The organism is Allobosea sp. FG18, from assembly GCF_057809495.1.
Window position 1 is genome coordinate 55,594 of sequence record NZ_JBMDKB010000002.1, and the last position, 219,937, is coordinate 275,530.

At 66.8% G+C, this 219,937-nt stretch carries 210 protein-coding genes and 1 other RNA gene (2 of these 211 running past the window's edge); 95 read left to right on the plus strand and 116 right to left on the minus strand.

The annotated features are described in order from the left end of the window. Positions 1-516, plus strand: the 3' portion of a protein-coding gene (locus tag ACODTJ_RS02455; RefSeq protein WP_454655653.1) for a mechanosensitive ion channel domain-containing protein. The gene continues 1,641 nt to the left of window position 1, outside the view; only the last 516 of its 2,157 coding nucleotides appear in the window; its start codon lies beyond the left edge, outside the window; its stop codon occupies positions 514-516. 20 nt (positions 517-536) lie between these two features. Here the strand turns inward: ACODTJ_RS02455 and tlpA are convergent, their stop codons facing one another. After that, positions 537-1,163, minus strand: coding sequence for a thiol:disulfide interchange protein TlpA (tlpA, locus tag ACODTJ_RS02460; RefSeq protein ID WP_454655654.1), 627 nt, complete (start codon positions 1,161-1,163; stop codon positions 537-539). 30 nt (positions 1,164-1,193) lie between these two features. Here tlpA and argH point away from each other — a divergent pair, with 30 nt between their 5' ends. The 4 genes from argH (at position 1,194) to ACODTJ_RS02480 (ending at position 7,356) form a co-directional block, all read left to right on the plus strand. Next, positions 1,194-2,579 carry an argininosuccinate lyase gene (argH, locus tag ACODTJ_RS02465; protein ID WP_454655655.1) on the plus strand — a complete coding sequence of 462 codons (1,386 nt, stop codon included), beginning with the start codon at positions 1,194-1,196 and terminating at the stop codon, positions 2,577-2,579. A 243-nt stretch (positions 2,580-2,822) separates the two neighbouring features. Further along, positions 2,823-3,086 carry an LPS translocon maturation chaperone LptM gene (gene lptM, locus ACODTJ_RS02470; RefSeq protein WP_454655656.1) on the plus strand — a complete coding sequence of 88 codons (264 nt, stop codon included), beginning with the start codon at positions 2,823-2,825 and terminating at the stop codon, positions 3,084-3,086. A 102-nt stretch (positions 3,087-3,188) separates the two neighbouring features. Then, a complete protein-coding gene (gene lysA / locus ACODTJ_RS02475) occupies positions 3,189-4,478 on the plus strand; it encodes a diaminopimelate decarboxylase (protein WP_454655657.1) in 1,290 nt (429 codons plus the stop codon). Positions 4,479-4,623: 145 nt separating this feature from the next. Beyond that, the gene (locus ACODTJ_RS02480; RefSeq protein ID WP_454655658.1) at positions 4,624-7,356 is read left to right on the plus strand and encodes a TIGR02302 family protein; all 2,733 of its coding nucleotides are present in this window, start codon (positions 4,624-4,626) and stop codon (positions 7,354-7,356) included. Positions 7,357-7,485: 129 nt separating this feature from the next. On the opposite strand, the gene yddG is transcribed toward ACODTJ_RS02480, so the two are convergent. Then, positions 7,486-8,343 carry an aromatic amino acid exporter YddG gene (yddG, locus tag ACODTJ_RS02485; protein WP_454655659.1) on the minus strand — a complete coding sequence of 286 codons (858 nt, stop codon included), beginning with the start codon at positions 8,341-8,343 and terminating at the stop codon, positions 7,486-7,488. Positions 8,344-8,511: 168 nt separating this feature from the next. On the opposite strand from yddG, the gene ACODTJ_RS02490 reads away from it, so the two are divergent. Beyond that, a complete protein-coding gene (locus ACODTJ_RS02490; RefSeq protein ID WP_454655660.1) occupies positions 8,512-9,714 on the plus strand; it encodes an MFS transporter in 1,203 nt (400 codons plus the stop codon). 130 nt (positions 9,715-9,844) lie between these two features. Then, positions 9,845-11,083 (plus strand): MFS transporter, encoded by a 1,239-nt coding sequence (locus ACODTJ_RS02495; RefSeq protein ID WP_454655661.1) that lies wholly within the window; start codon positions 9,845-9,847, stop codon positions 11,081-11,083. A gap of 65 nt (positions 11,084-11,148) precedes the next feature. On the opposite strand, the gene phbB is transcribed toward ACODTJ_RS02495, so the two are convergent. From phbB to ACODTJ_RS02510, 3 genes are all read right to left on the minus strand, one after another. Then, positions 11,149-11,874 carry an acetoacetyl-CoA reductase gene (gene phbB / locus ACODTJ_RS02500; RefSeq protein ID WP_454655662.1) on the minus strand — a complete coding sequence of 242 codons (726 nt, stop codon included), beginning with the start codon at positions 11,872-11,874 and terminating at the stop codon, positions 11,149-11,151. Positions 11,875-12,017: 143 nt separating this feature from the next. After that, the gene (locus ACODTJ_RS02505) at positions 12,018-12,233 is read right to left on the minus strand and encodes a DUF1737 domain-containing protein (protein WP_454655663.1); all 216 of its coding nucleotides are present in this window, start codon (positions 12,231-12,233) and stop codon (positions 12,018-12,020) included. Positions 12,234-12,252: 19 nt separating this feature from the next. Further along, positions 12,253-13,431, minus strand: a complete 1,179-nt coding sequence (locus ACODTJ_RS02510; RefSeq protein ID WP_454655664.1) for an acetyl-CoA C-acetyltransferase — start codon at positions 13,429-13,431, stop codon at positions 12,253-12,255. Between the two features lie 307 nt (positions 13,432-13,738). Here ACODTJ_RS02510 and phaR point away from each other — a divergent pair, with 307 nt between their 5' ends. Then, positions 13,739-14,341 (plus strand): polyhydroxyalkanoate synthesis repressor PhaR, encoded by a 603-nt coding sequence (gene phaR, locus ACODTJ_RS02515; protein ID WP_454655665.1) that lies wholly within the window; start codon positions 13,739-13,741, stop codon positions 14,339-14,341. A 219-nt stretch (positions 14,342-14,560) separates the two neighbouring features. Further along, complete coding sequence (locus tag ACODTJ_RS02520; RefSeq protein ID WP_454655666.1) at positions 14,561-15,664, plus strand: GGDEF domain-containing protein; 1,104 nt, start codon at positions 14,561-14,563, stop codon at positions 15,662-15,664. Positions 15,665-15,790: 126 nt separating this feature from the next. Here ACODTJ_RS02520 and ACODTJ_RS02525 read toward each other — a convergent pair whose 3' ends face one another. Further along, a complete protein-coding gene (locus ACODTJ_RS02525; RefSeq protein WP_454655667.1) occupies positions 15,791-17,482 on the minus strand; it encodes an EAL domain-containing protein in 1,692 nt (563 codons plus the stop codon). Between the two features lie 172 nt (positions 17,483-17,654). Here ACODTJ_RS02525 and ACODTJ_RS02530 point away from each other — a divergent pair, with 172 nt between their 5' ends. Then, positions 17,655-17,867 (plus strand): hypothetical protein, encoded by a 213-nt coding sequence (locus ACODTJ_RS02530; RefSeq protein ID WP_454655668.1) that lies wholly within the window; start codon positions 17,655-17,657, stop codon positions 17,865-17,867. A gap of 85 nt (positions 17,868-17,952) precedes the next feature. Here the strand turns inward: ACODTJ_RS02530 and rpmF are convergent, their stop codons facing one another. Both rpmF and mtgA read right to left on the minus strand, forming a co-directional pair. After that, positions 17,953-18,138, minus strand: coding sequence for a 50S ribosomal protein L32 (gene rpmF, locus ACODTJ_RS02535; RefSeq protein WP_047582212.1), 186 nt, complete (start codon positions 18,136-18,138; stop codon positions 17,953-17,955). 170 nt (positions 18,139-18,308) lie between these two features. Continuing rightward, complete coding sequence (gene mtgA, locus ACODTJ_RS02540; RefSeq protein ID WP_454655669.1) at positions 18,309-18,977, minus strand: monofunctional biosynthetic peptidoglycan transglycosylase; 669 nt, start codon at positions 18,975-18,977, stop codon at positions 18,309-18,311. Between the two features lie 127 nt (positions 18,978-19,104). On the opposite strand from mtgA, the gene ACODTJ_RS02545 reads away from it, so the two are divergent. Beyond that, positions 19,105-20,052, plus strand: a complete 948-nt coding sequence (locus tag ACODTJ_RS02545) for a polyprenyl synthetase family protein (RefSeq protein ID WP_454655670.1) — start codon at positions 19,105-19,107, stop codon at positions 20,050-20,052. 91 nt (positions 20,053-20,143) lie between these two features. Here ACODTJ_RS02545 and ACODTJ_RS02550 read toward each other — a convergent pair whose 3' ends face one another. Together ACODTJ_RS02550 and ACODTJ_RS02555 are read right to left on the minus strand one after the other, a co-directional pair. Then, complete coding sequence (locus ACODTJ_RS02550; RefSeq protein ID WP_454655671.1) at positions 20,144-21,385, minus strand: chromosomal replication initiator protein DnaA; 1,242 nt, start codon at positions 21,383-21,385, stop codon at positions 20,144-20,146. Positions 21,386-21,416: 31 nt separating this feature from the next. Then, the gene (locus ACODTJ_RS02555; protein WP_454655672.1) at positions 21,417-22,709 is read right to left on the minus strand and encodes an adenylosuccinate synthase; all 1,293 of its coding nucleotides are present in this window, start codon (positions 22,707-22,709) and stop codon (positions 21,417-21,419) included. Positions 22,710-23,014: 305 nt separating this feature from the next. Between ACODTJ_RS02555 and ACODTJ_RS02560 the strand changes: the two genes are divergently transcribed. The 3 genes from ACODTJ_RS02560 to ACODTJ_RS02570 all read left to right on the plus strand — a co-directional run bounded on the left by ACODTJ_RS02560 (position 23,015) and on the right by ACODTJ_RS02570 (position 26,362). Beyond that, complete coding sequence (locus tag ACODTJ_RS02560; protein ID WP_454655673.1) at positions 23,015-24,223, plus strand: amidohydrolase; 1,209 nt, start codon at positions 23,015-23,017, stop codon at positions 24,221-24,223. 234 nt (positions 24,224-24,457) lie between these two features. After that, entirely contained in the window at positions 24,458-25,654 is a 1,197-nt protein-coding gene (locus ACODTJ_RS02565) for a M20 aminoacylase family protein (RefSeq protein ID WP_454655674.1), read from the plus strand. A gap of 123 nt (positions 25,655-25,777) precedes the next feature. Continuing rightward, positions 25,778-26,362: a tyrosine phosphatase family protein gene (locus tag ACODTJ_RS02570; RefSeq protein ID WP_454655675.1), complete on the plus strand. Its 585-nt coding sequence runs from the start codon at positions 25,778-25,780 to the stop codon at positions 26,360-26,362. 16 nt (positions 26,363-26,378) lie between these two features. Here the strand turns inward: ACODTJ_RS02570 and ACODTJ_RS02575 are convergent, their stop codons facing one another. From ACODTJ_RS02575 to ACODTJ_RS02585, 3 genes are all read right to left on the minus strand, one after another. Next, positions 26,379-28,094 (minus strand): mucoidy inhibitor MuiA family protein, encoded by a 1,716-nt coding sequence (locus tag ACODTJ_RS02575; RefSeq protein WP_488847518.1) that lies wholly within the window; start codon positions 28,092-28,094, stop codon positions 26,379-26,381. A 159-nt stretch (positions 28,095-28,253) separates the two neighbouring features. Continuing rightward, entirely contained in the window at positions 28,254-28,571 is a 318-nt protein-coding gene (locus tag ACODTJ_RS02580; protein ID WP_454655677.1) for a DMT family transporter, read from the minus strand. A 298-nt stretch (positions 28,572-28,869) separates the two neighbouring features. After that, complete coding sequence (locus ACODTJ_RS02585; protein WP_454655678.1) at positions 28,870-29,751, minus strand: type 1 glutamine amidotransferase; 882 nt, start codon at positions 29,749-29,751, stop codon at positions 28,870-28,872. An 84-nt stretch (positions 29,752-29,835) separates the two neighbouring features. Here ACODTJ_RS02585 and ACODTJ_RS02590 point away from each other — a divergent pair, with 84 nt between their 5' ends. Continuing rightward, on the plus strand, positions 29,836-30,774 hold the full coding sequence (locus ACODTJ_RS02590) for a DMT family transporter (RefSeq protein WP_454655679.1): 939 nt from the start codon (positions 29,836-29,838) through the stop codon (positions 30,772-30,774). Positions 30,775-30,778: 4 nt separating this feature from the next. On the opposite strand, the gene bla is transcribed toward ACODTJ_RS02590, so the two are convergent. From bla to ACODTJ_RS02620, 6 genes are all read right to left on the minus strand, one after another. Further along, positions 30,779-31,780 carry a class A beta-lactamase gene (bla, locus tag ACODTJ_RS02595; protein WP_454655680.1) on the minus strand — a complete coding sequence of 334 codons (1,002 nt, stop codon included), beginning with the start codon at positions 31,778-31,780 and terminating at the stop codon, positions 30,779-30,781. Positions 31,781-31,849: 69 nt separating this feature from the next. Beyond that, positions 31,850-33,439: a phosphoglycerate dehydrogenase gene (gene serA / locus ACODTJ_RS02600; RefSeq protein WP_454655681.1), complete on the minus strand. Its 1,590-nt coding sequence runs from the start codon at positions 33,437-33,439 to the stop codon at positions 31,850-31,852. A gap of 229 nt (positions 33,440-33,668) precedes the next feature. After that, a complete protein-coding gene (locus ACODTJ_RS02605; RefSeq protein ID WP_488847519.1) occupies positions 33,669-34,847 on the minus strand; it encodes a phosphoserine transaminase in 1,179 nt (392 codons plus the stop codon). A 459-nt stretch (positions 34,848-35,306) separates the two neighbouring features. After that, a complete protein-coding gene (locus tag ACODTJ_RS02610) occupies positions 35,307-35,903 on the minus strand; it encodes a hypothetical protein (protein ID WP_454655683.1) in 597 nt (198 codons plus the stop codon). Positions 35,904-36,228: 325 nt separating this feature from the next. Next, positions 36,229-36,567: an endonuclease domain-containing protein gene (locus ACODTJ_RS02615; protein WP_454655684.1), complete on the minus strand. Its 339-nt coding sequence runs from the start codon at positions 36,565-36,567 to the stop codon at positions 36,229-36,231. A 798-nt stretch (positions 36,568-37,365) separates the two neighbouring features. After that, positions 37,366-37,590 (minus strand): hypothetical protein, encoded by a 225-nt coding sequence (locus tag ACODTJ_RS02620; RefSeq protein ID WP_488847520.1) that lies wholly within the window; start codon positions 37,588-37,590, stop codon positions 37,366-37,368. Positions 37,591-37,859: 269 nt separating this feature from the next. Here ACODTJ_RS02620 and ACODTJ_RS02625 point away from each other — a divergent pair, with 269 nt between their 5' ends. Continuing rightward, positions 37,860-38,120 carry a hypothetical protein gene (locus ACODTJ_RS02625; protein WP_336811037.1) on the plus strand — a complete coding sequence of 87 codons (261 nt, stop codon included), beginning with the start codon at positions 37,860-37,862 and terminating at the stop codon, positions 38,118-38,120. A gap of 104 nt (positions 38,121-38,224) precedes the next feature. On the opposite strand, the gene ACODTJ_RS02630 is transcribed toward ACODTJ_RS02625, so the two are convergent. Beyond that, positions 38,225-38,680 carry an RbsD/FucU family protein gene (locus ACODTJ_RS02630; RefSeq protein ID WP_454655686.1) on the minus strand — a complete coding sequence of 152 codons (456 nt, stop codon included), beginning with the start codon at positions 38,678-38,680 and terminating at the stop codon, positions 38,225-38,227. Next, positions 38,674-39,534, minus strand: a complete 861-nt coding sequence (locus tag ACODTJ_RS02635) for an amidohydrolase family protein (protein WP_454655687.1) — start codon at positions 39,532-39,534, stop codon at positions 38,674-38,676. Before ACODTJ_RS02635 ends, ACODTJ_RS02630 begins: the two co-directional genes overlap by 7 nt. A 202-nt stretch (positions 39,535-39,736) precedes the next feature. Between ACODTJ_RS02635 and ACODTJ_RS02640 the strand changes: the two genes are divergently transcribed. From ACODTJ_RS02640 to ACODTJ_RS02660, 5 genes are all read left to right on the plus strand, one after another. Next, positions 39,737-41,074 (plus strand): ABC transporter substrate-binding protein, encoded by a 1,338-nt coding sequence (locus tag ACODTJ_RS02640; protein ID WP_454655688.1) that lies wholly within the window; start codon positions 39,737-39,739, stop codon positions 41,072-41,074. A gap of 137 nt (positions 41,075-41,211) precedes the next feature. Next, positions 41,212-42,141: a carbohydrate ABC transporter permease gene (locus ACODTJ_RS02645; protein WP_454655689.1), complete on the plus strand. Its 930-nt coding sequence runs from the start codon at positions 41,212-41,214 to the stop codon at positions 42,139-42,141. A 184-nt stretch (positions 42,142-42,325) separates the two neighbouring features. Continuing rightward, a complete protein-coding gene (locus ACODTJ_RS02650) occupies positions 42,326-43,144 on the plus strand; it encodes a carbohydrate ABC transporter permease (RefSeq protein ID WP_454655690.1) in 819 nt (272 codons plus the stop codon). An 82-nt stretch (positions 43,145-43,226) separates the two neighbouring features. Continuing rightward, the gene (locus ACODTJ_RS02655) at positions 43,227-44,123 is read left to right on the plus strand and encodes a dihydrodipicolinate synthase family protein (protein ID WP_454655691.1); all 897 of its coding nucleotides are present in this window, start codon (positions 43,227-43,229) and stop codon (positions 44,121-44,123) included. A 23-nt stretch (positions 44,124-44,146) separates the two neighbouring features. After that, the gene (locus ACODTJ_RS02660) at positions 44,147-44,824 is read left to right on the plus strand and encodes a GntR family transcriptional regulator (protein WP_454655692.1); all 678 of its coding nucleotides are present in this window, start codon (positions 44,147-44,149) and stop codon (positions 44,822-44,824) included. A 64-nt stretch (positions 44,825-44,888) separates the two neighbouring features. On the opposite strand, the gene ppk2 is transcribed toward ACODTJ_RS02660, so the two are convergent. Further along, entirely contained in the window at positions 44,889-45,842 is a 954-nt protein-coding gene (gene ppk2, locus ACODTJ_RS02665; protein WP_454655693.1) for a polyphosphate kinase 2, read from the minus strand. Between the two features lie 244 nt (positions 45,843-46,086). On the opposite strand from ppk2, the gene ACODTJ_RS02670 reads away from it, so the two are divergent. From ACODTJ_RS02670 to phoB, 7 genes are all read left to right on the plus strand, one after another. Continuing rightward, a complete protein-coding gene (locus ACODTJ_RS02670; RefSeq protein WP_454655694.1) occupies positions 46,087-47,145 on the plus strand; it encodes an ATP-binding protein in 1,059 nt (352 codons plus the stop codon). Positions 47,146-47,474: 329 nt separating this feature from the next. Then, complete coding sequence (gene pstS, locus ACODTJ_RS02675) at positions 47,475-48,500, plus strand: phosphate ABC transporter substrate-binding protein PstS (protein ID WP_454655695.1); 1,026 nt, start codon at positions 47,475-47,477, stop codon at positions 48,498-48,500. Between the two features lie 157 nt (positions 48,501-48,657). After that, positions 48,658-49,632, plus strand: coding sequence for a phosphate ABC transporter permease subunit PstC (gene pstC, locus ACODTJ_RS02680; protein WP_454655696.1), 975 nt, complete (start codon positions 48,658-48,660; stop codon positions 49,630-49,632). 11 nt (positions 49,633-49,643) lie between these two features. After that, positions 49,644-50,528 carry a phosphate ABC transporter permease PstA gene (gene pstA / locus ACODTJ_RS02685; protein WP_488847521.1) on the plus strand — a complete coding sequence of 295 codons (885 nt, stop codon included), beginning with the start codon at positions 49,644-49,646 and terminating at the stop codon, positions 50,526-50,528. Positions 50,529-50,567: 39 nt separating this feature from the next. Then, positions 50,568-51,374 carry a phosphate ABC transporter ATP-binding protein PstB gene (gene pstB, locus ACODTJ_RS02690; protein WP_454655698.1) on the plus strand — a complete coding sequence of 269 codons (807 nt, stop codon included), beginning with the start codon at positions 50,568-50,570 and terminating at the stop codon, positions 51,372-51,374. A gap of 76 nt (positions 51,375-51,450) precedes the next feature. After that, positions 51,451-52,170 (plus strand): phosphate signaling complex protein PhoU, encoded by a 720-nt coding sequence (phoU, locus tag ACODTJ_RS02695; protein ID WP_091856981.1) that lies wholly within the window; start codon positions 51,451-51,453, stop codon positions 52,168-52,170. A gap of 148 nt (positions 52,171-52,318) precedes the next feature. Then, positions 52,319-53,026, plus strand: coding sequence for a phosphate regulon transcriptional regulator PhoB (gene phoB / locus ACODTJ_RS02700; RefSeq protein ID WP_454655699.1), 708 nt, complete (start codon positions 52,319-52,321; stop codon positions 53,024-53,026). Positions 53,027-53,029: 3 nt separating this feature from the next. On the opposite strand, the gene ACODTJ_RS02705 is transcribed toward phoB, so the two are convergent. Continuing rightward, positions 53,030-53,416: a SpoIIAA family protein gene (locus ACODTJ_RS02705; RefSeq protein WP_454655700.1), complete on the minus strand. Its 387-nt coding sequence runs from the start codon at positions 53,414-53,416 to the stop codon at positions 53,030-53,032. Positions 53,417-53,539: 123 nt separating this feature from the next. Between ACODTJ_RS02705 and ACODTJ_RS02710 the strand changes: the two genes are divergently transcribed. From ACODTJ_RS02710 to lpdA, 10 genes are all read left to right on the plus strand, one after another. Next, positions 53,540-54,292 (plus strand): amino acid ABC transporter ATP-binding protein, encoded by a 753-nt coding sequence (locus ACODTJ_RS02710; protein WP_488847522.1) that lies wholly within the window; start codon positions 53,540-53,542, stop codon positions 54,290-54,292. A gap of 93 nt (positions 54,293-54,385) precedes the next feature. After that, positions 54,386-55,564, plus strand: a complete 1,179-nt coding sequence (zapE, locus tag ACODTJ_RS02715) for a cell division protein ZapE (RefSeq protein ID WP_454655702.1) — start codon at positions 54,386-54,388, stop codon at positions 55,562-55,564. Between the two features lie 2 nt (positions 55,565-55,566). Then, positions 55,567-56,166, plus strand: a complete 600-nt coding sequence (locus tag ACODTJ_RS02720) for a TetR/AcrR family transcriptional regulator (protein ID WP_061969969.1) — start codon at positions 55,567-55,569, stop codon at positions 56,164-56,166. Positions 56,167-56,487: 321 nt separating this feature from the next. Continuing rightward, positions 56,488-57,450: a malate dehydrogenase gene (gene mdh / locus ACODTJ_RS02725; RefSeq protein WP_257731091.1), complete on the plus strand. Its 963-nt coding sequence runs from the start codon at positions 56,488-56,490 to the stop codon at positions 57,448-57,450. Positions 57,451-57,528: 78 nt separating this feature from the next. Beyond that, the gene (gene sucC, locus ACODTJ_RS02730; protein ID WP_454655703.1) at positions 57,529-58,725 is read left to right on the plus strand and encodes an ADP-forming succinate--CoA ligase subunit beta; all 1,197 of its coding nucleotides are present in this window, start codon (positions 57,529-57,531) and stop codon (positions 58,723-58,725) included. A gap of 9 nt (positions 58,726-58,734) precedes the next feature. After that, positions 58,735-59,619, plus strand: a complete 885-nt coding sequence (gene sucD, locus ACODTJ_RS02735) for a succinate--CoA ligase subunit alpha (RefSeq protein WP_047577032.1) — start codon at positions 58,735-58,737, stop codon at positions 59,617-59,619. Between the two features lie 157 nt (positions 59,620-59,776). Continuing rightward, positions 59,777-62,734 (plus strand): 2-oxoglutarate dehydrogenase E1 component, encoded by a 2,958-nt coding sequence (locus ACODTJ_RS02740; protein ID WP_454655704.1) that lies wholly within the window; start codon positions 59,777-59,779, stop codon positions 62,732-62,734. Between the two features lie 140 nt (positions 62,735-62,874). Beyond that, on the plus strand, positions 62,875-64,101 hold the full coding sequence (gene odhB, locus ACODTJ_RS02745; RefSeq protein ID WP_454655705.1) for a 2-oxoglutarate dehydrogenase complex dihydrolipoyllysine-residue succinyltransferase: 1,227 nt from the start codon (positions 62,875-62,877) through the stop codon (positions 64,099-64,101). Positions 64,102-64,117: 16 nt separating this feature from the next. Beyond that, on the plus strand, positions 64,118-64,861 hold the full coding sequence (locus ACODTJ_RS02750) for an SDR family oxidoreductase (protein ID WP_454655706.1): 744 nt from the start codon (positions 64,118-64,120) through the stop codon (positions 64,859-64,861). A gap of 37 nt (positions 64,862-64,898) precedes the next feature. Continuing rightward, the gene (lpdA, locus tag ACODTJ_RS02755) at positions 64,899-66,302 is read left to right on the plus strand and encodes a dihydrolipoyl dehydrogenase (protein ID WP_454655707.1); all 1,404 of its coding nucleotides are present in this window, start codon (positions 64,899-64,901) and stop codon (positions 66,300-66,302) included. Positions 66,303-66,442: 140 nt separating this feature from the next. Here lpdA and folD read toward each other — a convergent pair whose 3' ends face one another. Next, the gene (gene folD, locus ACODTJ_RS02760) at positions 66,443-67,303 is read right to left on the minus strand and encodes a bifunctional methylenetetrahydrofolate dehydrogenase/methenyltetrahydrofolate cyclohydrolase FolD (protein ID WP_488847523.1); all 861 of its coding nucleotides are present in this window, start codon (positions 67,301-67,303) and stop codon (positions 66,443-66,445) included. Between the two features lie 189 nt (positions 67,304-67,492). On the opposite strand from folD, the gene ACODTJ_RS02765 reads away from it, so the two are divergent. The 5 genes from ACODTJ_RS02765 to ACODTJ_RS02785 all read left to right on the plus strand — a co-directional run bounded on the left by ACODTJ_RS02765 (position 67,493) and on the right by ACODTJ_RS02785 (position 72,594). After that, positions 67,493-68,818 carry a cytosine deaminase gene (locus ACODTJ_RS02765; RefSeq protein ID WP_454655709.1) on the plus strand — a complete coding sequence of 442 codons (1,326 nt, stop codon included), beginning with the start codon at positions 67,493-67,495 and terminating at the stop codon, positions 68,816-68,818. Continuing rightward, a complete protein-coding gene (locus tag ACODTJ_RS02770) occupies positions 68,815-70,239 on the plus strand; it encodes an FAD-binding oxidoreductase (RefSeq protein WP_454655710.1) in 1,425 nt (474 codons plus the stop codon). Before ACODTJ_RS02765 ends, ACODTJ_RS02770 begins: the two co-directional genes overlap by 4 nt. A 169-nt stretch (positions 70,240-70,408) precedes the next feature. Next, complete coding sequence (locus ACODTJ_RS02775) at positions 70,409-70,990, plus strand: NAD(P)H-dependent oxidoreductase (protein WP_454655711.1); 582 nt, start codon at positions 70,409-70,411, stop codon at positions 70,988-70,990. 103 nt (positions 70,991-71,093) lie between these two features. After that, positions 71,094-71,576: a MarR family winged helix-turn-helix transcriptional regulator gene (locus tag ACODTJ_RS02780; protein ID WP_336811078.1), complete on the plus strand. Its 483-nt coding sequence runs from the start codon at positions 71,094-71,096 to the stop codon at positions 71,574-71,576. 157 nt (positions 71,577-71,733) lie between these two features. Beyond that, the gene (locus ACODTJ_RS02785) at positions 71,734-72,594 is read left to right on the plus strand and encodes a DMT family transporter (protein ID WP_488847524.1); all 861 of its coding nucleotides are present in this window, start codon (positions 71,734-71,736) and stop codon (positions 72,592-72,594) included. Positions 72,595-72,802: 208 nt separating this feature from the next. Here ACODTJ_RS02785 and ACODTJ_RS02790 read toward each other — a convergent pair whose 3' ends face one another. From ACODTJ_RS02790 to ACODTJ_RS02800, 3 genes are all read right to left on the minus strand, one after another. Then, the gene (locus ACODTJ_RS02790) at positions 72,803-74,761 is read right to left on the minus strand and encodes a potassium transporter Kup (protein ID WP_454655713.1); all 1,959 of its coding nucleotides are present in this window, start codon (positions 74,759-74,761) and stop codon (positions 72,803-72,805) included. Between the two features lie 78 nt (positions 74,762-74,839). Continuing rightward, on the minus strand, positions 74,840-76,114 hold the full coding sequence (gene ispG / locus ACODTJ_RS02795; RefSeq protein WP_454655714.1) for a flavodoxin-dependent (E)-4-hydroxy-3-methylbut-2-enyl-diphosphate synthase: 1,275 nt from the start codon (positions 76,112-76,114) through the stop codon (positions 74,840-74,842). Positions 76,115-76,127: 13 nt separating this feature from the next. Next, on the minus strand, positions 76,128-76,643 hold the full coding sequence (locus ACODTJ_RS02800; RefSeq protein WP_454655715.1) for a Fur family transcriptional regulator: 516 nt from the start codon (positions 76,641-76,643) through the stop codon (positions 76,128-76,130). Positions 76,644-76,782: 139 nt separating this feature from the next. Here ACODTJ_RS02800 and ACODTJ_RS02805 point away from each other — a divergent pair, with 139 nt between their 5' ends. From ACODTJ_RS02805 to ACODTJ_RS02815, 3 genes are all read left to right on the plus strand, one after another. Further along, positions 76,783-77,568: a 3-hydroxybutyrate dehydrogenase gene (locus ACODTJ_RS02805; RefSeq protein ID WP_454655716.1), complete on the plus strand. Its 786-nt coding sequence runs from the start codon at positions 76,783-76,785 to the stop codon at positions 77,566-77,568. Further along, positions 77,565-78,638, plus strand: coding sequence for a patatin-like phospholipase family protein (locus tag ACODTJ_RS02810; protein ID WP_454655717.1), 1,074 nt, complete (start codon positions 77,565-77,567; stop codon positions 78,636-78,638). Before ACODTJ_RS02805 ends, ACODTJ_RS02810 begins: the two co-directional genes overlap by 4 nt. 275 nt (positions 78,639-78,913) lie before the next feature. Further along, positions 78,914-79,330, plus strand: a complete 417-nt coding sequence (locus tag ACODTJ_RS02815) for a DUF3830 family protein (RefSeq protein WP_047578809.1) — start codon at positions 78,914-78,916, stop codon at positions 79,328-79,330. 56 nt (positions 79,331-79,386) lie between these two features. Here the strand turns inward: ACODTJ_RS02815 and ACODTJ_RS02820 are convergent, their stop codons facing one another. Together ACODTJ_RS02820 and ACODTJ_RS02825 are read right to left on the minus strand one after the other, a co-directional pair. Continuing rightward, complete coding sequence (locus tag ACODTJ_RS02820; RefSeq protein ID WP_454655718.1) at positions 79,387-81,258, minus strand: cation:proton antiporter domain-containing protein; 1,872 nt, start codon at positions 81,256-81,258, stop codon at positions 79,387-79,389. A gap of 151 nt (positions 81,259-81,409) precedes the next feature. Next, the gene (locus ACODTJ_RS02825; RefSeq protein ID WP_454655719.1) at positions 81,410-81,730 is read right to left on the minus strand and encodes a polyhydroxyalkanoic acid system family protein; all 321 of its coding nucleotides are present in this window, start codon (positions 81,728-81,730) and stop codon (positions 81,410-81,412) included. A gap of 139 nt (positions 81,731-81,869) precedes the next feature. On the opposite strand from ACODTJ_RS02825, the gene ACODTJ_RS02830 reads away from it, so the two are divergent. Then, positions 81,870-82,250, plus strand: coding sequence for a YkvA family protein (locus ACODTJ_RS02830; protein WP_454658949.1), 381 nt, complete (start codon positions 81,870-81,872; stop codon positions 82,248-82,250). A gap of 88 nt (positions 82,251-82,338) precedes the next feature. Here the strand turns inward: ACODTJ_RS02830 and ACODTJ_RS02835 are convergent, their stop codons facing one another. Beyond that, positions 82,339-82,548: a hypothetical protein gene (locus tag ACODTJ_RS02835; protein ID WP_454655720.1), complete on the minus strand. Its 210-nt coding sequence runs from the start codon at positions 82,546-82,548 to the stop codon at positions 82,339-82,341. 175 nt (positions 82,549-82,723) lie between these two features. Between ACODTJ_RS02835 and ACODTJ_RS02840 the strand changes: the two genes are divergently transcribed. Beyond that, complete coding sequence (locus tag ACODTJ_RS02840; protein ID WP_488847525.1) at positions 82,724-83,389, plus strand: hypothetical protein; 666 nt, start codon at positions 82,724-82,726, stop codon at positions 83,387-83,389. A gap of 109 nt (positions 83,390-83,498) precedes the next feature. Here the strand turns inward: ACODTJ_RS02840 and ACODTJ_RS02845 are convergent, their stop codons facing one another. Continuing rightward, positions 83,499-83,798 (minus strand): hypothetical protein, encoded by a 300-nt coding sequence (locus tag ACODTJ_RS02845; protein ID WP_454655722.1) that lies wholly within the window; start codon positions 83,796-83,798, stop codon positions 83,499-83,501. A 256-nt stretch (positions 83,799-84,054) separates the two neighbouring features. Here ACODTJ_RS02845 and ACODTJ_RS02850 point away from each other — a divergent pair, with 256 nt between their 5' ends. Further along, complete coding sequence (locus tag ACODTJ_RS02850; protein ID WP_454655723.1) at positions 84,055-84,363, plus strand: hypothetical protein; 309 nt, start codon at positions 84,055-84,057, stop codon at positions 84,361-84,363. Positions 84,364-84,405: 42 nt separating this feature from the next. On the opposite strand, the gene iolB is transcribed toward ACODTJ_RS02850, so the two are convergent. The 8 genes from iolB to ACODTJ_RS02890 form a co-directional block, all read right to left on the minus strand. Next, positions 84,406-85,203, minus strand: coding sequence for a 5-deoxy-glucuronate isomerase (gene iolB / locus ACODTJ_RS02855; RefSeq protein ID WP_454655724.1), 798 nt, complete (start codon positions 85,201-85,203; stop codon positions 84,406-84,408). Positions 85,204-85,228: 25 nt separating this feature from the next. Next, positions 85,229-86,113, minus strand: coding sequence for a myo-inosose-2 dehydratase (iolE, locus tag ACODTJ_RS02860; protein WP_454655725.1), 885 nt, complete (start codon positions 86,111-86,113; stop codon positions 85,229-85,231). A gap of 32 nt (positions 86,114-86,145) precedes the next feature. Further along, positions 86,146-87,996 carry a 3D-(3,5/4)-trihydroxycyclohexane-1,2-dione acylhydrolase (decyclizing) gene (gene iolD, locus ACODTJ_RS02865; protein ID WP_488847526.1) on the minus strand — a complete coding sequence of 617 codons (1,851 nt, stop codon included), beginning with the start codon at positions 87,994-87,996 and terminating at the stop codon, positions 86,146-86,148. Positions 87,997-88,214: 218 nt separating this feature from the next. Further along, entirely contained in the window at positions 88,215-90,149 is a 1,935-nt protein-coding gene (locus tag ACODTJ_RS02870; RefSeq protein ID WP_454655727.1) for a bifunctional 5-dehydro-2-deoxygluconokinase/5-dehydro-2-deoxyphosphogluconate aldolase, read from the minus strand. A gap of 106 nt (positions 90,150-90,255) precedes the next feature. Next, entirely contained in the window at positions 90,256-91,125 is an 870-nt protein-coding gene (locus ACODTJ_RS02875; RefSeq protein ID WP_454655728.1) for a MurR/RpiR family transcriptional regulator, read from the minus strand. 98 nt (positions 91,126-91,223) lie between these two features. Continuing rightward, positions 91,224-92,027 (minus strand): SDR family NAD(P)-dependent oxidoreductase, encoded by an 804-nt coding sequence (locus ACODTJ_RS02880; RefSeq protein ID WP_454655729.1) that lies wholly within the window; start codon positions 92,025-92,027, stop codon positions 91,224-91,226. Positions 92,028-92,184: 157 nt separating this feature from the next. Next, complete coding sequence (locus ACODTJ_RS02885) at positions 92,185-93,204, minus strand: TRAP transporter substrate-binding protein (protein WP_454655730.1); 1,020 nt, start codon at positions 93,202-93,204, stop codon at positions 92,185-92,187. 46 nt (positions 93,205-93,250) lie between these two features. Beyond that, on the minus strand, positions 93,251-95,119 hold the full coding sequence (locus ACODTJ_RS02890) for a TRAP transporter large permease (protein ID WP_454655731.1): 1,869 nt from the start codon (positions 95,117-95,119) through the stop codon (positions 93,251-93,253). A 234-nt stretch (positions 95,120-95,353) separates the two neighbouring features. On the opposite strand from ACODTJ_RS02890, the gene ACODTJ_RS02895 reads away from it, so the two are divergent. From ACODTJ_RS02895 to ACODTJ_RS02905, 3 genes are read left to right on the plus strand one after another with little or no spacing between them, the layout of a single operon-like run. Further along, positions 95,354-96,241, plus strand: coding sequence for an IclR family transcriptional regulator (locus ACODTJ_RS02895; RefSeq protein ID WP_488847527.1), 888 nt, complete (start codon positions 95,354-95,356; stop codon positions 96,239-96,241). Further along, entirely contained in the window at positions 96,238-97,872 is a 1,635-nt protein-coding gene (locus ACODTJ_RS02900; protein ID WP_488847528.1) for an acyl-CoA synthetase, read from the plus strand. The genes ACODTJ_RS02895 and ACODTJ_RS02900 overlap by 4 nt, the downstream gene beginning before the upstream one ends. Continuing rightward, a complete protein-coding gene (locus ACODTJ_RS02905) occupies positions 97,869-98,720 on the plus strand; it encodes a PCC domain-containing protein (protein ID WP_454655733.1) in 852 nt (283 codons plus the stop codon). The genes ACODTJ_RS02900 and ACODTJ_RS02905 overlap by 4 nt, the downstream gene beginning before the upstream one ends. Positions 98,721-98,729: 9 nt before the next feature. Here ACODTJ_RS02905 and ACODTJ_RS02910 read toward each other — a convergent pair whose 3' ends face one another. Beyond that, positions 98,730-100,355 (minus strand): acyl-CoA synthetase, encoded by a 1,626-nt coding sequence (locus ACODTJ_RS02910; protein WP_454655734.1) that lies wholly within the window; start codon positions 100,353-100,355, stop codon positions 98,730-98,732. A gap of 118 nt (positions 100,356-100,473) precedes the next feature. Here ACODTJ_RS02910 and ACODTJ_RS02915 point away from each other — a divergent pair, with 118 nt between their 5' ends. The 3 genes from ACODTJ_RS02915 to ACODTJ_RS02925 all read left to right on the plus strand — a co-directional run bounded on the left by ACODTJ_RS02915 (position 100,474) and on the right by ACODTJ_RS02925 (position 104,191). Beyond that, complete coding sequence (locus tag ACODTJ_RS02915) at positions 100,474-101,370, plus strand: beta-keto acid cleavage family enzyme (protein ID WP_454655735.1); 897 nt, start codon at positions 100,474-100,476, stop codon at positions 101,368-101,370. Then, entirely contained in the window at positions 101,367-102,596 is a 1,230-nt protein-coding gene (pepT, locus tag ACODTJ_RS02920) for a peptidase T (RefSeq protein WP_454655736.1), read from the plus strand. The genes ACODTJ_RS02915 and pepT overlap by 4 nt, the downstream gene beginning before the upstream one ends. A gap of 233 nt (positions 102,597-102,829) precedes the next feature. Beyond that, entirely contained in the window at positions 102,830-104,191 is a 1,362-nt protein-coding gene (locus ACODTJ_RS02925; RefSeq protein ID WP_454655737.1) for an ABC1 kinase family protein, read from the plus strand. A gap of 11 nt (positions 104,192-104,202) precedes the next feature. Here ACODTJ_RS02925 and ACODTJ_RS02930 read toward each other — a convergent pair whose 3' ends face one another. Then, complete coding sequence (locus tag ACODTJ_RS02930) at positions 104,203-104,424, minus strand: hypothetical protein (RefSeq protein ID WP_454655738.1); 222 nt, start codon at positions 104,422-104,424, stop codon at positions 104,203-104,205. Between the two features lie 270 nt (positions 104,425-104,694). Between ACODTJ_RS02930 and ACODTJ_RS02935 the strand changes: the two genes are divergently transcribed. From ACODTJ_RS02935 to ACODTJ_RS02955, 5 genes are all read left to right on the plus strand, one after another. Next, entirely contained in the window at positions 104,695-104,979 is a 285-nt protein-coding gene (locus ACODTJ_RS02935) for an aa3-type cytochrome c oxidase subunit IV (protein WP_454655739.1), read from the plus strand. A 37-nt stretch (positions 104,980-105,016) separates the two neighbouring features. Next, positions 105,017-106,156 (plus strand): Re/Si-specific NAD(P)(+) transhydrogenase subunit alpha, encoded by a 1,140-nt coding sequence (locus ACODTJ_RS02940; RefSeq protein WP_454655740.1) that lies wholly within the window; start codon positions 105,017-105,019, stop codon positions 106,154-106,156. An 18-nt stretch (positions 106,157-106,174) separates the two neighbouring features. Continuing rightward, a complete protein-coding gene (locus tag ACODTJ_RS02945) occupies positions 106,175-106,609 on the plus strand; it encodes an NAD(P) transhydrogenase subunit alpha part 2 (protein WP_454655741.1) in 435 nt (144 codons plus the stop codon). A gap of 5 nt (positions 106,610-106,614) precedes the next feature. Further along, the gene (locus ACODTJ_RS02950) at positions 106,615-108,021 is read left to right on the plus strand and encodes an NAD(P)(+) transhydrogenase (Re/Si-specific) subunit beta (protein ID WP_454655742.1); all 1,407 of its coding nucleotides are present in this window, start codon (positions 106,615-106,617) and stop codon (positions 108,019-108,021) included. A gap of 81 nt (positions 108,022-108,102) precedes the next feature. Beyond that, complete coding sequence (locus ACODTJ_RS02955) at positions 108,103-108,975, plus strand: alpha/beta hydrolase (protein ID WP_454655743.1); 873 nt, start codon at positions 108,103-108,105, stop codon at positions 108,973-108,975. 18 nt (positions 108,976-108,993) lie between these two features. On the opposite strand, the gene ACODTJ_RS02960 is transcribed toward ACODTJ_RS02955, so the two are convergent. From ACODTJ_RS02960 to ACODTJ_RS02980, 5 genes are all read right to left on the minus strand, one after another. Beyond that, positions 108,994-109,848 carry a tetratricopeptide repeat protein gene (locus ACODTJ_RS02960; protein ID WP_454655744.1) on the minus strand — a complete coding sequence of 285 codons (855 nt, stop codon included), beginning with the start codon at positions 109,846-109,848 and terminating at the stop codon, positions 108,994-108,996. A gap of 237 nt (positions 109,849-110,085) precedes the next feature. Continuing rightward, on the minus strand, positions 110,086-110,319 hold the full coding sequence (gene rpsU / locus ACODTJ_RS02965) for a 30S ribosomal protein S21 (RefSeq protein ID WP_047579559.1): 234 nt from the start codon (positions 110,317-110,319) through the stop codon (positions 110,086-110,088). Between the two features lie 170 nt (positions 110,320-110,489). Then, a complete protein-coding gene (locus tag ACODTJ_RS02970; protein ID WP_454655745.1) occupies positions 110,490-111,596 on the minus strand; it encodes a 5-(carboxyamino)imidazole ribonucleotide synthase in 1,107 nt (368 codons plus the stop codon). Further along, the gene (purE, locus tag ACODTJ_RS02975; RefSeq protein ID WP_454655746.1) at positions 111,593-112,093 is read right to left on the minus strand and encodes a 5-(carboxyamino)imidazole ribonucleotide mutase; all 501 of its coding nucleotides are present in this window, start codon (positions 112,091-112,093) and stop codon (positions 111,593-111,595) included. Before purE ends, ACODTJ_RS02970 begins: the two co-directional genes overlap by 4 nt. Before the next feature lie 99 nt (positions 112,094-112,192). Next, positions 112,193-112,411 carry a YdcH family protein gene (locus tag ACODTJ_RS02980; RefSeq protein WP_047580734.1) on the minus strand — a complete coding sequence of 73 codons (219 nt, stop codon included), beginning with the start codon at positions 112,409-112,411 and terminating at the stop codon, positions 112,193-112,195. Positions 112,412-112,639: 228 nt separating this feature from the next. Here ACODTJ_RS02980 and ACODTJ_RS02985 point away from each other — a divergent pair, with 228 nt between their 5' ends. The 3 genes from ACODTJ_RS02985 (at position 112,640) to ACODTJ_RS02995 (ending at position 113,837) form a co-directional block, all read left to right on the plus strand. After that, complete coding sequence (locus tag ACODTJ_RS02985; protein ID WP_199091974.1) at positions 112,640-112,828, plus strand: YdcH family protein; 189 nt, start codon at positions 112,640-112,642, stop codon at positions 112,826-112,828. 178 nt (positions 112,829-113,006) lie between these two features. Further along, positions 113,007-113,267: a GlsB/YeaQ/YmgE family stress response membrane protein gene (locus tag ACODTJ_RS02990; RefSeq protein ID WP_454655747.1), complete on the plus strand. Its 261-nt coding sequence runs from the start codon at positions 113,007-113,009 to the stop codon at positions 113,265-113,267. 63 nt (positions 113,268-113,330) lie between these two features. Then, the gene (locus ACODTJ_RS02995; protein ID WP_454655748.1) at positions 113,331-113,837 is read left to right on the plus strand and encodes a YidB family protein; all 507 of its coding nucleotides are present in this window, start codon (positions 113,331-113,333) and stop codon (positions 113,835-113,837) included. 149 nt (positions 113,838-113,986) lie between these two features. On the opposite strand, the gene ACODTJ_RS03000 is transcribed toward ACODTJ_RS02995, so the two are convergent. Next, positions 113,987-115,615, minus strand: a complete 1,629-nt coding sequence (locus tag ACODTJ_RS03000) for an acyl-CoA synthetase (protein WP_454655749.1) — start codon at positions 115,613-115,615, stop codon at positions 113,987-113,989. Positions 115,616-115,713: 98 nt separating this feature from the next. Beyond that, positions 115,714-116,478, minus strand: coding sequence for a sulfite exporter TauE/SafE family protein (locus ACODTJ_RS03005; protein ID WP_454655750.1), 765 nt, complete (start codon positions 116,476-116,478; stop codon positions 115,714-115,716). 438 nt (positions 116,479-116,916) lie between these two features. Between ACODTJ_RS03005 and ACODTJ_RS03010 the strand changes: the two genes are divergently transcribed. Beyond that, complete coding sequence (locus tag ACODTJ_RS03010) at positions 116,917-118,848, plus strand: propionyl-CoA synthetase (protein WP_454655751.1); 1,932 nt, start codon at positions 116,917-116,919, stop codon at positions 118,846-118,848. 21 nt (positions 118,849-118,869) lie between these two features. Here ACODTJ_RS03010 and ACODTJ_RS03015 read toward each other — a convergent pair whose 3' ends face one another. The 3 genes from ACODTJ_RS03015 to ACODTJ_RS03025 form a co-directional block, all read right to left on the minus strand. Continuing rightward, positions 118,870-119,760 (minus strand): MBL fold metallo-hydrolase, encoded by an 891-nt coding sequence (locus ACODTJ_RS03015; protein ID WP_454655752.1) that lies wholly within the window; start codon positions 119,758-119,760, stop codon positions 118,870-118,872. 24 nt (positions 119,761-119,784) lie between these two features. After that, on the minus strand, positions 119,785-120,513 hold the full coding sequence (locus ACODTJ_RS03020; RefSeq protein WP_454655753.1) for a DUF1013 domain-containing protein: 729 nt from the start codon (positions 120,511-120,513) through the stop codon (positions 119,785-119,787). A 190-nt stretch (positions 120,514-120,703) separates the two neighbouring features. Then, a complete protein-coding gene (locus ACODTJ_RS03025; protein WP_454655754.1) occupies positions 120,704-121,702 on the minus strand; it encodes an NAD(P)H-quinone oxidoreductase in 999 nt (332 codons plus the stop codon). A gap of 92 nt (positions 121,703-121,794) precedes the next feature. Between ACODTJ_RS03025 and ACODTJ_RS03030 the strand changes: the two genes are divergently transcribed. Further along, on the plus strand, positions 121,795-121,995 hold the full coding sequence (locus ACODTJ_RS03030; RefSeq protein WP_454655755.1) for a DUF1192 domain-containing protein: 201 nt from the start codon (positions 121,795-121,797) through the stop codon (positions 121,993-121,995). A 358-nt stretch (positions 121,996-122,353) separates the two neighbouring features. Next, positions 122,354-122,884, plus strand: coding sequence for a protease adaptor protein RcdA (gene rcdA, locus ACODTJ_RS03035; protein WP_454655756.1), 531 nt, complete (start codon positions 122,354-122,356; stop codon positions 122,882-122,884). Positions 122,885-123,118: 234 nt separating this feature from the next. On the opposite strand, the gene rpmE is transcribed toward rcdA, so the two are convergent. Beyond that, positions 123,119-123,355: a 50S ribosomal protein L31 gene (gene rpmE, locus ACODTJ_RS03040; RefSeq protein WP_199091846.1), complete on the minus strand. Its 237-nt coding sequence runs from the start codon at positions 123,353-123,355 to the stop codon at positions 123,119-123,121. Positions 123,356-123,622: 267 nt separating this feature from the next. Between rpmE and ACODTJ_RS03045 the strand changes: the two genes are divergently transcribed. After that, a complete protein-coding gene (locus ACODTJ_RS03045; protein WP_454655757.1) occupies positions 123,623-125,401 on the plus strand; it encodes an ABC transporter transmembrane domain-containing protein in 1,779 nt (592 codons plus the stop codon). A gap of 6 nt (positions 125,402-125,407) precedes the next feature. Here ACODTJ_RS03045 and ACODTJ_RS03050 read toward each other — a convergent pair whose 3' ends face one another. The 7 genes from ACODTJ_RS03050 to ACODTJ_RS03080 form a co-directional block, all read right to left on the minus strand. Then, positions 125,408-125,731: a c-type cytochrome gene (locus ACODTJ_RS03050; protein ID WP_454655758.1), complete on the minus strand. Its 324-nt coding sequence runs from the start codon at positions 125,729-125,731 to the stop codon at positions 125,408-125,410. A gap of 3 nt (positions 125,732-125,734) precedes the next feature. Continuing rightward, positions 125,735-126,754 (minus strand): peptidoglycan -binding protein, encoded by a 1,020-nt coding sequence (locus ACODTJ_RS03055; RefSeq protein WP_454655759.1) that lies wholly within the window; start codon positions 126,752-126,754, stop codon positions 125,735-125,737. A gap of 29 nt (positions 126,755-126,783) precedes the next feature. Continuing rightward, the gene (locus tag ACODTJ_RS03060) at positions 126,784-127,794 is read right to left on the minus strand and encodes a flagellar motor protein MotA (protein WP_454655760.1); all 1,011 of its coding nucleotides are present in this window, start codon (positions 127,792-127,794) and stop codon (positions 126,784-126,786) included. An 88-nt stretch (positions 127,795-127,882) separates the two neighbouring features. Further along, a complete protein-coding gene (locus ACODTJ_RS03065; protein WP_454655761.1) occupies positions 127,883-128,674 on the minus strand; it encodes an inositol monophosphatase family protein in 792 nt (263 codons plus the stop codon). A gap of 199 nt (positions 128,675-128,873) precedes the next feature. Then, positions 128,874-129,791 (minus strand): tetratricopeptide repeat protein, encoded by a 918-nt coding sequence (locus tag ACODTJ_RS03070; protein ID WP_454655762.1) that lies wholly within the window; start codon positions 129,789-129,791, stop codon positions 128,874-128,876. Then, positions 129,788-130,441: a thiamine phosphate synthase gene (locus ACODTJ_RS03075; RefSeq protein WP_454655763.1), complete on the minus strand. Its 654-nt coding sequence runs from the start codon at positions 130,439-130,441 to the stop codon at positions 129,788-129,790. The genes ACODTJ_RS03070 and ACODTJ_RS03075 overlap by 4 nt, the downstream gene beginning before the upstream one ends. Beyond that, entirely contained in the window at positions 130,438-131,592 is a 1,155-nt protein-coding gene (locus ACODTJ_RS03080; protein WP_454655764.1) for a benzoate/H(+) symporter BenE family transporter, read from the minus strand. Before ACODTJ_RS03080 ends, ACODTJ_RS03075 begins: the two co-directional genes overlap by 4 nt. A 208-nt stretch (positions 131,593-131,800) precedes the next feature. Here ACODTJ_RS03080 and ACODTJ_RS03085 point away from each other — a divergent pair, with 208 nt between their 5' ends. Then, positions 131,801-133,801 (plus strand): PhoX family protein, encoded by a 2,001-nt coding sequence (locus ACODTJ_RS03085; protein ID WP_454655765.1) that lies wholly within the window; start codon positions 131,801-131,803, stop codon positions 133,799-133,801. Positions 133,802-134,022: 221 nt separating this feature from the next. Here the strand turns inward: ACODTJ_RS03085 and fba are convergent, their stop codons facing one another. The 6 genes from fba to tkt all read right to left on the minus strand — a co-directional run bounded on the left by fba (position 134,023) and on the right by tkt (position 140,709). Then, the gene (gene fba, locus ACODTJ_RS03090; RefSeq protein WP_454655766.1) at positions 134,023-135,105 is read right to left on the minus strand and encodes a class II fructose-bisphosphate aldolase; all 1,083 of its coding nucleotides are present in this window, start codon (positions 135,103-135,105) and stop codon (positions 134,023-134,025) included. A gap of 143 nt (positions 135,106-135,248) precedes the next feature. After that, positions 135,249-136,442 (minus strand): phosphoglycerate kinase, encoded by a 1,194-nt coding sequence (locus ACODTJ_RS03095; protein WP_454655767.1) that lies wholly within the window; start codon positions 136,440-136,442, stop codon positions 135,249-135,251. Positions 136,443-136,451: 9 nt separating this feature from the next. Continuing rightward, positions 136,452-137,027 (minus strand): putative glycolipid-binding domain-containing protein, encoded by a 576-nt coding sequence (locus ACODTJ_RS03100; protein ID WP_488847529.1) that lies wholly within the window; start codon positions 137,025-137,027, stop codon positions 136,452-136,454. Continuing rightward, the gene (locus ACODTJ_RS03105) at positions 137,024-137,473 is read right to left on the minus strand and encodes a hypothetical protein (protein ID WP_454655769.1); all 450 of its coding nucleotides are present in this window, start codon (positions 137,471-137,473) and stop codon (positions 137,024-137,026) included. Before ACODTJ_RS03105 ends, ACODTJ_RS03100 begins: the two co-directional genes overlap by 4 nt. A 101-nt stretch (positions 137,474-137,574) precedes the next feature. After that, positions 137,575-138,585, minus strand: coding sequence for a type I glyceraldehyde-3-phosphate dehydrogenase (gene gap / locus ACODTJ_RS03110; protein WP_454655770.1), 1,011 nt, complete (start codon positions 138,583-138,585; stop codon positions 137,575-137,577). A gap of 126 nt (positions 138,586-138,711) precedes the next feature. Continuing rightward, positions 138,712-140,709: a transketolase gene (gene tkt / locus ACODTJ_RS03115; RefSeq protein WP_454655771.1), complete on the minus strand. Its 1,998-nt coding sequence runs from the start codon at positions 140,707-140,709 to the stop codon at positions 138,712-138,714. 345 nt (positions 140,710-141,054) lie between these two features. On the opposite strand from tkt, the gene ACODTJ_RS03120 reads away from it, so the two are divergent. Next, positions 141,055-141,366, plus strand: coding sequence for a DUF4164 family protein (locus tag ACODTJ_RS03120; RefSeq protein ID WP_454655772.1), 312 nt, complete (start codon positions 141,055-141,057; stop codon positions 141,364-141,366). Positions 141,367-141,384: 18 nt separating this feature from the next. Further along, positions 141,385-141,753, plus strand: a complete 369-nt coding sequence (locus tag ACODTJ_RS03125) for a cell division protein ZapA (RefSeq protein WP_454655773.1) — start codon at positions 141,385-141,387, stop codon at positions 141,751-141,753. A 70-nt stretch (positions 141,754-141,823) separates the two neighbouring features. Here the strand turns inward: ACODTJ_RS03125 and pal are convergent, their stop codons facing one another. Continuing rightward, positions 141,824-142,348 (minus strand): peptidoglycan-associated lipoprotein Pal, encoded by a 525-nt coding sequence (pal, locus tag ACODTJ_RS03130; protein ID WP_488847530.1) that lies wholly within the window; start codon positions 142,346-142,348, stop codon positions 141,824-141,826. A 326-nt stretch (positions 142,349-142,674) separates the two neighbouring features. Here pal and ACODTJ_RS03135 point away from each other — a divergent pair, with 326 nt between their 5' ends. Further along, complete coding sequence (locus ACODTJ_RS03135) at positions 142,675-143,475, plus strand: aldolase (protein ID WP_454655775.1); 801 nt, start codon at positions 142,675-142,677, stop codon at positions 143,473-143,475. Positions 143,476-143,645: 170 nt separating this feature from the next. On the opposite strand, the gene tolB is transcribed toward ACODTJ_RS03135, so the two are convergent. From tolB to tolQ, 4 genes are read right to left on the minus strand one after another with little or no spacing between them, the layout of a single operon-like run. Continuing rightward, entirely contained in the window at positions 143,646-144,983 is a 1,338-nt protein-coding gene (gene tolB, locus ACODTJ_RS03140) for a Tol-Pal system beta propeller repeat protein TolB (protein ID WP_454655776.1), read from the minus strand. Positions 144,984-144,988: 5 nt separating this feature from the next. Next, positions 144,989-146,197 carry a cell envelope integrity protein TolA gene (tolA, locus tag ACODTJ_RS03145; RefSeq protein ID WP_454655777.1) on the minus strand — a complete coding sequence of 403 codons (1,209 nt, stop codon included), beginning with the start codon at positions 146,195-146,197 and terminating at the stop codon, positions 144,989-144,991. 34 nt (positions 146,198-146,231) lie between these two features. Continuing rightward, on the minus strand, positions 146,232-146,675 hold the full coding sequence (gene tolR, locus ACODTJ_RS03150; protein ID WP_454658951.1) for a protein TolR: 444 nt from the start codon (positions 146,673-146,675) through the stop codon (positions 146,232-146,234). Between the two features lie 17 nt (positions 146,676-146,692). Then, positions 146,693-147,403 (minus strand): protein TolQ, encoded by a 711-nt coding sequence (gene tolQ, locus ACODTJ_RS03155; RefSeq protein WP_454655778.1) that lies wholly within the window; start codon positions 147,401-147,403, stop codon positions 146,693-146,695. Between the two features lie 435 nt (positions 147,404-147,838). Between tolQ and ACODTJ_RS03160 the strand changes: the two genes are divergently transcribed. Next, positions 147,839-148,774, plus strand: a complete 936-nt coding sequence (locus ACODTJ_RS03160) for a hypothetical protein (RefSeq protein ID WP_488847621.1) — start codon at positions 147,839-147,841, stop codon at positions 148,772-148,774. A 93-nt stretch (positions 148,775-148,867) separates the two neighbouring features. On the opposite strand, the gene ACODTJ_RS03165 is transcribed toward ACODTJ_RS03160, so the two are convergent. The 3 genes from ACODTJ_RS03165 to ybgC all read right to left on the minus strand — a co-directional run bounded on the left by ACODTJ_RS03165 (position 148,868) and on the right by ybgC (position 150,510). Next, positions 148,868-149,314, minus strand: coding sequence for a DUF2852 domain-containing protein (locus ACODTJ_RS03165; protein ID WP_454655780.1), 447 nt, complete (start codon positions 149,312-149,314; stop codon positions 148,868-148,870). A 95-nt stretch (positions 149,315-149,409) separates the two neighbouring features. Beyond that, on the minus strand, positions 149,410-150,066 hold the full coding sequence (locus ACODTJ_RS03170) for a TetR/AcrR family transcriptional regulator (RefSeq protein WP_454655781.1): 657 nt from the start codon (positions 150,064-150,066) through the stop codon (positions 149,410-149,412). A gap of 39 nt (positions 150,067-150,105) precedes the next feature. After that, positions 150,106-150,510: a tol-pal system-associated acyl-CoA thioesterase gene (gene ybgC / locus ACODTJ_RS03175; protein ID WP_454655782.1), complete on the minus strand. Its 405-nt coding sequence runs from the start codon at positions 150,508-150,510 to the stop codon at positions 150,106-150,108. Positions 150,511-150,638: 128 nt separating this feature from the next. Between ybgC and ACODTJ_RS03180 the strand changes: the two genes are divergently transcribed. After that, a complete protein-coding gene (locus tag ACODTJ_RS03180) occupies positions 150,639-151,151 on the plus strand; it encodes a hypothetical protein (protein ID WP_488847531.1) in 513 nt (170 codons plus the stop codon). A gap of 24 nt (positions 151,152-151,175) precedes the next feature. Here ACODTJ_RS03180 and ACODTJ_RS03185 read toward each other — a convergent pair whose 3' ends face one another. The 5 genes from ACODTJ_RS03185 to ruvC form a co-directional block, all read right to left on the minus strand. Next, entirely contained in the window at positions 151,176-151,703 is a 528-nt protein-coding gene (locus tag ACODTJ_RS03185) for a DUF3828 domain-containing protein (protein ID WP_454655784.1), read from the minus strand. A 194-nt stretch (positions 151,704-151,897) separates the two neighbouring features. Then, positions 151,898-152,923: a Holliday junction branch migration DNA helicase RuvB gene (gene ruvB / locus ACODTJ_RS03190; RefSeq protein ID WP_454658952.1), complete on the minus strand. Its 1,026-nt coding sequence runs from the start codon at positions 152,921-152,923 to the stop codon at positions 151,898-151,900. Between the two features lie 23 nt (positions 152,924-152,946). Beyond that, a complete protein-coding gene (locus tag ACODTJ_RS03195; protein WP_454655785.1) occupies positions 152,947-153,438 on the minus strand; it encodes a GNAT family N-acetyltransferase in 492 nt (163 codons plus the stop codon). Beyond that, positions 153,435-154,052: a Holliday junction branch migration protein RuvA gene (gene ruvA / locus ACODTJ_RS03200; RefSeq protein ID WP_454655786.1), complete on the minus strand. Its 618-nt coding sequence runs from the start codon at positions 154,050-154,052 to the stop codon at positions 153,435-153,437. The genes ACODTJ_RS03195 and ruvA overlap by 4 nt, the downstream gene beginning before the upstream one ends. 166 nt (positions 154,053-154,218) lie before the next feature. Continuing rightward, positions 154,219-154,731, minus strand: a complete 513-nt coding sequence (gene ruvC, locus ACODTJ_RS03205; protein ID WP_454655787.1) for a crossover junction endodeoxyribonuclease RuvC — start codon at positions 154,729-154,731, stop codon at positions 154,219-154,221. Between the two features lie 163 nt (positions 154,732-154,894). Here ruvC and ACODTJ_RS03210 point away from each other — a divergent pair, with 163 nt between their 5' ends. Beyond that, positions 154,895-155,674 carry a TSUP family transporter gene (locus ACODTJ_RS03210; protein WP_488847532.1) on the plus strand — a complete coding sequence of 260 codons (780 nt, stop codon included), beginning with the start codon at positions 154,895-154,897 and terminating at the stop codon, positions 155,672-155,674. A gap of 167 nt (positions 155,675-155,841) precedes the next feature. On the opposite strand, the gene ACODTJ_RS03215 is transcribed toward ACODTJ_RS03210, so the two are convergent. Further along, complete coding sequence (locus ACODTJ_RS03215) at positions 155,842-156,588, minus strand: YebC/PmpR family DNA-binding transcriptional regulator (RefSeq protein ID WP_488847533.1); 747 nt, start codon at positions 156,586-156,588, stop codon at positions 155,842-155,844. A 202-nt stretch (positions 156,589-156,790) separates the two neighbouring features. Here ACODTJ_RS03215 and ACODTJ_RS03220 point away from each other — a divergent pair, with 202 nt between their 5' ends. Then, on the plus strand, positions 156,791-158,146 hold the full coding sequence (locus ACODTJ_RS03220; RefSeq protein ID WP_454655790.1) for a methyl-accepting chemotaxis protein: 1,356 nt from the start codon (positions 156,791-156,793) through the stop codon (positions 158,144-158,146). 11 nt (positions 158,147-158,157) lie between these two features. Here the strand turns inward: ACODTJ_RS03220 and ACODTJ_RS03225 are convergent, their stop codons facing one another. From ACODTJ_RS03225 to ssrS, 3 genes are all read right to left on the minus strand, one after another. Next, positions 158,158-158,979, minus strand: a complete 822-nt coding sequence (locus ACODTJ_RS03225; protein ID WP_454655791.1) for a TIGR00282 family metallophosphoesterase — start codon at positions 158,977-158,979, stop codon at positions 158,158-158,160. A gap of 54 nt (positions 158,980-159,033) precedes the next feature. Further along, positions 159,034-159,618 carry a 5-formyltetrahydrofolate cyclo-ligase gene (locus ACODTJ_RS03230; protein ID WP_454655792.1) on the minus strand — a complete coding sequence of 195 codons (585 nt, stop codon included), beginning with the start codon at positions 159,616-159,618 and terminating at the stop codon, positions 159,034-159,036. A 6-nt stretch (positions 159,619-159,624) separates the two neighbouring features. Further along, a non-coding RNA gene (gene ssrS, locus ACODTJ_RS03235) (6S RNA) lies at positions 159,625-159,781 on the minus strand. A 162-nt stretch (positions 159,782-159,943) separates the two neighbouring features. Between ssrS and ybgF the strand changes: the two genes are divergently transcribed. From ybgF to glmM, 4 genes are all read left to right on the plus strand, one after another. Further along, positions 159,944-160,888 (plus strand): tol-pal system protein YbgF, encoded by a 945-nt coding sequence (gene ybgF, locus ACODTJ_RS03240; protein ID WP_454655793.1) that lies wholly within the window; start codon positions 159,944-159,946, stop codon positions 160,886-160,888. Then, positions 160,885-161,940, plus strand: a complete 1,056-nt coding sequence (gene tilS, locus ACODTJ_RS03245; protein ID WP_454655794.1) for a tRNA lysidine(34) synthetase TilS — start codon at positions 160,885-160,887, stop codon at positions 161,938-161,940. The genes ybgF and tilS overlap by 4 nt, the downstream gene beginning before the upstream one ends. 111 nt (positions 161,941-162,051) lie before the next feature. Then, complete coding sequence (gene ftsH, locus ACODTJ_RS03250; RefSeq protein ID WP_454655795.1) at positions 162,052-163,977, plus strand: ATP-dependent zinc metalloprotease FtsH; 1,926 nt, start codon at positions 162,052-162,054, stop codon at positions 163,975-163,977. A 323-nt stretch (positions 163,978-164,300) separates the two neighbouring features. Continuing rightward, the gene (gene glmM, locus ACODTJ_RS03255; RefSeq protein WP_454655796.1) at positions 164,301-165,644 is read left to right on the plus strand and encodes a phosphoglucosamine mutase; all 1,344 of its coding nucleotides are present in this window, start codon (positions 164,301-164,303) and stop codon (positions 165,642-165,644) included. Between the two features lie 228 nt (positions 165,645-165,872). On the opposite strand, the gene ACODTJ_RS03260 is transcribed toward glmM, so the two are convergent. Then, positions 165,873-166,640 (minus strand): SDR family NAD(P)-dependent oxidoreductase, encoded by a 768-nt coding sequence (locus ACODTJ_RS03260; protein WP_454655797.1) that lies wholly within the window; start codon positions 166,638-166,640, stop codon positions 165,873-165,875. Positions 166,641-166,770: 130 nt separating this feature from the next. On the opposite strand from ACODTJ_RS03260, the gene ACODTJ_RS03265 reads away from it, so the two are divergent. After that, positions 166,771-167,808 (plus strand): L-idonate 5-dehydrogenase, encoded by a 1,038-nt coding sequence (locus ACODTJ_RS03265; protein ID WP_454655798.1) that lies wholly within the window; start codon positions 166,771-166,773, stop codon positions 167,806-167,808. Positions 167,809-167,952: 144 nt separating this feature from the next. On the opposite strand, the gene ACODTJ_RS03270 is transcribed toward ACODTJ_RS03265, so the two are convergent. The 4 genes from ACODTJ_RS03270 to ACODTJ_RS03285 all read right to left on the minus strand — a co-directional run bounded on the left by ACODTJ_RS03270 (position 167,953) and on the right by ACODTJ_RS03285 (position 173,202). Next, on the minus strand, positions 167,953-169,713 hold the full coding sequence (locus ACODTJ_RS03270) for a sensor domain-containing diguanylate cyclase (protein WP_454655799.1): 1,761 nt from the start codon (positions 169,711-169,713) through the stop codon (positions 167,953-167,955). Positions 169,714-169,937: 224 nt separating this feature from the next. Then, the gene (locus tag ACODTJ_RS03275) at positions 169,938-171,611 is read right to left on the minus strand and encodes a formate--tetrahydrofolate ligase (RefSeq protein ID WP_454655800.1); all 1,674 of its coding nucleotides are present in this window, start codon (positions 171,609-171,611) and stop codon (positions 169,938-169,940) included. A 134-nt stretch (positions 171,612-171,745) separates the two neighbouring features. Next, positions 171,746-172,432 (minus strand): glutathione S-transferase family protein, encoded by a 687-nt coding sequence (locus tag ACODTJ_RS03280; RefSeq protein WP_454655801.1) that lies wholly within the window; start codon positions 172,430-172,432, stop codon positions 171,746-171,748. A gap of 20 nt (positions 172,433-172,452) precedes the next feature. Continuing rightward, positions 172,453-173,202, minus strand: coding sequence for a haloacid dehalogenase type II (locus ACODTJ_RS03285; protein ID WP_454655802.1), 750 nt, complete (start codon positions 173,200-173,202; stop codon positions 172,453-172,455). A gap of 104 nt (positions 173,203-173,306) precedes the next feature. Here ACODTJ_RS03285 and gpmI point away from each other — a divergent pair, with 104 nt between their 5' ends. Further along, the gene (gene gpmI, locus ACODTJ_RS03290; protein WP_454655803.1) at positions 173,307-174,821 is read left to right on the plus strand and encodes a 2,3-bisphosphoglycerate-independent phosphoglycerate mutase; all 1,515 of its coding nucleotides are present in this window, start codon (positions 173,307-173,309) and stop codon (positions 174,819-174,821) included. A gap of 61 nt (positions 174,822-174,882) precedes the next feature. Here gpmI and ACODTJ_RS03295 read toward each other — a convergent pair whose 3' ends face one another. From ACODTJ_RS03295 to ACODTJ_RS03325, 7 genes are all read right to left on the minus strand, one after another. After that, on the minus strand, positions 174,883-175,746 hold the full coding sequence (locus ACODTJ_RS03295) for an outer membrane protein (RefSeq protein ID WP_488847534.1): 864 nt from the start codon (positions 175,744-175,746) through the stop codon (positions 174,883-174,885). A 245-nt stretch (positions 175,747-175,991) separates the two neighbouring features. Continuing rightward, positions 175,992-176,828 (minus strand): S-formylglutathione hydrolase, encoded by an 837-nt coding sequence (fghA, locus tag ACODTJ_RS03300; RefSeq protein ID WP_488847535.1) that lies wholly within the window; start codon positions 176,826-176,828, stop codon positions 175,992-175,994. A 198-nt stretch (positions 176,829-177,026) separates the two neighbouring features. Beyond that, on the minus strand, positions 177,027-178,139 hold the full coding sequence (locus ACODTJ_RS03305) for an S-(hydroxymethyl)glutathione dehydrogenase/class III alcohol dehydrogenase (protein ID WP_454655806.1): 1,113 nt from the start codon (positions 178,137-178,139) through the stop codon (positions 177,027-177,029). Between the two features lie 25 nt (positions 178,140-178,164). After that, positions 178,165-178,443, minus strand: coding sequence for a metal/formaldehyde-sensitive transcriptional repressor (locus ACODTJ_RS03310; protein ID WP_454655807.1), 279 nt, complete (start codon positions 178,441-178,443; stop codon positions 178,165-178,167). A 133-nt stretch (positions 178,444-178,576) separates the two neighbouring features. Further along, entirely contained in the window at positions 178,577-179,479 is a 903-nt protein-coding gene (locus tag ACODTJ_RS03315; protein ID WP_454655808.1) for a DUF6662 family protein, read from the minus strand. Between the two features lie 160 nt (positions 179,480-179,639). Continuing rightward, positions 179,640-180,200 (minus strand): NUDIX hydrolase, encoded by a 561-nt coding sequence (locus ACODTJ_RS03320; RefSeq protein WP_454655809.1) that lies wholly within the window; start codon positions 180,198-180,200, stop codon positions 179,640-179,642. A gap of 4 nt (positions 180,201-180,204) precedes the next feature. Next, positions 180,205-181,248 (minus strand): DUF3616 domain-containing protein, encoded by a 1,044-nt coding sequence (locus tag ACODTJ_RS03325; protein ID WP_454655810.1) that lies wholly within the window; start codon positions 181,246-181,248, stop codon positions 180,205-180,207. A 178-nt stretch (positions 181,249-181,426) separates the two neighbouring features. Here ACODTJ_RS03325 and ACODTJ_RS03330 point away from each other — a divergent pair, with 178 nt between their 5' ends. From ACODTJ_RS03330 to ACODTJ_RS03340, 3 genes are read left to right on the plus strand one after another with little or no spacing between them, the layout of a single operon-like run. Then, a complete protein-coding gene (locus tag ACODTJ_RS03330) occupies positions 181,427-181,636 on the plus strand; it encodes a hypothetical protein (RefSeq protein WP_293801186.1) in 210 nt (69 codons plus the stop codon). 9 nt (positions 181,637-181,645) lie between these two features. Further along, a complete protein-coding gene (locus tag ACODTJ_RS03335) occupies positions 181,646-182,581 on the plus strand; it encodes a dihydrodipicolinate synthase family protein (RefSeq protein WP_454655811.1) in 936 nt (311 codons plus the stop codon). Positions 182,582-182,618: 37 nt separating this feature from the next. Next, the gene (locus ACODTJ_RS03340; protein WP_454655812.1) at positions 182,619-182,780 is read left to right on the plus strand and encodes a hypothetical protein; all 162 of its coding nucleotides are present in this window, start codon (positions 182,619-182,621) and stop codon (positions 182,778-182,780) included. 70 nt (positions 182,781-182,850) lie between these two features. Here ACODTJ_RS03340 and aceB read toward each other — a convergent pair whose 3' ends face one another. Further along, positions 182,851-184,458 carry a malate synthase A gene (gene aceB, locus ACODTJ_RS03345; protein ID WP_454655813.1) on the minus strand — a complete coding sequence of 536 codons (1,608 nt, stop codon included), beginning with the start codon at positions 184,456-184,458 and terminating at the stop codon, positions 182,851-182,853. A 301-nt stretch (positions 184,459-184,759) separates the two neighbouring features. On the opposite strand from aceB, the gene ACODTJ_RS03350 reads away from it, so the two are divergent. Then, on the plus strand, positions 184,760-186,118 hold the full coding sequence (locus ACODTJ_RS03350; RefSeq protein WP_488847536.1) for a TadE/TadG family type IV pilus assembly protein: 1,359 nt from the start codon (positions 184,760-184,762) through the stop codon (positions 186,116-186,118). On the opposite strand, the gene ACODTJ_RS03355 is transcribed toward ACODTJ_RS03350, so the two are convergent. Genes ACODTJ_RS03355 through ygfZ form a run of 3 tightly spaced genes read right to left on the minus strand, consistent with a single transcriptional unit; the run spans position 186,093 to position 188,262 of the window. Next, positions 186,093-186,761: a YfbR-like 5'-deoxynucleotidase gene (locus tag ACODTJ_RS03355; protein ID WP_454655815.1), complete on the minus strand. Its 669-nt coding sequence runs from the start codon at positions 186,759-186,761 to the stop codon at positions 186,093-186,095. The genes ACODTJ_RS03350 and ACODTJ_RS03355 overlap by 26 nt on opposite strands. Then, positions 186,722-187,366, minus strand: a complete 645-nt coding sequence (locus ACODTJ_RS03360; RefSeq protein ID WP_454655816.1) for a DNA-3-methyladenine glycosylase I — start codon at positions 187,364-187,366, stop codon at positions 186,722-186,724. The genes ACODTJ_RS03355 and ACODTJ_RS03360 overlap by 40 nt, the downstream gene beginning before the upstream one ends. After that, the gene (ygfZ, locus tag ACODTJ_RS03365) at positions 187,363-188,262 is read right to left on the minus strand and encodes a CAF17-like 4Fe-4S cluster assembly/insertion protein YgfZ (protein WP_454655817.1); all 900 of its coding nucleotides are present in this window, start codon (positions 188,260-188,262) and stop codon (positions 187,363-187,365) included. Before ygfZ ends, ACODTJ_RS03360 begins: the two co-directional genes overlap by 4 nt. A gap of 150 nt (positions 188,263-188,412) precedes the next feature. Between ygfZ and ACODTJ_RS03370 the strand changes: the two genes are divergently transcribed. The 4 genes from ACODTJ_RS03370 (at position 188,413) to ACODTJ_RS03385 (ending at position 192,246) form a co-directional block, all read left to right on the plus strand. Further along, complete coding sequence (locus ACODTJ_RS03370; protein ID WP_454655818.1) at positions 188,413-189,753, plus strand: dihydroorotase; 1,341 nt, start codon at positions 188,413-188,415, stop codon at positions 189,751-189,753. A gap of 181 nt (positions 189,754-189,934) precedes the next feature. Further along, on the plus strand, positions 189,935-190,357 hold the full coding sequence (locus ACODTJ_RS03375; RefSeq protein ID WP_454655819.1) for a YciI family protein: 423 nt from the start codon (positions 189,935-189,937) through the stop codon (positions 190,355-190,357). A gap of 73 nt (positions 190,358-190,430) precedes the next feature. After that, positions 190,431-190,856 (plus strand): YciI family protein, encoded by a 426-nt coding sequence (locus ACODTJ_RS03380; protein WP_454655820.1) that lies wholly within the window; start codon positions 190,431-190,433, stop codon positions 190,854-190,856. 121 nt (positions 190,857-190,977) lie between these two features. Then, positions 190,978-192,246: an RNA polymerase sigma factor gene (locus ACODTJ_RS03385; protein ID WP_454655821.1), complete on the plus strand. Its 1,269-nt coding sequence runs from the start codon at positions 190,978-190,980 to the stop codon at positions 192,244-192,246. A 214-nt stretch (positions 192,247-192,460) separates the two neighbouring features. Here the strand turns inward: ACODTJ_RS03385 and ACODTJ_RS03390 are convergent, their stop codons facing one another. Beyond that, positions 192,461-193,807 (minus strand): UDP-glucose dehydrogenase family protein, encoded by a 1,347-nt coding sequence (locus tag ACODTJ_RS03390; protein WP_454655822.1) that lies wholly within the window; start codon positions 193,805-193,807, stop codon positions 192,461-192,463. A gap of 220 nt (positions 193,808-194,027) precedes the next feature. On the opposite strand from ACODTJ_RS03390, the gene pgm reads away from it, so the two are divergent. Further along, entirely contained in the window at positions 194,028-195,686 is a 1,659-nt protein-coding gene (pgm, locus tag ACODTJ_RS03395; RefSeq protein ID WP_454655823.1) for a phosphoglucomutase (alpha-D-glucose-1,6-bisphosphate-dependent), read from the plus strand. A gap of 475 nt (positions 195,687-196,161) precedes the next feature. Here pgm and ACODTJ_RS03400 read toward each other — a convergent pair whose 3' ends face one another. The 5 genes from ACODTJ_RS03400 to ACODTJ_RS03420 all read right to left on the minus strand — a co-directional run bounded on the left by ACODTJ_RS03400 (position 196,162) and on the right by ACODTJ_RS03420 (position 201,059). After that, a complete protein-coding gene (locus ACODTJ_RS03400) occupies positions 196,162-196,836 on the minus strand; it encodes an RraA family protein (protein ID WP_454655824.1) in 675 nt (224 codons plus the stop codon). A gap of 99 nt (positions 196,837-196,935) precedes the next feature. Next, on the minus strand, positions 196,936-198,450 hold the full coding sequence (locus ACODTJ_RS03405; RefSeq protein WP_454655825.1) for a tripartite tricarboxylate transporter permease: 1,515 nt from the start codon (positions 198,448-198,450) through the stop codon (positions 196,936-196,938). A gap of 3 nt (positions 198,451-198,453) precedes the next feature. Then, positions 198,454-198,909 (minus strand): tripartite tricarboxylate transporter TctB family protein, encoded by a 456-nt coding sequence (locus ACODTJ_RS03410; protein ID WP_298920133.1) that lies wholly within the window; start codon positions 198,907-198,909, stop codon positions 198,454-198,456. Between the two features lie 129 nt (positions 198,910-199,038). Next, complete coding sequence (locus ACODTJ_RS03415) at positions 199,039-200,007, minus strand: Bug family tripartite tricarboxylate transporter substrate binding protein (protein ID WP_298920131.1); 969 nt, start codon at positions 200,005-200,007, stop codon at positions 199,039-199,041. Between the two features lie 50 nt (positions 200,008-200,057). Next, entirely contained in the window at positions 200,058-201,059 is a 1,002-nt protein-coding gene (locus tag ACODTJ_RS03420) for a hydroxyacid dehydrogenase (protein WP_454655826.1), read from the minus strand. A gap of 128 nt (positions 201,060-201,187) precedes the next feature. Here ACODTJ_RS03420 and ACODTJ_RS03425 point away from each other — a divergent pair, with 128 nt between their 5' ends. Then, entirely contained in the window at positions 201,188-202,078 is an 891-nt protein-coding gene (locus ACODTJ_RS03425; protein WP_488847540.1) for a LysR family transcriptional regulator, read from the plus strand. Between the two features lie 59 nt (positions 202,079-202,137). On the opposite strand, the gene ACODTJ_RS03430 is transcribed toward ACODTJ_RS03425, so the two are convergent. Continuing rightward, positions 202,138-202,776, minus strand: coding sequence for an isochorismatase family protein (locus tag ACODTJ_RS03430; RefSeq protein WP_454655828.1), 639 nt, complete (start codon positions 202,774-202,776; stop codon positions 202,138-202,140). 131 nt (positions 202,777-202,907) lie between these two features. On the opposite strand from ACODTJ_RS03430, the gene ACODTJ_RS03435 reads away from it, so the two are divergent. Then, entirely contained in the window at positions 202,908-203,600 is a 693-nt protein-coding gene (locus tag ACODTJ_RS03435) for a TetR/AcrR family transcriptional regulator (protein ID WP_454655829.1), read from the plus strand. A gap of 42 nt (positions 203,601-203,642) precedes the next feature. Here the strand turns inward: ACODTJ_RS03435 and ACODTJ_RS03440 are convergent, their stop codons facing one another. Then, positions 203,643-204,365, minus strand: a complete 723-nt coding sequence (locus ACODTJ_RS03440; protein WP_454655830.1) for a haloacid dehalogenase type II — start codon at positions 204,363-204,365, stop codon at positions 203,643-203,645. Positions 204,366-204,481: 116 nt separating this feature from the next. On the opposite strand from ACODTJ_RS03440, the gene ACODTJ_RS03445 reads away from it, so the two are divergent. After that, positions 204,482-205,036: a helix-turn-helix transcriptional regulator gene (locus ACODTJ_RS03445; RefSeq protein ID WP_454655831.1), complete on the plus strand. Its 555-nt coding sequence runs from the start codon at positions 204,482-204,484 to the stop codon at positions 205,034-205,036. Between the two features lie 13 nt (positions 205,037-205,049). On the opposite strand, the gene lhpH is transcribed toward ACODTJ_RS03445, so the two are convergent. Both lhpH and putA read right to left on the minus strand, forming a co-directional pair. Next, the gene (lhpH, locus tag ACODTJ_RS03450; protein WP_454655832.1) at positions 205,050-206,057 is read right to left on the minus strand and encodes a trans-3-hydroxy-L-proline dehydratase; all 1,008 of its coding nucleotides are present in this window, start codon (positions 206,055-206,057) and stop codon (positions 205,050-205,052) included. 88 nt (positions 206,058-206,145) lie between these two features. After that, entirely contained in the window at positions 206,146-209,847 is a 3,702-nt protein-coding gene (putA, locus tag ACODTJ_RS03455) for a trifunctional transcriptional regulator/proline dehydrogenase/L-glutamate gamma-semialdehyde dehydrogenase (RefSeq protein ID WP_454655833.1), read from the minus strand. Positions 209,848-209,995: 148 nt separating this feature from the next. On the opposite strand from putA, the gene ACODTJ_RS03460 reads away from it, so the two are divergent. Then, entirely contained in the window at positions 209,996-210,472 is a 477-nt protein-coding gene (locus ACODTJ_RS03460) for an Lrp/AsnC family transcriptional regulator (protein WP_454655834.1), read from the plus strand. A 186-nt stretch (positions 210,473-210,658) separates the two neighbouring features. Here ACODTJ_RS03460 and ACODTJ_RS03465 read toward each other — a convergent pair whose 3' ends face one another. The 6 genes from ACODTJ_RS03465 to ACODTJ_RS03490 are packed head-to-tail and all read right to left on the minus strand — an operon-like array spanning position 210,659 to position 218,581. Further along, positions 210,659-211,954, minus strand: a complete 1,296-nt coding sequence (locus ACODTJ_RS03465; RefSeq protein ID WP_454655835.1) for an NAD(P)/FAD-dependent oxidoreductase — start codon at positions 211,952-211,954, stop codon at positions 210,659-210,661. A 56-nt stretch (positions 211,955-212,010) separates the two neighbouring features. Continuing rightward, complete coding sequence (locus ACODTJ_RS03470) at positions 212,011-213,576, minus strand: ABC transporter substrate-binding protein (protein ID WP_454655836.1); 1,566 nt, start codon at positions 213,574-213,576, stop codon at positions 212,011-212,013. Between the two features lie 2 nt (positions 213,577-213,578). Next, positions 213,579-214,934 carry an MmgE/PrpD family protein gene (locus ACODTJ_RS03475; RefSeq protein WP_454655837.1) on the minus strand — a complete coding sequence of 452 codons (1,356 nt, stop codon included), beginning with the start codon at positions 214,932-214,934 and terminating at the stop codon, positions 213,579-213,581. Between the two features lie 25 nt (positions 214,935-214,959). Beyond that, positions 214,960-216,762: an ABC transporter ATP-binding protein gene (locus tag ACODTJ_RS03480; protein WP_454655838.1), complete on the minus strand. Its 1,803-nt coding sequence runs from the start codon at positions 216,760-216,762 to the stop codon at positions 214,960-214,962. After that, complete coding sequence (locus ACODTJ_RS03485) at positions 216,762-217,643, minus strand: ABC transporter permease (protein WP_454655839.1); 882 nt, start codon at positions 217,641-217,643, stop codon at positions 216,762-216,764. The genes ACODTJ_RS03480 and ACODTJ_RS03485 overlap by 1 nt, the downstream gene beginning before the upstream one ends. Further along, positions 217,640-218,581: an ABC transporter permease gene (locus ACODTJ_RS03490; protein WP_454655840.1), complete on the minus strand. Its 942-nt coding sequence runs from the start codon at positions 218,579-218,581 to the stop codon at positions 217,640-217,642. The genes ACODTJ_RS03485 and ACODTJ_RS03490 overlap by 4 nt, the downstream gene beginning before the upstream one ends. A gap of 195 nt (positions 218,582-218,776) precedes the next feature. On the opposite strand from ACODTJ_RS03490, the gene ACODTJ_RS03495 reads away from it, so the two are divergent. Continuing rightward, positions 218,777-219,529 (plus strand): IclR family transcriptional regulator, encoded by a 753-nt coding sequence (locus tag ACODTJ_RS03495; RefSeq protein WP_454655841.1) that lies wholly within the window; start codon positions 218,777-218,779, stop codon positions 219,527-219,529. Between the two features lie 16 nt (positions 219,530-219,545). Here ACODTJ_RS03495 and ACODTJ_RS03500 read toward each other — a convergent pair whose 3' ends face one another. Both ACODTJ_RS03500 and ACODTJ_RS03505 read right to left on the minus strand, forming a co-directional pair. Then, positions 219,546-219,725, minus strand: coding sequence for a hypothetical protein (locus tag ACODTJ_RS03500; RefSeq protein WP_488847549.1), 180 nt, complete (start codon positions 219,723-219,725; stop codon positions 219,546-219,548). Between the two features lie 78 nt (positions 219,726-219,803). After that, on the minus strand, positions 219,804-219,937 hold the final stretch of the coding sequence (locus ACODTJ_RS03505; protein WP_454655843.1) for a hypothetical protein. The gene runs 160 nt beyond the window's last position; the window shows 134 of its 294 coding nt (coding positions 161-294); the start codon falls outside the window, past its right edge — the gene reads right to left on this strand; its stop codon occupies positions 219,804-219,806.

Genomic DNA, 219,937 nt, shown 5'->3' on the forward strand with positions numbered 1-219,937 from the left:
TCCGGCGTGGTCGAGCGGCTGACCATCCGCTCGGTCTCGATCCGCTCGCTCGACGGCACGGTCCATCTCATCCCGTTCTCCTCGGTCGATCACGTCTCCAACATGATGCGCGGCTTCTCCTTCCATGTCGCCGAGATCGGCGTGGCCTATCGCGAGAACATCCCGGAGGTGAAGGAGGCGATGGAGGAGGCCTTCGAGCGGCTCAGGGAGACCGAGCATGGCGAGAAGATCATCGGGCCGCTGGACATGCAGGGCATCACGGCCTTCGGCGATTCCGCGATCACGGTGAGGGCGCGCATCAAGACGTTGCCGGGCGCGCAATGGGGCGCCGGCCGCGCCTATAACGAGCTGATCAAGGAGATCTTCGACCGGCGCGGCATCGAGATCCCGTTCCCGCACGTCACGCTCTACATGGGCGAGGACAAGCAGGGCAAGGCGCCGCCATTGCGTGTGGAAGGACGTGCCGACCGCCCCGCGGCCGCGTTCACCGCCGCAGCGGCGGGCGCGCGGGGCTGAGCGGGCGGGCGCAGGCCGGATCAGCGGCCGATGGCGGCCTTCATCAGCGCCTTTGCCTCAGTGCTCGCCCAGTCGGCCGGCCCCTGGATGATGCCGAGCTCGCAGCCGGCCTTGTCGACGATCAAGCTGACCGGCATGCCCTCGACCTTGTGGGCCGCGCGCAGGACCTGGAAGGTCGCGGCCTGCGGATCGGCGTAGAAGGGCAGGGCGGCGATCCTGTTATCGGCAAGCCAGGTCTTCGGCTTGTCGAGATTGCGGGTGTCGATATTGATCGCGACGACCGCGAAATCCGGCCCGCCCATCTCCTTCTGGAGCGCGTCGAGCGAGGGCATTTCCTTCAGACAGGGCGCGCACCAGGTCGCCCAGAGATTGACCAGCAGCGTCTTGCCCTTCAGCGCTGCCAGCGTCGTCGGCTGGCCGTCGGGCCCTGTGAAGGCGAGCGCCGGGGCCGGCTGCGGTCGCGTGCGCAGTTCGACCGCCGCGACCTCGCCCTTGACCAGCGGCTTCATGCGCGCGACCGCCGCGCTTGCCGCGCTGCATGATCCGTTGCCGGCATCGCCCCGGACGGAGTAGAAGGCGGCTACGCCAGCGAGGCCGAGCGCCGCCACGACCCCGAGGGCCAGTCCGATCTTTTTTCCAGACGTCATTATGCGTCCTCAAAAGCAGGAAAGACCGTCGTGAGCAATCGCATGTGGGGTGGGCGTTTCGCCACAGGTCCCGACGCCATCATGGAGGAAATCAACGCCTCCATCGATTTCGACCAGAAGCTCTGGCGCCAGGACATCCGCGGCTCGCTGGCGCATGCGGCCATGCTGGCCGAGACCGGCATCCTGACCAAGGAGGATGTCGCGACGATCATCGCCGGCCTGAAAAAGGTCGAGGGCGAGATCGAGAGCGGCGCGTTCACGTTCTCGCGGGCACTCGAAGACGTCCATATGAACGTCGAGTCGAATCTCAAGGACAAGATCGGCCTCGCCGCCGGCCGCCTGCACACCGCCCGCTCGCGCAACGACCAGGTCGCGACCGACATGCGGCTCTGGGTGCGCGACACGCTCGACGAGATCGACGGCCAGATGGCCGACCTCCAGCTCGCCATGGCCGAGAAGGCGGACACCTATGCCGGCGCGGTGATGCCGGGCTTCACCCATCTCCAGTCGGCGCAGCCGGTCACCTTCGGCCATCACCTGCTCGCCTATGTCGAGATGCTCGGCCGCGACCGCAGCCGCATCCGCGATGCCCGCGCCCGCCTCAACGAATGCCCGCTCGGTGCGGCCGCGCTCGCCGGCACCTCCTTCCCGATCGACCGGCACATGACGGCGAAGGCCCTCGGCTTCGACCGGCCGACGGCGAACTCGCTCGATTCGGTCTCGGATCGCGATTTCGTGCTGGAGACGCTTTCGGCCGCCTCGATCTGCGCGATGCATCTGTCGCGCTTCGCCGAGGAGATCGTGCTGTGGTCGACGCCGCAGTTCGGCTTCGTCCGGCTCTCGGATGCCTTCTCGACGGGGTCGTCGATCATGCCGCAGAAGCGCAATCCCGATGCGGCCGAGCTGGTGCGCGGCAAGGCGGGGCGCGTCTTCGGTGCCTTGCAGGCCCTGCTGACGATGATGAAGGGCCTGCCGCTGACCTATTCGAAGGACATGCAGGAGGACAAGGAAGGCACGTTCGACGCGTTGCAGACGCTGTCGCTCTGCCTTGCCGCCACCGCCGGCATGGTCCGCGACATGCAGCCCGACCTCAAGGTGATGAAGAAGGCCGCCGGCCTCGGCTACGCCACGGCGACCGATCTCGCCGATTGGCTGGTGCGCGTCCTGAAGATGCCGTTCCGTGACGCGCATCATGTGACCGGGCGCCTCGTCGGCATCGCCTCCGAGAAGAAGGTCGGCCTGGAGAAGCTCTCGCTCGCCGAGATGCAGGCCGTCGAGCCTCAGATCACCGAGGCCGTCTTCGCCGTGCTCGGCGTCGACCAGTCGGTGAAGAGCCGCGTCAGCTATGGCGGCACGGCCCCGGCCAATGTCCGCAAGCAGGCCCGTCGCTGGCTGAAACAGCTCGCGAAGGGCTAGAGCCTGTCGACATCTGACCGTCGCGACTCACGGTTGTCATTCCGGGGCGCGCCGTAGGCGCGAACCCGGAACCCACGACTGGGCGAGCCGCCTGCAACGGACAATAGATGTCTCACCCAGTCGTGGGTTCCGGGCTCTTCGCTACGCGAAGCCCCGGAATGACAGAGGGGCAGTCACAAGCGCTCGCGCTCCGCCGCATCCTCCGCTAAGGTCCCGCCACGTTTCGCCCGAGGGTTCGTTTTCGTGCTTGATTCCCGCCTGAAACTCGGCCGCACCTTGCTGGTCGTCGGCCTGCTGGCTGTTGCGCTCGCCGCCTGCGGGCGCAAGGGGCCGCTGGAGGCGCCGCCCAATGCGACCGGCGCCATCGACCTGCCTGACGACCAGATCGGCGCGAAAGAGAACGATCCGGCCTCGCTGGGCTCGGCCTCCGTGCTGGCGAAGCCGCCCAAGGCCAACAAGGCTATCACCGTACCGGACAAGCCCTTCGTCCTCGATTCGCTGATGTGACGGCCGGCGCCGTCGCGACATTCATACCCTGCGTCGGGCTCAGGTGCGCGCTTCGCTCCGCCCGAGACTGACGCCTGCCTAGCCTGACTGCGAGCTCATCCCATGCATCATTTCGCCTATCGCGACGGCTCGCTCCATGCCGAGGGCGTCGATCTCCAGCGCATCGCGGCCGAGGTCGGCACGCCGGTCTATGTCTATTCGAGCGCGACGATCGAGCGGCACTACAAGCTGTTCGAAGCGGCGATGAAGACGACCGCGCCCGCCGGCAAGGCCCATGTCTTCTACGCCATGAAGGCGAACGGCAATCTCGGCGTGCTGAAGACGCTGGGCGCGCTCGGCGCCGGCATCGACACGGTCTCCGAAGGCGAGGTGCGCAAGGCGCTCGCCGCCGGCATCCCGCCCGAGAAGATCGTGTTCTCCGGTGTCGGCAAGAGCGAGCAGGAACTGCGCTTCGCGGTTGAGGCCGGACTCTACCAGGTCAATATCGAGAGCGAGAGCGAGCTCGACCTGCTCTCCAAGGTCGCAAGCCAGCTCGGCAAGCGGCAGGAAGCGGTGTTCCGAGTCAATCCGGATATCGGCGCCGGCGGCCATGCCAAGATCACGACCGGCTCCTCCGAGAACAAGTTCGGTGTCTCCTTCGAGGAGGTCGGCCGGCTCTATTCGCGCGCGGCCAACATGCCCGGCGTGCGGATCATGGGCCTCGCGGTCCATATCGGCAGCCAGATCCGCGAGATCGACGCTTTCGAGGCGGCCTACACCAAGATGGTCGCGCTGCTCGGCGACCTCAGGGCTGAGGGCCACCGCGTCGACCGGCTCGATCTCGGCGGCGGACTCGGCATCCCCTACGATATCCCGAAGACGTTCGACTACGGGCCGGGGCTGATCGAGGCCTATGCCGAGATGGTCGCCAAGGTGACCAAGGGGCTCGATGTCGAGCTCGGTTTCGAGCCCGGCCGCCTGATCGTCGGCAATGCCGGCATCCTGCTGACGCGGGTGCTGCATCTCAATCCACGCCCGACCAAGCAGTTCCTCGTGGTCGATGCCGCGATGAATGACCTGGTCCGCCCGGCGATGTACGAGGCCTATCACGAGATCTGGCCGGTGGCGGAGCCGGCGATCGGCGGGCCGGAGCTGGCCTACGACGTCGTCGGCCCGATCTGCGAATCGGGCGACACCTTCACCACCGGGCGCCAACTGCCGCAGCTCCGCCAGAACGACCTCGTCGCCTTCATGACGGCCGGCGCCTATGGCGCCTCGATGTCCTCGACCTATAACCAGCGCCTGCTGGTGGCCGAGGTCATGGTCAAGGGCGACCAGTATGCCGTGACGCGGCCGCGCCAGAGCTATGAGGAGCTCATCGGTACGGACAAGCTGCCCGGCTGGTTCGCCTGATCAGTCCCACCCAGCACCGCTCCGTTCACGAAAGGCGGAGCGCTGTGCGTTGGCGCCTCTTCGCGCTGGCAATGCCACATTCGCGTGCTAGCCTGACTGGGTCAGGCGAGTTCAGACAGGAATGGGGGCTGCCCGGAGCGATGGCATGAGCGAGGCAGAGCGCCGCAAGGCGCCCGACACGATCGACGGCATCCGGCTGCGGCTCAGCCGTCTCGCGCTGGCCTCGCGCCTCTCGCTCGGCTGGGAGCGGCTCTGGCCGCGGCTCTGGTTGCCGCTCGGCATTGTCCTCGCCTTCCTCGCCGTCTCCTGGTTCGGCCTGTGGACGCATCTGCCCTGGTACGGGCGTGTCGTCGGCGTGCTCGCCTTCGCCGGGGCCTTCGCCGCGAGCCTCTGGCATGTCGCCCGCCTCGTCCTGCCGACGCATCGCGATGCGCTGACGCGGCTCGATCGCTCCTTCGCCGACGGCCATCGCCCGGCGTCCTCGCTGGAGGACAATCTCGCGATCGGCTCGGCCGATCCGGTTTCGCAGGCCCTCTGGAAACTGCATGTCGAGCGTCAGAGCCGGCAGGTCGCGTCGTTGCGCGTTCAGCCGCCGCAGCCGCGCATGGCAGGCCACGACCGGCGGGCGCTGCGCGCCGTGCCGCTGCTCGCCGCCATCACCGGCTTCTTCGTCGCGGGCCCTGAGGTCACGCAGCGCCTCTCCGCCGCCTTCGACTGGAAAGGGCCTTCCGCCATCGCCGCCTCGACCCGGATCGACGCCTGGATCGATCCGCCGGCCTATACGCGCCTGCCGCCGATCCTGATCGACTTCGCCAAGCTGGCGAGCCCGAATCTGAGCGCGCCCGAGAAATCGGTCATCGTCGTGCGCATCGCCGGCAAGACGAGCATGGACGTCGCCACGACCGGCCGGCTCGACCTGATCAAGCCCGAGGCCAAGGAGGGCGAGGGCAAGGATGCCCAGGCGAAGGCCGCGCCCGCAAAGCCAGCCCAGCCGTCAGGGCCGCAGCAGGCGGTTCTGGAGAAGCGCTTCACGCTCGCCGGCAACGGCACGTTGAAGCTCACCGGCAGCGGCGCACCCGGCACCACGCTCAACATCACCTCGGTCGCCGACCAGCCGCCGACCATCGCCTTCACCGATCCGCCGAAGCCGGTGACCGGCGCGCAATCGGGCGGCTTGGGCATCACCTACAAGGCCAAGGATGATTACGGCATCGCCTCGATCGAGGTGAATGTCTCGCGCCCGGACGCGGCCAAGGGCGGTCGTTCGCTGGTCGAGCCACCGAAGCAGAGCCTTGCAGTGCCGTCCTCCGCCTCGGGTGAGGACGAGAACAAGAGCACGGTCGATTTCTCCGCCCATCCCTGGGCCGGCGCCAAGGTCAGGATGGTGCTGATCGCCCGGGACGATGCCGGGCAGGAAGGCCGCAGCGAGCCGCTCGAGGTCGTGCTGCCGCAGCGTACCTTCACCAAGCCGCTGGCTAAGGCCTTGGTCGAACAGCGCCGCAAGCTCGTGATGGATGTCGAGGACCGCTCCAGGGTGCAGCTCGCTATGGATGCGCTGATGATCGAGCCCGGTCTCTTCATGAAGGAGCCCGGTGTCTATCTGGGCATGCGGATGCTGACCGAGCGCCTGCGCCGCGCCGCCGGCGACGACGCCTTGCGCGAGGTCTCCGAGCTGATGTGGGCGATGGCGCTCCAGCTTGAGGACGGCGACATGTCCGATGCCGAGCGGGCGCTCCGGCAGGCGCAGGAGAACCTGCAGCAGGCACTGGAGCGCGGCGCCTCCGAGGAGGAGATCAAGAAGCTCACCGACGAGATGCGCCGTGCGATGGACAATTTCATGCGCCAGCTCGCCGAACAGATGATGCGCCAGCAACAGCAGAACGGCGACCGTGACCAGGCCCGTCTGCCCGAGAATTTCCGGACGGTGACGCCGCGCGACCTGCAGAACATGCTCGACCGCATCGAGGAACTGTCGAAGCGCGGCGACATGGCCGAGGCCCAGCGCCTGATGGAAGAGCTCAACCGGATGCTCAACAATCTCCAGATGGCGCGCCCCGGCCAGCAGGACCCGCGCCAGCGCGAGATGAACCAGGCGCTCGGCGATCTCGACCGGATGACGCGCGACCAGCAGAACCTGCGCGACGAGACCTATCAGAACGAGCAGCGCCGCCAGCAGGGGCAGGGCCAGACCCAGCGCGGCCAGCGCCCCGGCCAGCAGCAGGCGCGTCCCGGCCAGCGCCAGCAAGGTCAGCAAGGGCAGCGCGGCCAACAGGGCCAGCGCGGCCAGCAGCCGGGGCAGCAGCCCGGCGAGCAGGGTGAGGACGGCGAAGGCGGCGAGGGCATGCAGGGCCAGAACGGCCAGGGGCAGGGCCTGTCGCAGCGCCAGCAAGCCCTGCGCGAGCGCTTGCAGGACCTGCAGCGCCGGATGCGCGGCATGGGCGCGCCGCAGAACGGCGAGCTCGACGAGGCCGAGGACGCGATGCGCGAGGCCGAAAGCCAGCTCGGTCAAGGGCAGGGCGAAGGCGCGCTCGATGCGCAGGGCCGTGCACTCGAAGCCTTGCGCAAGGGCGGGCAGAACCTCGCCCAGCAGATGCAGGGGCAGCCCGGCGAGGGCGAAGGCGAGGGGCAGGCCTATGGCGAGCCGGACGGACGCCAGCAGGGCCGGCCTTCGGCGCAGCAGCGCGGGAGCGAGGATCCGCTCGGCCGGCCGCAGCGCCAGCGCGACTGGGCCGATGGCCGGGTCAAGGTGCCGGGCGCCGACGAGAGCGCGACCCAGCGGGCGCGACGCATCCTGGAGGAGCTGCGCAAACGGCTCGGTGATCCACTGCGGCCGGCGGAAGAACTGGATTATCTGGAGCGGCTGCTGCGGCGGAACTGAGCGAGCCGCACGGCCGTCATGCTCGCCCTTGTGGCGAGCATCCACGTCCTGAACACCGCCCTCGACAAAGGAAGACGTGGATGGTCGGGACAAGCCCGACCATGACGAAGCGTGTCATCGCTTGAGATTCTAGCCCTTCCGCCCACCCCCACTCGCCACCAGCGCCCCGACCACGATGAGCGCGCAGGACGCTGCGAGAAGCCAGCTCGCCGGGGCATAGCCGAACAGCACGAGGATCAGCGTCGAGAGCACCGGCGCGGCATAGGAGGCGACGCCGAGCAGCGCGACGTCGCCCTGCTTCATGCCGATATCCCAGACGACGAAAGCGAGCCCGATCGAGCCGAGGCCGAGACCGAGAACGCCGCCCCATTCGGTCGCGGTCAGCGACCAGAGCGTGGTCTCGAAGGCGAGATGGCAGGCCAGCGCCGGCACGGCGCAGCCCAGCATCGTCACGCAGAGGCTCTCGGACGGCACATTGGCGAAGCGGCGCGAGGCCACCGAATAGCTCGCCCAGACGAAAGCGCCGAGCGCGGCCAGCACATGGCCGAGCGCCAGCCCGCCGCCGTTGCCGAGACCGCCGGACACCAGAAGGCCGGTCGCCACCAGCCCGATCAGCGCCCCGACGAGATGGCGAGGCTTGAGACCGGCGCCCGGCAGCAAGGCGGCGAAAAGGACGATCAGGAGCGGCCAGAGGTAATGGATCAGGTTCGCCTCGGCCGCCGGAGCGGTCTTCACCGCGGCATAGTAGAGCGCGGTGTCGCCGAACGGGCCGTAGAGCCCGAGCGCGAAGGAGGCCGGCGTCGGGCGGATGCGCGAGAGCTGCCCGCGCAAAACCGTGATCGCGAGGATCAGCAGGCCGCCGATGACGAACGTCATGGCGACGAGCTGGAAGGGCGGGACGCGGCCCGACATCGCCGTGAACAGCGCGAGCGTCGACCAGAGCAGGATGGCGCAGAAGCCGATGAGGGTCGCGGTGCGTGCGGTCATGAGGATGCCAGGGTGAAATCCGTGCGGCGATAGCAGGTTTCATGGGGCTTGCCGATGAGGTTAGCTGCGCCTGAGCCCGATGCTGCATTGCAACTCAGCCTTGCAGCCATAGGCGTCATGCTCTCGCCCCCGTTGACCGCAAACAAAAGCAAGGTCATTGCCTGAATTATGACCACGATCCCGCTGCAATCCGCCACTCGCCGTCCGCTGATGCCGGTTCTGGCAGCGCTCAGCGTCGCGCATCTGCTGAACGACCTCGTCCAGTCGATGATCCCGGCGCTCTATCCGCTGTTCAAGGAGAACTATCAGCTCGATTTCGTGCAGATCGGCTTGATCACGCTCGCCTTCCAGGTGACCTCGTCGCTGCTGCAGCCGATCCTCGGCTTCGTCACCGACCGCAAGCCCTGGCCCTATGCGATGGTCGCCGGCATGTGCTCGACGCTGGCGGGCCTCTTGATGCTCTCCTTCGCCCATAGCTACGCCATGGTGCTGCTCGCGGCGGGGCTGATCGGGCTGGGTTCGGCGGTGTTCCATCCGGAGGCGACGCGCATGGCGCGCCATGCCGCGGCCGGACGGCAGGGGCTGGCGCAGGGCGTGTTCCAGGTCGGTGGCCATATCGGCTATTCCGTCGGCCCGCTGCTGGCTGCCGCCGTGGTGATGCCGCGCGGGCAGGCGAGCCTGTCCTGGTTCTCCGGCGTGGTGCTGGTGGCGATGCTGGTGATGGGCTGGCTCGGCGCGCGCTATTCGGCGATGCGGCGCGAGCAGAAGTCGTCGTCGGTGCATGTCGAGGAAAGCGCGAGCCACGGCCTGCCGCGCGGGCGCGTGCTGCTGGCGATGGCCGTTCTGGTCATGCTGCTGATCTCGAAGAACGGCTACACCGCCGCCTTCACCTCCTACTACACCTTCTACCTGATCGAGCGCTTCGGCATCGAGATCCAGCTCTCGCAGATCATGCTGTTCCTCTATCTCGTGGTCGGTGCCATCGGCGTGATCGTCGGCGGCATGATCGGCGACCGGATCGGCCGCGACCGGGTGATCTGGCTGTCGATCCTGGGCTCGCTGCCCTTCGCGCTGATGCTGCCCCATGCCGATCTGTTCTGGACCGGCGTGCTCAGCATCGTCGTCTCCTTCATCATGTCGAGCGCCTTCTCGGCGATCCTGATCTATGCGATCGACCTCGTGCCGCACCGGGTCGGCCTCGTCGGCGGATTGTTCTACGGCCTGTCCTTCGGGCTCGGCGGCGTCGCGGCGGCCGGCATCGGCCTGCTCGCCGACAAGATCGGCATCATCGAGGTGTTCAAGATCTGCGCCTGGCTGCCGGCCTTCGGCCTGCTGACCTTCCTGCTGCCGAAGGGCGGGCGCCAGAGCTGAGCCGGGCGTTTCCGCCGGCGCTCGGCAGGCCGCCGCGTCGGGGAGAGCTTGACGCATTGAGCCCACATTCGCCGTCTAGCCCTGTGCCGATCGGGCCGACCATAGTCGGCCGCCGCGCAGGGATTGGCCGATGCTGCTTCAGATCGGAACGCTGATCGCCGCGACCAGCCTGGTGCAGCTCGCGAACGGCTTCTTCAACACCTTCCTGTCCTTGCGGCTGACGCTCGAGGATTTCGGCCCGGCCGCGACCGGCATCGTGCTCAGCGCCTATTTCGTCGGCTTCACCATCGGCGCCGTGTCGAGCGGCGGGGTGATCCAGCGTGTCGGCCATATACGCGCCTATACGGCCTTCGCCGGGCTGGTGGTGGTCGCGACCGCGCTGATGCCGCTCTGGACCTCGGCGCTGATCTGGGCGGCCTGCCGGGTGGTGATCGGCATCGGTTGCGTCGGGCTCTTCGTCACGACGGAGAGCTGGCTCAACGCCAAGGCGATGCCGGACCAGCGCGGCCGCATCTTCTCGACCTATATGGTCGGGACCTTCGTGGCGCTGGCGATCGGCCAGCTCGCCGTCGCCGGTCTTACGATCCAGGCGGCAGGGGCGTTCCAGGTCGTCATCGCGCTCTTCGCGCTGGCGCTGGTGATGGTCAGCACGACGCGGGCGGAAGCGCCCGGCCTCAAGCCTGAAGCGAAGCTGCGCTACGGCGAGCTGTCCCGGCAGGCTCCGCTCTCCGTCGTCGGCTGCGTGGTCAGCGGCATCGTGACCAGCGCCTTCTACGCGCTGGTGCCGGCCTGGATGCTCAGCAACGGCGCGCCGCAGCAGACGATCGCGCTGTTCATGCTGGTCGCGGTGCTGGGCGGGCTCGCCTTCCAGGTGCCGGTCGGGCGCCTGTCTGATCGCTATGATCGCCGCCTCGTTCTGGCGGGGTTGGCGGTCGGCTATGCGGCGGCGGTGATCCTGCTGGTGGCGATGCCGCGCTCGCTCCTCGCGGTGCTGCCGGTTGCGGCGCTGCTCGGCGGCTTCATGTCGACGCTCTATCCGGTCTGCGTCGCCCATGCGCTCGACCGGATGCCGGCCGACCGGGTGGTCGCGGTCAGCGGGCGACTGATCCTGGTCAGCGGCTTCGGCTCGGCGCTCGGGCCTCTGGTCGGGGCCGGCATCATGGCGCGTTTCGACATCGACGGGCTGCTCTACTTCATGGCGGCGATCGCGCTAGTGCTCGCGGGTTTCGCCGGCCTGCGCATGTGGATGCGCGAGGCGCCGGACAAGGTCGAGCGGCCCTTCGAGGTGATCGATCCGCTCAATCCGGCGATCACGCAGACACTGGAGGCGACGGAGAGCGACGGCACGCCCCGCTCCGCCATGGCCTAGTAAAAAAAACCGCCGCCCGTTGCCGGGCGGCGGTCCCAAATGTTCAACGGGGTATGGTTGCCCGCTCAGGCCATGTACTGGCCGCCATTGGCGGAGAGAGTGGAGCCGGTGATGAAGCCGGCATCGTCGCTGGCCAGGAACACCACGGCACGCGCGATCTCCTCGGGCTCGCCGAGGCGGCCGACCGGGATATGCGGCAGGATCGACTTCTCGATCACGGCCGGATCGATCGCCTTGACCATCTCGGTCGCGATGTAGCCGGGGCAGATCGCGTTCACCGTGATGCCGGCGCGCGCGCCTTCCTGGGCCAGCGCCTTGACGAAGCCGATATCGCCGGCCTTGGCGGCGGAATAGTTGACCTGCCCCATCTGGCCCTTCTGGCCGTTGATCGAGGAAATGCAGATGACGCGACCGAACTTGCGGGCGCGCATGCCTTCCCAGACCGGGCGGGTCATATTGAAAAGCGAGTTGAGGTTGGTGTTGATCACCGCGTCCCACTGTTCCTTGGTCATCTTGTGGAACATGCCGTCGCGGGTGATGCCGGCATTGTTGACGAGCACGTCGACCGGCCCGAGATCGGCCTCGACCTTGGCGATGCCGGCGACGCAGGAATCATAGTCCGAGACGTCCCATTTATAGGTCTTGATCCCGGTCTCAGCGGTGAATTTGGCGGCAGCTTCGTCATTGCCGGCATAGCTCGCGGCGACGCTGTAGCCGGCCGCCTTCAGACCCTTCGAGATCGCCGCGCCGATACCGCGCGAACCGCCCGTAACCAATGCCACCTTCGCCATAGGCCAGTCTCCCTTTCAGTGATCGGTCCAGATCGTTGTGCGTTCTTGCAGACGCGAATTGGCGATCCAGTTCTTTGTTTCAGCATCGGATTGACCCGAAAAATGCATTCCACTTTTCGGTCCGATGCTCCGGCTTGCCGCCGTTATTGTTCAGATAGTTTCAGGGTGGGCGCGTAATCCGCGTCCACGTCCTTGATGATGGCCTGGCCACAGATGACACGGCCCTGGACCGCGTCGAAGGTCAGGGTGGGCTGGCCGTAGAGCGACCAGCCGAGGCTCAGCGCTTCGGAAACCCGATGACAGAAGGAGGCGTCATCGGGGCCGGTGAGATAGCGGTAGAGCGTGGTACGCTTCGCCATGGGTTGTGAGGCGCTTGTCTCAGCGCTCCACGGCCATGGCGACGCCCATGCCGCCGCCGATGCAGAGCGTGGCGAGGCCCTTCTTGGCGTCGCGCTTGGCCATCTCGTGCAACAGCGTCACCAGCACGCGGGCGCCGGACGCGCCGATCGGGTGGCCGATCGCGATCGCACCGCCATTGACGTTGACGATGTCCGGGTTCCAGCCGAGGTCCTTGTTGACCGCGAGCGCCTGCGCCGCGAAGGCCTCGTTGGCCTCGACGAGATCGAGATCGCCGACCTTCCAGCCAGCCTTCTCGAGCGCCTTGCGGGTCGAGGGGATCGGGCCGGTGCCCATGATCTGCGGGTCGACGCCGGCCGTCGCCCAGGAGGCGATGCGGGCGAGCGGGGTCAGGCCGCGGCGGGCGGCTTCCTTGGCGGTCATGATGACGAGCGCGGCGGCGCCGTCATTGATGCCGGACGCATTGCCGGCGGTCACCGTGCCGTCCTTCGAGAAGGCGGGGCGCAGCTTGGCCATGGCTTCCAGCGTCGCGCCATGGCGCGGATACTCGTCGCTGTCGACGACGATGTCGCCCTTGCGGGTCGAGATCGTGACCGGGGCGATCTCGTCCTTGAACCGGCCGGCCTTCTGTGCGGCCTCGGCCTTGTTCTGCGAGGCGACGGCGAAGCGGTCCTGCTCCTCGCGGCTGATCTGGTACTTGGTCGCGACGTTCTCGGCGGTCGTGCCCATGTGGTAGCCGTGGAAGGCATCCCAGAGGCCGTCCTTGATCATGGTGTCGACGAACTTGACGTCGCCCATCTTGGTGCCGGCACGCATATAGGAGGCGTGCGGGGCGAGCGACATCGATTCCATGCCGCCGGCGACGATGACGTTGGCATCGCCATTGGCGATCTGCTGCAGGCCGATGGCGACGGTGCGCAGGCCCGAGCCACAGAGCTGGTTGAGGCCCCAGGCAGTCTTCTCCTGCGGGATGCCGGCGGCCATCGCAGCCTGGCGGGCCGGGTTCTGGCCCTGACCGGCGGCGAGCACCTGGCCCAGCACGACCTCGTCGACCTCGGCGGCCTCGACCTTGGCACGGCGCAGCGCTTCCTTGATCGCGACGGCGCCGAGATCATGGGCGGGAGTATTGGCAAAAGCGCCGCTGAAGGCGCCGACCGCCGTGCGCGCAGCGCCAACGATCACGATATCCGAATCTGCCATGAGAGGTATCCTCGCTTTGTTGTTACGGTTGCGCCGCTCCCGCCGGCTCAACCGCTCCCCGTCACCTTCGAAGCCTGCTGCGGCGCCGTCAAGACGGGCGAGAGGCGAAATTGACCGGGCTGCCGTCGACGGAGTGACGCAAGGGAGGGCGTATCCCTGCCGGTGCAGGGGCTTCGACGGTTTTTTGCAGCGCCCGCTCAAAGAGCTTGCGGTGCAGCACCGACAGGCTATCGTCTGACCATGGGAGACCGTTTCGCCGAGCACGTCGGAACCACCGACGGCCGCGGATCAACGTCAAGTAGGACCGATGGCTAGCGATAAAGAACCGACCGTCATCAAGAAATACGCCAATCGGCGTCTCTATCATACGGGCACCAGCTCCTACGTAACCCTGGAGGATCTCGCCGGGCTCGTGCGCTCGGGCGAGGATTTCGTGGTCTACGACGCCAAGTCCGGAGAAGACATCACCCGCTCGGTGCTGGCGCAGATCATCTTCGACGAGGAGGCCAAGGACGGGCAGAACCTGCTGCCGATCGCGTTCCTGCGCCAGCTCATCCGCTTCTACGGCGACAGCATGCAGGCCCTGGTGCCGCGCTATCTGGAGTTCTCGATGGAGAACCTCACGCAGGAGCAGAGCAAGTTCCGCGAGCAGATGACCAAGGCCTTCGGTGGCTCGGCCTTCGGCGGCAACCCGCTCGACGCCATCCAGGCCCAGACGCGGGCGAACATGCAGATGTTCCAGGAAGCCTTCCGGCTGTTCAACCCGTTCACCGCGGCGGCGCAGGCGAAGCAGGAGGCTGCGGCCGGCGCGAAGCCTGCGGCGGAAGCGGCCAGCGGCGATCTCGGCGATCTCAAGCGCGAGCTCAGCGAGATGCGCGAGCGGCTGGACAAGCTGTCACGCTCGCGCTGAGGCTGGTCTGGCGGTTTTGGAGCCGCGCTCTCGGGGAACGAGGGCGCGGTTTTTTGTTGGGTGGGTAGCCGGCGCGCCGAGTGGAGCAGGTCCGAAGGGCCAATTCCCGCCGGGCTTGCGGGAATGCGCGGCAACATGTGATCAATTGACTTCGTTCAGGATCAATCGAGGACGTGCGGGGGGCGCGTCGTAGCAGCTTCTGCGGGGTCGAGGGAGTTGATGGTCGACGGTGCCAATCTCGCCCATGCCGTTGCCGACCAGGCCGGCATAGCGGCTCTGGTCACGCTCCTCTATTCGGAGGTGGTTCGTCTCTACAAGGGCAATGGCTGGACCAGGAACGTCGTTCTCGCTGCCATTTTCGGAGTTGGCGTCGTGCTCACGATGCTTGACCCGTTGCAGATCAGCCCAGGTATTCAGATCGACGGCAGGAACATCCTCATCGGTCTCGCGAGCTTTCTGCTGGGGCCGGCTGGCGCAGCCGTGACGCTGGCCTTCGGTTTCGCGATACGCATACCGACGGGTGGAAGCGGCCTCGTCGCTGGCCTTCTTGGAATGACCCTGACCTCCGCGGCGGCCCTCGCGTGGCGCTGGCGCGTAGGCCGGCGCTTGGGCGCATTGCGCTTCACCGATACGATCTTGCTCGGCCTGCTCATCAACGTGTCCATCTTGAGCCTGTTCGTCCTACCATGGCACCTCGCCTTGGACGTTCTCAGGACAGGCGGCCTTGTCGTCATCGTGTCCAATCTTTCCGGCAGTCTCCTCGTCGGCTCCTTGCTGGCCCGCGAAGACAAGCGAATCCTCGCAGAATCGAGAGAGCGCCTGACCTCCCGGACCGACCCGCTCACGGGGCTCGCGAACCGTCGCGGTTTCGAGGAAAGCCTGTCCGCCGTCGGTTACACGCAAAGCGGTGGAACGCGGCTCACCTTGCTTCTCCTCGATGTCGACAAGTTCAAGGCGATCAACGACACCTACGGGCATGTGCGGGGCGATCATGCGCTGCAGGAGATCGCGGGCATCATCAGGAGGCACATTCGTGCGCATGACCTGGCGGCCCGACTCGGCGGCGACGAATTCGTCATTGTGCTCGATGGCGCGACGGTCAAGGTCGCGCGAGACGTGGCAGAGCGAATCTGCAGCAGCGTCCGCCATCGTTTCGGCGGGCCCGACGAGATGCCTGTCACAGTCAGCATCGGGATCGCCGGCGTGCAGTCCCGGTCCGTCGACGCAAGCGCTCTGATCAGTGCAGCGGATGCTGCTATGTACCAGGCCAAGGAGAGTGGCGGCGGTCGCGTTTTCTCCCGCGAGCTCAGGCACTCCGCATAGGTCTTCGCGGGCGAGGCCTGAAGTCGTCGGAACCCGCCTCCCTTTCTCGCTAGGGTGAGCTCGTTTGGCTACGGGTCGGGAGCGGCCCTCAAACCAGCCGCTTCCTCTATGAGAACGGCGCCTGCCTCAGCCGAGCGCCAACCGGCGCGGCGCGACCTGCGACGGCTCGACAACTTCCGCCCGGCCGACAAGATGGCCCTGCAGATAGGTGACGCCCCAGTCGCGCAGCATGCTCGCCTGCATCTCGTCATCGACCCATTCGGCGACCGTCTCGACGCCGAGATGGCCGGCGAGCTCGACCAGCGTGCGAACATAGAAGCGGTCGTCGGTCGAGCGGCGCAGATTCTGCGTGAAGGCGCCGTCGATCTTGAGGATGTCGATCGGGAAGGCACGCAGGTGCCGCAGCGAGGTATGGCCGGCGCCGAAATCGTCGATAGCGACGCGCGCGCCCTGCTCCTTGATGCGCCCGAGCAATTTGGCGATGCGGTCAGGATTCTCGATCGTCGCGGTTTCCGTGATCTCGACGATGAGGCGCGAGGCCTTGTCGCGCGCGGCGGCCGTGCAGGCGACGAAGGCGTCGAACCATTCGGGGTCGTTGAGGGAGCGCGGCGAGACGTTCACCGAGAGGGAGAGGTTCGGATCGGCACCGAGCATCTCGATCGCGAGATCCAGCACGCGCTGGTCGAACAGCCTGACAAGGCCGCGCCGTTCCAGCATCGGGATGAGCTCGGCTGAGGCGAAGTAGAGGCCGGTCTCGCCCTGGCCGACGCGCAACAGCGCCTCGTGGAAAGCGATCTCGCGCGAAGCCGTCCGGACGATGGGCTGCAGGGCCAGGCGCACGCGGCGGTCGTTCAGGGCGGCGATGGCCTGGACGTCGAAGCCGGTCTGCTCGTTGCCGGGGCTGCGCCGCGACTGCGGCTTAGCCATGACGGCGGTGTCGACGGCGCCGGCCCGCGCGCTCGCCAGCGCGCCTTCCGCGGCGGCCAGCAGCGTCCCGCCATGGGAGCTGAGCTCGGGCGCGCTGGCGGCGCCGACGCGCAGACGCACCAGCGTGATGCCGCGGCTGGTTTCGATTGCCGATTGGGCGACGACCTTGATGAAGCGGCGGGCGGCGGGCTCGACCTGCTCGGGCGGGCAGCCGACGAGGAGAATCGCGAAGCTGTTGCCGGCATAGCGGACGAGATGGTCGCGCCGGCGCGTCACCGAGCGCAGGCGCTCATGCACCGTGCCGATGATCTCGTCGGTGGCTTCATGGCCGAAATCGTCGTTGAGGCGTGCGAGTTCGTCGATCGCCGCGACGAGCACGACGACCGGCCGCTCCGCCGGAAGATGCTCGTTCAGGGCCAGGCCGATTCGTTCGACCAGGGCGGGACGGTCGCAGAGCTCGCTGCCGAACTGCTCGAGTTCGTCGGGGCGGGCGGCGCGTTCGAGCCTGAGCACGCCGCGCGCGCTCGCCGGATAGCCGTCGCTGCCGGCGAACCAGCGGCCGGTATCCTCGGCCCACATCTTGCGGCCGGCGAGATCGATCGCGTAGCGGGTGCGGTAGATGACGCCTTCGCCGCTGTCATGCTCGCTGGAGCAGAAGATCGCGTCGTAGCGACTCGGGCCGCTGCCGGGCTCGACCAGGCCGGCAAAGGCGAGGCCGCGCTGCATCGCCTGTTCGGGAATCGCGCCGAGAACCTCGCGGGCATTCGGCCCCCAGCTCAGCGTGTCGGCCTGGATGTCCCAGCCATAGACCACTTCGCCGATCGAAGAGAGGATGCTGCGGGGATCAACCGGGCCGCCATTCTGGAAGCTGAAGATCGACGGGGAGGGCATCGGTCGGCCTCTAGAGGACGGCTGCGGAGCCCCGTTCTGGTGCTTCGTCACCCTGTCCATGAGATGGGAAGTGCTTCGAAACGATGCGGTATTTCTGATTAACGCTGCGTTAAGGCTGGCCGCCGCCTTGCAACAAGAACTCCGTCACAATTGACCTGTGCCGGAGTGAGACATGGCCGAAGCCGGAAGCTCGACCCAACGGAATGCCGCCGATGCCAACGCATCCGCTCTGGTGCTCCTGCAGGCGGCTGCGGCGCGGGCGGAGATCGGTCCCTTCGCCCGGAGAGGTCGGGCGAGCCCGCAAGCGGCGGCTAGCTTCTACCGGGCGGCGGCGCGGCTTGTCGCGCCGGCCGGAAAGCCCCGCCTGCAATCGGCGCGGGGCTGAGGCAAAGAAAAACCGGCCTTGCGGCCGGTTCCAATCTCGCATCGACAAGCCGGCTTCGCTGCCGGCGCCAAAAAAACAGGACGCCTCAGGCGTCGGTCTTGACCTTCAGCACCTGACGGCCGCGATACATGCCGCTCTTCAGGTCGACATGGTGCGGACGGCGCAGTTCACCCGAGTTCTTGTCCTCGATATAGGTGGGCTGCTTCAGGGCATCGGCCGAGCGGCGCATGCCACGCTTCGACGGCGACGTCTTTCTCTTCGGAACGGCCATTCTACTTCTCCATCATGCCACCGCCCGGACGCTGGCCCAAGGCCACGCATCCGCCACGGCGACGGATCAATCTCGTGAGGCGTTGGCCTTACACCGTCAGGGCGCGGATGGCTAGTGCCGAATCCGGAATTCTTCGCCGGCATGGCGGATAGCGCCCGAGATCCTGCCGATCAGCCGGGCAGGGCGCAATCGCCGAGCGATCCGAGCTGGCCGAGTTGGCGCAGGCTGCGGCCGGCGGCGGATTGCAGCGCCCGATTCGGCTTGGCGGGATTGCGCAGCAGCGGGTTGGGCAGTGCGCCGGCGAGTCGCGCCGCCTCGGCGGGGGTCAGCCGGGAGGCGGATTTGCGGAAATAGCGCTGCGCCGCGGCCTCGGCTCCGAACAGGCCTTCGCCCCATTCGGCGACGTTGAGATAGACCTCCATCACGCGCGGCTTGCCCCAGACGAGGTCGATCGCCATGGCGAGGGGAAGCTCCAGCCCCTTGCGGATGTAGGAGCGGCCCGGCCAGAGGAAGACGTTCTTGGCGGTCTGCATGGTGAGGGTCGAGGCGCCGCGGCTCGGCCCGTCGTCGTTCTCCAGCACCTTGTTGAGCTCGACCCAGTCGACGCCGCCATGGCTGCAGAAGCGCTGATCTTCGGAGGCGATGACGGCCCTGACGAGATGCGGGGAGATCTGGTCCAGCGGTACCCAGTCGCGCTCGACGGGCCTGAGCACCAACCAGCGACCGAGCATCAGGGTCGAGGGTACGGGGACGAAGCGATAGAGCACGATGGCTGCGGCGAGGATCAGGAGCAGCCAGATGGCGAGCCGGAAGCACAGGCCGAGAATCCTACCCAGCACCTTGCTTCACCCTCGTTACCGTTCGATCGGCCCGGCCATTATGGCCCCGGCCCGAGGCGGCGCAGCTTGACGATGCGACGAACGTCCGGCAAGGCCCCCCTTCCGGCAGCGAACGCGAGACCTGCGCATGAGTTCCGTCCCTCTTTCTGCCAACCCCGGCGATCTCGATGCCCGGCTGGCGCAGAATGCAGCCGCCATCGAGGCGCTGCTGGAGGCCCTGCTGTCCGATGCCGCAGTTCCGGGCGAACTCGCTCGACCGGCGCGTCTGGTCGCGGCGATGCGGCATGGCGCCCTCGGCGGCGGCAAGCGGCTGCGGCCCTTCCTGACGGTCGAGACGGCAAGGTTTCTCGGTGTTCCAGCCGAGCGGGCACGACGCGCAGGCGCGGCCGTCGAGCTGCTGCACTGCTATTCGCTGGTGCATGACGACCTGCCGGCGATGGACGATGACGACCTGCGCCGCGGCCGGCCGACCGTGCACAAGGCTTTCGACGAGGCGACCGCGATTCTGGCCGGCGATGCGCTGCTGACGCTCGCCTTCGAGGTTCTGGCGGACGAGGCGACGCATGAATCCGGCGCGGTGCGCGCGGCGCTGGTGACAAGCCTCGCGCGGGCCTCCGGTCTCGGCGGCATGGTCGGCGGGCAGATGCTCGATCTCGCCGCCGAAGGGCGCTTCGAGGCGGTGCGTGGCGCGCTTCCGGAAGCGGAAATCCGCAGGCTCCAGGCGATGAAGACCGGGGCGCTGCTGGCGGCGAGCGTCGAGATCGGCGGCAGGCTGGGCGGCGCGGATGCGGCGGCGCTGGCCGCGCTCGGCCGCTATGGCCGGGCCCTGGGCGCGACCTTCCAGATCGCCGACGACATCCTCGACGTCGAATCGGATGCCGCGCAGATGGGCAAGGCGACGGCCAAGGACGCCGACAAGGGCAAGGGCACGCTGGTCGGCGCGCTCGGCCTCGACGGTGCCAAGCGCGAGCGCGATCGGCTGTGCGCGGAGGCCGTGGAGGCCCTGGCGGGCTTCGGCCCGGAGGCGGATACGCTCCGGGCCGCGGCGCGTTTCGCGGCCGAACGGAAGAGCTGACGAAGGGCGCGGGATCCCCTCTCCTTACAGTAGAGGGTTCCCCGCGCAATCTGCGCGTCTCTGGAAAAGACTGTGTCCGGCGCGCAGCCTCTTACCGCCAGCGGCCGAAGGCGTCGGCGAGCGTCTGGCTGCCGGAGACGCCCTTCTCGAAGGTGATGATGCCGCGCCGGCCCGAGGCGAAGCGCACGGGCACGTCGATCCAGGCGCGGCTGAGGATGAGGTCGACATTGCGCTCGACCTCGACCGGCACGTTCGACAAGGCTGCCACGAAGAGATTGTCGCCCAGCGCCGAATTGATCGCCGAGAGCGGCGCGCCGCGCTCACCCTCCGCGGTCTTGAACTGGGGAACACCGACTTCCTTGACGGCCTGGGAGGCCGGGTCGCCCGTGCTGGTGAAGCGCAGGCCGATGATGTGCGAGGCCGGGAAAGCCGAATCGGTGTTGCGGCGGATGGTGAAGTCCAGGCTCAGGCCGACATCGGGAATTTCGACCGTCGCGCGGACGATGGTCTCGATCGGCCGGCCCTGGCCGGCGCTCTCGCTGTCGAGGCGCCAGAACACGCGGCCGCTCGAGGTCTGCGGCTGCTGCGGGGTCTCGGGGACCTCGACGAAGAGCACGGCGCGCTGGGCGACCGCGATCTCGCCGCCGGGCTGCGGCACGGGGATGCCGGGGGCGCTGCCCTGCTGGTTCCCCGCAGGGCGGTTCTGCTGGGGCGTGCCGGGTTCGCCGGCACGCTCGGCGATCTTGCCGCCGTTCTCGGGCTGGGGGCCTTGTGCCCGCTGCGCGGTCTCGCCGTTCGGGCGCGGCGTGTCCTGGGGCCGGAGCTTGTGGACATAGATAGCGGTGGCAGCGATGGCTGCGACGGCAACCGCGACGACACCACCGACGACGGCGGAACGGATATGGCCGGGCTTGACCCGTCGTTCGCGCGGCGGCTGCACGCGCGGCCGGGCGGCCTGCGGCTCGGCCGGCTCGGGCAGGGGGGCGCCGTCATCCTGTCCGGCGGCTGCGGGCAGCGGCGCGAATTCCGGCGCCTTCTTCGGCATCGGCGGGCGGATCGGCAGGGTCGGGTTCTCGACGGTGCGGATCACCGGGCCGTCCGATGCCGGCGGCGGGGCGGGCGCCTCGTCGTAATCCGCCTCGATCCGGGCGACGGCCTCGTCGAGCGCGAGGCGCTCGCGCATGATCTCGGCCTCGCTCAAGGGCGGGTCGAGGCTGCGCAGCTGCGCGACGAGCGCCGTCCGCGCCCGGTCGTAGATGGCGCGCCGGGCCTCCGGGGAGGTTTCAGGCAGCCCGGCGACCGCACGCGCCAGGATCGGATAGAAGTCGGCCATTGGCCTCACTTGTCGCTGATGAAGCCTGCCGTCAACCCTCGAAAGGATTATGGACGAGGATCGTATCGTCGCGCTCGGGGCTGGTCGAGAGCACGGCGACGGTGGCGCCGATCAGCTCCTCGATGCGGCGGACATACTTGATCGCCTGCGCCGGAAGATCGGCCCAGGAGCGGGCATTGGCGGTGGAGCCCTCCCAGCCTTCGATCGTCTCGTAGATCGGCTCGACGCGGGCCTGGTCGTTCTGGCCGGCCGGCAGGTGTTCGAGGATCTGGCCGTCGAGCTTGTAGCCGACGCAGACCTTGATCTCCTTGAAGCCGTCGAGGATGTCGAGCTTGGTCAGCGCGATGCCGTCGATGCCGGAGGTCTTCACCGTCTGGCGCACGAGGCAGGCATCGAACCAGCCGCAGCGGCGCTTGCGGCCGGTGACCACGCCGAATTCCTTGCCCTTGGTGCCGATCAGCTCGCCGATCTCGTCGAAGAGCTCGGTCGGGAAGGGACCCTCGCCGACGCGGGTGGTGTAGGCCTTAGCGATGCCCAGCACATAGCCGACGGCGGAGGGGCCCATGCCGGAGCCGGTCGCGGCCTGGCCGGCGACGATGTTCGAGGAGGTGACGAAGGGATAGGTGCCGTGGTCGACGTCGAGCAGCGCACCCTGTGCGCCCTCGAACAGGATGCGCTTGCCGGCGCGGCGCTCGGCATCGAGCAGCGCCCAGACCGAGGTGGCATAGGGGAGCACCTCGGCGGCGATCGCCTTGAGCTGGCCGAGCAGCTCCTTGCCGTCGACCTCGCCGATGCCGAGGCCGCGGCGCAGCGCGTTGTGATGGGCGAGCAGGCGCTCGATCTTGGCCTCGAGCAGGGCCTCGTCCTTGAGATCGATGACGCGGATGGCGCGGCGGCCGACCTTGTCCTCATAGGCCGGGCCGATGCCGCGCTTGGTGGTGCCGATCTTCATGCCGGCATTCGAGGTCTCGCGGAAATGGTCGAGCTCGCGATGCAGCGGCAGGATCAGCGTCGCGTTGTCGGCGATGCGCAGGTTGTCGGGGGTGATCGCTACCCCTTGCGCGCGCAGCTTGGCGATTTCCTCGACGAGGTGCCAGGGATCGACGACGACGCCGTTGCCGATGACCGAGAGCTTGCCGGGGCGGACGATGCCGGAAGGCAGCAGCGAGAGCTTGTAGACGACGCCATCGATGACCAGCGTATGGCCGGCATTATGACCGCCCTGGAACCTGACGACCACATCGGCCTGGCTGGAAAGCCAGTCGACGATCTTGCCCTTGCCCTCGTCGCCCCACTGGGCGCCGACCACCACAACATTCGCCATGAGCGAGGTGTCCCTGCTGTTACCGCGTTGCCTTGTGCAAGCGGCCCGCGCAAATGCAAAACCCCGGCGCAAGGCCGGGGTTTCGGGGCAGGTCCTTGCAAGCCCTCATGGGCCAACACGGCCCGCAGGTCAAGTTTTCCGGTAGTCCGGGCCGCGATTTGGCTGGATAAACTGCCGGAGCATGGCGGCTCTGCAGCATCTGCGCAGTGATGCTGCCACAATCGGGCGTAAGGGCTATGGGCCAGCAGGCGGCACTGGAGGGGCCATGCCGCGCGCCGGCCACAGGAGAGGGGATTTCACCGACCATGACGAAGCTCGACGCCTGGCTCGACCAGCATCACGCCGCCTTCACCGCGATCCGCCGCGACATCCATGAGCATCCCGAACTCGGCCTCGAAGAGGTCCGTACGGCCAAGCTCGTCGCCGACAAGCTGCGTGAGTGGGGTGTCGAGGTCACCGAGAATGTCGGCAAGACCGGCGTGGTCGGCGTGATCCGCGGCAACAGGCCGGGCCGGGCCGTGGGCCTGCGCGCCGATATGGATTGCCTGGCGCTCGATGAGACGACGAACCTGCCCTATTCCTCGAAGAATCCGGGCCGGATGCATGCCTGCGGCCATGACGGGCACACCACGATGCTGCTCGCGGCCGGCCGCTACCTCGCCGAGAACCGCGACTTTGCCGGTACCGTCAACCTGATCTTCCAGCCGGCCGAAGAAGGCCGCGGCGGCGCCAACGCCATGCTCGCGGACAAGCTGTTCGAGCGTTTCCCCTGCGACGCGATCTACGGCCTGCACAACACGCCCGGCATGGCGCCCGGCACCTTCGGCACCACGGTCGGCCCGTTCCTGGCGGCGGCTGATTTCTGGAAGGTCACCTTCCACGGCGTCGGCGGCCACGGTGGCTCGCAGCCGCACCGCTCGACCGATATCACTTATGCTCAGGCGCATTTCGTGCTCGGCCTGCAGGGCATCGTCGGCCGCAACGTTCCCCCGCTCGACACGGCGGTGATCAGCGTCGGCTTCATCCATGGCGGCGACGTCAACGCCTCGAACGTCATCCCCTCCGAGCTCGTCATCGGCGGCACGGCGCGGACCTATTCCATGGAAGTGCGCGATACCGTCGAGCGGCGCATCGCCGAGCTGGCGGCAGCCACCGCGCAAGCCTGGGGCTGCAAGGCCGAGGCCTATTACCATCGCGGCACCAGCCCGCTGATCAACGAGGCCGAGCAGGTAGCGGTCGCGGTCGCGGCGGCGACGGCGGCCGTCGGTGCCGAGAACGTCAACGGCCAGCTGCGTCCGGGCACGGGCGGCGAGGATTTCGCGGAGATGATGCTGGTGCGTCCGGGCGCCTTCATGCGCATCGGCAACGGCGTCAATCCGGACGGCTCCTTCGTCGGCCTGCACACGCCGCTCTACGACTTCAATGACGCTATCATCCCGGACGGCGTGCGCTACTGGGTCGGCGTCGTCGATCAGGAACTCGGGCAAGGCCTGCGCGCCGTCGCGGCAGAGTAGCGCTAGGTATCTCTACGTCTCCGGTCGCTCCGAGCGACCGGAGACCAGCACCATTCCCAGCCGTTCCACATGGGGGCCGATCCGGGCTTCGCTCCAGCTGGCGCGCGCTGTTTCGGGCGGGGGCAACTGACCGAGACGTTCGACGTATTTCGAAGAATTCTACGCCATGGAGCGGATCGGGACATCGTCTGAGCTCACGTTCCCGATGCCGCAGGAGAGGGGAAAGTACCGATCATGACCAAGCTCGACGCCTGGCTCGACCAGCATCACGCCGCCTTCACCGCGATCCGCCGCGACATCCATGAGCATCCCGAACTCGGCCTCGAAGAGGTCCGCACCGCCAAGCTCGTCGCCGACAAGCTGCGTGAGTGGGGCGTCGAGGTCACCGAGAATGTCGGCAAGACCGGGGTCGTCGGCGTAATCCGCGGCAACAAGCCCGGCCGGGCCGTGGGCCTGCGCGCCGACATGGATTGTCTGGCGCTCGATGAGACGACGAACCTGCCCTATTCCTCGAAGAATCCGGGCCGGATGCATGCCTGCGGTCATGACGGGCATACCACGATGCTGCTCGCGGCCGGGCGCTATCTCGCCGAGAACCGTGATTTCGAGGGCACCGTCAACCTGATCTTCCAGCCGGCCGAAGAAGGCCGCGGCGGCGCCAACGCCATGCTCGCCGACAAACTGTTCGAGCGCTTCCCCTGCGATGCGATCTACGGCCTGCACAACGTGCCCGGCATGCCGGCCTCGAGTTTTGGCATCAATGTCGGCCCGTTCCTGGCGGCGGCCGATAGCTGGAAGGTCACCTTCCGCGGTGTCGGCGGCCATGGCGGCTCGCAGCCGCATCTTTCCACCGACATCACCTATGCCCAGGCGCATTTCGTGCTCGGCCTGCAAGGCATCGTCGGCCGCAACGTCGCCCCTCTCGACACGGCGGTGATCAGCGTCGGCTTCATCCATGGCGGCGACGTCAACGCCTCGAACGTGATTCCGTCCGAGCTCGTCATCGGCGGCACGGCCCGCACCTACTCGCTTGAGGTGCGCGACATCGTCGAGCGCCGCATCGTCGAGCTCGCGGCGGCTGCGGCACAGGCCTGGGGCTGCAAGGCGGAAGCTTTTTACCGTCGTGGCACCAGCCCGCTGATCAACGCGGCCGAGCAGGTCACTGTCGGCGTCGCTGCGGCGAGCGCGGCGGTCGGCGCCGAGCGCGTCGAGGACAAGCTTGCGCCGAGCACGGGCGGCGAGGATTTCGCCGAGATGATGCTGGCGCGACCCGGCGCCTTCATGTTCATCGGCAACGGCGTCAATCCGGACGGCAGCTCTGCCGGCCTGCATACGCCGATCTACGATTTCAACGACGCGATCATCCCGGACGGCGTGCGCTACTGGGTCGGCGTCGTCGATCAGGAGCTCGGACAGGCCAAGGCCGCCTGATGACGAGCATCGCGGCCGGCCCTGCGGGGCCGGCTGCAATCATGCAGGGCAGCCCGTCATTCCCGGCGGTTGTGTAGCCGGCGCAGCAGCGGTAAGCGGCTGGCTCCGCAGCGGAGGCGCGCCATGAAGACCCTGTCTATCTCGACCCTGACGATCTGCGGCATCGATGAACTGCCCGGCAACAGCGCCCGCGAGGTGACGCATGTGCTCTCCGTGCTCGATCCTGACCGGGCCGAGATCGAGGCCTTCGGGACCTATGGCGAGCATCATCGCGTCACGCTGCGCTTCCATGACATCATCGACCCGAAGCCCGGCCAGATCATGCCGACGCCTGAGCATGTCGACGAGATCATCGGCTTCGGCGAGGGCCTGCGCGAGACGGCGACGGGCCGCGTGAAGGGTCATCTGCTGGTGCATTGCCATATGGGCATCTCGCGCTCGACGGCGGCGATGATGACCTTGATGGCGCAGGCCGATGCGGCCGAGGACGAGGATGCGCTGTTCGCACGTCTGCGCGAAATCCGGCCGCAGGCCTGGCCGAATTCGGTGATGATCGGCTTCGCCGACGAGCAGCTCGGCCGTAGCGGCCGGCTGACCCAGGCGCTGCGGCGGCACTACGCCCACCAGATCGAGGCGCAGCCGCAATTCCGCACCTGGATGAACGATCTCGGCCGCAAGCGCGAGATCGAGATGGGTCTGACGCTCTGAGGCGAAGGCCTCCGGCTCACCGCCCCGGCAGCGGCTGCTCCTCGTAGGAGAGCTCGCGGTCGCCCGGCCATTTGATGCGGTAGGCGAGCTTGATCTCCTTCTCGGCGCCTGCGGCGAGATCGAAGGTCCATGAGGCGACGCCGCGCCGGTCGCCGACCTGCTTCTCGGTCGGCGGCGTGGTCTGGGCGGCGATGGTCTCGACCGTGATCCCGCTGCTCTCCGAGAAGGGGATGCGCTCCAGTACGGTGACCTTGACCGGCTTGGCGTGCAGGCTCTTCACCACCGTGCGGAATTCGCGCAGATCGGTGCGGGTCTGGCCGAGCCAGCTCGGCTCGTTCTCGCGGCGCTTCACCGGCGCGAACGAGACCTTGATCCGGTCGTCGGCGCCGAAGCCTAGCTCGACCTTGTCGCCGGGCGCGACGAGATTGAACTGGCCCATGCCGACATAGGTGCCGTCGCGATGCAGCGCGATGCGGCCGGCGAGCAGCGGCGCCTCCTCGTCATGCGTGAAGCCGGCCTCCAGATAGGCCTTCTGCTCCAGCTCCGGCACGGTGCGCGCGGCGAGCGTCGCCTCGGCCTTGCGCTGGGTCAGCGTCACCGTTTTGGAATTGCCGTCCTGCGGGATCGTGGCGCGGCCGGGCACCTGGAAATTGGCCTGATACGCGCCGGCTTCGATCGCGGCCTCAGTGACATCCGCCGCAATGACCGGCTTGGCGAGGCTGTCTTCGGGTGCAGGCGCTGCCGGGACGGCCATGCCTGCCGCCCGGCGCTGCAGCGCCGAGGCCGGAGCCGCCTTCTCCGCTTCCGCTTTACGCGCCAAGGCCTGGGCCCGCGCACGGGCCTCGGCCATGATCTGCGGCTCGAAGAAGGCGACCTGCATCGGGGTGAGGTCGGGTGCGCGGGTGCCCCCCGTCGAGCGCGTGGTCGAGAGCGTGAGCGCAACATCGTCCCAGGCTTCGCCGCTGCGCTGGCGGATTTCGGCGCGGCGCGTCAGGGCGATCTCCGGCTTCTCGCCGGTCGTCGTCAGGCGCGCCTCGTAGGTCGGCGTCCAGTTCGCGCCGGTGACGCGATAGGTCACCGTGAACTCGGCCGCGACCGGCTGCGGCGCCTCGACGGCGATGGCAATGTCGCGCTTCGGCGCGCCGGGACGGCCGGCTTGCGGGCGGGCGCGCTCCAGCGCGGCGATCTCGGCCTCGACATTGGAGAGGCGGTTGCGGGTGCCGCGCAATTCGTCCTGGACCTTGACCAGCGCGGTGCCGATCGCCTCGAACACCGCCGGCCAATCGGCGACGGGCAGGGCCTTGCCGTCGGGCCCGAGCTTGTCGGGGCCGACCTGCGCGAAACGCTCGATCGTGGCGCGCTTCGATTCGATCGCGCCGATCTGGCCGGAGAGCTTCTCCTTCTCGTCGCGCAGCGTCCTGAGCTTTTCTTCCAGCACCGTGTCCAGCACGGGCTTGGCATCGCCGGGGGTGATACGGACATCGACCGCGCCGACCGAGAAGGTGCCGTCGCCCTTGCCCTCGACGCGGATCGAAGCGGGGTCGATCGTCGCCGGCAGGCCACGGAGCACGATTTGCGAGGCGCCCTGCAGCAGATTGGTCTTGCCGAGGCGTGTCACCACTGCCCCATCCGGAAAGACCGTGACGCGGTCGATCCGGCTCGACAATTCGGTCTCGGCCGCGGCGGCGAGGCCGGGTGCCAGAATCAGGGCGGCGGCAATATGGCTTCGCATCGAAATCATCCCCTCCAGATCGCAATCACGTCACCGTGATAGACACTGCCGAATTCGGCGTGTCCAAGGCGGAATTGGGCCGGAATGCGGATAGGCGGGGCGGGTTTGCGAAACATCCTGCATTCGCAGGAGCGACAGGGCCTGCCTACGCTGCCGCCGTCAGCTCGCCGAGAGCTTCATCATGACGAGGCCGGAGACGATCAGCGTCGCTGCCGCGATCCGCATCGGCGTCAGCGCCTCGCCGAGCACGATGACGCCGACGATGAAGGCGCCGACCGCGCCGATGCCCGTCCAGATCGTATAGGCCGTGCCGAGCGGCAGCGAGCGCATCGCCAGCGAGAGCAGGGCGAAGCTGCCGATCATCGTGACGATGGTGATCGCGGTCGGCACCGGGCGCGTGAAGCCGTCCGACTGCTTCATGGTGAAAGCCCAGACGATCTCGAGAATGCCGGCGGAAAAGAGATAGAGCCACGCCATAGCGGGTCCCCCATGGTTTGCCGGGTCGTCCCGGCACATGTCCCAGGTTGGGGGAGGTCGTGGCCTCGCGGTGCCTAGCTAGCCACTAGAGAACCGGATGGCAAGGCTACGGATACGTCGCTTGCCAACAAGAGGCGGGTCATCCCGGACGGAGCGAAGCGGAGATCCGGGATCCATGCCGGAACCTTCGCCGGAAGCGCTCTGGCATGGATCCCGGGTCAAGCCCGGGATGACCCGCGTGGTGCCAAAGCCTTCGTGTCGGCGTCGGCGTGGATCGTGATGGCGCGAGATGGACGGCTCAGGCGCGGCTGCGGGCGCTGGCATGCGGCTTGACGCGATGCTCCATGAAGTTGCGAAGCTCGGTGACGCGGCGCTCGGTGTCGAGCACTTCGCGGTCGAGGCCATGCGCCCAGGCGAGATCCTGCCGGTTCGGCTCGGCATCGAGCGTCAGCATGTCGTCGAGCCAGGCTTTCGCGGAAGCCTCGTCCTTGCGGAAGCCTTCCTTGATCATCAGCGGCACGCGGCGATCGAGGATCGCGACGATCTGCTTCAGCGAGAATTCGGGGTGGTACTGCACGCCCCAGAAGGTGCCGCCATTATGCTTGATCTCCGCGGCCTGGACCTGGCTGTAGGCATTGGATGCGAGGATCGTCGTGCCATGCGCCGGCAGGGCGATGGTGTCGAGATGGATCGCGGGGGCATCGAAGGCGGCCGGGCGGCTGGCGAGCAGCGCGTGGTTCCTGCCGACCTCGGTCGGCGCGATCCTGCGGGCGAAGCCGGTCTCGCGGCCCTTCGGGTTGGCGGTGACCGTGCCGCCAGCCGCGACGGAGCCGACCTGGATGCCCCAGCAGGAGCCGAAGCAGGGCGTGCCGCTGGCATAGATCGCACGCATCAGGTCGATCTGGCGGGTCACCGGCGGGGCGGTGTCGTAGATGTGCAGGGCCGAGCCGGTCAGGAAGATGCCGTCATAGGATTCGAGCCCTTCGCCGTCGGGGAGGTTCGCGCCCTCGTCGGCCGGCAGGCAGATATCGGAGACGATGCCGGGTTCGAACGCCGCGATCTCGGCCGCATAGGCCTCGCCATAGGCCATGCCATAGGACTGGCGCAGGCCTTCGCGAGTGTCGCGCATGTTACCGTCGACGAAGAGCAGGCGGAGCGGGCGGGCGCTGGTTTCGATCATCGGGATGTTCCGCAAGGGATGCGCAGGGCGACGGGCAGGTGTGCGCCCGATCTCATATGAGCCGGGTACACGCAAGGGTATTGCATGAGCCCTTTCTCGCAACAGGGCGGAAACGTGCACCCTACCCAGACCTGGCTGCAACGCGCCTGGGGCAATGCCTATCTGCTGATGGTGTTGACCACTTTGATGTGGGGCGGCAACGCCGTGGCGAGCCGGCTCGCCGTCGACAACATCTCGCCGATGATGCTGACCTCGCTGCGCTGGGTGGCGGTCTGCGCGATCATGCCCTGGCTGCTGCGAGACCAGTTGCGCACGCATTGGCCGGTTCTGCGCGCGCATTGGCGGCTCATCGCCGTGCTCGGCACGCTCGGCTTCACCACCTTCAACACGTTGATGTATCTCGCGGCCTATTCGACCAGCGCGATCAATATCGGCATCTTGCAGGGCTCGATCCCGGTCTTCGTGCTGATGGGCGCCTTCCTGGTGTTCCGCACGAAGATCACATTGATGCAGGGGATCGGCGTCGCGGTGACGCTGCTCGGCGTCGCGGTCACGGCGAGCCGGGGCGACATCCATATCCTCATGGCCTTCCGCTTCGTGCCGGGCGACCTGCTGATGATCATCGCCTGCGTGCTCTATGCCGGCTTCACGGTCGGCGTGCGCAAGCGGCCGCCGGTGCCGGGCCTCGTCTTCTTCACGGCGATGGCGAGCTTCGCCTGCGTGGCCTCGCTGCCGCTGCTCGCGACCGAGATCGCGCTCGGCCGCTCCTATATCCCGACGCCGCAGGGCTGGCTGATCCTCGCCTTCACGGTGATCTTCCCGTCGATCGTCTCGCAGTTGTCCTTCATGCGGGCGATCGAGCTGATCGGGCCCGGCCGGGCCGGCGTCTTCGTCAATCTCGTGCCGGTCTTCGCGCCGATCCTGGCCGTGCTGATCATCGGCGAGCCCTTCGGGCTCTATCATGCATTGGCGCTGGCGCTGGTGCTCGGCGGCATCTTCATCGCCGAGCGGCTGGGGCGATAGGGCCTCAGCGCAGCGCCGAGACCGCAAGTCGCGCCACATCCGCCAATGCCGCCGTGCGCTCGTCGGCATCGGCGCGCGAGCCGGCGAGATAGGTCACGATGACGAAGCGGCGGCCATCCGGCAGGGTCGCGACGCCGATATCGTTGGTGGCGTGGTTGATGCCGTCCGTGGTGAGGCCGAGGCCGGTGCGATGGGCGAAGCGCGTGCCCGCCGGCAGGCCGGCCTTGAGCCGGTCGGTGCCGACCTTCGATTCCGCGACGATCTTCTCGATGAAGGCGGTGTGGGCGGGGTCGCGCAGCCAGTTGCCCTTGGCCAAGGCCTCGAGGAACTGCGCGCTCGCTTCCGGTGTCGAGGCATCGCGCTTGTCCTTCAACGCATTCGACAGGTTGGCGATGCGCAGGCGCGGCCGCATCGCCTTGAGCTCGGCGCGGAAGGCCTTCTCGTCGACGACCTCATCCCAGCCGAAGCCTTTGAGCCCGTAGATCTCCGGCTGGAACAGGCGTTCGTAGCGATCGATGGACATGCCCTGGACGCCGCCGTCGCGCAGCATCTTGGTCACCACCTGGGGCCCGCCGATCTCACGCATGAGCAGGTCGGCTGCGGTGTTGTCGCTCTCGCCGGCCGCGAGGCGGATCAGTTCGCGCAGCGGGTAGTCGTTGCGCTCGCCCTTGAAGGCCTTGGCCAGCGGGCTGTGGAACAGCGAGAAATCCTTGCGGGTGACGGTGATCGGCTGGTCGAGCCTGAACTTGCCGGCCTCGACCTGCTGCAGCACGGCGACCGCCAGCGGCAGCTTGAACACGCTCTGCATCGGGAAGGTCTCGGAGCCGCGATGCGACCAGAGCTGGCGGTCACGCAGGTCCATGAGCGCGACGCCGAGCCGGCCCTTGGAGGCCTGCTCGATGCCTTCGATCGCCTTGTCGAGCTTGTCGCGGTCCCAGTCGGCGAGGGCCGGAACGGCCGTCAGGCAGGCGAGGGCAACAGCGGCGAGGCGAAGGCGGGCAGACATGGAAATCCCCTGTGGCGTGCACCACAGGGGACGAGAATTGCGGCGGCGCTGGGGCGCCGGACCGGCGGATCAGAAGCGCAGGCGCCGGGCGCGTTTGACCATCGGGATCGCGTGGATCTTGTCGAGCAGTTCGTCCGAGATCGGCTCGTCGACCGAGACATAGCAGATCGCGTCGCCGCCGGGCTTGTCGCGGCCGAGCGCGAAGGTCGCGACATTGACGCCGGCGCCGCCGAGCAGCGAGCCGAACTGGCCGATGAAGCCCGGCTTGTCGGCGTTGCGGACATAGAGCATGTGCGGCGCGAACTCGGCATCGACCTGGATGTCGCGGATCTCGACGATGCGCGGCTTGCCGTCATGGAAGACGGTACCGGAGGCATGGCGCGGCATGTCCTCGGCATCGACGACGATGCGGATGACGCTTTCGAGATTGCCGGCGACCTCGCGGGTCAGCTCCTCGACGACGATGCCCTTCTCCTTCGCGATCATGGCCGCGTTGACCATGTTGATCTCGGGCAGGAACGGCCTGAGCACGCCGGTGATCGCGGCGGCCGAGATCGCCTTGAGGTTGAGGCTCGCGACCGCACCCTCATATTCGATGCGGATGCCCTTGACGGCGGCTTCGGTGAGCTGGCCGAGGAAGGAGCCGAGCTTCTCGGCGAGATCGACGAAAGGCTTCACGCGCGGCGCTTCTTCCGCCGTGATCGAGGGGAAGTTCACCGCGTTGGTGATGGCACCCTTGAGCAGGTAGTCGCTCATCTGCTCGGCGACCTGCAGCGCGACATTCTCCTGCGCCTCGTTGGTGGAGGCGCCGAGATGCGGCGTGCAGACCACGTTTTCCAGCCCGAAGAGCGGGTTCGTCTCGGCAGGCTCGACCGAGAACACGTCGAAGGCTGCGCCGGCGACATGGCCGGACTTGATCAGATCGGCCAGCGCCTGCTCGTCGACGAGGCCGCCGCGGGCGCAGTTGATGATCCGCACGCCCTTCTTGGTTTTGGCGAGGTTCTCGGCCGAGAGGATGTTCTTGGTCTTCTCGGTCATCGGGACGTGGAGCGTGATGAAGTCGGCGCGCTTCAGCAGGTCTTCCAGCTCGACCTTCTCGACGCCGAGCGCGACGGCGCGTTCCGGCGAGAGATAGGGGTCATAGGCGATGACGCGCATCTTCAGGCCGATGGCGCGCTCGGCGACGATCGAGCCGATATTGCCGGCGCCGATCAGGCCGAGCGTCTTGGCCGTGATCTCGACGCCCATGAAGCGGTTCTTTTCCCACTTCCCGGCCTGGGTCGAGGTATCGGCCGCGGGGATCTGGCGGGCGAGCGCGAACATCATGGCGATGGCGTGCTCGGCAGTGGTGATCGAGTTGCCGAAGGGCGTGTTCATCACGATCACGCCGCGCGCGGTCGCGGCGGGGATCTCGACATTGTCGACGCCGATGCCGGCGCGGCCGATGACCTTGAGGTTCGTCGCCTGCTCCAGCAGCTTGGCGGTCGCCTTGGTGGCCGAGCGGATGGCGAGGCCGTCATACGCGCCGATGATCGCTGCGAGCTTGTCCTTGTCCTTGCCGAGGTTCGGATCGAAGGTCACGTCGATGCCACGGTCCTTGAAGATCTGGACGGCGGCGGGGGAGAGGGCGTCGGAAATCAGGACTTTGGGTGCGGGCATGGGAAGCTCCGGCTGGCGCCGCGCTAGCTAAGAGGAGCGGTCTGGCGCTGAGAAGGGGGAGGGGCGCAGCTCTCCTTCTCCCCTCGGGGGAGAAGGTGGCTCGGCGAAGCCGAGACGGATGAGGGCAGCGCAGGTCGAAAACGTTGGCGGTGGCGAGGGCCAGCGGCGACTGTCGCGTTGCCCTCACCCCAACCCTCTCCCCCGAGGGGAGAGGGGGCTTAGGTCGCGCTTACGCCGCCTTCTTGCCAAGCGCTGCCTTCGCTTCGGCAAAGGCATAGGCGATCCAGGGCAGCAGCGCTTTCACGTCGCGCGACTGGACGGTCGCGCCGCACCAGATGCGCAGGCCGGGAGGGGCGTCGCGGTAATGGCCGAGATCGTAGCCGGCGCCGGCCTTCTCGATGATCGAGACGACCTGCTTGGCGAAGGCCGCCTGCGCGTCCGCCGGCAGCGCCGTCACGGCCGGGTCGGTGAACTTCAGGCACACCGACGTGTTGGAGCGCGTCTTCGGCTTCACGGCCAGGAAGTCGATCCAGTCGTTCTCGCGCACGAACTTGGCGATGACGCGGGCATTGCCGTCGGCGCGCTTCACCAGGCCGTCGAGCCCGCCGACCTTCCGGGCCCATTCCAGCGCGTCGATATAGTCCTCGACCGCGAGCATGGAGGGGGTGTTGATGGTCTCGCCGGTGAAGATGCCCTCGATCAGCTTGCCGCCCGAGGTCATGCGGAAGATCTTCGGCAGCGGCCAGGCCGGCTTGTAGCTTTCGAGCCGGGCGACGGCGCGGGGCGAGAGCACGATCATGCCATGCGCGGCCTCGCCGCCGAGCACCTTCTGCCAGGAGAAGGTGACGACATCGAGCTTGGGCCAGTCGAGGCGCTGGGCGAAGGCGGCGGAGGTGGCGTCGCAGATGGTCAGCCCCTCGCGATCGTCGGCGATCCAGCTCGCGTCGACGACGCGCACGCCCGAGGTGGTGCCGTTCCAGGTGAAGACGACGTCGCGGTTCTTGGTGTCGACCTTCTTGAGGTTCGGCAATTCGCCATAGGGCGCATCGAAGGTGCGGACATCCGCGAGCTTGAGCTGCTTGACGACATCGGTGACCCAGCCGGCGCCAAAACTTTCCCAGCTGACCATGTCGACGCCGCGGGCGCCGAGCAGGGACCAGAGCGCCATCTCGACGGCGCCGGTATCGGAGGCTGGCACGATGCCGATGCGGTAATCGGCGGGGACCTGCAACACCTCGCGCGTCAGGTCGATCGCAGCTTTCAGCTTGCCCTTGCCGATCTTGGCGCGATGCGAGCGGCCGAGCGGGGCGTCGGAGAGGTTCTTGAGGGCCCAGCCGGGGCGCTTGGCGCAGGGGCCGGACGAGAAATTAGGCACGCGCGGACGCGTGGCCGGAGCAGTATTCGCCATCGATGTCTCCATCCTTACAGATGGGCGCGCCCCGTTGGGGGGGCGTGTCCCGTCGATGGGGGTAGGATGGGAGGGCGGGGGGAGTCAAGTGACGCTAAGGTAGCAGAGCCTTAGGTTGAAGTTTGCCTTGCCCATTTTAATTGCATGAGAAAATCTTACTCGCGATAGCTCTCGGGGGATATGATGGCCGACGAAAATGACATCGCACGCGGAGTCGTTCAGATCGCGAATGCAAATGGCGGTCTTTGTACCTACAAGCGTGCCTATCGCGAAATTCCAAACCACGTGCGACTGAGCGCAGCTAACCTTGCCCCTTCAGTTACGCGCCCTGGCGAGCCGATGTGGCATCAGTTGGTGCGAAATATTAGGTCGCACTATCAAACTCCCGGAAACTTTATTCACGACGGCCACCTGACCCACGTTCCGGGCGTCGGCTATCGAGTATGAAGTGAGGCACCGTTAGTTGAAGCGGTGCTTATAGCCGGGTTTGAACCATTTCAATTCAGTCCCGCTAGGTGCGTCTTTGTCCCAGACGAACCACGCGTAAGCGGTGGTGCCGCTGCCTTGTTGAATAGCGCCTGCGGGATAGAAGGTGATCCTCTCGCTAAATACCCAGACGCGGCTTGGCGGGCATTGAGAGAAAATAGTGTTTGCGCGGTTGGCGCCCTCAAGGAAAGCAAGCCGCAACAAGAGCGCGAACTTGTGTTTTGCTTGGCTAACGCCAGATCTAACGAAGCCCTCAGCCGCGTTATATGGTGGGTTGGTCACGATGTTGTCGGCGCGACGCTTCGCTTGAAGGAAGTCAATCCCCGAGTCGCCGTAGCCTCGATCGTATAGATCGGAACTGATCACAGACCGAGACGCGTGTTCGAGGACTCGGGACATTGCCCCATTTCCGCAGGCACTTTCCCAAATTTCACCGTTGAAAGATTCATTGTCGATCAGCGCGTGGGTCGCCCAAGCGGGGGTCGGAAAGAAGTCCGGTCCGTTCAGGTCGGCAAACCGTTTGGTGGTTGGCTTGAAACCACCATTGAGATTGTAAGTGCTGTCGGTCACGAATCACCTCTTTCAAGAAAATATATACGAATCAATAACTTAAAACACCATTAAGTGTGAGGTGAGTGTCATACGCTAAGCTCCGCCCGCAATGCGATTATGCTGTGCTGAAGCCGATGGGGCGCGGGGAACCCCTCTCCCGGATGGGAGAGGGGCAGGGGTGAGGGACCGCCGCCGATTATTGGAACGCGGCGGAGCCCGTTGCGACTCTTTGCGGATAGGGCAGGCCCTCATCCCTGCCCTTCTCCCACACGGGAGAAGGGTTCCCCGCGCCTTATTCGGAGTGGTTGAGGTTAAGTCGCGATGAGAGAGCAGGGCGCGAACTCTATCCGCCAATAGTCCTGCGAATGGCAGCGATAACCATGTCCCTGTCATCCAACACCTCGGCATTGCTGAAGCGGATCACCTTGAAGCCGTAGCGTTCAATTTCCTCCCTCCGCGCGACATCGTAGTCCGCTTCCCAGCGATGCTGCCGGCCGTCGATTTCAACCACCAGCTTTCGGTTGATGCAGATGAAATCGACTGTGTAGCCGAGCAGAGGAACCTGCCGGCGGAACTTCAGTCCGTCGAGCTGGCGGTTGCGTAGCAGCGACCAGAGGATGTCCTCCGGCTTGGTGGCGTGTCCTCGGAGTTGTCGAGCGAATTGTCGCTGTTCGGTTGTCATCGGGCGCGGATGTTGAACGCGTGAGCCCTCGCGATCAACGGCAGTCCCTCACCCCTGCCCCTCTCCCATTCGGGAGAGGGGTTCCGCGCGCCTAACCACAGCCGTTCAGAAAACTTATCCCCGCCCTCGCGCCTCGCCCCTATTCTCACCCCACCTCGTCCCCGAGGGGCAGCCATCCGGAGGTATGCCGTTGGCGGGGCGGGGGCGGCGCCTGCGGGTGGGGTTACGACCCACTCCCGGGAGGCTTCGGGGCACCGCCCTGGGGACATTACGATCCCTGTGCGAGGAGCTCGCTGGAAGGCATGGCGGCACCGCATCTGCGGGGCCAGGACGCGACAAGGCCGGCAGCGGACCGAGAACGGCTTAGCCCTTTTCGGGATCATCCGCTGCACGAGACAAAGGAGATCGCGCAAGCGTCTCTGCCGAACTGGCGTCGAGGCCCGCAGGTCAGCGAAACGCCCTGCCGTATAAGCGCGGCCCGGAGACTTAAGAACGCCGTCGAGCGGAGCGCCACGGGGCGTGCGGATGGTGGCTCAATCCATCCGCGCCGCATCCTGGCTCAATGGAAGCGGCCCGATACCTCCGCGCCTCGCGGCGCTCCGCTGCCCCTCATCGATCAACGCACGCGGCAACGCGGGCGGGGATTCGGTGTGCGTTCCTTCTCCCCTCGGGGGAGAAGGTGTCTGCGAAACAGACGGATGAGGGAAGGACACGCGCCGGTACAAGGCGACCCTCATCCGTCAGCGCTGCGCGCTGCCACCTTCTCCCCCGAGGGGAGAAGGAAAGAGGCCGCGCCCCTCAATCCCCCGTCATCGTCATTTCGGCGTCGATCGCCTTCATCTTCGGATTGGCGGCGCAGAAGGCCCTGATCTTTGCCGTGACAGTGGCCGAGTATTCGCTCTTGCGGTGGCCGCCGGATTTCAGCCAGTCGGCGCAGTTCAGCTCCCGGTCGGTGATCTGGGCGGCGGCCGGGGCGGCGAGGAGGAGGCCGGCAAGGGCGGCAAGCAAGGCGAGGCGGGGCATGGTCTGGTCCTGAACGGGCGGCCGCATCGCGGCTCAAGCCTCGGGCGCCGCTCCTGCTAGTGCATCGGACCGGAAAGGGGAATCCATTTTCCGGGCACATCCGATGCCACAGCAAAAGCCGGCATTTCGTGATAGGCAGCGGCTTAATCCGCTGTAGCTTTTCCGGCGAACAGAGTTCGCCTCCAAAGCTTCAGCCTTTTGTTTTGACGCAATTCCGGACGCAAAACCGCTTCGCACTTTTGCTGGAATGGCTTGGAGGTAACGACATCATGGCCCGCAAGACCCCCGAACAGCTCGCCCAGGAATTCGAGGGCCGCAAGGCCAAGGGGCTGGCCAAGGGCGGGGCGGCGTTTTGGCCGAACATTATCGCCAACGCCGTGCTGAAGCTCACCCAGCAGCGCGCCGAGATCACGCCCGAGACGCTGATCGCGATGATCGAGCGCGAGGCGCCGACGCTGGAGGTCACGGTCCGCTCCGGCGCGGTCGAGGCCGTCGCGCGCCTGAAGCAGGCCATCGCCAAGGGTTCGTGAGCTAGAGCATTTCCGGCGAACACAGGTTCGCCGAAATTGCTCTAACCTTTTGTTCTTGCGCAATTCCGGACGCAAAACCGCTTCGCACTTTTGCTGGAATTGCTCTAGCCCGGCTCGCCGGCGATGACGCCCTTGCGCAGCAGGAAGCAGCCATAGGGACGGGGGTCGCCGACCTGCACGACCGCGAAAGCCCGTCGCGCCTGCTCATAGAAGGCGAAGCGCTCGATGCCCACGAGAGGCGAGAGGCGGCCGATCGCCCGGTCGATCTCGGCCTGCACGGCGCGCTGGACATCGGGGATCGAGGCGGCATCGCCGACCACTTCCATGCGCCTGACAGGCTCGGGCTCGAAATCGTCGATCGGCAGCACCGAGAGGATGGCGCGGGCGGCGCGCTGCATCGTCAGGCCGGGCAGGCGGATCAGGCGGCCGCTGGTGGTCGAGCTGGCGATGGTTTCGGCGGGGTGGTTGGCGTCGACCAGCGCGAGGTCGTCGCCATGGCCCATCGCGGCGAGCACCCAGAGCAGGTCGGCGGAGAGGACGGGGTCGAGGTTTTTCAGCATGACGGGCGGCGGCCCCTCTTCGTCAGGTAGATGCGGGCGGCGTTGCCGCCGAAGATCGCGGCGCGCTCGGCCTCGTTGAGTGTCGCGGTGAGGCGCTCGGCGGCAGCGAGCCACTGGTCGTAAGCAGCGGCGAGTGTCGCGACCGGCCAGTCGCTGCCCCAGAGCAGGCGCTTTGGCCCGAAACAGGCCAGCAATTGGGCGACGGCGGGCGCCAGCGTCGCCTCGCGCCAGCCGGGGCCGGCTTCGGTGACGAGGCCGGAGAGCTTGCAGGTCGTGTTCGGCCGTGCCGCCAGCGCCGCGATGCCGCCGCGCCAGGCGGAGAGATCGGTGCCGGTCAGGTCGGGCTTGGCGCCGTGGTCGATGACCACGGGCAGTTCCGTCTCGCGCTCCAGCAACTTGAGGAGGGCGGGGATCTGCGGCGGCTTCACCAGCGCGTCGAAGACGAGGCCGTGCTCTCTGAGCGCCGCGAAGGCCGGAGCGAGGGCGGGCTTCGCGAGCCAGTCGGGATCGGGGATGTCCTGCGCCATGGGGCGCAAGCCGACGAGCAGCGGATCGGCGGCGAGCGCGGCGATGCGGGCGGGGGCGTCGGGTGCCTCGAAATCGGTCCAGCCGACGACGCCGGCGACGAAGGGCGTGGCGGCGGCGATGGCGAGCAGGTGATGCGTCTCGGCCTCGGTCGGTGCGGCCTGGACGAGGATGGTCGAGACGATGTCGTGCTGCGCGAGATGCGGGGCGAGATCGGCGGGCTCGAAATCGCGGTAGATCGGCTTCAGGGCCGGTGTCAGCCAGCCATAGTCGCCGCGGGAAAGCCGCCAGAAATGCTGGTGGGAATCGATGCGGGGCGGGCTCGTCACGGGCGGCTCTCGCAGGGGATCTGGCGGCGGAGAGGGATGGCGTGGTGACACTATGTGCACGCCAACATGTTAGCTTGCAACCGGCCCGAAAGGAGATTAGCGTCCAGCCCGATCACGGATGCGGGAGGCGGTCTGCGCCTCGTGTTCCGCGCGCCATCAAGGGCCCGAAACGGGCCGTGTTCAAGTCCTGGGGAGGACGTCGATGACCGATAGCATTCTCAAGCCGACCCGTCGTGTGCTGCTGGCCGGTGGCGCCGCCGCGATCGCCTCGCCCTTCGTGCTGCGCAAGGCGCAGGCGCAAGGGGCGTTCGACTGGAAGAAATTCTCCGGCCAGTCGATCGACGTGCTGCTGGTCAAGAACCCGCGCTCCGACCTGATGCAGGCGGCGGAGAAGGAGTTCACCGAGCTCACCGGCATCAAGGTCTCGGCCGAGCAGGTGCCCGAGCAGCAGCAGCGCCAGAAGGCGGTGATCGAGTTCGCCTCGGGCAAGCCGAGCTTCGATGTCAGCGGCATCTCGCTGCATGTGCAGAAGCGGATGGCGGCCAAGGGCAAGTGGTTCGAGAATCTCGAGCCCTTCATCAAGAACCCGTCGCTGACCGCGCCCGATTTCGACTTCGCCGATTTCGGCGCCGGCCCGGTCGCCTATGCGCGGCAGGCCGATGGGGCGCTCGATACGATCCCGTTCTTCGTCGATTACTGGATGGTCTACTACAACAAGGAGCTCTTCGACGCGAAGGGCGTGGCCTATCCGAAGACGATGGACGAGATGTTCACCGTCGCGCAGAAGCTGCACGATCCCGCGAAGGGCGTCGCCGGCTTCGTCTCGCGCGGCCTGAAGAACGCCAACGTCCCGGTCTGGACCTCGCTGATGCTCGGGCAGGGCATGGAGACGACCTCGCCGGACGGCAAGCTGCAGACCGACACGCCGGAGGCGATCTGGGCGGCCGATCTCTATCGCAAGCTCAACAAGGAGACCGGGCCGGTCGGCCAGGTCGGCTTCAACTGGAACGAGTGCCAGACCACCTTCATGCAGGGCCGCGCCGCGATGTGGCTCGACGGCATCGGCTTCGCCACGCCGCTGGAGGACCCGACCAAGTCGCGCATTGTCGGCAAGGTCGGCTATGGCGTGACGCCGCCGGGGCCGAAGGCGCATCATGCCGGCATGTTCGCCGACGGCATGGGCATCTCGCGCGGCTCTTCCAAGAAGGAGGCGGCCTGGCTCTACCTGCAGTTCATGACCAACAAGAAGAACCAGATCGCCATGCTCAAGGCCGGCGCGGGCGCGCCGGGCCGTTCCTCGGCCTATCTCGATACCGAGACGATCGCGCAGTCCAAGTTCGGCAAGCAGTATTTCGACTGCCTGCTGGCCTCGGCCAAGATCGCGCGGGCCGGCCTGCCGCAGATCGTGCCGGTGACCGAATTCCGCGACGTGTTCGGGGTGGCGCTGACCAATGCGATCGGCGGAGCGGATGTCGCGGCCGAGCTGAAGAAGGCGACCGAGACCTTCGCGCCGGTGCTCGCCAAGAGCGAGCAGGGCTGAGGCAACTCAAGGCAGGAAGCGTCATGGTCGGGCTTGTCCCGACCATCCACGTCTTCGCTGACCGAGGTCCGTGTTCAAGACGTGGATGCTCGCCACAAGGGCGAGCATGACGATGGGTTTTAAGTGAAGCAGACCACATGACCAGCACGTCCCTGCCAGCCGATCTCGCCAGCCCGGCGCCTGCGGGCGCCGCTTCGGCCTCGGCGGATTTCACGCCGCGCTATTGGCTGTTCTCGCTGCCGGCGGTGCTGGTCATCGGGGCCGTGATCGTCTTCCCCTGGCTGTTCACGCTCTACATGTCCGGGCAGGACTGGAAGATCGGCGGCGGGGTGGAGTTCGTCGGCCTCGGCAATTTCGTCGAGCTGATGAAGGATCAGCGCTTCATCGAGTCGATGGGGCATACGGCCTATTTCACCGTGCTGGCGGTGGTGCTGCCGATCGTGTTCGGCACCGCGGCGGCACTGGTCTTCCATCGCGAGTTCCCGTTCCGGGGCCTGCTGCGCACGATCTTCGTCATGCCGATGATGGCGACGCCGGTCGCTGTCGCGCTGGTCTGGACGATGATGTTCCACCCCCAGCTCGGCGTGCTGAACTACCTGCTCTCGCTCGTCGGCATCGGACCGTCCGGCTGGGTCTACGAGCCGTCGACGGTGATCCCGACGCTGGTTCTGGTCGAGGTCTGGCACTGGACGCCGCTGGTCATGCTGATCGTGCTCGGCGGATTGGCCGGGCTGCCGCGAGAACCCTACGAGTCCGCGCTGATCGACGGTGCCAATGACTGGCACATGTTCCGGCATATCACGCTGCCGTTGGTCTGGCCCTTCATCATGGTGGCGATCGTCATCCGCACCATCGACGCGCTGAAGGCCTTCGACACGATCTTCGTGATCACGCAGGGCGGGCCGGGCACGGCGTCGGAGACGCTGAACATCTTCCTCTATCTGCAGGCCTTCCAGTTCTACAAGATCGGCTACGCCTCGGCCGTCGTGGTGATCTTCTTCGTCATCATCATCATGCTCTCGCTGCTGCTGCTCTATGCCCGGCAGAAGTCGAAGTGGAACGCGTGATGAGTGAGTCTATCAGCTTCATCGCCTTGGCTCTTCGTGTGGATGTCCACGCACCGTCATCCCGGGCTTGCCCCGGGATCCATCGGAGGGCTCGGCGCTCTACGATGGATCCCGGAGCTCCGCTTCGCTCCATCCGGGATGACGGCGTCCTTTCTTGCCGCAGCGTGGCGAGGGGAGAGCGTCCATGAACCGCACGCTCAAAAAGTTCGGCTTCTGGGCTTCGGTTTTCGTGCTGGTCTCGCCGGCGGTGCTGGTCTTCCTCTGGATGATCTCGCTCTCGCTCAAGAACGAGCTCGACAATACCGCCTTCCCGCCGGTCTTCATCCCGAACCCGCCGACGCTGAAGAACTATGTCGATGTCTTCGCGCAGAACAATTTCGGGCTCTATCTCTGGAACTCGATCCTGGTCACGGGCGGGGCGGTGCTGCTCGGCCTGCTGGTCGGCGTGCCCGCCGGCTACGGCATCGCGCGCGGCAAGGCGCATAAGTTCGCGGTGCTGATCCTGGTCGCGCGGATGACGCCGGCCCTGTCCTACCTGATCCCGCTCTTCCTGTTGTTTCAAATCACAGGATTGGTGGGCTCCATTACGGCGTTGGTGATCACCCATCTCGTCATCACCATCCCGATTATCGTCTGGATCATGATCGGGTATTTCGAGAACGTTCCGATGGAACTGGAGGATGCCTCGCGCATCGACGGCGCCACGACCTGGCAGGCCTTCCGCCATGTCGCGCTGCCGCTGGCCAAGCCCGGCATCGTCGTCGGTGGCATCCTCGCCTTCATCTTCTCCTGGAACAACTTCATCTTCTCGGTCGTGCTCGGCGGCAAGGCGAGCCGGACGTTGCCTTCGGCCGTCTACAACTCGCTGACCTTCGAGCAGATCTCCTGGGGACCGCTGGCGGCGGCGGCGCTTCTGGTGACGCTGCCGGTGCTGCTGGTCACCGTCGTCGCCCAGCGCCAGATCGTCGCCGGCCTCTCCGCCGGAGGTCTCAAGGACGGCTAGCAAAGGCCTCGGGAGCTGCTTGCGGGCAGTTCTGTCTTCATACTAACATGTCAGTCAACGCTCAGTCCTGAAAGCTCATTCCATGGCCTCCGACCAGACCCGCTTCGGCCTTTCCTGCGCGATCACCACCCCGATGCGGGAGGGCGGCGGCATCGACCTGCCGCGTCTCGTCCACCATGCCCGGCACGTGCTGGCGCGCGGCTGCGATTCCGTCACACTGTTCGGCACGACGGGCGAGGGCGCCGCACTGGGTCTTCCGGCGCGCACCGCGATGATGGGCGCGCTGATCGGGGCGGGGATCGATCCGGCCAGGCAGATCTATGCCGGTATCGCCGCGGCCTCGATGCATGAGGCGGTGGAGCAGGCGCAGCTCGCGCTCGATGCCGGGGCAAAGGGGTTGCTCGTCGCGCCGCCCTTCTACTTCAAGGGCGTCAGCGATGACGGGCTCTATGCCTGGTTCTCGCAGTTCTTCGAGAAGCTGGGGCCGGCGGCGCGTAATGTCGTGCTCTACCACATCCCCTCGGTGACGGCGGTCGACATCAGCATCGCGCTGGTCGAGCGGTTGAAGACGGCGTTTCCGGGGCTGGTCATCGGGGTGAAGGATTCCTCCGGCAGCTATGCCAATACCGAGGCGCTGCTGAAGGCGCATGGCGAGCTTGCCATCCTGGTCGGCGACGAACGCCAGCTCGCCAAGGCGGTGCGCAATGGCGCGCAGGGCACGATTTGCGGCGTCTCCAACCTGGTGCCGGAGCTGGTGCGCCCGATGGTCTATGAGGGCAAGGACAGCCCTGTGGTGAACGCGCTGGTCGACGAGATCTGCTCGCATCCGGTGCTGGCGGCGGTGAAGGCGCTGGTCGGCCATATCCATGGCGATCCCGGCTATGGCGCGATGCGCCCGCCGCTGGAGGCTTTGGATGCGGCGACCCGCAAGCGGCTCTTCGCCGCCTTCGATTCGATCACGCAGGCGAAAGCGGCCTGAGAAGGAAACCGGAAGGAGAGACCGTGAACGAGCCGGAGCAGGAGCCGCGCGAGGGCGAACCGCTGAAGCTGCGGGAGCGCGCCTATGCCTCCTTCACCGAGCGATTGCTGGCGCGCGAGATCAAGCCCGGCCAGTTCGTGACACAGCGCGAACTCGTCGCGATGACCGGCTTTCCGCTCGGCGCCATCCGCGAGCTGGTGCCGCGACTGGAGGCGGAGGGGCTGATCAAGACCGTGCCGCAGCGCGGCATGCAGGTCGCCCATGTCGACCTCAACCTGATCCGCAACGCCTTCCAGTTTCGGCTCTTCCTGGAGAAGGAGGCGACGGCGCTCTACACCCAGAACGCCACCGACGACGAGATCGCCGAGCAGCGCGCGCGTCACGAGGCGATCATCGCGCGGGCCGAGGCCGGCGGAGACGAGCGCCTGATCGAGGATGCCGAGGATGTCGATCGCCTGATGCACGAAGCGATCATCGACCATCTCGACAACGACATCGTCAGCCAGGCCTTCCGCGTGACCTGGCTGAAGATCCGGCTGATCCGCCAATACGAGACGCGCATCCAGAACCACATCCTGGTGCCGGTGATGCAGGACCATCTCAAGATCATCGCCGCGATCGAGAGCCGCGATCCCGAGCGCGCCGCGGACGAGATGAGCATCCATATCGGCAACGCCCGCGCCCGGGCGATGCAGTACTGACGAGCGCGATCGTCATGGCTGGAGGAAACGGACCAGGCGATCGGGTCTTGAGGCGGCCGAGATGCTACCCGCCCTCGGGCTCGCCGCCATCATCGAGATAGCGGCTGACCGGAATGACGATCTCCTCGTCCAGCGTGCCGATCGCCGACTCGTCCTTGTCCTTGTAGGGGACCATGCGCAGGACATGGCGGATGGCGTTGAGGCGGGCGCGGAGCTTGTCGTTGCTGCGCACGACATGCCAGGGCGCGGCCTCGGTCGAGGTGCGGGAGAGCATTTCGTCGAAGGCGCGGGAGTAGTCGTCGAAGCGCGGGATGGATTCGAAGTCGATCGGCGAGAGCTTCCAGCGCTTGAGCGGGTCGTGCCAGCGGGCGTGCAGGCGCGTCATCTGCATCTCGCGCCCGATGGTCAGGAAGAGCTTGATCAGGCGCACGCCGTCGCGCGCGAGCATACCTTCAAAGGCAGGCGCCTCACGCAGGAAGTGCTCGGTCTCCTCGGGCTTGCAGAAGCCCATGACGCGCTCGACGCCGGCGCGATTGTACCAGGAGCGGTCGAAGAACACGATCTCGCCGGCTGTGGGCATCCGCACGGCATAGCGCTGGAAATACCATTGGCCCCGCTCGGTGTCGGAAGGTTTTGACAGGGCGACGATGCGGGCCTGGCGCGGATTGAGATGCTGGGTGAAGCGGGCGATGGTGCCGCCCTTGCCGGCGCCGTCGCGGCCCTCGAAGACGATGACGACGCGCTCGCCATGCTTGCTCGCCCAGCGCTTCAGCTTCTGCAATTCGATCTGCAGCGGTTCCATCTCGCGGTTGTAGCGCTTGCGCTTCATCCGCTTGCCATAAGGAAAATTCCCGCTGTGGTAGGCGGCGTCGATGATGGCTTCCGGCAGGCTGTCGGCCTCGATATCGAAGTCTTTCGCCTTGCTGGATTTGGTGCGGGTCTTGGCCGGCTTGGCGTGATCTTCCGACGGCACGACGATCGGTTCCTTCACGTGCGAACCCGAGAATTTCTTCGCCATCGGCAGGCTCCTCTTTCACAAGCAGCCTAGCCGGCTAGAGCAATTCCGCAATTCCCCGAATGGCGCGATAGCTCCAGCTCCTTGTTTTGTCGCATGTTCGCTGACGCGGCCCTTCGGTTCTTCACGCGAACCGGTGTCCACTTCGCTCGAAAATGCTCCGGGTCGCGGAAGGGAATTGACGCCTGCCGCGCTTCCGCTCAGGAAGAGGCCCCGTCGGCATCCGCCGTCTGTCTCCGGGCTTCCCATGGTCGATCTCTCCGCTTCCAATGCCGCGCTGGTGCGGGACGTGATCGAGGCGATCGGTGCGCCGGCCGTGCTGCTCGACGGACAGGGCGTGGCGCAGGCGCTGAGCCCGGCCATGCAGGCGCTGATCCCCGGTGTTGCCGTCGGCAAGCTTCTCGCGCTGGTGCTGCGTGACCCCGATCTCAACGATGCGATCGAGCAGGTGGCGCTGGAGGGCGGCCGCAAGACCGTCGAGCTCGTCGAGCGGGTGCCGGTCGAGCGGACTTTCCGCATCCATATCGCCGCGCTGCGTGACAGCGGCCTGCGCCATGCGACGCTCTTGACCTTCCAGGACCTGAGCGAGCAGCGCGTGATCGAGCGCATGCGCGTCGATTTCGTCGCCAATGCCAGTCATGAATTGCGTACGCCTCTGGCCTCGCTGCTCGGTTTCGTGGAGACCCTGCAGGGGCCGGCGCGCAACGACGAGCGGGCGCGGGAGCGCTTCCTCGCCATCATGCGCGAGCAAGGCCTGCGCATGGCCAGGCTGGTCGATGATCTGCTTTCGCTGTCGCGGATCGAGCAGCGGGCCCATGTCGCGCCGGATACCCCGGTCGATCTCGCCGGCATCGCCCGCGAGATCGTGGATTCACTGACGCTGATGGCGCGCGAGCGCGATGTCACGCTGGCGCTGAAGACGCCGCGCGAGGCGCTGCAGGTGCCGGGGGACCGCGACGAATTGCTGCGCCTGATGGAGAACCTCGTCGAGAACGCGATCAAATACGGCAAGCCCGGTGGGGAGGTTGCGATCACCGTCGAGACCGGCGAGAGCGAGGCCAGCTTCAGCGTACGTGACCACGGGCCGGGCATCGCGCCGGAGCATCTGCCGCGCCTGACCGAGCGCTTCTACCGGGTCGACACCGCCGCGAGCCGCGAGACGGGCGGCACCGGCCTGGGCCTCGCCATCGTCAAGCATATCGTGCTGCGCCACCGCGGGCGCCTGACGATCGAGAGCAAGCCGGGCGAGGGCGCGACCTTCAGGGCGATCCTGCCGCGTTTCGCGGCCGGGCACGCCAACGGCTAAGCTTGGGTGACGCTTGGCGGTTTCGAGCGACCCGCTTGTCATTCCGGGGCGCGCCGCAGGCGCGAACCCGGAACCCACGACTGGGTTCGCGTTCGCGATCATGCGGTTGCCAAGGGCTCGCCTGGTCGTGGGTTCCGGGTTCTCCGCTGCGCGAAGCCCCGGAATGACAAGAGTGGTGCCAGCTGGGAGGATTCCCGATCATCCACGTCGGCCAGCCCGTGCATGACAGGCCTTCGTGACAGCTTTCATGACGGATTGTCATTTGGCTGTCATACAGAGGGTGTTCTGACAGGGCCGCTAGATAGAGCGACCAGATGAGGACATCTCACATGCGCAAGATTCTCGTTCTCGCGGCCGTTGCCGCCGGGATCGCCGGTTCCGCCCAGGCTGCCGACATCACCGGCGCCGGCGCGACCTTCCCCTTTCCGATCTATGCGAAGTGGGCCGAGGCCTACAAGAAGGAGACGGGCACCGGACTGAACTACCAGTCGATCGGCTCGGGTGGCGGCATCCGCCAGATCAAGGCCAAGACCGTCGCCTTCGGCGCCACCGACGCCCCGCTCAAGGGCGAAGACCTGACCAAGGACGGCCTGATCCAGTTCCCGACCGTGATGGGCGGCGTCGTGCCGGCCGTGAACATCGCCGGCGTCGAGCCGGGCAAGCTCAAGCTCTCGGGCGAGATCATCGCCCAGATCTACATGGGCGACATCAAGAAGTGGAACGATCCGAAGATCGTCGCGCTCAATGCCGGCGTCACCCTGCCGGACGCGAACATCAACCCGGTCTACCGTTCGGACGGCTCGGGCACGACCTTCGTGTTCACCGACTACCTGTCGAAGGTCTCGGCCGACTGGAAGTCGAAGCTCGGCACCAACACCGCCGTGCAGTGGCCGGTCGGCATCGGCGGCAAGGGCAATGAGGGCGTCTCCGCCTCGGTCAAGCAGGTCGCCAACTCGATCGGCTATGTCGAATATGCCTATGCCAAGCAGAACAAGCTCTCCCATGCCCTGGTGAAGAATGCCGACGGCAACTTCCCGGCGCCGGAAGAGAAGGCCTTCCAGGCCGCCGCCGCCAACGCCAACTGGAGCGAGCAGCCGGGCTTCGGCATCTCGCTCAACAACCAGAAGGGCGCGGAAGCCTGGCCGATCACCTCGGCGACCTTCATCCTGGTCCATGCCAAGCCGGAGAAGCCGGAAGAGGTGCAGGCCGCGCTGAAGTTCTTCGAGTGGGCCTACAAGTCCGGCGACAAGCTGGCCAGCGACCTCGACTACGTCGCCCTGCCGGCGAATGTGAAGGACCAGGTCCGCAATGCCTGGAAGGGCGTGACCGACAATTCCGGCAAGCCGATCTTCTGATCGCTGCCAGCGACACGGGCGAGGCGGGTTTCGATCCGCCTCGCTGCACTCTTCAAGCCCTCATCCTGAGGAGCCCTTTTCGGGCGCTCTTCAGGATGAGGGCTGGGGTCGGGCGGGTAATCCGACGATCCCGGCAACGCCACCGGAGCCTTCGCGGATGACCGCAGCAACCGACATGACGAGCATTCCCGGCGCGACGCCGATCGTGCGGAAGGCGCCGAAGGCGACCTTCGACCTCGTTTTCCGCAATGCCAGCTTCGCGGCCGCGCTGCTGGTGCTGGTGCTGCTCGCGGCCATCATGGCCTCGATGGTGATCGGCGGCTGGCCGGCCTTCCGCGAATTCGGCCTCGGCTTCATCACCTCCAGCGTCTGGGATACGCAGAACGAGCAATACGGTGCCTGGCCGGCGATCGTCGGCACGCTCTCGACGGCGCTGATCGCGCTGGTGATCGGCGTGCCGCTCTCGCTTGGCATCGCGGTCTACCTGACGCAGCTCGCCCCGGCCTGGTTCAAGAAGCCGGTCGGGACCGCGATCGAGCTGCTCGCCGCCGTGCCCTCGATCATCTACGGCATGTGGGGCCTGTTCGTCTTCGTGCCGCTCTTCGCGGCCTATGTGCAGATCCCGCTCTCGAACATCGTCGAGGGCATGCCGATCGTCGGCACCGTGCTTTATGCGCGCTCGCCCTCGGGGCTGGGCATCTTCACGGCTGGTATCATCCTGGCCTTCATGATCATCCCCTTCATCGCCTCGATCACGCGCGACATGCTGGAGCAGATCCCCTCCGTGCTGCGCGAGAGCGCCTATGGCATCGGTGCGACGACCTGGGAGGTCGTGCGCCATGTGCTGGTGCCGCAGGCCGGCGTCTCGATCATCGGCGCGGTGATGCTCGGCCTCGGCCGCGCGCTCGGCGAGACCATGGCGGTGACCTTCGTGGTCGGCAACGCCAACCGGCTCTCGGCCTCGATCCTCGATCCCGGCTCGACGATCGCCTCGCGCATCGCCAACGAATTCAACGAGGCGCTGGGCCTGCAGCTCAACGCGCTGATCGCGCTCGGCTGCATCCTGTTCTTCGTCACCTTCGTCGTCCTCGTCATCGCGCGACTGCTGGTCGCCCGCGTCAAGCGCTACTGAGGCTCAACCCCATGACCATGACGACCACGCCTCGCGAACTGCCTTATCAGCCCTGGGGGCGCGTGCGCCAGTCGCGCCGCACCGCCGACCGGCTGATGAAGGTCATCGCCACCGGCTTCACCTTCATCGCCATCTTCGTGCTGTTCTGGATCCTCGGCATGCTCGTGGTGAAGGGCGTCGGCGGCCTTTCGATCGCGACCTTCACGGCGGTGACGCCCGGCCCCGGCACGGAAGGCGGCGGCATCGCCAACGCCATCGTCGGCTCCTTCGTGCTGACCTTCCTCGGCATCGCGATCGCCACGCCGATCGGCGTGCTGGCCGGGACCTGGCTTGCGGAATACGGCCGCGGCTCGAAGCTCGCCAACCTGATCCGCTTCATCAACGACATCCTGCTCTCGGCACCGTCGATCCTGATCGGCCTGTTCGTCTACGTCATCCTGGTCGAGCCGTTCCGCGGTTATTCCGGTTGGGCCGGCGGCGTCGCGCTCGGCATCATCGCGATCCCGGTCATCGTGCGCACCACCGAGGACATGCTGAACCTCGTGCCCGGTCCGCTGCGTGAAGCCGGCGCCGCGCTCGGCGCGCCGCCCTCCGTCGTCATCACCTCGGTGACCTGGCGCGCGGCCAAGGCCGGCATGGTCACCGGCATCCTCTTGGCGCTCGCCCGCATCGCCGGCGAGACCGCGCCGCTGCTCTTCACCGCGCTCAACAACAATTTCTGGTTCTCGCCGACGCTGGTCGGCGGCGTCTCGAACCTGCCGGTGACGATCTACCAGTTCGCCTCCGCCCCTTACGAGAACTGGCAGCAGCTCGCCTGGGCCGGCTCGCTCATCATCACCGTCTCGATCCTCGTGCTCTCGATCATTGCCCGGCGCATCGTCGCCGGCAGCAAGTGAGCCTGAAACCAACCCGGTCGCGACCGACCTTGAGGACCCATGTCGATGCTTTCGACCCTTGAACTCTCCCCCCAGTCGCTCGATGCCGAGGCGCCCGTCCGGATCGCGGTGAAGAACCTCGATTTCTACTACGGCGAGCACAAGGCGCTGAAGAACATCAATCTCGACTTCCGCGACCGCCACGTCACGGCGCTGATCGGCCCGTCGGGCTGCGGCAAGTCGACCCTGCTGCGCATCTTCAACCGCATCTACTCGCTTTATCCGGAGCAGCGCGCCGAAGGCGAGATCATGCTCGATGGCCGCAACATCATCGGCAAGGACGTCGATGTGAACGAGCTGCGCTCGCGCGTCGGCATGGTTTTCCAGAAGCCGACGCCGTTCCCGATGTCGATCTACGACAACGTCGCCTTCGGCATCCGCCTCTACGAGAAGCCGCCGAAATCGGAGCTCGACGACCGCGTCGAGGGTGCCCTGCGCCGTGCCGCGCTCTGGGACGAGGTCAAGGACAAGCTGAAGAGCTCGGGCATGGGCCTCTCCGGCGGCCAGCAGCAGCGCCTGTGCATCGCCCGCACCATCGCGCAGAAGCCGGAGGTGATCCTGTTCGACGAGCCGACCTCGGCGCTCGACCCGATCTCGACCGGCAAGATCGAGGACCTGCTGGAGCAGCTCAAGAGCGACTTCACCATCGCGATCGTCACGCACAACATGCAGCAGGCGGCGCGCATCTCGCAGTACACGGCGTTCATGTATCTCGGCGAGGTCATCGAGTTCGCGCCGACCAACACGATCTTCATGAACCCCGCCAAGAAGCAGACCCAGGACTACGTCACCGGCCGTTTCGGCTAAGCGACATTTAGTTTCGCATCGGCTTGCCCGAAAACCGGTTTCCACTTTTCGGCCCGATGTGCCGGAGGACAACGCCATGACCGACCATATCGTCCGCTCCTACGACACCGATCTCGAAGGCATCCGCCGCAGCCTTGCCGAAATGGGCGGCATGGCCGAGCGCATGCTGGGCGATTCCACGGTCGCGCTCGTTCGCCGCGACACCGCGCTCGCCCAGAAGATCATCTCGGCCGACCAGCGCCTCGACAATCTCCAGCGCGAGGTCGAGGAGAAGGCCGTGCTCACCATCGCCCGGCGCCAGCCGCTGGCGCAGGATCTGCGCGAGCTGATCTCGGCGATCCGCCTCGCTTCCGACATCGAGCGCGTCGGCGATCTCGCCAAGAACATCGCCAAGCGCGCCGTCGCCATCGCCGGGCAGTTCCAGCCGCCGCATCGCGCGGTCGTCGGCCTCGAGCATATCAGCCGTCTCGTGCAGGCCCAGCTCAAGGACGTGCTCGACGCCTATGCCGCGACCAACGAGCAGAAGGCGCTCGAGGTCTGGAAGCGCGACGACGAGATCGACGCGCTCTACACCTCGCTGTTCCGCGAACTCCTGACCTACATGATGGAAGATCCGCGCAACATCACCTTCTGCACGCATCTGCTGTTCTGCGCGAAGAACATCGAGCGCATCGGCGACCACACCACCAATATCGCCGAGACCATCCATTACCTCGTCACCGGCGATTCCCTCGATGTGAACCGTCCCAAGCTCGATACGACCAATATCGAGGTCGAAGCGGTGACGGGAAACTGAACGAACACGAAGTGCCGTAGCCTTTCCGTCATGGTCGGGCTTGTCCCGACCATCCACGTCTTCGTCCTGGCAGGTGCCGTTCAAGACGTGGATGCTCGCCACAGGGGCGAGCATGACGGCAGGCTCGAATGACGGACGGAAAAGAAGCATGGCCGCACGCATCCTGATCGTCGAGGACGAGGAGCCGCTCACCCTGCTGCTGCGCTACAACCTCGAGGCCGAGGGCTTCGAGGTGGACAGCGTCGCGCGCGGGGACGATGCGGAACTGCACCTGCGCGATCACACGCCCGATCTCGTCCTGCTTGACTGGATGCTGCCGGGCCTGTCCGGCATCGAACTCTGCCGGCGCCTGCGCTCGCGGCGCGATACCGAGCGCGTGCCGATCATCATGTTGACGGCGCGCGGCGAGGAGACCGAGCGGGTTCGTGGCCTTGCGACCGGCGCCGACGACTATGTCGTCAAGCCCTTCTCGCTGCCGGAGCTGATCGCGCGCATCCAGGCGCTGCTGCGCAGGGCGAAGCCCGGTCACGTCGCCGGCCTGCTCGCGGCCGGCGACCTCGAACTCGACCGCACGACGCGGCGTGTCCGGCGGGCGGGGAGCGAACTGCATCTCGGGCCGACCGAGTTCCGCCTGCTGGAATTCCTGATGCAGGCGCCGGGCCGGGTCTATTCGCGCGCGCAGCTCCTCGACGCAGTCTGGGGCCGCGACGTCTATATCGACGAGCGCACGGTGGACGTCCATGTCGGGCGTTTGCGCAAGGCGATCACGCCGGGTGATGCCAAGGACCCGCTGCGCACCGTGCGCGGCGCGGGCTACGCCTTCGACGAGACCTTCGCGCGCAGCGGAGCCGCGTAAGCCTCAGGCGTCCGGCCCGCCCTCGATATCGCCGACCCAGCTCAGCGCCTTGTCATAGTCCTCGGGCTTGAAGGCGCGGACCTTGACGAAGGGGATCGCCGGGTCGAGCAGATCGACGAAGCCGGCGAGCCAGCCCCTGTCGGTGATTACGGCCTCCTTCGGAAAGCGCCTGAGCTCCCAGAGCTTGCCGATGCTGTAGCGCGCGTCCTTCCAGGCCGCGGCGAGTGTCATGTCGGTGAAATCGGTCATGTCGGCGAGGATGCCGAGCTTCTCGTGGCGGGTCAGCCGTGCCTCGATATCGGCTACGATCGCGTCGATATCCTCAGCCGTCAGCGTCCGCGACAGGCGATAGGCGGCGACATGGTCCGGGGCAGGCAGAATGGTGTGCATGGCGCGTCCTCCTTCGCGACAACGCGCGGGCGAGCGGGAGGTTTCGCCGGGCTGGCCTTGCCGAAGATCGGGCGCTATGGCCTCCAAAGCCATTCTTGAAGAGCAGCGCGGGAGGGCGCGACGTTGAGCGCGGCGCAGATCACGAAGGCGGAAGGCGCTGCCGTCACGATCACGCGTGTGAGTAAGCGCTTTGGCCCGCAGATCGCACTGAACGACGTCTCGCTCGCGGTCGAACCAGGGCAGGTCCAGTGCATCATCGGGCCGCCGGGTGCGGGCAAATCGACGCTACTGCGCTGCATCGGTCAAAGCGAGGCGATCGATCAGGGTTCGATCGAGATCGACGGAGAGCCGGTCGAACCGGAGAGCGCGCGCCGTCACCCAACCATCGGCATGGTGTCGCAGCGCCCGGAATTGCTCGACCATATGACCGCCCTGCAGCATGTCATCGAGGGGCCGCTCGCCCTGCTGAGGCGGCCGCGCAGGGAGATCGTCATGGAGGCGATGGCGGCGCTGGAGAGGGTCGGGCTGGCAGATCGGCGCGATTCCTATCCGAGTGAACTCCCGGGCGGGCAGCGGCAACGCCTCGCCATCGCGCGGGCGATGGCGGCGAGGCCGCGGCTGATGCTGCTGGACGAACCGATGGCCGGGCTCGATCCGGACGCCGCGGGCGAGGTTCTCGATGTGATCCGCGGGCTTGCAGGCTCGGGCCTGACCATGATCGTGGCGACGCATGAGCCTAGCTTCCTGCGCGAGGTCGCCGACGACATCGCCTTCATGAAGGGCGGCGAGATCGTCGAGCAGGGAGCGCCCCGGATCATCCTCGTCGCAGCGAAGCAGGCGCGCACACGCGACTTCGTCGCAACTCCGACGGCGTAAGGCCTTTCGCCGCGAGTGCTCGGCGGGCTTGCGATGAGGGCAGGGCTGCCGTAACCCGGTGAGGTCTTTTCTGGATCGCCAGCGCCCGCCGTCATGTCAGCCTCGATCACCGACCGTTATGCCGCCCTGGTCGAGGCGGGCGCCATCGAGCGCGATCCCGCGCAGGTCGCGGTGGTCAAGAAGCTCCAGGCGCTGACCGAAACGCTTGCCGCCCGGCGCCTGGCCCGCAAGGGCAGCGCGCTCGGCTGGCTCTTCGGCAAGAAGCCAGACACGGCGGCGGTGCCGAAGGGGCTCTATGTCTGGGGCTCGGTCGGCCGCGGCAAGACCATGCTGATGGACATGTTCTTCGAGGCAGCGCCGGTGAAGCGCAAGCGCCGCGTGCATTTCCACGAATTCCTCGCCGACGTCCATGGCCGCATCAATGCCTTCCGCCAAAAGATCAAGAGCGGCGAGGTCAAGGACGCCGATCCGATCGCGCCGGTTGCGGCCGCGCTGGCGGAAGAGGCCTATCTGCTCTGCTTCGACGAGTTCACCGTCACCGATATCGCCGATGCGATGATTCTCGGGCGGCTGTTCACGGCGCTGTTCGCGGCGGGCGTGGTGGTGGTCGCGACTTCGAATGTCGAGCCGTCGCGGCTCTATGAGGGCGGGCTCAACCGGGCGCTGTTCCTGCCCTTCATCGCGTTGCTGCAGACCAAGGTCGAGGTGCTCAAGCTCGATGCGCGCACCGATTTCCGGCTGGAGAAGCTGGGCGGTGCGCCGGTCTATCATGCCCCGGCCGACGAGAAGGCGAAGGCTGCGCTCGATACCGCCTTCAAGGCGCTGTCGGGCAAGGCGCAGGGCCAGCGTACGGTCCTCACCGTGCAGGGCCACGATCTCGTCCTGCCGCAGGCGGCCGGCGGCGTGGCGCGGGCGGGTTTCGCCGATCTCTGCGCGCAGGCCTATGGCGCTTCCGACTACATCGCGCTGGCACAGCGCTTCCATATGCTGGTGCTCGACGATATCCCGATCCTCGATTTCGACCGACGCAACGAGGCCAAGCGCTTCATCATCCTGATCGACACGCTCTATGAGCATCATGTGAAGCTCGTCGCCTCGGCGGCGGCCGAACCGCATGAGCTCTATCGCGCGAACAAGGGGCGCGAGGCCTTCGAGTTCGACCGCACCGTCTCCCGCCTGATCGAGATGCGCTCCGAGGAGTATCTGGCGATGCCGCATGGCCGGCCGGATTCCACGGCGAGCGGGGATACGACGGGGCTGGTGGAGACCTGACGATGCCGCAGCGCGAACCGAGCGAGACCCGCATCCTCACGGTCGCCGGCGAGCATCTGCGCAAGTTCGGGCTGAAGCGCTTCACCGTCGTCGCGGTGGCGGAAGAGGCGGGCATGACCCATGCCAATGTCTATCGCTACTTTCCCTCCAAGGGCGCGCTGATCGACGCCGTCGTCGATGTCTGGCTGAAGGCGACCGAGCGCCGGCTCGCCGATGTCGCCGACGGACCCGACCCGGCCGACGACAAGCTCGAGCGCCTGATCCTGGCGCTGGCCAAGGCCAATCGCGACCTGCTGACCGAGGAGCCGCATCTCTTCGCGGCCTTGTCGCTGGCGGTGGCCAAGCGGCACGCAATCAGCCGGCGCAACCGCACGCGCGTGCGCGCCCTGTTCGAACGGGTGGTCGACGAGGGCATGGCGACCGGCGTGTTCGAGCCGCGCGACCGCGACCGGGCGATCGCCTTCGTCATCGACGCCACCAACCGCTTCATCCATCCGGCCTCGCTCGCGCTGGAGGCGGACGTGCCGCAGGCCTCGGTCGATACGCGGCTCTCGACCCTGATCCGCGTGATCCTGCGGGTGCTCGGCAGCGGGATCGTGTGAATAATCTGGTGACGAATTACAGTTTCTGTAAATTGTAATTGCCGGATTTCGTTCCTCGTGGAACCGAGTGTGATTATCTGCCTCTTCTAAGTTATTGAAAAATATAAGCCGGCCTCGCGCGATGTCGCGCGAGGCGTCCGGTGCCCGAGAAAAGCCGCTTTTGCGGCGAGGGTTGCGGCAAAAGGCCGGTTTGGGCCAAAGGAACGCACGGTTTGGCCGGCTCCCTCCGGGGAGCTGACCTGTCGCAGCGCCAAGGCATTTTGAATGTCGAAGCCGGCAAAGGCCGGATCGATGGTCGCGCCAGAAACAAAGGACTAGGCAATGGCCCGTAAGAAGATCGCCCTCATCGGCTCCGGCCAGATCGGCGGCACGCTCGCTCACCTCGCCGGCCTCAAGGAACTGGGCGACATCGTCCTGTTCGACATCGCCGAGGGCATTCCGCAGGGCAAGGGCCTGGACATCGCCGAGTCCGCCCCGGTCGACGGCTTCGACGCCGGCTACAAGGGCACGAACTCCTACGAGGACATCAAGGGCGCCGACGTGATCATCGTCACCGCCGGCGTGCCGCGTAAGCCCGGCATGAGCCGCGACGACCTGATCGGCATCAACCTCAAGGTAATGAAGTCGGTCGGCGAAGGCATCAAGCAGTACGCCCCGAAGGCCTTCGTGATCTGCATCACCAACCCGCTCGACGCGATGGTCTGGGCGCTCCAGAAGTTCTCGGGCCTGAAGCCCAACATGATCTGCGGCATGGCCGGCGTGCTCGATAGCGCCCGCTTCCGCCACTTCCTCGCCGAGGAGTTCAACGTTTCGGTCAAGGACGTCTCGGCCTTCGTGCTCGGCGGCCATGGCGACGACATGGTGCCGCTGGTTCGCTACTCGGGCGTCGCCGGCATCCCGCTGCCGGACCTCGTCAAGATGAAGTGGACCACGCAGGAGAAGCTGGACGCCATCGTCGAGCGCACCCGCAAGGGCGGCGGCGAGATCGTCAACCTGCTCAAGACCGGCTCGGCCTTCTATGCCCCGGCTGCCTCCGCGATCGCGATGGCCGAGAGCTATCTCAAGGACCAGAAGCGCGTCCTGCCGGCGGCGGCTGCGCTGAAGGGCCAGTATGGCGTCAAGGACATGTTCGTCGGCGTTCCCGTCGTGATCGGTGCCAAGGGCGTCGAGCGCGTCGTCAAGATCCGCCTCAACGGCGCCGAGAAGGAGATGCTGGCGAAGTCGGTGGCTTCGGTGCAGGGCCTGATCGACGCCTGCAAGAACATCGACTCGTCACTCGCGTGATTTAAGCAAGGGCGGCGGCGCGGATACGCGCGGCCGCCCTTTCGTCAATTTTCGGTCGCTGTCAGGGAAACCGAGCACATGAACATCCACGAATACCAGGGCAAAGCCATCCTCAAGGAATTCGGCGCGCCCGTTTCGGCCGGTTTCCCGGCGCTGACGGTGGCGGAGGCGGTCGAGGCCGCCAAGAAGCTGCCGGGGCCGCTTTACGTCGTGAAGTCGCAGATCCACGCCGGCGGGCGCGGCAAGGGCAAGTTCAAGGAACTGCCGGCCGATGCCAAGGGCGGCGTTCGCCTCGCCAAGTCGGTGGCCGAGGTCGAGGCCCACGCCAAGGAAATGCTCGGCAACACGCTGGTCACGATCCAGACCGGCGAGGCCGGCAAGCAGGTCAACCGCCTCTATATCGAGGACGGCTCGGACATCGAGAAGGAGTTCTACCTCTCGGCTCTGGTCGACCGCGAGACCTCGCGCATCGCCTTTGTCGTTTCGACCGAGGGTGGCATGGACATCGAGGCCGTCGCCCATGACACGCCCGAGAAGATCGAGACCTTCTCGGTCGATCCGGCCACCGGCATCATGCCGCATCACGGCCGCGCCATGGCGCGCATCCTCGGATTGAAGGGCGACCTCGCCAAGCAGGCCGGCACCGTGCTCGGCCAGATCTACAACGCGTTCGTGGCCAAGGACATGGACATGCTGGAGATCAACCCGCTGATCGTGACCACCCAGGGCCAGCTCAAGTGCCTGGACGCCAAGGTCTCGTTCGACTCGAACTCGCTCTATCGTCACCCCGAGGTCGTTGCGCTCCGCGATACGACTGAAGAGGACGAGAAGGAGATCGAGGCCTCCAAATACGACCTCGCCTATATCGCGCTCGACGGCACGATCGGCTGCATGGTCAACGGCGCCGGCCTCGCCATGGCGACGCTCGACATCATCCAGCTCTATGGGGAATCGCCCGCCAACTTCCTCGACGTCGGCGGCGGTGCCTCCGAAGAGAAGGTGACGGCGGCGTTCAAGATCATCACCGCCGACCCGAAGGTGAAGGGCATCCTCGTCAACATCTTCGGCGGCATCATGAAGTGCGACGTCATCGCGCGCGGCGTCATCGCCGCGGTGAAGGCCGTCGGCCTTCAGGTTCCGCTGGTCGTGCGTCTCGAAGGCACGAATGTCGAGGAAGGCAAGCAGATCATCCGCGAGTCCGGCCTCAACGTCATCCCCGCCGACGACCTCGACGACGCCGCGCAGAAGATCGTCGCCGCGATCAAGAAGGCCTGAGGAGCAGACATGTCCATCCTGATCGACAAGAACACCAAGGTCATCTGCCAGGGCTTCACCGGCAAGAACGGGACCTTCCACTCCGAGCAGGCGATCGCCTATGGCACGCAGATGGTCGGCGGCACCTCGCCGGGCAAGGGCGGCTCGCTCCATCTCGGCCTGCCCGTCTTCGACAGCGTGCACGAGGCCAAGGCCAAGACCGGCGCCGACGCTTCGGTCGTCTACGTGCCGCCTCCGGGCGCTGCGGACGCGATCTGCGAGGCGATCGATGCCGAGATCCCGCTGGTGATCTGCATCACCGAGGGCATCCCGGTGCTCGACATGGTCCGCGTCAAGCGTTCGCTGGTCGGCTCCAAGACCCGCCTGATCGGCCCGAACTGCCCCGGCGTCGTCACCGCCGGCCAGTCGAAGATCGGCATCATGCCGGCGAACATCTTCAAGCCGGGCAATGTCGGCATCGTCTCGCGCTCGGGCACGCTGACCTATGAGGCGGTGTTCCAGACCACGAACGAGGGCCTCGGCCAGACCACGGCCGTCGGCATCGGCGGCGACCCGGTCAAGGGCACCGAGTTCATCGACATGCTCGAGATGTTCCTGGCCGACGACAAGACCGAGTCGATCGTCATGATCGGCGAGATCGGCGGCTCGGCCGAAGAGGACGCGGCGCAGTTCATCAAGGACGAGGCCAAGCGCGGCCGCAAGAAGCCGATGGTCGGCTTCATCGCCGGCCGCACGGCCCCTCCCGGCCGCCGCATGGGCCATGCCGGCGCGATCATCTCGGGCGGCAAGGGCGGCGCCGAGGACAAGATCGCGGCGATGGAAGCGGCCGGTATCCGGGTCTCGCCCTCGCCGGCGCGCCTTGGAAAGACCTTGGTCGAAGTGTTGAAGGGCTGAGGCGTTTTGGCGCGTCATGACTGGCCTTGAGCCGGCCATGACGCGCCGCCAAATCCCGAGGAGTTGCCCGGGGCAGGCCTGGGCATGACGGCAGAATGAAGGATGTCCGGGCAGGGGTTCGGACATGGCTTAAGCGGCGAAGGAAGGCAGGAGCATCATGGCTCGCCAGGACATCAACGAGGCTCTCGCGCAGACCGGCTTCCTCTATGGCGGCAACGCTGCCTATATCGAGGACCTCTATGCCCGCTACGAGGCCGATCCCAAGTCGGTCGACGAGCAGTGGCAGAGCTTCTTCGGCGCGCTGAAGGACGACAAGGAAGCCGTCCTGCAGAACGCCAAGGGCGCGTCCTGGAAAAAGCCGAACTGGCCGATCGTCGCCAATGGCGAGCTGGTCTCGGCGCTGGACGGCAACTGGGCCGTCGTCGAGAAGGTGATCTCCGACAAGCTCGGCGCCAAGGCCAAGGCTGCCGGCACCGCGCTCTCCGCCGCCGACGTGCAGCAGGCGACCCGCGATTCCGTGCGCGCGATCATGCTGATCCGCGCCTACCGGATGCGCGGCCATCTCCATGCCAAGCTCGACCCGCTGGGGATCGAGAGCCGCACCGACCATGAGGAACTGTCGCCGGCCGCCTTCGGCTTCACCGACGCGGACCTCGACCGCAAGATCTTCATCGACAACGTGCTCGGCATGGAGTTCGCCTCGATCCGCGAGATGGTCGCGATCCTGCAGCGGACCTATTGCGGCACGGTCGGCGTCGAGTTCATGCACATCTCCGACCCCGAGCAGAAGGCCTGGTTGCAGGAGCGCATCGAGGGGCCGGACAAGGAGATTGCCTTCACCAAGGAAGGCAAGAAGGCGATCCTGAACAAGCTCGTCGAGGCCGAGGGCTTCGAGAAGTTCCTGGATCTCAAGTTCACCGGCACCAAGCGCTTCGGCCTCGATGGTGGCGAGGCGCTGGTCCCGGCGCTGGAGCAGATCATCAAGCGCGGCGGCGCGCTCGGCGTGCGCGACATCGTCTTCGGCATGGCCCATCGCGGCCGCCTCAACGTGCTGACCCAGGTTCTGGGCAAGCCGCACCGCGCGCTGTTCCACGAGTTCAAGGGCGGCTCCTTCGCGCCTGATGACGTCGAGGGCTCGGGCGACGTGAAGTACCATCTCGGTGCTTCCAGCGATCGCGAGTTCGACGGCAACAACGTCCATATCTCGCTGACCGCCAACCCGTCGCATCTCGAGATCGTCGACCCCGTCGTGCTCGGCAAGGTGCGCGCCAAGCAGGACCAGTTCGGCGACATCGTCGAGCGCTCCAAGGTGCTGCCGCTGCTGATCCATGGCGACGCGGCCTTCGCCGGCCAGGGTGTCGTGGCGGAATGCCTCGGCCTCTCCGGCCTCAAGGGCCACCGCACCGGCGGCTCGCTGCATTTCATCATCAACAACCAGATCGGCTTCACCACCTATCCGCGCTATTCGCGCTCCTCGCCCTATCCGTCCGACGTGGCGAAGATGGTGGAGGCTCCGGTCTTCCATGTGAACGGCGACGATCCGGAAGCGGTGGTCTTCGCCGCCAAGGTCGCGATCGAGTTCCGGCAGAAATTCCACAAGCCGGTCGTGATCGACATGTTCTGCTATCGCCGCTTCGGCCATAACGAAGGCGACGAGCCGGGCTTCACCCAGCCGCTGATGTACCGCAAGATCCGCGGCCACAAGTCGACGCTGGAGCTCTACGGCGCCAAGCTCGAGGCCGAGGGCGTGATCACCGCCGGCGAGCTCGACGAAATGCGTGCCGCCTGGAAGGGCAAGCTGGAAATCGAGTTCGACGCCGGCCAGGCCTTCAAGCCGAACAAGGCCGACTGGCTCGATGGCCGCTGGGCCGGCATGAAGGCGATCCGCGCCGACGAGGACGACCCGCGCCGCGGCGCCACCGGTGTGCCGGCGGCGGTGCTCAGGGAGATCACCGAGAAGATCACGGCCGTCCCGGCCGGCTTCAACGTCCACAAGACGATCCAGCGCTTCCTCGACAACCGCAAGAAGGCGGTCGAGAGCGGCGAGGGCATCGACTGGGCGACCGCCGAGGCGCTGGCCTTCGGCTCGCTGCTGCTCGACGGCAATCCGGTGCGCCTCTCCGGCCAGGATTGCGAACGCGGCACCTTCTCGCAGCGCCATTCGGTGCTGATCGATCAGGAGACCGAAGCCCGCCACACCTCGCTGAACCATATCCGCGAGGACCAGCCCCGCTACGAGGTCATCAACTCGATGCTCTCGGAAGAGGCCGTGCTCGGCTTCGAATACGGCTACACCCTGTCGGAGCCGAACGCTCTGACGATGTGGGAAGCGCAGTTCGGCGACTTCGCCAACGGCGCGCAGGTCGTGTTCGACCAGTTCATCTCGTCGGGCGAGCGCAAGTGGCTGCGCATGTCGGGCCTCGTCTGCCTGCTGCCGCATGGCTACGAGGGCCAGGGTCCGGAGCACTCCTCCGCCCGCCTCGAGCGCTTCCTGCAGATGTGCGCTGAGGACAACATGCAGGTGGCGAACTGCTCGACGCCCGCGAGCTACTTCCACATCCTGCGCCGCCAGCTGAAGCGCGACTTCCGCAAGCCGCTGATCCTGATGACGCCGAAGTCGCTGCTGCGCCACAAGCGCTGCATCTCCGACCTCGCCGACCTCGCCGAGGGCTCGACCTTCCACCGCGTGCTGGCTGACGATGCCGAGCGCGGCAAGTCGACCACCAAGCTGGTCAAGGACTCGAAGATCCGCCGCGTCGTGCTCTGCTCGGGCAAGGTCTATTTCGACCTGCTGGAGGAGCGCGAGAAGCGCGGCGTCGACGATGTCTACCTGATGCGCGTCGAGCAGCTCTATCCGTTCCCGCTGAAGACGCTGGCTCAGGAGCTGGCGCGCTTCAAGGGCGCCGACGTGGTCTGGTGCCAGGAGGAGCCGAAGAACATGGGCTCCTGGACCTTCGTCGAGCCCTATCTGGAATGGGTGCTCGGCCATGCCGGCTCGAAGTCGAAGCGTCCGCGCTATGTCGGCCGCCCGGCCTCGGCCGCGACCGCGACCGGCCTGATGTCCAAACATCTCGCCCAGCTCAACGCCTTCCTCGACGAGGCTTTTGCCGCTTAAGCTTGGTGTCATCCCGGACAAGCCGCGTGAGCGGCGCCGATCCGGGATCCATGCCTGAACCGTTCCGGAATGGATCCCGGGTCTGCGCTTCGCTCCGCCCGGGATGACCTCCACGAGATCCGAATAAGAAGAGGCCTGACATGGCGACCGAAATCCGCGTACCCACCCTCGGCGAATCCGTTTCCGAGGCCACCATCGGCAAGTGGTTCAAGAAGCCGGGCGAGGCGGTGAAGGCCGACGAGCCCCTCGTCGAGCTCGAGACCGACAAGGTGACGCTGGAAGTGAACGCGCCGGCCGCCGGCGTGCTCGGCGAGATCGTCGCCAAGGAAGGCGATACCGTCGGTGTCAGCGCCCTGCTCGGCACGATCGCCGAAGGCGGCGCCGCTGCTGCTCCCGCGCCGAAGGCCGAGGCCAAGCCTGCCGTCGCTCCGGCTCCCGCCGCAGAGGCTCCTAAGGCTGCCGCGACCAAGGCCGCCGATTCCGGCCCGGCCGTCTCGCGTCTCGCTGCCGAGAGCGGCGTCGATCCGTCCAAGGTCGCCGCCTCCGGCAAGGATGGCCGCGTGACCAAGGGCGACATGCTCGCCGCGATCGCGACCGGCGGCGCTGCCGCCCCGGCCGCCGCGCCTGCGCCGATCGCCGTCCGCGCCCCGTCGGCGCCGGATGACGGCGCCCGCGAAGAGCGCGTCAAGATGACCAAGCTGCGCCAGACCATCGCGCGCCGCCTCAAGGAAGCCCAGTCCAACGCGGCGATGCTGACGACCTTCAACGAGGTCGACATGTCCGGCGTGATGGCGCTGCGCAACCAGTACAAGGACGTGTTCGAGAAGAAGCACGGCGTGAAGCTCGGCTTCATGGGCTTCTTCGTGAAGGCCTGCGTGCAGGCGCTGAAGGAGATCCCGGCGGTCAATGCCGAGATCGACGGCACCGACATCATCTACAAGAACTACTACCATATCGGCGTCGCCGTCGGCACCGAGAAGGGCCTGGTGGTTCCGGTCGTGCGCGATGCGGACGAGCTTTCGATCGCCGGCGTCGAGAAGAAGATCGGCGAGTTCGGCCGCAAGGCCCGCGACGGCAAGCTCTCGATCGAGGAGATGCAGGGCGGCACCTTCACCATCTCGAACGGTGGCGTCTACGGCTCGCTGATGTCGACCCCGATCCTGAACGCGCCGCAGTCGGCGATCCTGGGCATGCACAAGATCCAGGAGCGTCCGGTCGTCGTGAACGGCAAGATCGAGATCCGCCCGATGATGTATCTCGCGGTCAGCTACGACCACCGCATCATCGACGGCAAGGAAGCCGTGACCTTCCTCGTCCGTATCAAGGAAGGCCTGGAGGATCCGGCGCGCCTCGTCCTCGATCTCTGATCGCGCGGAGCAGGACGTGTCGGGCGTTGCGATCGTCACCGGCGGCAGCCGGGGAATCGGCCGGGCGACCGCGATCCTGCTCGCGGAGCGCGGCTACGATCTCGTCGTCAACTACCAGTCCAATGCTGAGGCCGCGGCCGAGACGGTCACGGCCGTCAACGGCCGAGGCCGGCAGGCCGTGGCGGTCAAGGGCGATGTCGGCAATGAGGCTGATGTCGCCGCGATCTTCGCGGCGGCCGACCAGCTTGGACGGCTGACGGCGCTGGTCAACAATGCCGGCGTGATCGATGCCCCGCAGCGCCTCGACGAGATGGATCTCGCTCGTCTTGACCGGATGTTCCGGATCAACCTCACCGGCAGCTTTCTCTGCGCCCGCGAGGCGGTGAAGCGGATGTCGACCCGCCATGGCGGGCAGGGTGGCGGCATCGTCAACCTGTCCTCCGCTGCGGCGGTGCTGGCCGGTGCCGGGCAATATCTCGACTATGCCGCCGCAAAAGCCGGCATCGACATCTTCACGCTTGGCCTCGCCCGCGAGGTCGCGGCCGAGGGCATCCGGGTCAATGCCGTCAGGCCCGGGATCATCGATACGGAGATCCATGCCAGCGGCGGCATGCCCGATCGCGTCGCTGCTTTGCGCGACCAGCTTCCGATGAAGCGCGAGGGCACGGCGCGCGAGGTGGCGCAGGCGATCGCCTGGCTGCTCTCGGATGAGGCCTCCTACACCAACGGAACCGTCTTGAACGTGACCGGCGGGCGCTGAAGCGCCGCCGCATTCGAACACAGGAAAGGAAGTCACCATGGCTGCGGCCTACGATCTCGTCGTCATCGGAACCGGCCCCGGCGGCTATGTCTGCGCCATCCGCGCCGCCCAGCTCGGCCTCAAGGTCGCGGTGGTCGAGAAGCGCAAGACCCATGGCGGCACCTGCCTCAATGTCGGCTGCATCCCCTCCAAGGCGCTGCTGCACGCCTCCGAGATGTTCGAGGAGGCCGGCCACACCTTCGAGAAGCTCGGCATCGTCGTCGGCAAGCCGAAGCTCGATCTCAAGGCGATGATGGCCCACAAGCAGGAGACGATCGATGCGAACGTCACCGGTGTCGGCTTCCTGCTGAAGAAGAACAAGATCGACGCCTTCCACGGCACCGCCTCGATCCCCGCCGCCGGCAAGGTCATCGTGACCGCCGGGGACGGCAAGGCGCAGGAGATCGAGACCAAGAACATCGTCATCGCGACGGGTTCGGAATCGGCGCCGCTGCCGGGCGTGACCATCGACGAGAAGACCGTCGTGACTTCGACCGGTGCGCTCGAGATCGGCGCTGTGCCGAAGGAGCTCGTCGTGGTCGGCGCCGGCGTGATCGGCCTCGAGATCGGCTCGGTCTGGAGCCGTCTCGGCGCCAAGGTCACCGTCGTCGAATATCTCGACCGCATCCTGCCCGGCATGGATGGCGAGGTCGCCAAGCAGTTCCAGCGCATCCTGCAGAAGCAGGGCTTCACCTTCCAGCTCGGTTCCAAGGTCACCAAGGTCGAAACCGGAAAGAAGGGCGCGACCGTCACCGTCGAGCCCGCCGCCGGCGGCACGGCGACCACGCTCAATGCCGATATCGTGCTGGTCGCAATCGGCCGCCGTCCGAACACGGATGGCCTCGGCCTCGACAAGGCCGGCGTCGCCACCGAGCGCGGCCGCGTCGTCATCGACGATCATTTCAAGACCAATGTCGCCGGCATCTACGCGATCGGCGATGTGGTGCGCGGGCCGATGCTGGCGCACAAGGCCGAGGATGAGGGTGTCGCCGTCGCCGAGATCATCGCCGGCAAGCATGGCCATGTGAACTACGACGCCATTCCCGGCATCGTCTACACCGCGCCGGAAGTCGCCGCGATCGGCAAGACCGAGGAAGAGCTGCAGGCGGCCGGCGTCGCCTACAAGGTCGGCAAGTTCCCGTTCACGGCGAACGGCCGCGCCCGCGCCATGCGCCATACCGACGGCTTCGTGAAGGTGCTGGCCGATGCGGCGACTGACCGCGTGCTCGGCTGCCACATCATTGGCCCGCATGCCGGCGACCTGATCGCGGAAGTGACCGTGCTGATGGAGTTCGGCGGTTCGGCCGAGGACCTCGCCCGCACCTGCCACGCCCATCCGACGCTGGCCGAGGCGGTGAAGGAAGCCGCGCTCGCGGTCGACAAGCGCCAGATCCATATGTGATCGGGCCGGCGGGCCGTGCCTCTGGTACGGCCCTGCTGCAAGAACGAAAAAAGGAGCTGCAGTCCTGCAGCTCCTTTTTTCGTTCGAGAACTAACTGAAAAGAGCCAGGCCGCCTGTGGCGGTCTCGTTGGCGGCTGAACTCACCCCCGCCGCGCGTGGAAGGCCGTCAGCGTGTTCTTGAGCAGGCAGGCGATGGTCATCGGCCCGACGCCGCCCGGGACCGGGGTGATCGCGCCCGCGACCTTCACGGCCTCCGCGAAATCGACGTCGCCGGTCAGCTTGCCGTCGGGCAGGCGGTTGATGCCGACATCGATCACGGTCGCGCCGGGCTTGATCCAGTCGCCCTTGACCATGCGCGGGTGGCCCACCGCAGCGATGACGATATCGGCGCGCTTCACGACAGCGGCCAAGTCGCGGGTGCGCGAATGGGCGATGGTGACGGTGCAGTCGGCCTGAAGCAGGAGCTGCGCAACCGGGCGACCGACCAGCTCCGAGCGGCCGATCACCACGGCGTCGAGCCCGGACAGCGAGGGCAGCGCCTGTTTCAGAAGGAGCATGGAGCCGAGCGGCGTGCAGGGCACGAGGCCATTCTTGCCGCCGGCGAGCAGGCCAGCATTGATCGGATGCAGGCCGTCGACATCCTTGGCCGGGTCGATGGCGTCGATGATGCGGCCGCTATCGATATACTTCGGCAGCGGAAGCTGGACGAGGATGCCGTCGACGCTGTCATCGGCGTTGAGCTCGGCGAGCTTGGCGAGGAGCTGCGCTTCCGTCGTGTCGGCCGGCAGCCGGTGGGCGACCGAGTTCATGCCGACCTCGACCGCGAGCTTCTCCTTCGAGGCGACATAGACCTTGCTGGCCGGGTCCTCGCCGACGAGGACGACATGGAGGCCGGGCACGATACCCCTGTTAGCCTTGATCGCCGCGACCTCGCGGCCGATCTCGGCCCTGAGCGCAGCGGCAGTGGCCTTGCCGTCGATGATGCGGGCTTCGCCGGTCATGGTCCGACCTCGTGTTGGCTGATGACGCCGCCCTCATGCGCGATCCAGCCGGCCCGGACAAGCCCGAATGCGCGGCTTTCCCGGCTGCGACGTCATCGGCCGGGGAGGAGAGGCCCGCGCGGCTTGCGAGTGCTCCATTGGCCCGGTATCTCCGAACCGGAGCTTGAGAGGCAGGAGAGGCGAGACAACGTGACGACCGGTTTCGCCCGCCTACCCGATGCCTCCGCTTTCCGCCTGACCGATTTGCGCGTGCCTGCCTGCCTGATCGAGGGCGATGCTATCCCGGCCGACCGCAACGGGCTGGCGCGTGTCGATCTTGCCGTCGCGGATGGCCGCGTGGCCGCGATCGAGCCTGCCGGGATGGTGGCCGCCGAGGTGGGGTCCGTGGTGAGCCTCGATGGCGGCATCGCCTTGCCGCGGCTCGTCGATGCGCATGTCCATCTCGACAAGGGCCATATCTGGCCGCGCAGTCCCAATCCGGACGGCACCTTTCCGGGAGCGTTGAACACCGTCGGCGCCGATCGCGAGGCGAACTGGTCGGCCGGGGACGTGCGGGCGCGGATGGATTTCTCGCTGCGCGGCGCTTTCGCGCATGGCACGGCGGTGATGCGGACGCATCTCGATTCGCTGGGCAAGCAGATCGGCATCTCCTGGCCGGTCTATGCGGAGTTGCGGGCGGAGTGGGCCGGGCGCATCGCGCTTCAGGCTTCGCCGCTCTTCGGGGCCGATGCCGCACTCGATCCGGCGCATATGCAGGCGATCGTCGCTGCCGTGAAGGCGCATGGCGACAACCTGCTCGGCTGCGTCACGTATATGATTCCGGTTCTCGACCGGGCGCTCGACATCCTGTTTCGGGCGGCGATCGAGAACGGTTTCGATCTCGACTTCCATGTTGACGAGACCAACGATCCGTCGGCGCGCTCGCTGGAACACATCGCGGACGCGGCTCTGCGCCATCGTTTCACCGGCCGCATCCTGTGCGGGCATTGCTGCTCCCTGGCGCTTCAGGCACCGGAGGACGAGGCGCGGATCATTGCCAAGGTCTGCGAGGCCGGCATCGCCGTGGTCTCGCTGCCGCTCTGCAACATGTATCTGCAGGACCGGCAACCCGGCCGCACGCCGCGCTGGCGCGGCGTCACGGCGCTGCATGAATTGAAGGCGGCCGGCGTGCCGGTGATGATCGCCTCCGACAATACGCGCGACCCGTTCTATGCCTATGGCGATCTCGACCTCGTCGAGGTGCTGCGCGAGGGCACCCGCATCCTCCAGCTCGACCATTCCGGGCCGGACTGGGCCGATGCCGTGGCGCGCACACCGGCCGAGGTGATGGGCGTCAGGGCCGGCGTCATCGCGGTCGGCGCGCCGGCCGACCTCATCCTGACGCGCGCGCGCGACTGGACCGAACTCTTCTCCCGGCCGCAGGCCGACCGCACCGTGCTGGTTTCCGGCAAGGCGATCGACCGGACGCTGCCGGACTACCGCGAACTCGACCATCTGATGGGCAGAGCATCATGACCGCACGCTACGACATCGCCACGCTGAAGAGCCGTCTCGGCAGCATCCGCACCGAGGAGAACCCGGCGCTGGTGAAGCAGAAGAGCCGCGACTTCTTCTGGTACTCGCCGATCCTCAAGCGCCAGCTCGATCATGTCGTGGGCGATATCGTGGTCTCGCCGACGAGCGAGGCGGAGGTGGTGCAGGTGCTTGCCGCCTGCCATGAGCTTGGCATTCCCGTCACGCCGCGCGGCACCGGCACCGGCAATTACGGACAGGCCATGCCGCTCTCGGGCGGCGTGCTGCTCGATCTCTCCGGCTTCAACAAGGTCAAGGAGATCGCCGCCGGCCGTTATGTCGCCGAGCCCGGCGCGATCATGGCCCGGATCGACGACGAGACCCGCGCGCATTCGCGGCAGGAGCTGCGCCTGCACCCCTCGACCTATCAGACGGCCTCGATTGGCGGTTTCATCGCCGGCGGCTCGGGCGGCGTCGGCTCGATCAAATGGGGCGGCTTGCGCGACTGGGGCAACATCATCCGGCTCAAGGTCGCGACGATGGAGGCAAGCCCGCGCATCCTCGAATTCTCCGGCGAGGACCTGCACAAGGTCGCCCATGCCTATGGCACCAACGGCATCATCACCGAAGTCGAGATGCCGCTCGGGCCGGCCTATAACTGGGTCGACGTCATCGTCGGCTTCGAGGACCTGCGGGCCGCGACCGAATTCGCCAATGCGGTCGGCGAGCAGGACGGGCTCGCGCTGAAGAACCTCAGCGTCGTCGCCGCGCCCGCGCCGCACGACTACTTCCTGCGCCACCGCAAGTTCCTGCCGCGCGACAGCCATCTCGTCATCGTCATGGCCGCCGATTTCGCGGTCGATGCGCTCTACGCCTATGCGCGGCGCTTCAAGGGCGCGGAGCTTCTGCTGCGCACCGACAAGCTCTCGCCGGAGGATGCCAAGGGCCTGCCGCCGGCTTACGAACTCGGCTGGAACCATACGACGCTGCGGGCTTTGCGCGTCGATCCGGCGATCACCTATCTGCAGGTGCTCTATCCCTATCCCAACCAGGTCGAGCTGGTGGACAAGATCCATGCCCGGTTCGGCGACGAGGTGACCTGCCATCTCGAGTTCGTGCGCTTCGACGGGAAGATCACCTGTTTCGGCCTGCCGCTGGTGCGCTTCACCAGCGAGGAGCGGCTGGAAGAGATCATGGCGATCCATGAGGAGATGGGCGCGCCGATCTTCAACCCGCATCGCTACACGCTGGAGGAAGGGGGCATGAAGCAGACCGACGAGACGCAGCTCGCCTTCAAGCGCGAGGCCGATCCGCAGGGCCTGCTCAATCCCGGCAAGATGATCGCCTGGGAAGACCCGTCCTACGACTACCGCTCGGGCAAGACCTTCCTGTTCCGCAGCCTCAGCGAAGCCGGGGTCGGCTAAGGATCATGTCGAGTTTGCAAGGAAACACGACGTCATCCCGGGCTTGACCCGGGATCCATCGAAGGTCGCCGGAGCTCTACGACGGATCCCGGATCGGCGCCGCTTTGCGGCTTGCCCGGGATGACGTTGTGGTTCCTTCGGAAAGCAATCCCTTCTCGGAAACACCCGCATGCGCGTCCTCGTCCTCTATGCCCATCCGGTTCCGGAAAGCTTCGGCGCCGCCATCCACGAGACGGTCGTCGCCAGCCTGAAGGCGGCGGGGCACGAGGTCGACGATTGCGATCTCTATGCGGAGGGCTTCGACCCGGTGCTGAGCTGTGAAGAGCGGCGCGGCTATCACGACACGGACAGCAACACGCTGCCGGTCGCTGCCTATGTCGAGCGGGTGAAGCGGGCCGAGGCGCTGGTGCTGTGCTTCCCGGTCTGGAATTTCGGCTATCCCGCGATCCTCAAGGGCTTCCTCGACCGGGTCTTCCTGCCCGGCGTCTCGTTCAGGATGGTCGATGGCAAGGCACAGCCGGCTCTGCACAATATTCGCCGGCTCGTCGCGGTGACCAGCTATGGCGGCTCGCGCTGGCGCGCCTTCCTGATGGGCGACCCGCCGCGCAAGGCGGTCTGTCGGGCACTGCGGGCGGTTTGCCACCCGCTGGCGCGCACGACCTATCTCGCCCATCATGAGATGAACCTCTCGACTCCGGCCAGCCGGACAGCTTTCCTGAAAAAAGTCGCGACCAAACTCACGCTCTCGTAGCTCTGACATCCGATTGTCATCCGTCTGTCATGTTCGCGCGCGACTACGCAGCCGGCGAAGCGTCTGCTTACCCGTCCAAGGATCGGCCCGAAGGATCGACCCCATGACCAAGGCAATCGAGAAGAGTGTCGGCCGTGCCCTGCTCGTCACCGCGCGGCTGCACCGTTCGCGGATGGGCGAGAGGCTGAACGGGCTGGGTTTGTTTCCGGGGCAGGAGCAGGCGCTGAAGGCGCTGCAGCCGGCCCCGATGACGATGGGCGAACTCGCCGCGCTGCTACGCGTCAAGCCGCCGACCGTGTCGAAGACGATCGGGCGGCTCTCGCTGCAGGGCCTCGTCACCCGCGAGGGCGGCAATCGCGACGGCCGCCTCGTGCAGGTCGCGCTGACCGAAGCCGGCCAGAGCACTGCGGCCGAGCTCGACGCGGTCTGGAACGAAGTCGAGGAGGAACTTCTCGACAAGCTCGACGGCAAGGAGCGCAAGCAATTGCGCAAGCTCCTGCGCAAGGCGGCCAAGGGCCTCTCCAAGGCCGGTGCCGAGCATGACGACGCTGATGGCGATCTTGACGAGGCCGATAGCGACGCCTGATTTCCGCATGGAGCGCATGCTTCTGCGTGCTGGCGGCGCTGCCTAAATCGGTTCAATCTGCTCTCGTCATTCCTCCAGAGCATGGCGAGACTCTGTGTCCTCCCCTCCAGTGGCGCCTTCCGAGACGGGCCGCGCGCGCCTGGCCGCGATCGGGCTGATGTGCGCGGCTGTCCTGCTGTTCTCGTTGCTGGATACCAGCGCGAAATGGCTGGGCCAGTCGATGAATCCGCTGCAGGTGGTGTTCGCGCGCTATGCCGGCAGCATGATCCTGGTGCTGGCCGTCATTAATCCGTGGTCGCATCCAGGCGTGCTGCGGACCAGTCGCCCGTGGCTGCAATGGGGCCGTTCGCTGCTGCTGCTCGGCTCGACCGCGCTCAACTTCGTCGCGCTGCGCTATCTCCAGCTCGCCGAGACGATCTCGATCATGTTTGCGACGCCCTTGCTGGTGGCGCTGGCATCGGGGCCGCTGCTCGGGGAATGGCCGGGGCCGCGCCGGCTCGCGGCGATCGGAGTCGGCTTCATCGGCGTGCTGGTGGTGACGCGGCCGGGGATCGGTGGCATGCATCCGGCGGCGCTGCTGATCGTGCTCGGCTGTCTGTGCTACGCCTTCTACTCGCTTTCGACCCGGATGCTCTCCGGGCATGATTCATCGGAAACGACGATGATCTATTCCGGCGCTGCCGGAACGCTGGCGACGATCCCGCTCTTGCCCTGGGTCTGGGAGACACCGCAGACGCTGCTGCCCTGGCTCCTGATGATCGCGGTCGGCGCGCTCGGCGGCTTCGGCCACTGGCTCCTGATCCTGGCGCATCGGCTGGCGCCTGCGACGGTGCTGGCGCCCTTCATCTATTCGCAGATCGTCTGGATGCTGCTGCTCGGCTGGCTCGTCTTCGATCAGTTGCCGGATCGATGGACCTTCGTCGGCGCCGGCATCGTGATCTCGTCCGGGCTCTACCTGCTCTATCGCGAGCGGGTCCGGCATGTGCCGCAGGAGGCGGCCTCGGCACGGTTGGATTGAGAGACTGCTCGGCAAGTCTACTGCGGCGGCCGACTGACGGCGCATTCTGCGCTTCCGGTGCTCACGTACTGTAGTACGCTCCGCTCCGGTTCTCGAAAGCACCGCCATTCGACTCGCCGCAGCGACTTGCCAAGCAGTCTCTGCGGCGAGCTATTCCATTCTTCCGGACTGATCGCTTCGCAATCATCTGGAACAGCGGTGGAGTTGATCAGACCGTGACCTGCGTGCCGACCTCGACGACCCGGCCGGTCGGGATCTGGAAGAAGTTGGTCGCGTCGGTCGCGCTCTTGGTCAGGCCGATGAAGAGGTTGTCCTGCCAGACCGGCATGCCCGATTGCGGCGAGGGCTTGATCGAGCGGCGCGACAGGAAGAACGAGGTCGACATGATGTCGAACTTGAAGCCCTGCTTGCGCAGCATGGCCAGGCCCTTCGGCACGTTTGGGCTCTCCATGTAGCCGTAGACCATGTCGACCCGCCAGAAATCGTCGGTGATGCGGGCAAGGCGCACGCGCTCTTCCTCTACGACGCGGGGCGTATCGGCCGAGCGCACGGTCAGGACGACGTTACGCTCGTGCAGCACCTTGTTGTGCTTGAGGTTGTGCAGCAGAGAGGCCGGCGCGGTCTCCGGATCGCTGGTCAGGAACACGGCCATGCCCTTGACGCGGGCGGGCGGGCTCTTCGAGAGCATGGTGACGAGCTCGAGCAGCGGCACGTCGGTCTTGCGGGTCTTGTCGAACAGGATCTTGGTGCCGCGCATCCAGGTCCACATCACCAGCGTCAGGCCCATGGCGAGCAGCACCGGCACATAGCCGCCGTGGAACAGCTTCAGCATGTTGGCGGAGAAGAACGACACGTCGACGAGGAAGAAGGGCAGGATCAGCGCGCCGGTCGCCAGCGGGCTCCAGCCCCAGTGGCGGCGGATGACGATCGCGGCCAGCATGGACGAGACCACCATCGTGCCGAAGACCGAGATGCCATAGGCATGCGACAGGCTCGACGAGGTCCGGAACGACCAAACCAGGATCAGCACGACGACGAGCAGCAGCAGGTTCACGCGCGGCACGTAGATCTGGCCGGAGGTCTGCTCGGAGGTGTGGCGGATCTCCATGCGCGGCAGCAGGCCGAGCTGGATCGCCTGCCGGGTCAGCGAGAAGGCGCCGGTGATCACGGATTGGCTGGCGATGATGGTCGCGACCGTCGCCATCACCACGAAGGGCAGGAGCAGCCCTTCCGGCGCCAGCCGGTAGAACGGGTTGTCGATGGCGCTGGGGTCGGCGAGGATCAGCGCGCCCTGGCCGAGATAGTTGAGCCACAGTGCCGGGAAGACGATGTAGAGCCAGGCGCCGCGGATCGGGCCGCGGCCGAAATGGCCCATATCGGCATAGAGTGCCTCGGCGCCGGTGACGGCGAGACAGACCGAGCCGAGCACGGCCAGAGCCACGCCGGCATGGTCGCGGAAGAACAGCAGCGCATAATACGGGTTGATCGAGCGGAAGACGCTGAGATCGTCGGCGATATGATAGATGCCAAGCCCCGCCAGCGTCAGGAACCAGACGAGCATGATCGGACCGAAGAAGGTCGCGACGCGATGCGTGCCGTGGCTCTGCATCACGAACAGGCCGATCAGGATCACCGAGGCGATCCAGAGGATGTAGTCGTTCAGCACCGGGGTGACGAGTTTGATGCCTTCGATCGCCGAGAGCACCGAGATCGCCGGGGTGATGACGGTGTCGCCGTAGAACAGGCCGGCGCCGATCATGCCGAGCAGGAGCGCGACATGGCTGCGCGCCCGGCCGAGGCTGCGCTGCGCCAGTGCGACCAGGGTTAGGATGCCGCCTTCGCCATTGTTGTCGGCGCGCATCAGCAGCACGACATATTTCAGCGTCACGACGACGACGAGCGACCAGAGGATCAGCGAGAGGACGCCAATGACGACGGAAGCCGGCACCGCGGCCTTCGTGTCGCCGCCCGTCGCGGCAAGCACGGTCTCGCGCAGCGCGTAGAGCGGGCTGGTGCCGATATCGCCATAGACGACGCCGAGCGCACCGAGCGCCAGCGCCCCATAGCCCATCTTGCCGTGGCCACCGTTCTGGTCGTGCCCGGCATCGAGGCCGAAGCGGGAATCCTCCGGCCGAACGGTCGCAGGATTCGGGTTCTCATGCCCCATCAGGGATCTCCGCACATGCTGCGGCGCAGCGAAAGGCCGGGGCCTCTAGCACGTTGCGCGCGGCGCGCAAAGGCGGGATCAACTGGCGGCACCAAGACCGACACTGAAGCGCCGCTCGATATAGCTTGCGACCATGGTCTTGAATTCGGCCGCGATGCCGGCACCGCGCAGTGTCGCGACCTTCTTGCCATCGACGAAGACGGGCGCGGTCGGGTCCTCACCGGTGCCGGGGAGCGAGATGCCGATATCGGCATGCTTGGACTCACCGGGGCCGTTGACGATGCAGCCCATCACCGCAACGTTGAGGGTCTCGACGCCGGGATAGCGCGTCTTCCATTCCGGCATGGACGTGGAAATCCAGCTCTGGATATCCTGGGCCAGCTCCTGGAAGACGGTCGAGGTGGTGCGGCCGCAGCCGGGGCAGGCGGCCACCAGCGGCACGAAGGCGCGGAAGCCCATGGTCTGGAGCAGCTCCTGCGCCGTCTTGACCTCGAGCGTGCGGTCGCCGCCGGGCTCCGGCGTCAGCGAATAGCGGATAGTGTCGCCGATGCCTTCCTGCAGGAGGATGCCGAGCGCGGCCGAGGAGGCGACGATGCCCTTCGAGCCCATGCCGGCCTCGGTCAGGCCGAGATGGATGGCGTAGTTCGCCCGGCTCGCCAGCATGCGGTAGACCGTGATCAGGTCCTGCACGCCGGAGACCTTGGCGGAGAGGATGATATACTCGCGGGCGAGGCCGAGCTCCTCGGCGCGCTCGGCCGAGAGCAGGGCCGACTGGACCATCGCCTCGCGCATGATGGCGCGGGCGTCGAGCGGACGGACGGCGCGCGCGTTCTCGTCCATCAGCATCGTCAGCAGCTCCTGGTCGAGCGAGCCCCAGTTGGCGCCGATGCGCACCGGCTTGCTGTGCTTGATCGCCAGCTCGATGATCTGGCTGAACTGCTTGTCCTTCTTGTCCTTGAAGCCGACATTGCCGGGATTGATCCGGTATTTCGCCAAGGCCTCGGCGCAAGCCGGATGCTCGCCGAGCAGCTTGTGGCCGATATAGTGGAAGTCGCCGACCAGCGGCACGTCGACGCCGATGCGGTCGAGCCGCTCCCGGATCTTCGGCACGGCGGCTGCGGCCTCGTCGCGGTCGACGGTGATGCGGACGAGCTCGGAGCCCTGGCGGGCGAGCGCGGCGACCTGCGCGACCGTCGCCGCGATATCGGCCGTGTCGGTGTTGGTCATCGACTGTACGACGATGGGGGCGCCGCCGCCGACGGTGACATGGCCGACCTTGACGGGGACGGTGAGCTGGCGGCCCAGCGGGCCCGCACGTTCCGGCGTCAGATAGGAAAAGGCGCGCTCGTTCATGCGGGCTGCTCTATCACGAACCGGCATTCCGGCAATGCTCGCAACGGCCGACGATCTCGACCATCTGGTGCGAGGGAGAGAATTGCCGGTTTTCCGCGATCGCCGCCACCGCTTTCTTCATCGCGGGCGAGGAATCCTCGTCGACCCCGCCGCAGGATTCGCAGATCAGGAAGGCGACGACCTCGTTCGCGCCATGGCCGTGCAGACAGGCAATATAGGCGTTCTTCGAGGAGAGCCGGTGGACGAAACCCTGCTCGACCAGGAAATCGAGCGCGCGATAGATCGAGATCGGCGCAAGCCTGCGTCCGCCGGCCGGCGATATCCGGTCCGCCAGGTCATAGGCGCCGACGGGGCGATGGTCAGCATGGAGCGCCTCCAGCGCCTGCCGCCGGATCGGCGTCAGGCGCAAGCCCCGCTCGCGGCAGATTCGTTCGGCCCGGGCGAGAGCCTCCGCCGCATGGCGGCGGTGATCCTCGGCGTGGCGGCAATCGTGCCCGTCATGTGTATGGTGCACATGGTCGTCATGCATAGGCGCGTCTGACTGCATTTTCGTCATGTTGCGTTGCGAAGGGTCATCGGGCAACGTGCGGCGATATCCTGCCGTTCCATTGCCCTGTCTGCCCCGAACCTAAGCATTTTCTCCCCGATTGTCAGGAGCCTTGACGCTCATGTTCCTCAAAGACCGTACTGCGGCGATCACCGGCTCGACCTCGGGCATCGGATTGGCCTATGCCCGCGCCCTTGCCGCCGAGGGCGCCAACCTCGTCATCAACGGCATCATGCCGCCCGCCGATGCGGAGAAGCTGCGCACCGATCTGGAGCAGGAGTTCGGCATCAAGGTGGTCTTCTCCGGCGCCGACATGACCAAGCCGGCCGAGATCGCCGGCTTCATCGCCGAGGGCGAGAAGGTCTTCGGCGCGATCGACATCCTGATCAACAATGCCGGCATCCAGTTCGTCTCGCCGATCGACGAGTTCCCGATCGAGAAATGGGACCAGATCATCGCGATCAACCTGTCCTCGGCCTTCCACACCATTCGCGCCGCGCTGCCGAAGATGAAGGCGAAGGGCTGGGGCCGCATCATCAACACGGCCTCGGCGCATGCCTTCGTCGCCTCGCCCTTCAAGTCGGCCTATGTCGCGGCCAAGCACGGCATCGCCGGCCTGACCAAGACGGTGGCGCTCGAAGTCGCGACCCAGGGCATCACCGTCAACGCCATCGCGCCCGGCTATGTCTGGACGCCGCTGGTCGAGAAGCAGATCCCGGACACGATGAAGGCGCGCAACATGACCAAGGAGCAGGTCATGAACGACGTGCTGCTCGCGGCGCAGCCGACCAAGGAATTCGTCACGGTCGAGCAGGTCGCGGCGCTCGCGCTGTTCCTGTGCTCGGATTCGGCCAAGTCGATCACCGGAACGACGCTGCCGATGGATGGCGGCTGGACCGCCGCGTGAGCGGGCGCCCCTCCCGCAAGGCCGAACCGGTCAAGGGACTGGTTGGGCCGAAGGCGGAGAAGACGGTCTCGCTGGCGCTGCAGGGCGGAGGCGCGCACGGCGCCTTCACCTGGGGCGTGCTCGACGCCGTGCTCGAAGACGGGCGCCTCGGCATCGAGGCGCTGACCGGCACCAGCGCGGGGGCGATGAACGCCGTCGTGCTGGCCGAGGGCTGGATCGACGGCGGTATCGACGGAGCCCGCGCCAAGCTCGAGGCCTTCTGGCGGGCGATCAGCGTCGACGGGAAATATGGCGGCTCGGAACGCTCGCTGCTCGACACGATGCTGGGCGCCTGGGGCAACAATAACGGCACGCCGCCGGGCATGCTGTTCTTCGAGATGTTCGCGAAGGTCGCGAGCCCCTATGACGTCAATCCGCTGAACATCAATCCGCTGCGTGGCGTGGTTGCCGACCTCATCGATTTCGAGAAGGTCAGGGCCTGCGACGCGGTGAAGCTGTTCATCGCCGCGACCAATGTCCGCACCGGCAAGATCGCGGTGTTCGATGGCAAGGATCTGACCCCCGACCATGTGATGGCCTCGGCCTGCCTGCCGATGGTGTTCCAGGCCGTGGAGATCGATGGCGAAGCCTATTGGGACGGTGGCTACATGGGCAATCCTGCCCTGTTCCCGCTGTTCTACCAGGCGCATTGCGACGACATCCTGCTCGTTCAGATCAACCCGATCCAACGCCGTGAACTGCCCACCAAGGCGCGCGAGATCCAGGACCGGCTGAACGAGATCACCTTCAACGCCTCGCTGCTGCGCGAGCTCAGGGCGATCGATTTCGTCAACCGGCTGGTCGATTCCGGAAAGCTGCCGCGTGAGGAGTACAAGCGCGTGCTGATGCATCGCATCGACGGCGGTCCTCCGCTGGCCGAGCTGACCTCCTCGTCGCGGATGAACGCGGAATGGGCGTTCCTGCTCAAGCTGCGCGACATGGGCCGCATGGCCGGCAAACGCTGGCTCAAGCGCAACTACGAGGCGATCGGCAAGACCGGCACGCTCGACCTTCGGGAAGCGATCGGCTGATCTCTTCCGCGGTCGGTTGAGCTTGCCCTGGACTTCCGCCGTCATCCCGGGCTTGACCCGGGATCCATCGAAGGGCTCCGTGCTCTACGATGGATCCCGGAGCTCCGCTTCGCTGCGTCCGGGATGACCCACGCATTTGTTGCGAAGCTGCATCTCACGATGCCCCGCATCCTTCACGTTCCGGCGTCTCACTTGTTCCGGCAGCGCTCTTGCGCGCGCTGTCGGCACAATGCCATTCAACGGGTCCGAAACGCTTCCAAGAAGACGGGGATTTCATGAGCAAGCTGATCGTCACCGCCGGGCCGTTCAAGTTCGACGCCAAGTTCGAGCTGGAAGCCGCTCCGAAGACCTGCGCCGCCTTCAAGAAGCAGATGCCGTTCATCAGCAAGATGGTGCATGTGCGCTGGAGCGGCGAGGGCGTCTGGATGCCGCTCGGCGATCTCGATTTCGGCGTCGGTTACGAGAACAACACGGCCTATCCGGCGCCGGGCCACATCATCCTGTATCCGGGCGGCGTCAGCGAGACCGAGATCCTGCTTGCCTATGGCGGCGTGCAGTTCGCCAGCAAGGCCGGCGTGCTCTCGGGCAACCACTTCATCACCCTGACCTCGGGGCTGGAGAACCTCTACACGCTCGGCCGCAAGACGCTCTACGAAGGCGTGCAGGATGTCCGCTTCGACCTCGTCGACTGAGCGCGGTCAGCGATTGAACATGGAAAGGGCGGGGCGCATCGCGTCCCGCCCTTTTCTTATGCGGCTGCCGGGGGATCGGCCGGCGGGTCCTCTGTTGGCTTGGCCACAGGCGGCTTGGGCGCCGGCAGCTCGGCCATCGCTTCGGGCTTGGCAGCCTCGGACGCCGTCTCCGCCTCGGCAGGCGGAGGCGTGTCAGCGTCCTTGAGGTTCTGGCAGAGCGAGAGCATGGCGCGGGCGATCTCGGCTTCGCCCATGATCGTCAGCGTCGCGCCGCATTTGGTGAGATGCGCCACCTCGGCATCGGAATGGGCGCGGGCGACGATCGGCAGGGCCGGATTCTCGGCGCGGGCCTGCTCGCAGACCTGGCCGGCTTCGAAGCTGCCGGGGATGGCGACGAAGAGGCGGACAGCCCGGCCGATGGCGGCGGCGGAGAGCACCTCCGGGTCGGCGGCATTGCCGACCAGAAGCTCGGCGCCGTCGCGCTTGGCCGTCTCCACGGCGTCGGGATTGTCCTCGATGACCAGGAGCTTGGCACCCTGCGAGAGCAGGCCGGCGCCGAGCAGGCTGCCGACGCGGCCGTAGCCGACGACGACGATGTGGTTGGCCAGGCTGGTCGGAGTGATGTCGCGCTCGGGCGGGGCTTCGGCTTCAGGCTCTGGCGCCGCGGCCTTCTCGGGCTCTCCCGCCTCGGCGGGAGCCGCCGGCTTCGGCTTGGCAGCCGGAGCCTCCGGAGCCAGCCGCTCGGCCAGGGCGAAGACCACGGGATTGAGCAGGATCGACAGGATCGCGCCGGCGAGGATGAGGTCGCGCCCCTGGGCCGGCAGGATGCCGAGCGCGGTGCCGAGGCCGGCAAGGATGAACGAGAACTCACCGATCTGGGCAAGCGAAGCCGAAATGGTCAGGGCGGCGGTCTGCGAGCGGCCAAAGGCGCGCATGATCAGCCAGGCCGCGGCGGATTTGCCGATCAGGATGATGGCGAGCGTGCCGATCAGCGGCCCCGGTGCCCGCAGGAGGATGCCGGGATCAAAGAGCATGCCGACCGAGACGAAGAACAGCACCGCGAAGGCATCGCGCAGAGGCAGGGTCTCCTCGGCCGCGCGCTGCGAGAGCGGCGATTCCGACAGGATCATGCCGGCGAAGAAGGCGCCGAGCGCGAAGGAGACGCCGAACAGCGTCGCGGCCGCATAAGCAACGCCAAGCGCGACGGCCAGCACCGCCAGCCGGAAGAGCTCGCGCGAGCCGGTATGGGCGACCCAGTGCAGCACCCAGGGGATGACCCGCCGGCCGATCACCAGCATGAAGGCGAGGAAGCCGATCAGCTTGGCGAAGGTCAGGCCGAGCACGCCCCAGACGCCGAGATCGAAGCGTGTCGCGAGCGGGGCGCCGCCGCCGGAGGGCGCGCCGTTGATGATCTCGGCCAGCACCGGCAGCAGCACCAGCGCCAGCACCATCGCGATGTCCTCGACGATCAGCCAGCCGACGGCGATGCGGCCGCGCTCGGTCTGGACCAGGCGCCGTTCCTGCAGGGAGCGCAGCAGGACGACTGTCGAGGCGGTGGAGAGCGCCAGGCCGAAGACCGCGCCCGAAAACCAGTTCCAGCCGAGCCAAGTGCCGAGTCCGAGGCCGAGCAGCGTCGCGATGCCGATCTGGACGATGGCGCCAGGCACGGCGATCGCCTTAACCGAGAGCAGGTCCTTCAGGGAGAAATGCAGGCCGACGCCGAACATCAGCAGGATGACGCCGATCTCGGCCAGTTCGTTGGCGAGGTTCTGGTCGCCGACGAAGCCCGGTGTGAACGGGCCGGCGGCGACACCGGCGAGGAGATAGCCGACGAGGGGGGAAATCCGCAGCTTTTGGGCAAGCGCCCCGAAGACGAAGGCAAGGCCAAGGCCCACGACGATGATGGCGATCAGCGGGCCGTGATGCATGGCTCTCCCGAATCCGAAAGGTCAATAAATCAAGATTGTTTGAACTTTCGGAGCATGGGGTTTCGAGGCTGCGATTTCAACCGAAAGGCCTACGACTTTTCAGGCTTTCGCTGCCGAAAATTCCGGCGGCCGGGAATGGCGGGCGATATGGTCACGCCTTCGGCTTCTCCAGCAGGATCTGGCCCTGCTTCTCGACGCCGATCTTGAGCTTCTCGGCGAAGACCGCCAGCATCCAGGGCAGCGTCACCTCGATGCGGACGAGGCTGTCCTCGATATCGACGCGGCCGTGGACGGTGTGGCCGAGCGCTCCGACGCCGAAGTGCAGCGCGTCGCCCTCCCAGCGTTCCTCGACGAGCTGCATCCGGACCATGCCGAGCCGGTCGCGGATCTTGTCGACGCCGCCGCGCAGGCGGGCGAGCGCTGCCTCCCGGCCAAGCTCATGCGAGATGGTAATCGAAACCGGCTTGCCCATGTCAGCTCATCGGAAAGGGAGGGAGGCCGGTATATGGCCATGGTGCGGGCGTTTTGCCAGCGCCGCCGGATAATGAGACCTCGTGGGCGATATCTGCTAACCGAAGCGGCACGCGATCGAACCTTTCGGAAAGGCCGCCATCTTGCTGGAGCGAGCGAAGCAATGGGCGCGCGGGCTCAAGCGGGATGTGCTCGCCCTCTGGATCGCGGCCCGCGACAGCCGGACGCCCTGGTATGCAAAGCTCGCCGCGGGCGCAGTCGCGGCCTATGCGCTCAGCCCCATCGACCTCATTCCGGACTTTATCCCGATCCTCGGCTATCTCGACGACCTGATCATCGTGCCGCTCGGCATTCTGCTTGTGGTCAAGCTCATTCCGGAACCGCTGATGGCAGAATACCGGGAAATGGCGGCGGGCCGGGCCAAGCAGAGGAGTTATGGCGGCATGGCCGCGGTCCTGGCGATCTGGATCGGGGCGGGGGCTGCGTTGCTGTACTGGTTGTGGCCTGGCAGCTCATTCTGAGCAGCCTAAACCGCGCATGGAAAAGCCCGCCAACCGGGCGGGCCTGATGTTCCATCGCTTTGGCCGGAACACCCGGCTTTCGTCCGCCTCAGTCGCGGTCGTTCAGGCGCTTCTGGCCGGTCTGGGTGACCCGCCAGATGGTGCCGTCCGACTCGACGAGGCCGCGATCCTGCAGGGAATGCAACATCGTCTCGTCGAAGATGAAGTGACGGGTCTCCTCCTCGATGCTCTCCAGTGCGATCCATTCGGGATCGGAGAGAACGTACGGGTGAGCGATCTGGAGGTGCTGAACATGCATGCGCGTCTCCTTCTCGTTGATTGCCCCTGTTCCACAGTGCTTCGCATCCAATCATGACGTGGTCATGGCCGAACAGGTGAAGAATCGTGACCCAGTTGTTTTGACGCGGGCGGGAACCCGGCCGCGCCGGCTTCGTTCTCTGGCCATGTCCCCTTTCAGAAATGGAGAGACCGCCATGGCGATCAGCAGCAACAGCTTCCCGCCCGACGTTCCGAGGGCCGCCGACGAGGCTGGCGAGGCCATGGGCGCCAGCGTGAGCAGCCTGCGTGGCAAGGCGGCGGAATTCGCCGGCAAGGCCAGCGAGGCCGTCAAGGACCACTATGAACGGGCCAAGGACGCCTGGGATGAGGCCGAGCCCCTTGAGGCCGTCCGTGGCGGTGGGCAAGCGGTCGTGCAGAGCGTGGAGCGCCATCCGCTTGCTGCGCTTGGTTTGGGGGTGGCCGGCATTGGACTGGTCGCCTGGGCGATGCTGCGCAGTCAGCCTTCGTCTGGCTGGGAGCGCTATCAGCCCGATTACGGGCGTTGGCGTGGCTGGCTTCAGGGTTATGGCTCCGAGGCGGCCGATGCCGGTAACCGGGCCCTGAAGTCGGGAAGCGGTTGGCTGCGCTCACATCGCAATGTCGCGGATGACTATGCCGATCGCGCCGGCGACTACGCGGCGATGGCCCGCGACTATGCCGACAGAGGCGGGCGCATGCTGGCCAAGCGCGCCGAGCGCGAGCCGATGGCGGTTGTCGTCGGGCTTGGGCTCGCGGCTTATGTGATCGGGTCGCTGTTGAGCTCGGCTTCGGCCAGAGAGCCTGCCGCCGCGCCGGCGCGCAAGCGCGCAGCCCGGCGCTGACGCCTCGGCCGAACAGGCTTTCGACAAACGAAAAAGCCCTGCGGCGCAGAGCGCCGCAGGGCTTCGATATTTCAAAAGGGGTACCTTCCGAGGAAGGTGCCCCGTTATCTCACCACCAGTAGCCGCGGCGGCCGTAGTAACCACGGCCGTAATAGGCGCGGTTGTCAGCGGCGATGAGTGCACCACCGACGACACCGGCGGCGACGCCAGCGGCGACGGCCGAGCCGGCCTCGTTCGAGGCGCGGCGGTTCTCGACATAGTTGGCCGAACGGCACTGCTGATAGGCGCGGGTGCCGGGGCGGAAGCCCTGGGCCTCGCAAGTCACTTCGGCGTCGGCCATCGACTCCTGCGCGGTCTGGCAACCGGCGAGGAGCGCAGCCATCGCGCCAACAATCAGAATGCTACGCATATTTTGTCCCTTTTCAGCCTCCCATTGGCCTGAAGGGACTTAAGAGCAGCCGCGCCGGCAGGTCAAGAATGACGCAGGGTTTGCGTTAAAGTTCGCAACGTCAAATCGCGACAATTCCGCTGCATTTGTGACGTTTCCGCCGAATAGCCGGCGGCGAGCCGGGCGGTGTGACGGTTTCGCGCTGGCACGGGCTTGCATTTGGAGCGAAGCGGCGGAACATGCGCGCAGACCCGATCAGCCCAGCCCGGACGCGACGATGCCCCGCTTTTTCTTCCTCATGCCGGTCCTGCTGCTCGGGGCCTGCACCTATCACACGTCGCGCAGCAGCGTCGTCGTCGTGACCGACGCGAAGAGCGTTGTGGAGAATTGCACGAAGCTGAGCGAGATCGACGGGCAGGACAGCTCCCATGCGATCATGCCGCTCGACAAGACGCGCGATTCGGTGGTGGCGCGCCTGAAGATCGCCGGGGCGGAGAAGGGCGGGACCCATGTCTTCGCCACGGCGGCCGACATCAAGTGGAAGGGGCCGGATACCAAGGGCACCGTCTACAAGTGCACGCCCTGAGGCGCAGCCTCACCGCGCCTCGGCCTGCTTTCCGGGGAGGGCTCAGCCCTTCAGCAACCACTCATGCTCGGCGGCGTTGTGGAATTTCCAGGTCCGCTTCGGGCCGGCCATGACGTTAAGGTAGTAGAGGTCGTAGCCGTGGCAGGTGGCGCAGGGGTGATAGCCCTTGGGCACCAGCACGACATCGCCATCCTCGATCGCCATGGCCTCGTCCAGGCTGCGGTCGTCGGTATAGACGCGCTGGAAGCCAAAGCCCTGCGGCGGGTTGAGACGGTGATAATAGGTCTCTTCCAGATGGGATTCGCGCGGCAGGTCGTCCCGGTCGTGCTTGTGCGGCGGGTAGCTCGAGGTATTGCCCGCGGGCGTGACGACCTCGACCACGAGCAATGAATCCGCCGGCTCGTTCTCCGGCAGGATGTTGGTGACGTGGCGGGTGTTCGAGCCCTTGCCGCGGATCTCCTGGCCGAGATCGTCCGGGCTGATGACGCGGATGGGCAGGCCGCCCTTGAGGCCAGGGGCTGTGCAGACCGCGAGTTCGAGATCGGTCGTCGCGGTGACCGACCAGTCGGACCCCTCCGGCAGATAAACCGACCAGGGCTTGCCCTCGAAGGGGCTCATCCGCTGGCCGAGCTCTCCCAAAGCGTCGCCGCCGGCTGTGACCTTGCCCTTGCCGGTGACGAAAACGAGGCAGGTCTCGCGGGTGCCGGTCTTGGCCGCGACGGTTTCGCCCGGCTTCAGGCGATGCATATCGAAGCCGACATAGGTCCAGCCGGCGCTTTCCGGCGTGACATGGGTGACGCGGCCGCTCGTGCCTTGCGGCTTGACCTTGAGATGGGACATCGGCTGTTTCCTATCCGTTGGGCAATCAAGCCAGTCCGGCTTCCTTGATGAAGCGGCTGAGATTGGCGTGGCCGAGCTTCGCATAGGTCGCGGGCTCCGCCTTCTTCGGATCCTGCTCGGCCTCGACCACGATCCAGCCGGAATAGCCCTGCAATTCCTTGAGCACGCGGACATAGTCGATCAGGCCATCGCCCGGCACGGTGTAGACGCCGGCAAGCACGGATTCGAGGAAGGACCAGTCCTCGCGGTTGGAGCGCCACATCACGGCTTCGCGGATGTCCTTGCAATGGACATGGTGGATGCGCGCCTTCCAGTGGCGGGCGATCCGGGCGGGATCGCCGCCGCCCCAGGTGGCATGGCCGGTATCGAGCAAGAGGCCCACGGCCGGGCTGGTGACACCCATGAACCGGTCGATCTCAGCCTCGGTCTGCACGACCGTGCCCATGTGATGGTGATAGACGAGCTGGAGGCCGTACTCGGCCTTCACGGCTTCCGCGAAACTGGTGTAGCGCGCGCCGAAATCGTCCCAGCGGTTCTTCGGGAGTACGGGGCGGGCCGAGAGCGGCTTGGCGATGTCGGAATGGATCGCGTTAGAGGTCTCGGCCGCGATCAGGACCGAGCAGCCCATGTCGCGCAGCAGCGTCGCATGGGCCTTCACGGCGACCATCTCGGCCGCGACGTCGCGGACGAGCAATTCGGTCGAGTACCATCCGGACACCAAGGCATGGCCGTGGGCGTCGAGGATCGGTTTCAGCTTGCCGGCTTCGCGCGGAAACTTGTTGCCGAGCTCCATGCCGGTGAAGCCGGCCTCACGGGCCTCCTTCAGGCAGGTTTCGAGCGGGATGTCGCCGCCGATCTCCAGCATGTCGTCATTCGACCAGCCGATGGGGTTCGCGCCGATGCGGATCATGTGTCGGGTCTTTCTTGCCTATGGGAACGGCTTCAGTTGCCGATGGTCTGACGCTTGCGTCGTTCGTCGTAATTCGCCCGCGCCGTGCGGACCTGCTCGCGCTGGCTCACCTCGGGCACCGCGACATCCCACCAGGCACCGCCAGCTCCGGTCGAGATCAGCGGGTCGGTGTCGATGACGACGACGGTCGTGCGGGTATTGGTCTTGGCCTGCGCCAACGCGGTTTCGAACTCGGCGATCGAGGCTGCCTTCGTGGCGATCGCGCCCATGCTGGCGGCATGCTGGACGAAGTCGATCTCGGGCAGGGTCTCGTGCCGGGTGTCCTTGAGCAGGTTGTTGAAGCTCTGGCTGCCGGTGGCCATCTGCAGGCGGTTGATGCAGCCGAAGCCGCGATTGTCGAGCAGGACGATGGTGAGCTTCAGGCCGAGCATCACCGAGGTCGCGATCTCGGAATTGAGCATCAGGTAGGAGCCGTCGCCGACCATGACGACGACCTCCTTGTCGGGCTGGGCCATCTTGGCGCCGAGCCCGCCGGCGATCTCGTAGCCCATGCAGGAGAAACCGTATTCGGCGTGGTAGGAGCCTGGTGCGCCGGCTTGCCAGAGCTTGTGCAATTCGCCGGGCAGGCCGCCCGCCGCATGGAGCAGGATGACGTCGGAACCCAGCGTGCGCTGGACCGCGCCGATGACCTGCGCATCCGAGGGCAGAGCGGCATTGCTGGCGGCGGTCGCCTTGCCGGCTTCCTTCAGCCATTCGGCCTTGCCGGCCTTGGCATTGGTGGTCCAGCTCTCCGGCGCCTTCCAGTCGCCGATGGCCTGCGCCAGTTCCGCAAGACCTTCGCGGGCGTCGGCGACGACAGGCAGCGCGCGGTGCTTCCCGGCGTCGAAGGACTGGACGTTGAGGCCGATGATCGTCTTCTGGGCGGCGCCGAACAGCGCCCAGGAGCCGGTGGTGAAATCCTGCAGGCGCGTGCCGACGGCGAGAACGAGGTCGGCCTCGGCGGCGAGGCGGTTAGCAACCTCCGTGCCGGTGACACCCACGGCGGCCATGTTGAGTGCGTTGTCGTCGGGCAGTGCGGATTTGCCGCCTTGCGTCTCGCAGACCGGGGTGCCGGTCGCGGCCGAGAAGCGGGCGAGCTCGTCGCTGGCACCGGAATAGAGCACGCCGCCACCGGCGACGATCAGAGGCTTCTTCGCCGCCTTCAGGGCCTCGGCGGCAGCCTTCAGCTCGTCGCGGTCGGAGCGGGGACGGCGCGGCGTCCAGAGGCGCTCGATGAAGAAGCTCTCGGGATAGTCATAGGCCTCGGCCTGCACGTCCTGGCAGAGCGCGAGCGTGACCGGGCCGCATTCGGCTGGGTCAGTCAGCACCTGCATAGCGCGCGTGAGCGCGGGGATGATCTGCTCGGGCCGGGTGATGCGGTCGAAATAGCGTGAGACGGGCTTGAAGCAGTCGTTGGCTGAGACGGTCCCGTCGCCGAAATCCTCGACCTGCTGGAGGACGGGATCGGGGATGCGGTTGGCGAAGACATCGCCCGGCAGCAGCAGCACCGGCAGACGGTTGACATGGGCGAGCGCCGCGGCGGTGACAAGGTTGGTCGCGCCGGGGCCGATCGAGGTCGTCGCGGCCATGAAGCGGCGGCGCATGTTCGCTTTGGCATAGGCGATTGCCGCATGGGCCATGGCCTGCTCGTTATGAGCGCGGAAGGTCGGCAGGCGCTCGCGCTCATGCCAGAGCGCCTCGCCGAGGCCTGCGACATTGCCATGGCCGAAGATCGCCCAGACGCCGCCGAAGATCGGCAGGCGCTGCCCGTCGATCTCGGTCATCTGGCGGCTGAGATAGCGCGTCAGCGCCTGCGCCATGGTGAGGCGGACGGTGGCAGTCATCGCAGCTTCCGACTCTTTGCAACAAGTGACGATGTCATCCCGGGCGAGCGAAGCGAGACGCTTGTCATTCCGGGGCTTCGCGGAGCGAAGAACCCGGAACCCACGACCGGGTGAGCTGCCTGCAACCGGACATGGGATGTCTCACCCGGTTGTGGGTTCCGGGTTCGCGCCTGCGGCGCGCCCCGGAATGACAAAGGTGGTTTCCGGCCGGACACGATCTACGCCGCTTTCCGGCCGCGCGTGGCGAGCCAGAGGCCGGTCAGCGCTTCGAAGCGCCGGGCCATGTCGGCGATCGCGGCCTCGTCGTCGAGCTTGCCGGCAAGCCAGCCTTCAGCCGCGCTCATGAAGATGGTGCGGCCGACGGCAAAGCCCTTGACGATCGGGGCCGAGGCGGTGGCGGCGAAGCCGGCCTCCAGCTCCTCGGCCGGCGCATCGAGGCCGAGCAGCAGCACGCCGCGGCACCAGGGGTCGTGCTTCGCGATGGTCTTCTCGATCGCAGCCCAGGCGGCGGGGGAGGATTGCGGTTCCAGCTTCCACCAGTCGGGCTTGATGCCGAGCGCGTAGATCTCCTCAAGCGCCCGCGAAATCGTGTCGGCGCCGAGCGGGCCATTCTTGCTGGCGATGATCTCGATCAGCAATTCGCGGCCGACCTTGCGCGCGGCCTCGAACAGGCCGCGCAGCTTCTCCTGCTGCTCGCGCTTCAGCTCCTCGGGGTCGTCGGGGTGATAGAAGCAGAGCGCCTTGATGCAGTGATCGACCGGCCATTCCGGCAGGAGCGAGCCGATGTCCTGGCTCGTCTCGAAGCGCAACGGGCGCGAGCCCGGCAACTCGACCGGGCGGCCGAGCCAGGCGAAGGGATGGCGGGCGAACTCGAACATCGCCTCGCGGCCATGCTTCTCGTCGAGCAGCATGCCGTAGCCGGGGCGGCCATCGGCGACGCGGGCGGCGGCCTTGACCGCCAGCACCTTGAAGTCGCGGATGCGGGCGGGCTCGGCGCCGAGCTTCGCGGCGAGGTCTTCCAGCTGCGAGCGATGATCGCAGGCGAGCGCCATCAGCGAAGGGATGTCGCGGCGGCGCGTCGTCGCCCAGTGGATGTGGTTGATGTCGGCGTCCTTGCGCAGCGCGCGATGCGGGCTGCCGTTCCTGAGGAAATATTGCAGCTCCTCGAAGGTCGGGCTTTCCGGCGAGCAAAGCAGGCGCGAGACGGCGAAGGCGCCGCAGGCATTGGCCCAGGTCGCGGCGGTCGCGAGGCTCTCGCCGCCGAGCCAGCCACGCAGGAAGCCGGACATGAAGGCGTCGCCGGCGCCAAGCACATTGTAGACCTCGATCGGGAAGCCCTTGCCGACGATGCCGTCCTCGAGGTCTTCGGGGATCGCGCCCTCATAGACGATACAGCCCATCGGGCCGCGCTTGAGCACGATGGTCGCCGGGGTCAGCGAGCGGATCGTCTTCAGGGCCGGCAGCAATTCGCTCTCGCCCGAGGCGATCAGCACCTCTTCCTCGGTGCCGATGATGAGATCGCAGCCGGGCAGGACGGTCTTCATCCGCTCGGAGACGGCCTGCGAGGCGATGTAGCGGTTGTCACCGGCATCGTGACCGGCAAGGCCCCAGAGGTTCGGGCGGTAGTCGATGTCGAGCACGACCTTGCCGCCGTTCTCGCGCATCAGCTTCATCGCCTTGCGCTGGGCGGACTCCGGGCCGGGCCGGGCGAAATGTGTGCCGGTGACGACGACGGCGCGGGCCTTGGCGATGAAGGCGGGGTCGATATCGCCTTCCTCCAGCGCCATGTCGGCGCAGTTCTCGCGGTAGAACAGCAGCGGGAAGGACTTGTCGCTCTCGACCGAGAGGATGGCGAGCGCGGTCAGGCGCTCGGGATCGGTCCTGAGGCCGTCGAGATTGACGCCTTCGCGGGCGAGCTGTTCGCGCAGGAAGCGGCCGAACTGCTCGTTGCCGACGCGGGTCAGCAGGGCCGAGCGCAGGCCGAGCCGGGCGGTGCCGATCGCGATATTGGCCGGGCAACCGCCGACCGATTTGGCGAAGGAGGTGACATCCTCCAGCCGCGAGCCGATCTGCTGGCCGTAGAGATCGACCGAGGCGCGGCCGATGGTGATGACGTCGAGCGCCTGCGCCGATCCGCCGAGCGGTCCCGCCATGTCTTCCTCCCGGCAGCGATGGTCATCGAAGCCGAGCGGCTCCGGTGGCGGGAATGAAATAATAATTCCAGTATTTCGTCAATGCGGAATGTCTGTTCCTAAAGTTTTAGATGGCTCCGCCACGCCTGCTTTTGCCGCGCCCGCCCCGGCGTGCCTCGCCGACGCCGACGGCGAGCGCCATCGACAGGGCCATGGTCGAGGCCAGCGTACGGAAGCCGCCGAAATCGGCCTCGGCGACCTCGAACCAGAGTTTCGCAAAGCTGGCCAGCGGCGAAAAGGCGCTGTCGGTGATGGCAACCAGCGGCACGCCGCGTTCGGCGAGGCCGCGCGCGTCTTCGATGGTGGCAGGCGCATAGGGCGAAAAGCTGATGATGATCGCGGCGTCCCTCGGGGTAGCGAAGGAGATCATCTCGGGATCGAGCCCGGCGGCGGATTCGATCATCTGGTTGCGGACCTCGAGCTTGCCGAGCGCATAGGCGAGATAGCTCGCCACGGGATAGGAGCGGCGCCGGGCGAGGATATAGATCGTCTCGGCGCGGGCTAGCACATCGATCGCGCGGTCGAGCGTCGCCTCGTCGAGGGTGCGGCTCATCACATCCAGCGACTTGCGCGAGGCGGTCAGGAAGCCGTCGAGGATGTGGTGGTTGCCAGCCGCGGTGCCGTCACCGACGCGCAGCGTGTTGAGGCGTTCCTCATAGCTGGAATTGCGCTCGCGCAGGCGTTCACGGAAGACGCCCTGCAGGCTGGTGAAGCCGTCGAAGCCGAGATGCTGGGCGAAGCGGATCAACGTGGACGGCTGGACGCCGGCCGAGACCGCGATGCTGGCCGCGGTGCCGAAAGCGATCTCGTCGGGGTTGTCGAGAGCATAGGCCGCGATCTGGGCGATACGCTTGGGCAGGCTCTCGCGCTGGGCGAGGATCGATGCGCGCAACTCGTCGAAATCGCGCGGCAGCTCCGCAACGGCGGTTTCGCTCATTCAAGGATTCCCGTTGCCGTCCCTCTTGCGGACAGTTCTGGCAGCGAAGCGGAAATGGAGCAAGCGTTCCATGGAAGGAATGAACGCTCGATGCTGGGCTAGCCCAGTGGCGCGGCCGAGCAGCTCTGGCCGCCATCGACCGGCAGGCAGACGCCTGTGATGAACTTCGCCTCGTCGGAGGCGAGGAAGATCGCGGCGTTGGCGATGTCCCAGGCGGTGCCCATCTTGCCCATCGGCACCTGTGCGTCGCGGGCGGCGACCATCTCTTCGACCGAGGCGTATTGCGAGGAGATCTGCCGATAGATCAACGGCGTGTCGATCAGGCCGGGCATGATGCAGTTCGCGCGGATGCCCTGCCTCGCATACTGCATCGCGAGCGCGACCGTCGCCTGGTTCACCGCTGCCTTGGTGGCGTAGTAGGCGAAGTAGGGATAGCCGGTCCAGCGGATGGCGGCGAGCGAGGAAATGTTGACGATGGCGCCGCCGCCGCCTTTCAGCATCTCCGGGATGACCGCCTTGGCGCAGCGATAGACCGAGCCGAGATTGAGCTGGAGCGAGGCATTGAACTGCTCCTCGGAAAGCTCGACCGGGCCGCCCATATGGGTGACGCCGACATTGTTGTGGAGGATGTCGATGCGACCAAAATGCCGGGCGGCTTCCGCGACGCAAGCCTCGACCGAGGCGAGGTCCGTGACATTAGCGGGGAGTGCCAGCGCGTTCCCGCCTTCACCCGCAATGATTGCGGCAGTCTCTTCGGCAGCATCGCGGTTGAGGTCGATGCAGGCGACGCCGGCACCCTCGCGGGCAAAGGCGACGGCCGCGGCCTTGCCATTGCCCCAGCCGGGGCCGGAGGAGCCGGCGCCGAAGACGATGGCGATCTTGCCCTTCAGCCGGTCGGCCATGGTGATCGGTCTCTCGATGTCAGAAATATCCGCGAGTCATCCCGGACAAGCGGCGAAGCCGCGCCGATCCGGGATCCATGCCTGAACTGTTCCGGCATGGATCCCGGGTCTGCGCTTCGCTACGCCCGGGATGACCCGCGCGTATGGTTGGCGAGGATCAGCTCAGCGAGCTGCCGACGGCCTTCTCCAGGATCGCCCAGGCCTCGTCGCCGTACTTCTTCTTCCACTCGGCGTAGAAGCCGGCCTTGCGCAGCATGTCGCGGAAGGCGTCGGCCTTGGTCTCGTTGACGACCATGCCCTTCGAGACGAGCTCGCCCTGCAGGCCGGCATTGAGCTTGGCGACATCCGCGCGCTCCAACAGGGCTGCGGCGTTGATGTTCTTGGCGACGATGGCGCGTAGGTCTTCCGGCAGACGCTCCCAGGCGCGGCGGTTGGCCAGGAACCAGAAGCCGTCCCACATATGGTTGGTCAGAGAGAGGTACTTCTGCACCTCGAAGAGCTTGGCGGTCGCGATGATCGCGAGCGGGTTCTCCTGGCCGTCGACGACCTTGGTCTGCAGCGCGGTATAGACCTCGGCGAAGTTGATCGAGGCCGGGGCCGACTGGAAGGCGGTGAACATCGAGGTCCAGAGCGGCGAGACCGGGACGCGGATCTTGAAGCCCTTGAGGTCATCCGGCGAGTTGACCGGGCCCTTGGACGAGGTGATCTGGCGGAAGCCGTTGTCCCAGATCTTGTCCATGACGACGAGATTGGCCTTGTTGATCTGGCCGCGGACATAGGCGCCGAGCTCGCCGTCCATCGCCTTCCAGACGGCGTCGTAGTTCGGGAAGGCGAAGCCGATGCCGGAGAGCGAGGCGTTGGCGACGAGCGTCGACAGGATCAGCGGCGAGAGCGTGAAGAACTCGACGCCGCCGGAGCGGACCTGGCTCAGCATGTCGGTGTCGGAGCCGAGCTGGTTGTTCGGGAAGATCTGGATGTCGACCCGGCCCTTGGTCTCTTCCTTGATCTTGGCCACCGCTTCGTTGGCGCGGGCGTTCATCGGGTGCGCGACGGGCAGGTTGTTGGCGTATTTGTAGGTGAACTCGGCGGCCTGGGCATTGGCGCGCCCGATATGGAAGGTGCCGATGGCGGAGGCGGCGGCCGAGGCCTGGAGCAGTGTGCGGCGCGAAATGGTCATGAGCGTTTCTCCTCGGGGATTGTGTGGTTTTTTCTTGTTGTGAGCTTCACAGCACCCAGGTCGAGAGCCCGGGCACGAGGGCGATGACGATGAGGCCGACGATCAGGGCGATCAGATAGGGCCAGATGGCGCCCATCGCTTCGTCCGGCGAGACGTTGCCGATCTTGCAGGCGATGTAGAAGCCGATGCCGATCGGCGGCGCCATCAGGCCGATATTCATCGCGGTGACCACGACCATCGAATAATGCACGTCGTTGATGCCGAGATTCTTGGCGATCGGGAACATCAGCGGTGCCATCAGCACGATCGCCGGCAGGCCTTCCAGCACGCAGCCCAGGATCATGAAGACGACGATGGTGACCGCCATGAAGGTGAGCCAGCCGCCGGGCAGGTTCGCCATGAAGACGGCGAGATCGCGGGCGAAGCCGGTCTGGGTCAGCGCCCAGGCCATGGCGAGCGCCGTGCCGAGAATGACCAGGATCGCGCCCGAAAGCGCCGCCGTCTCGACCAGCATCTGGTAGAACTTGCGCAGGCTGATGCCGCCATAGAGCACGATGCCGATGACGAGCGCGTAGAGCACCGCGATGGTCGAGACCTCGGTCGCGGTCGCGACGCCGCCGCCGACCGCGGCGCGGATGATGAAGGGCAGGACCAGCGCCGGCGCCGCGACGAGCGCCACCTTGCCGATCACCGCAAGCGGGGCGCGGCGCACGCCTTTCATGTCTTCCGCCGCCGCCTTCCAGCGGGCGAGGCCTGCGAGCGCGACGAGCAGGACGCCGGCGATGACGAAGCCCGCGTTGAACAGGCCCGCGATCGAGACGCCGGCGACGGAGCCCAGCACTATCAGGACGATCGAGGGCGGCACCGTGTCAGCCATGGCGGCGCCGGTGGAGAGCAGCGCGATCAGGTCCTTGGGCTTGTAGCCGCGGCGCTTCATCTCCGGGAAGAGCGCGGGGGCGACCGTCGCCATGTCCGAGACCTTGGAGCCCGAAATGCCTGAGACCAAATAGAGCGAGCCGAGCAGGACATAGGACATGCCGGCGCGGACATGGCCGAGCAGGGATGCGAGGAAGTCGACGATCGCCTTGCCCATGCCGGTGGCGTCGAGGATGCAGCCGAGGAGCACGAAGATCGGCACGGAGAGCAGGATGAGGCTCGACATGCCCTCGTCCATGCGCCCGATCATCACGATCATCGGGACATTGGTCGAGAAGGCGAGGAAGGCGAGCGTGCCCAGCCCGAAGCAGAAGGCGATCGGAACGCCGGCGACAAGGCAGGCGGCGACGACGCAGACCAGGAAGATCAGGATGTTGTAGTAGCCGAGGGTCTTCAGCGTCGGCCCCAGCAGCCAGAAGGCGAGGCCGAGCCCGCCGATGATCAGAGCCGAGGCTGCGATGTCCGCCAGACGCCCGGTCTTGAAGGTATAGCGGATCGTCAGAAGCAGCATCAGCGCGATGCCGACGGCGATGGCGGAGACCCGCCAGCTGACGGGGATGTTGAGCGCTGCCGAGGTGACGTAGCTCTCTTCCACGGCGTAATCGATGGCGGGATAGACCATCGCCGCGAGGAAGGCGGCAACCGCGAGCAGCGCGAGTGTTTCGACGAATTCGCGCAGGCGCGGGGGCATCATGCCGACGAAGAGCGTCAGGCGCAGATGCTCGTTGCGGTCGACGGCGATGGCGGCGCCGAGCATGGCGAGCCAGATGAAGGAAATCGAGGCGACCTCGTCGACCCAGACGAAGGGCAGCGAGAAGACATAGCGCGAGACGACGCCGAGCAGCAGCACGCCGATGATGAAGGCAACCAGGGCGGCTGCGACGATCTCGACCGGGCGCATGATGGCGGAGCCGGGGCGCGCGCCTTCGTTCTCGCTCAGGTTCTCGGGGATATGCAGCGTATCGACGACATCGACCATGCGGCGGCCTCAGATGCCGGTCGCCAGGCGCAATACGCCCGTCATGTGGGATGCCTCGAGGGCCATCGTTCCGTTCCTCCCTTCGCGCCGATCTTGTGATGTCGTCGGCGTCGATTGCGGTCCACACTGTGAATAGCTGGGTAGTGGGACGGGCCGCAGATTACACGAGGGAAGCGGCATTGCAATCCGCAAAGCGCCCATCTACGGTTGGGAGATAAGAATAAGGTCCATATCATGGACCATTTGGAGGAGCGCTTGCCGCAGAATTCCATGGCCGAGGCCGGGTTGTCCGGCTCGCAGAGCGTCGATCGCGCTCTGGGGCTGCTCTCGCTCATCGGGCGTGAGCCGGCCGAAGGCCTGCCGCTCGGCGAGATCGTTTCCGGCAGCGGACTCAACAAGCCGACGACGCGCCGTCTGCTGCTGGCTTTGATGCGCGCGGGGCTGGTCGAGCAGGAGCCGCTGACGCGCCGCTATTGCCTGGGCGAGGAGGCCTTCGTGCTCGGCGTGCTGGCGGCCCGGCGCCACGGCCTGCTCGAGATCGCAATGGACGGTCTGCGACGGCTCTCGGCCGAGACGCAGGACACGAGCTTCCTCACGGTTCGGCGCGAGAACTATGCGATCTGCCTGCATCGGGAGGAGGGGACCTATCCGGTCCGCACCCATGCCTTGCAGGCCGGTGACCAGCATCCGCTCGGCGTCGGTGCCGGTTCGCTGGCGATGCTGGCGGCCCTTCCCGACGACGATGTGGACCGGGTGATCGCAGCCAACGAGGCCGCGTTGCTGGCGCGCTATCCGGGCTTCGCGCCGGAGGCGTTGCGGGTCGATATCGTGGCGACGCGCGAGCGCGGCTTCTCGCTCAATCCCGGCCGGCTCGTGGCCAGCTCATGGGGCATCGGGCGGGCTTTCCGCTATCCGGACGGGCGGGTCGCGGGGGCGCTTTCCATCGCGGCGATCGACAGCCGGATGACGCCTAGCCGGCAGGCAGAGGTTGCAGTGCCATTGGCGCGCGAGGCCGAGCGGCTGGAAGCGCTGCTGAAGCAGATGTTCGTATCCAAGGGGGCTGCGCGGCCGACCGTGCCTGCCGCCTCGCGACCTATCGAGACAGGGAGAGCCGCAAAATGAGCTCTGCAACCACAACCCCGACCGGGGGCGTCGTGCCGATGACCCGGCGCGTGATGAACCTCGCCCATATCGCGACGCAGAATGCGCGGCGCTTGGCCGAGCATCCCGCCTTCATCTGGGGCGAGAAGACGCTCGACTGGGCCGAGATCGACGCGCAGGTTTCGGCGCTGGCGGCGGGCTTGCGGGCACGCGGCATCGGCAAGGGCGATCGCCTGCTCGTCCATTCCAAGAACTGCGACGCGATGTTCGTCTCGATGTTCGCGACCTTCCGGCTCGGCGCCGTCTGGGTGCCCACCAATTTCCGCCTGCTGCCGGACGAGGTCGCCTATCTCGCGACAGCCTCGGGCGCGAAGGGCTTCCTCTGCCATGGCGATTTTCCGGAGCATGCGGCCGCCGTCGCGGCCGCGAGCCCGGCGCCGGAGTTCATCTGGCGGATCGGCGGGGGGGCCTTCGGCGAGGACGAGGTCGGCGCGGTGATCGCGCGCCATCGCGGTGAGAAGGTCGAGAACGCGGCGGTCGAGCATGACGATCCCTGCTGGTTCTTCTTTACCTCCGGCACGACCGGGCGCTCCAAGGCGGCCGTGCTGACCCATGGCCAGATGGGCTTCGTCATCACCAACCATCTCTGCGACCTCGTGCCGGGTTCGACCGAGGCTGACGCCTCGCTGGTGGTGGCGCCGCTTTCGCACGGCGCGGGCGTGCACCAGCTCATGATCTCGGCGCGTGGCGCGACCTCGATCCTGCTGCCGACCGAGCGCTTCTATATCGACGAGGCCTATCGCCTGATCGCGAAGCACCGGATCAGCAACATCTTCACCGTGCCCACGATCCTGAAGATGCTGGTCGAGCATCCCGCCGTGGACCAGCACGATCATTCGAGCCTGCGCTACATCATCTATGCGGGCGCGCCGATGTATCGCGAGGACCAGAAGGCGGCGCTCAGGAAGCTGGGCAAGGTGATCGTGCAGTATTTCGGGCTGGGCGAGGTCACCGGTAACATCACCGTGCTGCCGCCGGCCCTGCACGAGGCCGAGGACGGGCCGAACGCTCGCATCGGCACCTGCGGCTTCGAGCGCACGGGCATGCAGGTGCAGATCCAGGACGATGAGGGGAAAGAGGTCGAGCCCGGTGTTCAGGGTGAGATCTGCGTGATCGGTCCGGCCGTCTTCGCAGGCTATTACGACAACCCGGAAGCCAACGCGAAATCCTTCCGCAACGGCTGGTTCCGCACTGGCGATCTCGGCCATATGGACGAGCAGGGCTTCGTCTACATCACCGGCCGGGCCTCGGACATGTACATCTCCGGCGGTTCGAACATCTATCCGCGCGAGATCGAGGAGAAGATCCTGACCCATCCGGCGATCGCCGAGGTCGCGGTGCTCGGCGTGCCCGATCCGGTCTGGGGCGAGATCGGCATCGCCGTCTGCGTCAACCGGCCGGGCCAGCAGGCGACGGAAGCCGAGATCGCCGATTTCCTCGGGCCGAAGATCGCCCGCTACAAGATGCCGAAGCGCTTCCTGTTCTGGGAAGCCCTGCCGAAATCCGGCTATGGCAAAGTGCCGAAGCGCCTCGTCAAGGACGAGCTGGAGAAGCGCGGCGAGCTCGATTTCCTCAAGGGGAAGGCGTCGTGAGGCGCATCCAGCAGCCCGGTACCGGCACACCCGAGCGCATCCAGTGGGTGGAATGCAGCGGGCGGGCCTTCTCGCTAACGCTAACGGCCGGGGTGCCCTTGCTGGAGGCGGTGAGGAGCGGCTTCGCGGCCGAGGGTTTTGCTTCGGGCGTGGTCAGGCTCGACGGGCTCAGGCTCGCGCCCTTCGCTTATGTAATGCCGGCGCTGTCGAAGACGCCGGAATATGCCGCCTTCTACAGCGATACGTATCGGCCGGAGGGCGGAGCGCGCCTTGAGGTCGGCGCGATGACCTTCGGCCAGCGTGACGGGGCGCCGTTCTTCCATGCTCATGCCTTGTGGGCAGAGGGCGACGGCAGGCGCAGCGGCGGGCATATCCTGCCCGACGAGACGACCGTGGCGGAGACGATCACGCTGCAGGCGGTGGGACTTGACGGTGCGGCGTTCACGGCCGAACCGGATAGCGAGACGCATTTCAAGCTGTTCGGGCCGGTGTCGGCTGCATCTGGTGGCGCCGGGGCAGGGCGGTTCTTCGCGCTGCGCGTGAAGCCGAATGTCGATTTCTGCGGAGCGCTGGAAGCGTTCTGCGCCGAGCGCGGCATCCGCGAGGCGGTGGTCCATGGCGGCGTCGGCTCGACCATCGGGGCGCGCTTCACGGATGGCGGCGTGGTTGAGAATTTTGCGACTGAGGTCGCGATTACCGAGGGGCGGATCGCTCCCGGCGTTAGCGGATTCGAAGCGGCGATCGATGTCGCGCTGGTAGATTACAGCGGCGCGCTGGCGAGCGGCCGGCTGGTCCGCGGTGACAACCCGGTTCTGATGACTTTCGAGTTGGTGCTGGAAGCCCGCTGACGCAAAGCGTCAGTCGCTCCGCTGCTTCGCGATCTCCCGGTTGCGCAAATCCTTGCGCATGATTTTGCCGGTCGCGGTCAGCGGCAGTTCCGTCACGAACTCGACTTCGCGGGGATACTGGTAGGCTGCCAGCCGGTCGCGCACGAAGGCCTGGATTTCTGTCGCCAGCTCGGCCGTCGGCGTCACATCCGGCTTCGGCAGAACGAAAGCCTTGACGATTTCGGTGCGGACGGGATCGGGCACGCCAACGACCGCGACCATCAGCACGGCAGGATGGCGGATGATGCAATCCTCGATATCTCCCGGCCCGATGCGGTAGGAGCCGGACGAGATGATGTCGTCGTCGCGGCCCTGGAACCAGAAATAGCCCTCCTCGTCCCGCGCGCCGCTATCGCCAGTCACGAGCCAGTCGCCGATGAATTTCGCCGCCGTGGCGTCCGGCTGATTCCAGTACTCCAGCATCATCACCGGATCGGGCCTGCTGACCGCTATCAACCCCTGCTCGCCGGCTGGTAATTCATGCCCCTCGGGCGAGATCACCGCGACGTGGTGGCCGGGCACGGCGCGGCCCATCGAGCCCGGTTTGACGGGATAGAGGCTCGCGCAGTTGGCGACGAGCAGGTTCGCCTCGGTCTGACCGTAGAACTCGTTGACCGGGAAGCCGAAGGTCTCGCGACTCCAGTCGAGCATGTCGGCGCCAAGCGTCTCGCCGCCCGTGCCGATCGAGCGCATCGCGTAGCCGAAGCGCTTGGGATTGCCGACCTGCCGCATAAGCTTCAGCGCCGTCGGCGGCAGGAAGGCGTTGCGGACCTTGTGCCGCGCCATCAGCGCGAAGGCGGCTTCGGGATCGAATTTGCGGGCGCGGGAGGCGAGAACCGGCACGCCGCAATAGAGGCTGGGCAGAAGCACATCGAGCAGGCCGCCGATCCAGGCCCAATCGGCGGGGGTCCAGAACACGTCGCCCGGCTGCGGGAAGAATTCCTGCGGCAGCTGCACGCCGGGCAGATGGCCGAGCAGGACGCGATGGGCATGCAAGGCGCCCTTCGGCTTACCCGTGGTGCCGGAGGTGTAGATGATCACGGCGGGATCATCGGCCCGCGTGTCGGCGGCGGTGAAGCGGTCGGAGGCCTTCGCCATCTCCGCCTCGAAATCGAGATGGCCGGCACCGCCGACGACGAAGATCTTTCGCAGGTTCGGCAGGGCGTCGCGGATCGCCTCGACCTTGCCGATGTTCTCGGCGTCGGTCACGAGCACGCTGGCGCCGCTATGGCCGAGGCGGTGCTCCAGCGCCTCGGGGCCGAACAGGATGAAGAGCGGCAGGGCGATGGCGCCCAGCTTGTAGGTGCCGAGATGGGCGATCGCGGTCTGCGGCGATTGCGGCAGGAGGATGCCGACGCGCTCGCCCGGACGGATGCCGTGAGCGCCGAGGAGGTTGGCGAAACGATTCGAGGCGCGTGCGAGGTCATCGAAGGAGAGCGTCGCGACCTTGCCGCCGTCCTCCTCGAAGATCAGCGCCGGTTTGCTGGTGCCGTCGGCATGGGCATCCGAGCAGGCAGTGCCGATGTTGAAGCGCTCCGGGATGCGCCAGGCGAAGGCGTCCAGCGTTTCACGATAGGTCGCGCGGCGTTCGAGCATGATCGGCTCCGGTCTTCGCATGCGTTTGCGCCGATCCTGCCCAGCCGGCCTGTGGGCTGACAAGCCCGAGCGGAGCAGCTTACGGTTTGCGCAAAATTGCGGGACGAGAGGAAATGCCGTGACAAAGCCGATCTGGGTCGAGGCCGCGATCAACGGCCCCTGGGGCAAGGAGCGCCAGCCCGGCATTCCCATCAGCATTCCCGATATCGTTGCGGATGGCATCGCCGCCGTCGAGGCGGGTGCGGCGATCGTGCATCTGCATGTCTACGACATGGCCACCGGTCGGCAGCGCGACGACTGGGAACTCTATGCGCAGGCGATCGAGGGCATTCGCGCCAAGGTCGATGCCATCGTCTATCCGACGATCCCGATTCTCGGCTCCGGCTATGCCGGGGACATGATCGGTTCCGGCCGCTACACCCATCTCGAAGAGCTGGCGAAGCGGGGCCTTGCCGAATGGGGCGTGCTCGATCCCGGCTCCTGCAACTGGACGACCTTCGTCGGCATTCCGCAGGGCGAGGCCGGCTTCATCTACCAGAACCCGGGCGAGCATATCCGCGAGGGGATGGAGGTGGCCGCGCGCCACAAGGTCCATCCGAGCTATGCGATCTACGAGCCGGGCTTCACGCGGCTGGGCGCCGCACTGGCCAAGGCCTATCCGGGCATGCCGATGCCGATCTACCGGTTGATGTTCTCGGATGCCTTCGCGTGGGGTTTTCCGCCGCGCGAATGGGCGCTGGAGGCGCATCTCAAGCTGCTGGCCGAGGACGCGCCCGAAGCGCCGGTGATGATCGCCGGGCTCGGCGTCGATCTCCGCGACCTCATCGGCCCGGCGGTGGCGCGGGGCGTCCATGTCCGCGGCGGACTGGAGGATGCGCCCTTCGGCTGCGACAAGACGAATCGTGAATTGATCGCGGACACCGTCCGCCTGGTCGAGGCTGCGGGCGGACAGCCCGCCAGCGCGGCCGAGGTGCGGGGCTGGTTGGCGCGACAGGCCAAGGGAGAGGCACAGTGAGCGTGCGCGATAAATTGCTCGAACGGTTCCTGCGCTATGTCGCGATCGAGAGCCAGAGCGACATGAAGGCGACGAGCCTGCCGAGCACGCCGGGCCAGCAGGTTCTGGCTGAGCTGCTCGCGGAGGAGCTGCGGGCGCTCGGGCTCGAGAATGTCGTCATCGACGACCATGCCACGGTGACGGCGCTGAAGCGCGGCACCAAGCCAGGCGCGCCGCGCATCGGCTTCATCGCCCATGTCGATACGGTCGATGTCGGCCTGTCGCCGGTGGTCAAGGCGCAGGTGCTGCGCTTCGAAGGCGAGGATCTCTGCCTCAACGCGGAGAAGGACATCTGGCTGTGCGTCGCCGAGCATCCGGAGATCATCCCCTACAAGGGCAACGAGATCGTCTTCAGCGACGGCACCAGCGTGCTCGGCGCCGACAACAAGGCGGCGGTCGCGATCGTCATGACGCTGCTGGCCGAGCTGCGCCCCGAGGACCAGCATGGCGACATTCTCGTCGCTTTCGTGCCGGACGAGGAGATCGGCCTGCGTGGTGCCAAGGCGCTCGATCTCGCCCGGTTCAACTGCGATTTCGCCTATACGATCGATAGCTGCGAGGTCGGCGAGGTCGTCTGGGAGAATTTCAACGCGGCGATGGCGGAGATCGTCTTCACGGGTGTCACCGCCCATCCGATGTCGGCGAAGGGCGTGCTGGTGAATCCGATCCTGATGGCACAGGACTTCATGGCCGCTTTCGACCGGGCGCAGACGCCGGAGAACACGGCGGGCCGCGAGGGCTATACCTGGTTCGTCGAGATCGTCGCCAATGCGGCCGAGGCGGTGCTGCGGGCCAATATCCGTGATTTCGACAGGGCGTCCTTCGCGGCGCGCAAGCGGCGGATCGGCGAGGTTGCGGCCGAGATCGCGAAGCGCTACCCGACCGGCCGCGTCACCTCGGACGTGACGGATGTCTACGGCAACATCGCCGACAGCCTTGGCGACGACCGTCGCTCGGTCGATCTGCTGATGACGGCGCTGTCCGAACTGCAGATCGCGCCGAAGCTGATCCCGATGCGGGGCGGCACGGACGGGGCGGCGCTTTCGGCGCGTGGCCTGCCGACGCCGAATTTCTTCACCGGCGCGCATAATTTCCACTCGCGCTTCGAGTTCCTGCCGCTGCCGGCCTTCGAGACCTCCTATGAGGTCGCGCGGCGCATCTGCCTGCTGGCGGGGCAGGGCGCCTAGCGCCATACGATTGTCATTCCGGGGCGTGCCGCAGGCACGAACCCGGAACCCACGACGGGGTGGGACGCATTGTATGGTGCTGTGCAGGCCGCTTCGCCCAGTCGTGGGTTCCGGGTTCTTCGCTGCGCGAAGCCCCGGAATGACAAGGACGCGCCTAGCGCGGCTTGTCGCATTGGCGTGCGGCCTGCCGGCGCCTACATGAGGTGGGCAGGAACAGCGAAAGCACGATCCGTATGTCCGAACGCGACGCCGAAGCCAACCGATTCTCCGCCCGCGCGGCGCGCTATGCCCGCGTCGGCGCCAATGTCGGCGGGGTCGCAGCCCGGATCGCCGGTGCCCGGCTCTTCGGCGTCGAGGGGCGCGATGCCACCAATGCCGAGGCTTTGGCCAAGGCGCTGGGTGGGCTGAAGGGGCCGATCATGAAGGTGGCGCAGCTCGTCGCCACCATCCCCGACGTCGTGCCGCCGGAATACGCCGCCGAACTCCAGAAGCTGCAATCGCAGGCGCCGCCGATGGGCGCGGCCTTCGTCAAGCGGCGGATGATGGCCGAGCTCGGCGCCAACTGGCGCGAACGCTTCGGCGAGTTCGACCTCAAGCCGGCGGCGGCGGCCTCGCTCGGGCAGGTTCATCGCGCGACAACGCTCGATGGCGCGGCGCTCGCCTGCAAGCTGCAATATCCCGACATGGAATCGGCTGTGGAAGCCGATATCGCGCAGCTCGAGGTGCTGTTCGCCGTGCACCGGCGCATGGGCGCGGTGATCGATACGACCGAGATCGCCAAGGAAATCGGTGCCCGCGTCCGCGAGGAACTCGACTATCGGCGCGAGGCGAAGCACGCGGCGCTCTATCAGGCGATTCTGTCGGATACGCCGGAGGTGCGCGTGCCGGCGCTGGAGCCGACCCTGTCGACCCGGCGGCTTCTGACGATGCATTGGCTGGAGGGAAGCCCGATCCTCTCGCACAAGCAGGACGGGCAGGTGATCCGCGACCGGATCTCGACCGCGATGTTCAAGGCGTGGTGGCGCCCGTTCAGCCATCACGGCGTCATCCATGGCGATCCGCATCTTGGGAATTACACGGTGTTCTCGGAGGACGGCGAGCCGCAGGGCATCAACCTGCTTGATTATGGCTGCATCCGCATCTTCCCGGAGAGCTTCGTCGGCGGCGTGGTCGATCTCTACAAGGGCTTGCGCGATGGCGAGGAGGCCCGCGTCGTCCATGCCTACGAGACCTGGGGCTTCAAAGGTCTGAACAAAGAGCTGGTCGATACCCTGAACATCTGGGCGCGCTTCATCTACGGGCCGCTGCTGGAGGACCGTGTCAGGCGCATCGCCGAGGGTGTCAGCCCGGCCGAGTATGGCCGCAAGCAGGCGTTCCAGGTGCATCAGGCACTGAAGGCTCGCGGGCCGGTGACGGTGCCGCGCGAGTTCGTCTTCATGGACCGCGCGGCGATCGGGCTCGGCGGCGTCTTCCTGCATCTCGACGCCGAGCTGAATTTCCACCGGCTGTTCGAGGCGGAGATCGAAGGGTTTTCGGTGGAGCGCGTCGCCGAGCGGCAGAGGGTGGCGTTGGTCGCGGCGGGCTTGAAGCCGTAGCTTTGCGCGGCTCAGTCGCCCCCGCCGCCACAATCACCGCCGCCGCCGTCATCACCGAAGCCTCCGCTTCCGCCGTCACCGCTGCCGGACGTGCGGCGCCATGTGGCGATGTCCTCGTCGTCGCGCTTCGTCTGCTCGCGTGCCTCGGCGAACCAGCGCTTCGCCTTCTCGCGCAAGGCAGGGTCGAGGTCCGTCAGGTGATCTTTCGCTGCCTGCTTGGCCCGATCGTTCACCGCTGCCTCCCTTGAGTGATCCAAGCATAGGCGAATCCGCCGGGTGGCGCTCTCGTCGGAGCATGCTGGTGTTAAGCACTTCAAAAATGGGTGTGGCAAGAGAATAGCCTTCTATTTAAATCGATTGAATTACTCTGACCTCGCCGCTAAAGAGGGTTGGTGCGGTGTTGTCGCGCGGTGCTCCACGGTTGCAGCAAGCTGCCGCGTTGCCCGTGCGTCGCGGGTGCGCTACAGGCTTAAAGAGACTGCGTCTTTTTCAGGATCGAGACTATGGCCGACCACGCCCATCACGCCGACACCCCCGCGATGGACTATCCCGAGCACGAGCGGACCTATACCGGCTTCGTGCATTTCGCCGAGGTTGCGACCGTTGCCTCGCTCGCCATCGTCGCGGCGCTCGCCGTCGGCGGCACGAAGCATGCATGGGGCACGGCCCTGATCGGCACGCTGCTCGCGGTCATCGGCACCGGCATCGGTATCGCCGCCCCCTCGATCTCCTGGCGCGCGCCGCTCGTCTCGCTCGTCCTGATGTTGCTCGCGCTGCTCCTGCTCTGACCGTCTCCCCATAACGCCGGAAAGGCCTGCCCCCGCCATGCGCATTGCTGTCCCAGCCGAAACGCAAGGGGCGGAAACCCGCGTCGCAGCGACGCCGGAGACCGTCCGCAAGTTCAAGGGCCTCGGTGCCGAGGTCGTGGTCGAGACGGGGGCCGGAAAAGCCTCCGGCATCCTCGATGCGGAATATGAGGCAGCAGGGGCAACGATCGCCAAAACGGCCAAGGAGGCGCTGAAGGGCGCCGCCATCGTGCTGAAGGTGCGCCGTCCGGGCGAGAGCGAGATCGCCGGCCTGCCGGCCGGTGCGCTCGTCGTCGCGACGATGGATCCCTATGGCAACGAGGCTCAGGTCGCGGCGCTGGCCAAGGCCAATGTCGCCGCCTTCGCCATGGAGTTCATGCCGCGCATCACCCGCGCGCAGGTGATGGACGTGCTGTCCTCGCAGGCCAATCTCGCCGGCTATCGCGCGGTGATCGACGGCGCCGCCGAATACGGCCGGGCGCTGCCGATGATGATGACGGCGGCGGGCACCGTGCCGGCCGCGCGCATCTTCATCATGGGCGTCGGCGTCGCCGGCCTGCAGGCGATCGCGACCGCGCGCCGCCTCGGTGCCATCGTGACCGCGACCGATGTGCGCCCCGCCACCAAGGAACAGGTCGAATCGCTCGGCGCCAAGTTCCTCGCCGTCGAGGACGAGGAGTTCAAGCAGGCGCAGACCGCCGGTGGCTACGCCAAGGAGATGTCCAAGGAGTACCAGGCGAAGCAGGCGGAACTCACCGCCAGCCACATCGCCAAGCAGGACATCGTCATCACCACGGCGCTGATCCCCGGCCGCCCGGCGCCGAAGCTGATCTCGGCGGCGATGGTCGAGAGCATGAAGCCCGGTTCCGTGATCGTCGACCTCGCGGTCGAACGCGGCGGCAACTGCGAGCTGGCCAAGGCGGGCGAGGTCGTGATCACCGATAACGGCGTCAAGATCGTCGGCCATCTCAACGTGCCGGGCCGTCTCGCGGCGACCTCTTCCTCGCTCTACGCCAAGAACCTCTTCGCCTTCGTCGAGACGCTGATCGACAAGGCCGAGAAGAAGCTCGCGGTGAACTGGGACGACGAGCTGGTCAAGGCGACCGCCCTGACGAAGGACGGCGCCGTCATCCATCCGAATTTCGCGCCGAAGGCCTGAGCGTAAGGAATTCCGACCATGGCAACTCCCACCACCGAACAGGCTCTCGAACAGGCCCGCAACGCGGCCGCTCTCGCCAGACAGGCGGCCGAGCTCGCCGAACGCTATGCCGACCAGGCTGCGGCCGCGGCCAGCATCGCGACCGGCGGCGTCGACCCGACGGTCTTTCGCCTCGCGATCTTCGTGCTGGCCGTCTTCGTCGGCTACTACGTCGTCTGGTCGGTGACGCCGGCCCTGCACACGCCGCTGATGTCGGTCACCAACGCGATCTCCTCGGTCATCGTCGTCGGCGCGCTGCTGGCGGTCGGGGTCGAGACCCTGCCGGCGCTCGGTGACGGGCCGATCTGGGCGAAGGTCTTCGGTTTCCTCGCGCTGATCCTCGCCTCGGTGAACATCTTCGGCGGCTTCCTCGTCACCGAGCGGATGCTCGCGATGTACAAGAAGAAGGGCTGATCGCCATGGCCGCGAATCTTTCAGCCCTGCTCTACATCGTCTCCGGCGTCCTCTTCATCATGGCCCTGCGCGGCCTGTCGCACCCGACGACCTCGCGACAGGGCAACCGCTACGGCATGATCGGCATGGCGATCGCCATCGTCACGACCGTGGTGTTCTATCCGCCGTCCGGTTTCTCCGGCTGGCTGCTCGTGGTCCTCGGCATCGCCATCGGCGGCGGCATCGGCGCCGTGATGGCCAAGCGCGTGCAGATGACGCAGATGCCGCAGCTCGTCGCCTTCTTCCATTCGCTGGTCGGCCTTGCCGCCGTGCTGGTGGCGGCGGCGGCGCTCTATGCGCCCGAGGCCTTCGGCATCGGCCGTGTCGGCTCCATCAAGGGCGCCAGCCTGTTCGAGATGGCGCTCGGCGTCGCCATCGGTGCGGTCACCTTCACCGGCTCGATCATCGCCTTCCTCAAGCTCGACGGGCGCATGAGCGGCAAGCCGATCATGCTGCCGCAGCGCCACGGCATCAATGCCGGGCTCGGTATCGCCCTGCTGGTGCTGCTCGCGGTCTTCATCAAAAGCGAGAGCCACACCGTCTTCTGGCTGATCGTCGCGGTTTCGCTGGTGCTCGGCATTCTGCTGATCATCCCGATCGGTGGCGCCGACATGCCGGTCGTCGTCTCGATGCTCAACTCCTATTCGGGCTGGGCCGCCGCCGGCATCGGCTTCACGCTCGGCAACATGGCGCTGATAATCACCGGCGCGCTGGTCGGCTCTTCGGGCGCGATCCTGTCCTATATCATGTGCAAGGCGATGAACCGGAGCTTCATCTCGGTCATCCTCGGCGGCTTTGGCGGCGACGATGCCGCGGCCGGCGCTGGCGGCGCTGTCGAGGCCCGCCCGGTCAAGCAGGGCTCGCCTGATGACGCCGCCTACATCATGAAGAACGCCGGCAAGGTCATCATCGTGCCCGGCTACGGCATGGCGGTGGCGCAGGCGCAGCACACACTGCGCGAGATGGCCGACCTGCTCAAGAAGGAAGGCGTCGAGGTCAAGTACGCCATCCATCCGGTCGCGGGCCGCATGCCCGGCCACATGAACGTGCTGCTGGCCGAGGCCAACGTGCCCTATGACGAGGTCTTCGAGCTCGAGGACATCAACTCGGAATTCGGCCAGGCCGACGTCGCCTTCGTCATCGGCGCTAACGACGTCACCAATCCGGCTGCCAAGACCGACAAGTCCTCGCCGATCTATGGCATGCCGATCCTCGACGTCGAGAAGGCCAAGACCGTGCTCTTCATCAAGCGCGGCATGGCGGCCGGCTATGCCGGCGTCGAGAACGAACTGTTCTTCCGACCCAACACCATGATGCTTTTCGGCGACGCCAAGAAAGTCACCGACGAGATCGTCAAGGCGATGGCACACTGAGCGGGCACCGCCCCGTCATCGGATTGCTGCAAAGGGCCGGCTTGATCGCCGGCCCTTTCGTTTTCGGAACCCGTCCGCCCCATGGTCCTGCGTCTGTTGAAACTGGTGCTGCTGCTGGGCCTTGTGGTCTATCTTGCAGTGCTCGGCACGCTCTACGTGCGGCAGCGCGAGCTCGTGTTTCCGCGCGATCCGGTGCGAGCCGACATCGTCACGGCCGGATTGGTCGCTGCCGAGGAGGCCAGCGTCGCCACGGCCGATGGCGAGCGACTGGTCGCCTGGGTGGTGCCGCCGCGCGCGGGCAAGCCGGTCCTGCTTTATTTCCATGGCAATGCCGGCAACCTTGGACGGGCCGGACGGATCGAGCGTTTCCGGGGGCTGACCGAGGACGGCACGGGGCTCGTCGCCGTCAGCTATCGCGGCTATGGCGGCTCGACCGGCATGCCGAGCGAGGAGGGACTGCTACAGGATGCGCGGGCGGCCTATGGGGCCGCAGCGGCGCGTTTCGGGGCTGAAAAGCTGATCGGCTACGGCGAGTCGCTCGGCACGGGCGTGATGCTCAAGCTGGCGGCCGAGGTGCCGTTCCAGGCAATCGTGCTGGAAGCCCCTTATCGCTCGACGCTGTCCGTGGCGCAGGGCCTCTATCCCTATCTGCCGCTCAGCCTGGTGATGAAGGATCAGTTCCGCTCGGATGAGATCATCGGCAGGGTCCGGGCGCCGCTGCTGGTGCTGCATGGCGAACGGGACCAGGTCATCCCCTTCATCCAGGGGCAGCAGCTTTATGAGCTCGCGAACGCGCCCAAGCGCTTCCTGCGCTTTCCGGCGGGACGGCATTCCGACCTGCCGCGATACGGCTCGATCGGGGAGATCCGGCGCTTCCTGGCCGAGGTCGCGTCGGGGAGGCTCGCCGGAGCGGAGAGCCGCGCCATCGCAGAGATTGCGGGCGCCCGTCCCTGACGTGGCGCGCGATCCCCGTCAGCTCCGGAAGAAGCCGCCGCCACCGCCACCAAGGCGCGAGGAGCCGGCGCGGGCCTGGGCGTTGTTGCTGTCGATGGCGAGCGCGCGCTGATAGGCCTCGGACGCCTCCGCCTTCTTGCCAAGCTTCTCGAAGGCGAAGCCGCGGCCGGCCCAGGCATCGGCATTGCGGTTGTCGACATTGAGCGCGGCGGTGAAGTCTTCCTGCGCGGAATCATATTTGCCGAGCGCGTTCAGGCTCTGGCCGCGCGCGATATAGGGCGGGGCGGTGTAGGGGTTGCGGTCGATCACCGAGTCGAAATCGGTGACGGCATGCTGGTGCTGGCCCTCCTTCTGGTAGACGAGGCCGCGGGCATGGAAGGCCTCCGCCGATTCGGGATTGAGCCGGATCGCGGTGTTGAGATCACCCAGCGCCTGCTGGCTGTTGCCCTGCTGGCGCAGCAGGTTGGCACGGGCGATATAGGCCGGCGCATAGTTCGGGTTGGCGGTGGTGGCGCGGTTGAAATCGGCGAGCGCCGAATCGGCGCGGCCGCTCTGGCGCAGCGCGAGGCCGCGATTCGTGTAGGCGGAGGCGAGGTTGGGATCGAGCTGGACCGCCTTGGTGAAATCCCCGATCGCATCCGAGAAGCGGCCGACGCGGGCATAGGCCGCGCCGCGGGTGTTGTAGGCGCCCGGATCGTTCGGGTTGCGCGAGATGACGTCGCTCAGCGAGCCGATATTGACGCTGGCATCGGCACTGTCGCGCGTGTCGAGCTCGGCGACGGCGGGCTGGGAGCTGAGATTGGAGACGGTGTCGCAACCCGCCAGGGCCAGCGCCATGCCGGCTGCGGCCAACCAGTTACTGCCTCGGATCATGCTCTGCCTCATCGGTTCCGTGCTTCGCTCGCCGCGATGCCTCCGGAGATGACGAACCTCTCGGCCGCCGCGGCTTGATCGCGCTCCCCAACCGACAGCGCCCTATCGGAGAAAACGCCCGAAACCCGCCAAAACTTGGTTAACGCCGTAGAAAAGACAACGCGCCCGGAGCGGGCTCCGGGCGCGAAATCGCTATCGGCCCTGTCGTGGCGGCCTTTGGGGACCGCCAGAAGGATATCAGGGGCGCTTGGGCTTCACCGGCGCGGGCAGAAGGCCCTCGCGCTGGAGCTTCTTGCGCTGGAGCTTGCGGGCGCGGCGGACGGCCTCGGCCGATTCGCGAGCGCGCTTCTCGGAAGGCTTCTCGTAGTGACCACGAAGCTTCATTTCACGGAAGATGCCCTCGCGCTGCATCTTCTTCTTGAGGGCGCGGAGCGCCTGATCGACATTGTTGTCGCGAACGAGAACCTGCACGTGAAACGTCCGTCCTTAGCGGGTTGATCCAAGAATAGGGGCCGGCGACAGGGCAGAGCCCACCGCGCGAAGATGGGTGCCGATAGCAGAATTCATTTCGGCTGTCCACGCTGCGAACCCTTGAAAATGCGGGGCCGCGTGCAGTTGGGGCGTGAGCGCTGGCCGGGCGGTCAAGCACGCTCGTCCGAGACCCTGGTGACATGGCCCATCTTGCGGCCGGGGCGGGCGTCGCGCTTGCCGTAGAGATGCAGATGCGCGCCGGGCTCCGCCAGCAATTCGCGCCAGCGCAGCGCGCTTGCGCCGATCAGATTCTCCATCTCGATCCGGCCGCGCCGGGCGGTCGAGCCGAGCGGGAAGCCGCAGACGGCGCGGACATGCTGATGGAACTGCGAGGTCTGGGCGCCCTCGCTGGTCCAGTGCCCGGAATTATGGACGCGCGGCGCGATCTCGTTGACGACGACGCGCTCGGCGAGGTCGCCCTCGGCCTCCAGCACGAACAGCTCCACGGTGAAGACGCCGACATAGCCGAGAGCCTCGCCGATGCGGCGGGCGGCATCGATCGCCTGCAGCGATGCGCCGTCCGAAAGATTTGCGGGAACGCGGGTATAGGCGAGGATGTGGTCGCGATGCTCGTTCTCGCAGACATCGAAGGCGGCGAAGGAGCCGTCGAGCCCGCGCGCCGCGATGACCGAGACCTCGCGCACGAAGGAGACGAAGCCTTCGAGAATCGCGGGAAAGCGCCCGATCGCCTCATGAGCCTCGGCGAGGTCGCTGCCCGGCGCGATCTTGACCTGGCCCTTGCCGTCATAGCCGAAGCGGCGGGTCTTCAGCACCGAGGGGCGGCCGAGCGCGGCCGTGGCGGCTTCGAGATCGGCCAGCGTGTCGACGGCCCGGAAGGGCGCAACGGCGAGACCGAGTTCGGAGACGAAGCGCTTCTCGCTGAGGCGGTCCTGCGTCACGGCCAGCGCCCGCGCGCCGGGATGCAGCGGGACGCGCGCGCCAAGGAAGGCCGCTGTCGCGGCCGGGACGTTCTCGAATTCGTAGGTCACCACATCGACGGCATCGGCGAAGCGGGCGAGCGCCTCCTCGTCCTCATAGTCCGCGACGGTGTGGCGGGCCGCGACGTCGAAGGCCGGGCTGTCGGCCTCGGGCGCGAAGACATGGCAGCGGATGCCGAGATCGGCGGCGGCGAGGGCCATCATCCGGGCGAGCTGGCCGCCGCCGAGGATGCCGAGCATGGCGCCGGGCGCGAGGCCGGTCGGAACGGGCGGGTTCATGCGTCGTCCCGGTTGGGGCGCTCGGCGATGCCGGCGCTCTGGCGAGCGCGGTAGGCGTCGAGCCGTTCGGCGAGCGCAGGATCGGAGAGGGCCAGCACGGCGGCGGCGAGGAGGGCGGCGTTGACCGCGCCCGCCCGGCCGATGGCGAGTGTGCCGACAGGGATGCCGGCTGGCATCTGGACGATCGAGAGCAGGCTGTCCTGCCCCGACAGGGCCTTGGATTCGACGGGGACGCCGAAGACCGGGAGCGGCGTCAGGGAGGCCGTCATGCCCGGCAGATGCGCGGCGCCGCCGGCCCCGGCGATGATCACCTTGAAGCCTTCCGCCTTCGCCCCCTTGGCGAAGTCGAAGAGCCGCTTCGGCGTGCGATGGGCCGAGACGATGCGGGCATCATAGGGGATGGCGAGCGCCTCGAGCGCTTCGGCCGCATGACGCATCGTCGCCCAGTCGGACTGGCTGCCCATGATGATGGCGACGGGGGTGCTGCTGGCTGCCATGGAATGCGCTCGCGCTAGGCTCCGGAAGCGCGCGATCTAGACCGGTCGGTGCCGGTGAAGCAAGGGCGAATCGGCGTGGGGCGGCCGGAAAAGCCCGCTTCAGGCGATGATGTCGGGCGTCAGTGCGTCCTCGATCTGGGAGATGCGGTCCTTGAGGTAGAGCTTGCGCTTCTTCAGGCGCTGGACCTGGACCTGGTTGATCGAGCCGACACGCTCCAGCGCATCGATCGCGCTGTCGAGATCGCGATGCTCCTCGCGCAGCCGCGCGAGTTCCGAGGTGAAGGTCTCGACCTCTTCCGGGCTGAGCTCGAATCCCATGGGCATCTCATCATTGCCTTGATCGGGGGCGACTATGCGCGTGCCGCCCCGCGTCCCGCAAGTGCGGGCGAGGCGGTGCTGGCTTAGGGAAGCCATCTATTCACGGCTTTCCGGAAACGGACCGGTCACGATCACAGAATCTCATGAATGCCGTATGACGGCGCGGGGAAGACGTGAAGCCGGCTCTATGCCAGATTGGGACGTCAACCGCTCATCAGGAGGATCCAGATGTCGTTGCAGACCCGTCTTGCGGAACTCGAGCGCAAGCACCGTCAACTCGAGGACGCTATCGCCCAGGCTGTGGCGAGCCCGTCTTCCAGTGACCTCAGCCTCGCAGAGCTGAAGCGGAAGAAGTTGCAACTGAAGGATGAGATCGAGCGCGTCCGGATGACCATTCCGGAGCGAACCTTGCATTGAGCCGGCGGGCCAGCGGCCCGTTGAATGCGATGAAGATGCGGATGAACCGGCCCGAAAGGGCCGGTTTTTCGTTGGCGGAGGCCGCGGCAGGCGCCGTCAACGGATTGACATAAATCGACGGGAACTTCTGTCGCGACAGCCGGTTGAAAGCGGGCGCGCATCGCGCGGGGAGGCTGCCATGGGTATCGTCTGGACCATCATCATCGGTTTCATCGCCGGCGTCGTCGCCAAGTTCGTCATGCCCGGCTCGAACGAGCCCGCCGGCTTCATACTGACGACGATCCTCGGCATCATCGGCGCCTTCGTCGCGACCTGGCTCGGCCAGTCGCTCGGCTGGTATGCGCCGGGCGAGGGGGCCGGGCTGATCGGCGCCGTCGTCGGCGCCATCATCGTGCTGGTCGTCTGGGGCGCGATCAGCGGCCGCAGCCGCGCGGTCTGAGTTCAGTCTTTTCCGCGTTGGCCCTTTCCGGGCCGGTGTTTTCCTCCAGATGGAGTGACTGCCGTGAGTGACGACAACAGCAGCAGCGGCTTTCCGTCCCTAACCGCCCTTCTCGGGCTCGTTGCGGTCGCGGGCTACCAGAATCGCGACAAGATCGCGGAGTGGCTCGGCGGGCGCGGCCAGCCGGAGCCGGGGCAAGTGCCAGCTCCGCAGCCGGGCCAGGCTGGCGCCGCTCCGCAGGGTGATGGTGGAGGCCTTCTCGGGAGCCTTGGTGGACTGCTCGGCGCCGGCGGCATCGGCGGCGTGCTCAATGGCGGGTTGGGCGAGCTTTCCGACCGCTTCAGGCAGGCCGGGCAGGGCGACAAGGTCGATTCCTGGGTGCAGAACGGCCCCAACCAGAACGTCGCGCCTGATGATCTCGAACAGGCGCTCGGCCCGCAGGTGATCGACGCGATCGCGCGCCGCACCGGTCTGTCGCGGGATGAATTGCTGGATCGGCTTTCGCAGGTTCTGCCGGAGACGGTCGACCGCATCACGCCGAACGGGCGGATCGACCGCGCCGGGGCCTGAGGGACTCCGCCGTCCGGCTTCCATCGTCATGGTCGGGCTTGTCCCGACCATCCACGTCTTCGCTGGTCGAAAGATGTGTTCAAGACGTGGATGCTCGCCACAAGGGCGAGCATGACGGCTGCGGGACGCCGCGGCCGGGCTGGCTGAACCTACAGCGCCCGCGCCATCTCGCGCAGGCGGAACTTCTGGATCTTGCCGGTCGAGGTCTTCGGCACCTCGGCGAAGACGATCGTGCGCGGGCATTTGAACGAGGCGAGATGCTCGCGGCACCAGGCGATGATCTCGGCCTCCGTCGCGGTCTTGCCCGGCTTCAGTTCGATGAAGGCGCAAGGGCTCTCGCCCCATTTCTCGTCGGGGCGGGCGACGACTGCGGCTGCTTGCACCGCCGGATGCTTGTAGAGCGCGTCCTCGACCTCGATCGAGGAGATGTTCTCGCCGCCGGAGATGATGATGTCCTTCGAGCGGTCCTTGAGCTGGATATAGCCGTCAGGATAGCGCACGCCGAGATCGCCGGTATGGAACCAGCCGCCGGCAAAGGCGGCCTCGGTCGATTTCCGGTTGCCGAGATAGCCCTTCATCACGACATTGCCGCGCATCATCACCTCGCCGAGCGTCTGGCCGTCGCGCGGGACGGGCTGCATCGTCTCGGGATCGAGCACGTCGAGCCCTTCGAGCGCGGGGTAGCGCACGCCCTGGCGGGCCTTCTTGGCGGCCTGCTCGGCCGGCGAGAGCGCGTTCCAGTCGTCGTTCCACTCATTGACGACGGAGGGGCCGTAGCACTCGGTCAGGCCATAGAGATGCGTCACCTCGAAGCCGGCCTGCTTCATGCCGGCCAGCACGGCCTCGGGCGGCGGGGCAGCGGCGGTGAAGAAGGAGACCGTCTGCGGGAAGTCGCGGCGCTCCTCAGGCGTCGCGTTCAGCAGCGCCGACATCACGATCGGCGCGCCGCAGAGATGGGTCACGCCATGGTCGGCGAGCGCATCGTACATCGCCCTGGCGCGGACCTGGCGCAGGCAGACATGGGTGCCGGCGACGATCGAGATCGTCCAGGGGAAGCACCAGCCGTTGCAGTGGAACATCGGCAGGGTCCAGAGATAGACCGGGTGCCGGCCCATATTGCCGGTGATCACGTTCGAGGTCGCGAGCAGGTTGGCGCCGCGATGGTGGTAGACCACGCCCTTGGGATCGCCGGTGGTGCCGGAGGTGTAGTTCAGCGCGATGGCGTCCCACTCGTCGGACGGCATGATCCAGGCGAAATCCGGATCGCCGGAGGCAATGAGCTCCTCGTATTCGATCGCGCCCAACCGCTCGCCGGGGCCGTCATAAACGGGATCATCATAGTCGATGACGATCGGCTTCACCTTGCAGAGGGCAAGGGCTTCCTTGATCGTCCTGGAGAATTCACGGTCGGTGATCAGCACCTTCGCGCCGCCATGGTCGAGCGAGAAGGCGATGATCGCGGCGTCGAGGCGGGTGTTCAGCGTGTTCAGGACGGCGCCGGCCATCGGCACCCCATAATGGCATTCGAGCATGGCCGGCGTGTTCGGCAGCATGGCCGCCACCGTGTCGTTCTTGCCGATGCCGTGCTTCGCCAGCGCCGAGGCGAGGCGGCGCGAGCGGGCGTAGAATTCTGCGTAGGAGCGGCGCAGAGACCCGTGGATGATCGCGGTGCGGCCGGGAAAGACCGAGGCCGCGCGCTCGAGGAAGGCGAGCGGCGTCAGCGGCTGGTAGTTCGCCGGGTTGCGGTCGAGATCAGTGTCATAGGCCGAACGGGTCATCGGGAGCCTTCCTCGCAAGCGCCGAAAGCCTTAGCGGCTGGCGCGCTCCCGCGTAATCCATCCCTTTTTCCGATGCGGCGCAATCACGCGGATCGGGCTCAGCCCAAAAGATGCAGGTCGCGCAGGCCGTCATAGACGAGCTTGGCGCCGACCAGCAGCAGGAGCCAGTAGATGATGCCGTAGAAGCGTTCGGGCGGAACGCGCCTGACCAGCCAGACCCCGGCAAAGGTCGCGGAGACGGCGAAGGGCAGGAGCGCGGCGGAGGCCAGGAGATTCTGGCCGTTGAGCTGGCCGAGCGCGAGATAGGGGATGAGCTTCACCAGATTCATCGCAGCGAAGAAGACCGCGCCGGTGCCGACGAAGACGGCGGGCTTCAGCTTCTGCGGCATGACGTAGATCTGGAAGGGCGGGCCGCCGGCATGGGCGATCATGCTGGTGAAGCCGCAAAGGAAGCCCCAGAGGCTGCCAGCGCTCCAGTTCGCCTGCGTGGCGACCGCAGGCTTCTTGCCGTCGCTCAGCATGCGGCGCAGCGCGAATCCGACGGAGATCAGGCCGACCGCGAGCACGACCGCCGCGTCCGAGACCTTTGCCGCCAGGAGATAGCCGAGGAGGATTCCGAGCAGGGCGCCGGGCGCCAGCGTCGCGAGATTGCGGCGGTCGAAATCGCGGCGATAGGACCAGACCGAGACGACATCCTGCGCGATCAGGAGCGGCAGCATGATCGCGGCCGCCGTCACCGGCGAGACGACCAGGGCCATCAAGGGCAGGGAGAGCAGGCCGATGCCCGAGAAGCCGCCCTTCGCCAGCCCGGTCAGGACGACGGCCGGCACCATGGCGGCGAAGAAGAGCAGGTCGAAGGGCATGTGGTACTGCGTCGCAGGGCCGGGAAATGCAGGTCGGGATCGGCGAAAGTCTTAAGGCCACGCGCTTGCGCTGGGCGCGGGGAAGAGCGCAGGGTTCGCGCAAAACCAGCCCCGCCGTCGCCGGCTCGCTCACGGGGCTTTAGGCTTAGAGTCTCTAACAAAACCCGAAGGGGTCTCGATGGGCTTTGGAAGAGCCGAATGCCAGGAGGAGCGCGCAGCCGATACCCTTGGTATCGGCAAGTCGTTCCGACGCGGCAAGCGGCTCTTCCAAAGCCCACCTTCGGCGGCGGGAATTCGACCGCCCGCGGCGTCGCGGTGCTTGCCGATACCAACGGTATCGGCTTCGCCCCGCTCCTGGCGGAGCGGACGAATTGCCGACGTCGAGACCCCTTCGGGTTTTGTTAGAGACTCTTAACCCGGCGCAGAGGAACGCTTCCGATGAATGGCTCCCATGCGGCGCCCGCCCGCTCCGAAGGCTATCGCGAGACCTACGCCCGCTGGCAGGCCGATCCGGATGCCTATTGGCTCGACATGGCCAAGGCGATCGACTGGATCAAGCCGCCCGAGAAGGCCTTCGATCCGACTGCGGGCATCTACGGCCGCTGGTTCCCGGACGCGACCTGCAACACCTGCTTCAACGCGCTCGACCGACATGTCCGCGACGGTCGCGGACAGCAGGTCGCGCTGATCCATGACAGCCCGGTCACGGGAACCAAGGCGAGATATACCTACGCGCAGATGCTGGAGGAGGTCGCGACGCTCGGCGCCGTCCTGCAGGAGCTCGGCGTCGCAAAGGGCGATCGCGTCCTGATCTATATGCCGATGGTGCCGGAGGCCGCCTTCGCGATGCTCGCCTGCGCCCGGATCGGTGCCGTGCATTCGGTGGTGTTCGGCGGCTTCGCGGCCAAGGAACTGGCGACGCGCATCGACGATGCCGAGCCCAAGGTCATCCTGACCGCGACCTGCGGCATCGAGCCGACGCGCGTGGTCGAATACAAGCCTCTGCTCGACGGCGCGATCGAGATGGCCAGGCACAAGCCGCAGACCTGCGTCGTGCTGCAGCGGCCGCAGGCCGATGCCTCGATGCATGTCACCCGCGACAAGAACTGGCGCACGCTGGTCGCCGCCGCCAAGGCCGCCGGGCGCAAGGCTGATTGCGTCGAGGTCGCGGCGACGGACCCGCTCTACATCCTCTACACCTCCGGCACGACCGGCCGTCCGAAGGGCGTGGTGCGCGACAATGGCGGGCACATGGTCGTGCTCAAGGCGACGATGGACCAGCTCTTCGATGTCGGGCCGGGTGAGGTGATGTTCTGCGCCTCCGATGTCGGTTGGGTCGTCGGCCACGGCTACATCGTCTATGCGCCCTTGATCCAGGGCGCGACCAGCGTGCTCTACGAGGGCAAGCCGGTCGGCACGCCCGATCCCGGCGCCTTCTGGCGGGTGATCGCCGAGCATGGCGTCAAGGTGCTGTTCACGGCGCCGACCGCCTTCCGCGCCATCCGCAAGGAGGACCCCGAGGGCCAATATCTCGCCGGGCACGATCTCTCGCGCTTCAGGGCGCTGTTTCTCGCTGGCGAACGGGCCGATCCCGAGACGCTGAAATGGGCGGAGGAGATGCTCGAGGTCCCGGTGATCGACCACTGGTGGCAGACCGAGAGCGGCTCGCCGATCGTCGGCGATCCGCTGGGGCTCGGGCTCCTGCCGGTGAAGCATGGCTCGCCGACCGTGCCGCTGCCGGGCTGGGACGTGCAGTGCCTCGACGAGGGCGGACGGCCGGTCGAGGCCGGCAAGATGGGCGCGATCGTGCTGAAGCTGCCCTTGCCGCCGGGCGCGCTGCCGACCCTCTGGAACGACGATGCGCGCTTCCGCGAGGCGTATCTCGCGACCTATCCGGGCTATTACAACACCTCGGATGCCGGTTTTATCGATGAAGACGGCTATGTCTTCATCATGGGCCGCACCGACGACATCATCAATGTCGCCGGCCACCGGCTTTCGACCGGCGGCATGGAGGAGGTGCTGGCGGCGCATCCGGCCGTGGCGGAATGCGCGGTGGTCGGCATCCGCGACGCGCTCAAGGGCGAGCAGCCCTGCGGCTTCGTCGTGCTGAAGGCCGGCGCGACCGTGACGCCCGAGCAGGTCGAGAAGGAGCTCGTCGCACTGGTGCGCGAACGCATCGGGCCGGTCGCCGCCTTCAAGCTGGCGCTGACCGTCGCCCGTTTGCCGAAGACGCGCTCGGGCAAGATCCTGCGCGCGACGATGAAGAAGATCGCCGATGGTGAGGATTACGCCGTGCCGGCGACGATCGAGGATATCGCGGTGCTCGGTGAGATCGGCACGGCGCTGAAGGGCAGGGGGATCGGGTAGCGCCGATCCTGCGCGGGCGGGCTAGTAGGCGATTGCCGCGCCGTTCCATCTCAGCAGGCGCTCCGGCACGTCGAGGCGCATGAGGTCTTCGCCGACCAGCAAGGCGCCGGCATAGCCGGCCGCCCGGACTTCACGGGCGAGCGCAGCAGTGTCGGCGTTCGGCGGCACCAGATGGGTCAGCGCCAGTGCTTTGACTCCGGCCCGCGTCGCGAGCCCTGCCACGACGGCCGGCGTCATATGATAGCTCTCGACCGCCGCGACGGTTTCGGCCGAGCGGACGCCTGCGACGACCGGCATCTGGCTGGCGATGAAGACCTCGCAGATCAAGAGGTCGCATCCAGCGGCTTGCGCTTCCAGCGATGGGGTGAGGCGGGTGTCGCCCGAGAAGACGATGCGGGCGCCGTCATGTGCCAGCGTGAGGCCGAAGGCCGGCTCGACCGGCCGGTGATCGACCAGGAAGGCCTCGACTGAGAGTCCGCCGAGGCCTGAGACCGGGCCTTCCTGCAATTCTTCGAAGACGACCTCAAGGCCCGTCGCGTCTGGCCGCTTCTCGAAGGCGATGCGCAAGGCCCGCTCGCGCTCGAAGGCGGCATATTGGGCGCGGAGATTGGCGAGCGCGGGTGCGGGGGCGAGCACGCGCCAGGGTCTGGCGCGGCCCTGATGCCAGGAGGAGACCGCGAGCTGGTAGAAATCGACCAGATGGTCGGAATGCTCGTGGGTGACGATCAGGGCGTCGATATCGGCGCCGCGCGTACCGGCAGCGACGAGGCGCTGGCTGACGCCGGAGCCGCAATCGATCAGCAGCTTGCGGCCGGCCGCCTCGACGAGATGCGAGGGGCCGGCGCGGCGCAGGCTGACGGGCGGTGCACCGGTGCCGAGGAAGGTGAAGGCGAGGCCATCCATGCTCGACATGCGCAGCGTCCGTGGTGGGAGATCTTACTCGTCGTCTTCTTCGTCGGCCGGGCGCTTGAGCTGCTTCAGCTTGGCGAAGACGGAATCGACGTCGATCGCGGCTTCTTCCTCGCGCTTCGGCCGGCTCATGTCGGCGAAGGGCTGGCTCTCGTTGCGCGCGGGCTCCGGAGCGGTGGCTTCTTCCACCGTCAGCAGGGTCGAGCCGGCCTCGGCCAGCGCGGCCGGGCGGTCCTTGGCGGCGCGGCCGACTTCGAAATCGAGGTCGATCTGCGAGCACAGGCCGAGGCTGACCGGGTCGATCGGAGTGAGCTGCTGGGCGTTCCAGTGGGTGCGGTCGCGGATCTGCGCGATGGTCGACTTGGTCGTGCCGATCAGGCGGATGACCTGCGCATCCTTGAGCTCGGGATGGTTGCGCAGCAGCCAGAGAATGGCGTTCGGCCGGTCCTGGCGCTTGGAAACGGGGGTGTAACGCGGGCCCTTGGTGCGCTTGATCTCCGGCACCTTCACCTTGCGCTCGGCGAGCTTGAGGTGATGATTTGGGTTCTTGGCGGCGCGCTCCAGCTCCTCGCGGGTGAGCTGCCCGGAGGTGATGGGGTCGAGGCCCTTGATGCCGGCGGCGACTTCGCCGTCCGCGATGCCGCGCACCTCGAGCGGGTGCAGCTTGCAGAACTCGGCGATCTGCTCGAACGTCAGCGAGGTGTTTTCGACCAGCCAGACCGCGGTGGCCTTGGGCATCAGCGGGGTTTGTGACACGGGACGGTCTCCTCTTCGCCTTCGCGCCGCCGCTCGCAGGGGCTCATAAAGGCAGGGTCGCGGACAATAGCTCTCATGCGCCGACCGGCCTCCCCGGCCGGCCATCCAAATCATCGACGATGAGCAGGATGGCGCGCCTTATAGGCGAGGGCGGGGCGGGTGTCCATGAAAAGCGTGTGATCGCAGCCGCTCACACGGTCAGCACGATCTTGCCGATATGGGCGCTCGACTCCATCAGGCGATGGGCGTCGGCCGCCTGTGCCAGCGGGAAGGTCGAGTGGATCAGCGGCTTGCAGCGCCCAGCCTCGAGCAGCGGCCAGACCTTCGCGTGCAGCTCCGCGGCGATGGCGGCTTTCTCGGGCACGGTGCGCGGGCGCAGCGTCGAGCCGGTATGGGTCAGGCGCTTCAGCATCAGGCGGCTGAAATTGACCGTGGCCTTCGGCCCGTTGAGGAAGGCGATCTGGACGATGCGGCCCTGATCAGCGGCCAGTTCGTAGTTGCGGTCGATATAGTCGCCGCCGACCATATCGAGGATCAGGTCGGTGCCACGGCCGCCGGTCATGGCCTTGCCCGCCGCGACGAAATCCTCGGTGCGGTAGTTGATGGCGTGGTCGGCGCCGAGTTCGATGCAGGCTGCGCATTTGTCATCGGAGCCGGCGGTCGCGATCACGGTCGCGCCGAAAGCCTTGGCGAGCTGGATCGCGGTCGTGCCGATGCCCGACGAGCCGCCATGGACGAGGAAGCTCTCGCCGGCCTGCAGGCGCCCGCGCTGGAAAACATTGGTCCAGACGGTGAAGAAGGTCTCGGGGATCGCTCCGGCCTCGGTGAGGCTCAGGCCCCTGGGGGCGGGCAGGGCGTTGCTCTCGTCGACCACAGCATATTCGGCATAGCCGCCGCCGGCGACGAGGGCGCAGACGGTCGCGCCGACCGGAAAGCGGCTGGCACCTTCGCCTTGGGCGACCACCGTGCCGGCGAATTCGAGACCGGGGATGTCGGAGGCGCCGGGCGGGGGATTGTAGCCGCCCTGGCGCTGCAGCACGTCGGGACGGTTGACGCCGGCAGCCGCGATGGCGACGAGGATCTGGCCGGGGCCGGGCTTCGGCACCGGGCGCGTTTCCGGCCTGAGGACTTCGGGCCCGCCGGGTGCCGCCATGCCGATCGCCGTCATCGTCTCGGGAAGGATGGTCATGGCGGAGTGTCCTCGTTTGGTGCGTCGCAGCGTGACTGCGGTCGAAACTTGGCTAGCGTGCCGCGCGCAGTTTGAGCAGATGCGAGGCCGCCATGTCGATATTCCCGGAGGACGACCGTCCCAAGCCGAAGAGCGTGCATGAGATCGGGCAGGACCTGTCGATGCTGTCGCTGGTCGAGATCGACGAGCGCATCGCCGCGCTCAAGGCCGAGATCGAGCGGCTGATCGAGACGCGGGCGCGCAAGGACGCCTCGCGCTCGGCGGCGGACGCGTTCTTCCGCAAGCCCGCCTGAAAAAGGGTCAAAAAGAGACGCCCGTTTACCGGGCGTTAATGATTCCAAAGTATGAATCGCATCATCCAGTTTGTCTGGATGTCGAGTGGCTCCTGCCCACTCTGTTTGACGCCTCCCTGTTGACCTTCGAGCCGCCTTTGGCGGCTCTTTTTTTGTCCGCACGTTCCCTCGCGTAGGCCGATCGATAAGCTCCTGTGGAGCCGCCTGCCTTGTTATCGCCACAGCGGTTTAGCCTCGTTAAGGTTAACGGCACCTTACCGGCGTCGGAAACCATGATCGGCGCTATCCTTGCGACATCGGCAACCATATCCGTGACGCGTTCCAGAGGCGCACGGGTTTGTGCCGATGGGAGACACCAATGAACGAAGCCCAGTTGCTCGATCCGCAGACGGAAGAGGGCGCGATTTCCTTTGCACGGGGCTTCGTGCGCTCCGATGCCTTCATGCTGCTGTTTCGCGAGGGCATGGGGCTGGTCGAGCAGACAGCGGGCTATCTCGACGGGGACGGGCGCAAGGACGCCGCCGCCCTGCCGCGCGAGGCCTCGCTGACCTATGCCACCGAAAGCATGCGCCTGACGACCCGCCTGATGCAGATCGCCTCCTGGCTCCTGGTGCAGCGGGCCGTGGCCGAAGGCGAACTCACCGTCGAGCAGGCTCGCACCGAGCATAACAAGGTCAAGATCGCCGATCCGATGCCGCCGCCGGCCGAGCATATCGTGGCACAGCTGCCGGATCGGTTGCGCGACCTGATGGCGCATTCCTTCCGCCTGCAGGAGCGCATCCGCCATCTCGAAGGCCAGATGTCAGGCGCGGCGCTGGTCCGCGCGAGCGTGAACCCCGTGCTGAACCAGCTTGCCAGCCTGGAGGCGCGGCTGGGTTTCGGGCGCTGATTTTCTGTCGAACCATACCGTCATTCCGGGCTTGCCCCGGAATCCATCGTAGAGCGCATCGCCCTTCGATGGATTCCGGATCGGCGCCGCTTCGCGGCTTGTCCGGAATGACGACGGAGGTTCTTGCGGGAGCGCTGCGAGCGACAGCAATGTGAGTGCCAAAACGAAAAACCCGGCCGCGAGGCCGGGTTTTTTGTTCGAGATCAATGACGGCGGCGCCGGAGCGCCGCAGCATCACTTCTTGCCGATCGCGCCGATGCCGCTGAAGCGCGAGTTGAAGCGCGAGACACGACCGCCGCGGTCCAGCATGTGCTGGGTGCCACCGGTCCAGGCCGGGTGGGTCTTGGGGTCGATGTCAAGGTTCAGCGTGTCGCCTTCCTTGCCGTAGGTCGAGCGGGTGGCATATTCGGTGCCATCGGTCATGACGACCTTGATGGTGTGATAATCGGGGTGGATGCCGGCCTTGGCCATGACGAAATCCTCGGAGCTACAAAAACGGGCGCATCGACAAGCAGGCGAGCCTGCCCGGCCCGTCGAAAGAATTCGGATGAGCCTGTCGTGAAGTCGCGTGCACATATCGCAGCCGGCGCCTCAGCGCAAGCGCGACGCGCTCCGGAGGGCTCCCCTGCGGCGTTGCGTCGTTTGCCAATCCGGCCATGATCGGCTTCACCGGGGCGAGTTTTAGATCGATCGAAAGAGCGCGCGCAACGCGTGCGCGAGAAGCAGGAGTTCCGGCGCGTGGCCGAAGCTGACAAGAACGACAAGAAGGTCCGGCCCGATTTCCGCTCGCTCGCGACGTTCTGGCCCTATGCGCGGGCGCAGAAGCGCCGGATCGCGTTTGCGCTCGTCGCATTGGTCGTCGCGTCGCTGGCGACGCTGGCGCTGCCCTTGGCGGTCCGGCGCGTCATCGAGGTCGGCTTCGCCGGCGGCGAGCGGCAGCTCGCCAACAGCTACTTCATCCTGCTGATCGGCGTGGTCGGCGTGCTGGCGCTGGCGAGCTCGGCGCGGTTCTATCTGGTGATGACGGTGGGCGAGCGCATCGTCGCGTCGCTGCGGGCCGACGTCTTCCGCCATCTCACCCGGCTGGAGCCGGCCTTCTTCGATTCGAGCCGGGCGGGAGACCTCGTCTCGCGGCTCACCGCCGACACCACGCAGATCAAGTCGACCTTCGCCTCGACCGCCTCGATCGCGCTGCGCAACGCCATCATGGCGCTGGGCGCGCTGGCGATGATGGTCGCGACGAGCCCGCGGCTCTCCGCGATCGTCATCGGCGTCATCCCGCTGATCGTGATTCCGCTGGTCCTGTCCGGTCGCTCGGTCAGGCGGCGCTCGCGGGCGGCGCAGGACCGGCTGGCCGATGCCTCCGCCTTTGCGGCCGAGGCGGTCGGCGCCATCCGCACGATGCAGTCCTTCGGCGCGGCGCGCCAGAGCTCGGCGCGGTTCGAGGGGGCGTCCGACGATGCCTACTCGGCCTCGCGGGAGGCGACGGCCTCGCGCGCGCTGCTCTCGGGCGTCGCGATCTTCCTGGTCAGCGCCAGCGTGGTCTGCGTGCTCTGGGTCGGAGCGACCGAGGTCTTCGACGGGCGGATGAGCGGCGGGCGGCTGTCGCAGTTCATCCTCTATGCGGTGCTGGCGGCAAGCTCGCTCGGCCAGCTCTCCGAGGTCTATGGCGATATCAGTGCGGCTGCGGGCGCTTCCAGCCGGCTCGGCGAGATCCTGGCGCTGAAGCCCGCCATCGCCGCGCCGCCGCATCCCAAGCCGATGCCGAAGCCTTCGCACGGCGAGCTCGCGTTCGAGAACGTTTCCTTCAGCTATCCCGGCCGCGTCGGGCCGGCCTTGTCGAATCTGAACTTCTCGGTCCGGCAGGGCGAGCGGATCGCGCTGGTGGGCCCCTCAGGCGCCGGCAAGAGCACGGTGCTGCAACTGGCGCTGCGTTTCTACGATCCGCAGGATGGGCGCGTCGTCGTGGACGGCGTTGCGGGGCCCGAGGCCGATCCCGAGGTCTGGCGCGAGCGTTTCGCGCTGGTGCCGCAGGAGCCGACGGTGTTCGGCGTCTCGGTGCGCGACAACATCGCCTATGGCCGGCCCGACGCCTCGCAGGAGGAGGTCGAGGCCGCAGCCCGGCTCGCAGCGGCGGACGAGTTCATCCGCGCCCTGCCTGATGGCTATGAGACTGTTGTCGGCGAGCGCGGCGTGACGCTTTCGGGCGGCCAGCGCCAGCGCCTCGCCATCGCACGGGCGATCCTGAAGGACGCGCCGATCCTGCTGCTCGACGAAGCGACTTCGGCGCTCGATTCCGAAAGCGAGCGGGCGGTGCAGGATGCGCTCGACCGGCTGATGCAGGGCCGGACCACGCTGGTGGTGGCGCATCGCCTCGCGACCATCCTCTCGGCCGACCGCATCCTCGTGATGGAGGACGGGCGTATCGTCGAGGAAGGCAGCCATGCCGAGCTCAAGGCACGCGGCGGGCTCTATGCCCGGCTGGCGGCGCTGCAGTTCGGGCTGGAGACGGCCTGAGCCGTCTCAGCGCGGTGGCAGGGCAGCGTAATAGGCGGCGAGCGCGGCGATCTCCTGCGTCGACATCAGGCGCGCCATATAGCGCATCTCCTTGTGCTGGCGCTTGCCCGAGCGGAACGCCATCATCTGATTGTAGAGATACCGCTCGTTCTGCCCTGCCAGGTGCGGCACCTCGGTGTCGCGGGCGATACCGTCGATGCCATGGCAGGCGGCGCATTCCTCGATCGTGGACGTTCGCGGCTCGGCCGGGGCGGGGCTGGCTGCCAGCAACGCACCGATAGCGAGCAGCGACGCGCCGACCGGAAGCCGGGGAAAGGGCCTGCGGGGCATATGTCAGCGTTCCGTGATCTTGAACTCGATGCGGCGGTTGCGGCGGTAGGCTTCGTCGTTATTGGCGACGTCGAGCGGTTGGTATTCGCCGAAGCCGGTCGCCGCGACGCGGTCGGTCGGCAGGCCGCGCGAGATCAGATACTCGACGACCGCGATCGCGCGGGCCGAGGACAGATACCAGTTCGAGGGGAACTGGGCCGATCTGATCGGGCGGTTGTCGGTATGGCCGTCGACGCGCAGGATCCAGGGCAGGTCCGGCGGCATCTCGTTGCCGAGATCGAGCAGGATGGTGGCGAGCTTGTCGAGTTCGCCCTTGCCCTCGGGCTTCAGCACGGCCTGGCCGGCATCGAAGAAGACCTCGGACTGGAAGACGAAGCGGTCGCCGACGACACGGATGTCAGGCCGGGTGCCCAACACCTGCCGCAGGCGGCCGAAGAAGTCCGAGCGGTAGCGCGCCAGCTCCTGCACACGCTGGGCGAGCGCGACGTTGAGCCGCGAGCCGAGCTCGTGAATGCGTGCCTGCGAATCCTTGTCCTTGGCCTCGGAGGCGGAGAGCGCTTCCTCCAGCGCCGCGAGCTGGCGGCGCATGGCCTGGATCTGCTGGTTGACGAGATCGACCGTCGCCTGCGCGCGGGCGGAGAGCTGCTTTTCGGCGTCGAGCGCCTTCTGCGATTCGGCGAGCCGGGCGTCGGCATTGCTGCCGGCTTGCGTGTCGATCAGGCCCTGCAGGCGGGTGCGATCGCCCTGCGTCTGGGCGAGCGTCGACTGCATGAGCTGGAGGCTCTCCTGCGCCTGCCGGTTGGAGGAGCGCTCCAGCGCGAGCAGATCGGTCAGCTCCGAGATCTGCTTGTTCAGGCGTTCCAGCGCCGTGTCCTTGCCGGTCAGCTCCTGCGAGAGGAAGAACTGGCCGAGCACGAAGACGGTGAGCAGGAAGACGATGCCGATCAGCATCGTCGAGAGCGCGTCGACGAAGCCGGGCCAGAAATTCGTTTCCTCGCGGCGATGGGCGCGGGAGAGGGCCATCCGTCAGGTTCCTGTGATGCCGAACGAGATCATGGCTCGGTGATCTGGTCGGCGGTAAGGCGGTCGATCAGGCGCTTCATGTCCTTCTCGCGGGCGGCCTGCGCCTCGACCCAGTCCCGGATCATCTGCTGCTCGGAGCGCATGTGCTGGACGAGGCCCTGGATGCCCTCCGCGAGGTTGGAGAGGGCCTGCGTCGCGGCGCGGTTGTTGGAGGCGCCGTCGGCCATGGCGGCGCTGAGTTGCTCGAAGCGGTCGGCCAGCGGGTTGCCGGCGCCCAGCAGGGTAGTCGGCGCCTCGGCCGTGCCGGTGCGGCTGCCGAGCCAGCTCTCGACCTCGTTGCGGAAGCGGCGCTGGGCCTGCCCGACCTGAAGATCGAGGAAGCCGAGGATCAGCGAGCCGGCGATGCCGAAGAGCGAGGACGAGAAGGACAGGCCCATGCCGGCGAGCGGGGCGGAAAGGCCGGCCTTGAGCTCGTCGAAGAGCACGCCGGCCTCGGCCCCGGTGCGCAGCGACTTGATGACGCCGCCGACCGATCCGACCGTGTCGAGCAGGCCCCAGAAGGTACCGAGCAGGCCGAGGAAGACGAGCAGGCCGCTGAGATAGCGCAGGACCTCGCGTCCGTCGTCGAGCCTGACCGCGATCGATTCGAGCACCGAGACAGCCTGGGCCGGGGCCAGCGTGCCGCGTTCCAGCGCCGGCAGGACCGAGCCCATCGGGGCGATGACCTGACCGCGGCGGACATCCGCCGAAGCGGGGTCGGCGGCAAGGCTGGTCGCGGCGCGCGCCTCGCTGTGGATGCGCCAGAGCTCGCGCAGCGCGATCAGGCAGCCGACGAAGAGGGCGCCCAGGATGAGGCCGTTCAGCCCCGGATTGGTCATGAAGGCCTGGATCAGCCCGGCCTGCAGGATGTAGCCGAGGAAGCCGATCAGGGCGAGGAAGAGGACCGCGCGGACGACAAAGCGGAGCGGCCTGGAGAAGCGGACCTGCGTCCGTGCGGTTGCGGCCGTTGCCGGCTCGGCCGCAAAATCCTCGATAGCCATGCGTCGTCTTCCGTTCGCCTCGGAGTGCGGGGAGGACTGTCGCCTCCCACGCCGCCGGGATCAAGCACGAAAGAGCAACAGTTTAGTCTCAGGCGGCTGCGGTTTTCAGCGCGGCGCTCAGCGCGCGCTCGCCGGCCTCGTTGCCGCAGATGATATCCTTGGCGCTGGTCATCGGCTTGCCGTCGAGCGTGCCGAAGGTGCCGCCGGCTTCGCGGATCAGCACGGCGCCGGCCGCGAAATCCCAGGTGTTGAGGCCGCGTTCCCAATAGGCGTCCATGCGGCCGGCGGCGACATAGGCGATGTCGAGCGCGGCCGAACCCATGCGGCGGACATTGGCGAAGCGGGGCATCACGGCCGCGAGTTCGCGCAGGAACTGGCCGTGGCCGCCCTTGCCGATATGCGGGATGCCGGTGCCGATCAGCATGTCGGTGGGCTCGTTGCGGCCGGAAACGCGCAGGCGGCGGTTGTTGACGAAGGCGCCCTTGCCCTTCTCGGCCATGAACATCTCGTCCTTGGCGGCGTCGTAGATCACGCCGGCGATGAACTGGTTGTCGCGCTCCAGCGCGACCGAGATGTTCCAGTGCGGGATGCCGCGCAGGAAGTTGTGGGTGCCGTCGAGCGGATCGATATGCCAGCGGTTGCTCTCGTCGGTGCCGTGGACGACGCCGCTCTCCTCCATGACGAAGCCGTAGCCGGGGCGCGCCTTCTCGAGCGCCTCGCGCAGGATCTCCTCGGCCTTGTGGTCGGCCTTGGAGACGAAGTCGCCCGGGCCCTTGGCGAGCACCTGCAGGTTCTCGACCTCGCCGAAGTCGCGCTTGAGCGAGCGGGACGCCTTCATCACGGCGTCGGTCATCACGGTCATCAGGGGGGAGCGGATCATCGGAAACCTCTTGCGCGCTCGCGCGCGCGGCTGGAAATGAAGGAACGGTCACGCCAGCCCTCATCCTGAGGAGCCGCGAAAGCGGCGTCTCGAAGGATGTTCCAGAGCGCGCTGGAACATCCTTCGAGACGCGGGCTTTGCCCGCTCCTCAGGATGAGGGCTGTGTTTCGACCGTAGTAGCCCGTCACTTGCGCGGGTCTTAGGGCGCCGTCAAGACGGCGCTGCTGATCCGGCCGGCGGCCATGCGGGCGGCGCGGGCCTGCTGCTCGGGCTTGAGGCGCTCGAACAGGTCGTCGAGCGCGGCGTCCTTGAGGCCCTGCGAACGGGCCGCGAGATGCCAGGCTGCCGCCTCGATCGTGTCCGGCGCGATGCCGAGCCCGAACTGATAGAGCTTGGCGAGGCGGTTCTGGGCGATCGGGTTGCCCTGCCAGGCGGCGCGCCGGAACAAGCTGGCCGCGGCGGCCTCGTCCTTCTCCACGCCGGTGCCGTTGAACAGCATGATGGCATACTCGACCTCGCCGGGGAGGTTGCCGGCCGTGGCGGCCTGCTTCATCCAGCGCGCTGCGACCTCTTCGCTGGCCGGCATGCCGCGACCCTGCTTGGCGAGAATGCCGAGCGCATATAGGGCATCGCCGACCTGGGCCTTCGCTGCGATCTCGAGGCAGGCGACGGCGCGCTTGTCGTCAGCCTCCCGGTTCGCGGCAAGCAGGGCGATGGCGAGATTGTAGTTGGCGGCGGGATGGCCGGCGGCGGCAGCCTTCTCCAGCAAGGCACCGGCGCGGGCAGCGTCGCGCTTGCCGCTCTTCTCGTCGAGAAGCTGGGTCGCAAGCGCGAAGGCGGCGTTGATGTCGCCGCGCGCCTCGGCGCGCTCGTACCATTCGGTCGCGACCTTCTGGTCCGGCGCGACGCCGAGGCCCTGACGATAGAGCTCGCCGAGGAGGGTCATGGCCGCAGCGTCGTTGTTGTCCGCCTCGATGCGCTTCAGCGCCTCGGCCAGTGCACGACGGTAATGGCCGGCCTGGTAGGCGCCATAGGCGACGTCCGGCGCGGGCGCTGCCTCGGCCGGTCCGATCAGCAGGGCGCCGGCGAGCAGGACGAGCCCGGCAAGCCGCTTCATCGCGCCGCCTTCCGCGCCGCGCAGGCGGCTGTCGCGGCATTGGCCTGCTCGACCAGAGCGCGGATATCCTGGCCTTCCTCGAAGGCCCAGGCGCCGAGTGCGACGAATTCGGCGCCGGTTTCGACCAGGGCCGGGATCGATTCGGCATCGGGCGCATAGGCGACGCAGGGCGTCTCGAATATCTCGGCCCACCAGCCGGCGCGCTCGATCACGGCCGCCAGCGGCGGCAGCGACCCGTCCGGGCGCGGCTCGCCGAACATCACGTAGTCGACGCCGGCCTCGCCGGCATCCATGGCGTCGTGGCGGGCGCGAAGGCCGCCGATGCCGATGATACGCTCGCTCTTGAGGCTGGAGCGGGCTTCCGAGACCGCGGCCGGGCCGCCAGTGAGATGGACGCCGTCGGCGCCGCCGCGCGTGGCGACGAGCGCGTTGTCCTCGACGACGAGCGCGACATTATTGGCCTGGACCGGGCCGGCGAGGCGCTTGACGCGCTCGATCCGGCTGCGGTCGTCGCCGGGGGCAAGGCGCAGCAGCACGGCGGCGATATCGCCGCCGGCCATGGCCTGCATCAGGCGAAAGGCCATGGCCTCCGCGTCCGCGACGGGAGGGGTGACGAGCATCAGGCGGGGGGAGGAGGATTGTGTGGTCATGATCGGCTGCGCAAACGGCCCGCAGCGAAGTCCAATGTCAAGACCGCAAGGCCGGCAACGAGACTCCAAAAGGCCGAGCCGATGCCGAAAAGCGAAAGGCTTGAGGCGGCAACGGCGAAGGTGACGACGGCGGCGAAGCGCTCCTTGTCGGAGGCCATGGCCTGCCCGAGCGCGCCGGTGAGCGAGCCGATCAGCCCTAAGCCCGCGACGGCGACGATGAGCGCCTTGGGCAGCGCCAGCAGCAGGGCGATCAGCAAGCCGGTGCAGGCGGCGACGACGAAATAGGCGAACCCGTAGAGCACGCCTGCCTTCCAGCGCTGGGCCGGGTCGGGATGGGTATCGCCCCCCGTGCAGATCGAGGCCGATATCGCGGCCATGTTGGTCATGTGGGCGCCGAACGGGGCGGTGAGCAGCGAGGTGAGGCCGGTGACGAACAGCGAGGGCGCGGTCGGCGGATTATAGCCGGCGGCGCGCAGCACGGCGAAGCCCGGCAGGTTCTGGGCGGCCATGGTGACGAGATAGAGCGGGATGCCGATACCGAGCATGGCGGCAATATCGAAGCGCGGCGTGACGAATTCGAGGCCGCTCAGCGTCATTGCGCCGGCAGGCCAGTGCGCCAACCCTCCGACAAAGCTGATCGCGATGCCGGCGACGAGCGCGGCAATGACGCCGAGAAAGGGGTTGAGCAGCCGCGCCATGAGGAAGACTGCCAGCAGCGGCAGCACGAGGCCGGGCGAGAGACGCATCTCGTCGAAGACCGCGACGACGAAGCGGAAGATGACACCAGCGAGCATCGCCGCCGCGACCGGCATCGGGATACGCTCGATCAGCCTGCCGAGCGGGCGGAAGGCCGCGGTCAGCATCATCAGCACGGCCGCGATCAGGAAGGCGCCGACGGCCGAGGCCATATCGAAGCCGGTTACGGCTGCGATCAGCGCCGCGCCCGGCGTCGACCAGGCGCAGATCATCGGCATGCGGTAGCGCCAGGACAGGAAGAGACTGGAGGCGCCGGTGGCGAGGCAGAGCGCGGCGATCCAGGAGATGGTCTGGCCGGGCGTGGCGCCGAGCGCCTGTGCCGCCTGCAGGATGACGGCGACGGAAGCGGCGAAGCCGACGAAGACCGCGACCAGGGCAGAGAAGACGATCGACATGGTGCGGAGAGCCGGCCGGGACAGATGTGAGCTAGCGTTGAACCAGAAATCGCGGGATGCGGAAAGGGCGGCAGGCGCAGGGCCGGGGTCCACCTTATGGCGCCGGGCTTGCCCGAAGATGGCCTGACGGTGGACGGTGATGTCATGTGGCTGTCAAAGCCTAAGTCTAGCTGCGCATTATTCCAATCCGAAGCGACCGAGGCCGATCATGCGCGACGACGATCACGAATCCACTTTCGGCGCCAGCATGCTGGAGCATGAGGATGCCGAGCCGCGGAACCCGACCGACAATCCGACGATGGGCGAGCTGATCTCGCAGCGCTTCTCGCGGCGCGGGTTGCTCAAGGGCGCACTCGCCGTCTCGGCGATCTCGGCGACGGTCGGCACGTTGGCGCTGGAAACCGCCGCCGAAGCGCAGGTGCAAGGCGCCAAGTCGGCCTTCTCCTTCAAGGAGGTCGAGGTCGGCGTCGATGCCGATCACCATGTCGCTGATGGCTACGAGGCGCAGGTGCTGCTGCGCTGGGGCGATCCGCTGACGGCCGATGCGCCGGCCTTCGATCCGGCAAAGCAGAGCGCCGAGGCCCAGAGCAAGCAGTTCGGCTACAATAACGACTTCGTCGGCTATGTGCCGATGATGGGCGCGGCCGATCCGTCCGCGCATGGGCTGCTCTTCGTCAATCACGAATACACCAACCCGCACCTGATGTTCCCGGGCGTCGTCGAGATGAAGGACGGCAAGCCCGTCCTGAAGAACGCGACGCCGGAGCGCTTCGCGATCGAGGCGATGGCGCATGGCGCGACGGTGGCCGAGATCCGCAAAACCGGCAGCGAATGGGCGCTGGTCAAGGATTCCAAGTACAACCGCCGCATCACCGCCGCGACCGAGATGCAGCTCTCCGGGCCGGTCGCCGGCACCGAGCGCGTCCAGACCAAGGCCGATGCCACGGGCCGCAAGGTGCTGGGTACGCTCAACAACTGCTCGGGCGCGCTGACGCCCTGGGGCACCTTCGTCTCGGGCGAGGAGAACTTCCACGGCTATTTCTCCGGCAAGCTGCCGGAAGGGCATCGCGAGGCGGCGAACTACAAGCGCCTGGCCGTGCCGTCCTCGCCCTATGCCTGGGGCCGCTTCGAGGAGCGCTTCGACCTTGCCAAGGAGCCGAACGAGGCCAACCGCTTCGGCTGGGTGATCGAGGTCGATCCGTTCGATCCGAACTCGGTGCCGAAGAAGCGCACCGCGCTCGGCCGCTTCAAGCATGAGGGCGCCGACATGATCGTGGCCAAGGACGGGCGCGTGGTCGCCTATCTCGGCGACGATGAGCGCTTCGACTATGTCTACAAGTTCGTGACGGCCGGCCGGTTCGACCCGAACAATCGCGCGGCCAATCTCGACCTGCTCGATGCCGGCACGCTGTACGTCGCCAAGTTCGCGGCCGACGGCACGCATGAATGGCTGCCGCTGGTCTTCGGTCAGGGCCCGCTCACTGCTGCCAACGGCTTCCAGAGCCAGGCGGATGTGCTGATCGAGGCGCGCCGCGCCGGCGACCTGCTCGGCGCGACCAAGATGGATCGCCCCGAGGACATCACGCCGAACCCGGTGACGGGCCGCGTCTATGTGATGCTGACCAACAATACGAGCCGCAAGGACGAGCAAGTCGACGCCGCCAATCCGCGTGCCAAGAACGCCTTCGGCCACATCATTGAGATCGCCGAGGCTGATGGCGACCACACGGCGACCAGGGGACGCTGGGAGATCCTGCTGACATGCGGCGATCCCTCCGTCGCGGCGGTCGGCGCGAGCTTCTCGACCGACACGACGAAGAACGGCTGGTTCGGCATGCCCGACAATGCGGTGGTCGATTCCGCCGGGCGGCTCTGGGTGGCGACCGACGGCAACGGCATCGACGTGACCGGGCGCACCGACGGGCTCTGGGCCGTCGATACCGAGGGCGGGGCGCGCCGGACGTCGAAGCTGTTCTACCGCGTGCCGCATGGTGCGGAGCTTTGCGGACCTTGCTTCACGCCGGACGACACCACCGCCTTCGTCGCCGTGCAGCATCCCGGCGATGACGGCCCGGACTGGCCGGAATTCGGCCGCCGCTCCTATTACGAGGACCTCTCGACCCGCTGGCCTGACTTCAAGCCGGATATGCCCGTGCGGCCCTCTGTGGTGGCGATCACCAAGAAGGGCGGTGGCAAGATCGGCGTTTGAGGATTGTTCAGCGTTATGCTCGGGCTGGGCCCGAGCATCTCTTGAACGGGAAAGGCCCGGCATCGCTGCCGGGCCATTTTTAGTCTGTCGGGAGCCGAGCCGCTCATGCCGTCATGCTCGCCCCTGTGGCGAGCATCCACGTCTTGGTTATGGGGCTCGATGGGCGAAGACGTGGATGGTCGGGACAAGCCCGACCATGACGGTTGGCAGGTGGTGCCCGCTCACGCCGCCTTCTTCGAGCCGAAGGTCGGGTCGAGCTCGCCCTTGGCGTAGCGCTTGGCCATGTCGGCCAGCGTGATGACGCGCTTGATCTTCGAGGCCTGGCCGGCGGTGTTGAACTCCTCAAGGCGCTGCTTGCAGAGCTTGGTCATCGCTTCCATGGCGGGCTTCAGATATTTGCGCGGATCGAACTCGCCGGGGTTCTCCGACAGGATCTTGCGGATCTGGCCGGTCATCGCCATGCGGTTGTCGGTGTCGATGTTGATCTTGCGCACGCCGTGCTTGATGCCGCGCTGGATCTCCTCGACCGGCACGCCCCAGGTCTGGGGCATCTTGCCGCCATACTGGTTGATGACGTCCTGCAGGTCCTGCGGAACGCTGGACGAGCCGTGCATGACGAGATGGGTGTTCGGCAGCAGCTTGTGGATCGCCTCGATGACATGCATCGCCAGGATCGCGCCGTCGGGCTTGCGGGTAAATTTGTAGGCGCCGTGCGAGGTGCCCATGGCGATGGCGAGCGCATCGACCTTGGTCTCGGCGACGAACTTCACGGCTTCGTCGGGATTGGTCAGGAGCTGGTCGTGGCTGAGCTTGCCCTCGAAGCCGTGGCCGTCCTCCTTCTCGCCCTCGCCGGATTCCAGCGAGCCGAGCACGCCGAGCTCGCCCTCGACCGAAATGCCACCGAGATGGGCCATTTCGGTGACGGTCTTGGTCACGCCGACATTGTAGTCCCAGTCGCCCGGGGTCTTGCCGTCGGCCTTGAGCGAGCCGTCCATCATGACGGAGGTGAAGCCGGCCTGGATCGCGGTCATGCAGGTCGCCGGCTCGTTGCCGTGGTCGAGATGTACGCAGACCGGGATATGCGGGTAAATCTCGGTGACCGCGTCCATCATGTGCTTGAGCATGATGTCGTTGGCGTAGCTGCGGGCGCCGCGCGAAGCCTGGATGATCACCGGCGCGTCGGTCGCATCGGCCGCCGCCATGATCGCCAGCGCCTGCTCCATGTTGTTGATGTTGAAGGCGGGCACGCCATAGTCATTCTCGGCGGCATGATCGAGCAACTGGCGAAGCGTGATACGGGCCACGATGGCACTCCCCTTTGGTTTATCGGTCTGAGGGTGGATTTAGTCCGTCGGCGCCGGTCGCGCAAAGCGAAACCGGCGAAAACCTTAAAATGCGAGCGGCCGCTCCGTTGTCGAAGCGGCCGACGGTATCGTCCTGTCGAGGATCAGGCCTTCCTGAGCGCCTCGACGCCCGGCAGGGGCTTGCCTTCCATCCATTCGAGGAAGGCGCCGCCCGCCGTCGAGACATAGGACAGGTCGTCGGCGACGCCGGCATGGTTCATGGCCGAGACGGTGTCGCCACCGCCCGCGACCGCGACGAGCTCACCAGCCTTGACGCGCTTGGCCGCGGCCTTGGCGACGGCGACGGTCGCGGTGTCGAAGGGCGGCAGCTCGAAGGCGCCAAAGGGGCCGTTCCAGACGAGCGTCTTCACCTTCTCCAGCCGCAGCACGACCTCCGCGATCGAGAGCGGGCCGGCATCCAGGATCATCTCGTCGGCCTCGACACCGCCGACCGGCACGACCCGATAGCTCGGATGGGCCTTGAATTCGCGCGCAACCAGCGCGTCGACCGGCAGCAGGATCTCGCAGCCGGCGGCCTTGGCCTTCTCCTCGATCTCGCGGGCGGTGCCGACGAGGTCATGCTCGCAGAGCGACTTGCCGACATCGACGCCGCGCGCCGCGAGGAAGGTGTTGGCCATGCCGCCGCCGATGGCGAGCACGTCGACCTTCCTGACGAGATTGCCAAGCAGGTCGAGCTTGGTCGAGACCTTGGCGCCGCCGACGATCGCCATCACCGGGCGGGCCGGGTTGTCGAGGCCGGCGGAAAGGGCTTCGAGCTCCGCCTGCATGGTGCGCCCGGCATAGGCCGGCAGCACATGGGCGAGGCCCTCGGTCGAGGCATGGGCGCGGTGGGCGGCCGAGAAGGCGTCGTTGACATAAAGATCGCCATTGGCAGCGAGCGCCCTGACGAAATCCGGGTCGTTCTTCTCGTCGCCGGCGTGGAAGCGGGTGTTCTCCAGCAGCAGGACGTCGCCGTTCTTGGCTGCGGTCAGCGCTTTGGCGACGTCATCGCCGATGCAGTCGTCGACAAAGGTGACGGGGCGGCCGAGCGCCTGCGTCAGCGCCGGCACGACCTGGCGCAGGCTGTTCTTGTCGTCGCGGCCCTTGGGGCGCCCGAAATGGGCGAGCAGCACGACCTTGCCGCCCTTGTCGGCGATCTCGCGGATCGTCGGCAGGATGCGGTCGATGCGGGTGGTGTCGCTGACCTTGCCATCCTCCATGGGAACGTTGAGGTCGACGCGGACAAGCGCGCGCTTGCCGGCGAGGTCGGCGTCATCGAGGGTGCGGAAGGCAGTCATCGGGCTCTCTTATCGGATGCGTTCGAACAGGCTGGGATAATCGACGACGAGGCCGTCCTCGTCGACAGGCAATTCGGCCTCGAAGCTGCCATCGGCCGCCTGATAGCGGAACAGGCGTGGAGCGAGGCAGGTATAGGTCTGCCGGTCGAGGCGCGGCGCGAAATCGTCGAAGGGGATGTAGAGCATCGCGAAGCTGCGGCTCTGGCCGATCTCCCAGCGCTCCCGCCGGATCGGCAGGGTGTTGGTGAAGGGCGAGCCCTGCAGGTCGATGTCGATGCAGTCGTCGAAGGCGGAGAGGTGTTCGCCAAAGACATCGCACCAGATGCCGTCGCGCCTTTCCAGGAAGACGCGCCGGCCGTCGGTGGCGGCGATGGTGACGGCGGTCACGGCAAAGTCGGTGCCGCAGTCGATGGCGTAGGACACGCCGTAGGGCTCGCCATCGCCGCGGTCGCCGATGACCACGGCCTCGGCACGAAGGCCGTCAGGCGTGCTGCGCAGCGTGAGATGCTCCAGTCCGACGCCCTCGACCGGCCGCCAGCGCAGGCTGCGCGGCACGGTCAAGAGAGCGACGTCCCGAAAGCTCATCGCGCCAGCAGGCCTCCGAACAGGCCGGGCACGCCGAATTTCAGCACGAGGATGGTGAGGATCACGGTCAGCACAGCCGTGACGATCGCGGTCATGAACAGCGTGCCGGCGCGCGGCGTCGCATCGACGCGGTTGCGGAGCGCGGTGATCTCGCCGCGGATCGAGGCGAAGTCCATTGTGCCGGCGGCGGCATCGACCTTATGGGCGCTGCGCTCCAGCGAGGCTTCCGCGCGGGTCAGCACGGCCTCGTAGCGGGCGAATTTCTCCTCGATGCGCGCCGCCTTCTCCTCGATGCGGGAGAGCTGGTCGAGCTTGCGCGGCTCGGTGACGGGCGCTGCTGTCTCGGCGGGCGTCGTCGCCACGAGGGTCGGGCCGGATGCGGGGGGCGCCATGACGGGCGGCTCGGTATTCGCCGGGGTCACGACAGTCGGCTCGATCTTGGCCATAGGCGCTCCGTAGCTGGGACGTATCGGGCGAAGCCGCGCCTTGGCAGCGCGGCCTCGCATTCAGGTGTCATGCCCTCAGAGAAGGGCAGAAAGGTGATGGATCAGAGCAGGGCGCCCATGGCGACGGCGGTGTCGCTCATGCGGTTCGAGAAGCCCCACTCGTTGTCGTACCAGGACAGCACGCGCACGAACTTGTCGTCCATGACCTTGGTCTGGTCGAGGGCGAAGGTCGAGGACGCCTGATCGTGGTTGAAGTCGATCGAGACGTTGGGCTGGTCGGTGACGGCGAGGATGCCCTTGAGCGGGCCGCGCTTCGACGCCTTGATGATGGCCTCGTTGACCTTCTCGACCGTGGTCTTGCGCTTCGAGATGAACTTGAAGTCGACGACCGAGACGTTCGGGGTGGGAACGCGGATCGAGGTGCCGTCGAGACGGCCCTTCAGGTCGGGGATGACGAGGCCGATCGCCTTGGCGGCGCCGGTCGAGGTCGGGATCATCGACATCGCCGCGGCGCGGCCGCGGTAGAGATCCTTGTGCATCGTATCCAGCGTCGGCTGGTCGCCGGTATAGGCATGGATCGTGGTCATGAAGCCCTTGTCGATGCCGACGGCGTCATGGAGCACGCGCACGACCGGCGCGAGGCAGTTCGTGGTGCAGGAGGCGTTCGAGACGACGACGTGGTCCTTGGTCAGCTCGTGATGGTTGACGCCAAAGACGACCGTGAAGTCGGCGCCGTCGCAGGGAGCCGAGACCAGCACGCGCTTGGCACCGGCCGCGAGATGGGCGGCGGCCTTGTCGCGGGTGGTGAAGATGCCGGTGCACTCGAAGGCGATATCGACGCCGAGCGCCTTGTGCGGCAGGTCCTTGGGATCGCGGATCGCGGTGACCTTGATCGGGCCGCGGCCGACATCGATCGTGTCGCCGGAGACGGTCACCGTGCCGGGGAAGCGGCCATGGACGGAGTCGAAGCGGAAGAGATGGGCGTTGGTCTCGACCGGGCCGAGATCGTTGATCGCCACGACCTCGATGTCCTTGCGCTTCGACTCGATGATCGCGCGCAGAACGTTGCGCCCGATGCGGCCGAAGCCATTGATCGCCACCTTGACCGTCATGTCTTCCTCTCCTTCGCCGAGCGAACCGGCGATGCCGTCGCTATCCACGCGGGCAATTCGGCCAAAGCATGGCCGAACGCAAGATGTCTTTCGGGAAAATCAGCCCTGCCTGCGGCAAAGAGGCGCTCAGGCGTTGTGCTTTTTGATCGCGGCGTCGGCGATGGCCTCTGCCGTGATGCCGAAATGCTTGTAGACCTCCTTGTAGGGGCCGCTGGCGCCGAAGGAGTTCATGCCGATGAACGTGCCGTCATGGCCGATCACGGCATCCCAGCCGAAGCGCACGCCGGCCTCGATCGCGATCTTGACCGGAGCCGAGCCGATGACCTGAGCCTGCGTCGCCTGGTCCTGCTCAAGGAAGAGTTCGAGCGAGGGCACGGAGACGACCCGCGCTCTCACGCCCTTCTCGGCGAGCAGCTTGCGCGCGGCGACCGCGAGCTCGACCTCGGAGCCCGAGGCGAAGAGCGAGACCTGGGCCTTGCCGCCCTCGGCAGCCAGCAGCTCGTAAGCACCGGTGGCCGAGCGGTTCTTCGCGGTGGCATCGGTGCGCAGCTGCGGCAGGTTCTGGCGCGAGAGTGCGAGGACCGTCGGGCCGTCGGTGCGCTCCAGCGCCGCCTGCCAGGCTTCGGCCGTCTCGATCGTGTCGGCCGGGCGGAAGACGCGCATGTTCGGCATGGCGCGCAAGCTGGCGACCTGCTCGACCGGCTGGTGGGTCGGGCCGTCCTCGCCGAGGCCGATCGAGTCATGGGTCATGACGTAGACGACCGGCAGACTCATCAGCGCGGCGAGGCGCATCGAGGGGCGGGCATAGTCGGCGAAGACCAGGAAGGTGCCGCCGCCGGTGCGGAAGCCGCCATGCAGCGTGATGCCGTTCATCGCGGCGGCCATGCCGTGCTCGCGGATGCCGTAGCGGACATAGCGGCCCTTGGGGGTCTTCGGGGTGAAGTCCTCGGCGGCCTTGGTGCGGGTGTTGTTGGATGGGGTCAGGTCGGCCGAGCCCATCACCAGCTCCGGCATGATCGGGGTGATGGCTTCGAGAGCCATTTCCGAGGCCTTGCGGGTGGCGACGGCCTGCGGCGCGGCGATCAGCGCCTTCTTGTGGGCGAGGATCGCCTTGTCGAGCTTGGCCGGAACGGCATGGGCGAGGCGGCGGTCGAACTCGCCGCGCTTGCGCTCGGAGAGGGTGGCGAAGCGCTCGCTCCAGTCCTTGTGGGCGGCGGCGCCTGCGGCACCGAAGCCGCGCCAGGCCTTGAGCGTGTCGGCCGCGACCTCGAAGGCGCCGCCGGTGATGCCGAGCTTCTGCTTGGCGGCGGCAAGCTCCTCGGCGCCGAGCGGCTCGCCATGGGCCTTGGAGGTGCCGGCCTTCTTCGGCGCGCCGAAGCCGATCACGGTCTTGCAGGCGATCATGGTCGGCTTGTTCGACTTCCGGGCGCGGTTGATCGCGGCCTCGATCGCCTCGGGGTCATGGCCGTCGACGCGCTCGGAGCGCCAGCCGCAGGCCTTGAAGCGCGCGACCTGGTCGACATTGTCGGTGATCGAGAGCGGGCCGTCGATCGAGATGCCGTTATCGTCCCAGAGCACGATCAGCTTGTTGAGCTTCTGGTGGCCGGCGAGCGCGATCGCCTCCTGGCTGATGCCCTCCATCAGGTCGCCGTCGGAGGCCAGCACATAGGTGTGGTGATCGACGACCTTCTTGCCGAATTCGGCGGCGAGCATGCGCTCGGCCATCGCCATGCCGACGGCGGTGGCCAGACCCTGGCCGAGCGGGCCGGTGGTGGTCTCGACGCCGGCGGTCATGAAGTTCTCGGGATGGCCGGGGGTCTTCGATTCGAGCTGGCGGAAGGCCTTGAGATCGTCGAGCTGCATGCCCGGCGCGCCAGTGAGATAGAGCAGGGCGTAGAGCAGCATCGAGCCGTGGCCGGCAGAGAGCACGAAGCGGTCGCGGTCCGGCCAGCGCGGATCGGCGGCGTCATACTTCATCACGCGGGTAAACAGCACGGCGGCGATGTCGGCGGCGCCCATCGGCAGGCCGGGATGGCCGGACTTGGCCTTCTCGACGCCGTCCATCGCCAGGCCGCGGATGGCGTTGGCGAGCTTGTCGTGCTGGGCGCGGTCGATGGTGGTCATGATGATCTCACAGGGCTCCGTCAGGCGGGCGGGAGGACCGGGCCGGCCTGCGCGACAGCGGGCCGGCGAGGGGGGAGGCAGTGTTGCCGCCGCTTGCGGCAGGCTTGGAAAGGACGGGGTGGATTAGGCCCGGCCCTCCCTACGAGTCAATTCGCCAAACCCTGCTTTCGGGGTCGCAGGCAACGCTTTTGGTCGGTTTTCCGCAGGTGACGCCTCAGCCCCGCCCGACAAGCCGTTGCAAGGACGTGTTTACAAGCCGCGAGAGCGATTCCTGTTTTCCGGTGCTTTGCTGTAAATTGTGGCACGAATCGTGTGAGCCGGCTTCGATCTGAAAGGAGAGCGACGGTGGCGAGCCTGATGCTGGACAATGCTTTGGCCCGTCTCGATACGGCGCTGGGGCAGCTGGAGGCGGCGGCGCGGCGGCGGGTCGAGGCTGAGCGTGGACGTGGCAACCTCGAAACCGAACTCGCCCTGATGCAGGACGACCGGGCACGGCTGGCGGCCGAGCTCGACGGCGCGATGTCGCGCCTCGGTCAGGTCGAGACGGCCGCGGCCGATGTCGATCAAAGGCTGGAGCGGGCGATGAACGTCGTCGGCGCGGTGATCGCCCGTGTCGAGGCGCAGCAGCCGCCGGAGCCCGAGGCAAGCCAAAGCTAGACAAGGACTGGAGCTCGAATGCCGCAAGTCAACGTCATGATTTCCGGGAAGGCCTATCGCATGGCCTGCGGGGAGGGCGAGGAGGGCCATCTCGAAGGGCTCGCCCGGTTCTATGACGAGAAGATCGGCGAGATGCGGCAGGCCTTCGGCGAGATCGGCGACATGCGCCTGCATGTCATGGCAGCGCTGATGGTGGCCGACGAGGTCCATGAACTGAAGCAGCGGCTGGCGAAGCTGGAAACCGATCTCGCGGCGACGCAGGGCAATGCCGGCGCTGCCGACGAGCGCCTCAGCGAGGTCGAGGACCGCGCGGCGGAAGCGCTGGTCGCGGCGGCCGAGCGGATCGAGGGCGTGGCACGCAGTCTGATCCCGACCGCGGTGGGATGATCGCAGTCCAGGCATGAAAAAGGCCCCGGATGGAGACATCCGGGGCCTTTTCTTCGTCTATGTGTTCAGATCAGACGCCGGGCGCGCCGCCGGCGCCGTCCAGCACCGTGACGGAGCGGCGGTTCTGCGACCAGCAGGAGATGTCGTTGCAGACCGCGACCGGGCGCTCCTTGCCGTAGGAGATGGTGCGCATGCGGTTGGCTGCGATGCCGCGCGAGGCGAGGTAGTCGCGCACGGTCTGACCACGGCGGGCGCCGAGCGAGTAGTTGTACTCGCGGGTGCCGCGCTCGTCGGCATGGCCTTCGACGGTGAAGGTGTAGCGCGGGTAGCGCTGCAGCCAGCTGGCCTGCTTGTCGAGGGTCGCGGTCGCGGTCGAGGTCAGGTCGGTCGAATCGGTCTCGAAGAAGACGCGGTCGCCGACATTGACGACGAAGTCCTGCGCGCTGCCCGGCGTCGCGGCGCCGCCGGCGCCGAAGCCCGAGCCGTCGGCATTCTGGTCCTTGGCGCAGGCGCCGAGGGCGAGGGTGGCGGCGATGGCGGCGATGGCGGCGGCGAAGCGTACGGCTCGGCCGCCGGAAACGAGTGTGGTCAACATGGCTGGACTCCGGGCAATCGAATTATGTGGCGGGGCACTTCGAGGAAGGCTTCGCAGTGCCTCATCAATGAAGTGTCAACCTAAACGAGACCTTGCCAAATCAGGGCGAAGTGGCGGCATTGCGGCTTATGGTTAACCAATTATGGCGAAAGGCGATTCCGGGAGGGGCTGTGGTGCGGCGGACACATCTGCGCTTACCCGTGAAAGAAGCTTGCAGATCGCCCGGGCAATTGCAGCGCCTGTTTCGCCGGAAGGGCTTTATCGTTCCCCGAGCATCGGCTCGATACTTGCTTCGTTTCCGTCTTTCCCTTCGACCGGAGATCGCGATGGCTCATCCCCTCAAGTCCGGCGCCGCGAGCGTGACGCCCCTTCGTGGTCCCAACCAGCCTGATCTCGATTCCGATATCGTCTGGGAGGCGCGCCGTGATCTTGCCGCGACCTTTCGCATGGCGGCGCGCTATGGCTTCGAGGAGGGGATCTGCAATCACTTCTCGGCGCTGGTGCCGGGTCATGACGACCTCTTCATCGTCAATCCCTATGGCTGGGCCTTCCGCGAGCTGACGGCGTCGAAGCTGCTGATCTGCGATTTCCACGGCAATGTCGTCTCGGGAGAGGGCCAGCCGGAGGCGACCGCCTTCTACATCCACGCCCGGATTCACAAGAACATCCCGCGCGCCAAGGTCGCGTTCCATACGCATATGCCCTACGCGACGGCGCTCTCGATGACCGAGGGCGATCCGCTGATCTTCGCGGGGCAGACAGCGCTCAAGTTCTACGGCCGCACCGCGGTCGACCGCGACTATAACGGGCTGGCTCTGGACGAGCGCGAGGGCGACCGTATCGCGGCTGCGGTCGGTGATGCCGATATCGTCTTCATGAAGCATCACGGCGTCATGGTGCTCGGGCCGAACATCGCCGAGGCCTGGGACGATCTCTACTATCTGGAACGGGCCTGCGAGGTGCAGGCGCTGGCGCTCTCGACGGGGCGGCAGGTCAAGCCGGTGAAGCCCGAGATCGCCGAGGCGGCCTATCGCCAGATGCGCGAGGGCGATCCGGAATCGGCCCGCCTGCATCTTGCCTCGATCCGCCGCCAGCTTGACGTTGAGGAGCCGGTCTACCGCGATTGAGCTGGTGGGACTGCAACAGAAAAGCCGCCTGGAGTTGCCGGCGGCCTTTTTACGTCATCCCGGACGGAGCGAAGCGGAGATCCGGGATCCATCATAGGGCTCGGCGCTCTGCGATGGATCCCGGGGCAAGCCCGGGATGACGGCGTGGTTCCGAGGAAAACCGGCTCGCCTCAGCGCTGACCGCTGAGCAGGGGCGACCAGGTCGGATCCGAGGCGAAGGCCGGGGTCGGCACAGGCACTTCGACGCGGCCGGTGATGTCCACCATGTACAGCTTGCCGCCGGACTGGCCGCCGGGGTCGCGGAAGAACATGATGTACTGGCCGTTCGGCGCCCAGTTCGGGGCTTCGTTATGGAAGCCCTCGGTCAGGATTCGCTCGCCCGAGCCGTCCGGCCGCATCACGCCGATGGCGAAGCCGCCGCCGCCCTGGCGGGTGAAGGCGATGAGGTCGCCGCGCGGCGACCACGAAGGCTGCGAATAGCGGCCCTGGCCGAAGGAGATGCGCTGGCCCTCGCCGCCGCCGGCCGGCATCACATAAAGCTGCTGCTGGCCGCCACGGTCGCTCTCGAAGACGATGCGCGAGCCGTCGGGCGCGTAGGAAGGCGAGGTGTCGATCGCCGCCGTCGAGGTCAGGCGCGTGGTCGAGCGCGAGCCGATATCGATGGCGTAGAGATTGGCGTTGCCGCCCTGCTGGAGCGAGAGCACGACGCGCTGGCCGTTGGGCGCGAAGCGCGGGCTCGAGCTCATGTCGGGGAAGTTGCCGACGATCTGGCGCTGGCCGGTCTCGATGTTCAGGACCTGCACGCGCGGCTGCTCGCCCAGCCGCTGCGTCATGAAGGTCACGTCCTGCGAGACCGGCGAGTAGCGCGGCGTCACCACCGAGGTGTCGCCAGTGGTGAGGTAGCGCACATTGGCGCCGTCCTGATCCATGATGGCGAGGCGCTTGCGGCGCGTCTCCTTCGGGCCGGATTCATCGACGAAGACGACGCGGGTGTCGAAGAAGCCGCCGAGACCGGTGACCTTCGAGAAGATCGCGTCCGAGATGATATGGCCGACGCGGCGGGCATTGCTCGGATCGGTGAAGTACTGCTGGCCGTCGGTCTGGGTGCCGGTCGCGACGTCCCAGAGCCGGAACTCGGCGCGGATGCGGCCGGCCTCGCGCGCGACGCGGCCGGTGACGAGGGCCTGCACGCCCGCCGCCTTCCAGGCATCAAAACGCGGGGCGGCATCGAAGGGCGGGTTCGCCTCCGGGAAGCGGCCCTTGTCGACCGGGGTGAAGTAGCCGCAGCGCTTCAGGTTGTTGGTGATGACGCCGGAGACGAGCACGCCGCCTTCGCCGCCGAAATCGGCGACGGCGATCGGCATCGGCTGGAACGCCCCACCCGTCAGGTTGATGACGAGCTCGGCTTTGGCGGCCGTGGGCAGCAGCAGCGCCGCGCCGGCAGTGGCGAGGAGGCGGCGGCGCGTCGGCGCTGTCGCGAGGAAGGGGAGGGGGCTTCTGTCGATCATCGGGGTCACATGACGTCCCTGGCGTCGAAATTGACGACGACATCGCGCCAGTCGTCGTAATAGGAGGCGAATTGAGCCGGGATGCGCAAGGGCGCGCAGCGGCGGGTGGCGGTCAGCGCCGAATCGGCGGCGACCCGGAAGAGCGGGTCCGAGGACGAATTGATCACGCCGGGCTGGCCGATGAGCGAGCCGTCGGTGTTGAGCTTCATCCGCACGGATGGAACGACATTGCTGCTGCCATGAGCGTTGGCGAGCGCGATCGGCACGTTCCAGCACTTCAGGAGCTGTTCCTGGATAATGCCGATGAGCTGAGACCGGAGCGAGGGGCTGAGCTTCTGCGAGGTGCCGCGCTCGGTCCCCAGCGAGGCCGTGCGGTTGACCTGCGGCGCCGAGGAGCCGGAGGACTGCGCCTTCTCCTTGGACTGGAGCAGCTTGGCGATGTCGCTGGCGTTGAAGTTCTTGGCGATCTCCGCCTCCTTCTTCGCCTTGGCCTCGGCCTCCTGCTTGGCCTTCGCCTCGGCGGCGATCTTCGCCTTCTCAACGGCCTCGGCCTTCGCCTTGGCGGCAGCCTCCGCCTTTTCCTTCGCGGCCTTGTCTGCTTCCGCCTTGGCGAGCGCCTCGGCCTTGGCCTTCGCATCGGCGGCGCGCTTGGCGGCCTGGGCCTCGGCTTCCGCCTTGGCCTTGGCGGCGGCCTTCGCCTCCTCCTCGGCCTGCTTCGCCTTGGAGGCGAGCTCGGCCTCCTCGGCGAGCTTGGCCTGCTCCTCGCGCTTCTGCTCGGCCTCGCGGGCGGCGGCGGCTTCGCTTTTCTGCGGCGGCTGCTTGGCGGGCTCCGGCGGCTTGGCCTCGGGCTTCGGCTGCTCGACCGGGCGGGCCGGCGGCGGGGGCGTTGCGGCGTTGTTCTCGGCGGTTTTCAATTCGAGCGGGCGCGAGGGCGGAGCCGGAGCGTCGGCCTTGGCCTCGCCCGCTTCCTTGCGCTCGACCTTTTCGGACTGGCGCTCGGCGCGCGGGGTCGGCTGGGCCTGGACCTTCTCGGCGCTGCGCTCGCCGCGCGTCACCTGGTTCAGCGCGCTGGGGTCGATCACCTCGACGGCGATCGCCTCCTCGTTCTCCGGCAAAGGCGCAGGCGACGAGAACGCCAGCAACCCCGCGACGAGGAACGTCGCGTGGCCCAGCGCCGACACCAGCATGCCAGGTTCGGAGGTCGAAAGCTTCACGCCCTTAACGCCCTTACTCTCTAATTCTCAGCTCTCAGCGGCTCGGCTCGGTAACGAGCGCGACCCGCTTGAAGCCGGCGGCGGTGATGGTCGACATCACCGAGGCGACGCGGCCGTAATCGACCTGCTTGTCGCCGCGAACATAGATGCGCTCGTCGAAACCCTGCTTGGCCAGGCTCTGGAGCTTGGTAACGAGGTCGGGCTCGAGCGTCGGCTCGTCCTGCAGGAAGATCTGGCCCTTGGCGTCGATGGCGATGGTCAGAGGCTTCTGATCGACATTGATCGGCTTGGCGCCGGTCTGCGGCAGGTCGAGCGGGACGCCGGTCGCGATCAGCGGCGCGGCGACCATGAAGATGATGAGCAACACCAGCATGACGTCGATGAACGGCGTCATGTTGATCTCGGCGATGGCGCCGTGGCGGCGCCCGCGCCGACCCCGGCGGCCGGAACCGCCCTTTGCGCCCGAAGCGGCTGACATACCCATCGGTCAGGCCCTCACGCCGCCATGCGTTCGTCGATCTGCCGCGACAGGATCGCGGAGAACTCGTCGGCGAAGGCTTCGAGGCGCCCTTGAGCCTTGGCGACCTCGGCCTGGAGCTTGTTGTAGGCCATCAGCGCAGGGATAGCGGCGAAGAGGCCGATCGCCGTGGCGAAGAGCGCTTCGGCAATGCCGGGCGCGACGACCGCGAGCGAGGAATTCTTGGAGACCGCGATGGCGGTGAACGAGGTCATGATGCCCCAGACCGTGCCGAACAGGCCGATGAAGGGGGCCGCCGAGGCGATGGTCGAGAGCACGAGCAGCCCCGATTCCAGCCGCTCCGTTTCGCGCTGGATGGTGACGTCGAGCACCTTGTCGATGCGCTGGGGGAGGCTGGCGACCGAGCGCCCGCCATTCTCGAAGGAGCGCTTCCACTCGCGCATCGCGGCGACGAAAACGGCGGCCATGTCGTTGACCGGCTTGCTGGCGAGGTCGCGATAGAGCTCCTCGAGCGAGCGGCCGGACCAGAAAATCTCCTCGAAGGCGTCCATGTCCTTGCGCGTGCGGCGGTACAGCAAGGTCTTGTCGACGATGATCGACCAGCACCAGACCGAAGCGGCCAGCAGGCCCATCATGACCAGCTTGACGACGATGTGGGCGTGCCAGAACAGCGTCCAGAACGACATGTCGATCTGCGGCGCGGCCTGCGCGACGTCGGCGGGGTTCATCCTGTCATCCTTCTCACCCAGGCGGTACGGCCGATGCTGGACGCTTCAAGGCTCCAGCCCCGGCCCAAACCCCGCCGCTTGCGTCGCGGGAAGCCCACGCCGCCGCCCGATCCGCGATCCGGGGAAATGCCGTATCCCTCCAATCGCGCGTGAATCCGGCGAAAGATGGGCCGAAACGGGGTTTCCCACGGAACGCATGCTCCGAAAGGAGTTAAGCATCCGGCAAGGTTAATGTCGGGTATACGGCGGACCGGGCGGGTGGGAAGTTTCGGGAAGCCGGAGATGCGGGCCCAGGCTGGCGGTGCTGTTCGCTCAAAGCGCTGCGAAACGACAGACGGTGCGCCGGAAGCCTCACGTGAAAACAGAGCGCTTGACAGAAAATTTCAATTTGCAGATCTGTGCATGCCTTCGAGACGGGAAGGCCAGTCGAAAATCATGAGTTATTTTTCGTATGTGGGCTCCGGGCCCTATTGTTACGCCAATTCATTTTCGATGATGTTTGGCGAGGCTTCGCTACCTCCCGCCGTCATAGAGTTCGCGACGGGAAGTCCTTTCGGCATGCAATTGCATGGCGGCGCGCTGCCATTCTTCGATCCCTATGGTTGGACCCCGGAAGCGGGTTTCGAGGGTGCGCTCGCCGCCATGGGCTGGGCCTCCACCGTGGCATACGGCGGCAGCGAGGAAACGGCACTCGCGCGACTTGCGGATGCTCTCGCCGCGGGGCCGGTCTGGATCGGGCCCGTCGAAATGGGGCATCTGCGCCATCAGCCGGGCATGCGCGGGGCGATCGGCGCCGACCACTATGTCGTCGTGCTCGCGCTGAGCGGCGACATGGTCGAGATGCACGATCCGCAAGGCTATCCGCATGCGACGCTGCCGCTCGCCGATTTCGTGGCAGCGTGGCGCGGCGAGACGGTCGATTACGGCGAGGCCTTCACGATGCGCACGGGGTTCCGGCGCGTCGAGATCGTGCCGGAGGAGGAGGCGATCCGGCGGGCGCTTCCCGCGGCCATTCGCTGGCTCGCCATGGACGGGGACCTGCAGCCGCCGCCGGGGACGCTCGGCAACGAAGCGGCCGCCCTGGCTCTGGCGGAACGCGTCGCGGCCGGCTGCGACGACGACCTCAGGGGTCATCTCATCCATTTCGCGGTGTGCGTCGGTGCGCGCCGGGCCGCCGATGCCGCGCGTTGCCTGACGCGGATCGGGCTCGATGCCGCTGCCGGGATCATGGGGCGCCAGGCGCGCCTGATCGGCGCCCTGCAATATCCGCTGGTCGCCCGGGATGATGCGACGGCAGCCGCTCACCTGCGAGCCCTGGCGCCGACCTATCGCGAGCTGCTCGCGGTACTGGAACGGCCGGCTGCTTCGTAGCGGGCGATCCGGTTGCCGCGCGACGCTGTGCCCGCCAGACAAGACAAAGCCCGCCCCGGCTAGGGGCGGGCCTGTTCTGATCGATCCGACGGTTCAGGCCGCGTCGGGCTGGGCCGGGGTGTTGGCCGGCGGGTTGTTGCGGCGCTCGGTCATGAACTGATCGAACTCGGCCTTGTCGCGGGCCATGCGCAGGCGGCCCAGGAAGTCGTGGAACTCGCGCTGCTCGTCCTCGAGCCGGCGCAGCGTCTCCGAGCGATACTCGTCGAAGGCGCGGTTGCCGCTGGAGGGGCCGCCGCGGCCCCAGCCGCCGAAGCCGCCTTCGCGGCCACCCATGCGCTCGCGCAGCCGATCCATCTTGCCCTGAAGGCGGCTCATCCGGTGCTCGTACCGGTCTCCGGCATATCCACAACCCATGCGTCCACTCCAGAAAAGAAAGGCCAGGGTCGCCAGACCCAGGGGCCAGAACAGGATGAAGCCGAGAACCGCGAAGGCGATCCAGGCACCCTTTCCATATTCGTCCAGCTTCTCGACGATCGGCATTGCTCCCTCACCATCCATGAGCGTGAATGTAAATCACATTTACATAGATGCGCCTGGCACTGCCGCTTGTCAAGAAGCGGGCGCGCGGAAATGAATCAGTCGGGCTTGGAGGGGCCGTTGCGGCCGATGCCGAGGCCCTGAAGGTAGATCAGCGTCCCGGCTTCCAGCAGGTCGGAGGCCGACATCGGCAGGGGGCGGCGACCGCCATCGGCGCGGCCGAACAGGGCGGCGATGCCATGCGACATCGCCCAGATATGCAGGGCCATCATCAAGGCCGGGGGGCGCTTGCCTTGCGGCAGTTGCGCGATCAGCGCCTCGGAAGCCTGGCGCAGGCAGGCGAAGGCGCTGTCGGCAGCCGTGCGCAGCTCCGCGCTGGCGTCGAGCGGTACGCCGGCCTCGAACATCGCGGAGTAATAGGCGGGCTCGTCATGGGCGAAGGCGAGATAGGCGCGCCCCAGCCGGTGAAAGGCGACCTCCGGATCGGGCCGCCCCTGATCCCAGGCGCGCGACAGGGCCGTCTCGAAGGCCTGGAAGCCGCGGGCCGCAACATCGGCCAGAAGCTCGTCGCGGTCGCGGAAATGGCGATAGGGGGCGGCAGGGCTGACGCCGGCCATGCGCGCGGCTTCGGCGAAGGTGAAACCGTTCGGCCCCTTCTCGCGGATCAGCCCGAGCGCGGCCCGCAGCAGCTCCTCCTTGAGGTTGCCATGGTGATAGCCGCGGGGTGTCTCGGGGCGGTCGCGCTTCCAGCTCATGTAAGGAGCGCTAACATGCGGGTGGGGCTGCGTCGACTGTCAGTCGTCGAGCATCAGGCGCTTGCGCAGGCCGTCCGGGATGCGTCGGGCGCGGCCGCCGCCGACGCAGGCGACCATGACCTGTGCGGTAATCAGCACCTCCTCGCCGCGCAGCACGCGCTGTTCGAGGTCCATGGTGGCGCCCCGGGCGGCGATCGAGCGGGTCTCGATCGTCAGTAGGTCGTCCATCACGGCGGGCCGCAGGAAATCGATGGTCATCTTGCGCACGGCGAAGCCCAGCGCCGTCTCGCCGTCGAAGAGCTCGCGCTGCGCGATGCCGAGCGCGCGGATCAATTCCGTGCGGCCGCGCTCCATGAAGCGCAGATAGGAGGCGTGATAGACGACGCCGGAAAAATCGGTGTCCTCGTAGTAGACGCGGACCTCGAGGCGATGGACCCTGCTCATGGCGCTCCGGAGCGGTTCAGAATGGCTGCGGCTGCCATAGACCAGGTGATGCGGCTTCGGAAAGGCTGGAACCGCTTTGCGGGAAGAGCGTTGCCCGTTGCGTGATCACAGCAAGGGAGGATCTGTCCATGGCGCAATCCAGCAAGGCGACCGCGCGGCTGCTCGACAAGGCCGAGGCCGATCTCGTCGCCAGCACCCATCGCAGCGCGATCGGGGCTCTTCCGGACGACGCGTTGCGCGATCTGGCCAGCAAGCTGCGTGAGCGCCGCGACAAGGCCCGCGACGGCGCTCGTCGCCAGAAGCGCGAGATGCGCGGCAAGGCCGAGCCGAAGGGGGCCAAGCCCGCAACCGACAACACCGGCACCAAGGCGAAGGCCGACGCGCTGACGGCGGCGCTGAAGCGTGTCGGTGCCGAGCGCACGCGGCGGGAGGAGAAGGCCAAGCTGCCGAGCCAGCGCAGCCTCGCCCGCAAGGCGCTCGCCCTCAAGCAGCGGCAGCTCGCGGCCGAGCGGCCTGCCAGCCGCACGGCCAGCAAGGGCATGCGGCCCGTCGAGAATCCGAAGGCCGCGAAATCAGGCGCACTGAACGATGCGGGGGCGCGGCCGGCGATGATGCGCTCGAAGATGGCGCGCCAGTCGTAGCGGCGCGCTCGGCCCTGCCCGCGCTCAGCGCTTGCAGGGCTTGTTCATGAAGGAGCCGCAGTCATAGGGCTGGGACAGCATGTCGCGGACCGAATAGTCCTTGCCCTCGAAGCGGTTGATGATGTCGTCGATGCGCCAACCGCCGCCTTCCTCGATCATGCGGAAACGCACGGTGACCTGCTGCTTGAAGCTGCGGAAGCTGGCGTTGACCAGGGCCCGGCCGTTCTCGGGCTCCTCGACGACGTTGACCTTGAGGAGCTTCACCTCGCCGTCCTGGCCGTTGATGAAGGGATCGGCGCCGATATGGCCGATCTCGCCGGCCTCGTCCTGATAGAGATCGTCGCGGGCGAAGAGTGCGGCTAAGCCCTTGCTCATCAGCTTGTCGCGATGCGGCGGGCGCCAGGGTGGCGGGCCTGAGGAGGCAAGCGTCTTGCGCGTGACGGCATAGGCATCCATCACGGTGCCTGCCGGGGTCTTGTCGCCGGCATGCGCGGAGGCCGCCGCGAGAAGGAATGCCAGCGCGGCCGGGCCGGCGAGGCGGCTTAAGGACATTTTCGGTCTCCGAAGCGCTGGTCTGCCTGATCAGGCACGGATGGTTAGCCGTGCATCCTCCATTTGACCGGGAAGACGAACGATTTCAATCGTCATGATCCGGACAGGCCGCAGAACGGCACCGATCCGGCATCCTCGCAAGGCATTGTGCTCGTTGTTGCGTCCGAGTCTGTGCCCCCGCCCGAAACCGGGCCTCAGCTCTCATCCTCGTCGCCGCCGAACAGCCCGAACTGCGCCGTCTCGCGTGAGGGCTCGGGCATGCCGAGATGGCGGAAGGCGTGGGGCGTGAGCAGGCGCCCGCGCGGCGTGCGCTGGATGAAGCCCTGCTGAAGCAGGAAGGGCTCGATGATCTCCTCGATCGCATCGCGCGGCTCGGAGAGCGAGGCGGCGATGGTCTCAATCCCGACCGGGCCGCCGCCGAAATTGATCGCGACGGTGGTGAGATAGCGCCGGTCCATCTGGTCGAGGCCGATGGCGTCGACATCGAGCAGGGAGAGCGCCTTGTCGGCGACCTTGCGGGTGACGATCGGGTCGCCGTCGACGATGGCGAAGTCACGCACGCGGCGCAGCAGCCGGCCGGCGATACGCGGTGTCCCTCGGGACCGCTTGGCGATCTCGTTGGCGCCGTCGTCGGACATCGGCACGCCGAGCACGCGAGCGCCGCGCGCGACGATGCCCTGCAGTTCCTCGACCGTGTAGAACTGAAGCCGGATCGGGATGCCGAAGCGGTCGCGCAAGGGCGTGGTCAGCAGGCCGGCGCGGGTGGTGGCGCCGACGAGCGTGAACTTGGGCAGGTCGATCTTGACCGAGCGGGCGGCGGGACCTTCGCCGATGATCAGGTCGAGCTGATAGTCCTCCATCGCCGGATAGAGGATTTCCTCGACCGCCGGGTTGAGGCGGTGGATCTCGTCGATGAAGAGCACGTCGCGCTCTTCGAGATTGGTGAGCTGCGCGGCGAGGTCGCCGGCCTTGGCGATGACCGGGCCCGAGGTCGAGCGGAAATTGACGCCGAGTTCGCGCGAGACGATCTGCGCCAGCGTCGTCTTGCCGAGGCCGGGCGGGCCGACGAAGAGAACATGGTCGAGCGCGTCGCCACGGCTCTTGGCGGCGTTGATGAAGACCTGGAGATTGGCGCGCGCCGCCGCCTGTCCGGTGAAATCGGACAGCGAGAGCGGCCGCAGCGAGGTCTCGCTGTCGTCGTCGCGCTTGTCGGCTGTCATCAGTCCGGAGCGTTTGGGTTCGCTCACAGCGCGATCTCCAGCTCGATGGCGTCGTGGATCGGAATGTCCTTGTACCCTGTCTTGATGATATCAGGCTCGACCGAGCGATAGTGGTCGATCGCCTCGAGATAAAGCCCCGAGAGGCGGAAGCCGCGGCGCTGGTAGAAGGTCATGCCGGGCATGTTGTCATTGGTCAGCATGGCCTTGAGCTTTTTGGCACCAGCCTTGCGCGCCGCGTAGATGACGGCGTCGAGCATCCGGATCGCGATGCCTTCGCCCGGCTTCAGCGAGTGGAGCGCGCAGAGATAGGCGCTGTCGCCGCGCACGGTCCAGCTTGCCAGCGCCGCCGTCTTGCCGGAGGGCTCGAACAGGCCGAGCGCATCGATCTCCGCGACGTCGTAGACGTGCAGGTCGATCATCATGCTATGCGAGCCCCAGCTCGCCAGCATGATGCGGCAAAGCTCGGTCTTGTCGGTGACGACGCGCAATTGAAGCTCGTCGGGCGCTTGGCTCACTTCGCCAGTTCCTTCAGGCCCAGCTTGATGAGTTGGGCCGTGCCGGCACCATCGCCGGCGGCCTTGGCCGCAGCCGCAACAGCTGCCACCGCCTGCGCCTGAGGATAGCCGAGATTGGCGAGCGCCGACACGGCATCGGCGATCGGCTGTGGCAGCTTCCGGTCTTCGAGCGCGCCTGCGAGCTGGGCGACGCCTGGATCGATATGGCCGAAGGCCGGGGCCTTGTCCTTGAGCTCGGCGCAGAGGCGTTGCGCCAGCTTGGGGCCGACGCCGGGCGAACGGGCAATGGCGGCCTTGTCGTTGGTGGCGATGGCGGTGGCGAGCGCGCCCGGCTCAAGCGTCGAGAGGATCGCGAGCGCGACCTTGGCGCCGACGCCCTGCACGACCTGCATCAGGCGGAACCAGTCGCGCTCCACGTCCGACATGAAGCCGTAGAGGCGGATCGCATCCTCGCGGACATGGGTCTCGATCGAGAGCGCGGCGGCCTCGCCGGGCTGGGGCAGGCGCTGCAGTGTGCGCGACGAGCACTGCACGACATAGCCGACGCCCTGCACGTCGATGATGACGTGGTCCTCGCCATAGGAATCGATCAGGCCCTTGAGCTTGCCGATCATCGATTTTCTCCAGGTGTCATCCCGGGCGACCGTAGGGAGACCCGGGATCCATTCCGGAACATGTCTCGGCGAGGTTCCGGAATGGATCCCGGGTCTTCGCTTCGCTCCGTCCGGGATGACCCGCGTGAGGGAGTGTCGCGAAAAATATCGAGCGGAAGCGTGGGGCTCATGATGCCTTCATCTGCGCGACCAGCGCCTTCATGCCGCGATGCTGGGCATGGCAGATCGCGACAGCGAGCGCGTCCGCCGCATCGGCCGAGGAGGTCTCGGCCTTGGGCAGCAGCACGCGGATCATCGCCTGGACCTGCTTCTTGTCGGCATGGCCGACGCCGACCACGGTCTTCTTGACGAGGTTGGCGGCATATTCCGCGACATCGAGCCCCGCGAGCGCCGGCACGACCAGCGCGATGCCGCGGGCCTGGCCGAGCTTCAGCGCCGATTGCGGGTCGCGGTTGATGAAGGTCTCCTCGACGGCGGCCTCATGCGGGCGATGCGCGGCGAGGACCTTGTTCAGGCCTTCATGCAATTGCCGCAGGCGCTGGCCGAGCGACAGGGCGCCGTCGCTCTCGATGCAGCCGCAGGCGACGAAGGAGAGCTTGCTCCCTTCCGAAATCACGATGCCCCAGCCGGTTTTCCGGAGGCCGGGATCAATGCCGAGGATGCGAATCGGAGGTGCCATGACGGGCTCAACCTAGCGGATGTTTCGGATTTGTCCCGCGCCGAGACGGGCGATGGGACGGGGCGGGATGAATTCCCCTGATCGATGACATCAAAAAGGAAAGTTGTTCTTGCTGTCGGCCCGCGGGCATGGTCCGCCTCGCTTTTCTCCTTGTGCCGGCTCCATGTCCTCGATCCTCTCTTCTTTCATGCCGGGCGTCAGTGCCGACGGCATTGCCGTCCTGCTGGCCGCGACGCTGCTCGGTGGGTTGGTACGCGGCTTCACCGGCTTCGGCTTCGCCATGGTGTTCATGCCTTTGGCTTCGGTCATCCTTGGGCCTGTCGCGGCGCTTGGCCTGATCTGGTTCATCGATCTGCCCTTCGCGCTGCCGATTGCGGCGCGCAGCGCCAAGACGGCGGAATGGCGCGAAATCCTGCCGCTGCTGCTGACCGCGACGCTCGCCCTGCCGGCCGGCATCTGGCTCCTGATCTGGCTCGACCGCGAGACGATGCGCTGGGTGCTGGCCCTGCTCGTGCTGCTCGCCGTCGCGCTGATGGCGTCAGGCTGGCGCTACCATGGGCGCCCGACGATCCCGCTCTCGCTCGGGGTGGGCGCATTGTCGGGGCTGTTCAACGGCATGGCCTCGATCGGCGGCATGCCGCTCGCGGTGTTCTGGCTCGGCGCGCAGCGCAACGACCGGCACAAGACGCGGGCCAACATGCAGGCCTTCTTCGGCGTCTCGACGCTGATCAGCGGCGCGGTGCTGTGGTGGAAGGGCATCCTGACCGGCAGCGCCTTGCTGATGGCGGTGCCGCTCTTCGCGATCTACGGCGTCGGGCTCTGGGTCGGGACGCATGGCTTCCGGCTGGCGTCGGAGGAGACGTTCCGGCGCGGGGCCTATCTGGTGATCTTCCTGAGTGCGCTGATCAGCCTGCCGCTCTGGGACGTGGTGATCGGGCGGTAGGAGGTGGTCCCTTCCTTCTCCCCTTGCGGGAGAAGGTGGCCTGAAGGGCCGGATGAGGGGTCGGGCGACCTCTCCATGGGGCGGCGACGCCAAAGGCGCAAACGATCGAGGTGGTGCGACCCCTCACCCCAACCCTCTCCCGCAAGGGGAGAGGGGGCAGGTCGCGCTCAGGCGCTGAGCTTGGCCATGACGTCGTCGGCGATCTCGAAATTGGCGAAGACGTTCTGGACGTCGTCGTCATTGTCGAGCGCTTCCATCAAACGCATCATCGAGGCGGCCTTCTCCTCGTCGAGCGGGGCGGTCGTGGTCGGGCGCCAGACGGGCTTGGCCGAGGCGGGGGCGCCGAGCGCGGCTTCGAGCGCCTTGGAGACCTCGTTCAGCGCGTCGAAGGCGCAGAGGATGGTGTGGCCGTTCTCGTCCGAAATCACGTCGTCGGCACCGGCTTCGATCGCCGCTTCCATCACCTTGTCGGCGTCGCCGGCCTCAGGCGGATAGCTGACCTCGCCGACGCGGTTGAACATGAAGGAGACCGAGTTGCTCTCGCCCATCGCACCGCCCGACTTGGTGAAGTAGGAGCGCACGGCGGAGGCGGTGCGGTTGCGGTTGTCGGTCAGCGCCTCGACGATGACGGCGGCGCCGCCCGGACCGTAGCCCTCGTAGCGAACCTCGTCGTAGTTGTCGCCTTCGCCGCCGGCCGCCTTGTTGATGGCGCGCTGGATATTGTCCTTCGGCATGTTCTCGGCGCGCGCGGCGAGCACCGCAATGCGCAGGCGCGGATTCATGTTGATGTCGGGCATGCCCAGCTTGGCGGCGACGGTGATTTCGCGAGCCAGTTTCGAGAACAGCTTGGAGCGCACGGCATCCTGCTTGCCCTTGCGGTGCATGATGTTCTTGAACTGTGAATGGCCGGCCATGGGGTCCCGCTGCCTTCTGCGCTTGTTGTTTCATTTGCCAGGGGCTGTCGGCTGCCCGGCGAAACGGCCTTATAGGCGCGGGCTTTGCCAGCAGGCAAGCGGTGCGGAGCACCCACCGATCACCGCGTTAGATGATTCTTTACCTTGAGAAAGGAGGCTTGCAGCGTGATGCGATGAAGGCTGCCACAGCCCGAGTGATGATTTGAAGACCAGAACGATCACCGGGCAGGAACACCGCTTTCGCGCCTTCCAGATCGCGGAACGCGATCTTGCCTTACTCGCCAGCCACGCCGGTTTCGCGCATCGACGCCTGCCGTCGCTGCTGCCCGAATTGCACGAGCAATTCGCACCCTGGCCGAAGATCGCGCTGGCGCTGCGCAGGCCGGAGGTGCACGAGAAGCGGCTGGCCCATTGGATCCGCCTCGCTTCGGGCGACATCGGCGAAGGTTTCACGGAATCGGCGCACAATCTGGCGACCGCTTTCCACAAGCACGGCGTTCCGATCTATGCCGTCGTGATCTGTCACATGATCGTATCCAACGCCCTGTTCTCCGAACTCGGGCTCGACCAGGATACATTGAGCAGCCTTGCCGGGCGTTGGCGCCGCGGCCGGCTCGGCACGCGGATCGCGACGCGCGCGGCTCTAACCAAGGCGGTTCAGCTCGATCTCGAGTTGATATTGGAGACCTACGCGCTCGTTCAGCAGAACAGCCAGGAGGCGACCCGCCGCCAAATCGAAACCTTCGAGGGGGCTGTGCGCGAGGTGGTCGGCGCGGTCGGCCTCGGCGCGGTCAAAGTCGAAAGCCTGGCCACGACGATGGAAGCGGTGGTTGGCCAAACCAGCGCGCAGGCTGCCCAAGCGGTCAGGACAGCGGACGATGCCTCCAGCAACGTCAACAATGTCGCGGCGGCGACTGGCGAGCTGTCCCACTCGCTGGACCATGTCGCATCGGAGGTTGTCCGCGCCTCGAAATTGGCTTCCGAGGCCGATCTCGCGGCCCAGCAGACAGACGCGATCGTCCAGAGCCTGTCCCGCTCTGCCGCCACGATCGGTTCGGTCGTCGAATTGATCCAGATGATCGCGAGCCAGACCAATCTGCTTGCGCTCAATGCAACGATCGAGGCCGCGCGCGCCGGTGAGGCAGGCCGCGGTTTCGCCATTGTCGCGACGGAGGTGAAGCAACTCGCCGCGCGCACGGCGCAGGCGACGGGGGAGATCGCGGCGCAGGTTCCGGCCATGCAAGCGGCGACGAGCGAGGCCGTGGCCGCGCTGGAGCGGATCGTCGGTTTCGTCAGCCAGGTGAACGACATCGCGGCTACGGTTGCCGCAAGCATCGACCAGCAGCGTGCGGCGACGCAGGAAATCGCACGCAGCGCCGGACAGGCAGCCATCGGGACCCAAGTCAATGCCGAGGCTATCGACCAGCTGAGTGTGCGCGTGCAGGACGCCGGAAACGCGGTCGCTGACGTCGTCAATGTGGCCAGCATGCTGCCCAGGCAGGCTGCCAGCATGAGTGAGGCTTTCGAGGCGCTGATCCAGCAGTCCCGCTCGGCCTGAGCCGATCAGCTTCAGGCCGCCCAGTCGGGCACGGCCTGGCTGAGATGCGGGCCGACGCGCACGGCCCAGACCGCCTTGGCCAGGCCGGTCGCATCGTCGATGTCGACCGCGACGCCGGACAGCGTGCCTTCGCCGGTCGCCGGCTCCAACCTTGCGCCCGGAACTTTCTGCAGGAAACGCCTCACCGGCTCGTCCTTCTGCATGCCGAGGACGGAATCGTAGTCGCCGCACATGCCGGCATCGGATTGATAGGCCGTGCCGCCGGGCAGGATGCGCGTGTCGGAGGTCGGCGCATGGGTATGCGTGCCGACGACGAGGCTGGCGCGGCCGTCGAGGAAATAGCCCATGGCCTGCTTCTCGCTGGTCGCCTCGGCATGGACGTCGACGATGACGGCGTCCGCCACTTCGCCGAGCGGGCAGGCCGAGAGTTCGCGCTCGACCGCGGCGAAGGGATCGTCGAGCGGGTCCATGAACAGACGGCCCATGACGTTGACGACCAGGACGCGGGCGCCGTTGCGGGCCTCGATCACGGTGGCGCCGCGCCCGGGCGTGCCGGGCGGATAATTGGCAGGGCGGATCAGCCGGTCCTGCCGGGTGATGAAGACGAGCGCCTCGCGCTGGTCCCAAGAATGGTTGCCGAGCGTCACGACATCGGCGCCGGCGGCAAGGATCTCGTCGCAGATCGCTTCGGTGATGCCGAAGCCACCGGCGGAGTTCTCGCCATTGATGATGACGCAGTCGAGTTTCCAGGCTTCGCGCAGGGCGGGCAGCCGCTCCTGAACCGCAACCCGGCCGGGGCGGCCGACGATGTCACCGAGGAAGAGAAGACGCATGGCCAGACCCGAAAACTGCGAAGGTTCTCTCCCTCGCGCGAAGGCGCGCGGGAATCAACCGCAACGAAGGACTTCGCGCTCGGTCACGATCCAGTCGAGGCGCTGGTCGTGCTGTTCGTCGGGGACGGCGTCGATCTCCTGCGCGGCATAGCCGAGGCCGATGCTGAGCGTCGGGCCGAGTTCCGAGAGGGCGCGGTCGTAATAGCCCTTGCCGTAGCCGATGCGGTAGCCGCGCCGGTCGAAGGCGGCCAGCGGCACGAGGAGGATCGCGGGGTTCAGCTCCGGCTGGCCGGGTGCGGGAACGAGCGTGCCGAAGCCGCCGGGCACGATCGGCTCGTAAGGCGCCCAGCGCCGGAAGAGCATGCGTCTGTCGACGATCGCGGGCAGGCAGAGCGGCAGGCCGCGCTCGTGCAGGGCTTCCAGGATCGGGCGGGGGTCGGCCTCCGAGCGCATCGGCCAATAGGCCGAGACCGGGCCGGTGCTGCCTTTCCAGACAGGGAGGGCGAGCGCGTGCGCGGCGATCTCCGCATCCCATTCCAGCCGGTCGTCGAGATCGAGCGCATCGCGGCGGGCGAGCGCCTCGGCGCGGAGCATCGTCTTGCGCGGGGAGGGCGGAGCGTCGGTGTCGGGTGTGGTCATGAGGGTTGCGGAGCCACCTCGGCCGTGGAGTTTTGAATCCCGGGACACCTACAGAGTAGGTGGGCGCCGTGTGTCCGGTTCCAAGGGATCCGGACAGGGACAGCTCCCTGGGGAGTCGTATGGGCCCGGGGAATGCTGTCTCGCACGCACCAGGCAGCCCCGCTCCGCTTATTTAGGGAAGCCGCGGGCAAAGCGCCAGAGGTCTTTTTGTGATGGAGGCGACGCGCCCTGCGGACGCACCGGCCATGAAAACGTTCATATTTTGGCCGTGGTGAGCTGATGGTATAGAGACAGCGCGCGACATGTACGGAAACCGGTTTCAACGATGCTTCGTTCTCTCCTAGCCCGCCACCTCTCCCGTCCGGGACTGGCTGCTCTGGCGCTCTCCGCTGCGCTCGCCGGCGGCGTTGTGCCGGCCACGGCGCAGGATGCGGCCGATCTGCTGGTCCGCACGACGCGGCTGGAGAACCAGCTGCGCCAGATGTCCGGCCAGATCGAGCAGCTCCAGTTCGAGAATCGGCGGCTCTCCGAGCAGCTCCGCAAGTTCCAGGAGGATGTCGATTTCCGCCTGAACGAGAAGGGCGGCGGTGGGCGCCCGAATACGGCCGCGCCCGGCCCGTCGGGCGCGCCGCCCTCCGGCGGGGCGCCGCAGCGGCAGCGGCGCAGCGATGCCTTCGACCCGACGACGCAGCATGGCGCGGCCGGCGCTCCGCAGCAGCTCGGCGGCGGCGGCGCGATCGCGGGCATCATCGAGGACGATTATGCCGCCGGCCCGGCCACGGGCCAGCCGCTCGATCTTCAGGGCGTCGGGCGTCCTGTGCCTCAGGGCGGGCTGCCGCAGGACAGGCCACGCGGCGCGAGCGTCGCCGCCGCCAGCGGCCCGCAGAGCGCCAAGGAGGCTTATGATCTCGCCTTCGCTTCGCTCCAGCGCAAGGAATACGAGCAGGCCGAGATGGGCTTCCGCCAGTTCCTGCAGAGCTATCCGCGCGATCGGCAGGCCGTGGACGCGACTTATTGGCTGGGCGAGAGCTATCTCCAGCGCCAGCGCTATCGCGAGGCGGCCGAGCAGTTCCTGAAGATCTCGCGGGAATCGCCGAAGGCCACCAAGGCGCCGGACAGCCTGCTCAAGCTCGGCATGTCCCTCAACGGGCTCGGCGCCAAGGAGCAGGCTTGCGCCACCTATGCCAAGGTCGGCGTCGATTATCCGTCCGCTTCCAATTCCGTGCGTCAGGGCGTCGCCCGCGAGCGTCGCCGCTCCGGCTGCGCTTGAGCGCGGCTCCGATCGCAACGCATTCCGCGCCGGTCTCGCTCGCCGAGGCCGGCGTCGCCTTTGAGGGGCTGTCGCACGAGACGGCCCTGCTCGTGGGAGTCTCCGGCGGGCCGGATTCGGTGGCGCTTCTGGCGCTTCTGGCCACCTGGGCGCAGGTGCCGGGGCGCCCGGCTCTCCACGCCGCGACGGTCGATCACGGCCTGCGCCTGGAATCGGCCGGAGAGGCTGCTGCGGTTGCGGCGCTCTGCGGGCAACTCGGCGTCGGCCATGCGACCCTGCGCTGGGAGGGGCTGAAACCGGCCAGTGGCGTGCAGGCGCAGGCGCGCCGCGCCCGCTATATGCTTCTGGCGAACGAGGCCCGGCGGCTCGGCGGCGCGACGCTGGTGACGGCCCATACGCTCGACGACCAGGCCGAGACGATGCTGATGCGGCTTGCCCATGGCTCGGGGCCGTCGGGGCTTGCCGGGATGCGGGGGCGGAGCGAGGTCAACGGGGTGCCCCTGGCCAGACCACTGCTCGGCATCCCGAAGGCAAGGCTCGTCGCGACGGCAGAAGCGCGCGGACTGCCTTTCATGTGCGATCCCAGCAATGGCGATACACGCTTCGAGCGGGTGCGTTGGCGCCAGGCGACACCGGTTCTGTCGGAAATGGGGCTGACGGCGGAGCGGCTCGCGCGGTTGGCGGAGCGGATGGCGCGACTGGACGAGGCTGCGGCGCGACAGGCCCAGGACGTGCTGGCGAGGATCGCCTTGCCGGCCGAGGGCGCGGGAGGGGGCCTGCGCCTGCGCTATGTCGCGTTGGTCCCGGAACCGGAGGAGATCGCGCTGCGCGTTCTGGCCCTGGCGCTCGACGCGGTCGCTCCGGGTGGCGATGGTCACGGCCGGCTGGAGCGGCTTGAAACCTGTGGGGCGGCGCTGATGCAGGCGGCGCGCGCCGGCTTGGCTCTGCGCCGAACCCTGTCCGGCTGCGTTCTGTCGCTTGGCTGCGACGGCGTCCTGTCGGTGCAAGCGGAGGGGCCCCGCAGACGCGGCGTTCACCCTTCGGCGTCATAGTGCCGCCACGACATTGCTTTCCCTTGGCAAGGGCGTGTGCGACACCTAAATTGATAGTCGGGAAACTCTAGGCCTCATCCGGTTGGTCCGGCAGGCCCGATCGGACTGGGAATGAATCCGAATTTTCGAAATTTTGCCCTCTGGGTGGTGATCTTCCTGCTGGTCCTGGCGCTGGTGACCCTGTTCCAGAGCCCAAGCCAACGCACCAGCACCAACGAGATTCAGTACAGCCAGCTGGTCAACGAGGCGCAGGCCGGGCGGATCGCCAGCCTCGTCGCTGCCGGACCGGAATGGACCGGCAGCTTCTCCGACGGACGCAGCTTCGTCACCTATCCGCCCTATGCCGATCCGCAGTTCCTGCGGAGCCTGGCGGAGAAGGGTGTGCAGGTCTCGGGCAAGCCGCCTTCAGAGGGCACGCCGTGGTTCATGGCGCTGCTGGTCAATTCGCTGCCCTTCGTGATCTTCATCGGTCTGTGGATCTTCATGTCCCGGCAGATGCAGAACGGTGCCGGCCGGGCGATGGGCTTCGGCAAGTCGAAGGCCAAGCTCCTGACCGAGGCGCATGGCCGCGTCACCTTCGAGGATGTCGCGGGCATCGACGAGGCCAAGGAAGACCTGCAGGAGATCGTCGAATTCCTGCGCGATCCCCAGAAGTTCCAGCGGCTGGGCGGGCGCATCCCGCGCGGCGTGCTGCTTGTCGGCCCTCCCGGCACGGGTAAGACCCTGACGGCGCGCGCCGTCGCGGGCGAGGCCAATGTGCCGTTCTTCACCATCTCGGGTTCGGACTTCGTCGAGATGTTCGTCGGCGTCGGCGCGAGCCGTGTCCGCGACATGTTCGAGCAGGCCAAGAAGAATGCGCCCTGCATCATCTTCATCGACGAGATCGACGCGGTCGGCCGTCATCGCGGCGCCGGTCTCGGCGGCGGCAATGACGAGCGCGAGCAGACGCTGAACCAGCTCCTCGTGGAGATGGACGGCTTCGAGCCGAACGAAGGCGTCATCATCATCGCCGCGACCAACCGTCCCGACGTGCTCGACCCCGCGCTGCTGCGTCCGGGCCGCTTCGACCGTCAGATCGTCGTGCCGAACCCCGACGTCGCCGGCCGCGAGAAGATCCTGCGCGTCCATGTCCGCAAGGTGCCGATGGCGCCGGATGTCGACCTCAAGGTGCTTGCCCGCGGTACGCCCGGCTTCTCGGGCGCGGACCTGATGAACCTCGTCAACGAGGCGGCGCTGCTGGCGGCGCGGCGCGGCAAGCGCATGGTCACCCATGCCGAATTCGAGGACGCCAAGGACAAGGTCATGATGGGCGCCGAGCGCAAATCCATGGCGATGTCCGAGGAGGAGAAGAAGCTGACCGCCTATCACGAGGCCGGTCACGCCATCGTCGGCCTCTATGTTCCCGCCGGCATTCCGGTCCACAAGGCAACGATCATCCCGCGCGGCCGCGCGCTCGGCATGGTCAAGTTCCTGCCGGAGGGCGACCGCTACTCGATGAAGTTCAAGGAGTTCACCTCGCAGCTCGCGGTCGCCATGGGCGGGCGCGTGGCGGAAGAGATCACCTTCGGCCGCGAGAACGTCACCTCCGGCGCCACCGGCGACATCCAGCAGGCGACCAAGATGGCCAAGGCCATGGTCACGCAGATGGGCTATTCGTCGGAACTCGGCATGGTCGCTTATGGCGACAACCAGGAAGAGGTCTTTCTGGGCATGTCGATGGGCCGCAGCCAGTCGGTCTCCGAGGCCACGGCGCAGAAGATCGACGCCGAGGTCAAGCGCCTCGTCGACGAGGGCTATGCCGACGCCAAGAAGATCCTCACCGAGCACAACGAGGAGTTCGTCGCTGTGGCCGAGGCGCTACTCGAGTTCGAGACGCTGACCGGCGAGGAAATCCGCGACCTGATCGCCGGCAAGCGCCCGGTGCGCGATGCCGACGACACTCCGCATGCGCCCCGCGGTTCGGCCGTGCCGAGCGCCGGCAAGGGCCGCAAGCGCGGCGAGCCGGATGCCGGCCTGGAGCCGCAGCCGCAGGGCTGAGGCAGTTCGAATGGACTATGAAAGGGCGGCCGTGAGGTCGCCCTTTTCTGTTGGGCCTTCATGCTTCTCCACCCGCGCCGTCATCCCGGACAAGCGGCGGAGCCGCGCCGATCCGGGATCCATGCCAGAACGCTTCCGATCAGGGTTCCGGCATGGATCCCGGGCCTCCCTTCGGTCGCCCGGGATGACATCGCCCCTATTGGGCGTCGCGGTCGCTGCTGCTCCTTTTCACGCTCCGTCACAATTTGTGAGAAGGCGGAAAGGTTTTTTGGCTATAGAACGCGCAAAACTAGGCACGAGCCGCCGCTGGGAACCGAAACACGATGACGCGCAAATATTTCGGAACGGACGGCATTCGCGGGCGGGCGAACGGCGTCATCACGCCGGACCTCGCCCTGAAGGTCGGCCAGGCCACCGGCCTCGCCTTCCGCCGCGGCGAGCACCGCCACCGGGTGGTGATCGGCAAGGATACCCGCCTCTCCGGCTACATGATCGAATACGCGATGGTCGCGGGCTTCACCTCGGTCGGCATGGACGTGATGCTGCTCGGCCCGATGCCGACGCCGGCGGTCGCGATGCTGACGCGCTCGATGCGCGCCGATCTCGGCGTGATGATCTCCGCCTCGCACAACGCCTACGAGGATAACGGCATCAAGCTGTTCGGGCCGGACGGTTACAAGCTCAACGACGAGGTCGAGCGCGAGATCGAGGGGCTGATCGACGGCGATCTGACCTCCCGCCTGTCGGGCTCGCCGAAGCTCGGCCGGGCCAAGCGCATCGACAGCGCCGACGCGCGCTATGTCGAGTTCGCCAAGCGCACCATGCCGCGCAACATGAGCCTGGAAGGCCTGCGCATCGTGCTCGATTGCGCCAATGGCGCCGCCTACAAGGTGGCGCCCCAGGCTTTCTGGGAACTCGGCGCAGAGGTCATCGTCATTGGCGACGAGCCCGATGGCTTCAACATCAACCGCGATGTCGGCTCGACCCATCCGGCGACGCTGGTCGCGAAGGTCAGGGAGTTGCGTGCCGATGTCGGCATCGCGCTCGACGGCGACGCCGACCGCGTGCTGGTGGTCGACGAGCACGGGCATGTCGTCGACGGCGATCAGCTGATGGCGGTGATCGCGCGCTCCTGGCTGGAGGACGGCCGGCTCTCGGCGCCGGGCATCGTCGCGACGATCATGTCCAATCTCGGCCTGGAACGCTATCTCGCGGGGCTCGGCCTCACGCTGGCGCGGACCGCGGTCGGTGATCGCTATGTGCTGGAGCACATGCGCAACCACGGCTTCAACCTGGGCGGCGAGCAGTCCGGCCACATCATCCTCTCGGATTTCGGCACGACCGGCGACGGCCTTGTCGCGGCGCTGCAATTGCTCGCCGTGGTCAAGCGCATGGACAAGCCGGTCTCCGAAGTCTGCCACTGCTTCGAGCCGCTGCCGCAGATCCTCAAGAACGTCCGCTACAAGAAGGGGCGCCCGCTTGAGGAGAAGCAGGTGGTCAGCGCGATCGAGGCGGCCAAGCAGCTTCTCGGCGAGAGCGGCCGCCTGGTGATCCGCCCCTCCGGCACCGAGCCGGTGATCCGCGTCATGGCCGAGGGCGACGACCGCGACCTGGTCGAGCGCGTGGTCGACGATGTCGTCGAGGCGGTGACGAAGGCCGCAGCCTGATATCGGGCGGCATGCTCGGGCTTGAGCACTGAGCATCTCCTTATGGTGGGGGCGCAGGGACCGCGACGCTCCCCCTCTCCCCTTGCGGGAGAGGGCCGGGGTGAGGGGTCGTGCCGTCCCGAAACGTTGGCGTTCCTGAATGCCGAGCGGAAAGCTCGCGAGACCCCTCATCCGTCTCGGCTTCGCCGATCCACCTTCTCCCGCAAGGGGAGAAGGGAGGCCTGAACCTCACACCACCGAGGTGAGGCCGCCATCGACCATCAGCAGGTGGCCGTTGACGTAGTCCGAGGCCGCCGAGGACAGGAAGATCGCGGCGCCGGCCAACTCTTTCGTCTCGCCCCAGCGCCCGGCCGGCGTGCGGCTGCAGACCCAGCTCGAGAAGGCCTCGTCGGCGATCAGGGCGGCGTTGATCTCGGTTGCGAAATAGCCGGGACCGATGGCGTTGGCCTGGATGTTGTGCTTGCCGAGCTCGGCGGCGAGGCCCCGCGTCATCATCTTCACCGCGCCCTTTGAGGCAGTGTAGGGGATGATGGTGGCGCGGCCGAGCTCGCTCATCACCGAGCCGATGCTGATGATCTTGCCGCGCTTGCGCGGCACCATGCGCTTGGTCACGGCCTGGGTGACGTAGAATACCGAATGCAGGTTGGTGTTGATCACCTCATGCCAGCCCTCGACCGGGAACTCGGTGATCGGCACGCGCTTCTGCATGCCGGCATTGTTGATCAGGATATCGATCGGGCCGATCTCGGCTTCGATCATGGCGACGCCGGCCTCGACCGCCTCGTGATCGGTGACGTCGAAAGGGGCGATGGAGGCTTTGCGGCCGGCGGCAGCAAGGGCCTGCTGTGCGCGCTCCAGCTTCGCCTTGTCGCGGCCGTTCAGGACGACATGGGCGCCGGCATCCGACAGCCCCTCGGCCAGCGCGAGGCCGATGCCCTGGCCCGAGCCGGTGACGAGCGCGATCTTGCCGGCGAGACTGAACAGCGACAGCGACATGGCTTATCCTCGCAAAATGCCGGATGCGGCGATTTCGGTTTGCGCCCGGGGCGCCGCTTTGGGTAAGCAGGTTTCAATCGATTAGACAATGGCGCCGCGCACTGTCGCGCGGCGAATTCGGGAGCGTGCCATGCGTGCCGTCGTCATTCATGCCGAGAAAGATCTGCGGGTCGAACCGACGAGCGCGCCGGAGCTCGGGCCGCGCGACGTGCGCGTTCGGATCGAGGCCGGCGGCATCTGCGGCTCGGACCTACACTACTACCTGCATGGCGGCTTCGGCACGATCCGTGTGCGCGAGCCGATGATCCTCGGCCATGAGATCGCCGGCCGGGTCGAGGCGATCGGCGGCGAGGTCTCGCGGGTGAAGCCGGGCGACCGCGTCGCGGTCAATCCGAGCCGGGCCTGCGGCCATTGCCGCTATTGCCAGATGGGGCTGCAGCAGCACTGCACCGACATGCTGTTCTACGGCTCGGCGATGCGCTTTCCCCATGTGCAGGGCGGCTTCCGCGACGTGCTCGTGGTCGAGGAGCGGCAGGCCGTGAAGGTGGCGCCGCGCGTCACCGCGGCGGAGGCGGCCTTCGCCGAGCCGCTCTCTGTCTGCCTCCATGCCGTCAAGCGCGCCGGGCCGCTGCTCGGCAAGCGCGTGCTGGTGACGGGCGCGGGGCCGATCGGCGCGCTCACCATCCTGGCTGCCAAGGCGGCGGGCGCTTCCGAGATCGTCGCGACGGACGTGGTCGACGGGCCGCTGCCGGTGGCGCGCAAGATGGGCGCGACGGCAACGGTGAATGTCGCGGCCGAGCCGGAGCGACTCAAGGCCGAGTACGGAGCGGAGAAGGGCGCCTTCGACGTGATGTTCGAGGCTTCCGGCAACCAGCATGCGCTGACGGGTGCCTTCGACGTGGTCCGGCCAGGCGGTGTCATCGTCCAGATCGGCGTCGGCGGTCAGTTCACGCTGCCGATGAATGTCGTCGTCGCCAAGGAGTTCGACCTGCGCGGCTCCTTCCGCTTCCATGAGGAATTCGACTGGGCGGTGGCGATGATCGGCTCTGGCAATATCGATCTCTCGCCGCTGCTGACGGCGTCGATCCCGGTCGATCGGGCGGTGGAGGCCTTCGAGCTGGCCGCCGACAAGTCGAAGGCGATCAAGGTCCAGCTCGACTTCGCCTGAGGCGCGTCATCCCGTGCGCATTGTGGCGCGAAGTGCCGCGATGCAGACACGGGACCGTGTCACCAGTAGGTTGCTCTTTCTGATGGCGGTCCCGTGTCTGCGCAGCGGCATTTGCATGCCGCAGCGCGCACGGGATGACCGGTTTCAGCCTGCGTTGCGCCGGCGGAGCGGGAGTTCCTCCGGCGGGCTGACGAAGAAGCCGTTGCGGCCGTTGCGCTTGGCGACATAGAGCGCCTCGTCGGCGCGTCGCGTGGCTTCGGTCAGCGTGTCGAGAGGCTCCAGCAGGGTCGCGCCTATGCTGGTGCTGACGACGACGGACACACCGTTTCCGAGGATGACCGGGCTCTTCGCGGCGGCCGCTACGATGGCTGCCGCGATGGCCGCCAATCCGTCGCGGTCGACATTGTCCAGGAGCAGGATGAACTCGTCGCCGCCCCAGCGGGCGCAGATGTCGCGGTCACGCAGGAGCGCCGTCATGCGCCGGGCGAGTTCGGCGATCACCTCGTCGCCGCTCTGATGGCCATGGCTGTCGTTGAGCGGCTTGAGATTGTCGAGATCGACCAGCATCAGGCCCGTCTGATGGCCGGTTCGCCCCGCACGGCTTCGGCTTTTCGTAAAGGCGCGTTCGAAGCCGCGGCGGTTGAAGACGCCGGTCAGCGGGTCGGCATGGGCGAGCCGTTCGAGCTGTTCGGTGCGCTCGCGCACGGCCTCTTCGAGGCGGGACGTATTCTCCTCGACGCTGCGCGCCATCGCGCCGAAGGCCTGCGACAGCCGGCCGATCTCGTCGCGGCCAGCATCGATCGCGACGGAGCGGAACTCGCGGGCGCGGACATGACTTGCGGCGTGTTCGACGCGGGACAGCCGGTCGAGCACCGCGCGCTTGAACAGCAGGGTCAGCAGGGCCGCCGCTGCCAGCAGGACAGCGCCGAACAGCAGGCCGAGCGGCAGGAACAGGCTTCGGTCGATGATGCGGTCGATATCCATCACCGTGACGTTGAACCACCCAAGCCGGTCGAGATAGCCGACGCCGACGAGCACACCCTTGCCGTCGACCGTCATGAAGCGCGATTGCACGAGATCGTCGCCGGCCCCGACACGGGCGATCATCTCTCCGAGCAGGCTACGGTCCGGGTCATTGTCGATGATCTGGTAGATCGTCTTCTTCGACGAAATGTCCTTGGTCAGGCTGTGGAAGTCGACGAGGCTCGCGTCGCGGTGGGCCTGCACGGCGCCGCTGCGGTCGACGAACATGCTCTGGACGCCGGTCTGCGGGATATCGACGACCTCGCGGATGAATTGCGTCAGGTCGAGCCCGGTGCCGATGATGCCCAGCACGCGGCCGTCCTTGCGGATGATGCAGTTGATCCAGACCTTGGTGACGCGGAGATTGTCGTCGTTGTCGACATTCAGGTGGCAGCCGGAGCCGAGCGCCGCGGTCTTGTAATACCAACCGTCGCGCGGATTGGTGACTGACAGCGTATAGCGCTTGCGCTCGCGCTCGTAGTTGTTGTCCTTGTCGTTGAAGTAGTAATTCCCTGATCCCGCGAGGACGGTGAAATAACTGCGGTCCCGGAAGGACTGGCGGTAATGCTCCAGCTCGGCCAGACCGCGTTCGGCCTTCTCGGGATCATTCTCGGCTTCGGCCCAGTCGACGATCGCAGGCGCGCGTGCGACGGTCTCTGCCAGCGAGACCTCGCGCATCAGGGCTTCAAGGCCGCGATAGCGATCGAACAGGATCTGCTTCTCGGCGACGAGCGTGCCGAGCTTCACCACGGTCGCATCCACGATCCACAGGAAGGCGGCGCCAGCCGGAAGCGCGATCGCCATGAGTATGGCGAGCGTCCAGCCCATGACCCGGGCCTTCAGGCTATGCGTGCGGGGCAGACCGGGCTCGGCCTGGCTCATCGGATCGGCTTCCTTGCGGGATGGCGCAAGGTATAGAGTGATCCGTTGCGTAAGCTTTAAGAAACGCCGTCATCCCGTGCGCGTTGCGGCGCGAAGTGCCGCTGCGCAGACATGGGATCGTCTCCCGGAAAAGGCGCCTTCTCGTCACGCGGTCCCGTGTCTGCGCCGCAGCGTTTCACGCTGCAGCGCGCACGGGATGACGCCTTTCAGAACAATGACGACCTTCAGAACAACCCCTCAACCCGCCCATGCGTATCGATATGGATGCGCTCGGCGGCGGGTTCGCGCGGCAGACCCGGCATGGTCATGATGTCCCCGCAGATCGCCACGACGAAGCCGGCGCCGGCGGAGAGCCGCAGTTCGCGCAAAGGCACCGTGTGGCCCGAGGGCGCGCCGCGCAGGGTTGGGTCGGCCGAGAAGGAATACTGGGTCTTGGCGACGCAGACCGGCAGGTTGCCGAAGCCGGCCTCCTCCAGCTCGGTGAAGCGGGCCTGGAGCCTCGCGCCAACCGTGACGCCGCCAGCGCCGTAAATTTCGTGCGCGATCGTCTCCAGCTTCTGTCGGAGCGGCATCGCATCGGGGTAGAGCGGAGCGAAATCGGCCTCGCCCTCGTCGGCGAGGCCGGCGACCTTGCGGGCGAGTTCCTCGGCGCCGGCGCCGCCTTCCGCCCAATGCCGGCAGATCACCGCCTCGACGCCGAGATGGTTGCGGCAATAGTTGCGGATCAGCTCGTGCTCCGCGGCGGTGTCCGTCGTGAAATGGTTGATCGCGACGATCGGAGGTACGCCGAACTTCCTGAGATTGCTGACATGGCGGGTGAGGTTGGAGAGGCCGGCTTCCAGCGCCTTCAGGTCCTCGCGGCCAAGCGCGTCCTTGGCGAGGCCGCCATGCATCTTGAGGGCGCGCACGGTCGCGACGACGACGGCGGCGGCAGGCTTCAGGCCCGCCTTGCGGCACTTGATGTCGAAGAATTTCTCGGCGCCGAGATCGGCGCCGAAGCCGGCCTCGGTGACGACGTAATCGGCGAGCTTCAGCGCGGCCTTCGTTGCGATCACCGAATTGCAGCCATGGGCGATATTGGCGAAGGGGCCGCCGTGGACGAAGGCGGGCGTGCCTTCCAGCGTCTGCACGAGGTTCGGCATCAGCGCGTCCTTGAGCAGCACACTCATCGCGCCGGTCGCCTTGATGTCGGCTGCGGTGACGAGGCGCTTGTCGCGGGTGCGGCCGATGACGATGCGGCCGAGGCGGGCCTCCAGGTCGGCGGCGTCACGCGCGAGGCAGAAGATCGCCATGATCTCGGAGGCGACGGTGATGTCGAAGCCGTCCTCGCGCGGAAAGCCGTTGCTGGCGCCGCCGAGCGAGGAGACGATGGAGCGCAGCGCCCGGTCGTTCATGTCGAGCACCCGCCGCCAGGCGATGTGGCGGGTGTCGAGGCCGAGCGCATTGCCCCAGTAGACATGGTTGTCGATCATCGCCGCCAGCAGGTTATGCGCGCTGGTGATGGCGTGGAAATCGCCGGTGAAATGCAGGTTGATCTGCTCCATCGGCACGACCTGGGCATAGCCGCCGCCGGCCGCGCCGCCCTTCATGCCGAAGCTCGGTCCGAGCGAGGGCTCGCGCAGCGCAATCATCGCGCGCTTGCCGATGCGGGAGAGCCCGTCGCCGAGCCCGACCGTCGTCGTGGTCTTGCCTTCGCCGGCCGGGGTCGGGCTGATCGCGGTGACGAGGATCAGCTTGCCGTCCGGTTTCGCTTCGAAGCCGGGGATCGCATGGGTGTCGATCTTGGCGATGTACTTGCCGTAGGGATTCAGGGCCTCGGAGGGGATGCCCGCCTTCTCGGCGATCGTGGCGATGGGCTGCAGCGTGGCTACGCGCGCGATCTCGATATCGGTCGGCATTCGTCCCCTCGGAGGCTATTCCTGCCCGCGTCTTCCGACCGCGGAGCCGCGCGGACACTGGCCCGAAAACCCCGCCGCCGCCAGCGCTTTCACAGGCGGGGCGGGCATGATGCACAGGCGGCGCGGGGCTGTGGTCAGCCGGCGAGATGCGCGTTCTGCGGGAACAGGAACTTCCGGGCTTCGGCATCGAAATCCGCCTTGAAGGCGAACTGGTCCTTCAGCGCGACGGCCCGCTGAGCGGCGGGGCGGGCCGAGATCTCGTCGAGATGGCGCTTCACATGCGGGAACATCTCCGGCCAGCTCTCGCCGATGGCGAAGGAGAGCCGCGTCGCCCAGCCCCAGATCGACATGTCGACCAGCGTATAGCGATCGCCGAGCATGTAGCGCTGGTCGGCGAGGAGGTCGTTGACGATGCCCCAGTGCCGCTCGGCCTCGCGGGCATAGCGGTTGATGGCATAGGGCAACTTCTCCGGCGCGAAGCGGCTGAAATGCACGGCCTGGCCGCAATAGGGGCCGATGCCGGTGGCGACGAACATCAGCCAGGACAGCATCTCGCCGCGCGCCTTCGGCGTGTCCTCCGGCAAGAACTGGCCGGTCTTCTCGGCGAGATAGAGCAGGATCGCGTTGGAATCGAAGACGGTGACGTCGCCATCGGTGAGGGCCGGCGTCTTGGCATTGGGGTTGATGGCGAGGAATTCCGGCTTGAACTGGTCGCCCTTGCGGGTGTCGACCGGCACCATCTCGTAGGGCAGGCCCGCTTCCTCGAGGAATAGCGCGATCTTCGCCGGGTTCGGCGAGGGGTGGTAATAGAGCTTGATCATCAGGGTCTCCGCGCGGCGCTTCAGGCCTGCCTCAGTCCGGCGACATAGGAGACGAGATCGGTCAGCGCGGCAATGGTCGCATCGGCCTGGAAGCCGAGCTGTTCCGGCTGCATCCGGAGCGCCTTGAACATCAAAGCCGGGTCGATCGTCGCGGCAGCGGCAAGCTCGCTGCGCAGCCTGCCGGCGGGCACGCGCTCGATGCGGGCGACATGGAAGCCATGTGCCTTGGCGCCGGCGATGTCGAAGCCGTTGGAGGAGACGAAGAGGATCTCGTCGCGGGCGAGGCCGAGCCACTTCTCGACATGCGCGTAGCCGCGCGGATCGGGCTTATAGACGCCGATTTCGTCGACGCTGATCACGGTCTCCAGGAGGTCGGTGATCCCGGCATGGGCGACGAGCCGCTTCAGCATGTCCGGGCTGCCATTCGAGAAGATGGCGAGGCGATGAGAGGCGAGGCCTTCAAGCGCGGCGCGGGCTTCAGGATAGAGCAACAGCGTGTCATAGGCGGCTGCGATCCGGGCGACGAGCTCGGGCGAGGAGGCGAGGCCGAGCGTCTTGAGCGTGAATTCCAGGGAGTCGCGGGTGACGGTCCAGAAATCCTCGTAGCGATCCATCAGGGCGCGCAGCCAAGTGTATTCGAGCTGCTTCAGGCGCCAGATCTGGGTGATCGTCGCACCATGGCCGGGAAAGGCGGCGTCGGTGACGGCGGCGACCGACTGGACATCGAAGAGCGTGCCATAAGCATCGAAAACCAGCGCCTTGATCGACATGCGTCTTCTCCGTGGTGGCCCGCAGCCTTCTTAACACTCGCATCGTCGGCGTGGCGCGTGGTATCCGCACAAGCAGTTTTCACAAATGCCGACAGGTCAAGCCAATGCCGCCTCGCCCCGTGATGCTGATGATCCTCGACGGCTGGGGCTGGCGCGAGGAAAGCGAGAACAACGCCGTCAGGCTGGCGAACACTCCGAATTTCGACCGGCTCTGGGCAGCGAACCCGCATGCCTTCCTGCATACCTCCGGGCTCGATGTCGGCCTCCCGCCGGGGCAGATGGGCAATTCCGAGGTGGGCCATCTCAATCTCGGCGCCGGGCGCGTGGTGATGCAGGACCTGCCGCGCATCAACCAGGCGATCGCGGACGGTTCGATCGCAGGGGCGCTTGAGGTGACAGGTCTCGTTGCCGGTTTGAAGGCGAGCGGCGGCGCCTGCCATCTGCTCGGCCTCGTTTCGCCGGGCGGCGTCCATGCCCATCAGGACCATGCGGTCGCGCTCGCCCGTATCCTGACCGCGCAGGGCGTGCAGGTGCATGTCCATGTCTTCACCGACGGGCGCGATACGCCGCCGCAATCGGCTGCCGAGTATGTGAAGGCCTTCGCGGCCGCGCTGCCGGCGGGCGCGACCATCGCCAGCGTTTCCGGGCGCTACTACGCGATGGACCGCGACAATCGCTGGGAGCGGGTCGAGAAGGCCTGGCGCGCGATGGTGCTGGGGGAGGGCGAGCGCTTCCCGGATGCACAGGCCGCAATCGCCTCAGCTTACGCCCAGAACGTCACCGACGAGTTCATCCTGCCGGCGGCGATCGGCGCCTATGCGGGGATGAAGGATGGCGACGGGCTGCTCAGCTTCAATTTCCGCTCTGACCGCATCCGTGAAATTCTGGCGGCGGTGCTGGAGCCGGATTTCGCCGGTTTCGCCCGGCCGCGCCGGCCTGTGCTGGTCAAGGCGGTCAGCATGACCTCCTACAGCGCCGAGCTCGACAAGGTGATGCCGATGCTGTTCGCAGCCCAGACGCTGGCCAATGGGCTGGGCGAGACGGTGGCCAAGGCCGGGCGGACGCAGATCCGAATGGCCGAGACCGAGAAATATCCGCACGTCACCTATTTCTTCAACGGCGGCGAGGAGACGCCCTATCCGGGCGAGGACCGAGTGATGGCGCCGTCGCCCAAGGTCGCGACCTATGACCTGCAGCCGGAGATGTCGGCGCCGGAGCTGACGGCCAAGGCCGTCGAGGCGATCGATTCAGGCCGCTACGATCTCGTCGTGCTGAATTTCGCCAATCCCGACATGGTCGGCCATACTGGCGTGCTGGCCGCGGCGATCAAGGCGGTCGAGACGGTGGATGCGGGCCTCGGCGCCATCGCCGACGCGATCGGGCGACAGGGCGGGGCGCTGCTGGTCACGGCAGACCATGGCAATGCCGAGCTGATGGTCGATCCGGTCACGGGCAAGCCGCATACCGCCCACACCACCAATCCGGTGCCGCTCATGCTGGTCGGCGGGCAGGGCAAGGGCCTCGCCGATGGGCGTCTCGCCGATATCGCGCCGACGCTGCTCGCGCTGATGGAGTTGGCGCAGCCGGCCGAGATGACCGGCCAGTCGCTGCTGCGCTGACAAAAGCAAAACGGCGCGGGGAGATCCCGCGCCGTTTCGTATCCTCGTCTGATGTTTCGGATCAGTACTTGCGTACCACCGGCGGCGGAGCGTAGGCGACCGGCTCCGGCGTGCCGCAGCAGTTCGGGTCGCCGAAGTTCCAGCGCATGCCGATGCGGAAATCGTGGCTCTCGATGTCCTTGGCCTTGAGCGGCGCCTGGATCTGGCCGGTGAAGGCGTTGACCAGGCGGCCCGACTGGGCGTCGCCGAGGTTCAGGTAGCGATAGCCGACTTCGAGGGTGAGGTTCTTGTTCACCTCGTAGCCGACGCCGGCCATCAGGGCCCAGGCGAGATCGGTCTTGCTGCCGCTATTGGCATAGCCGAGCGTCGCGCCATTGAAGTTGCCGGTGAGGGCCCCCTGATCGGTCAGCCCGCTGATGCGGTTCTGCGAGAAGCCGATGCCGGCGCCGATATAGGGCGTCAGGCAGTTCCAGGTGCCGAGGTCGAAATAGCCGTTGAACAGCGTGACCAGCGAGGTCAGGTTGCCCTTGTAGGTGCTGGTCTGGTTGCCGTTGTTGAACGGGTTGAAGACGATGTCGCTTACCCCGATCTGGCCGGCGCCACGATATTCGCCGGTGACATCGAAGCGCAGCCAGTTGTTGAAGCGGTAGCCGATACCGACGCCACCGAAGAAGGCGGCGTTGTCGGTCTTGCCGAAGAAGCTGCCGCCGAACTGGGCAACGTCGTCCTGCTGGTACTTGCCGACGCTCTGGACGCCGACGCCGATGTCGCCGCGCAGATAGATGCCGCTCGAGATCGTGCCCTTGAGGCCGAGCGGCTCCGGAGGCGGGGGAGGCGGTGCGTAAGCGAGATCCGCGGCCTGCGCTGCGGCGGAGACGCCGAGGGCCAGGCCGCCCGCCAGCGCGAGAGTTTTCAGGCTGCCCATGGCAGTGTCCTTCGCGTTTGCGCGGCGCAGAGAACGCAGCCCGCGCGTGTTACCAACGGGAAGGACCATGGCAGCGATTTCTTAAATGACACTTAACCCTAAAAGCTAACCTTACCGGGGACTGAACGACGACTGGCGCCGGGTCTCTCCGATGCCTGCGTCACGACCATGCTGAAGCGAAGGAACCTCCCGCACGCCGGCGACGTATCCGCCGCCGGTCGATGGCCGGTCCCGCAGTCGCTGCGCTACGCCGTCAGGCGCTCCGCGTGCCAAGCGATGTGCTGGGCCATGAAGGTCGAGATGAAGTTGTAGGAGTGGTCGTAGCCGTCGCGCATTGTCAGCTGGAGCGGGATGCCGGCGGCGGCGCAGGCGATGTCGAGAAGCTGCGGGCGCAGGCCCTCTTCGAGGAAGCCGTCGGCCGCGCCCTGGTCGACCAGCAGGTCGCGGACGCGGTGACCATCGGCGATCAGCAGGGTCGAGTCATAGGCGCGCCATTTGGTCTCGTCCGGGCCCAGATATTTCTCGAAGGCCGGGCGTGACCAGCCGGCGGTCGAGGGCTGGGCGATCGGCGCGAAGGCGGAAACGGAGCGGTAGCGGTCGGGATTCTTCAGGGCGAGCGTGATCGCGCCATGGCCGCCCATGGAATGGCCGAAGATGCCCTGCTGGTTCATGTCGACCGGGAAATGCCGGCTGATCAGCTCCGGCAATTCGTCGCGAATATAGGTCTCCATGCGGTAGTTCTTCGCATAGGGGGCCTCGGTCGCGTCGAGATAGAAGCCGGCGCCTCCGCCGAACTGCCAGTTCTCCGGCTCGTCGGGCACGCCTTCGCCGCGCGGGCTCGTATCCGGGCAGATGATAGCGATGCCGTTGGCGGCGGCGGCGGCGCGATACTCGCCCTTGTCCATGACGTTCTGGTGCGTGCAGGTCAGGCCCGAGAGATACCAGAGCAGCGGAACCGGCCCGTCCTCGATCTGGTGCGGCAGGTAGATCGCGAAGGTCATCGGGCAGGCGCAAGCCGCGCTGTCATGCCGGTAGACACGCTGCGAGCCGCCGAAGGCCTTCGAGGAGGAGAGCAGTTCCATGGGGCGATCCTTTCTTGCGGCGCACGCTTGTCATTCCGGGGCTTCGCGAAGCGAAGAACCCGGAACCCACGACCGGGCGAGCCCTTGCCCGGTCGGCTTGTTCAAGCGTTTCACCCTGTCGTGGGTTCCGGGTTCGGCCTTCGTCCGCCCCGGAATGACAAAGGTGGTGCCTCATTCATGAGGCGGGAAAGCGGCGCCTCAGTAAACCACGACCGAGCGGATCGACTTGCCCTCGTGCATCAGGTCGAAGCCGGTATTGATCTCGTCGAGCGAGAGCTTGTGGGTGATCAGGTCGTCGATGTTGATCTTGCCCTCCATGTACCAGTCGACGATCTTCGGCACGTCGGTGCGACCGCGCGCGCCGCCGAAGGCGGTGCCCTTCCAGACGCGGCCGGTGACGAGCTGGAACGGTCGGGTCGCGATCTCCTTGCCGGCCTCGGCGACGCCGATGATGATCGACTCGCCCCAGCCGCGATGGCAGCATTCCAGCGCCTGGCGCATCACATTGGTGTTGCCGGTCGCGTCGAAGGAGAAATCGGCGCCGCCGCCGGTCAGGTCGACGATCGCCTGCACGACCTTGTCGTTGCCGATCTCGGCCGGGTTGATGAAATCGGTCATGCCGAACTTCTCGGCCATGGCGCGCTTGGCCGGGTTGATGTCGACGCCGATGATCTTGTCGGCGCCGACCATGCGGGCACCCTGGATGACGTTGAGGCCGATGCCGCCAAGGCCGAAGACCACGACATTCGCGCCCGGCCAGACCTTGGCCGTGTAGATGACAGCGCCGATGCCGGTGGTCACCCCGCAGCCGATATAGCAGATCTTGTCGAAGGGGGCGTCCTCGCGAACCTTGGCGAGCGCGATCTCGGGCAGGACGGTGAAGTTCGCGAAGGTCGAGCAGCCCATGTAGTGGAAGACCTCGCCGCCGTCGCAGGAGAAGCGCGAGGTGCCGTCCGGCATCACGCCCTGGCCCTGGGTGGCGCGGATCGAGGTGCAGAGATTGGTCCGGCGCGACAGGCAGGACTTACAGCTGCGGCATTCGGGCGTGTAGAGCGGGATGACGTGGTCGCCGGGCTTCAGCGAGGTCACGCCGGCGCCGACCTCGCGCACGATGCCGGCGCCCTCATGGCCGAGGATCGCGGGGAATTTGCCCTCCGAATCCAGGCCCGAGAGCGTGTAGGCGTCGGTGTGGCAGATGCCGGTCGCCATGACCTCGACAAGAACCTCCCCGGCCTTGGGGCCGCCGATCTCGATGGTCTCGATGGTGAGGGGCTTGCCGGCTTCCCAGGCGACGGCGGCGCGGGTCTTCATCGGGTGGTTCCTTCCTTGCGGATGTTCATTTCAGATAGGGGCGGATGACCCGCATGATCGCGGCGATCTCGTCGTCGTCCTCGGCCTGCGCTGCCTCGGCCGGGCGGACCATAGTCTCGCGCAGATGGCTTTCCAGAACCTCGGCCATCAGCCCGGTCGCGGCGCCGCGCAGGGCCGCTAGCTGCTGGAGCAGGGCGCCGCATTCCTCGCCACGTTCGACGGCGGCGATCAGGGCGTCGGTCTGTCCCCTGATGCGGCGCAGCCGCGTGACGGCGCGCTTCTTCTCTTCGGGTGTGTGAGGCATCGGCGCAGAGGCTCCGGTTGCCGCGACGCTATGGTACTGAGGGGGAGTATGTCAACGCGCAAGGCGCGCCGAAACAAAAAGGGCGGCAGCTTTACAGCCGCCGCCCTTCCATCGATGCGCCGTCAGAAGAGGTTCAGAAGCTGTAGCCGAGCTTCACCTTGACGAGATGCTGGCTGAAATTGGTGAGGTCGAGATTGCCGGGCTCGCCCTTGGCCTTGCCAGAGACCTGGATGTTGTAGGCAGCGGAGAGGGCAAGCTGCTTCGTCGCCTGCCAGAAGATGCCGGGGCCGGCGAAGGTGGCGTAGCCCGCCTCCTTGCCGAAGCCGAGCTCGTTATGGGCGCGCATGTGGCGCACCTCCCCGCTGAGATAGAGGCCGTCCCTGACCTGCCAGGCGAGCGAGCCGGCGAGAGTGAAGGTCGAGGAGCGCTGATAGGGCGAGGGGCCGGTCCAGGTCAGGTCCTGCGAGATGTTGAGCCCGGCATAGAGCGTGTTCGGGATCAGCGTCTTGTCGGTGAAGATGCGGAGGCCGGTATTGTAGGTGGTGAAGCGGCCGGCGCCGTCCGGATCGGTGCGGTTCAGGCTGGGATCGATGACCAGAGTCAGACCGAGCCCGTGCATGTCGCGCCCCAGCAGCTTGTACTTCATCTCGACGCCGGCGCCGAAGGCGCGCGAATCGGTGCTGACGCCGCCTGCCGAGGTGCTGGTGATGTTGCCGAGCACATAGGGGCCGATCTCGAAGCAGGGGAACAGGCCGTAGGAGCCCTGCAGGGTCAGGCCGTGGCTGTTGGAGCTGCCGGTGCGCGTGCCGAAGGCGCCGCCATAGGTCAGGCTGGTTCCGAAGGCGCCGGTATCGGCTACATCGGAGCCGGTGGTGAAGCCGAAGGCGTCGGTGGGGATGCCCTCGCTTTCCGTGCAGGCGGAGACGACGAGGGGCGGCGCAACGGGCGCGCCCTTGCGGGAGGACAGGTCGGCGGCGATGGCCGGAGCCGAGAGGGCTGCGGCGGTCACGGCGAGAGCGATGGCTTTCGAAAACATAGGTGTGCTCCGGGGAGGTCTCGGGTTGATACGCTAATGCAAATCAATTGCAATAAGCATTTCAACCTCGAGCGGACCATGTCGCGAGCCCGATCCTGCCGCGATAAAAGAGCCATAGTGGTTTCCGCAATCCGTCCCCGATGTTGTTGCGCCGCAACGGTCAGGGTTTCGGCAGGTTGGACAGCCTTTCCAGGGCGCGCGGGGCGATCCCGGTCAGCGCGGCAATCGGCTTCCAGACGGCGGCATGCACCTCCTCGACCTGTGCGATGAGCGGCAGGGCCGGATCGGCGAGGAAGAGATATTGCAGGTCGTGATGGATATGGGCCGGCTCGCCACGGGATGGCTTGCCGGGCACGTCATGGCTGTCGATGGTGAAGGGCAGGTCGCCGCCTTGATGCCAGGGATGGAGGCTAAGACCCTGCACGCCGGTTTCCTCGATCGCCTCGCGCGCCGCCGAGAGATGGAACTGGTCGGCTTCCTCCCAATGGCCGCCGGGCTGGAGCCAGCGCCCGATCACGACATGGTCGATCAGCAGCACCTGCGCATGGTCGGGCGAGAGCACGAAGGCGCTGGTGGTGAGATGGCCGGGGAAGGTGTCGCGCCGGTCGAGCGCATGACCCTCGGCCATCTGCCAGCGCAGCAGGGCGAGATGCTCGTGCGAGCCGGCGATTTCGGCGCGGTAGCGCTCGACGGCGTGGGTGAGAGCGTTGCGGAAATCCATGGGGTCAGCGCGGTCCAAGCGGCAGACGGTAGGATTCGAAATGTCCATTCTTCGGGCCGTCATAGCCGACGAGGACGGCGAGGCCCTTGGGGTCCTGCGCCAGGACGGTCAGGGATTCCGCCTTGTCGCTGCCGCGCCCCGGGAGATCGCCGAGCGTCGTGGCGGCATCGGGCCTCGCAGGGTCGATCAGCATCAGCGAATAGGGCAGGGCCTGTTCTTGCGACGGCCCGAGCAGAGCGAGGAGGCGGCCGTCGGGCAGGGGTGCGAGGTCGCGGATGCCGCGATTATTGCCGGCCGGCAATTCGAAGACCCGTGGCGCTTCCGTCGCCGGCGCGTGGCCCGGCGCGAATAGGGCCTTGAGCGAGGCGCCGACGAGGAAGCCGCGATTGCCGAGCGAGGGTGCGCGCAGGCCAGCCCAGAGCGTGTCGCCGATGACCGCGATGCCTTCGATGTTCAGGCCGTTGTCGTCCATCAGGCCCCGGCCGAAGAAGGGGGCGGCTGGACCGGCGGCGCGCAGCATGTCGCTCAGGCGATAGGTCAATTCAACCTTGCCGGTGGCGGTGCCTTCGGCATCGACCTTGATCCGGGCGAGGTGGAAGGCGGAGAGGCGGAACTCGCCCTTCTTGCGCGAGCAGCCATGTGAGCCCGAGACGTAGAAGGCGCTATCGGCATAGGCGACGGCCTCGCCGTCGAGCTCGGCGAAGCGGCCGGGCATCTTGCAAATGCCCTGCGGTGCCTGGCCGAGCGTATCGGATGAGGCCTCACTCCCGATGACGGTCAAGGCCGCATCCGGGGTGATCCGGTTTTCGGCGATGCGGGCGAATTGCGCGAAGGAGCCCTCGTCATTGATCAGCAGGCAGCGCTGTGTGCCGTTCGCGGCTGGCATGCAGGCGAGGCCGCTGACATCGCGCGCCGGCTTGCCCGCCTTCTTCGCGGAGAAATCCCCGAGCGTCCTGAAGCGCTGTTCCGGTGCGAGCGTCGTCGCCTCCGCTAAGGAGGCACCCAGCAGGCTGGTTGCGATGAGCGTGGCGAGGAGGCGGTACCGCATCGGGCGAATCCGGAAGGAGGGGCGCGGATTGAGCGCGCCCGGCTAGTCGATGTCAAAGCGCGGCAGCGCAATCCCTATGGAATCTTGATGATAGCGCCCCTTGCCTCGTCTCGAACCCCTATGGCGCCGTCCCTAGCTTGTCCCCGCGGTCCTCGGAGACCGTTCGGGAAACAGGATGATGTTCAGTATCCCTCGCAAATCCTTCGGCGGCCCGCTCCAGTTCCTGGTCGGGCGCGACGCGGAAGGCCATTGGCTGGCCGTCGAGACGCACGGCCGGGGCGGCGGCATGTTCTGCGATCGCGGCGCCGCGCTGCGCTATGCCGTCTTCGAGACCGGGCACCGGGCGCGTGCGGTCCGGGTGACCGCCAAGACGCTCTCGCTGCTCTGAGGCCAGGCCATGAACCATTGGCTTCACGGCATGTTCACCGCGCTGGTCACGCCCTTCGACGAGGACGCGATCGACTATGGCGCGTTGGAACGCCTCATTCTCTGGCAGATCGCGCAGGGCGCGGACGGCATCGTGGTCGGCACAGCGACGGGCGAGAGCCCGACGCTGAGCGGCGCGGAGCGGGAGGCGCTCTGCGCCGCCGCCCGCCGTATCGCCGGCCGGCATTATCCGGTGATCGCCGCCGTCGGCAGCTATTCGACGGCCGGGACGGTCTCCGAGATCATTGCGGCCGAGAAGGCCGGCGCCTCGGCCCTGCTGCTGCGCATGCCCTATTACAATCGTCCGACGCAGGCCGGCCTCGCCGCCCATGCCCTGGCGGCGGCGCAGGCGACAAGCCTCGAGATCATCCTCGACAACGACCCCGATCGCTGCGGCGTCGAGATCGCGCTGGAGACGCTGCAGATGCTGGAAGGGGCGCCGAACATCGTCGGCATCCTGGAGCGGCGGGGCGATCTCGTCCGCTGCGACCGGATCGCTCGCATGCGCGACCGCCGTTTCATGCGCCTGACTGGCGCGGCTGAAACGATTCCCGCCTATCTGCTGGCCGGCGGCTGCGGGGCGATGACCAGCGTCGGCAATCTCGCGCCGCATTGGCTGGCGCGGCTGGACAGCGCGGCGCGGTCCGAATTCTACGGGCAGGCGCAGATCCTGCAGCGGCGGCTTGTTCCGTTGCTCGACCTGCTGGCGCGCGAGCCCGATCCCGTCCTGATCAAGCTCGCGCTGTCGATGCTGCATCCGGAGGTCGGCGCGGCCTGTCGCGCGCCGCTCGCGCCGCCGCGCCCGGAATGCGTGCCGCTGCTTTGCGACGCCATCGAGGACCTGCCGCATCCGCTGGTCGGCATGGCGACGCGCAGCGGCGTGACGATCACGGCCCGCCCCGCCTGAACCCGCAGCGTATCCCTTCAACCGGATGGAGGTTTCAATGACCACGATCGGCGCTCATCGCCGCCGCCGGGAAGCGATCTACCGATCCGTCCCCCGGACATCGGCGGGCGGCTGGAAGGCCGACCTGCTGCATCTGTTCGGGTCGGTCGTTCTGCTCGCCATTATCATCGGCGCGCGCGTCTGGTGGCATCAGACTTGATCAACGCGAACAAAAAGGGGCGCCGCGGTGCCGCGGCGCCCTTTGGGTATTGATGCGAGCCGAACCGAACTCAGCTCAGCTTGGCGTAGGCCGGCACGGTGAGGAAGTCCTCGAAGTTCGGCGCCAGCGACAGCGTCTCGAACAGAGCGATCGCCTCCAGGAAGCGGCCCTTGGCATAGTTCTCTGCGCCGAGCTCGCCCTTCACGCGCTCCATCTCTTCCGACAGGCAGCGCTTGAACAGGGCGGCATCGGCCTTGATCCCGCCTTCGAGAGCGACGCCGTACTGGCAGAACTGCCAGATCTGGGCGCGGCTGATCTCGGCGGTCGCGGCATCCTCCATCATGTTGTAGATCGGCACCGCGCCGCGGCCGCGCAGCCAGGCCTCGATATACTGGACGCCGACGCGGATGTTCTCGCGGAAGCCTTCCTCGGTGCGCGTGCCCTGATGGACTTCCAGCAGGTCCTTGGCGCCGATCGAGACGTCGTCGCGCTTCTTGCCGAGCTGGTTGGCCTGCGGCATCAGCCGGTCGAAGACCTCCATCGCGACCGGGACGAGGTCCGGGTGCGCGACCCAGGTGCCGTCATGGCCGTCGCCGGCCTCGCGCTCCTTGTCGGCCTTGACCTTGGCGAAGGCGGCGGCATTGGCCTCCGGGTTGTTCTTGACCGGGATCTGCGCCGCCATGCCGCCCATCGCGAAGGCGCCGCGCTTGTGGCAGGTCTTGATCAGCAGCAGCGAATAGGCGCGCAGGAAGGCCTTGGACATCACGACCTGCGAGCGGTCGGGCAGGACATAAGCCTTGTTGCGGGCGAGCTTCTTGATGAAGGAGAAGATGTAGTCCCAGCGGCCGCAGTTCAGGCCGGCCATGTGCTCGCGCAGTTCGTAGAGGATCTCGTCCATCTCGAAGGCGGCGGGCAGGGTTTCGATCAGGACGGTGGCCTTGATCGTGCCGTTCTTGAGGCCGAGCGCCGACTGGGCGGCGACGAAGGCGTCGTTCCAGAGCCGTGCTTCGAGATGGCTCTCCAGCTTCGGCAGGTAGAAATAGGGGCCTGAGCCGGCGGCCAGCGCCGCCTTGGCGTTATGGAAGACATAAAGGCCGAAATCGACCAGGGAGCCCGAGGCTTCCTCGCCGTCGATCTCGATATGGCGCTCGGCCAAGTGCCAGCCGCGCGGACGGATGATCAGGACGGCGGGCTTGTCCTTCAGCTTGTAGTCCTTGCCGTTCGTCGGATCGGTGAAGTCGATCTTGTTGGCCCAGCGGTCGCGGAGGTTGATCTGGCCCTCGATCATGTTGGCCCAGACCGGCGAGGAGGCGTCCTCGAAATCGGCCATGAAGACCTTGGCGCCGGAATTCAGCGCGTTGACGATCATCTTGCGATCGACCGGGCCGGTGATCTCGACGCGGCGATCCAGCAGGTCGGCGGGGATTGGCGCGACGGTCCAGTCGCCCTCGCGGATGTGCTTGGTCTCGGCCAGGAAGTCCGGCGTCTCGCCGGCATCGAAACGCTTCTGGCGCTCGGCCCGCAGCGCGAGCAGGCGCTTGCGCGTCTCGTTGAAGCGGCGATGCAGGTCGGCGACGAAGGCGAGAGCTTCCGTGGTGAGGATCTGCTCGAAGCCGGGCTGCAAGGCACCCTTGACGGTAACGCCGGCTGGCAGGGCGAGAGTGGGGGTGTCCGACATGGATGGTCCTCCGATCAGGTTAGGGCCATCATTCCGCGAAAGCACGCTTTGCAAAATCAGGAAAAAATGACGATCACTTATTCTCCAGCGGCAATAATTTCATTTCCGGGCAAGAGTCTGAAAATACAATCTTTGATTGTATTTTCATCGATGATGAACGCAAAATCACGTAACGGCAGCGCGTTTCGATTCAAAATGTGCAGATAGGCCCGACTTCAGCAAATCGGTTTCAGCAATTCGTAAGCTCCGGCCGCCAACGCTTTCAGGGTCGAATGCGGCAATTTGGCCCTGGACGAGGCACATGATGAAGATCGGCTCTCTGCCTGAGATGATCGGGCGCTTCCACCGGGATGAGCGCGGCAACTTCCTGATGCTGTTCGGGCTCGTGCTCGTTCCGCTGATGGGAGTCGTGGGCGTCGCGATCGATTACTCGCGCGCCAGCAATGCCCGGCAAGCGCTCAGTTCGGCGATCGATTCCGCGGCGCTGATGGCGGCACGTGACGCCCAGAAGCTGACCGATGGTCAGATCCGGACCCGCGCCAACGCCTGGATCCGCGATAATCTGCCTCCGGACGTGAAGAGCCAGCTCGGCAACACCACGGTGACGATCGACCGCACGGCACGGACGATCAAGATCGATGCGGACGCCAATGTGCCCACGACGATCTCCAGCGTGCTCGGCATGAGCAATATCCCCGTGAGCACCAACAGCCACTCGACCTGGGGAACCAACAAGATCGAACTCGCGCTCGTGCTCGACAACACGGGTTCGATGTCCTCTTCCGGCAAGATGACGGCGCTGAAGCAGGCCTCCAAGGATCTGATCAATATCATGAAGGACGCTGCGATCGACGCCGAGCAGATCAAGATCTCGATCGTTCCGTTCAATACGCAGGTCAAGATCGACCGTAGTTTTAAAGATGAGTCATGGCTTAGTTATACGCCGACACGCAATGTTACGCGTACAAAATATAGTTGGGGTAATTATAGATATAGAGTAACTGGTACAAATATTACTGTGTATGATACAAGCAATCTCACTTGTGATTCGAGTGGATCGTGCAAGTATAAGACTTTTACTAAATCTATTTGGTCGACTGCCAATCAAGGCTGCATCTCCGATCGCGATCAGGATTATGATGTCAAGGATGGGGGGGCGTATGTGACAAGCGCTCAGCAATATCGAGCATTCTGGTGCAGCCAGACCTCGCTGGCGCAGATCATGCCGCTGACCAGCGATTGGGATGCACTGAACGCGCATGTCGACACGATGACCCCGGCCGGCAACACGAACGTCACGATCGGCGCCGCCTGGGGCTGGGCGACGCTGACGCCGGAGACTCCGTTCACGACCGCCAAGCCCAAGACCGAGCCTCAGCTCAAGAAGCACATGATTCTGCTGACGGACGGCGACAACACCGAGAACTGGTTCACGGCGACCGGCAGCGACATCGATGACCGCACGAAGAAGGCATGCACGAACATCAAGGCGGACGGGATCAATCTCTACACGATTCGCGTTATCAACGGTGATGCGGACCTGCTGAGGAACTGCGCGACCAAGCCGGAGATGTATTACGACGTGCAGAACGCCGCGCAGCTCAGCCCGATCTTCAAGGCGATCGCCGCCGAGATCAGCGCGGTGCGCCTGACGCAGTAACCCCACCCCCGCCGAGTGCGGCGTAGCGCGCCACGAAGCGCGCCTGCGCCGCCTCGGTGTCGAGCGGATCGAGCCAGGCCAGGACTTCGGCCGGCAGCGCCTGGGGCCGGCCGAAGAATTTCAGGGCCTCCTCGCGCTCGAAGCCGGCGAGGCGTGTCGCTTCGAAGAAGGCGGCGATGGTGTCAGCCTCCTTGATCTTCTTCTTCAAAGCCGCAGGCGTTGCTGGCGGCAGGCCGAAGCGCAGATGGATTGCCGTGAGCAGGCGCAGTTCCACGCTCTTGTAGGCGTCGCCCATCACCACCTTGAACGGCGAGATCATGTCGCCGATGACGTATTCGGGCGCGTCGTGCAGCAGCGCCATCAGGCGCCAGCCCTGGCTCCAGTCCGGATTGAGATGGGCGGCGATCGCCTCGACGAGCAGGGAATGCTGCGCGACCGAGAAGGAATGGGCGCCGCGTGTCTGCCCGTTCCAGCGGGCGACGCGGGCAAGGCCATGGGCGATGTCTTCAATCTCGATGTCGAGCGGCGAAGGATCGAGCAGGTCGAGCCGGCGGCCCGAGAGCATGCGCTGCCAGGCGCGCGGCGGGGCGGGCTTGCGGGCCATCAGGCGGCGGGACGGGAATCGCGGGCGAGCGCGGCGCATTCGCTCCAGCGGAAGCAGCCGGTCAGGTGGTCGTTGACCAGCCCGCAGGCCTCCATGAAGGCATAGACGATGGTCGGGCCGCAGAAGGTGAAGCCGGCCTTCTTCAGCTCCTTCGAGACGGTTTCCGACAGCTTGGTCTGGGTCGGGACCTCGCCTTGGGCGCGATAGCTGTTCTGCAGCACGCGGCCGTCGAGATGCTTCCAGAGGAAATCGGCGAAGGGCTCGCGCTCGCTGATCCTGAGATAGGCCTGCGCGCTCCTGATCGTGCCCTCGATCTTGCCGCGATGGCGGATGATGCCGGGGTCGGCGAGCAGGCGCTGCACATCGGTCTCGGTGAAGCGGGCGACCGCCTCCGGTTCGAAATCGGCGAAGCCGGCGCGGAAGGCGTCGCGCTTCCTCAGGATCGTGATCCAGGACAGGCCAGCCTGGAAGCCGTCGAGGATCAGTTTCTCCCAAAGCGCGCGGGAATCATATTCCGGCACGCCCCATTCGGTGTCGTGATAGGTGAGATAGAGCGGCTCGGTGCCGGGCCAGCGGCAACGGAACTTGCCGTCCGCGCCCTGGATGGCGATGCGTTCCTCGCTGACGGTGACAGCGTCGCTCATAGCGCAACTCCTGCGGTGGCTCCGAAGCCAGCTTCGCCGGGGAAGGGGAAGCGGATGAAGCCCGGCTTCTCCGCGAGATGGAAGGCGAGCCCGCCGCCGAGCGGCGCTTGCCCTGCGGCGAGGGCATCGGCGAGCCGGTCGAGCCGGAGCATCGCGAGCGCCCGGCCGTTCGCGGATGAGCCGATGGTGCCGAGCGGCTTGCCACCTGCGATAGCCTCGGCGCCGGTCTCGGTCGCGATGCCCTCATCGAAGATGACCGGCACGACGCGGGTACGGGCGGTGCCGCGATGCTGCATGCGGGAGACGACCTCCTGCCCGATATAGCAGCCCTTCTTGAAGGAGACGCCGCCGAGCTGGTCGAGCAAGGCTTCGTGCGGGAAGGTGTCGCCATAGGCGAAGTCGCGCCCGCCCGCGGGGATGCCGAGCGCGATGCGGCGGGCGTGGTAGGTTTCCGGCTCGGCCGTGACGAGGGTTTCGACGCCGTCGGCATCGGTGATGGCGCGCTGTCCGAGCGCCGGCAGGCGCGGATCGTCATAGACGAAGCCGGCATCCTCCGGGAGCGGGGTGCCATCCGCCGATGCGATGACCGCGCTCGTCTCGGTGAGGTCTTCGAGCGCCACCTTGGCGCGCAGCTTGTAGAGCTTCAGGCGTTTCATCAGGTCGGCGGTCTGGAGCAGGGGCGTGTCGAGCAGGAAGCCGCCGCCATCCACCGGCGCCAGCGCGAGGATGAAGAAATCGCAGATCATCTTGCCTTGCGGCGTCAGCAGCGCGCCGTAGCCGGCCTGTCCGGGCAGGACCGGATCGAGATCGTTGGTCACGAGGTTCTGCAGGAAGTCGCGCGCGTCGTTGCCGCTGACGCGGATGACGCCGCGATCGATCAATCTTGTGGCGGGCATGGGCAGCCGTTCCAGTTCTGATGTCGGGCCGAGGCTCGTCAGCCGAATGGGGATGATGGCGCCACCCGAAAACTGTTTGGGCTTCCGGCGTGGCGCGTTGCCCGATAGGTAGGCTGCATCCAGTCTTTGCTCAACCTTCCGGAGACAGCCATGCCCCAGACCTACGACGTGATCCTCAAGGGCGGCACGGTGGTGAACCAGGATGGCCGCGTCGCGCGCGATGTCGGCGTCACCGGCGGCAAGATCATGGCGCTGGGCGATCTCTCGCGAGCTTCGGCCGGCGAGACCGTCGATTGCACCGGCCTGCATATCCTGCCCGGCGTGATCGACTCACAGGTCCATTTCCGCGAACCCGGCCTCGACCACAAGGAGGACCTGGAGAGCGGCTCGCGCTCGGCGGCGCTCGGCGGCGTGACCTGCGTCTTCGAGATGCCGAACACGATTCCGCAGACGACGACGCCGGAGGCGCTGGCCGACAAGGTCCGTCGCGGGCGCCATCGCATGCATTGCGACTTCGCCTTCTGGGTCGGCGGCACCCATGAAAACGCCAATGACGTGCCGGAGCTGGAACGGCTCCCCGGAGCTGCCGGCATCAAGGTGTTCATGGGTTCCTCGACCGGCGATCTGCTGGTCGAAGATGACCAGGGCGTCGCCGAGATTCTGAAGCGCACGCGCCGGCGCGCCGCCTTCCATTCCGAAGACGAGATGATGCTGCGCGAGCGCATGCCCCTGCGCGTCGAGGGCGATCCGTCGAGCCATCCGGTCTGGCGCTCGCCGGAGGTGGCGCTGACCTGCACGAAGCGGCTGGTGCGGATCGCGCGCGAGACCGGCGCACGCGTCCATATCCTGCACATCTCGACCGGCGAGGAGATGGTCTTCCTGAAGGACCACAAGGATGTCGCGACCGTCGAGGTGCTGCCGAACCATCTGACGCTGGTTGCGCCGGATTGCTACGAGCGGCTCGGCACCTATGCCCAGATGAATCCGCCGATCCGCGACGACAGCCATCGCCAGCGCATCTGGTGGGGCGTGGAGCAAGGCATCGTCGACGTGCTCGGCTCCGACCACGCGCCGCATACCCATGAGGAGAAGCACCATCCCTATCCGGCGAGCCATTCCGGCATGCCGGGCGTGCAGACGCTGGTGCCGATCATGCTCGACCATGTGAATGCCGGCAGGCTGACGCTGGAGCGTTTCGTCGATCTCAGCAGCGCCGGGCCGCAGCGCATCTTCGGGCTCGAAGGCAAGGGCCGGATCGCGGTCGGCTACGATGCGGACTTCACGGTCGTCGACCTCAAGCGCCGCGAGACGATCACCAAGGAGTGGAGCGCCTCGAAATGCGGCTGGACGCCCTATGACGGCGTCACCGTCACCGGCTGGCCGGTCGGCACCTTCGTGCGCGGCCTCAAGGTGATGTGGGAGGGCGAATTGACGACCCCCTCGCAGGGCGAGCCGGCGCGCTTCCTGGAGGCGCTGCCGCGCAGCGCCTGAACCGGATCGGCGCTGCCCGCGTTCAGCTCTGGACGAGCGCGCGGGCGGCTCCGCAAAAAAACGAAAAAAGATTCCCGGCGTTGTCGATTCCGTCCGCGCCCGTTCGACGTGCAGTCAGAGAACGGGTTTCGGCGGCTTTCGCCGGAGCCGCCCGGTTCTCCCAAACCCAAGGAGAAGACCGATGCGCGTGATGGTTCTGGTCAAGGCCAGCAAGGACAGTGAAGCCGGTGTGATGCCGGACCCGGACGTCTTCGCGAAGATGGGTGTCTATAACGAAGAGCTGATCAAGGCCGGCATCCTGCTGGCTGCGGAAGGCCTGCACCCGACATCGAAGGGAATCCGCATGCGCTTCTCGGGCAACGAGCGGGCGATCACCGACGGCCCCTTCGCCGAAACCAAGGAGCTGCTGGCCGGCTTCTGGCTCTGGCAGGTGAAGTCCTTCGACGAGGCGGTCGAATGGCTGAAGCGCGCGCCCTTCGACGGCAACACCGAGATCGAGCTCAGGCCTGTCTTCGAGATGGAGGAATTCGGCGATCTGGTGACGCCGGAGCGGCGCGAACGGAAGGAAAACCTCCGCGCTGAATTCGAGAAGCGCGCCGGCTGAGCTGGCCCGACATTCCAAACCCAACAAAACCGACGGTGCAGGCTGAGCCCCCGTCCTTCAAAGGAGAAGACCGATGCGTTTCATGGTGATGGTCAAGGCAACCCAGGACAGCGAAGCCGGCGCGCCGCCGACCCAGGAGCTGCTCGAGGCGATGATGGCCTATAACGAGGAGCTGGTAAAAGCCGGCATCATGAAGGGCGGCGATGGTCTGCAGCCCAGCTCGAAGGGCGCGCGCGTCCAGTTCGACGGTGCCAAGCGCGCTGTCGTCGACGGGCCTTTCGCCGAGACCAAGGAACTCGTCGCCGGCTACTGGCTGTGGGAATGCGCTTCGCTCGACGAGGCGATCGCCTGGGTCAAGCGCTGCCCCAACCCGATGCCCGGCCCGTCCGAGATCGAGATCCGGCCGCTGTTCGAGCTGGCCGATTTCGGCGAAATCGTCACGCCGGAGACCTCGGCGCAATGGGACCGCCTGAAGGCCGAGGTCGGCGGTCAGGACTGAGTGACAGGGCGGTCTGCCGATCCCTGACGGCTTGGTTCCGTCAGAATCCGGCAAACCCAGAGCCGGAGTGCAGCTCGGGCTCTCTTGCCAGCCGATGGGCTGATGGTGTGTATCGCTTCCTATGTCGGGCAGCGATGCACACCGCACCATCGAGACGGTCTGGCGCATGGAAGCGCCCCGGCTGATCGCCGGGCTCACGCGCCTGATCCGCGATGTCGGCCGGGCCGAGGAACTGGCTCAGGACGCGCTCGTCGCGGCGCTGAAGCAATGGCCCGAAGAGGGCGTTCCGCGCAATCCGGCGGCCTGGCTGATGCAGGTCGCCAAGCATCGCGCTGCCGATGCCGCCCGCCATGAGATCATGGCCCGGCGCAAGCAGGACGAGATCGGCCGCGACATCGACAGCGAAGGGCCGGCGATGCCGGATATCGACGAGGCGCTCGACGATGAGGTCGGTGACGACCTGCTGCGCCTGATCTTCACCGCCTGCCATCCCGTGTTGCCCAAGGAGGCGCGGATCGCGCTGACGCTGCGCCTGCTCGGCGGCCTGACGACCGACGAGATCGCGCGCGCCTTCCTGGTGCCGGAGCCGACGATGGCGCAGCGCATCGTGCGCGCCAAGAAGACGCTAAGCGACGCGAAGGTGCCCTATGAGGTGCCGGCCGGCGCCGAGCTCGGCGCACGCCTCGCCTCGGTGCTGGAGGTCGTCTACCTGATCTTCAACGAGGGGTATTCAGCCACGGCCGGCGAGGACTGGGTCAGGCCGGGCCTGTGCGAGGAGGCGCTGCGGCTTGGGCGCATCCTGGCGGCGCGGGCGCCTGACGAGCCCGAGGTCCACGGCCTCGTCGCGCTGATGGAATTGCAGGCCTCGCGGCTCCGGGCGCGCGTCGGTGCCGATGGCGAGCCGATCCTGTTGCTCGACCAGAACCGCGCGCGCTGGGACCATCTGCTGATCGGGCGTGGCCTTGCGGCGCTGGAACAGGCGCAGCGGCTCGCCGGCGTGGCGCCCGGGCCCTATCTGCTGCAGGCGGCGCTGGCCGCCTGTCACGCTCGCGCCCGCACGGCCGACGAGACCGACTGGAAGCGGATCGTCGCGCTCTACACCGTGCTCGGGCAGGTGACGCCGTCGCCGGTCGTCGAACTCAATCGTGCGGTGGCGATCAGCATGGCGGAGGGGCCGGAAGCGGGGCTTGCTCTGGTCGAGGCGCTTGCCGGCGAGCCGGCGCTGAAGCGCTACCATCTGCTGCCGGGGGTCCGTGGCGACCTGCTCGCCAAGCTCGGCCGCCATCGGGAGGCGGCGGAGGCTTTCGAAAACGCGGTCACCCTCACGCAGAACGCGCGGGAGCGGGCGCTGATGCAGGAGCGGGCGGCGAAGGAGCGCGCGGCGGGCTAGAGCTTGAACGCATCGAATGCGCGCTCCCCATTGTCATTCCGGGGCGCGCCGCAGGCGCGAACCCGGAACCCACGACTGGGTGGGACTTCTGGTGTTCGGTTGCAGGCCGCTCACCCGGTCGTGGGTTCCGGGTTCTTCGCTATCGCGAAGCCCCGGAATGACAAGGGGGCGGTATAAAAACGCGCTTTCGTCGGGGCTGATCGCGCGCCTTAGCTCAGGCTGCCGTCTCGGCTTCCTTGCCCTCCAGTGGGGAGAGGCCCCTTCCGACATCGGCATAGGAGAAGCCCTTGGCCCTGACCTGCTCGGCGCGGTAGACGTTGCGGAGGTCGACGAGGACGGGCGCGGCCATGGTCGCCTTGACCCGGTCGAGATCGAGCGCCCGGAAGATGTTCCACTCGGTCACGATCACCGCGGCGTCGGCGCCCGCGACGCATTCATAGGCGTCGCCGCAATAGGTCACGCCGGCCGGCAGCACGGCCTTCGCCTGCTCCATCCCCTCCGGGTCATAGGCGCGGATCGTGGCGCCGCCATCCATGAGCGCCGTGATCACCGAGATCGAGGGCGCGTCGCGCATGTCGTCGGTGTTCGGCTTGAAGGTCAGGCCGAGCACGGCGATCGTCTTGCCCCGGACCGAGCCGCCGCAGGCCGCGATCACCTTGCGCCCCATCGCCCGCTTGCGCTGGTCGTTCACCGCCGCGACCGTCTCGACGATGCGCGAAGGCGTGCCGTAATCCTGCGCCGTCTTGATCAGCGCGAGCGTGTCCTTCGGGAAGCAGGAGCCGCCATAGCCCGGCCCAGCATGCAGGAACTTGCCGCCGATGCGGTTGTCGAGCCCCATGCCGCGCGCGACGTCCTGGACATTGGCGCCGACCTGCTCGCAGAGATCGGCGATCTCGTTGATGAAGGTGATCTTCGTCGCCAGGAAGGCGTTGGCCGCGTATTTGGTCAATTCCGCCGTGCGCCGGCCGGTGTTGAGGATCGGCGCGTTGTTGAGATAGAGCGGCCGGTAGATATCGGCCATCACGGTCCGCGCCCGCTCGTCATCGGTGCCGACGACGATGCGGTCCGGCCGCTTGAAATCCTCGATCGCCGCGCCCTCGCGCAGGAACTCGGGGTTGGAGACCACGGCGAACTCGGCATCGGGCCTGAGCTCGCGGATGATGCGCTCGACCTCGTCGCCGGTGCCGACCGGAACCGTCGACTTGGTCACGATTACGGTATAGCCGCGGATCGCCCCGGCGATCTCGCGGGTCGCGGCATAGACATAGGACAGGTCGGCGAAGCCGTCGCCGCGGCGCGAGGGCGTGCCGACCGCGATGAAGACCGCATCGGCCTCCGCAACCGGCCCGGCCAGATCGGTAGTGAAGGACAGACGCCCCGCCGCCGCGTTGCTGCGCACCAGCTCCGACAGGCCGGGCTCGAAGATCGGGATCTCGCCGCGCTGCAGCGCAGCGACCTTGCTCTCGACCTTGTCGACGCAGACCACCTCGTGCCCGAAATCCGCAAAGCAGGCGCCCGAGACAAGCCCGACATAGCCAGAGCCTACCATCACGATCTTCATCGGTAACTCCTGTCGCGCGAGACGATAGCGCAGGGGCGCGTACTAGCCCGCCTTTGCGACATGCGCGAGAAAAAAGCGGTTCCGCAAGGGTAGTGACGATGCGACGTCGGGAATCCCCGGCTGCGGCGTGCCGCGAACCTGTCGCATTCCGTTGCAACTCTGTTCATGCGGGCGTCTATAAGAGATGTCGCATCCTGACGTGCCTAGAACGAGAGCCTACATGAGCGATTTCGTGAGTCCCCTGGCCGGCAAGCGGCTCGAGCCCGGCCAACTCGTCGACGTAGCGGCCCTCACGAAAGCCTATTACGAGCAGCCCGATCCCTCACAGCGTTCGCAGCAAGTCGCCTTCGGCACCTCCGGCCATCGCGGTTCGGCGCTGCTGCGCTCTTTCAACGAGGCGCATATCCTCGCCATCGCCCAGGCGATCTGCCTCTATCGCCGCGAGCAGGGGATCGACGGGCCGCTCTTCCTCGGCATCGATAGCCATGCGCTTTCACGCAATGCCTTCGAGACGGTGCTGGAGGTCTTCGCCGCGAATGGCGTCGCGACGATCATCGACGAGAAGCTCGGCTTCACGCCGACTCCGGTGATCTCGCATGCCATCATCACGCATAACCGGGGCCGGACCGCCGGGCTCGCCGACGGCGTCGTGATCTCGCCCTCGCACAACCCGCCGGCCGATGGCGGCCTGAAATACAATCCCCCGCATGGCGGACCGGCCGATACCGACGCAACCGGCTGGATCGAGAAGCGCGCCAACGCCTTCCTCGTCGAGAAGCTCGCCGGCATCCTGCGCATGCCCTACGACAAGGCGCTGAAGAGCGAGCATGTCCACCGGCACGACTACATCACCGGCTATGTCTCCGACCTCGCCAGCGTCGTGGACATGGAGGCGATCCGGCAGGTCGGTGTCGTGATCGGCATCGATCCGCTCGGCGGGGCGGGGCTCGACTACTACCAGCCGATCATCGACCGCTACGGGCTGAACGCGAGGATCGTCAGCAAGGAGGTCGATCCGACCTTCGGCTTCATGACGGCCGACTGGGACGGCAAGATCAGGATGGATTGCTCCTCGCCCTATGCGATGGCGAGCCTGATCGGCATGCGCGACCGCTTCGACATCGCCTTCGCCAACGATACCGATGCCGACCGGCACGGCATCGTGACGCGCAGCAGCGGGCTGATGAATCCGAACCATTACCTCGCGGCGGCGAGCGCCTATCTCTTCGCCAACCGGCCGGGCTGGCGGGCGGATGCGGCGATCGGCAAGACGGCGGTGTCGAGCGCGATCATCGACCGCGTCGCGGCCAAGCTCGGGAGGCGCCTCGTCGAGGTTCCCGTCGGCTTCAAATGGTTCGTCGACGGGCTGATCTCGGGCAGCTTCGGCTTTGCCGGCGAGGAGAGCGCCGGCGCCTCCTTCCTGCGCATGGACGGCTCGGCCTGGACCACCGACAAGGACGGCATCATCCTCGGCCTGCTCGCCGCCGAGATCACGGCGAAGACCGGCAGCGACCCCGGCGTACTCTACAGCAAGCTGACCGCGGAGCTGGGCGAGCCCCACTATGCGCGCGTCGATGCGCCGGCGAGCGCGAGCCAGAAGGCCGTTCTCAAGAGCCTGTCGGCCGAGCAGATCGCGACGAAAGAACTCGCGGGCCAGCCGATCACGGCGATCCTGAGCAACGCCCCGGGCAATGGCGCCGCGATCGGCGGCGTCAAGGTGACCGCGGCAGACGGCTGGTTCGCGGCGCGTCCGTCGGGCACCGAGGAGGTCTACAAGATCTATGCGGAGAGCTTCCGGGACGAGGCGCATCTCGCCGCGATCCAGGAGGATGCGCGCCGCATCGTCGGGCAGGCCTTCGCGGCAGCCGGGGCGTCCTGAATGCTAGCGGGCCGGGGCGGGGACGACCGCTGCCGGCCCGTCGCACCGGTGCGCGTGACGGGTGTGCCGCCTATCCCCAAGTCTCAAGGAAGCTCTAGTTGTCGATGGCCGGAGCGCGCTCGACCAGCTCGAGAAAGATGGCGGCGCAAGCCAGCCAGATGATCATCGACCAGAACAGCATAACCCCTCCCAAAGTTTTGCCTTGCTCCAGCATAGCTGAGGATTCGAGCGCGGCAAGCGCGCCGATTTTGTATAATATTCAATATGTTAATTGAATCTTTGGCGTTAATTTCGAGTGTTCCTGGCGCTCGGCGGCGCTGGACTGATTCGCGTTCCCATCCTTCGGATCGGCTCGCAAGCCGAGCCGAAGGCGGAGAGCGGCCTGGTGGCACCGCCATCGAGTAAAGCCCGCTGGTTGCGGGCGTGCCGTACCCTGTGGATTCAGCAGCGCGCCGCTTGGGCGGCATGGGTGTCGTCAGGCCTCGATGGCGCAGCCGAGCCGCGTCAGCGTGGCGTCGATCCAGCTGCGATCGTCCCGGCCTTCCAGGATCGCCTGCATCTTCTTCTCCTCCATCGCGTGCTTCTTGTGCGCGGCGGCATAGATCGCCTCGGCCTGATCGAAGGGCACGCAGAGAATGCCGTCATCGTCGCCGATGACGAGGTCGCCGGGCTCGATCACCATGCCCTCGATCGCGATCGGGACGTTGATCTCGCCGGGACCGTCCTTGTAGGGGCCGCGATGGCTGATGCCGGCGGCATAGATCGGCAGATCGTTCTCACGAATCCAGGCGCAATCGCGCACGGCGCCATAGAGCACGATGCCGGCGATGCCGCGCGTGCGGGCATGGGCGATCATCAATTCGCCGATCAGCGCATTGGTGAGGTCGCCGCCGCCGTCGACGACGACGACGTCGCCGGGCGCGGCGAGATCGAGCGCCTTGTGGATCATCAGGTTGTCGCCCGGCCGCGTCTTCACCGTGAGCGCGGGACCCGCCATCACGCCGCCGCGATGCAGCGGCCGCAGCGAGGCCCCGCCCGCCGTCATGCGCGACATGGAATCGCTGACATTGGCGACCGGGACCGTGCGGAAGCGCTGGACGAGCTCGGCCTCGACCTGGCGGCGGCGCTTGAGGATGCGAAATCCGATCATGGGACGTCCTTGGTTGTCATGGCTGGCTGGCGCGGCGAACCGGACGGTGCAGCGGCAGGGAGATGAGGGTTTTGCGAGGGGCGGGTCGTGCCGGTGCGCTCAGGTCGCGCCGGCCTCCTCCTGGTCGACGCGGGCCTTGCCGCGGCGGATGGCGGGCAGGGCCATGCTGACGAGCAGCAGCAGCGAGAGGGTGAGGAAGGTCAGGCTGATCGGGCTCTTCACGAAGATCGAGAGATCGCCTTCCGACAGGAGCAGAGCCCGGCGGATGTTCTCTTCCATCATCGGGCCGAGCACATAGCCCAGCACCAGCGGCGCAGGCGGGCATTTCAGCTTGGCCAAGACATAGCCGAGCACGCCGATCGCGGCGCAGAGATAGACGTCGATCGCGCTGTTGTTCAGGCTGTAATTGCCGAGCGCGCAGAACATCACGATCGATGGGAACAGCCAGCGATAGGGAATGCTGAGCAGCCGCACCCAGAGGCCGACGAGCGGCAGGTTCAGTGCGACGAGCAGGGCATTGCCGATGAACATGCTGGCGATGACGCCCCAGAACAGCTCGGGATTGCGCGTCATCACGGAGGGGCCGGGCTGGACGCCGTTCATGATGAGCGCGCCGAGGATCAGCGCCATGGTGGCGCTGCCGGGGATGCCCAGCGTCAGGGTCGGGATGAAGGCGGTCTGCGCTGCCGCGTTGTTGGCGGCTTCCGGCGCGGCGACGCCCTCGATCGCACCTTGGCCGAAGCGGGACGGGTCCTTCGCCAGCTTCTTCTCCAGCATGTAGGAGGAGAAGGAGGAGATCGACGGGCCGGTCCCGGGCAGGATGCCGAAGAAGGCGCCGATGGCGGTGCCGCGCAAGGTCGGCAGGAACGAGGCCTTCAGGTCGCTCCAGCTCGGCATCAGACCGCCGACGTTTTTCGTGAAGACTTCGCGCGCCTCCTTCTGCTCCAGGTTGAGGACGACCTCGGAGATCGCGAACATGCCGACGGCGAGCACGGTGAAGCCGATGCCGTCGGCAAGCTCGGGCAGGCCGAAAGTGTAGCGCTCGATGCCGGAGTTCACGTCGGTGCCGACGAGGCCGATCAACAGGCCGACCACGACCATGGCGAGCGCCTTGACCATGTCGCCATGGCTCAGCACCGAGGCCGCGATCAGGCCGAGCACCATCAGGGCGAAATAGTCCTCCGCGCCGAAGCGCAGCGCCCAGCTCGCCAGCGGCACGCCGAGCGCGACGATCAAGAGCGTGCCGATGCAGCCGGCGACGAAGGAGGAGAGGGCGGCGATCGCGAGCGCGGCGCCGGCCCGGCCACGGCGCGCCATCTGGTAGCCGTCGAGGCAGGTGACGGCCGACGAGGTCTCGCCCGGCAGGTTGACCAGGATCGCCGTGGTCGAGCCGCCATATTGCGCGCCGTAATAGATGCCGGAGAGCATGATGACGGCCGAGACCGGCGGCAGGCCGAAGGTGATCGGCAGCAGCATCGAGATCGTCACCAGCGGGCCGACGCCCGGCAGCACGCCGATCAGGGTGCCGAGCAGCACGCCGAGGAAGCAATAGGCCAGGTTTTGCAGCGACAGGGCGACGCCGAAGCCGAGCACGAAGTGATCGATGATCTCCATGGCTCAGAAATTCCAGGCGAACAGACTGTAGGGCAGCTTCAGCCCCCAGACGAAGACGGCGGCGGCGAAGACGGCCATCACGGCCGTAAGGACGAGCACTTCCAGCGCCTTGAACTCATGGCCGGCACGGGCCGAGACGAAGAACAGGGCGGCGAGCGCCGGCACGAGGCCGACACGTTCGAGCAGGAACCCGAAAAGCAGGAGCGAGGCGCTCAGCAGGAGGAGCGGCAGCCAGGCCCAACCACCTTCGACCGGCATGCAGGTGCGCAGCCCCTTGATGAAGGTGACGATGCCGAAGCCGATCAGGACGAGGCTGAGGATGCGCGGGAAATAGCCCGGCCCCATGTCGATCGTGGTGCCGAATTTGTAGCCGAGCGCGATCGCGAAGCCGAGCGCGCCGAGCCCCATGAACAGCAGGCCGGCAAGCGCGTCCTGATTCTTGAAGATGCTGGTTTTCATGGCCGATATCCGACGTGATGCCGGGCGGCGCAACTTGGGCGCCGCCGGGACACAGGCTTTCAGGATGGGCATGGGTCGTGCCGGGAGGCCGCCGCCTTCAAGCGCGGTCTCCCGGCCAGCGTCATCGGCTCAGTCGGCGACTTTCACGTCGGCCGCCTTTATGACCGCTGTCCATTTCGGCATGTCGGACTTGATCAGCGCGCCGAACTCCTCGCTGCTGCCGCCGAGCGCCTCGGCGCCGGCCGAGCGCAGCTTGGCCTTGGTGTCGGGCTGCTGCAGCACCTTGTCGAGCTCGGTATTGATGCGCGCGACGATCGGCGCCGGGACGCCTGCCGGCGCGGCAAGGCCCCACCAGGTCACGGCTTCCGAGTTCTTAAGGCCCTTCTCCTCGAAAGTCGGGACATCCGGCAGGTCGGCATCGCGCTTGGTCGCGAAGACCGCGATCGGGCGCAGCACGCCTTCCTTGATCTGCACCATCGCCGAGGGGACCGAGGAGATGTAGATTTCGACGCGCCCGCCGAGCAGGTCCGGCAGCGCCTGGGCCGCGCCCTTGTAGGGGACGTGACGGAATTTCACGCCCGCGATCTGCTGGATGAGCTCGCCGGCCAGATGCGAGCTGGTCCCGACGCCGGGGGAGGCGAAGGTCAGCTTGCCGTCCTTGGCCTTCGCCGCGGCGATCAGGTCCTCGACCGTCTTGATCGGCGAATCCTTGGCGACGACGAGGACCTGCGGCGCGGAGGCGACGAGGCCGATCGGCGCAAAGTCCTTGATCGGGTCGTAATTGGCCTTGCCGAGGATCGGGTTGATGACGAGGTTGGCGTTCTGCGCGAGGACGATGGTGTAGCCATCCGGTGCCGACTTCCCGGCGAGGCTCAGGCCAACGCTGCCGCCGCTGCCCGGCTTGTTGTCCGCGACCAGCGTCCAGCCCGTGCTTTCGCCGAGCTTCTGGGCGATGACGCGCGCGACGACGTCGGTGCCGCCGCCTGGCGGGAACGGAATGACGAGCCGGATCGGCTTCTCCGGATATTGCTGGGCCGAGGCCGTCGTCGCGAGCGCCGTCAGGGCCAGCGCTGCGAGCGCCTTGTAGACAACCTTCATGGTGTTTCCTCCCGTTTGCTTGTTTGTCGTCCGGTATCTGGTCCGGATCTTCAGGCTGCGAGTTCGGTCAACCTCGCGAGGCTGGCCGCATCCGGCTCTTCTCCATCGAGCACGGCGATGACGTGCCGGGCGGCGATCTCGGCCATGGTCTTGGCCGATCCCGCGGTCACGCCGGCGATATGCGGGGTGGCGATGAGGTTGGGCAGGGCCCAGAGCGGGCTGTCGGGAGCCGGCGGCTCGACCGCGAAACTGTCGAGGGCGGCGCCGGCGATCCGGCCTTCCAGCAGCGCGGCGGCCAGTGCCGCCTCGTTGATCAGGGCGCCGCGCGCCGTGTTCACGACGAGGGAATTCGGCTTCATCAGGCCGAAGCGGCGCGCATCCAGCAGATCGCGCGTGGCGTTGGTGAGTGGGCAATGCAGGCTGACGATGTCGGCTTCCGCAATGAGGCTGTCGAGATCGCGTTCGCAATCCCCACCGAACTGCGTGATCGCCGCGCGGGCATGGGGGTCGTGCAGAAGAACGGTCATGCCGAGCCCCTGCGCCATCCGCGCGACATGCTGGCCGATCGAGCCGAAGCCGACGAGGCCGATGACGGTGCCGATGATGTCGCGCCCGATGAAGCTCGGCTTCGGCCAGGTGCCGGCCTTCACGGCTGCGTCGAGGCGCGGGATGTCCTTCAGCAGCGTCAGGGCCAGCGCGATGGTGTGTTCGGCGACGGCGCGCGAGTTCGAGCCCATGGCGCGGATGACGGGGATGTCGCGCGCGGCGGCCGCCTGCAGGTCGATATTGTCGACGCCGACGCCGTGCTTGGCGATGACCTTCAGACGGGGGGAGGCGGCGATGATCGCCTCGTCGACGCGGCCCTGGCGGACGATTAGGGCATCGACCTGCAACTCGGCTGCACGCTGCGCCACCTGCTCGCTCGGCGCGTAGGCCGGCGAGAAGAAGACGTCGACGTCATGCGCGTTGAGAAGCTCGATGGCGTTCTCGGCCAAACGGTCATGCGTGACGAGCACGCGCCTGCCGCGAGTGCGGGCACTGGTATCGGTCATCTCTGCGTTTCCTCACGGCTGCCTCGCATCCCGCTTCGCAGCGGTTGGGCGCCTTTCGGGGAACACTATTGACCAAGGCGGCGAGGCTCGTATGCTGAAATAATGACATATATCAATGATCTTTTGTCATGAAACATCCGATCGACGGCATCGAGGCCTTCATCCAGATCGCGGAGCTCGGAAGCTTCAACAAGGCGGCCGAGAAGCTGCATGTCACGCAGACCGGCCTGACGCGGCGCATCCAGCGGCTCGAAGCCCATGTCGGGTTGAAGCTGATCGACCGAACGACGCGCACCGTCGCGCTGACCAGCATCGGCCGCGAGTTCCTGCCGGAAGCCCAGCGCATGGTCGACGCCGTCGACCGTTCGTTCGAGCGGCTGAAGACGATGTCGCGCTTCTCGACTGGCGACATCACGATCGCCTCGGTCCCCTCGCTGATGTATGGGCGCCTGCCGCGCATCCTGCGGAGCTATGCCACGCGCCATCCGAACAACCGCGTCGAGATACTCGACCGGACCAGCACGCTGGTGATCGAGGCGGTGCGGCGGCGCCAGGCCGAGTTCGGCCTGCATGTCCAGCCGCCGAACCAGCAGGACCTGCACAACGAGATTCTGGTCCGCGATCCCTTCGTCGTCTATTGCCGCAACGACCATCCGCTGGCGGGGCGCGAGACCATCGCCTGGGCCGACCTCGCCGGCCAGGACCTGATCACGCTCGGCGGCAGCAGCGGCAACCGGCTGCTGATGGAGGCGCAGCTCTCGCGCTCCGGCATCGAGGTGAAGACCAAGTTCGTGGTCGAGTATTTCTCCAGCGCGATCGGGCTGGCCTCGGAAGGGCTGGGCATTGCGATCCTGGTTGAGTCGCTCGTCGAGAATCTGCGCCCCGATCTCGCGCAGATTCCGCTGGTGGAGCCGGTTGTCGATCGGCCGGTCTCGCTGATCCGGCGGCGTGGGGAGACGCTGACCCCGGCCGCCCAGGCGCTCTACAACCTGATAGTGCGCGATCTCGGGCCGCTTTAGGTGGCGCAGATGGCTCTGCGTCACCGATCCGGGCGAGGACAGGGCGGCCCAAAAACGGGTCAGGCGGCGTTCTGCCGGTGCCAGTCTTCCAGATAGGCCAGCACGGTCTTGAGATCGGAGACGTCGACATAGCGTCGGCCGAGATCGCGCAGGTTGTCGCGATGAGGCTGCTCCTCGATGTCGCCGACGCAATCCTCGGGCACGATGGTGCGGTAGCGGTAGCTGAAACTGTCGATCGAGGTGGCGCGGATGCAGCCCGAGGTGTTGCAGCCGGTGACGATCACCGTGTCGACGCGCTCCTTGTTGAAATAATCGCTGACGCCGGTGTTGAAGAAGATCGAGGGTGCCTTCTTGCAGATCGTCAGGTCGTAATCAGGATCGTAGATGCGCGGGTCGAAGGCGGAGCTGGGATGGTCGTGGCGGAAGGTGTCCCGCACCGCGGTGATCTTCCAGTAGGGCATCTCGCGCTCGCTCATATAGGCGGTGTTGCAATTGGCGACCGGCACATTGTAGCGGCGCGCGACCTCCAGCAGCCTGGCGGTGTTCTCCACCGCGCGCATGACGAGCGGTGCTCCCCCGAGCGGATACCGGGCGTCAGTGAAGCCGGTCTGGAAGTCGACGACGACGATGCCCGGCTTCATGCCGAAGCCAACCGGAATCTCGCCGTAGCTCCTGTTCTTGTAGTCGTCATCCGCCATGGTTTTCTCCCTCCGTGCGCGCATTCGCGTCGTGATCCGGGCACGGTATGCTCTTGAAAAAATCAGGCAAGATTGTTTTTATTTCATCGAAACCCTGGCCGCCGTGAGCCAACAGGGTGTGGAGTGGACAGATGGGTGCAGAGGTGAAGACGGCATCGCGCTCCGAGCGCCAGCAGCAGGCGCGGAGCCTCGCGACCTATGAGCGCCTGATCGGAGCGACGCTCGATGTCATCCACGATGTCGGCTACCACGCGGCGACGACGCAGGAGATCGCCGAGCGTGCGCAGGTGTCGCGCGGGGCGCTGCTCTATCATTTCCCGGCCCGCGCGGACATCATCCTGGCGGCGATGGAGCGATTGCTCGACGACGGTACCGCCGACATCCGCGCCGTCGCCTGGCGCGTCCAGAAGGGCGAGCTTTCCCTCGAAGGCTTCGTCGGTTTCCTCTGGGAGCTGTTTTCCGGGCGCTTCTTCTACCTGTCGCTGGAGATGATCACCGAGGCGCGCAACGATGCCGAGCTGCGCGAGCGGATGATCCCGGTCGTGAAGCGGTTCCACGAGGCGCTCGATGCAACCTGGGTGGAGTTCTGCAACCCGGAGAAGCGCACGGCCCGCGAGGCGCGCATCATCCTCAACCTGACGGTCTGCCTGGTGCGCGGCATGGGCGTGCAGACCGTGCTGCGCCAGGACCCCGGCTATTTCACCGACATGATCGAGGCCTGGAAGGCGCTGCTGCCGCAGATCGTCGAGGGCGGAGCCGGGGACGCGATGTTCGGCGGTCCCCGGTTTCGAGCGCAGGACGATGCGGCCGGGCAGGGGGGCTGAGACGCTTTCGTGCCGGCCGGTCTTGTGGGGGATGTGCTGCGATCAGCCGCCGAGTGCTTCCCGGTGCGCCTTGGCGAGGTCGGCCATGCTGTTGAAGCGGAAATCGTATCGCGGCATGTCGCCCGGGTGCATGGTCGCGCCGAAGCCGTCCTTGTCGTGGCGGCGATAAATCCAGCAGGAGGCCAGGCCGTGCCGGTTCGCCGGACCATGGTCATGGAACATGCTCTCGGCGGTGTGCAGGACCTCGCCCTTTCGGATGCCCAGCGTCTCCAGGTTGCGGAGCATGTAGTCGAAATTGCGCTCCGACGGCTTGTAGGAGCCGATATCCTCGGCCGTATAGATCGCGTCGAAGGCAACCTTGAGCTTCGCATTGCTGGCGGCGAAGCTCTCGTTGTCGACATTCGACAGGATCACCAGCTTGTAATGGCGCTTGAGATACTGGAGCGCTTCGGCGGAATCGGGGAAGGCCGGCCAGTTCTTGACCGAGTGCCCGTAGGCCTCGCACTCCTCCCAGGAAACGGACAGGCCCCATTCCTCGGCGAGGCGCTTGTAGACGATCGGCAGCAGGTCCCGATAGATTTTCGCCGGTGTCTGCAATTGCTGCGACGATTCATGGCGCGCATGCGCTTCCAGAACCTGATCGCGCGTCGGCGGCGTGGCGAGCCGGCTGGTGAGCGGCTTCAGCCCCTCGAACATGCCGGTTTCCCAGTCGATCAGCGTGCCGTAGCAGTCGAAGGTGAGGGCTTTGAAATCGGTGAGTTTCATCGGTCCTGTCCTATTTCCTGGAGAGGCTAGGCTACCTATTCACTTAATCCTATAGGTATCGGACACTTAAGTGTCCGGCCGGCTCGTCGGCTGAGAGCGATCGGGGACGACCGGCGATGGATGTGGATTTCCGGCTGGCTTTCGAGAATGCCCCGGTCGGGCTGGTCATCGGCCGCAGTCGTGCCCTCCTGGCCTGCAACCACGCCTTCGCCAGGATGTTTCGCGGATCGATGGACGGTTTGGTCGGCCAATCGTTCGAGCGGCTCTATCCGACGCAGTCCGATTACGAGGAGACCGGGAAGCGGGTCGGCACGCGCCTGGCGGCCGAGCGCAGCTACACCGACGACCGCGTGATGCGACGTCTCGACGGCGACCTGTTCTGGGTCAGGGTCAGCGGGTTCACCTATACGCCCGACGACGCCCATGAACACACGCTCTGGGTGTTCTCCGAGCTCGGAAAGGCAGAATCCGACGGCCAGTCGCTGCGGACGTCGCTGACCCCGCGCGAACGGGACGTGGCCGCGCTGCTGATCGACGGCAGGACGGGCAAGGAGATTGCAAAGGCGCTGAACATCAGCCCGCGCACCGTCGATATCTATCGTGCGCGGCTGCTTCGGAAATACAACGTCAACAGCACCAAGCGGCTGGTGGAGCTTCTGCTGAACGGCTGATGGCCCGGCATCGCTAACGCAGCAGGAAGCCGTGCCGCAGCGGGTCGTCGCGGTCGATGGTCCAGGTGGCCTGACCGCAGATATGCGCGCTGCCCGAGACTTCCGGGATGATGGCGTCGATCTTTCCGAGCCTGGTCTCCCGCAGGACGCGGCCCGTCATGATCGAGCCGACGATGGACTCGTTGACCAGAAGCTCGTCCGGCTTGAGCAGCCCCTTGGCATGGAGCAGCGCGGTGCGCCCGGCCGTGCCGGAGCCAGTCGGCGAGCGGTCGAGCTGCCGGTCGGCGAAGATGCAGCAATTGGCCTGCGTCGCCTTGGGATCGAGCGGATCACCATCGATGATCGTGCCGTAGATATGGTTCAGCTCCGGGATTTCCGGATGCATGACCGGGAAGGCCTTGTTGGCGGCGATCTTCACCTCGGCGCCGAAGCGGATCAGCGCCTCGGCATTCTCCCGTCGGATCGCGAGGCCGAAGGGGCGGCCGTCCGTGTAGAAATAGAAGGCGCCGCCAAAGGCGATATCGCCGGTGACGCGCCCATAGGTCGGCGTCTCTACGGTGACGTCGCGATGAACGAGATAGGAGGGCACGTTGACGAAGCGCACGCTGGCGGCGCGCCTGCCGTCCCAGGTGACGAAAGCCTCGATGAAGCCGCAGGGTGCATCGATGCCGACGCGCGTCTCAGGCTCCGTGCGCTTGACCCAACCCAATTCGACGGCAGCCGTCGCGAGCGCGATGACGCCATGGCCGCAATGATCGCTGTAACCCTCGTTATGCACGAAGATCACGCCGAAATCGGCCTCGGGCGAGACGGGCTCGGTCAGATAGCCCGCATACATGTCGGCGTGGCCGCGCGGCTCGAAGATCAGCGCCTGCCGGATCTCGTCGATATGGGTCTTCACCCAATCGCGCCGCTGCACGATCGTCTTGCCGGGCAGGCGCGGCAAACCGCTGGTCACGATCCGGAACGGCTCGCCGCCGGTATGGACTTCGACTGTCTGGATGACGCGATCGGCCTGCATAATTCCCCCTGATGCTGTGTTTCGGCACAGCCTTGAGCAGGTTCAGACGCCATCCGCAAGGGAGGCGCCTGAACGCGCATTCTTCGGCTCAGCCGATGGTCATCAGGCTGGCATTGCCGCCGGCCGCCGTGGTGTTGATCGAGGTCGAGACCTCCTCGAGCAGCCAGTTCAGGCAATAGGCGTCGGGATCGCGCTTTAGTTCTTCCGTGCTCGCCGCCTGCACCAGCACGAGTGGGCCGGAGAGCTGGGCGATGCGGCGGTTCACCTCACTGATCCGCTTGGTGTCGCCCTCGACCAGCGCACCCGAGAACGGGCCATCGGCCTCCCAGTCCGAGGTCCAGCTGACGCGGGCTTCGACAGCCGCCGGCAGACCCGACAGCGCGCTCTTCAGCCCGGAAGCCGCGTCGATGACGAGCTGGTTACCGGTTGCCAGCGCCGCCGCGACCTGCTGGTAGAGGCCAGCTTCGGTCTGCGGCACGAGCAGGATGCGGCCGCGCGGATGCAGCGCATAGAGATTGCGCTCGCCGACCGGGCCGGCCAGCTCGACATGGAGTCCGAGCGCCGAATGGCCGCCGATCTCGCGGGCGGTGTTCGCCTCAGTGTTCAGCCCCTTGCCCGAGAGCCAGGCGGCATATTCGAGTAGCGCCGGATCAGTATGGATCGAGCTGTGCTGCGGCGGAATCGGCGCCTTGCGCACGAGACGGCCGATATAGAGCGGCCCGCCGGCCTTCGGCCCGGTGCCGGAAAGCCCGCGCCCGCCGAAGGGCTGCACGCCAACCACCGCGCCGATGATGTTGCGATTCACGTAGAGATTGCCCGCCTTGATGCGGCTGGTGACATGGGCGATCGTCTCGTCGAGCCGCGTATGCAGGCCGAAGGTCAGGCCGTAGCCGGAGCCGTTGACCTCGTCGATCAGCTTGTCGAGATCGTCGCGCTGATAGCGGATGACGTGGAGCACGGGGCCGAAAACCTCGCGCTTCAGGTCGGTCAGGCTCTTCAATTCGACGATGGTGGGCGGCACGAAGGTGCCCTTCGCGGCAGCCTCCGGCAGCGGGAGCTGCTCGACCTTGCGGCCGAGGCCGCGCATGCGCGCGACATGATCGTCGATCTCGGCTTTAGCGCCCCCGCTGATCACCGGGCCGATATCGACGCTGAGCTTGTCGGTGCGGCCGATGGTCAGCTCCTTCAGCGCGCCCTGCAGCATGTGCAGCGTCCGGTCGGCGATATCCTGCTGCAGGCAGAGAACGCGGAGCGCCGAGCAGCGCTGTCCGGCGCTGTCGAAGGCCGAGGCGATGACGTCGGCGACGACCTGCTCGGCCAGCGCCGAGGAATCGACGATCATGCCGTTCTGGCCACCGGTCTCGGCGATCAGCGGGATCGGCTTGCCTTCCGCCGAAAGGCGCTCGGCCAATTGCGCCTGGATGCCGCGCGCGACCTCGGTCGAGCCGGTGAACATCACGCCGGCCGTTTCGGCCGCGCCCACCAGCGCGGCGCCGAGGCGGCCGCTGCCGGGAGTGAACTGCAGTGCGCCGCGCGGCACGCCGGCCTCGTGCAGGATCTTCACGCTCTCATGCGCGATGATCGGCGTGACACCGGCGGGCTTGGCCATCACCGCATTGCCGGCGACGAGCGCCGCCGCAACCTGGCCGGTGAAGATCGCCAGCGGGAAGTTCCACGGGCTGATGCAGACGATGGGCCCGAGCGGCGCATGGCCCGGTCCGAGCGTCTTGCGCGCCTGGTCGGCATAGTAACGCAGGAAGTCGATGGCCTCGCGCACTTCGCTGATCGCATTGGCGGCGGACTTGCCGGCCTCGCGCATGGCGATGCCCATCAGCGTCTCGATGCGCGCCTGCATGATGTCGGCGGCACGATCTAGGCAGGCGGCGCGCTCGGCCGGCGACACTGCGGCCCAGGCCTTGCCGCCCTCGGCGGCGAGACGGGCGATCTTGGCGGCGTCCTCGACCGCAAGCTCGGTGACCTGCCCGACGACATCGGAATGATCGGCCGGGTTCAGGATCGGGCGCGTGGTGCCGGCGGTGGAGTTGTCGGCGAGCAGCGGCACGGCGTGCCAGCTCTGCCCGACCGTCGCCGCGAGATTGCCGGCAAGCTCGGCCAGCGCGGCCTCATTGGAGAGGTCGATACCCCCAGAATTGGCGCGGTCGGCACCGTAGAGGTCGGCCGGCAGCGCGATCTGGTCATGCAGCATGCCGATGACCGGCATCGCCTCGACGACATCGACGGGGTCGGCGACGAGCGAGTCGATCGTCACCTTCGGGTCGGAGATGCGATTGACGAAGGAGGAGTTCGCGCCGTTCTCGAGCAGGCGGCGCACGAGATAGGCGAGCAGCGTCTCATGCGTGCCGACCGGCGCATAGATGCGGCAGGGCCGGTCGAGATTGTCCTTGCCGACGACTTCGTCATAGAGCGGCTCGCCCATGCCGTGCAGGCACTGGAATTCGTACTTCCCGACCGCGAAGTCGTTGCCGGCGAGATGATAGATCGTCGCCAGCGTCTGGGCGTTATGCGTGGCGAATTGCGGGAAGATCGCGTCGGGCGCGGCCAGCAGCTTGCGAGCGCAGGCGACATAGGCGACGTCGGTATGGACCTTGCGGGTATAGACCGGGAAATCGGCGAGCCCGTCGACCTGGGCGCGCTTGATCTCGGCATCCCAATAGGCGCCCTTGACCAGGCGCACCATCATGCGCCGGCCGGAACGGCGGGCGAGATCGATGATCCAGTCGAGCACGAAGGGGCAGCGCTTGCCATAGGCCTGCACCACGAAGCCGAGCCCGTTCCAGCCTTGCAGCGCGCCATCGAAGCTCAGCGCCTCCAGCAGGTCGAGCGAGAGCTCCAGCCGGTCCGCCTCCTCGGCATCGATATTGAGGCCGATATCGTAGCTCTTGGCGATCAGTGCGAGCTCGCGCACGAGCGGCAGCAACTCGCCCATGACGCGGCCGGCCTGGGCGCGGCTATAGCGCGGGTGCAGCGCCGAGAGCTTGATCGAGATGCCCGGGCCTTCATAGACGCCGCGCCCGTTCGCGGCCCTGCCGATGGCATGGATCGCGTTCTCGTAGTCGCGATAATAGCGCGCGGCATCGGCGGCGGTCGTCGCGGCCTCGCCGAGCATGTCGTAGGAATAGCGGAAGCCGCGCGCCTCCAGTGGGCGGGCGCGCTTCAGCGCCTCGTCGATCGTCTCGCCGGTGACGAACTGCTCGCCCATCATCCGCATCGCCATGTCGACGCCGCGCCGGATCACCGGCTCGCCGGCCCGCGCGATGAGGCGGGTCAAGGCAGCGGCGAGGCTGCGGTCATTGACCGTGGAGGTCAGCTTGCCGGTGACAACGAGGCCCCAGGTCGCGGCATTGACGAAGAGCGACTTGCCGCCGCCGACATGGGACTTCCAGTCGCCATCGGCGATCTTGTCGCGGATCAGCGCATCGCGCGTCGCCGTGTCCGGAATGCGCAGCAGCGCCTCGGCGAGACACATCAGTGCGACGCCTTCCTGGCTGGAGAGTGAGTATTCCTGAACGAGACCCTCGACGCCGGTGCCCTTGTGCTTGGCCCGCAGCGCCTCGATCAGCTTGCGCCCCGTGCGGGCGATCTCCTGCTTGCCCGCCGGCGTGAGCTTCGCCGCGGCCAGCAAGGGCGGCAGGCATTCCGTTTCGGGGCGACGATAGGCGGCGGTGATCGCCTGGCGCAGTGCCGACTGCTCGCGGATCGGCGGGGCGAAGCCCGTGAAAGGCGCCGGGCTGGTGGCGGTGTTGGCGGCGGCAGCGGTGGCTTGGCTCATGGCGGGTCCCGGCGGGTTCGAGCGCGACGGGCCGAGGGCGATACCCTCTCCCGTTCTTTGCGCGGGAGCTTATCACGAGCACGATTCTCGCGTGGTCCAATTTTCGCTATCATGCAGTCCGTTCGGACTTCAGATCTGGAGATTGAAAGTGAAGAAGCCTAAGGAAACGCCTGTTGAAGGCGATCTGGACGCGTTCGATCGCAAGATCCTCGACGTTCTCAGGGAGGACGGCCGGATTTCGATCGCCGAGCTCGGCGCGCGGATCGGCCTGTCGAAGACACCCTGCCAGATCCGGTTCCGCCGGCTGGTCGATGATGGCTATATCGAGGGCTTCCGGGCAACGCTCAATCCGGCGAAGCTCAAGCTGGATCACATCGCCTTCGCCGAGGTGAAGCTGTCCGACACCACGGAAAAGGCACTCTCGAAATTCAACGAGGAGGTCAAGAAGATCAGGGAGGTCGAGGAGTGCCACATGATTGCGGGGCGCTTCGACTACCTCCTGAAGATCCGCACGCCGGATATCAGGCGCTATCGGGCCGTGCTGGGCGAGAAGATCTCGAACCTGCCCCATGTCGCGAACACCTCGACCAATGTCGCCATGGAGACGGTCAAGGAAACCTGGTGAGGCGCGGAGGGTTCCGGCGCCGGCACTTTCAAAAGGCTTGCTTCATTTTTCACGGACACATGCCGTCATTCCGGACAAGCCGCGAAGCGGCGCCGATCCGGAATCCATCATGAGGCGCGGCGCTCTACGATGGATCCTGGGTCAAGCCCGGGATGACGGGGTGTTTCCGCATGAAATCAATAAGCTCTAAGCCTCCAGCCCGGCCTTGCGGCTTTCCAGCGCCGAGATGACGCGGAAGCCGATCGAGCGGAAGGGCTCGGGCGCGATCCAGCTCGCCTCGCCCATGATCGTCTCGACCTCCCTGGCGTTGCCGACGCCGCGGATCAGGTCTGCGAGCCTGCGACCGAGCATGGTGCCCTTGGCGAGGCCGCTGCCATTGCAGCCGCCGGAGGCATAGAGCCCATCCTCGAGTTTGCCCCACCAGGGCGCGCCATTCATCGTGAAGGCGGTCGTTCCGCCCCAGACATATTCGAAATCGACATGCCGCAGCTCCGGCCAGCGGCGCTGGAAGCGGTCGCGCAACGCGCGCACGGCGGTCGCCTGCGGGATCTCCTGATCATGGGCATAGAGCGAGCGGACCATGAGCCGGTCGCGGCCGATGCGGCGCAGGGTCGTGCCGAGCCGGTGCGAGGGCAGCAGGCCCCAGGCCGGGGACTGGCCGAGATGTCCGATATCGGTCTCCTTCACCGCCTCGGTGACGGCGGCATAGGTGAAGATCGTCGCCATGCGCGATTTCAGGTAGCCGAGCCGGGGAATGAAGCCGTTATTGGCCAGCACGACCGTCCGGCAGCGGACGCTGCCGCCTTCGGTGGCGAGCCGCCAATCGGAGCCCTCCCGGCGCATCTCGCGGACCGGGCTCTGCTCGTAGAGCGTGATGTTCGCGGGGAGCGCATCGACGAGGCCACGGATCAAGGCCGCCGGCTGGAGCAGCCAGGTGTCGTGCATGTGCAGGCCGTAGCGATAATAGTCCGCGCCGATGCGCTCGCGGATGCCCGCCCGGTCAAGGACCGTGTGCTGGAGGTTGTTGGCCCGGGCGACCTCGGCGACCTTGCGCAGGGTGGCTTCACCCTCCTCGGTCGCGGCGGCGCGGATCGAGCCGACCTTCTGCATGTCGCAGGCGATGTCGTTGTCGCGGATGATGCCTTGCAGCCATTCGAAGGCTTCGGTGAACAAACGGCTCTGGTTGCGGGCCTTGTCCGCCATTTCCATGGAAGCGGTGCGCGGCAGCACGTCGGGGGTGGTGAAGCCCGAATTGCGGGCTGAGGAGCCTTCGCCGACCGTCGTCGCCTCGATCAGGGCGAGGCGCGCCTGCGGATCGAGCTCGTGCAGGCACCGGGCCGCCGCGACGCCGGTATAGCCGGCGCCGACGACGGCATAGTCGACGGTGATGTCGTCGTTCAGCGCGGCGCGGGGCGTGCGTGCGGGCAGCATCGCGGTCCAGCCGCAGAGATTGGCGTATTTCGGATAGGTCAGCTTGGACATGGCTTTGTCTGGGATGGAGGGAGGCCGCGCCCCCTGGGGCGCGGCCGAAGGGTGGTTCAGTCGACGAAATGCGTCTGTTCGGTCACGAGCGGGCCGAGCGACATCGAGCCCTTGAGGTCGAAACCCCATTTGAGCTTCTCGCGGCGGGCCCAGACCTGCCCGGTCTCGGTGATCGGGATGACGCAGACATTGGTGATGATCAGCTTCTGCGCCTCCTGCCACAGCGCGATCTGCTTCTTGGCGTCGGTCTCGCCGCGGGCTGCCTCGATCTGCTTGTCGGCGACGTCGCAATGGCTGAAATTGGTCACTTGGCCGGGCTGCCCGATGGCGCTCTTCGAGTGGTAGAACTGCGTCAGGTAATTGTCCGCGATCGGGAAGCGCGCGGCGCCGTACATGACGAGCGGGCTCAGGTCCTTGCGGATCATCTGGTGCCAGGTGGCATGCTCGACCGGCTGAAGATTGAGCGTGATGCCGCCTTCCGCGACCTGGCCCTGGATGATCTGCGCGGTCGATTCCAGGCTCGGCAACTGGCTGGCGAGCATGGTGACGGTCAGGCCGTTGGGGAAGCCGGCTTCGGCCAGCAGCTTCTTGGCCTTGGCCGGGTCCGGCGGCAGGACGCCGGCATTCTCGTCGAAGCCGAGATTGTTGGCGGGGATCGCCGACTTGCCCGCACGGGTGAAGCGCGGGCCGCGATACTGGGCGATCTTGGCCGCATCGATTGAATGGGCGAGGGCCTGCCGGACCTTGATGTTGTCGAAGGGCGGCTTGGTCACGTTGACGCTGAGGGTCGTCAGCTCGGCCGGGTCGAAGCTGTCGACGACCACGCCGGGATTGGCGAGCGTGCGCTGCAGCCAGCGCTGGTCGGCAAGGCCGGTCGCGGCATCGACCTCGCCAGCGACGAAGGCGAGGTCTCGCGCTGCATTATTGGTGAGGAAGCGATAGGTGATCTTGGTGAGCTTGGGCTTGCCGCGGAAATAGGCGTCGTTCGCCTTGAAGGTCACGGCCTGGCCGGGTGTGATCGCATCGAGTGCGAACGGGCCAAAACCGACCGGGTTGCGCCGGAAATTCTCGCCGCGCTCCTCGAAGGCCTTCTTCGAGATGATGAAGCCGCCGGCATAGTTGGTGAGCAGGCCGAGCAGGCTCGGCACGCGGCTCGACAGCGTGATGCGGACCGTCTGCGGATCGACCGCCTCGACCTTCTGGAAGGCGGCATAGTCGCTGGCGAAGGCCGAGCGCTTCGCGTCGCGCGCCTTGTCGAGGCTGAACACCACGTCGTCGGCCGTGACGTCGCCATAGCCGTGCTGCCATTTCACGCCGGGGCGCAGCTTGAAGGTCCAGACCAGGCGGTCGTCGCTCGCCTGCCAGCTCTCGGCGAGATCGGCCTCGATCGTGGCCGGGTCGGTCGAGCCGGGCGCGAAGCGCACGAGCCCGCCGAAGATCCAGGCCGAGAGGATGCGGTCGGAGGTGCTGCTGGCGTAATGCGGGTCTAGCGTGCCGACATCGACGGCGGCGGCGCCCAAGGTCAGTTCGGTCTTCGCGGCGAAGGCCGGCAGCGATGCCAGCAGGCCGAAGCCGAGAACGCCGGCGAGAAGTCCGGCTTTGGTCGAAGCGGTGCTTTTCATTGTTAGCCTTCCCCTGTTGAAACCAGTCGCAGCCGCGCCGGCTGTGTCCCGAGCGCGGCGAAAAGAGGCCGGAAGCCATCGCTCGTCAGCCCGCCGAGCGCGGCCAGGATCGTGTCCTGCCAGTCGGGCGCGACGCTTGCCGCGCCGATGCGCCGGAATTTCTCGGTGACCTGCGCGCGGTTCATCGGATTGGCGACGTCGCCGAGCGGGTAGGGCACCGTCAGGCTGCGCGCTCCCTCGCCCTGGTCGATGATGACGCGGCAGGGCGTGCTCTTCGGGAAGGCGGTCGCGAAATCCTCATGCGCGGACAACTCGATCCGGCCGGCGAGTTCGAGCACCTGCGGATCGTGGAGATGGGCGGGGTCGACCGGCTGCAGGGCGGCGGCGCCATGGATCGCAGCCAACGCGCAGCTGAAATAATAGCTGTATTGCCCGCCTTCGAGCGTCTGCGGGGCGCGTTCATTGGCGAGGCCGAGCCCGCGTGGGAAGGTCTCGATGCGCAGCGACAGGATCGGCTTGCCCGGCTCGTCGCGCAGCGCCAGGATCGCATCGACCGCAGCATGCATGTAGCGGCAGCAGGCATAGGGCTTGAGATAGCAGTCCTGCAGCCACCAGCGCTCGCCTAGCCCGCCGGTCAGCACGCTGCGGGTGAAGCGGTCGTCACGGTCGAGCAGGTCACGCGGGCCGGTCGCGCCCGCACGCGCCCGATAGGCGCCGGTGAGGCCGGCGACGACGGCGGGCGGGATGACCTCCTTCACCGTGCTGCCCTGGTATAGCGAGGTGCCCATGGGATAGCTGATCGGGCCTTCGGCGCCGGCGATGGCCATGGCATGGGCGAGCGCCGGGGCATCGAGGCCGAGCAGGCGCCCGGCCGCGGCGGCGACGCCGTAATTGACCCAGCGGCCGCTGCTATAGGTCTCGATGGTCGGTGTCGGCCGCGAGGTCGCGACCCGGAGCGCGACATCGTAGCCCAATGCAATCGCGTCGAAGATGCGCGCGTCGGAGGCGTCGAGCGCCTGGCCGACGGCGAAGGCGGCCGGGATGATGCCCGCACCGGCATGGCCGGCTGCGCCGCGATGTCCGTCATCGATGTCGAGTGCGCTCGCCGCCGCGGCATTCGCCATGGCGGCGCCGGCGACGCTGAGCTTGGTGCCGGTGAGCCAGATACCGGCCGGGCCGGAGCCGTAGAGCTGTTCGGCGGCAATGCGGGCGGCGATAGCCAGCCGCGAATCCAGACCGGCGGCGGTCGCCCCGATCAGGTCGGCGACCAGGAGCGAGGCGCTTTCTCGCGCTTCTGCCGGCAGGGCGCCCTCGGGATGGTCGGCGACGAAGGCGGCGAGTTCCTCGATGGCGTGCATGGTTCGCGTTCCGGCTCCTGGATGACTAGCTGGCCCGGCGGATGAAATGGCCATCGGCCATCATCTCCCAGCTCTGCGGCGGCGGGCGGTAGCCGACGGGCTTCATCGGGCTGCGTGGCGGCGTGGCGTCGACGCGCTGGGGCGGGCGTCCGCCGCGCTGGTCGGGATGGGTGATCGGGATCGCGGAGAGGAGGCGCTGCGTATAGCCGTGACCGGGCCGGCCGATGACGTCGTCGCGCGCGCCGATCTCGACGATCTCGCCGAAATACATCACCGCGACGCGGTCGCAGATGCGCTCGACCGCCGCCATGTCGTGGCTGATGAAGAGATAGGAGACCTCGAATTCCTTCTGGAGGTCGATCATCAGGTCGATGATCTGCGCCTTGATCGCCACGTCGAGCGCCGAGACGGCCTCGTCGGCGATGATCAGCTTCGGCGACATCGCCAGTGCGCGGGCGATGCAGATGCGCTGGCGCTGGCCGCCGGAGAATTCATGCGGCAGGCTGGTAGCGCGGGCCGGGTCGAGCCCGACACGCTCCAAGAGCCATTCCATCCTGGAGCGCGCCTCCTTGCCGGAGGCGATGCCGTGGACCTGCATCGGCTCGATGATCGCCGAGCCGATGCTCTGGCGGGTGTCGAGCGATCCGAACGGGTCCTGGAAGATCATCTGCACGTCGCGGCGCAAGCTCGCGAGACTCTTCGGATCGGCATAGTCGATCCGGCGGCCGGCGACGGTGATCCCGCCGGAATGACGCGGCGCGAGATCGATGATCGCCTTGCCGATGGTCGACTTGCCCGAGCCGGATTCACCAACGAGGCCAAGCGTCTCTCCCTTGCCGATGGCGAAGGAGACCTGCTCGACCGCATGGACCTCGCCCTTGAGCCGGCCGAACAGACCGCCGCGCGAGGGGAAGCGGACCGAGAGATCGCGCACCTCCAGCACCGGCGCGTCGCCGCGGAAGGAGAGCGGCACGCCCTCGACGTTTTGCGCGGGAATGGTGCCGTCCGCGAGCTTGCCGACGAGGCTCGGCGCGGCTGCGATCAGGCTGCGGGTATAGGCGTCGCGCGGGTTGGAGAAGACCTCGTGGACCGTGCCCTGCTCGATGGCGCGGCCGCGGCGCATGACGAGGACATGGTCGGCGATTTCCGCGACCACGCCCATGTCATGGGTGATGAACAGGATCGCCGTGCCGGTCTCGCGCTGCAGTTCCTTGAGCAAGGCCAGCGTCTGCGCCTGCACGGTGACGTCGAGCGCGGTGGTCGGCTCGTCGGCGATGATCAGGGTCGGGTTGCAGGCCAGCGCCATCGCGATCATCACCCGCTGGCGCATCCCACCGGAAAAGGTGTGCGGGTAGTTGTCGATGCGTTCCTCAGGATCAGGAATGCGCACCTTGCGCAGCATCTCCAGCACCGCCTCGCGCAATTCCGCGCCCTTGAGGCCGCGATGGATGCGGATGGCCTCGCCGATCTGGTCGCCGATGCGTTGGACTGGGTTCAGCGAGGTCATCGGCTCCTGGAAGATCATGCTGACCTGGCCGCCGCGCACGCCGCGCATCTCGGTTTCACCGAGCGTCAGCAATTCACGGTCGCCGAGCTTGACCGAGCCGCTCGCCCGTCCGATCCGCTCGGGCAGCAGGCCCATGATGGCGAGCGAGGTCACGCTCTTGCCCGAACCGGATTCGCCGACCACCGCGAGCGTCTCACCGGCGGCGATCTCGAAGCCGAGATCATGCACGACGGTGGTGGGGCCGAAGGCGATCGTCAGGCCGCTGACCGACAGGACCGGCTTGCCGCTCGTGTTCTCGGCGCTTGCTTTCTTGCCGACCATCACGAGGCGTCCTTCAGGCGGGGATCGATCGCGTCGCGCAGGCCGTCGCCGATCAGGTTGAAGGCCAGCACCAGGATCAGGATCGCGAGGCTCGGGAAGAGCGCGAGGTGGAACGCGCTCAGGATGTTGTCGAAGCCCTCGCGCACCATGCCGCCCCAGGTCGGCGTCGGCGGGGCGAGACCGAGGCCGATGAAGGCGAGCGAGGCTTCGGTGCGCACCGCCGTCGCCATCCAGAGCGAGGTCATCACCATCACCTCCGGCAGGATCGCCGGCAGGATGTGGCGGAACAGGATGCGCCCGCCCGAGAAGCCCATGGCGCGGCAGGCCTGGACATATTCGCGGTCGCGCTGGGCGATGACGGCGGCGCGCGCGATCCGGGCGAAGGCGGGCGTCGCCGTGAAGGCGATGGCGATGACGATGTTGGTCATCGTCGCGCCCATTAGCGCGACCAGGGCGAGACCCAGGATCAGCGAGGGAAAGGCGAGGATGACGTCCATCACCTGCATCAGCAGGATGTCGGTGCGCCCGCCGCGATAGCCCGCTGTCATGCCGATCAGCGAGCCGATCAGCAGCGCCGTCAGGATCGCGAAGAGGCCGATGGTGAGGGAATAGCGTGCGCCGAAGAGCAGCCTCGACCAGATGTCGCGGCCGAACTGGTCGGCACCGAGCAGGTAGCCGCCGCCGGGTGGGGCGAGCTGGTCCATGATGCTCTGCTTCGCCGGCGGATGCGTCGCGAGATAGGGCGCGAAGATCGCGGCGAGCACCAGCAGCACGACGATGGCGACGCCGACCCAGGTCGTGAGGTTGAGCCGGGCCAGCACGCCGCGGAAGGCGCTCTGGCGGGTGGCGGGACGAACGGCTTCCGAGGCGATCTCGCTCATTTGTACTGCACCCTCGGATCGAGAAAGCCGTAGGTCAGGTCGGTCAGCAGGTTCACGACGACGACCATCAGCGTGTAGACCACGATCATCCCCTGCAGCAGCGTGTAGTCGCGCTGGCTGAGCGCGGTCAGGATCAGCTTGCCGAGGCCTGGGCGCGAGAACACGATCTCGGTCAGAACCGAATTGCCGATCAGGATGCCCAGATAGAGCCCGATGACGGTGGTGATCGGGATCAGGCAGTTGCCGAGGGCATGCGACCAGATCACGGCCGAGGCGGAGGCGCCCTTGGCCCGCGCCGTGCGGACGAAATCCTGGCTCAGCACTTCCAGCATCGCCGAGCGGGTCACGCGGGTGATGTAGGCCATCATGATCAGCGCCAACGCCAAGGTCGGCAGCGCCATCTGCCGCAGGCGCTCGGTCAGCGTGTCGGCGCCGCCGGCGCTGATCACCGGGAACCAGCGCAACTGGATGGCGAAGACCATCAGCAGGATGATCGCGGCGACGAAGGCCGGCAGGGAGAGACCCAGCAACGAGAGCAGGCGCAGCACGTAATCGGGCAGCCGGTTGCGCCGGACCGCGGCCCAGACGCCGGCGGGGATGCCGAGCGCGGCACCGAGGATCAGGGCCGCGATGGTCAGTTCCAGCGTATAGGGCAGGACCGCGAGGATCTCCTCCGTCACCGGCCGGCCCGAGATCATCGAGGTGCCGAGGTCGCCACGCAGGGCCTGGAGCAGGAAGTGCCCGTACTGGACGGGGAGCGACTGGTCGAGGCCGAGACGCTGGCGCAGCGCGATGACGCTGGCCGGGCTCGCCTGGTCGCCGAGGATCACCAGGACGGGATCGCCCGGCAGGATCCGGACGATCAGGAAGACCAGCGTCAGGACGCTGAACAATGTGACGACGGCGAAGCCCAGACGCCTCGCCAGGAATGACACCATCCGGTTCGCCCCCGCATTGTCCGACCAGCGATGGGGCTGGTGCGGCTGCTGTTGGCAGCCGGATGACGAGGCGCTCCTAGACGTCTCGACGATCCGGCAGCAGTCCCAGCGGAACGGAGAAGTCGGCTCTTGTCAACAAATTCCTCTATTCGATATGATATGCCATAATTTGTTCTGATAATCGGAATTATTGATGTGAAAAAGGCCCTCAGCTCCTCGTCGAATGCCGAGCGAGCGCTGGATATCGTCCTCGCGCTCGGCGAGGTCGGGCCGGAAGGATTGAGCCTGGCGGAGATCGCCGAGCGCATGGGCTGCGCGAAGTCGGTGGCGCATCGCAGCCTCGTCGCCCTCCTGCTGAAGGGGTTCGCCGAGCCGACGGGACGCTATGGCCATTACCGGCTTGGCTCGGCCGTCCCGATGCTGGCGCGGCGGCAGGAGCGGCTCGAGCCGCAGGTCGAGAAGGTTCGTCCCGGCATGACCGAGTTCGCGCGCCTGACCGGCTTCACCGTCTATCTGATCGTGCAATCCGGGGTCGACGCGGTCTGCGCCGAGATGATCAGCCGTTCGACGCGGCGCCAGTTCTCGATGGGCGTGGGCTATCGCGTGCCGATGGGCGTCGGCGCGGGCAGTCTCGCCCTGATGTCGCTGCTGTCGGATGCCGCGATCCAGCAGATCCTCGCGGCGAATGCCGAGCGCTATCTGAAGCACCCCTCCGGACGCCATGTCGACGGCGATGTCATCCTCGGGCAGGTCGTCGATGCGCAGCGCCGCGGCTACGCGCTCAACATGGGGTATTATTTTCCGGGGCAGGGCGGCATCGGGCTGCCCCGGCCGAGCCAGGCTCCGCACGACGTCAACATGGCCGTCTCATTCAACGCGCCGCTGGAAATGATGACGGACGAATGGGTCGAAGGCCAGATTCGGACCTTGCGGGAATGCCTGCCTTGAGCTGGTCGAAAGCCGCCTAGTTCAGCGCGACGACCAGGAAGGTCGAGAGGATCGTTGCCGACAGGGCGAAGGCGGAAAACAGGATGACCTGAAAGAGGCCGGTGCCGAAGACGGCGATCGCCGCCGCCGCTGCCACGACGGCAAGGAGGAGGATGGTCAGGATCGCCTTGTTGCGCGTCACTTCGGACAGGGTCATGGGATGTTCCCGCTTCGTCGCGAAGGGATGTAGCGGCCCGGCCGGGACTGTCTTTGCGGTGGAGCAAAGAGGAACAACCTAGCGGTCGCGCTCCCTGATCGGAGAGCCCGGACGGCAGCGGCCATCGCTGCACACGATGATGATCGTCTTGTGCGAGGAGCCGAGGCAATTGGCGCTGTAGGCGACGATGCCGCGCTGCTGCAGGACGGTCT

What these genes read in the sequence shown, in the direction of transcription:
- ACODTJ_RS03005 (WP_454655750.1), bottom strand. Translation starts at nt 116,478, where the DNA reads ATGCCCTTCGACCTGCTCTTCTTCGCCGCCATGGTGCCGGCCGTCGTC.
- ACODTJ_RS02505 (WP_454655663.1), bottom strand. Translation starts at nt 12,233, where the DNA reads ATGGCGAAGCGTACCACGCTCTACCGCTATCTCACCGGCCCCGATGAC.
- ACODTJ_RS02510 (WP_454655664.1), bottom strand. Translation starts at nt 13,431, where the DNA reads ATGGCAGATTCGGATATCGTGATCGTTGGCGCTGCGCGCACGGCGGTC.
- serA (WP_454655681.1), bottom strand. Translation starts at nt 33,439, where the DNA reads ATGCCCGCACCCAAAGTCCTGATTTCCGACGCCCTCTCCCCCGCCGCC.
- ACODTJ_RS02670 (WP_454655694.1), top strand. Translation starts at nt 46,087, where the DNA reads ATGGTCGATCTCTCCGCTTCCAATGCCGCGCTGGTGCGGGACGTGATC.
- ACODTJ_RS02565 (WP_454655674.1), top strand. Translation starts at nt 24,458, where the DNA reads ATGACCAAGCTCGACGCCTGGCTCGACCAGCATCACGCCGCCTTCACC.
- zapE (WP_454655702.1), top strand. Translation starts at nt 54,386, where the DNA reads ATGTCAGCCTCGATCACCGACCGTTATGCCGCCCTGGTCGAGGCGGGC.
- ACODTJ_RS02495 (WP_454655661.1), top strand. Translation starts at nt 9,845, where the DNA reads ATGCTGCTTCAGATCGGAACGCTGATCGCCGCGACCAGCCTGGTGCAG.
- ACODTJ_RS02640 (WP_454655688.1), top strand. Translation starts at nt 39,737, where the DNA reads ATGACCGATAGCATTCTCAAGCCGACCCGTCGTGTGCTGCTGGCCGGT.
- ACODTJ_RS03330 (WP_293801186.1), top strand. Translation starts at nt 181,427, where the DNA reads ATGTTCAGTATCCCTCGCAAATCCTTCGGCGGCCCGCTCCAGTTCCTG.
- ACODTJ_RS02575 (WP_488847518.1), bottom strand. Translation starts at nt 28,094, where the DNA reads ATGCGAAGCCATATTGCCGCCGCCCTGATTCTGGCACCCGGCCTCGCC.
- ACODTJ_RS02615 (WP_454655684.1), bottom strand. Translation starts at nt 36,567, where the DNA reads ATGACAACCGAACAGCGACAATTCGCTCGACAACTCCGAGGACACGCC.
- ACODTJ_RS03335 (WP_454655811.1), top strand. Translation starts at nt 181,646, where the DNA reads ATGAACCATTGGCTTCACGGCATGTTCACCGCGCTGGTCACGCCCTTC.
- ACODTJ_RS02840 (WP_488847525.1), top strand. Translation starts at nt 82,724, where the DNA reads ATGGCGATCAGCAGCAACAGCTTCCCGCCCGACGTTCCGAGGGCCGCC.
- ACODTJ_RS03070 (WP_454655762.1), bottom strand. Translation starts at nt 129,791, where the DNA reads ATGAAGCGGCTTGCCGGGCTCGTCCTGCTCGCCGGCGCCCTGCTGATC.
- ACODTJ_RS02740 (WP_454655704.1), top strand. Translation starts at nt 59,777, where the DNA reads ATGGCTCGCCAGGACATCAACGAGGCTCTCGCGCAGACCGGCTTCCTC.
- ispG (WP_454655714.1), bottom strand. Translation starts at nt 76,114, where the DNA reads ATGAACGAGCGCGCCTTTTCCTATCTGACGCCGGAACGTGCGGGCCCG.
- ACODTJ_RS03080 (WP_454655764.1), bottom strand. Translation starts at nt 131,592, where the DNA reads ATGTCGATCGTCTTCTCTGCCCTGGTCGCGGTCTTCGTCGGCTTCGCC.
- ACODTJ_RS02580 (WP_454655677.1), bottom strand. Translation starts at nt 28,571, where the DNA reads ATGGCGTGGCTCTATCTCTTTTCCGCCGGCATTCTCGAGATCGTCTGG.
- ACODTJ_RS03410 (WP_298920133.1), bottom strand. Translation starts at nt 198,909, where the DNA reads ATGAAAACCAGCATCTTCAAGAATCAGGACGCGCTTGCCGGCCTGCTG.
- ACODTJ_RS02935 (WP_454655739.1), top strand. Translation starts at nt 104,695, where the DNA reads ATGGCCGACCACGCCCATCACGCCGACACCCCCGCGATGGACTATCCC.
- ACODTJ_RS03315 (WP_454655808.1), bottom strand. Translation starts at nt 179,479, where the DNA reads ATGTTTTCGAAAGCCATCGCTCTCGCCGTGACCGCCGCAGCCCTCTCG.
- pstA (WP_488847521.1), top strand. Translation starts at nt 49,644, where the DNA reads ATGACCATGACGACCACGCCTCGCGAACTGCCTTATCAGCCCTGGGGG.
- phbB (WP_454655662.1), bottom strand. Translation starts at nt 11,874, where the DNA reads ATGGCGAAGGTGGCATTGGTTACGGGCGGTTCGCGCGGTATCGGCGCG.
- ACODTJ_RS02775 (WP_454655711.1), top strand. Translation starts at nt 70,409, where the DNA reads ATGCGCGTCCTCGTCCTCTATGCCCATCCGGTTCCGGAAAGCTTCGGC.
- ACODTJ_RS03010 (WP_454655751.1), top strand. Translation starts at nt 116,917, where the DNA reads ATGAATGGCTCCCATGCGGCGCCCGCCCGCTCCGAAGGCTATCGCGAG.
- ACODTJ_RS02845 (WP_454655722.1), bottom strand. Translation starts at nt 83,798, where the DNA reads ATGCGTAGCATTCTGATTGTTGGCGCGATGGCTGCGCTCCTCGCCGGT.
- pal (WP_488847530.1), bottom strand. Translation starts at nt 142,348, where the DNA reads ATGTTGACCACACTCGTTTCCGGCGGCCGAGCCGTACGCTTCGCCGCC.
- sucD (WP_047577032.1), top strand. Translation starts at nt 58,735, where the DNA reads ATGTCCATCCTGATCGACAAGAACACCAAGGTCATCTGCCAGGGCTTC.
- ACODTJ_RS02890 (WP_454655731.1), bottom strand. Translation starts at nt 95,119, where the DNA reads ATGGTCGATGTCGTCGATACGCTGCATATCCCCGAGAACCTGAGCGAG.
- purE (WP_454655746.1), bottom strand. Translation starts at nt 112,093, where the DNA reads ATGGCAGCCAGCAGCACCCCCGTCGCCATCATCATGGGCAGCCAGTCC.
- ACODTJ_RS02555 (WP_454655672.1), bottom strand. Translation starts at nt 22,709, where the DNA reads ATGGCGAATGTTGTGGTGGTCGGCGCCCAGTGGGGCGACGAGGGCAAG.
- ACODTJ_RS02585 (WP_454655678.1), bottom strand. Translation starts at nt 29,751, where the DNA reads ATGATCGAAACCAGCGCCCGCCCGCTCCGCCTGCTCTTCGTCGACGGT.
- odhB (WP_454655705.1), top strand. Translation starts at nt 62,875, where the DNA reads ATGGCGACCGAAATCCGCGTACCCACCCTCGGCGAATCCGTTTCCGAG.
- ACODTJ_RS02650 (WP_454655690.1), top strand. Translation starts at nt 42,326, where the DNA reads ATGAACCGCACGCTCAAAAAGTTCGGCTTCTGGGCTTCGGTTTTCGTG.
- ACODTJ_RS03440 (WP_454655830.1), bottom strand. Translation starts at nt 204,365, where the DNA reads ATGAAACTCACCGATTTCAAAGCCCTCACCTTCGACTGCTACGGCACG.
- ppk2 (WP_454655693.1), bottom strand. Translation starts at nt 45,842, where the DNA reads ATGGCGAAGAAATTCTCGGGTTCGCACGTGAAGGAACCGATCGTCGTG.
- ACODTJ_RS03430 (WP_454655828.1), bottom strand. Translation starts at nt 202,776, where the DNA reads ATGGCGGATGACGACTACAAGAACAGGAGCTACGGCGAGATTCCGGTT.
- iolE (WP_454655725.1), bottom strand. Translation starts at nt 86,113, where the DNA reads ATGATCCGCATCGGCGCGAACCCCATCGGCTGGTCGAATGACGACATG.
- ACODTJ_RS02790 (WP_454655713.1), bottom strand. Translation starts at nt 74,761, where the DNA reads ATGGGGCATGAGAACCCGAATCCTGCGACCGTTCGGCCGGAGGATTCC.
- ACODTJ_RS02880 (WP_454655729.1), bottom strand. Translation starts at nt 92,027, where the DNA reads ATGGCCGACCGGCTGAAGGGCAAGATCGCCATCGTCTTCGGCGCCGGC.
- ACODTJ_RS02655 (WP_454655691.1), top strand. Translation starts at nt 43,227, where the DNA reads ATGGCCTCCGACCAGACCCGCTTCGGCCTTTCCTGCGCGATCACCACC.
- ACODTJ_RS02620 (WP_488847520.1), bottom strand. Translation starts at nt 37,590, where the DNA reads ATGCCCCGCCTCGCCTTGCTTGCCGCCCTTGCCGGCCTCCTCCTCGCC.
- ACODTJ_RS03295 (WP_488847534.1), bottom strand. Translation starts at nt 175,746, where the DNA reads ATGGGCAGCCTGAAAACTCTCGCGCTGGCGGGCGGCCTGGCCCTCGGC.
- tolQ (WP_454655778.1), bottom strand. Translation starts at nt 147,403, where the DNA reads ATGAACCCCGCCGACGTCGCGCAGGCCGCGCCGCAGATCGACATGTCG.
- aceB (WP_454655813.1), bottom strand. Translation starts at nt 184,458, where the DNA reads ATGTCGGACACCCCCACTCTCGCCCTGCCAGCCGGCGTTACCGTCAAG.
- ACODTJ_RS02560 (WP_454655673.1), top strand. Translation starts at nt 23,015, where the DNA reads ATGACGAAGCTCGACGCCTGGCTCGACCAGCATCACGCCGCCTTCACC.
- ACODTJ_RS03025 (WP_454655754.1), bottom strand. Translation starts at nt 121,702, where the DNA reads ATGACCATCCTTCCCGAGACGATGACGGCGATCGGCATGGCGGCACCC.
- ACODTJ_RS03215 (WP_488847533.1), bottom strand. Translation starts at nt 156,588, where the DNA reads ATGGCCGGCCATTCACAGTTCAAGAACATCATGCACCGCAAGGGCAAG.
- lhpH (WP_454655832.1), bottom strand. Translation starts at nt 206,057, where the DNA reads ATGCAGGCCGATCGCGTCATCCAGACAGTCGAAGTCCATACCGGCGGC.
- lysA (WP_454655657.1), top strand. Translation starts at nt 3,189, where the DNA reads ATGCATCATTTCGCCTATCGCGACGGCTCGCTCCATGCCGAGGGCGTC.
- ACODTJ_RS02990 (WP_454655747.1), top strand. Translation starts at nt 113,007, where the DNA reads ATGGGTATCGTCTGGACCATCATCATCGGTTTCATCGCCGGCGTCGTC.
- ACODTJ_RS03210 (WP_488847532.1), top strand. Translation starts at nt 154,895, where the DNA reads ATGTCCTCGATCCTCTCTTCTTTCATGCCGGGCGTCAGTGCCGACGGC.
- ACODTJ_RS03340 (WP_454655812.1), top strand. Translation starts at nt 182,619, where the DNA reads ATGACCACGATCGGCGCTCATCGCCGCCGCCGGGAAGCGATCTACCGA.
- ACODTJ_RS03385 (WP_454655821.1), top strand. Translation starts at nt 190,978, where the DNA reads ATGTCGGGCAGCGATGCACACCGCACCATCGAGACGGTCTGGCGCATG.
- iolB (WP_454655724.1), bottom strand. Translation starts at nt 85,203, where the DNA reads ATGTCCCATCTCAAGGTCAAGCCGCAAGGCACGAGCGGCCGCGTCACC.
- ACODTJ_RS02625 (WP_336811037.1), top strand. Translation starts at nt 37,860, where the DNA reads ATGGCCCGCAAGACCCCCGAACAGCTCGCCCAGGAATTCGAGGGCCGC.
- glmM (WP_454655796.1), top strand. Translation starts at nt 164,301, where the DNA reads ATGACGCGCAAATATTTCGGAACGGACGGCATTCGCGGGCGGGCGAAC.
- tolB (WP_454655776.1), bottom strand. Translation starts at nt 144,983, where the DNA reads ATGATCGACAGAAGCCCCCTCCCCTTCCTCGCGACAGCGCCGACGCGC.
- pgm (WP_454655823.1), top strand. Translation starts at nt 194,028, where the DNA reads ATGAGCGATTTCGTGAGTCCCCTGGCCGGCAAGCGGCTCGAGCCCGGC.
- ACODTJ_RS02955 (WP_454655743.1), top strand. Translation starts at nt 108,103, where the DNA reads ATGGTCCTGCGTCTGTTGAAACTGGTGCTGCTGCTGGGCCTTGTGGTC.
- ruvB (WP_454658952.1), bottom strand. Translation starts at nt 152,923, where the DNA reads ATGACAGCCGACAAGCGCGACGACGACAGCGAGACCTCGCTGCGGCCG.
- ACODTJ_RS02550 (WP_454655671.1), bottom strand. Translation starts at nt 21,385, where the DNA reads ATGGCCGACTTCTATCCGATCCTGGCGCGTGCGGTCGCCGGGCTGCCT.
- ACODTJ_RS03485 (WP_454655839.1), bottom strand. Translation starts at nt 217,643, where the DNA reads ATGAGCGAGATCGCCTCGGAAGCCGTTCGTCCCGCCACCCGCCAGAGC.
- ACODTJ_RS03275 (WP_454655800.1), bottom strand. Translation starts at nt 171,611, where the DNA reads ATGCCGACCGATATCGAGATCGCGCGCGTAGCCACGCTGCAGCCCATC.
- ACODTJ_RS03490 (WP_454655840.1), bottom strand. Translation starts at nt 218,581, where the DNA reads ATGGTGTCATTCCTGGCGAGGCGTCTGGGCTTCGCCGTCGTCACATTG.
- ACODTJ_RS02780 (WP_336811078.1), top strand. Translation starts at nt 71,094, where the DNA reads ATGACCAAGGCAATCGAGAAGAGTGTCGGCCGTGCCCTGCTCGTCACC.
- ACODTJ_RS02645 (WP_454655689.1), top strand. Translation starts at nt 41,212, where the DNA reads ATGACCAGCACGTCCCTGCCAGCCGATCTCGCCAGCCCGGCGCCTGCG.
- ruvA (WP_454655786.1), bottom strand. Translation starts at nt 154,052, where the DNA reads ATGATCGGCAAGCTCAAGGGCCTGATCGATTCCTATGGCGAGGACCAC.
- ACODTJ_RS03085 (WP_454655765.1), top strand. Translation starts at nt 131,801, where the DNA reads ATGCGCGACGACGATCACGAATCCACTTTCGGCGCCAGCATGCTGGAG.
- ACODTJ_RS02910 (WP_454655734.1), bottom strand. Translation starts at nt 100,355, where the DNA reads ATGCTCGAACGCCGCGCGACCTATCGTGAAACGCTGGACGCCTTCGCC.
- rpmE (WP_199091846.1), bottom strand. Translation starts at nt 123,355, where the DNA reads ATGGCCAAGGCCGGCATCCACCCCGATTATCACACCATCAAGGTCGTC.
- ACODTJ_RS03415 (WP_298920131.1), bottom strand. Translation starts at nt 200,007, where the DNA reads ATGAAGGTTGTCTACAAGGCGCTCGCAGCGCTGGCCCTGACGGCGCTC.
- ACODTJ_RS02520 (WP_454655666.1), top strand. Translation starts at nt 14,561, where the DNA reads ATGGTCGACGGTGCCAATCTCGCCCATGCCGTTGCCGACCAGGCCGGC.
- ACODTJ_RS03180 (WP_488847531.1), top strand. Translation starts at nt 150,639, where the DNA reads ATGGCGCAATCCAGCAAGGCGACCGCGCGGCTGCTCGACAAGGCCGAG.
- tolR (WP_454658951.1), bottom strand. Translation starts at nt 146,675, where the DNA reads ATGTCAGCCGCTTCGGGCGCAAAGGGCGGTTCCGGCCGCCGGGGTCGG.
- gpmI (WP_454655803.1), top strand. Translation starts at nt 173,307, where the DNA reads ATGCCGCCTCGCCCCGTGATGCTGATGATCCTCGACGGCTGGGGCTGG.
- ACODTJ_RS03260 (WP_454655797.1), bottom strand. Translation starts at nt 166,640, where the DNA reads ATGTCGCTGTCGCTGTTCAGTCTCGCCGGCAAGATCGCGCTCGTCACC.
- ACODTJ_RS03265 (WP_454655798.1), top strand. Translation starts at nt 166,771, where the DNA reads ATGCGTGCCGTCGTCATTCATGCCGAGAAAGATCTGCGGGTCGAACCG.
- ACODTJ_RS02850 (WP_454655723.1), top strand. Translation starts at nt 84,055, where the DNA reads ATGCCCCGCTTTTTCTTCCTCATGCCGGTCCTGCTGCTCGGGGCCTGC.
- ACODTJ_RS02960 (WP_454655744.1), bottom strand. Translation starts at nt 109,848, where the DNA reads ATGATCCGAGGCAGTAACTGGTTGGCCGCAGCCGGCATGGCGCTGGCC.
- ACODTJ_RS02605 (WP_488847519.1), bottom strand. Translation starts at nt 34,847, where the DNA reads ATGGCGAATACTGCTCCGGCCACGCGTCCGCGCGTGCCTAATTTCTCG.
- ACODTJ_RS03230 (WP_454655792.1), bottom strand. Translation starts at nt 159,618, where the DNA reads ATGACCACACCCGACACCGACGCTCCGCCCTCCCCGCGCAAGACGATG.
- ACODTJ_RS03470 (WP_454655836.1), bottom strand. Translation starts at nt 213,576, where the DNA reads ATGAAAAGCACCGCTTCGACCAAAGCCGGACTTCTCGCCGGCGTTCTC.
- lpdA (WP_454655707.1), top strand. Translation starts at nt 64,899, where the DNA reads ATGGCTGCGGCCTACGATCTCGTCGTCATCGGAACCGGCCCCGGCGGC.
- ACODTJ_RS03075 (WP_454655763.1), bottom strand. Translation starts at nt 130,441, where the DNA reads ATGACCACACAATCCTCCTCCCCCCGCCTGATGCTCGTCACCCCTCCC.
- ACODTJ_RS02895 (WP_488847527.1), top strand. Translation starts at nt 95,354, where the DNA reads ATGGACCATTTGGAGGAGCGCTTGCCGCAGAATTCCATGGCCGAGGCC.
- ACODTJ_RS02875 (WP_454655728.1), bottom strand. Translation starts at nt 91,125, where the DNA reads ATGAGCGAAACCGCCGTTGCGGAGCTGCCGCGCGATTTCGACGAGTTG.
- ACODTJ_RS02950 (WP_454655742.1), top strand. Translation starts at nt 106,615, where the DNA reads ATGGCCGCGAATCTTTCAGCCCTGCTCTACATCGTCTCCGGCGTCCTC.
- ACODTJ_RS03325 (WP_454655810.1), bottom strand. Translation starts at nt 181,248, where the DNA reads ATGCGGTACCGCCTCCTCGCCACGCTCATCGCAACCAGCCTGCTGGGT.
- ACODTJ_RS02590 (WP_454655679.1), top strand. Translation starts at nt 29,836, where the DNA reads ATGAGCCCTTTCTCGCAACAGGGCGGAAACGTGCACCCTACCCAGACC.
- phoB (WP_454655699.1), top strand. Translation starts at nt 52,319, where the DNA reads ATGGCCGCACGCATCCTGATCGTCGAGGACGAGGAGCCGCTCACCCTG.
- phoU (WP_091856981.1), top strand. Translation starts at nt 51,451, where the DNA reads ATGACCGACCATATCGTCCGCTCCTACGACACCGATCTCGAAGGCATC.
- ACODTJ_RS03270 (WP_454655799.1), bottom strand. Translation starts at nt 169,713, where the DNA reads ATGAGCCAGGCCGAGCCCGGTCTGCCCCGCACGCATAGCCTGAAGGCC.
- ACODTJ_RS02705 (WP_454655700.1), bottom strand. Translation starts at nt 53,416, where the DNA reads ATGCACACCATTCTGCCTGCCCCGGACCATGTCGCCGCCTATCGCCTG.
- ACODTJ_RS02530 (WP_454655668.1), top strand. Translation starts at nt 17,655, where the DNA reads ATGGCCGAAGCCGGAAGCTCGACCCAACGGAATGCCGCCGATGCCAAC.
- gap (WP_454655770.1), bottom strand. Translation starts at nt 138,585, where the DNA reads ATGACGGTCAAGGTGGCGATCAATGGCTTCGGCCGCATCGGGCGCAAC.
- ACODTJ_RS03280 (WP_454655801.1), bottom strand. Translation starts at nt 172,432, where the DNA reads ATGATCAAGCTCTATTACCACCCCTCGCCGAACCCGGCGAAGATCGCG.
- ACODTJ_RS03285 (WP_454655802.1), bottom strand. Translation starts at nt 173,202, where the DNA reads ATGTCGATCAAGGCGCTGGTTTTCGATGCTTATGGCACGCTCTTCGAT.
- ACODTJ_RS02630 (WP_454655686.1), bottom strand. Translation starts at nt 38,680, where the DNA reads ATGCTGAAAAACCTCGACCCCGTCCTCTCCGCCGACCTGCTCTGGGTG.
- ygfZ (WP_454655817.1), bottom strand. Translation starts at nt 188,262, where the DNA reads ATGCCCGCCACAAGATTGATCGATCGCGGCGTCATCCGCGTCAGCGGC.
- ACODTJ_RS03015 (WP_454655752.1), bottom strand. Translation starts at nt 119,760, where the DNA reads ATGTCGAGCATGGATGGCCTCGCCTTCACCTTCCTCGGCACCGGTGCA.
- ACODTJ_RS03500 (WP_488847549.1), bottom strand. Translation starts at nt 219,725, where the DNA reads ATGACCCTGTCCGAAGTGACGCGCAACAAGGCGATCCTGACCATCCTC.
- ACODTJ_RS03400 (WP_454655824.1), bottom strand. Translation starts at nt 196,836, where the DNA reads ATGATCGGATTTCGCATCCTCAAGCGCCGCCGCCAGGTCGAGGCCGAG.
- ACODTJ_RS03135 (WP_454655775.1), top strand. Translation starts at nt 142,675, where the DNA reads ATGGCTCATCCCCTCAAGTCCGGCGCCGCGAGCGTGACGCCCCTTCGT.
- ACODTJ_RS03000 (WP_454655749.1), bottom strand. Translation starts at nt 115,615, where the DNA reads ATGACCCGTTCGGCCTATGACACTGATCTCGACCGCAACCCGGCGAAC.
- ACODTJ_RS02900 (WP_488847528.1), top strand. Translation starts at nt 96,238, where the DNA reads ATGAGCTCTGCAACCACAACCCCGACCGGGGGCGTCGTGCCGATGACC.
- ACODTJ_RS03425 (WP_488847540.1), top strand. Translation starts at nt 201,188, where the DNA reads ATGAAACATCCGATCGACGGCATCGAGGCCTTCATCCAGATCGCGGAG.
- ACODTJ_RS03225 (WP_454655791.1), bottom strand. Translation starts at nt 158,979, where the DNA reads ATGCGTCTTCTCTTCCTCGGTGACATCGTCGGCCGCCCCGGCCGGGTT.
- ACODTJ_RS02925 (WP_454655737.1), top strand. Translation starts at nt 102,830, where the DNA reads ATGTCCGAACGCGACGCCGAAGCCAACCGATTCTCCGCCCGCGCGGCG.
- ACODTJ_RS03125 (WP_454655773.1), top strand. Translation starts at nt 141,385, where the DNA reads ATGCCGCAAGTCAACGTCATGATTTCCGGGAAGGCCTATCGCATGGCC.
- ACODTJ_RS02940 (WP_454655740.1), top strand. Translation starts at nt 105,017, where the DNA reads ATGCGCATTGCTGTCCCAGCCGAAACGCAAGGGGCGGAAACCCGCGTC.
- ACODTJ_RS02825 (WP_454655719.1), bottom strand. Translation starts at nt 81,730, where the DNA reads ATGGGCAAGCCGGTTTCGATTACCATCTCGCATGAGCTTGGCCGGGAG.
- ACODTJ_RS02800 (WP_454655715.1), bottom strand. Translation starts at nt 76,643, where the DNA reads ATGCATGACGACCATGTGCACCATACACATGACGGGCACGATTGCCGC.
- ACODTJ_RS03480 (WP_454655838.1), bottom strand. Translation starts at nt 216,762, where the DNA reads ATGGTCGGCAAGAAAGCAAGCGCCGAGAACACGAGCGGCAAGCCGGTC.
- tlpA (WP_454655654.1), bottom strand. Translation starts at nt 1,163, where the DNA reads ATGACGTCTGGAAAAAAGATCGGACTGGCCCTCGGGGTCGTGGCGGCG.
- ACODTJ_RS03310 (WP_454655807.1), bottom strand. Translation starts at nt 178,443, where the DNA reads ATGCCTCACACACCCGAAGAGAAGAAGCGCGCCGTCACGCGGCTGCGC.
- ACODTJ_RS02770 (WP_454655710.1), top strand. Translation starts at nt 68,815, where the DNA reads ATGACCGCACGCTACGACATCGCCACGCTGAAGAGCCGTCTCGGCAGC.
- ACODTJ_RS02945 (WP_454655741.1), top strand. Translation starts at nt 106,175, where the DNA reads ATGGCAACTCCCACCACCGAACAGGCTCTCGAACAGGCCCGCAACGCG.
- ACODTJ_RS03465 (WP_454655835.1), bottom strand. Translation starts at nt 211,954, where the DNA reads ATGTCCAAGCTGACCTATCCGAAATACGCCAATCTCTGCGGCTGGACC.
- ACODTJ_RS03420 (WP_454655826.1), bottom strand. Translation starts at nt 201,059, where the DNA reads ATGACCGATACCAGTGCCCGCACTCGCGGCAGGCGCGTGCTCGTCACG.
- folD (WP_488847523.1), bottom strand. Translation starts at nt 67,303, where the DNA reads ATGACCGGCGAAGCCCGCATCATCGACGGCAAGGCCACTGCCGCTGCG.
- ACODTJ_RS03405 (WP_454655825.1), bottom strand. Translation starts at nt 198,450, where the DNA reads ATGGAGATCATCGATCACTTCGTGCTCGGCTTCGGCGTCGCCCTGTCG.
- rcdA (WP_454655756.1), top strand. Translation starts at nt 122,354, where the DNA reads ATGAACGAAGCCCAGTTGCTCGATCCGCAGACGGAAGAGGGCGCGATT.
- ACODTJ_RS03320 (WP_454655809.1), bottom strand. Translation starts at nt 180,200, where the DNA reads ATGGATTTCCGCAACGCTCTCACCCACGCCGTCGAGCGCTACCGCGCC.
- ACODTJ_RS02545 (WP_454655670.1), top strand. Translation starts at nt 19,105, where the DNA reads ATGAGTTCCGTCCCTCTTTCTGCCAACCCCGGCGATCTCGATGCCCGG.
- ACODTJ_RS03350 (WP_488847536.1), top strand. Translation starts at nt 184,760, where the DNA reads ATGATGAAGATCGGCTCTCTGCCTGAGATGATCGGGCGCTTCCACCGG.
- ACODTJ_RS03160 (WP_488847621.1), top strand. Translation starts at nt 147,839, where the DNA reads ATGAGTTATTTTTCGTATGTGGGCTCCGGGCCCTATTGTTACGCCAAT.
- ACODTJ_RS02570 (WP_454655675.1), top strand. Translation starts at nt 25,778, where the DNA reads ATGAAGACCCTGTCTATCTCGACCCTGACGATCTGCGGCATCGATGAA.
- ACODTJ_RS02525 (WP_454655667.1), bottom strand. Translation starts at nt 17,482, where the DNA reads ATGCCCTCCCCGTCGATCTTCAGCTTCCAGAATGGCGGCCCGGTTGAT.
- ACODTJ_RS02835 (WP_454655720.1), bottom strand. Translation starts at nt 82,548, where the DNA reads ATGCATGTTCAGCACCTCCAGATCGCTCACCCGTACGTTCTCTCCGAT.
- ACODTJ_RS03060 (WP_454655760.1), bottom strand. Translation starts at nt 127,794, where the DNA reads ATGGCTATCGAGGATTTTGCGGCCGAGCCGGCAACGGCCGCAACCGCA.
- ACODTJ_RS03360 (WP_454655816.1), bottom strand. Translation starts at nt 187,366, where the DNA reads ATGAGCGACGCTGTCACCGTCAGCGAGGAACGCATCGCCATCCAGGGC.
- ACODTJ_RS03475 (WP_454655837.1), bottom strand. Translation starts at nt 214,934, where the DNA reads ATGCACGCCATCGAGGAACTCGCCGCCTTCGTCGCCGACCATCCCGAG.
- ACODTJ_RS02980 (WP_047580734.1), bottom strand. Translation starts at nt 112,411, where the DNA reads ATGGGATTCGAGCTCAGCCCGGAAGAGGTCGAGACCTTCACCTCGGAA.
- ACODTJ_RS03185 (WP_454655784.1), bottom strand. Translation starts at nt 151,703, where the DNA reads ATGTCCTTAAGCCGCCTCGCCGGCCCGGCCGCGCTGGCATTCCTTCTC.
- ACODTJ_RS02970 (WP_454655745.1), bottom strand. Translation starts at nt 111,596, where the DNA reads ATGAACCCGCCCGTTCCGACCGGCCTCGCGCCCGGCGCCATGCTCGGC.
- ACODTJ_RS02785 (WP_488847524.1), top strand. Translation starts at nt 71,734, where the DNA reads ATGTGCGCGGCTGTCCTGCTGTTCTCGTTGCTGGATACCAGCGCGAAA.
- mdh (WP_257731091.1), top strand. Translation starts at nt 56,488, where the DNA reads ATGGCCCGTAAGAAGATCGCCCTCATCGGCTCCGGCCAGATCGGCGGC.
- ACODTJ_RS03355 (WP_454655815.1), bottom strand. Translation starts at nt 186,761, where the DNA reads ATGCGCCGCGCTCGCCCGCGATTCCCGTCCCGCCGCCTGATGGCCCGC.
- ACODTJ_RS03065 (WP_454655761.1), bottom strand. Translation starts at nt 128,674, where the DNA reads ATGATCCGCTCCCCCCTGATGACCGTGATGACCGACGCCGTGATGAAG.
- ACODTJ_RS03170 (WP_454655781.1), bottom strand. Translation starts at nt 150,066, where the DNA reads ATGAGCTGGAAGCGCGACCGCCCCGAGACACCCCGCGGCTATCACCAT.
- iolD (WP_488847526.1), bottom strand. Translation starts at nt 87,996, where the DNA reads ATGACTGCCACCGTCCGCCTCACCATGGCGCAGGCGCTGACGCGCTAT.
- ACODTJ_RS02490 (WP_454655660.1), top strand. Translation starts at nt 8,512, where the DNA reads ATGACCACGATCCCGCTGCAATCCGCCACTCGCCGTCCGCTGATGCCG.
- ACODTJ_RS03100 (WP_488847529.1), bottom strand. Translation starts at nt 137,027, where the DNA reads ATGAGCTTTCGGGACGTCGCTCTCTTGACCGTGCCGCGCAGCCTGCGC.
- ACODTJ_RS03105 (WP_454655769.1), bottom strand. Translation starts at nt 137,473, where the DNA reads ATGGCCAAGATCGAGCCGACTGTCGTGACCCCGGCGAATACCGAGCCG.
- ACODTJ_RS02985 (WP_199091974.1), top strand. Translation starts at nt 112,640, where the DNA reads ATGTCGTTGCAGACCCGTCTTGCGGAACTCGAGCGCAAGCACCGTCAA.
- ACODTJ_RS03055 (WP_454655759.1), bottom strand. Translation starts at nt 126,754, where the DNA reads ATGGCCCTCTCCCGCGCCCATCGCCGCGAGGAAACGAATTTCTGGCCC.
- rpmF (WP_047582212.1), bottom strand. Translation starts at nt 18,138, where the DNA reads ATGGCCGTTCCGAAGAGAAAGACGTCGCCGTCGAAGCGTGGCATGCGC.
- ACODTJ_RS02805 (WP_454655716.1), top strand. Translation starts at nt 76,783, where the DNA reads ATGTTCCTCAAAGACCGTACTGCGGCGATCACCGGCTCGACCTCGGGC.
- ACODTJ_RS03390 (WP_454655822.1), bottom strand. Translation starts at nt 193,807, where the DNA reads ATGAAGATCGTGATGGTAGGCTCTGGCTATGTCGGGCTTGTCTCGGGC.
- fghA (WP_488847535.1), bottom strand. Translation starts at nt 176,828, where the DNA reads ATGGAACTGCTCTCCTCCTCGAAGGCCTTCGGCGGCTCGCAGCGTGTC.
- pstS (WP_454655695.1), top strand. Translation starts at nt 47,475, where the DNA reads ATGCGCAAGATTCTCGTTCTCGCGGCCGTTGCCGCCGGGATCGCCGGT.
- ACODTJ_RS03165 (WP_454655780.1), bottom strand. Translation starts at nt 149,314, where the DNA reads ATGCCGATCGTCGAGAAGCTGGACGAATATGGAAAGGGTGCCTGGATC.
- ACODTJ_RS02870 (WP_454655727.1), bottom strand. Translation starts at nt 90,149, where the DNA reads ATGGCGGGACCGCTCGGCGGATCGGCGCAGGCGCTCGACGTCATCACC.
- ACODTJ_RS03435 (WP_454655829.1), top strand. Translation starts at nt 202,908, where the DNA reads ATGGGTGCAGAGGTGAAGACGGCATCGCGCTCCGAGCGCCAGCAGCAG.
- ACODTJ_RS03380 (WP_454655820.1), top strand. Translation starts at nt 190,431, where the DNA reads ATGCGTTTCATGGTGATGGTCAAGGCAACCCAGGACAGCGAAGCCGGC.
- ACODTJ_RS02480 (WP_454655658.1), top strand. Translation starts at nt 4,624, where the DNA reads ATGAGCGAGGCAGAGCGCCGCAAGGCGCCCGACACGATCGACGGCATC.
- ACODTJ_RS03370 (WP_454655818.1), top strand. Translation starts at nt 188,413, where the DNA reads ATGCCCCAGACCTACGACGTGATCCTCAAGGGCGGCACGGTGGTGAAC.
- ACODTJ_RS03375 (WP_454655819.1), top strand. Translation starts at nt 189,935, where the DNA reads ATGCGCGTGATGGTTCTGGTCAAGGCCAGCAAGGACAGTGAAGCCGGT.
- ybgF (WP_454655793.1), top strand. Translation starts at nt 159,944, where the DNA reads ATGCTTCGTTCTCTCCTAGCCCGCCACCTCTCCCGTCCGGGACTGGCT.
- ACODTJ_RS03030 (WP_454655755.1), top strand. Translation starts at nt 121,795, where the DNA reads ATGTCGATATTCCCGGAGGACGACCGTCCCAAGCCGAAGAGCGTGCAT.
- putA (WP_454655833.1), bottom strand. Translation starts at nt 209,847, where the DNA reads ATGAGCCAAGCCACCGCTGCCGCCGCCAACACCGCCACCAGCCCGGCG.
- phaR (WP_454655665.1), top strand. Translation starts at nt 13,739, where the DNA reads ATGGCTAGCGATAAAGAACCGACCGTCATCAAGAAATACGCCAATCGG.
- ybgC (WP_454655782.1), bottom strand. Translation starts at nt 150,510, where the DNA reads ATGAGCAGGGTCCATCGCCTCGAGGTCCGCGTCTACTACGAGGACACC.
- ACODTJ_RS03445 (WP_454655831.1), top strand. Translation starts at nt 204,482, where the DNA reads ATGGATGTGGATTTCCGGCTGGCTTTCGAGAATGCCCCGGTCGGGCTG.
- ACODTJ_RS02720 (WP_061969969.1), top strand. Translation starts at nt 55,567, where the DNA reads ATGCCGCAGCGCGAACCGAGCGAGACCCGCATCCTCACGGTCGCCGGC.
- pstB (WP_454655698.1), top strand. Translation starts at nt 50,568, where the DNA reads ATGTCGATGCTTTCGACCCTTGAACTCTCCCCCCAGTCGCTCGATGCC.
- sucC (WP_454655703.1), top strand. Translation starts at nt 57,529, where the DNA reads ATGAACATCCACGAATACCAGGGCAAAGCCATCCTCAAGGAATTCGGC.
- ACODTJ_RS03095 (WP_454655767.1), bottom strand. Translation starts at nt 136,442, where the DNA reads ATGACTGCCTTCCGCACCCTCGATGACGCCGACCTCGCCGGCAAGCGC.
- ACODTJ_RS03050 (WP_454655758.1), bottom strand. Translation starts at nt 125,731, where the DNA reads ATGCCCCGCAGGCCCTTTCCCCGGCTTCCGGTCGGCGCGTCGCTGCTC.
- bla (WP_454655680.1), bottom strand. Translation starts at nt 31,780, where the DNA reads ATGTCTGCCCGCCTTCGCCTCGCCGCTGTTGCCCTCGCCTGCCTGACG.
- yddG (WP_454655659.1), bottom strand. Translation starts at nt 8,343, where the DNA reads ATGACCGCACGCACCGCGACCCTCATCGGCTTCTGCGCCATCCTGCTC.
- ACODTJ_RS02815 (WP_047578809.1), top strand. Translation starts at nt 78,914, where the DNA reads ATGAGCAAGCTGATCGTCACCGCCGGGCCGTTCAAGTTCGACGCCAAG.
- tkt (WP_454655771.1), bottom strand. Translation starts at nt 140,709, where the DNA reads ATGACCACCATCGACCGCGCCCAGCACGACAAGCTCGCCAACGCCATC.
- ftsH (WP_454655795.1), top strand. Translation starts at nt 162,052, where the DNA reads ATGAATCCGAATTTTCGAAATTTTGCCCTCTGGGTGGTGATCTTCCTG.
- ruvC (WP_454655787.1), bottom strand. Translation starts at nt 154,731, where the DNA reads ATGGCACCTCCGATTCGCATCCTCGGCATTGATCCCGGCCTCCGGAAA.
- ACODTJ_RS02885 (WP_454655730.1), bottom strand. Translation starts at nt 93,204, where the DNA reads ATGACCATTTCGCGCCGCACACTGCTCCAGGCCTCGGCCGCCGCCTCC.
- pstC (WP_454655696.1), top strand. Translation starts at nt 48,658, where the DNA reads ATGACCGCAGCAACCGACATGACGAGCATTCCCGGCGCGACGCCGATC.
- ACODTJ_RS03305 (WP_454655806.1), bottom strand. Translation starts at nt 178,139, where the DNA reads ATGAAGACCCGCGCCGCCGTCGCCTGGGAAGCCGGCAAGCCCCTCACC.
- ACODTJ_RS02820 (WP_454655718.1), bottom strand. Translation starts at nt 81,258, where the DNA reads ATGCATCACGGCCCGCTGATCGCCATCATCGTCGTGGGCCTTGGCCTT.